Genomic DNA, 230,686 nt, shown 5'->3' with positions numbered 1-230,686 from the left:
ACTACCCCTCACTTCACTACTGTTTGTACCAATCATTATGTTCATTTTTGCTTAACTTTATTCCACTTGAGGAAATATATTCTAATTATTATTTTTTCTTCTATTAATACTAAAAAAACAGGAAATAGAGCCCCTGTTTTTTTATATATGAAATGTATTTGCTTTATTCAATATTTCTTTTGCATCTATAGATAATAAAGAAAGTGTATCTTCTCCTTCCAAAGTTACACAATCTTTGACAATATGAAATCCAAGCGCATAGCCAAGCATCTTCGGATAAGAGTGAAAGCCATTTAATAAGATGTCATGTTCCCTTGTTCCTCGTTTTATACTTATTCTTTCATGTACAACATTTTTCCAATAATAAATAGCCTCTTCTTTTGAAAGATACGCCGTCCACGGTGCATTGTTTTTTTCTGAATATCTTTCCGTCACTGCTTGCTCAGCTAGCCCTTCCATAATCATTGTATCAAGTAATGTATATTCTGTTTCTTTCGTCTCAATTTGATGTAACCTGCATATGTGATGGTATTCATGCGCCAATAACACTTTTAATTCTTCTACCGAATTCCGTCCACATACGAATAAGAAAATAACATGACGCATTGATAATCCAGCCCTACCGTTATACTCTTCTTGCACAGTTCGATTATAGGAATCTGATAATAAAATAAAGACAGGGACATCAGGACCTTTCAACCAATTTTTCAATTTATCATACTCCAGGCTCAACTCTTTCCAAATTTCCTTTTCCTCTAATTCTTTAATTTCCTTTTCCCCGCGCATGATCGGGCGATACATCCCTTTTGAAATTAAAAAGCGATACAACCTTTCTTTTGGCAACGGAATATACTTCGTAAATTTCTCACAAAGTTTCTCTGGCCGTCCATAATATAAATGTAGCCATTCAGCTGTTTCAACAATCCCCATCTTTATCCCTCCTTTTTCTTATGTATATGCTACAGGAGAAAAAGACGTAAAAATAAATAAGGAGTTTTTTCGCAATATAATGCGGAAAAACTCCTTATTTTATCTATTATTTATACGATTTAAATACTAACACTGCGTTATGACCACCGAATCCTAATGAGTTACTTAATACTGCATTTACTTCTTGGTGTCTCGCTTGATTCGGTACGTAATCTAAGTCACATTCTGGATCTGGTGTCTCATAGTTAATTGTTGGAGGAATTACTCCGTCTGTAATTGATTTAATAGAGAAAATCGCTTCAACAGCACCAGCTGCTCCTAATAAGTGACCTGTCATTGATTTCGTTGAGCTAATTGCTACTTTATACGCATGCTCACCGAAAGTTTCTTTAATTGCCATCGTTTCATATTTTTCATTCGCATCCGTACTTGTACCATGCGCATTAATGTAATCAATATCTTCTGGCTGTAGGCCTGCATCAGCTAAAGCTTGACGCATTGCACGCACTCCGCCTTCACCACCAGGAGCAGGCATTGTAATATGGAATGCATCACCAGTTGCACCGTAACCAGCGATTTCCGCGTAAATGTGAGCACCACGAGCTAATGCGTGCTCTAATTCTTCAAGAATTAAAATACCTGAACCTTCACCCATTACGAAACCGCTACGGTTTTTATCAAACGGACGGCAAGCCGTTGCTGGGTCTTCATTAAATGTTAATGCTTTCGCTGAGCTAAATCCTGCGAATGCCATACTTGTTAGCGGCGCTTCTGCTCCACCTGTAATCATTGCATCAGCATCACCACGCTGAATTGCTTTAAATGCATCACCAATTGAGTTTGCACCAGATGCACAAGCCGTTACAGAACAAGTGTTAATTCCTTTTGCTCCTGTTGCAATTGATACTTGGCCTGCTGCCATATCTGGAATCATCATCGGTACGAAGAATGGACTCACGCGGCGCGGGCCTTTCTCAGTAAAAATCTTAAATTGTTCTTCGTATGTTTCCATACCACCAATACCAGATCCAATCCATACACCAATTCGAGGTCCATTTTCTTCTGTAATTTCAAGCTTTGCATCTGCAACTGCCATTTTCGCTGCTGCTACTGCATATTGTGTAAAGCGGTCCATACGGCGCGCTTCTTTTTTATCAATATATTTCTCGACTTCAAAGTCGTTAATTTCCGCTGCTACTTTTGCTGGAAATAGTTCTGGATCAATTCTTGTAAGTCGCCCGATTCCAGATACACCCTTTTTAATGTTTTCCCATGCTGTTTCAACATCTGTTCCGACCGGTGTAACAGCTCCTAGTCCTGTAATTACGACCCTCTTTTTTTCCATACAAAATACACTCCTTTTTTTCTCTCAGTCCTTATTTACCCCAACGAAGAGCAACTGCTCCCCATGTTAATCCGCCGCCAAAACCAACAAGTATAATTAAATCACCATCTTGAATACGTCCATTTTGCAATTCCTCTACCATTGCAATCGGAATTGAAGAAGCTGATGTATTACCGAACTTCTCAATTGTCATACTCATTTTTTCTTGTGGTAAATTTAACCTCTCTCTTGCAGATTCCATAATACGAATATTCGCTTGATGCGGTACTAAGAAATCTACATCCTCTTTTGTAAGACCAGCCTTATCCAGCACGCGAAGACAAGATTCACCAAGTTGACGAACGGCAAATTTAAAGACTTCTCTGCCATTCATCATAACATACTCGTCTTGATATAGATGCTTACCGCCGCTTCCGTCTGCTCCTAATTCGAAAGATAGAACGCCTCTTCCTTCTGAAACTGCTCCCATTACGATAGCACCGGCTCCGTCTCCAAATAATACCGCTGTATTTCGATCATTCCAGTCTACAATTTTAGATAGCTTATCACTACCAACTACTAATACGTTTTTATAAGTCCCCGTTTGAATAAATTGCTGCGCTGTAATCATTCCGTACATAAAACCAGCGCATGCTGCACCCACATCCATTGCAGCTGCATGTTTCGCTCCAATCGCTTCTTGAATGACACAAGCTACTGCTGGAAACGCACGATCTGGTGTTACTGTCGCCACTAAAATAAGATCGATATCTTCTCCGCTAACCCCTGCATCTTCAAGTGCTTTTTTCGCAGCCTCTACGGCCATATATGAAGTATCTATTGTATCATCGGCAATGCGTCTTTCTGCAATTCCCGTTCTCGTACGAATCCATTCATCGGATGTATCCATTATTTTCTCTAAATCGTGATTTGTGACTACTTTTTCTGGCACATATCTTCCGATCCCTAAAATGCCCACGTTCACATCGCAGCCCTCCGTTTTATATCAATTATTATGACTTGGTACTAATTTTAAAACATAAATGTATTTTTGTCTAGAATATATTTCGCATAAAACAGAAAGCTAACGCATTATCCACTTTATTTTTCATTAAAAGAAACAGAATCATACCTTTTCGTGTTTCATTCCAAATAAAAAGGCCCGAACCGCTTCTACTCACGATTCGAGCCTCCCCTCCATCAAAAAAGAAGGATTTTATTCTTTATCTGCTTTCCCAAGCTCATAAGCTTCGTTCATAACTTTCATTAACAACTCTAACACCGGCTGTGCCTTCTCCATATCAAGTGCAATTCCGTTATCATCTAAAATTGCCTTCGCTTCCGGTAAATGCTTCATTGCGATTTGTAAAAACTGCATGCTTTTTTCGTTCATATTATACTCTTCCTCTCCATTAAAACTTTCACATACAATAGTGTAACACGCGTGCTACTCTTCGTATAACTCTTTATATTTTTTCATGTGTGCCAGTTGCTTATTTAAACCGTATTCTAACGGAGTATTTCTTTTTATCGAAATGACTTCAATAGCCTCATCTCTTATTTCATTATTATTTTTATTTACTTTATCATCCGCGCGTAAAAGATTCATACCTTTTTCCCATAATGACTGTTTACCACTAAGTAAATTGTATATACCAAGATGCGCCCCGTTCGTTCCATTTTCCCATAAGTATTCACATACATCTTCAATGTAAAGCAAATCACTTCCTTTTTCCTCACTCGTACAACGGCACTCTTTCTCGTCTAATTCTGATAAAATGAGCTGATGATACATCATAAAGGATGGTTGCCACGGTCCATATAATGTAGGAACTCGAAATACACTATATTTTAAATTCCCTTTTTTCAATCCTTCTTCTACTTTCAAAAATAGGCGCTTATTTTCGGATTCACCTGTACTACTTACTTCAATAGAAGAAATTAAATTTAACTTCACTTTTTGTTCTTCACACATTCTTATAATTCGCTTTAAATATTGTAATATGACTCTTTCATTCCGAAATCCACATTGCTGATTTGGCTCATATAAGCAAAAGTAGACAGTATCGAATCTCTCTTCCTCTACCGATCTCCATCCATCTTCATCTCTTATCGAATAATACGTAAATAACGCATTTCGCCCAATTAACAATAACTTCTCTTCATTAATTTTGGTCATACTATCGAATTCATCAAAATCAAGACCATACACTTCTACTTCTTCTGCGATCATTTTATTCACAAGGTGATAACCTACAAACGTAAGTGCACCTATTATCAGCACGCGTTCCATACCACCAACCCTTTCCCTTTGAAACAAATAGCTCCTCATTTATGTATATGGGAGCTTCACAATTCTTCTTCATATTTTTTAAAGAAATCGGTCGTTTGCCTAACCATTTTATATTTCACATCTTGCAGATGGAATAAGACAGAAGTATCACATTGATTTAATTGCCTCATTTTCTCATATCTCCGCAACTGCTGTTTTCTTCCTCTTTTTTCTTGTGTTGATACGAAAATTTTAACAGGTACACAAGATGGAAGAAGCGTAAATGATTTCTTATTTATTTTTAAATCTAATTCTTCTTCTTTGGAATCATACGCCAAACTTAATTCCTTCACGAGTCTCTTGTAAAAAAACTTATGCTCTTTCTCAAAACCCACATATTCTGGTAAATCTAAACACGGATTTAACATAACAACAGAACGAATACATTCAGGATATTTGTTCATCATTTCAAGTGCCACAAGCGCTCCCATACCATCTGCCATAATGTGCATCTTCGCATTTAACGTCTCTTTTCTCAAAACAACATCATATAAACGTTTTGCCAGACGAACAGATTGATCGTTCCCCCAATGTCTTCCGTATAAATTAGAGGAAAAGACCGTGTAGCCTTGCTCAATAAGACCATGTAAGAAATAAGATTTACCCGCATGTTGTGTCCATAAACTTGTACCATTCTCAATAAAGTAGTTATAATCACCGAGGAGCATAACAGAAAATCCATTTGGCTTCTCCGGTAAATAAATGACACATGGTTCTTTTTCTAAGTAAAAAAAACGTTCCGTAATACTCATTTTTCCCCCGCCTTATTTTCTAAACATATAAAACCACTCTTTTATAATGTATGAACGGAATGCAAATTTGCGTTGAAAAATCTACAAATATTTTTCTATATTCTTTTTTCAATTGTGTTACAATAAGGACAGATTGAACGAATAGAGGTGTAAAATATGCGTTTCATTTGGGCATTAATTTGGTCGTTCTTACTTGTACATATGATGAGCTACGTAATTGGCTCTATGACTGGCGGTACATACGACTTTAACCAAGCGTCTATTTTCTCAGTTGTTCTTGCTGTATTAGTACTCGCAATTTCAGCTGCAATTCCAAACGAGCCAGTAGAACAACACTAAAAAAAGAGTCCGGATTTTATCCGAACTCTTTTTTATTTTCATTTCACATGAACGACTAATTCGTTATTTTCTACATCAACAACTACGTGACTATTGTCTGTAATTGTTCCTGCAATTAATTCTCTTGCTAATTTCGTTTCCACTTGACGTTGTACGTATCGTTTTAATGGACGAGCTCCGTACATTGGGTCGAAACCAGCTTCTACAACAAATTCTTTTGCTGCATCTGTTAATTCTACTGTAATGTGACGGTCAGCTAGACGGCCTTGTAGTTCTTTTACAATTTTATCAACAATGCCTTTAATTTCATTCGTTGTAAGAGGTTTGAATAAAATAATTTCATCAACACGGTTTAAAAATTCAGGGCGGAAATGTCCTCTTAATTGCCCCATTACAAGGTCTCTTGATTCCTCTTTAATCGAACCATCTTCTTCTAATCCCTCTAGTAAATGAGCAGATCCAATATTTGAAGTCATAATAATAACTGTGTTTTTAAAGTCTACTGTTCTTCCTTGTGAATCTGTAATGCGTCCATCATCTAACATTTGTAATAAAATGTTGAATACTTCTGGATGTGCTTTTTCGATTTCGTCTAACAAAATAACTGAATATGGTTTACGTCTTACCGCTTCTGTTAATTGACCGCCCTCTTCATATCCTACATATCCAGGAGGCGCACCAATTAAGCGTGACACAGCGTGTTTCTCCATATACTCAGACATGTCAATACGAATCATTTGCTCTTCACTATCGAATAAAGACTGCGCTAACGTTTTTGCAAGTTCTGTTTTACCAACACCCGTAGGGCCTAAGAAAATGAAGGAACCAATTGGACGATTCGGGTCTTTAATACCAGCGCGTGCACGAAGAACCGCGTCTGATACTAGGCTTACTGCTTCCTCTTGTCCGATGACACGCTCTGATAAGATTTGCTCTAAGCGTAGTAATTTCTCACGTTCGCCTTCAACAAGTTTAGCAACAGGAATACCAGTCCAGCGTGAAACAATATCTGCAATTTCTTCTTCACTTACTTCCTCACGTAATAAACGACTTTCTTCTTTATTATGCGCGCCCATTTCTTCCGCTTCTTTTAATTCTTTTTCGATTGCAGGAATTTTCCCGTGACGAAGTTCGGCTGCTTTATTTAAATCGTAGTTACCTTCTGCTTCTTCTAATTCACGGCGCAGACGTTCTAAATGTTCACGTAAGTCACGAACTTTGTGAATGTCTTCTTTTTCTTTCTCCCATTTCGCTCTCATACCACTTGCAACTTCTTTTAAATCCGATAATTCACGTTGCAATGTTTTTAGACGCTCTTGGCTACCACGATCCGTTTCTTTTCCAAGAGCCGCTTCTTCAATTTCCAGCTGCATAATACGACGCGTTACTTCATCTAATTCTGTCGGCATAGAATCGATTTCTGTACGAATTGTTGCGCACGCTTCATCAACAAGGTCAATCGCTTTATCCGGTAAGAAGCGATCTGAAATATATCGATCTGATAAAACTGACGCTGCTACAATCGCACGGTCATGAATATTTACACCGTGATAAATTTCAAAGCGTTCTTTTAATCCACGTAATATGGAAATCGTATCTTCAACAGTTGGTTCTTCTGCTAATACTTGTTGGAAACGTCTTTCTAGTGCTGGATCTTTTTCAATATATTTACGATATTCATCTAATGTTGTCGCCCCGATACAATGCAGTTCACCACGAGCAAGCATCGGTTTTAACATATTTCCTGCATCCATCGCACCTTCTGTTTTACCAGCTCCAACGATTGTATGAAGTTCATCAATGAATAATAAAATGCGTCCTTCACTCTTTTTAATTTCATTTAATACAGCTTGCAGACGCTCTTCGAACTCACCACGGAATTTCGCACCTGCTACGAGCGCACTCATATCTAACGCAAAAATCGTTCTATCTTTCAATCCTTCAGGTACATCCTTTTTCACAATACGCTGTGCTAATCCTTCAACGATTGCTGTTTTACCAACACCTGGCTCACCAATTAAAACAGGATTGTTTTTCGTTTTACGTGAAAGAATGCGGATAACGCGTCGAATTTCACTATCTCGGCCGATAACAGGATCAATTTTCCCGGCTCTCACTTCTGCCACTAAATCACGGCCATATTTTTCTAACGCTTCATAAGTTGCTTCTGGATTTTGACTAGTCACTCTTTGATTCCCCCGAACTGTCATTAAAGACTGTAATAAGTTATCTTTCGTAATATGCAATCTTGCAAATAATTGATTTATATCGCCTTTTTCTTCGGAAAAAGCAAGCAATACATGTTCGACTGAAATGTAATCATCCTGCAATTTTTCTGCTTCTTTCCCTGCTCTTACAAGCAATTGTTGCAGAGCGCTCGTTACATACAATTTTCCAACCTCTGCACCGCTCCCTGTTACAGAAGGTTTCTTTTTAATTAAGCTTTCAGCGCTTTGCTTTAATGCTTCTATATCAACATTCATTTTTTGAAATATACGTACTGCTAATCCATCTTGCTCTTCTAATAATGCAAGTAATAGATGAACAGTATCCACCTCTTGGTGATGATGAGATACCGCTAAAGATTGGGCACTCATAATCGCCTCTTGTGTTTTTGTTGTCATTTGATTTAAGTCCATCTTTACAGCCCTCCAAAAGTTTGACTTTCTTTGACCTTTGATTTGATTATACGCCAACTGACTTTTTTATACAATAATTTTGCCTATGTATTTTCAAACTTATTATTGGAAAAAGAAAAAGGAAGCATTCATTATATTGTTTTAAAAATACGGTAAATGAAATTATAATGTGTAACGACAAAAAAGCCGCAATAACGATTGCGGCTTCTGTTACGGTTTTCTTTTATATGTCCACTGACGGTTATGATTCGTATTATCTGGAAACTTTTCACCGGCAGTTAATTGTACCATTTGCGGATTTTTCACCATACTTCCCGTTTCACCAATTTCTACATAAATACCATCATTCGGCGCTTTTTGTCCAGAACGAAACCTGCGATTTTGTCCCATTTTCATTCTCCTTCCATGACGTCTTTGCCTCATTAGTATATCCATTTTAAAAGAAAGGTTTTCTGTCATGTTTAGGAAACAGTACTACATCTCGTCCTTGTACATATATATGAATGATACAAGCGTAAGCAGGGATTTCTTTCCTACTTGTAGAAAAAAAAAGAAACCAACCTACTCTAGGCTAGTTTCAAAGGAGAGTCAAACATATACGAGAAGATTACATGTTCATTATAAGTCTCATCACACGAGCAATGTAACCCTTTTCACAATTTGTACATAATGAAAGAAACATTGTTTGAACTTTCTAAAAAGATGTTGACTTTTCTTAATTTCCAACGATAAATAGTAGACACCGCAGCACTTTGAGACGTAAGATGGATATATAGTGAAATTTCCATCTATGGTGATTTCACCGAGTCTAACCTCTTATTTCTGCATATTAAAAACGGAAATACAGATAGATACAAAAAAATTATTATAAGAGGTGAAATTATGAACAAACAACATTTAATCGCATTAGACTTAGACGGTACTTTATTAACAGACAACAAAATAATTTCCACTCGAACGAAACATACAATTGCAAAAGCAAAGGAACAGGGACATATTGTTGTTATTTCAACAGGACGTCCATTCCGTGCTAGTTATGATTACTATAAAGAACTTGCTCTTAACACACCTATCGTAAACTTTAACGGTGCTTACGTACATCATCCTCTTGATTCAAGCTGGGGAACACATCACTCTCCTCTTGAGCTAGCAACAGCGCAAGAAATTGTACGAGCTTGCTTTGATTTCGGCGTAAAAAATATATACGCGGAAGTAATGGACGATGTGTATGTTCGTGAAATTGATGAAGATAAAAAACATATTTTCGAATTCGGCTCTCCTAAGATTTTTACGGGAGACTTATTAAATATTTTAAACGATCATCCAACTTGCTTATTAATTGATGCACATGACGAGCATTCCACTGCAATTCGTCAACATTTAACGGATATGCACGCGGAAGTAATCGATCATAGAAAATGGGGCGCACCTTGGCCGATTATTGAGATTGTGAAAAGCGGATTAAATAAAGCGGTTGGATTACAAAAAATTTCTAGTCATTACAACATTCCACAAGAGCGAATTATCGCTTTCGGTGACGAAGATAATGATTTTGAAATGATTGAATTTGCTGGTCACGGCATCGCAATGGGGAATGCCATCCCTGAATTAAAATCACTCGCAAACCATACGACGTTAACGAACGAAGAAGATGGTATCGCTTTATATTTAGAAGAGGTTCTTGGGTTGTAATCTAAAAATTCCCTACTTATAGTTTCCTGCCAAATGTCCATACTATAAGTAGACGCAAGAGACATCGCGTCGATTGTTTTCAGCTAAATAAAGGGGGTTTTTCGAATGGGTAAAAAGAACAAATCAAAGCGTTTTATCCAACAAGGAGCCGATGCTGTTATGAAGCATGATGCAAGATTCCCGTACAGAGGTACATTAGCTGAGGCAGAAAAGGCAAGAAGTAACTCTTCTTTTGGAGGGGTTTAAATGGGGAACTTACTATTCCAACAAGCTAGAGATGCTGTTGAAAATGCCGTATCTTGTTCAAGCGGTACTGAGCAACAAGATCTCGTATATAGAGCAAAAAATGCTTTGCAATCCGCTTACGCAAACTCTTCAACTGCTGAAAAAGTTCAGCTCCGTGAAATGCAAGAGCAATTGCAAAACATTACGAATGTACATTAAAAAAGAGGACCAACTTCGGTCCTCTTTAATCTTTCCGAAACAATCCGAACACCCCAACTGTTTGCAGTATATTTGTAAATGCACCTGGGTCCACTTGTTTAATAATCCTCTCCAATTCGTATAACTCGTAACGGGTAATAACCATCATTAACATTTCTTTATTTTCATTCGTATAAGCACCTGTTGCTGGTATCGTTGTAATTCCTCTTACTAATCGCGAGTGAATCGCCTTTCTTACGTCCGCCCCATTCTTCGTAACAATTAATGCTGTAATCTTTACATGACGAGTATGAATTGCATCAATAATTCTCGTCGATACATATAAAGTCACTAACGTATATAACGCTTTTTCCCATCCATATACATAGCCAGCAGCGATAATGATAATTGCATTAAAAAAGAAAAAGTATGTACCGACAGGCTTATCTTTTATTTTTGATAAAATCATAGCGATAATATCTAATCCACCTGTAGAAGCACCCCACTTTAAAGCAATCCCTACTCCAATTGCCGAAATAATCCCGCCAAAAATCGCATTTAATATGATATCATTCGAAACCTCTCTAACAGGGATGATTTCTAGAAACAAAGTCATAAATATAACACAAAGAAAACTAAAAAAGGTGAAGGCCTTTCCAACCTTTTTCCACGCTAAAATAACGACAGGAATATTAAATAAGCTAAACAATACTCCCGTAGATATGTGAATCGATAAAAAATCACCTAATATTTGTGATAATAATTGAGACAATCCAGCAAAGCCGCTCGCATACACTTTCGCTGGCGTTAAAAATAAATTCATCCCAATCGCGTTTAATAAACCTGCGATGATTACAACGATTAACTTCTTTATAAGTTCAGTATAATTCAACTTCAAATCCATTTCGAATCCACCTTTACCCTTCATAAATGCACCGCTATACATAGTCTTTACGAAAAAGGAAATGATAAACGTACAACGTTTAGAAATGGAGTTGATACATATGCCACATACGAGTGATAACGACAAAAAAGCACGCGATAATAATGCAAAACGCACACAAAAAAATGAGCAAGAGCAAAAAAATATTCAGCAAGGTAAACGTGCATACTCTAAAAAGACCGATCACCTTTGATCCCATCGTACATCAACAATTATGTTGATGTACTTTTTTACATTTTAAAGGAAAAAACATTAAAAATTCACTTCATGTTCACTTCTATATTCTACAATAGCGATAACATATTCGGATGAGGTGTTGGCATGAGAGGGAAACATATTTTCATTATTACTGCACTAATAAGTATATTGATGCTATCTGCTTGCGGACAAAAAAACGGCTCAGCTACAGTCGCCACAGCAACAGACTCGACTGTTACGAAGGACGACTTCGAAAAACAATTGAAAGATCGTTACGGAAAAGACATGCTATACGAAATGATGGCACAAGACGTCATCACAAAAAAATATAAAGTACCTGATGAAGAGGTAAATAAAGAAGTAGAAAAAGTAAAAAAACAATATGGAGATCAATTCAAAAAAGTATTAGAAAACAATCGTTTAAAAGATGAAGAGGATTTCAAAAATCAAATTAAGTTCAAACTTGCTATGAATGATGCGATTAAGAAAAGCATTACAGAAAAAGACGTAAAAGATCACTATAAGCCAGAAATTAAAGCGAGTCACATTTTAGTAAGTGACGAAAATGAAGCGAAAGAAATAAAGAGTAAATTAGATGCTGGTGCTTCATTTGAAGAATTAGCAAAACAAGAATCACAAGATCTACTATCAAAAGATAAAGGTGGAGACCTTGGATACTTCAATTCAGGTACAATGGCTCCTGAATTCGAAACCGCTGCCTACAAACTAAATGTTGGACAAATTAGCAATCCCGTAAAATCATCAAACGGTTATCACGTTATTAAATTAACTGATAAAAAAGATCTAAAACCTTACGATGAGGTAAAAAACTCTATTCGCAAAAACTTAGAGGAAGAACGTACTGCTGATCCTGCATTCAGCCAAAAATTATTACAAGAGGAATTAAAAAAGGCGAATATTAAAATAAACGATAGTGATTTGAAAGATACATTTACTCTTGTTTCACCGCAAGGAAATTAAAAAAGCACAACCTTATCTTTTTACATAAGGTTGTGCTTTTTAATCTTCTATCTTATTTCTTAAAGTAAGTCCAACCTTCTTCTTGGTAAACTTTTTCTTCTTTCATCAATTTACCAAGTGCGCGCTTAAATGCAGCTTTACTCATGTTAAAGCGTTCTTTAATATCTTCCGGATGGCTCTTATCCCAAAACGGCATTGCTCCGCCTCGTTCTTCCATATATGCATAAATTACTGCCGCATCGTCTTCCATTCCTTCTTCTTTACGAGGAAGAAGTGAAATGTTAATTGTACCATCATCTTTCACGTCAATAATACGGCCCGTTACACGCTCACCGATGCGAACTTGTTCTTTTCTTTCTGTATGGTGTAAGAAAGCACGGAAATGCTCATCAGTTAGTATGAATGAACCAACTTGAAGCGAACGATATACACGTCCATTTACGTTTTTATTACGCATAGATGGCGTTGCATCTACGATAATTTCTTGCATATCACTGTCTCTTGCCGGAAGAGCAATTAAACGATCACGATTCGTTAATTTTAACGTACAATATAATTCGTCGCCTACTTCTGGCCATACCGGCATATAAATTGGGAACTCATCAGCTGGAATTAGTATATCTTTTGACACACCAATATCAACAAACACACCTAAACTAGGAATAACTTCTACAACCTTTACCCAGTTCCAATCATACGTTGTAATAATCGGTTCCTTCATTGTTGCTGAAATACGATTTTGGTGATCAAGGTATAAGAATACATCAATCGTATCGCCTTCTTCAATTTCTCCAGCTACTTCGTTTTTATGTAGGAAAATTTCTTCTTCTTCATTCCCAACCATATATCCGATTTCCGTTTCGCGTAAAACAGTTACCTGTTCAATCGATCCTATTTGCAAATACATATTTTTTAATTCCCTTCTATATATATAAAATTATCTTTTTTATCATTCCAAACAAAAGTTAATTATAACATGATTTTTCCTGTATTTGTCCAACTGCCCAAAATTCACTATAATAAAATGAGGTTCCATGAATATAAGTACGAAAACACTTAAGTCTAGACTCGTTTTCAGCTATACTTTAGTATATACAGTACATAACAAGATTAGAAATTTATTTGGAGGTGCTAACTATGGCAAAAGATAGTTCTTTTGACATCGTTTCGAAAGTAGAATTACCTGAAGTAACAAACGCAATTAATATCGCATTAAAAGAAATCCAAAACCGATATGACTTTAAAGGAAGTAAAAGTGATATTAAATTAGAAAAAGAAGTACTAGTTTTAACTTCTGACGACGAGTTCAAATTAGACCAAGTAAAAGACGTTTTAATTTCTAAACTTGTAAAACGTAACGTTCCAATTAAGAACTTAGATTACGGAAAAGTTGAAGCTGCAACTGGCAACACTGTTCGCCAACGTGCAACACTTCAACAAGGTATCGATAAAGATAACGCTAAAAAAATTAACAACATCATTAAAGAAATGAAATTAAAAGTAAAAACACAAGTACAAGACGATCAAGTACGTGTTACAGCGAAAAGCCGTGATGACTTACAAGCCGTAATCGCAGCTGTTCGTAGCGCTGATTTACCAATCGACGTACAGTTCATTAACTACCGCTAAAAAGAAAACTCCTCTTAATTAGAGGAGTTTTCTTTTTGTCTTGTAGAGACAATATTACAAGAACAAACCATAGAAAAAAGGGTATGTGCGGTAAAAATCACTAAGTAAATTGAAAATAAGGAAAAGACACCTTAAGACGTTTTCCCTTCGATTTGAATTACTTTTCTTAGTAATTACATCCTAGGCCAAAGTCATCTTAAAAATTGCTATAACTCATAATTCCTCTCCTCGCCAAAACGTAACAATTTATGAGTATAAGAATATTTTCCAACCTTTAATGTAATGTAAAATTAATAAGTATTTTAAAAAATGTTAATTAAAAAAGAGTTAGAAGTGGTTATTTGAAGAAATTAATATTATGGTTTTTATTGGCCACATTCTCCCTAAATACTGTAGGATGTTCTAATAATACGAATACACTAACGGATAAGTCTAACTGTATCAACAAAGCTTGGTACAAAAAAAATATGTCATGTAATCATTTAAAAAACATTAAATAGTTATTGATAAAGGTCATAAAAAAAGACACCTCAAAGTGCCTTCCTCCGACTTGAACTATCTCAATTTCAACAATATTTGGATGTAATTAAAAAGAAGCATAAATTGTTAATAAAGATGCAGACTTCAAAATAAAAAGTACACTAAGTAAATTCTTATTCAAAAATTTATATTAAACACTAATATTTTAGAAGAAAGTTTATAAGTGTAAAACCTACAGGGATTTCCCCTGTAGGTTTTATTACATTTCAAGTAATTTCCAAATTTATTATGAGTGGCTTTTTTCAGTTTGGTTTTCAAAATATTTTTCTTTAACCATTTTTATCAGATTTTCTTTTTCTGTTAGTTCAAATATAAATAATGCTTTTTTCATGTTATTTGCAATATCTTCTTCATTCTGTTGTTTAAATCTTAATAAATTCCATCCTTTTAAATAGTAAAGTTCACCTAATAAGTATAGAGTATTTAGATTAATAGCTAATTTGATGCCCTTATCAATGTATTTTACCGCTTCTTCATATTGATAGGTCATACCTAAACATTTCGCTAAATTAAAAATGATTTTTAATTTAATCGCTTTATCTCTCGGAAAATCTAACTTATTAAAATTAGTTACACATCTTCGTAATATAGTAATACTTTTATCATATTCTTTATTTTCCGCATAAAATATAGACATTGTCTGCATAATATCTATTTCTCTTTCTGATAAAAAATCAACATTGGTTAAAGTTAGTTTTAATGCATTATTTAAAAGCTTTAAAGCAATTTTTATGGATCTGTGCACCTCAAATACAGCAATTGCTTCATGCCATAGGAGAAATTGTTTATCTTCTTTTGCCTGAAAAATTTTTTCATCTTTCTCTTTTTTCACGATTTCATAAAGTTCTTTATATTGTTTTTGCTTTAAGCAATCTTTTATTACACATTTTACATTTTCTACATATTTTAACTTTTTGTTTTGAGTTAATGCAAATATATTATTTGGGTCAATACCAAGTCTTTCTGATAATTGATATAACAATATACTAGATGGATAAATCATACCTTTTTCTATTTTGCTAATTTGACTTTGCGAACATATTCCATGACATAATTCGGATTGTGATATATTTTTTTTAATTCTAAGCTCTTTAATGGTAATACCCAAATCGTAAAATTCCATTTTCCCACCTACTATTTAGTACTATATTAGTATAAGAGTATTCTCTAACTTTTAATGTAATGTAAAATTAATATAGTTGCAATTATTGTTTGTTTCAAAGGTCTTTCTCTATCCGTATTGACACAAAAACAGGCTAGGAAGAAGACTTTCTCCCTAACCTGGCCCCACCGAACAAACTTACAAATCTAATAAGAAGACATGAACATAGAGTGCGTAACTTCTCATCTCATCTACGTTTCCTTTTAACTGCAATTAAAAACGCAATAAATAATACATTCACACCAACGATTAAGGAGATAAATAACCAATTCACACCTGTTTCTCTGTTAACTTTATACACGTTTGATTCTTCACGCTTTAAAACGAGATAAAATTTTCCGTTTTCCTCTCTTATAATTTCATCCTGCAACAATCCTCTTAACTCTTGTTTTTCACCAATTGCACTTGCAGGTAAGGAGACTTTTTGTGTTTCTTTCGTATTATTAATTGCTACTAAAGTTACTTCATCTTTATATTTTCGTTTTAGTATGCTCATCCCGCTCTTATCATACAGAAGCTCAAACGTACCGCGTCGTAAAGACGGTCTCGCCTGCCTAAGTTCACCTAGTTTTGTTATGTGCTGCATAAATTTTTCGTCTGACTTAAAATCCATTAATCGTCTATTATCGGGTACACTTCCTCCATCTAATGCAATTTCAGTTCCGTAATAAAAATTCGGAATCCCAGGTGATGTTAACAAATATGTAAGCGCCAGTTTTAAACGTGATGGCGGATAATACATATTTTCTTTTGCAATACGCGCATATCTTTTTGTTTCTTGATCATCTAAAAACGTAACAAATTCCCCTTCTTTTTTACTCACATCGTATAACGATTTCACCGATACATCCGCTTTGGAAAACGATTCTACTATTTTTTCGTTGTATTCGCTATCCTCCTTTGTCATAATACGAAAATCTTTCTTTATCACTTGCATATCTTTTTGCGCGTTATCCCAAAAGGAACGCGACTTTTTTTCACTATGTATAACATAGCTTCCGTCTAAATCAACTTCTTTTATCCACCATTTCATTGCGTCAATTACCTGTTGTTCGTTTTCTCCAAGCGGAAATTGAAATACAACTTTCATTCCTTTTGCCTGAGCTTCTTTTACAAGTTCTTTCACATCATTTTCTGTCCCGAAATGTTCATTTACCTTTTTAAAATTTCGCACGTCTAATCCATCGTACTTTCCACTTTCAAAAAGTGGCGAAAGCATAACGGTAGTAAAACCCATTTCTTTTATGTAATCCAACCTTTTTATAATTCCTCTTATATCCCCGCCTTGATACCCTTCTAAATTACCAACTTCTAACTGTTTGTCATTTTTCGGTTCTCCATTATTGAAGCGATCAATCATAATGGAATAGATAACTTCGTCTCGCCACTCTCTTTTTTCGTCTGCAAAAGTATGTATTGGTACAAACAAAACAACAGCTAAGCAAAAACAAATGAATAGTTTCCTAGTCCGTATTTTTCCCACACGCATCCCCCAAGTTTTTTAATTACAAGAATATTATACCAATTTTCTGAATGAAACGCATATGTCGATTTCAACCCTCACAAAATAATACATGTTAGATTTCCTAACATCATTTATATAATTTTCTGAATTTTTAGTTGATTTTTAGTTTAATTTCGAATATGATATGAAACATAACAAAATGATGTTATTTTTTCTAACATTACAGGAGGGAAAATCATGAATATGGGAGATACGGTTTTTATGTTTGTAACGACAGTAATGGTCATGTTAATGACACCAGGATTGGCACTTTTTTATGGAGGTATGGTTCGCAGCAAAAATGTACTCAGTACAACGATGCATAGTTATAGCGCAATGGCTATCGTTTCGATTCAATGGATTGTTATCGGCTATTCTTTATCATTCGGACCAGATTGGCACGGGATTATCGGTACACTTGATTGGTTCGGGCTAAACGGAGTTACCTACGCACCAAATCCAGACTACTCATCTACTATTCCTCACAATTTATTCATGATGTTTCAACTCATGTTCGCCATTTTAACTCCAGCTTTAATTTCAGGTGCATTCGCTGAAAGAATGCGATTTTCTGCCTTTCTTATTTTTATCCTTCTATGGACAACGATCGTTTACAATCCTGTCGCTCATTGGGTATGGGGCGTCGGCGGGTGGCTAAGGGAACTTGGGGCACTAGACTTCGCTGGCGGAAACGTCGTTCACATCACTTCCGGAGTTGCTGGTCTTGTATTAGCTATTTTCCTTGGAAAACGAAAAAACATAAATGGTTCTTCTCCTCACCATTTGCCATTTACAATGTTAGGCGCAGGCTTATTATGGTTTGGCTGGTTCGGTTTTAACGTCGGCAGCGCATTATCCTTAAACGACGTAGCTTTAACTGCATTTATTAATACAAATATAGCCGCTGCTGCCTCCGCTCTAACTTGGATGCTTTCTGAATGGTTCTTCCAATCAAAACCGACTGCGATGGGAGCTGCTTGCGGAGTTGTTTCTGGTCTAGTCGCTATTACACCAGCTTGCGGGTTCGTTACACCTTTCTCCGCTCTTCTTATCGGAGCAATTGGTGGTATATTATGCTTTGGCGCCGTTTTCTTCTTAAAAACAAAATTCGGGTATGACGATACACTTGATGCCTTTGGATGCCACGGCATCGGAGGAACTTGGGGCGGTATTGCAACAGGACTATTTGCAACCACTACCATAAACGGAGATGGTGCAAACGGATTATTTTACGGAAATGCCGCTTTACTGTTTAAACAACTGGTAGCAATTGGAGCAACATATGCATTCACAATAATAATGACTTATGCCATTATTAAAGTTATTAACTTCTTCCTCCCTGTTCGGGTAGATGAGCACGAGGAACATATGGGACTTGATATTTCGATGCATGGTGAGAAAGCTTATGAACATGCAGAGCGAGCAAACTAAAAAAAGAGATGCAATCTATTAGTAATAGATTGCATCACTTTTTTGCGCACCGGGCAACATACCCCACCTAGTATAGCTGGAAATATATTAACGTTTTTTTGGATATATCAACGATTTTTCAAATATATCGATTGTTTCTTTCAATATATCAACGTTTCGACACAAGATATCGATTTACCAACAAATTCCGACATAACGAAACTGAAGAATACCCGCGTGTAACTTTACACATAAAAAAGACGACCGTTTCATAACAGTCGTCTTTTCCTATTTATTTCGGAGCATTTCCTACATATTGCGTAATATCAACATTTAATGCCTGCGCTAAACGCATACCGTATTCTTGATCTGCACGGAAGAAGTTACAAACAGCTAATAATTTTGTGCGTTCATTTACGTCTTTTAGATCATTTGTTAAGTTTGCAATTAAGTTATCTTGCTCTTCTTTAGAGAATGAACGGTAACGCTCACCTGCTTGTTTGAAGTCATTTGGTTTCTCGATTTTTTCACGAGATACATAGCCTTCTACTTTCATAGTTGAATCGCGGTAAGCTTTGTCTTCAACCGGATTCTCTGCATGACGGCTCGGTTCGTAGTTAATTGTAGATGGGTTTTGATTGATTTGCATCGCACCATCACGTTGTTGATTATGAACAGCTGCGTACGGGCAGTTTACAGGAATTTGTAAGTAGTTCGCACCAAGACGGTAACGCTGTGTATCTGGATAAGAGAATAAACGACCTTGTAATAATTTATCTTCAGATGGTTCAATACCATTTACAGTTGCACTTGGAGAGAACGCCACTTGTTCTACTTCAGCGAAGAAGTTTTTCGGGTTACGATTTAACGTCATCGTCCCTACTTCAATTAACGGGAAGCGATCTTCTGGCCATACTTTCGTTGGGTCTAGTGGATCAAAGTCTAAAGAATCCGTTTCATCTAGTTGCATCACTTGCACGTGTAAATCCCACTTCGGATAATTTCCTTTTTCGATTGCATCGAACAAGTCACGAGTTGCATGGTTGAAGTCTTTTCCTTGTACTTCTTGCACCTCTTTTGCACTTAAGTTACGTACACTTTGCTGTGGTTTCCAGTGGTATTTAATGTAAACAATTTTACCTTCTTCATTAATCCATTTAAATGAATGGACGCCGAAACCTTCCATTTCACGATAACTTGCTGGTGTACCGTAATCAGAAAATACCCATGTCATCATGTGTGTAGATTCTGGAGTTAACGTCATGAAATCCCAGTAACGATCTGGCGTTTGAATATTCGTATCAGGTGCTGGTTTTAAAGAATGTACCATATCAGGGAATTTAATTGCATCACGAATGAAGAAAACCGGTAAATGATTACCTACGATATCGTAGTTTCCTTCTTCTGTATAAAATTTAACAGCGAACCCACGTGGGTCACGTGCTGTTTCAGGAGAACCTTGACCATGAATAACCGTTGAAAAACGAACAAATACAGGCGTTTCAGTTCCTTCATTTTGTAAAAATGCCGCTTTCGTATATTGCTTCATACTATTTTTCGTTACGAATACACCGTGAGCACCTGCACCACGTGCATGCACAACACGCTCCGGAATACGTTCACGATCAAAGTGCGCAAGTTTTTCTACTAAATGATAGTCTTCTAATAATACTGGTCCACGACGACCAGCTGTACGAGAATTTTGGTTATCTCCAACTGGAGCACCTTGGTTTGTTGTTAAGCGATTATTTGGATTCATCTAGGGGGATCCTCCTCTTTCTTTCATAGTAATTATTATTTATTTAAAATTATTATAAACTAATTATTATTCAAAACTAAACCTTTGTCAACTATTTCCTTCACTTTTTTTGAAACAATTTCAGCCAAACAGTCGATAAATGCAGATTGTGCATTCGGCATACTTGGTCTAAAATATTTGGCATTTAATTCATCATTTACAACTTTACATTCATAATCGTTGTCATATAAAACTTCTAAATGCTCCGCTACAAAACCAACTGGGCAATATACGAAAGATTCGTACCCATGCTCTGCATATAAATCTTTCGTTAAATCTTGCACATCTGGACCAATCCATGGATCAGGAGTATTCCCAGCACTTTGCCAACCGATTGTATAGTTTTGAATATTTGCAGCTTCTGCAATTAAATCTGCCGTATGCTTTAGTTGTTCTACATATGGGTCTCCTGCTGCAATAATCTTTTCTGGCAAACTATGCGCTGAGAAAATTACGACTGCTTTCTCTTTATCATCAATTTCTGTAAACGTTTCTTTTATTTGGTCTGCCCAATACGAAATAAATTTCGGTTCATCATACCATTGTTCAATTGGTTCAATAACAGGACCACCGATTTCTTTCGAAAGACGAATAGCACGATCATTATACGCTTTAATGCTAAATGTAGAATAGTGCGGTGCTAATACGATACTAATCGCCTGCTCAATTCCATCTCGCTTCATTTCCTCTACAGCATCTTCTATAAATGGCGCAGTATGTTTTAAACCTAAGTAACAAGTAAATTCATACTCTGTAAATATGTTATTCATTGAATCTGTTAATTTATGCGCCTGCTCTTTCGTAATTTTTGCAAGCGGCGAAATTCCACCAATCACTTTATAGCGCTCAATTAAATCTTCAAGCGCTTCTTCTGACGGCTTACGCCCGTGACGGATATGTGTATAATATGCCTCTACATCGTCTAATGATTCTGGTGTTCCATACGCCATTACGAGTAAACCTATTTTTTTCTTTGTCATCTATATAACACCTCAATTTTATAAATGAGAATCCTTTTCAGAACGTTTGTTTCCAATTATAACAAGCAATAATAAGTACGTCAAAATAATAATTCTAATTAAGTATTATTTATAATATGATTTTGAATTTTATATGACAATTTCTTTAATAAAAAGCGACTTACATAATTGTAAGCCGCTTTTCCCTTATTCCTTAATATTTACCCCATATTCTTTAAACCAAACGTGAATTTGTGCTAAATGAGCTAAAAGCTGTGGCCCAGTCATCAATTGACCGAACACCATATAACTACAACAAAAGAGCACAGCGTGTATATAAAGTGCTACCAACACTCTATATACCGTCCGCCTAATCACACTAGGCAAACACTTGCTGTACTCTTACGGACTATTTTACAGTACGTAAGGGCTCCTTAGCAACAGTTTGCTTACACATGGCATTCTGTTGCTTTTTTGTTTAAACAAAGGGGCTAATTAATGATGGAAAAGAAACGTATTGATGTTATCGCAACTAAAGAATCCTTCCACAATCTTTCTACATTTAAAGAAGTAGAAGAACTAAATAAAACTGTACGTGCATACAGAGACGCTATCCGTATGTCTATTAAACGTACTGACGTACAATCAAAACTTATTACGTTACTTGAAATTTTAAAGCGCCACAGCTGTAAATATGTAGGTGTTAGTTTCCTATGCAAAAATAGAATAGCTGAAAAAATGGAAGTTTCATATAAAACTGTACAACGTTTAATGAAGAAGCTTGTGGATCTAGAGATGATTAAACAGGTACCGATGAAGCGTACAAAGGATATGCTTCAAACTTCTAACGCTATTATTATTCAACCGATTGTGGAAGAAGTGTCCAACAAGGTAGATACAAAAAGTCCTACAAAGTGTCCTACCATTAAAACAACCCCTGTTTCCTTAAAACAAAATATAAAAGATAAAAACAAACGTAATAGTAATGAGAATAGCAATACACCAGAAGAGAATATTGAACAAGCTGATTTTGTTGCTCACTGGGTACCAAAACATTTTGTTTCTTTAGTTAGCTCTTTTTATCATGAATCAAAAACAATTCAAGAACTATGGAAGGTCGTAAGACAGTGCAATAAAGTTACAAACTTCTCTACAGGTGAGAAAGCATTCGATAAAGACCAGGAACTTACTATTGGCTTAAAAGCTATTAAAGAATTCGTTATGAAAATTAAATTTGGTACAAAAATGAACAAGGGTAAATTCGCTTATTTCAACGGGATTGTAAATAACTTAATGGACAAGTTCTACTTTGATAAAGAATTTATGGGGATGTAATATTTATATTTATTACGTAAAATCGTTATGATTTACTTATTACTTTGAGGAGGTTATTTCATGAGTTATGATACTGTAGCATCGCTACAACGGATACAACAATTAGAACCAGCTCGGGCTGCAACTGGGGAACGTTTGATTTTAAAACGTGTAAATTCAACCACTGAAATATGGTTTATTGTTACTGCATTTATTTTATTAATTCCTACATTAGGATGGTCACTCATACTCTACGCTCTTTATTTTGGGATAAAATCTATTTTTGCTAAAACATACTTAGTTCAAAATGTAGCTAATGGAGAGAAATTCAAAGTGGGCAAAGAAGACTTCAAACAATATAAGAGGAACTTTAAAAAGAAAGAAAAACAAGTTAGAAGGATATCTGATTTGTAACAAAAAAGGCCGGCTCAATTAAGAACCGGCACTTTCTATTTTACTTTGATATATTCATAAAACCACTTACCTTCAGGTCTATTATCCATCCACCAAGTAATTTTATCTAATTCTGTATTAGGTAATACTTCCGTTTGGATATAACATAGTCCTGAAAGTGCATCTACATTAACACTTCCCTTTATACCACGATCGACCATAGCTTGAATCGCTTCATTTAATAAATTAGTACCAAATCCACCTGATTTAACATATTGGTAACCACCATTGGCAATAGACTGTTCTGACTGGTTCTCTCCTGTAAACCAATTCAGCGTTTTGTCACCTTGCAATAAATTAATATCAACTTTTCCAATACCATCAATATGACCATTGTCGGTATATTGCCAGATATCACAAGGATAGGCTGGTTTCTTTTGTGGATTACCATCATTTGTTCCATAGCGTGGCAACCAAACAAAATCAGCTTGTACACTTTGTAGATTGTAATCACCGTACATATGATGTGCTACATAAAATCCTACTTTCCAACCTGCAGCTTTACATGTATCGATAAATGCTTGTGATGCTTTAGCTAAATCATTAAGATTACCTTTGCTTTTCATTGATTTTACTGTATCGTCTTCCACATCTAATACAAGGAATTTAGCATTAGGATTTACCCTTGCTAGAAAGTCCTTTGCTTCCACAATTGCATCAGATACAGATACATAACATCCATACGCATAAGCAGCATGTGGAATACCGTATCTCTCTAAATTCGCTACATGGTCATTATACAAATGATCCACTAGATTTGAACCATATTGTACACGACAAATAGCTAATTCAATTTGTGGTGCTGCAACTGCCCAATTTATTTTATCGTTCCATTTTGATAAGTCTACAACGTGTCTCATTACTGAACATCCCCTTCAAATAGTTTTTGCTTAATTTCTGTTACGTCTTTAGAAATAGATCCAAATGCTTTGGCTTGTTCTTCAATAACTTGCTGGTTTCTATCGATTACTTGTTGATACTTTTCTTCACGCTGCTCATTCTTTTTTTGTGTAGTAAATAGCATCCACACAAATAACGCTGCAAATGCCCCTTGTTGAATAACTGAATTAAAAATTGCATCCTCCAATGTTCTCATCTCCTTTTTTGACAATAAAAAAAGACCAGTTTATAGCTGCTCTGTCTTTTCTGGTTAATTTTCGGTTGTTTCACCTGACTCTTCAGTCGGTGGTATAACTGGTTCTGTTGGTTGCTCTGATTCTGTAACTTCTTCTTTAATTAGAGAAACCTGCGAAACCTCAAATTTTTGATAAATATTCAAACCAATTAATACTGTGGTTACAGCAGAACTGTTTAATTGTGTATTTAAGAATTTAATATCAAAATCTTTTTCTACAGGAATTTCAACTGATTGTCCATTTTTTAATAGTACCTTTACTTTCTTTAAAGAATTATCCGTGGAATCTATAGGGACAACCACTCTTTTAATATCAAAACGAGCAAAAATGTTATCACCAATTAAAACAGTAGTAACCTCTCCATTGTTCAATTGCTGATTAAGTAACACTGGATTATAATCATCTGTTTGCACTACCAATTTTTCAGCTGCATTTGTATATACCTCAATTGTTTTCATGTAAACCCATCTCCTTTTGTAATTTTTCACTGTAACTAATGCTGCACTTATCATATATTCCTGGTGTACTTGAACCTTTAATTGGTTCGTCCACAACCAGAGTAACATTCATGATAATTGGTTTATTTCCAACCAATTTCTTAATTAACCACTCTCTTAAATTTTTCATTTTAAAAAGTCCCTCCTGTACGTGATTGAATAAATAAACGTGAAATAATGTTAGCATTTACTCTTCCTAATTTATCGGGTGTGATAGTGATAACGTGCCACTTATTACGTTCTATTTTCCCTCCGCCATCTTTAGAAAGGTAAGGAATAAGATTGATATTTTCAGCTGATATGGAATCAACCGGCACTATGTTTCCATCAACTTTAATCGATACTTTACTTGGTTTTTCTAATAGCTTATAAATACCATGCGCAATATCATGCACATGATCGGGCAATTGAATGTCATGTATATGGTCTTTAATCTCTATCTGATGTACATGATCATTTAGTACTATTTGATGGATGTGGTCTTTTAGTATTATCTGATGCACGTGATCATTCAATGTGATTTGGTGGCTGTGAGATGGCACAGAAAAATTATGACTGTGCGGTTGAATCAGTACAGAATGATAGTGATTTGGTAAATTTATCACATGATTATGCGTGAAATAATTACCTGGTATTTTAATTTCATGCAGATGATTCCCCCAATTTTCACTACCTATACTGTTTTCAGGTACTCCTGACATAATAGAAAGCTCAAGAAACGTTTTATGATCAGAGGTTGTTGATATCCCTCCGCCTGCACCACTTGTCTGAGTTGAACCGCCGCCGCTTTCAGTGGATTTCGATACCCCACCTCCAGAAGTACTCGTACTAACTTGAGCACCACCGCCACCGGTACTCTGGACAGTCCCACCGCCTCCTCCAGTACTTTGAACAGTGCCACCTCCAGCACCAGTGCTGGCTACAATCGCGCCTCCTCCACCAGTACTCTGTACTGTAGCTCCACCACCTTTTGTTGCCTTACCATATGACCTGAATTCTTCTGTTTCATATGTCAGTATTAGAGAATTTATATTCACTAAATCCTCAGGTAAAAAGAACTTAATTACAGCTGGGTTCTCAGGATCACAATTATCGTTATAATCATGCGAATCGATGTTAGTTGCTCCTTGTGAATAGAGTTCATTGATTTGCTGACGTTTTTCGATATCAGCTTGCGTCGTGCCTAAATCCGTTACTTTATTTTCTAACGTTAATTTCACAGCAAGAGGATTTCCCCTCGCATCATCTTTCGGATGATTCATTACCCTTAAGTCAACCCAAATATCTAAATCTTCATCAAAAAGTCTTACCATTTTTCCTGTCTCGAACTTTTCGAGCTTGTATGGATCTATCAACTCATAATCAATAGCATCAATTTCATACCTTACTTTTGGTGTGCAATTTTTAATCAGCATCATTCTAGCCGAGTCATACAACGACTGTGCATCTTGGAATCTTCTATCTACCCAAATATAATCAAAACCATCATAAAGATCTCTAATGAATCCTGGCGCATCTATATAAGGTACACCACCGTTTACATCTTTTATTGTTAATTGATTGACACCTTCACCATAACCATACGGATAAATCCTTGTCATAACATCCTTTGGATCAATATACCGCTTAATACCTTTCATATTCTTCCTAAATCGAAGCTCTGCTGTAAGTTCATTAGAATACTGTTCCAAATTTAATGTCCAAGGATAGGAAGAATCGTCCCAAGTCCACTGGTATTTTTCATCAAACGGTTTCGGAATACTTAATAAAGGTCCGAGTAATGTATTTTCATTTTCCCAAGAGTAATGGAAATAACGAATGAAATCGCATTTCCCTATTTTCCAATTCTTAATACGTTGTTTGCTTAATACGTATGATATAACATCTTTTGTTGTATAGTTTGATAACTGATGAAAACCAAAAAGCACGCCATCTAACAATGTAGATAAAACATGCTCACATTCATACGTTATAATTTTCTTTTCCGCATCTCGTTCCTCCATGCTATCCATGATGCGAAACATCCCTATACGCTTTTCATTATCAAATATCTCCACATAATCAAACGTTTCGATTTCTTCTCGCTTCAAATCAGTGAATGGCAATGAAAAGCCTGCCGTCCACACTTCATTTAAAGCTGGATTGTATTTTATTTTATATGCATTCTCTAAATACGCTTTTAACTGTAATTGTTTATTGTATAGTTTTAACAATATATCAACTCATTCCATAATAAAAAGAGCGATACATTTCATCGCTCTTAATTTATAAATTTATTCCAATCTGTATTTCGTTTTATTTTTTGCAGATATAATTATGCTAGTCGACTAATTGATTAATCTTATCTTTCCACACGTTATAACCTTTACCACTTAAATGAATTCCATCATAAGAAAGTTCTTTTTCTAATTGTCCGTTCTTTTCAAATAATGGATACAAATCGACGAATGTATAATTCAATTCTGAAGACAAATCCTTTAATTTACCATTCAACTCTTTTATTGTTTCGTTTTTAATTTTGTCTTTCGCAAAGTACATTTCGTAATTCAATGGTAAAATGCTCTGAACATATACTTTTGTGTCTGGTGAACCAAATTTTACTTTATCTAATATCTTCTTGTGATTAGAAATAATATCGTCAACTGATTTATTAGCGTATAGATCATTTATCCCAATCATAAGAAATATTTTTTGGGGTTTAGATTTAACGATGTCATCCATCCTATTTATAACGCCTTCAGTTGTATCGCTATTAATTCCACGATTTATAACATTGGCAGTAGGGAAAAGCTCATCCCATAATCCTCTTTGAGTAATGCTGTCACCTATAAAGATAGTGTCATTTTCTTTTAATTTAACACCTTCAAACAAGTTAGTTCTTTCAATATAATATGGATTCTTGTCATACGTTAACGCTTTTTCTTTCGTAAAATATTTTATACCATCGAATTTAAAGAAAAGAAATGTTGCAATAGCGATACCGATAACGTTAATTAACAAGGATATCGATAGAATAATTTTGTACTTCTTTTGCATTTCCACTCCACCTTTTTACAATAATAAACATATTTTATCATGTCTTGGAATGAATTGGATCGAAAAATTATTCTAAGATAAATCCTTTGAAATCCACTTGGGTAGTTGCTCCAGTGAAAACTTCCAATTTATGCAATCCTAATTCGAGCTGTCCAATAACTGTTTCCGCGTTGTTTAATATAGTTGGTACTCCATTCACTTTAACATACGCTAATGTAGAATCGTTCCTATATGCTTTTAACGATAACTTCTTCTTAGCGCTATTGAAAATCCATACTGTCATAATCTTCATATCCGATGAGTCCGCCTTAGTATAGTTCACATATACTTTGAAACTATCAGATGGTGATGTAGGGAAAGTTAACCAATCTTCAGGGACGCTATCCTTAATCCTTTGACTAGAGTAATCAATTTTCGTATAGTCATCCACAATGATCGTTCTTGGAGATAGGTGTCTGAACAATACATCTGCTTCATACCTGTGACCGATATCACCAAAATGCAATCTATCTGAGATTATTGTTTTTGTGGGTACAGACGAATACATTAAAAACATTTCAGTGAATTTATTTAAATCAATTAATTCAAGACCATACTCTCTAGCTAAGTCTTTTTTTACTTGATTTGCTATAGAGTTAATATGCTCACTTGTTCTTAATGGATAAGTTCCAGCATAGTTGGTTTGAATTCCAGGTTCAACTGTAGCCTGAGTCGTAATCAAAAACGGCTGGATTTTTTTCGAATAACACCAATCGATAATCCCAATTATGTTATTTCTAAAACCAGTACGATAATCTTTTTCATTTTGGTAGCTTAGTCTATCGTTTATTCCAAATCCAATTCCGATCATCTTCACATCATTGTATGCGGAAGTTCCACCAAAAGCGGAATTTATATTTGTTAATCCCCAATCGGACTTTTGACCACTAAAGCCAGCATTATAGATTCTTAGAATTGAGTTATTTGTAACATCACGCAATAATTCTTCTAATTTTTTTGAAAAAGCATTTATGTTTGTGCTGTCTACTCCTAGTGTATTTAGTTTAAAACCCGTCGTATTCGCTCCGTCTACTGTACTGTCACCGTAGAAAGAAATTGGAAATTTATTCCCTTTCAACCATTCGGTCCAAGCATCGTTAAAAGTATATATTGTAGCGGGCTTGATATTAAACGGACTCAATGCTTCTTTCTTTAACTGCACTCCATATGATTCATATGGTGTAGATACTATTCCCGCTTCAAGTTGAGTTGTATCTAGTAAACCGTTACGACTTGCTATTCTTACATAAACCGTTCCTGGTGGTGTTGTGAAATTAGACAAATTGTCGGCCGTTGCAGAAATGAAGTTTTTACTACTGTTATAAAAACAAGAACGTGTATCAGTAGCGATTGGATTAATTACATATTGGTTATTCTCTGTAACAGGTATAAAATCACTAACAAAGTAGTTATTTAAAGTAAATGGAATTCCAGTTTGATTATTTAAATAATTATTCGTAGTAATCGCTGTTTTATCAAATATATTTCTAGATTTATCACCAATTACAGGAGTAATAGATAATTGTTCGTAACCAATTGAATTTTTTTTTAGCTTAGAAACAGGAAAAGAATTATCTTTAAAGCTATTATATTGTATTTGCGCTCCATACGGTTCATATGGTGTACTAGTTGATCCTATTTCAAGTTGTGTACTATTTAACAAGTTACTCTTACTACCAATTCTAACGTATGTTGTACCTGGTGGAGTTGTAAAAGTTATTACCCCATCCGTCGCTTTAGATATATAGGTTTTACTATTATTATAGAAAGCAATTCTAGTGTCATTAGCTACAGGATTAATTGCATATTGGGTGTTTTCTGTAACAGATATAAAATCACTCGTAAAATAATTAGATAATGTGAATGGTTTACCGTTATTCCCATCTATCCATGTGTTAGGAGTAATCGTCACTTTGTTAAACATGTTTCTACTTTTAAGCGCGACTGCATCAAGTTGTTTTTGAGTATCATCAATTTTTGTATCCACTGTAATTACTTTATTTAAAGCTTCGTATGACTTTTTAATGCCTTGATTGATTTTTTCAGTTCCTTCTGGTAGTTCATCAGTTAATAAAACCAAAGGTACTTCTGCCATTGCTATCACCCCCTATTTGTATTTTCCTCTAAAATCAAATGTTACTTTCAAATTCAAATCACTTCCGCCAATCTGTACATTATTATTTTTAGGAACAAACTCTAACCTTTCGAGATCTCCTGTCATTTTAAACAAATAGTTTTGACTATTCTTTTTAACCGTGTAAGTAGCTGCATCGATTAGTAAAATTTCATTATTTAAATCACCAAAAGAAAAACCCTTACCATTTAAGGTAAGAGTTAATCCTTTTGCAGTGCCTACAATTTTGATAATTGGTCGTACAACTAAATTACCTATGTTATCAATAACTAGTGTTTGTGGATTAGCTACATCATATTGAGATTGTTTATATCCAAATGTAATTGGTGTTGTAAAAGGTATTTTACTTCCCCAGGTAATTTTATCGTTACTGTTCACAATAGAATAAGCACGTGGATCATATGCAACTAAAGGTAATACAAACTTTCCATCTTCCGCTAATCTGTCTGGAGTAATTTGTTGTGCTAATTCCACATAATAAAATTTACTCGGGTCATAATCACGAACCATCTTAACCTTTCTTGGATTTCCATATTGATCAAAGAAAAAGTCCGTGAACTTCTCAAACTTACGCTGCATTTCTATATGAAACCTTTCCATAATCATCAATGGATATGCGAAAGGTTTCTCCTTCACTTCAGTTCCAAATGGAATAACACCGTCTATACCAGGAATACTATAAGTCTTACGATCAAAAATAGGTGTAATAGAGTCATCGTATCCTGGCTCACAAATGAAACCAAAGTCTTCTAACCTATATTTATCATCTAATGTAATCATAAAATCACTCCTTGACCACGAGCACTAATTCTATTGTTCTGATTTAGCTGCTTACTCATACCAGGAGCAAGTCTTGTATTCACTTCATCCACATCTAAATAAACATGGACTACCACATCACCATTTGATTGCGGCATGGTATCAGCGATACCTTTACCAATTGCACCAAGTGTTTTCTCATTCAGCGGTAAAACACCCTCCGGTCCAGCTTCACCTGCACCTTGTAAGTTACCACCGTTCATCCCAAAAATAGTCGGACGAGTAAAGATACCACCTTTAGCACGCCACTCTACACCAATACCTGATGGGTATTCAATTTCTTTACCCAAAACATTTTTCGTACTAGTCTGCAGACTAAAGTGTGGCATTTTAGGCATTTCAGGTTTAGGAATTTTCAACTTCAAATCGTTAAAGAATCCCTTAATCTTCCCAATAAATTTTTCTACACTGTCAACTGCATCTTTAATTGGGTCAATAATGAATCGTTTTGCAGCTTCAAATTTTTCTTGTGCTGCATTCTTTACTGAATCAAATTTTTCTTTAGCTGAATTATATAAGTCAGTAAATTTTTGCTTAGCTGAATTGTAAGCCTCTGTTACTGGATCGATAACGTATTTTTTTACTGCATTCCAAGCCGTAAGTGTATAAGATTTTATAGTTTCCCAATTTGCTAATATCCAAGTTTTCAATTCACCAAGCTTTTCTTTTGTCGCATTCCACAATTCTTGAACTGGTTGAATGACATACTGTTTTACCAAATTCCATGCTGCGAGTGTATAAGATTTCACTGTTTCCCACTGTGAATTTAACCAGGAGACAAGCTCACCAAGCTGTTCTTTACACCAATTATAGGCTTCGGTAATCGGATCAATAATGTACTTACTTATGGCAGCCCAGGCAATTTGTGTACCAGCTTGAATAAGTAGCCAACCCGCTTCTAAAACTGTAGAAATCAATGAAATAATTGGATCTAAAACAGTAAGGATCGTATTCCAAGTATCTTGCCAAGCTTGTACTAATGTCCCCCATAATTCAGAAGCTGTTGTAACTAATGACGACCACCAAGAAGATGCTGTTTCAACAATTCCCGACCATAAATCGCTAAAGAACTGACCTATAGGGTCAAAAAATTCATGCATCATTTCTACAAAAGAAGACCAGGCTTCTGAGAAATACTCAACTGTGGAAGACCAAGCATCTTCACAAGTTTGAACTATGCTATCCCACAATTCACCAAACCAATCTTTAAATTCAGACCACTTTTCAGAAAGCCAATCGGTTATGGTACCCCAATTTTTTATAGCCCAAATAACTCCTGCTATTACTGCAGATATCCCAGCGATAATAAGCATAACTGTTCCAATCGTCGTACCTAGTGCTAAACAAGATATAACTACAGCCGCAATAATAGGAGCTAAAAGACCAACTACAGCAGTTAACCCTAGAAAAATAAAAGTAAAATTTTGAATTGGTTCTGGCAATTTAGTAAACCCATCAACTAAGGTTTTAATCCCCTCTACTACCGGAGGTAAAACATCTTTAGCTAGTTCAGCAAGCTTTGCTCCAAGCGGTTCAATGGCTGCTTGCGTTTCACGTAAGGCACTTTGGAATTGTTGACCAAGGGATTCTTCTTGAAGCTTTTTCATTTCATCCATACGACCATTTACATCACCAAGACCACCGTTTACATCGGTAAGCCCTAATACAGCAGCAGCACCCATGTCTTCCCAACGAGTAGCAAACAAGCCAACTCCAATTTGATTTTGCTTAACTTTGTCGTCCATACTTCCCAAATCGCCTATTACAGCTTTGAAAACGTCGGCGGCTGTTGCTTTACCATCGTTAAAAGCTTGCCAAACGTCTTGAGTCTCTTTTGAAAGCCCAGCAAAAGCATCCGCGGTTCCTTTTGAGCCATCTTGTACTTTCTTTCCGAATTCGGCAACTGTGTCATTGATATAATCCAAATTATAAGCACCGTCACGAGTACCATTCGCAAGAATGGTAAACATTTCTTGAGCGCTAAAACCACCTTGTTTAAATAAAGGCGCATACTCTGAAAGATTGTCAAAAAGTTCATCTGAATAATTTAGACCTTCTTGAGCACCTGCAGCAAGTAAATCAAATGTTTCTTGTGTAGATAAACCAAACTGCGACATTAACTGTCCTGCGCCTCTCGTAGCCTCGTTTAAATCAACATCATAAACCTTCGCCAATGTTAAAACATCTTCTGATGCCATTTGCAACTCATCATACGGAACGTCCCTCATATTTTGATAGACTTTAATAAGTGCGGTATCTACCTCTTCAAGACTTTCACCAAACCCCTTTTTCCACACGTCTTTCGAAATCTTACCGAGATTTTCCGCTCCTTTTTGAGTCAATCCTAATGAAGATTGAATTTTCCGTTGAGATCTATCAAAATCTATGGCTATATCCATAGCTGCCTTACCAAGTTCAATCAACTTCTCTGACATCCCTTGCAATACTTCTGTAGCTTCCATCATGTTTTGCAAATCTAACTTCTTACCTAGTTGCTCCATACCATCTGCGGCTTGAGAACCACTTTGCCCAACACTATGCAATGAATTCTCAAACTGCTTCAATGTAGTTTTTGCTTGATTTAATTTCGTTTCAAGCTGTTGTACTTCTGTGGAATTCTCACCATACACACGCTTTGCTGCACTTAATTGTTGTTCTAAGTTGTGGACGACTCTATCAGTCATTTCCATTTGCTGACGTAACTGTTTCTGTGCTAATTCTAACTTATCAGCTTCACTAGCATTCGCTCCTAGTTCGGCATTTTGAAGCTTAAATGAGCTTGTCAGGCGTTTTTGCTCCGCTTCAAGTTGTTTAGTATTAGCTTCAAGTTTTTCCATATCTCCACGTACTTCTCGTGCTTCAATCGCTTGTTCTGAAAGACCTTCATTTACTCTTTTCATTGCATTATTTAAAGATGTCTCGGCACGTTCAGCATCTAATAATTTACCGTACATTTTATTGAGCTGTTCGGCGGTTGTATTAGTATCCTTAGACATTGCTTCATATTCAGCACGTAACATTGATGTACGTTTCTTAGCTGCTTCCATTTGAATTTCTAATTTTTTCTTTTCAGCTGCTAATTTATCAGTCATTGTGGCATCTTGACCCATTGCTGCAATATGGTTCTTGTATTCTTTTGCTGCATTATTCATAACCATGTTAATTTGCTTCAATGTCTGAGCATACTGGACTTGACCATCCATCTTGAAATTAAGAACAACGTTTCTTTCTTTATTCCCTGGCATATTTTCACCTCATTTCTTAATAGAATGGAGTCTGATCTAAATAAACTCTTTGTGGTTTTACTGCTTTCTCTTCAAGTGCATCGGGATTGTTATATCTAAGATGCATAATGTATTGCTTTAAAAAATGATTAGGAGTGATTCTCCAAAAATCATTCATACTTAAACCCAGCAACGTATTACCGACATAAAAATAAAAATCCCAATCCAATTCGGACTGAGATTCTTCATTTTCATTCAGTATGTTCTTTGCTTTTTTTCTTTCTTCAACTTCTCCATATCTTCAATTTGGAAGTTTTGACCGTTAAAGATTTCGAATACTACTTGGAAAATACCAGGTATATCATAAAGTGGAATAGCATTTTTAATTTCAGTAGGTGTACACTCTGTTCCACCACTTCGGACCATTGCATAAATCAACGAACGCATCAGTTTTGCTTCTTGTTCTCCTAAACTGAATTCTCCTTTTGCCAACATATCATTCATTTCTTTTTCGAACTCATGATACGGCTTCCCATAAGATTCTTCCACATAAGGGAATGATTCAAATGTAAAAATAACAGGGATTTCTACACCCTGTATTTTAATTTTATTTAAATTTATATCAACGTTAACTAAATCACTTAAACGTGCCATAATATCACTCCTATTCTCCTGTGCCTGTTCCTAGCAACGATAATTGAGATTTATCACAAATAACCTGTTTCATAAATTCCTCAACAGTAATACCTGTTGCTGAAGAACGAGCTTCCGAAAAGTCTACTTCTGTTACATCATTGAATAGCAAAGGAGTAGCTTCCATAGCTAACGCTTGATCTTGAATTTCTGCTTCTTCCGTTGTGGTAGTAAATTTCTCTTCACCTGGTGTAACTTGTACACGAGGATACCAACGGCCGATTCGTGAACCGTCACTTAAAGGAGCTACAAAACCAACTGCAAACATCGGAAACTCTTTTAATGTTGCTTTATTGAATACAACACCTTTTTCGGCAAAATAACCATAGATTGCATCTTTAACGATTTGCGGTAAAGCTACATGACTTAAAGACAATGTATACTTTGAATTTTTACTTGCATTAACAAATAATTTATTAGATGCCCACTTCTGAGTTACTGTACTATTACCTGCAATGCCAATCTCAACAATGTTATCCATTTGATAGATTTCTTTATCATAAGTAGGAATCTGAGCTTTCGTATCTTTACCGCCTTCCATCATTGCAATGTATAATGACTCAATACCTACTGGATACAATAGTTCTTTTTCTTTTGTTGCTGCCATTTCTATCATCCTCCCATTTTATCTACCATTTTTTGAGCTAAGATTTCTGCTATCTTGTCACCTTCTGCATCAAAGGTATTCTGAACAAAGTGTTTTCCTTTCACACGTCCCTTACCATTTGCTTTTTTATGGCCATGTTCAACTAAGTACCAATACCAAGCTTCATCTTTAAATTCCACAGATACACGATCACCTTTCACAACAACCTTTAGGCTATCCCTTAAATGTGTCCGCTTGTTTTTACTGGATGCTTTAATTTTTGGTTTTAATTTACTCGCAAAATACTTCGCTGCTTCATCCAATACATCCAGTTCGACCTTTTTATTCACACGTAATAGCGTATTGATATCTTCTAAAGCTTCAGCAAAACCATTGTTATTTGAAGCCATTATTGGATACACCTCACATACGTTATAAACTGCGTGATAGTGTCGTCGTTCTCGTCATAATCCATTCCATCAAATTGAGAATAAGACACGCCTGCTTCGTTAAAAACAACCTTTAACGGCTCATAATCTTTTTCAGTTCCATTTGTGATAACTGCAATTTGATAAAGTGGCATATCCTTTATAACTTTATTAGAAGCTCTTTTCTGTTGCTCATTCACAAATTCATACACAATGTAAGGATAATTTGCTGTTGTGGGTGCACTATCACGATAAACTGGAATGCCTGACTTCTTCATAATGTCTCGTAACTCTTGAAAACTAATTTGCATAAGACAGTGACACCTCCATCAATCGGTCTTCTTCTTTTACGTAAATACGCTCAATATCATAAATACGGCCGCCAACTTTTACACGATAATCCTTTTGGTTGTTTTCAATATCACGATCAATACGAACCTCAATTTTCTTTACAATTTCATTCGTATCTTTCGTTGTAAATTTATCAGTGGCCGTAACTCCAATGTTGTTATAACGAATATTACGTTCTAACGGATATCCCATCACAACACGGTCATTTTCCGGATCAATGGTTTCTCCTAATTTAAGTAGCTCACCCATCCATTTGAGTTTATTCGTCTTTCTCTTCATCGGCATAAACCTCCTGGACAAACATCGGCGTTAAAGCATCAAGAGCTTGTTCTAATTCTTTTTCAGCAACCCTGTAATCATAGTAAATACCGGCGACCATAATAATTAAATACTCGGTCTGTTTGCCTGTCGCATTCTTTACATAAGTCTTTGCTTGAGTGATATAAAAAGAGAGCATGGTTTCATCCATACCCTCTTCCCAATGAATATGAGATTTTAATTTCTCAATTAAATCTTCCATATTAAGCACCTGGTGTAGTTTGCTCTTTCAAGACGTACTTATAAACTGGAACTTCAAATGGAGAATGAATTAGTTGCGCATCTAGTAAATTCCAAATACGGAAACCTACACGGTTTGTACGTGAGAATAACTCAACTAATTTTTGTACTTCTAACGATCCAATTACATCTTGAATATAGAACTTAGAGAAGTCACCGAAGTAGAATACTGGTGTATCTGGTGAATCAGGAATGTCAATTGCATCTTCTTCCTCAACAGGGAAGCCTAATAACGTATAACCAATTCCACCTTCCGCTTGATTAAACGGACGAAGTAATGGGAAACCGTCATCTGTTTTCATAGTTTCAATTTTTGTTAACGCTGCTGTATTTAATACCCATCGTGCTTTTTTACGTACTTCTTTAACAGGTGTATTTTTCATTTTTACTAATGCATCATAAAGATTTTTTTCATCTGTTTTAAACTCAACAGCTTTCTTTGCTAATGCACCATCATTGATGTTATTCGCTTCATCACCATTTACCATATATTGCGTTTCTTTACGAACATAAGCTTTTTTCAGCTCGTCCATTACGATTTGTTCAATTGGCAAACCAGTACGTGCCAATAGCTTTTTCGTTACTGTAGCAAGTGCATCAAATTCTGTTGGTGATAGTTCGATTTCATCAAATTCAATATCTGTTTCTGGCATTTCATTATTTGTTCGCTCATTTTTATGTCCTTGCGCTTCTGCCTTTTTAACTAAAACAGGATATTTAATATTTTCTTTTGTTTTTACTCCTGTTCCTAGGCGACGTAAGAAGTTTTCTTCTTGTGCATACGTAATAATTTCCTTACTTAAGAAATCTGGAATCGTAACAGAACCGTTACCAGTAACTAACCCTAATGCACGAGCTTCCTTTTCATCAATATTACCTACAATGTAGTTAGCGAATACAGAACGAATTTCCGTTTCTTTGTTTGCACGATGACCTTTAGTAGAAAGAGCTGCTGCAATAGATGCTGAAATAGCGGAACGTTGTTCTTCTGACAGTTCCGTTTTTTCATTCGGATTTTCTTTCGCTGCTGGATCTTCTTTTTTATCAGGGGCATCGTCTTTCTTTTTATCTGGATCTTCTTCTTTTTCTTTCTCTTCTAACTTCGCTAACTCATCAGTGATCGTTTGCACTTCCTTTATTAACGCTTCTACTTCAGCTTTAACTGCTGCTAATTCTTCCGAACGAACTTCATTTTTTTCTACTTTCCCTTGTAATTCTGCTAATCGAGATTTCGTTCTTGTTAAAGATGCGTTTAAGATTTCTTTTAAATTCATGTTAATTTTCCTCCAAAACTTTTTTTATTTGTTTGATAAGATTGCTTCTTTCTTCTGTATCATCTTCCACAACAGTTTTTACGGCTGCTTCTTCACTTCTCATTTCAATCATGGCTGTATTTTCGCCCCTGGTTTCAATGGAAGTGGCAACATAGGCTGGTGTCATATCCAAAATAGACACTTCTAAAAGCTCTAGTTCTTCAATAGAACGCTTTTGAACACCAGCTTCCCCCTCTTCCCAGGAGTCCTTTTCAGAAACAAAACCAAATGACCAGCCACGCAATTCTTTATTTCTTGCCTTTTCAATCACTTGTTCATCTGTAACTGTAGCAATGGCCCTTAAACCAATATTGTCTTCATATAATTCCAGATTCCCATTTTCGATAGAGCCAAGATTTCTAGTTTTATTGTGGTTAAAAAGCAAGTCCACATTCTTTGCTTTCTTTAACGCTTTTTCAAACGCCTTAGGGACAATCTTCTCTTTGAAATATCCCCTTGGTGAAGGAAGCATCCGACTTTCTCTGTCCACAACATTTACATAGCCATCAAGTATCACTTGATTCCCTCGGACCTCAATTTTCATTCTCTTCACCTCCTCCCAATGAACCATCACTCGCTTCTTCCTTACCAATTTCAGTTAAATCATTTGAAATATAAATAGATTGTGATTCCTTTGTATTTTGTTTAGGGAATCCAAGCATATCAGCGACATTATCAGGTGAAGTAATAGCTGTACGCACCAGGTTGTAACCAATATTCGTCTTGTTACTATAAGTAACAAAATCAAGAATATTAATCTTGAATTTAATTCGTTTCCCTGAATTTTGACCATAAAAAAGAAGACTCAAATGGTCTTCAAAATTTTTCATTATTGGTCTAACTGCTTTGTTGTGGATATACATCATTGCTTTCTCAATATCTTCTTTGATTAGCTCTGTGTATGTATCCACATTTATGCCTAAAAACTTACCCAAATCCTTTTTGTATACATTTAGATATGCTAGGGTCTTTTCATCGTCTAGCGGGCTTTTAAGCGTATCAATTGAATACCCTTTTCCAAGTGGAATCATTTTAACTGACCTTGCTTCATCGATTGATTCCAGTTGATCTAAAATTGCATTGATTAACTTTGACTGCGCACCATTTTGTGGATTGATATGGGCATCCAAATTTAACAAGAATGCTAATAGCCCACCCTTTTTATATTTGTCAGTTAAAGTTTTCTCAGCTGACATAACGCCCTCAAGTGTATCTCTTCCTAAATCAAGTAGACCTTTTCCCCTTAAATGATCTGCGCCAATATTCTTCACGTGCCGAATCATAAATGGAGGAACTTCGTGACCACCAATATTAAAATGCTCTACCAAATTATCATCTAACTCGGTAAAAACATTTGAAGCTAAATGTATTTGAGCACCATTTAATATCGGGAATGTTTCCCCCTCGAGTAAATAGGTATTCGTCATTAATTTAATGAACTCAGATTGTGTTAGATAATTGTTAGGATTCTTTAAGATTTGAAGTGCAACATCATCTTTGATTTCATTACCAAATTCATCTTCCACAACGATGTCGGCTAATACCATTTGATTGCTAATATCTTGCAACAACTCGTAAACGTCGCTAGATTGCAAGATATTTGAATCCGTAACATAGACACCACCGTAACGAATGCTCTTTCCTAAAACATCATCAAGATAGCCGCGTCTTTCTAGCTTTCGATACAAATAATTTGAAAACCTATCCCTTATACCCAATTTCCCACCGCCTTTCAGGTACAAAAAAAGAAACCAATAAAGGTTCCTTTTATTTCTTTCTTCTAGTTTGAACAGGCTCGCCATTTTCAATTTTTCTTTTCGAATCTTTTATATATCCAATATAATCCCAATAGCGTCCCGTATTCTGTGAGGGTCTCTGCTCCTGACGTTCGTTATATTCCTTTTCTAAAAAATCTTGTAATGTATTAAACTTCTCTTCAAAACTAGTAGATTCTTCTTGTAATTGTAAAACATAAGCATAAGCTTCTTTTGCTGGTTCTATGTCTGCCGAACCTCTACTATAACCATGTGTATAGGTTATACCTAATGGGCTCTTTATATATCTTTTCAGAAAGAAAAATGCCTTTCTAAATTCCTTATCTCTTTCTTTATCAATCAAAACATTCACTCCTTTGCTATATATCTATATCGTAGCAAAGAAAGCACTAGAAAGAAATTTAATTAACACTATCTATAAATATCACCAATTAATTCATCCATACCCTCTTCTGTTATGCTATCCATAACCATCATTGTTTCTTTATGAGCAACTAAAAAAGCAACAAATCCATCAATCTTCTTTTTGGACTGTCGCTTACTTGGTGCTTTCATTCCATTGATATTTGTTACAACTACAACGTTAAGTGCACAATAAACAAATAAAGGATTATCGGTCATTATACGTTTTTCATAAATAAGTATTTCTGAATCATCCATCATCGCATTCATAACATTAGGGTACTGACCTACAGAAATACATTCAAGACCAAGATTCTCAAGTTTTTCAATTAGCTTTTGAGACATAGCTGGATCATAGTTTATTTGTTGTACATCATACATGTTTAAACATTCCACAATATAATCCATAACCTGATCCTGGTTTATCATCTTTCCATCACAAAAAGTAACAAAGCCACGTTCAGCCATATCAGTATACGGAACGTTATCTTCCTTTTCACGATGTTCAATATCCTCGTTAGGTACAAAATACATCTGTTTAACTTTTAGAATAGACTTTCCATCTTCGGTATAACCAGCATTAGGGAAATTCAGACTCACACATGTTAAATCAGTTGTTTTCGATAAGTCTAAACCTATATAGCAAGTTTCACCTGTTAAATCGCCCAGGTCTTCCACAAGAACATGTTCAACTTGTCCTTGTTCAAAGAAATTTTCAGCTCCATTTACGAATACGTTCAAATGCTTAGAAAGGAATTCAGCTTTTTTATGCGCTGAACGTGATGCTGAGATGAATTCTGTTTCAAGTGCACTCATCGTTACAGACACGCCAATATTCGGATTAACCATTGCCCAAACATTACGGTCTGTCCAGTCATAATTTTTATTTGGTTCATAAATCATGACGAAACTTGAATCATTATCATCACGTTTTAATACTTCTTTCGCTTCACGATATACTCGCATACCAACCGATGAGGAACCTTTACCAGCCGTTGATATATTAAACATAATCGGCTCAGCACGAGAAACCTGTGCTGATTTAAAGTTATCGTATTGATCCATATTTTCTTGAGCATGAAGCTCATCATTTAAAATGAAGTGTGGATTGGAACCTTCAATGGATTGAATGTTTTTACTCATTACAATGAATTGGTTCTGATAAGCTAAATCATCACGAATATAATCATATGTCACACTAGAAATCGTCCCTTTTGGACCTTTATATATGTGTGAACAATCCATTAATACATCATGGTTCATAATTGTTGCTGCAAATGGCTTTGCTGCATATTGGGCCTGGTTAAAATCACTCGCACAACAATAACAATCGGCACTAAGTACTCCTTCACCGTACATCGCATAACCAAGACCACCAACACCGATTAAAGTTTTACCATTCTTCTTAGGAACCTGAATGTAAGCTTCTCGAGTAACTCGGACAATTTGTCCTTTTTCATTCTTATGAATCCATCCATAGATCCAGGAGTAAGCGAATTTCTCCCAATCTTCCAGGATAAAAGGTTGTCCTGCTAAATCACCTTTCGTATGCCGGACAAACGTTTCAACCCAATCCATCATTTCATTCGCACGGTCCACATCGAACCAAATATCTTTACGCTTTTTCCATTTATAATAACGATCTACCATTGCTTTGATAGTATCGGGATATTTTTTAGGATTCTTTCTTACTTGTTTTGCATAAATATCTGCATAATTAACGCCACGTTCAATCACATAAACACCACCTCCAAGGAATAATAAAAAGCCACACTATTGTGTGACCTAAACTAGGATATTAAAGACGCCTTCTCAGGATTTCTTCAGTAGCATTTGTCATAACCTCTTGAATTGATTTACTTTTTGCTGGACGTGCTGCTACAAATAGGATGTCACGATGTGATTCTTCATTTAAAGTTATTACCTCTTGATACTCTTTTTTCTCTGTATGGTATTTTATTGTCACCTGAACTATCCTATTGTTTTCTTTACCATAAGCATTTGCGGGAACAAATGTAGAAATTGATTGCCCTGGTGCTATAAAAGTATCCCTAGTATTCTCGAAAATCCCTTTACCTGTCTCTGAATTAACATAGCTTGGTTCAAAAATTATAGAATCAATAATAGCCCCACTTTTACCGAAATTCTTTATAATTAAATATTCGTGAATAGAAGATGTAACTTGTATATAGTCTTTATAAATAACTACGTATGGTCTATTTGCTTCTTCAATAGAACTTCTAGTTGCTCTTAAAGAACCTACAGAAATAAAAACCGCCACTATTGAAGTAACTATCCCTACTATTGGAGAAATTATTTGCACTAATTCTGAAATACTAACATTATCCATCTATGTATCTCCTATTCATTTTTACATAAATTATAACATTAATTAGTCATTTTTCTCCATTTCGCACGATGTTTATCTAATTCACTAATCTTTGCTGTAGGTTTTTCCACCTCTTCATTTTTCCCAACAGTAGAACCACCAGTGACATATTTACCTGGTTTAGCCTTATTAGTAAGTCCTAATAAATCCAATGCTTTTGTTTTTTTATCCGCCCAAGTTTCTACTTGTTGCGCTAATGGATGCTTTGAATTATTTGTGGCCCCTGCTTTATTGGTGTGACGTTGAGTAGGTGGAAATCCTTTTTCTTTCCATTCGATAAACATGGTCATGTAAACTTCGAAAATATCTAAATACGATTCAATTAATGGATCTAAAGTAAGGGTGTAAATATCTGCATCACGCATGATTTTTAATATTCGATTTTTCTCAGCTTCTGTTTTATCGGCAACAATTTTTTGACGCTCTTTTTTCGTAGACATTTCACACCCCCCTTTATTTTTTAAAAATGTTGTCTAACGATAGAAATGCCCCCTACGCTACCTATCCTCCCCAGAGAGGAAATTTTAATTTTTGATAGGGGGGCTTCCAAAATAACTCGGAAAAACTTTTTTCGGTTTATCTTCATTTTCTTCGATTGTATGACAAACTGGACAAAGTAATCTTAAGTTATTTTCTTCTAATTTAAGAGTTGGATCTTCTTTGATTGGTATTACATGATGAACATGAGCACGCCTGCCAAAGACGAACTGTCCACATCGTTGACAGCATCCATTCTCTCTTTCATATACCTTTGACCTAACATACTTCCATGCATCAGTACGATAGAATGGTTTGTTCTCATGATGATAGATGTTCTTCTTATCTTTCTTCTTCCTTGGTTTGTTACGCTTATGTTCTTCACAGTAACGTCCTTTGCTTATCTTGTTATGGCAGCCATTGAAGTCACAGTACTTCATGATAGTAATTCAATGATGTCTTCTTTCTTTTTAATATCAGAAGGAATCTCAATACCTAGCTCATCAGCATACTCACGTAACTGTTTCACTGTCATATCATTAAATGGTACTGTCACTACTGTAGTATCTGGTTTACTTGATAGATCCACACCTAAGATCATACTCTCAGGATTAACAGTTACTTCGAATCCTGGTTCTTCACCAGTTGGAACAAATAGACTTCGTTTTTCTTTGTTATCCCAATACTCAGTACCTGATATTGTTTTTCTAATTTCAGTAATCATTTGCATTCACTCTCCTTATAATTATTAATCCATGTAGCAATCTTCATTGTTAATAAAGCAGGCCAGAATATCGCTAAAAGAAAAAACAAAAATAAAGATGACATTAAAATTATATGTCCATGCTCTTTATCCTTTTTGATTGCTTCTCTTATGGCTGAATAAATATCTAACGATGCATAGACCATACCGACTATTAAATAAGCTAATAACCAAAGCATTGTCATTCACCACCTATGTAATTTTTGCATAATAAAAAGCACTCCATAAGGAATGCTTCCAACAATTTACTATTAACTTATAATCCTAGCTTTTCACCAAAAGTTTCACGAAGATATTCTTCAAAAACCTGCGTCGTAAATTTTTCATTACGACCTACAGCGAATAATTCTCCATCTTGTACAATAATTGCATCAAGGGAACTAACTTCACCATCAACAATTTTCTCAATAACAATTGTATTATTTTCAGTTTTGATTTTAACTTCTAGTGTAACATCCTCTATCGTGCATTTTGATTCAGTCCAACTTAAAGAAAAATCATAACTTTCATTTTGTACAGCCCCTACCTTTTTTTTCAGTTGGACTAAATAATTAAAAATGTCTGTTTCATAACCATCTTTAATAATCGTTTCATCCAAATCTTCCCCTAAATACTTCTTCATTGCTGTTGCTAATTGATCTTGAAAACTCATTCATGCCACAATCCTTTCTACAATTAATATTGGAATTATAAACCAATATAATTATAGCATGCATAGAACGTATATTCCTATTAAAACTATTAATAAAAGAGCAACCATGCATCAGTTGCTCTTTCGTCAAAATCTTATGTTATTACTATAAATCATATTTTCAATGGGTAACATAGAGTCAATTTACTGTTAGTAAAGTGTAAGTTCTTCAGCAAACTTTATTCGTCTCATAATCTCGGCGTGTTTTTGATATATGTGACTTGCACTATACTTTTCACTTTCCGCAATCTCCTCTAATGTCATACCATCAATATATTTCTTTTTTAGTATTTTATTTTCTAGACCTCTGAACTTACTGATTAACCTTTTTAATTTATACATATCATTCATCTTATGTGCTAATTCATATTCAATTGCTTCAATACGTTCTTCTACCTTTGCACCTTCCGATTCAGCGGTTAACCTTACATTTTGCAAATCACCGCTAATCCAGCGTTTTAATTCAGCTTTTGTTTTGTCTAAGTTGTAATCTAAGTATGCAATTTCTTCTTCTAATTTTTGATAATCTTTTAGCCAGTCAAACAAATGATGATTCACCTACCTTTTTAGAGTAAAATGCGTTATGTTCTGTTACATCTGTTACGCTCTAAAACCCTTATTCATCAAGGGTTCACGGCACTTCAAGTATCAAAACGTAACGCATTTACCCCCTAATTTTCTTTTATATATTTATCTTTTTATTTTTTAACTATATATTTTAAAAGAAAGTGATTTTATCTGTTACACCCGTTACAACACTCTCAAACCCTTGATATCACTAGTTTTTCAACGTAACAGATATCTGTTACACGTAACGCATTTATCCGTTACAAGGTGTAGTTTCTACCATATATTAGTGAAAATAAGGTGTATTCTGTGACCAAAAACGGTCAAAAACATAGGGTATTTGACCGAAAAAAGTCACGAGCTTAAAAATTATTCACTAACAAAGATTCTTTTGTTTTTTCCATCTACTCTTTGTACATGTGATTTGTAACCAAATAATTGAGTCACTTGTTTACTAAAGTTGATATTACTAACGGATTGAAAACCATTTTCTGCACAATATACTTTATACTGCAGATAAACATCACCAACTACCGCACGTTCTAATTCAACATCCTCATTATTTACGAAACTAATAATCGGATTGTTTTCTTCTTGATATTTAATCAATTCAGCTTCAACCGCTTTTGATGTCGTGAATTTCTTCTCAACAAGTAATCGTTTCAAGCTTTTCAATGCCAGATTCAATACATATTGCATCGATTCATCACTCAGCAGCTTATCAGTAATAAAAGGATCATAATCATCATCATTCGGTGTAAACTTCGCTTTAAATGGTACAATTTGAAGTCTTCGACCTAATCCATCACTAAAATCATTAATACGCGGCATTTCATTTGCGCTAAAAATTAACTTTGCATAATTCGTAAAGTCGAATGGATCCTTACCCTTTCTTTCTACGTTTAATGTTTCACCAGTAGAAAGCTTTTTAAATATCGATGATTCTTTGATATACCCTTTACCAATATCATCACCAATGTTTGCTAACTTCCCAAATAACTCAGCAGTTTTAAAACGCTGGTCCAACTCGTTCAAATCTAATGACGATGCATTATCTGAACCTATTAATTTACGAATGATTTTCAAATACGATGATTTACCATTACTACCATCACCAGTAAGAATAAACGTTGCCGCAAACTCATTCCTCCGGAATAAAATATATCCAAGAATCTCTTCTAAAATGGCCCGAATCTTTTTGTCATTCACAGCTATTTTATTAAATGTTTTATCAGTTACCTCATAATAAGCACCAGGAATATATGCAACCGGTATTTTATTACGTGTAATAATTTCCGGTGTAAAATCTTCTAATTGCCATGTTTCTAAATTAAATATGCCATTTTTGACAACTACATATTTGGTAGAGGCGAAATTTTTATGTTTTGCCTTTAGCTGCAGATACGCAATTGTTTCTTGTCGTTGCATTCGTTTTAAAGCTGGAATGTGACGAATCATCGCTTCTTCAATGTCTTCTTGCTTGTCCGAATACACACCATCTTTATAGATATGAAGAACATTTGTGACCTTACAAATATGATGCTCATTAATCAGGAAATCACCGAACTTTTCATGTTGGAAGGAACCCTTTATATAAAAGGACTCCTTCATGAATGCTTCATCACGTAAGATTACATTTAGTTCACCTTGTGTAACTGGTTCTTCTAAAATGTAGTTATTTATAATAGAAATAGTTTCCTTAATATCATTTTTAGCCATACCTTGTGACTGCAGCTTTAAGATGTAAGTAAATAATTTATCATTACGACCATCACCTTCACCCATTTTGGTAAGGTTCGGATTTTTCTTGTTGTATGGATATAACCAACTTGGTAATGAATCATGTTCTGTACATTTTCTTAACCATTTACGCGTTTCACCTTCAATCTTGAGTGGATCAGCTGTGTTCTTAATACCTAACTTGTAATCACAAAGAATACCGATATTGGAGAACCACTTAATTTTATTGGCCGTTATGTCATAGCCTTTGAAATAAAAATGCATACCGTTTGTCGTTCCTAATACGGAACAATTAATGTTCTTATCTTCGATAATGTCCAATAACGTTTCAGCTTCAGCTATATCATCGATATCAACCATAATATATTCATCGTCCAAAATACCCACAAATGAATCTTCTTTTCTTGCTGTATGATAGGATAATAGTTTTGCACCATCTTTAAACTTACTGGCTGCATGTTTCCCATTACCTTTTAAATAACCCTTGTACATGTTCATCACCTACTTTCTTTTTGAATTTAAAATGTAAAACAGTATAATTGATTTAAAGGAGTGATAAAATTGCAAACTATAGTTCTAAAAAGATTATTTGACTTTATTCGTAATAATCAATACCCTTTTAACGTCCTTCATCAATATAGCGATTTAGAAGAAAATGTAACCTTAAGTGGCATTCATTTTTCTGAGTCCTCTTTAACTTTACATCTGAGTAATGGGAATTCACTTGAGATTCAATCATCTTCTATCGATTTAATTAGTTATGATGCTATTATCAGCAAAGATTTTGACTTAGAATCATTAAATAACACGTTAAATTCATTTAATGATCCTCCGATTAACTTCATACATTTATTACATAACAATGAATCTAGTTGGACATTTTGCCTTATTAGATAATTAAGAGAAATGGATTACACCATTTCTTTTTTTATTCTTTTCCTAAAAAGTCATCGATTCGTTTATTAGCTAATGTCCAGTACCACCAGTAATCTAACTTGGATGGTACTTTCATACCTTTAATATCATCATTCATTATGAAACATCGTTCCGGAACATACGCTATTTTCTCAGCAACACCATCTTTTACTTTGCATAACTGTTTGTCGTTTTCGTCTACACTAGCAAACACTCGAAATACCTTTTCGGTCATTCGTCTGGTACCATATCGTGCATGACTATATTTACTACTAATCTTTACAATCTTTTGGAACTTCACTAACTCAGTACAATTAAATATCGTTTCCTCCGGATCAATGCCCTTTACGAAATAATTCACAACTGCTTCATTTACAATTGGTAAATCATAATCAAGGGGATTTAGTTTCTTTACATACGCACCTTTTGACTTATAGTTACCATCCGCATCTACTAAGATGTAATTATTAACGTCTTTTTGAATTACTTTTACAAATTCATCAAACTCTAATCCCATCCTTGTACATTGTTCCCACTCATAACAAATATCATCGATTAAATCGTAATCGTCGTAATGACGTAATTTAACCAGGACACCGTCGGTGTTTGATTGGATAATCTCACAATGTGGTTCAAGCTTTTCTATTAGATCCAGGAGCAATGTCATTCCACCAATACAAACATTGTTGGCCATAAGTGGATCGTAAAGCCCATTGTATTTATCTTTCATGGCCCCATATGTACCATTGATTACAATTTTTAATGGTGCCTGACGTTTATCTTTAGCAGCCTTATATTTTAACCTCGTATCACGAACTTCACGAAACTTTGCAGGGTCTTTTACATTCCTGGATAAATAATCATACTCAATCATAAGTGCCGGATAATAACTTTCTACATCGATATTAAGAAAGTAACCTTCACCGTAATAATTGTTCCTTGCACCATGCAAACCACCCCAAGCAAACAAGTGCGGTACACCAGCAACGTTTAATTCAAGTACTTTGTTATAGTCTTTATTTTCTTTATAGAAGTCCAGGACTTCCGTGTATTTATTAATTTGTAATGTATCTGGAAATGTAAAGTTGAACTCATCATCTCTTGGAACTGCAGGTTGTTTTGCATCCAGGATAAATGCACTCAATTGAGCCTTCGTTTTTGAAATGTTTCTTAAAGGAAGATTAAACATTTTTAATAGCTCAACTTGTGATTCAAACTCTGTAATTGTCTCCATGAAAATGTGCATTGTTTCATGTACATCATGACGACAATACTTGATAACTTCTTCAATTTCTTCTTCTGTTAGATTACGTTGTATAGTAAATGACACTAACGTCTCACGGATATCATGACCTTGAAACCCTTCTAATTGTTTCAAAGAGCGAAACTTATTTGTCATGACATCAAAGTTATAAAACTGGATTTTCCAAAAGTCTTTATAAAACTTCCATCCTGGTTGATGATCGATAATAATCCATTCATTAATAGCCTGCGGTGTAAACCCACATATAATTGCTTTTAAAATGAATTGGTCATAGTGTCGAGAATTGTAACCAATCCATATGTCATTTTTATGCTCATGATAATAATCAATTAATGCTTGTTCATTATTAACAAACACTTCTTCCGACTGATTGTCGGTATCTGCAATAACTACTAACCAATCATTTGCGAACACTTCAAAATCGTAGAAGAGCATTCTATCACTCCTTTTTTTATGAGCATATTTAAGGCGTAAAAACTCGTTTTATGATAAATTTGAAATCAAGCATTATGCTAAAATAATTAAAAAAGAGAGGTTTTTCACTTGAACATTAAATCAGCACTTATTCAAAGCACTAATTCTTGGCTTGAACCTCTTTATCGTAAGATGTACTCACACCATCTTGAGCACTCTGAAGACGGTTTCGAAGTACATGCTCAACAAACTCCTAGTACTCTTACTAGAACATTAGTCCTTAACGTTTTAGTTAGCGAAGAGTTTAAACAGGTCCATATTCCAAATATCTTTATTCCGCAAAGTTACCGTAATCAGGGTATTGGATTTGGATTAATTAATGAAATTTTAAAAATAACTGAATCATACGGATATGAACTTTATATCGTAGATATGACTACAAGTTTCTACATGCGTCTCCTAGATAAAGGTGCTGTTTTCGCTGGTGATGACGCTGTGAAAATTGACACATCAACTAAACTCTTAGTACATTCTTCAAAATAAAAGGGAGCTCATCGGCTCCCCTTATTCATTTATTCAACTTCAAACACTTCTAAAATCTTGAATTGATCAAAGCCATTTTTATCTGTTTCTTTACTTAGTAAGTATTCAAATTGACCATCGATTTCCTCATGAATATCAAGTACTAAATCCGCATACTCTCCAAAGCTAGTAAACTTAACATCTTCCTCATTGCAATCCCAAAGTTTACGTAACATTTCATTGTTTTGATGAACTTGATATCCCCATGCTTTATCATTTTGTGGCTGCATTACTTTGTAATAGAAAATCTTTTGACCTTCAAATTCACCATCAACGATGTTGAACCAGATCATAAGCATTGGATCACCTTTTTTGGATTCAGTAAGTTCCATTTTTTCAACTGCCACCTCATACTGACCGTCTGGAACCTTTTCAAAGTCTCCGCCACCGCCGTTTTCTTCTACTTCTTGCACATCTGCAGCTAACGCTTCTAAATCTACTTTCTTATCAAATTTACCCCAGTCAAATTTTTTCTCAGCCATTATTCTTCGTCTCCTTCGTTTTCATTTAGTTCATCCATTTCTAATTGCCCAGGAACAACTTTCGTCGTCCCATCCGGATTAACACTGTATTCCACACCTTCATGTGGTTCACTATGTTCTTCTACTTCTTTCCTAGCTGCAGCACTTTCCATAATTTCACGCGGTGTATCATAACTAAAAGCTAAATCCACCAAGAAGTAAGTACCGTATTTGTTGTGCTTTTCACTGATTTGGAATGATTTTAAATACACATCATCTTTCGCTTCCTCAACGATTTCTTCTGCTTCTTCACGAGTATCTGCATAATGTTTTTCTTTTGAATTCAGTTCTTTTACTGCCATGATTATTCTCCTCTCTTTCTTCTAGTTCTACGTTTAGGCGCTTCCTCTTCAGTCGGTGCATTACCATCTGCTTCACCCGGCGGTGTATCATCTTCAACTGGCTTACGTTGACGGCGCTGACGTGTTGGTTTTTCTTCAGCTGCCGGTTCTTCTACTGCTTTACGTGATTTTCTTTCACGCTTCGGTTTTTCGTCTGCAGGCTCTTCTTCTTTGCTATCCGTTTCAGCTTCTTCGTTAACTTCAACGTTTCTTCTAGTTCTCTTCCGCTTAGAAGTAGGAGATTCTTCTTCAGTGTTTTCAATATCTGAATCAGATTCACTGGGCACCTCACCTTCTTTCAGTTCGGCTTCTTTTTTCTTACGCTCACGTTTTGGCTTTTCAGTTTTACCTGCAGTATCTCCTTGTGCTGCGGTTAACTCTTCAATGAATGCTTCCATATCTAATGGGATTGTATCCACTTGGAAGTCATAACGACCGCCACCGAATACATTTTGTTTCTTTGCAAGCTGTAAGAATCGTTTATCATCTGAATCAACATAAGCACGTAATGTTAAATCAACTGTTCCAGAAAGGAAGTTTGCTACTTTATCATTGATATTTGGCTTGAACGTTGTACGCTTCGCTCCACCTTTAAGCGTATATTCTTCAACCTTTTCTTTACTGATATAAATGATTTGGTAGCCTAACGCTTTTAAACGTTTCATGGCATTATTAAATTCAGTTGTTACCATTGACCAACCTTTGCCGTAAGATCCATCTGATTCATGCTCCCATCCGTTTTTATCAAATACATACACACGGCAATATTCATAAAGGTCTTCGACCAAATCAATTGATACAGCTTCAAAATCATTTTCCTCAGCTTCTAATTCAGCAACTACATCCAAGAACAAGTCCCAGGCTAATTTACGATTTGTAACACGGCCCTTTTTCGTTACTTCATCTTTAATTGAAATAACAGGTGCAGTTGTATTATCTGTGTTACCATCCGTATTTAAGAACAATACGTTTTCTACTTTATCTACAAAGGTACTCTTACCAGTGTAACTATCCGCATAGATCCATAAGTCTGGCTTCGTATCAATCTTTCTTTCACGACGTAAATTTTTAGGTAAAATCATTTCAATCTCTCCTTTAGCATTTTCAATTGCTTCTAAATAATTTGGTCTGAATCGTGGGTTACAAGCGAAACAGTTTTTACTTGTATTACGTTTGGAAAAGTCTTTTGTTTTTTCAATTTCATCAATGTTATTCAGAAAGTAAATTGTCTTCATATCATCGAACTTAATTGGTACAAAAGTAAGGTTTGATTCTTCAACTGCTTGAACCAACCGTTTTCTAAACGTGTGTAAATCTTCATCTTGCTTTTGTTTAATACTCGTTTTAGGAACAAACAAGTATGCTAGTCTTTCAACATTGAATCCATCTTGCTTCAAGTAATCCCTATATATGTGCAATTGAGCACTGTCCATATAATTCTTGATGTGATTAGAATACTTAAAATCAATTACCATACAGGTACCATCAGGAGCTTGTACAATTAAATCAACAAATCCAATGTAGTTAGGTTTATCGATTTTATATTCATGGATCAACTCGCAATCTGCGAAATTTTTCTCAAGAAACTCATGTACTTTTGGAATCAAAATTTCAAGTTTCATAGATTCTTCTACAATTGCATCATTCATTACTGGAAATGAATTATAGTATTCGTTTAACGCTGTTTCTACATCATGTTCAATTCCTGTATGTAATGCATGACCAATGATTAAAGCATTATCAGCCCTTGTTAAATCAGGAATTTCCGTGAGTTTATCGATGTATCGTAGTCCAAAATGATACGGACAATCATTGAATAGTGATACTCGTGAATAAGAGTACTGTGTCACTTAAACCACCTTTCTTTCCATGACTCAAAGTCCTTCGGCCTTAAAATGTAAGCTTCACCGCCTGAATCATTTATCTTGCGAATGTTATACAGTTGTAATTTGCTAGGTACACCAACATCCGTTTTTAATTCGATTCCATGAAACACTCCATCGATACACGCTAGGATGTCTGGAATACCTTCTTTGGTGTACTGACTACCAGCCCAATACTTCACGTGCCAAACATCTTTTTCTTTTAAAAACTTAATGACTTGTTTTTGAAACGCTGACTCTCTCATTTACTTCACCGTAAACTTCACATGGGCTTTTCTGTTCGATACTTTCGGATAATCACCAATTAACTCTCCATATAACTGTGGTTCTTCAGCTTTTAATTTCGTTACATCTAGCGATGTTGAGGTAGTAGCTTCAACTCTAGTAATCTTGATCAGATCGTTATCAATAGACGTAATACCATGTTCGTCCATTGCTTTTTCAAGTTCTTCCTTTAACTTTTTAGACTGTGCTGCAAGATTCTTTTCTTGTTGTGTATGAATAGCAATTGCGGTCATAACCGCTAAATATTTATTTTCAAAAGCTTGTACTTCATTCATTTGTATCTTCCTCCTTCTCAAATAACGCATCTGTGTAATCCTTGCGCTCTTTTAGTACATCTAACATGCGCCATTCTATTGATCCATCTGTAAGCAAGTAATAATAGAAACAAGGTCTTTCTTGTCCAATACGATGTGTTCGTTTCTTACTTTGTTCAAATAACTCACTCTTATCTGTTAGCGTGAAATAAACAATCTTATTGGCTTTCTGTAGGTTTAATCCCATCGCTCCAGCTTGATACTGAATCAACGTTATACTGTTTTCGAATTTCTCATAAGCATTTAAATCCTTGAGACCTCCGTTAACTGTACTAATTGGTTTTTCAATTAGATCCACTAATGCTTCATATTCTTTTTTAAAGTTGTAAAAGATAATGATTCGGTCATTCGTACTTTCAACCAGGTCTTTTACATACTGCAGTTTGTTTTCGTTATAACTTCCAGCTAATTGTCGTAAATACAATTTCTTTGCTGCAGGTGTATCACCAAGAAGTAACTCTTTACCAATTTCAACAATGTGATGTTTTTTAAATTCCTTATACAATTTGGTACCAGGGATTTTTACTTTCACATCTGTTGTTTCTGGTAAATCAAATACTTCTTCGGTCTTCATAAACACCGCACCATATTGCTTTAATTTCGCTTTTAAACGTTCGACATTTTTATAGCCGGTGATCTTGTACTTACTATTTCTGTCGTCCCATTCCTGGACCACAAATTGCTTTAAGAACAGCTTTTGATTAATCTTCCAACCTAACAAGTGAAGTTGTGACCATAATTCTTCATACTTTCCACCTGTCGGTGTTCCCGATAGCAATATGATGTTTTCAGCATTCAATTTCAAAATGAACTTAGTTTGTTTAGACTTATCGTTTTTAATTTTTGAAGACTCGTCCAACATGAGTGTGAAGTTATTTAGCTTCAATAACTCATCACGTCTCCAAGCTCGCTCATAATTGACGATTAACACACTTTCTTCTGGAATTTCTTCCATACGTTGTTTGTCGAACACAATTACTTTGTAGTCATAATGTTGTTCAAAATGCTCTTTCCAGTCGTCTATTTTAGACTTCTGACAGATTAATAAGTTATACGGTGTATTCAGTTCCCACATTTTTTCAGAGCCTACAAAGGTCTTTCCTAGCCCCATATCAAGGTAGTACGCAACGCGATTATGTTTATATGTATCGTTCAGCGCTCTATCTTGGTGCGGAAATAGTTTCATTTACATCACCAAATTTCATGCTATAATGACCTCAACATGTGTTTTTATTAGACCGTCAGCCCCAACTGGCGGTTTCTACTTTTATACAGCTCGAAAGCATTCAACATTTTGTTCCGCAATTAAGTAATTCGTTAGATTCCCTTCAAGTACGGCATTCTGTCCAAACATAAAATACCTATCATCTTGCTTAATTTCACAACCATAGAAATCTTCAATTGGATGATCAGGTTCTTTAACCATTTCCTTTTCAGCAATGTCTTCCACAAATATTGCATCGATATTATGTTTATTGAGATGGACCAACTGTTTGCTTAATCCTTTTGTGTCCAATTCAATTTTCGTTAAAGAACCAAATCCATTTATAATTGTTTTAAATTGTGCTGCAGTAAAACTAACTTTTGCACCTGATTTAAAAACCAACGTTACTTCCTTCAATTAACTCACCTCCCTTCGAGTTGAATCCTTACGGTTCATTTTTCTTAGCTGACACTTTGCTTCTAATTCAGTAATAAGTAACAACGCTGGACTCTTTCGCATCTCAGCACATTGCTGACGTACTTGAGATGCTTTCATTAGTCTACTTGCGGAAAATACTCCATTCATTTTTCTTCACTCTCCTTTGATTTGTAGAACAAACATTTATCGTCAAATTTCGCAAATACGTTAAAAAAATTATTTACTTTCACTTTGCCTATTTCGTTGTTCCACTTTCCTTTGGATGATTAGCTCCCGTGCAGCTGGTATCAACGGTGTTAAAAACTTCTTCCACTGTTCTTTTGTAAGGATTACTTTTACCACATATCCATATTCATCACGAATAATTTGTTCCTTACTCATCCTCTATCACCTCAATGCATTTATATGTATGTGGGACAGTAGGACTATCCATTTATAGCAAAATTTCATGAAACGATATTTTTTAAAACGCTCGCTCTTTCCTTGACACGTTTTTTTACCTGTACGAATTTTTCGTACTTAGGTCCAAAAAATATATCCTCGTAAGGAATATCAAATAAGTACATATACTTTTTGATTAATTCATCTGGCATGTTAGTTGAATCTTGTTCATATAACCATAACGTTTTTGGGGATACTTCTAATATATCCGCAAGTTCTGCTTGATTGAACCCTGCACTTTCTCTAAGTTCATTCAATGTTCTTTTGAAATAATCCATCTTGCAACCCCCTTCCTTCGAGATTCATTGTATTACTAATTTTATGTAATTTCAATACAAAAGTACGAAAAAACCATACAAAACGTACACTTTACGAATTATTCGTAATATGATATATTAAAAACGTAATCAATATAGGAGGTGAAATCATGACTGATTTACAAAAAGAAACTATAGTTAAAAACATAAAAAAGTATTTAAAAGAAAATGATATGACTCAATCTGAATTGGCTAGTCAAATTGGTATTGCAAGAAGTACACTAAGTGATTATATGAATTACAGAGCTAAACCAAGTTCAGGTGTTCTTGAGAAAATGGCTGCCGTATTCGGCGTAACAAAAGCTGATATTGATACAACTTATAAAAATAAAAAAGCCGATATTGTAGATGGTGTATTGCAATTAATTTCAGAAGAAAGAAATGAAATTGTACATGGGCTAAAAAAAGATATTGATGGTCAGGAATTAACAAAATTATATATAGCAGCTCAAGCTCAATTAGAGAAATTAAAAATTGAAGAGATTGACAACCAATTTAATAATACAATACCTGTTATAGGAAAAATTGCGGCTGGTACCCCAATAGAAGCTGTACAAAATATAGTTGATAGAATTGCCCCTCCATATAAAACAAATAATGTTGATGAACTTTTTGGACTTGTAGTAAACGGTGAATCCATGAATAAAATTGTTCCCAACGGTCATTACGCAGTACTAAAAAAACAACCTGATGTGGAAAATGGAGAAATTGCTGCTGTGATTGTGAATGGTCATTATGCAACTCTGAAAAAAGTATATAAGTTTACTGACTTAATGATACTTGAACCTTATTCTCATGATGAAAGTTTCAAGGATCAACAATTCTCGCGAGATAATTGTGAAGATATAAAAATAATTGGTAAGTTTTTATACAGTGTGAGTCCAATCATTCAGTAATTAGGCGGTGAAACAGTGTATGTAGTCGGCAAATGCCGACTGAATGAAATTTTAAAAGAGAAGAAAATAACACAAGTAGACCTAGCATTAAAGCTAGGTATGAAAAAACAACAAGTGCATTCTTATGCAAATAATGATAGAATCATGTCTTATCAAACCGCTAAGAATATTGCTTCTCAACTTAACGTGAATATGGAAGAACTATATGATTTCATTCAGTTGGATAAACAGTGAGAATTTCTCACTGGGCCTAATAGTCAATCAAATAGTTGACTCATACATTTGTCTAATTAGTTCTGATGAAACATATGATATAGAAAATTAGTTAAGAAAGGAGTATATGCAAATGAAATGTGTCATTTATAGACGTGTATCCACTGACATGCAAGTTGAAGAAGGCATTTCATTAGACATGCAAAGACTTCGTCTTGAACAATACGCTAAATCGCAAGGTTGGGTAGTAGTAAATGATTACTGTGACGAGGGATATAGCGCAAAAAATACAGAACGACCAGCTTTTCAACAAATGATAAAAGATATGAAGAAAAAACAATTTGATATTATTCTTGTTTACAGATTAGATCGCTTCACTCGTTCTGTGTCAGACCTACATTCTATTCTAAAAACAATGGATGAATATAATGTTAAATTTAAGAGTAGTACAGAAATATTTGATACAACAACCGCTACTGGAAGAATGTTTATTACATTAGTTGCGACACTTGCACAATGGGAGCGAGAAACCACAGCGGAACGTGTACGAGACTCCATGCAAAAAAAGGCTGAATTAGGTCTGAGAAATGGAGCTAAAGCGCCCATGGGATATGACCTAAACAAAGGAAACCTATATATCAATCATACTGAAGCTGAAATTGTAAAATACATATTCGAGATGTTTAAAACAAAAGGTATAATAAGCATCGTAAAATCTTTAAACAGTCGTGGTGTAAAGACCAAGCAAGGGAAACTATTTAATTATGATGCAGTACGCTATATTATAAATAATCCAATTTATATAGGGAAAATTCGCTGGGGAGAAGATATTTTAACCGATATTGCCCAAAAGGATTTCGAAAGTTTTATTGATAAAGATACCTGGTATACGGTTCAACAAATACAAGATAGTAGAAAGATAGGAAAAGTTAGGTTGCATAATTTTTTCGTATTCTCGAATGTGTTAAGATGTGCAAGATGCGGAAAACATTTTTTAGGAAATAAACAAGTAAGAAGCCATAATAGAATTGTAATGAGCTATAGATGTAGTTCAAGGCATCATAAGGGAACATGTGACATGCCTCAAGTTCCAGAGGATGTAATCGAAAAAGAATTTCTAAACCTCTTGGAAGATGCAATCGTTGATCTTGATGATACTGAAGAGAAACCAATAGAGTTAAGTAATTTACAAGAACAGTATAATAGAATCCAAGATAAGAAAGCACGTTTAAAATATCTGTTCATAGAAGGAGATATTCCTAAGAACGAATATAAAAAAGATATGTTAACACTGACCCAAGAAGAGAACATAATTCAAAAACAACTGGCTAATATAACAGATACAGCATCTTCATTTGAAATAAAAGAACTTTTAAATCAGTTGAAAGATGAATGGTTCAATTTAAACAACGAATCCAAGAAAGCAGCAGTAAATGCAATTGTATCTTCCATTACAGTTGATGTAACAAAACCTGCTCGTGTAGGTAAGAATCCAATTGCACCAGTAATAAAGGTTACAGATTTCAAAATAAAATAACCGCAGCCTAACTGTATTCATTTGATGTAGTTAGGTTGTGTTTAATTGACCAAACCATGGTGTTTGAAATGCACTGCCACCAGACTGAATTAATCCGTTCAACTGCTCTTTATCAAACAATTCGTGTAAAATTGAACCTTTATCCGTTAATAGATTTTGAAGCCATACTATTACTGCTTTTGTATAGTGTGGATTGTGCGTTTTCGGATAAGGACTCTTCTTTCTATATAAGATGTCATGTGGAAGTACATCTTCTAACGCTTTACGTAATAGACCTTTTTCGCGGTTTTTATACATTTTCATTTCCCAAGGAATATTCCACGCATATTCGACAAGGCGATGATCTGCAAATGGAACACGTACTTCTAAACTTGCCCCCATACTCATGCGGTCTTTTCTGTCTAATAATGTTGTCATAAACCATACCATATTTAAATAAAATAATTGGCGTCTTTTTGCTTCTAGCGGACTTTCTCCCTCTAAAATAGGAACTTCTTGAATCGACTCTTCATAGCGCCTTTGTACATATTGTTGTAAATTTAATTTATTTCTCCATTCTTTCTTTAGCAGTTGTTCACGTGCTTCTGTAGAGCGCATCCACGGAAAGGCACTCGATTGTAAATCATCTTCTCTATAAAACCACGGATATCCACCAAATATTTCATCTGCACATTCCCCAGATAAACCGACGACAAAATCTTGTTTAATTTCACGACAAAACCATAATAATGACGAATCGATATCTGCCATACCAGGCAAATCACGAACGAGTACTGCTTCAGTTAAATACTCTGCTAATTTTTCATTCGAAATGACGCAGCGATGATGGGTTGTTTGAAATGTCTCAGTCATTAAATTAATAAACGGAGCATCTGAATTTGGCTGGAACGCATTCGCTTTAAAGTATTTGTCATTATCTTCGTAATCAATAGAATACGTGTGTAATTGCCCTTTTCCTAATCTCTCGTATTCTTTCGCTGCGATAGCTGTAATAGCGCTCGAATCTACACCACCTGATAAAAAAGTACATAGTGGTACATCAGAAACAAGCTGTCTTGTAATGGCATCTTGTAATAAAAAGCGCGTTTTCTCTACTGTTTCTTCAAAAGAGTCTTCATGTTTTTTACTTTCTACATTCCAATATCTCCATATACATAAACCGTTCTTTGAAAATGTCATCGCATGACCTGGACGTAATTCTTTTATACCAGCATAAATACCATGGCCAGGCGTTCTTGACGGTCCGAGGCCGAATATTTCGGATAACCCTTCTAACGTTACTTCCGCCTTCACATCTGGATGAGCCAGTATCGCTTTTAACTCTGAACCAAATAGTAATCGCCCACTATCATATTTATAAAATAGCGGTTTTACACCTAGTCGATCTCGCGCAATAAATACTTGTTCTTTCTGTTCATCCCATACAGCAAACGCATATATACCGTTTAAATGATCGACACATTCTTCTTTCCATTCAATATAAGAAGCTAATAATACTTCTGTATCAGAATGACCTTTGAACGTATATCCTCTTCTTAATAATTCCTTTCGAATGTCTTCTGTGTTATAAAGTTCACCGTTATAGCAAATGGCGTAATTCGTTTCATCTTTTAAACAAGTCATCGGTTGTTTCCCGCCCTCAGGGTCCACAACGATTAAACGTTTATGCCCAAATGCGACATTGCCTTTAATCCAAACTTTATTATCATCCGGCCCACGTTTGGCTAACGTCTCAGCCATCTTCGTAACGACATCTCTTTCTCCTTCTAATGAGCGTTTATAATCCACCCATCCTGTAATCCCGCACATATAAATCATCCTTCCATCTTATTTCTTTTCTTGAACGTGCAGTAATCCCCACCCTAAGAGTGCGGATCAAAAAATGGAAAACTTGACGATAACCTACTATCCACATATGGAATAGCATTCTCACTCAGTAAAACGTGTTTTATTGTATGCCCACCTATGTCTAGATGTGTCTAGTTATAAAGAATGCACGAACTGTCTATAACAGGAATAACTACTTTTTATAAAGGAGAAATCATGTATGATACAACGTAACCATATTTTATATAACCAGCCCCGCGCTCATACAGTCGGTAATGTAGAATATATAAACAATGAATGGGTATTCTTTGATGATGAAAATGATGAAGCATTTTTATTAGAAGATATTGCCGAAGATGGTTTTGAGATTTTATATAACAACAACTGGCTACCAGCTCGTTTCTATGAACAAGATATATTACAAATCGCCAACGAACAGCACCACCTGCAAAACGGGGAAATGATACGTATTCGAAAAAAATTACTTCTTAGCTATAATGAATGGCTCGAGGAATTACCTGACTCTGTGTTCACATTATTAACCGAATCATTGCAATCACTTCACTACTCTTTATATGATTGCATGTATTGTCATAATTATTTATCTTTCTTACCGAAAGAGGAGTCACGCGAAGGAGTAAATATTCTTTTGTTTGATAACGAAGAGATGATCTGTACACTACAGCATCATTTCGTCCGTCACACTACATCCAATAAAAACATGTTCCGTTTTACGAAAGTAAATGGAGAAGAGTTACATATCGATGCGACATAAAAAGTAAAAACCACCTTAGCTCCCAAGTCTTTGAGATTATAAGGTGGTTTTATTTTCTTTATTAAAATACTTGCCAACCAATCGGTAATTTCAGTCCAAGGTAAAATACTGCTACTAATGCAACAATAAATAGCCCCCAAACTGCCCCTGTTGCTTTGTTCTTGCCCATTTTCACAAGAACCATTTCCATTCCACCGATAACTAAAATACCAGCTATCATTTTTAAACCATACCACATGTGCATGTTACTTGTTGCAGTCTTCATAATCCCCATGTACAACATGAAACCTGTCACAATAATGATAATGTACATAAGACGAAGCCCCATATGTACACCTTTACCTTTTCTTCCTGCTGAATAAAGTGAATACGCAACGAAGAATAAAATTAAACCTAACGCCCATGCTGTAATATGCATATGTACCATCGTATCCCTTACCTCCTCTTTTCACACTTTTTCACTCTATATGATAACATGTTCATTTATTTTCAGGAAATGTTTCGCTTTTTTACATTTAAATGCTATAATATTTAGAGTATTTACAAACTTCTTGTAATAACAAAAGGGGGAACAATCATGATTCAAACTAAGGATATTATCGAACTTACAGACACATATGGAGCAAATAACTATCACCCACTTCCAATCGTTATTTCTAAAGCAGAAGGTGTTTGGGTAGAAGATCCTGAAGGAAACCGCTATATGGACTTATTAAGTGCATATTCTGCAGTAAACCAAGGTCATCGTCACCCGAAAATTATTAACGCTTTAATTGACCAAGCTAATCGTGTTACGTTAACTTCTCGTGCTTTCCATAGCGATCAATTAGGTCCTTGGTACGAAAAAGTTGCGAAACTAACTAATAAAGAAATGGTACTTCCAATGAATACAGGTGCTGAAGCTGTTGAAACTGCAATTAAAACAGTTCGTCGCTGGGCTTATGATGTGAAGAAAGTAGAAGCAAACCGTGCTGAAATCATCGTTTGTGAAGATAACTTCCACGGACGTACAATGGGTTCTGTTTCTATGTCTTCAAATGAAGAGTACAAGCGTGGATTTGGTCCAATGCTTCCTGGCATCATTGTAATTCCTTACGGTGATTTAGAAGCATTAAAAGCCGCAATTACACCAAACACAGCAGCATTCATTTTAGAGCCAATTCAAGGTGAAGCAGGAATTAACATCCCACCAGCTGGTTACTTAAAAGAAGCTCTTGAAGTATGTAAAAAAGAAAACGTTTTATTCGTAGCAGATGAAATCCAAACAGGCTTAGGCCGTACTGGTAAAGTATTCGCTTGTGACTGGGACGATGTAACTCCTGACATGTACATACTTGGTAAAGCACTTGGCGGCGGTGTGTTCCCGATCTCTTGTGTTGCAGCAAACCGCGACATTTTAGGTGTATTTGAGCCAGGTTCTCATGGTTCTACATTCGGCGGTAACCCACTTGCATGTGCTGTTTCTATCGCAGCTCTTGAAGTTTTAGAAGAAGAAAAATTAACAGAGCGTTCTCTTCAATTAGGAGAAAAATTAGTTGGGCAATTAAAAGAAATTGATAACCCAATGATCACTGAAGTTCGCGGTAAAGGTTTATTCATCGGTATCGAATTAAACGAGCCAGCTCGTCCTTACTGTGAACAACTAAAAGCAGCTGGTCTACTATGTAAAGAAACACACGAAAACGTAATTCGTATCGCACCACCTCTAGTAATCTCTGAAGAAGATTTAGAGTGGGCATTCCAAAAAATTAAAGCTGTATTATCGTAATAATAGAGAGGTTGTCCAACATGTTGGGACAACCTCTTTCTTTTTATATTGATTTATACTAAAATGAAATTGTAATTTTCTGTATTTTAAATTCATAAAGGAGGTGCGATATGCTACTAAGATATGGTAAACATATTTACTATTTAGCTACAGCTTTTATTTTAGTTACATTCTTTAGTTTCCTACTTTCCACAACATGGCTTCATTACTCAACTCCTACTACACTCACACTACTGAAAGCATCATTTTGGACTGCTGTTATTCTTACTATTATTGGATTTGGACGAGAAAAAAGCGCACTTGCGGTTATATTATTTGGCATTTGTACACTTGCATTAATTGGTCTTTACACTTTTGCCGTTATAGATTATCTCTATAATCCGAGACCATAGAAAAGAGCTATCTTTATACAAGATAGCTCTTTTCTCATTTCACTACATTTCGCAAAGTACCAATTCTTTCCACTGTAATGACCACTTCATCACCAACATGTAAAAACCTCGGTGGTGTAAAACCTTTTCCGACACCAGCCGGCGTTCCTGTTGCGATAATATCGCCTGGTTCTAAAGTCATTCCTTTGCTTATCGTTGAAATAATTTCTTCTATTGAAAAAATCATTTTATTTGTGTTGGAAGTTTGCCTTACTTCTCCATTTACTACCGTTTCAATGTGTAATGCATTCGGCGTTTCAACCACCGATTTATGAATTAAATACGGTCCCATCGGACAAAATGTATCGAAGCTTTTCCCAAGGAAAAACTGTTTATGTTTTCTTTGAATGTCTCGAGCTGTTACATCATTTATAATCGTATAACCAAAAACATGCTCAAGCGCTTTTTCTTTTTTAATTTGCTTCCCTCGCTTACCAATAATGATAGCTAGTTCTCCTTCGTAATCTAGTTCGTCCGTTGCGTGAGGGTGACCATTAATTTGCTCATTTATGCCAATAACTGTTGTTGGTGCTTTCGTAAAGATCATTATATTTTCTGGAATAGACTCTACTCCGCCCATTTCTACCGCATGCTCACGATAGTTTTTTCCAACGCACAAAATATTCTTTCTTGGCCTTGGAATCGGCGCTAATATTCTCACCTCTGTTAACGGATAATACGCCGCTTCCCCGTTCTCTTTTGCCCAATTTACAATTTCACATACTTTCTCAAAACATTCAGTCCCTCTTTCAATACACTCTAACATTGTAATAGGGATTGTAACCTTTTCCCCTTTTTGTCTTTGCGCTTCTCTTAAGTGTAATACCTTTTCTTCTTCTTCATCCACAATACCTACAAATACCTTTTCTTCTTTCTTCGCCGTTACAAAACGCAATATTTCCACTCTCCATCCTAAAACTCATGCCCTTTAATTGTATTCGCATCCGCAAGAAAAAAACCTTCTCATGCACGCTAATTTTTACAATATTCTTCTCGCATCTTATTCGTTACTTATTCATTATTTAGCATAAAATGTAGAAATTTTACTTTTTTTAGCGAAGGCATTTCTTTTTTATGAATTTTTTGTATAATATGTACTACATATATACTAAAAATTTCATTTAGAGATGGAGCCGATTTCAATGTTTGAGCAAGCTATTGAAAAAAAACGTGAAAAAATGATCTATTTTGCTGAACGCTATGGAATGACTTCTCAAAGAACAGTGGATTGTAGCCAAGAACTGGACAGGCTCTTAAATGTAATTTGTCATGTACATACGGATTTACACCCTACTCAAACGTTCAACACACACACGCAATAACGCGTGTGTTTCTTTTATTTCAAAAAAACACACATTTTATTGGAAACGCCCATACAATAGTAGAAAAGAAAATTTTAAAAACGAAGGGTGTTTTGTATGCCAGCTATGGTCGGACATATTCGTATCGTCAATATTGGATCAAGTGGTATTTTTCATATTGGAGATGTATTTGCGATTAGGCCTATTAGTTACTCACGTGCTTTCGCCGGGGCCGGTTCTTTCAACGTTGGAGATAATGTTTCTGTCTACAATTATCAAAGTGCAACGACTGTCAACGATTCAGATGTAATCGATCAAGCGATAATTGGCTCAACTTAAAGGAGGCAATTGAATTGAATTTTTATGTAAACCAAAGTATCATCATCAACAGTATTAAAATTGATAGCATCACAACCTCTTCTGTATTCCAAATTGGTACTGCCGGAAGTATTAAAGCCCTATCTAAATTTTCAAATACAGGCGGATTTACGGAGCCACTTCGCCCATTACAGGCAAAAGGACAAATTATTTCTATCAAACCATCAACTAGTTCTTCTTAAGACATCCTTGTCATAAATATATAGCAGGAATATTTTTACCCTCCCTATTGAAAAGGAGGTTTCACAAATGAATCAAGATATATATACTTACTTACACCAACTCCAACAAGCTCTTCAAACACAACAAGCAGCCATCCTGAATTTAGAAGATCAAGTGCGACAACTCCAAGAAGAGCTTAACGAATTAAAAAATCGCCCCTCCTCTTCTGTAGGAAAAGTGGAATACAAATTCGATCAATTAAAAGTCGAAAACTTAAATGGTACTTTAAATATTGGTTTAAATCCATTTTCAGCAAAAGGACAACAAATTGAAGATTTTCAAGTGGATACAGAAACATTGAAGGTAAATCCTGAAACCGAAACAAACCCAGACTTTTATCAAGGTATCCTTCAAGAAATGCATCGATACTTAGATGAAGAAGCATATAATCGTATTCTACATTTTGAACAAGAAGAGAGAACACCGCTTGATGAAATGTATCGACAAATGATGGTGGATGACATAAAAAAACAGATGGAGCATCGACTCCCTTATTATTTATCACAAGTTCAATCATATGAAGGTATTTCAACAGATCCAGATTATTTACGAGATATCATTATTCAGGCAATGAAACAAGATATTGACAAAGCCTTTCTCTCCTTTATTCAGCACATACCGGGAAATTTCCGAAAGGAGTAAGTATGTATGAACCTTAACGTTGTAAACCGTGAGTTAAAAGTCGGACAGATTAAAATGAACGGTGTATCATCGTCCGCACTCTTTTTAATTGGAGATGCAAATCTCCTCATTCTATCTTCTATTCTCGATACACCATTTGAAACAGTTACAGAGGGTCCATTTGTACCATTAGTAACAGATGTCCCTCCTACTCCAGGTTAAGGAGACTGAGAAATTATGTTGCATCATGTGTCCATTGTCCAAAATGTTTCTATTATTTCTTTAGGGATTACTGCCGTATTGCAAGTTGGAGATGCAAACCAAATGGAATTAAAAAGTAGAGCTCTTGCCGTCCACCGTGAAATTCCTTGTTATATAAGGGGAGAAGGTCGTTTTGATGCTTTTGAAATCTTTACAGATGAACACATTACAATTCCAAAACGAACGACAGATGTAAAATTAAATATTGTAAATGAATGCCCTTTTATTGAAGTTAATAACGTTGAATTACGGACACTTTTAAATTCTGGTTGCTTTCAAATTGGAAATGTTGATTATGTTTTTAATAACTCTCGTATTATGCAAATCCGCCAATATATTACAGATGAACCTTCCGCACAATAATTCATATAGTAATTAAAAAGCTTAGTAAAGTAGGTGGATGGTATGCCTTCGGTTGTAGGAAATCTCGTCGTTCAAAACAGTAACGGCTCTTTCAACTTAGGAGATTTTTATAACGTGTCTCCGAAAGAAAACACGAAAGCCTATAACGGATCTGGAGCTTCCAATGTTGGGTTTGTTGTGAATACTTTTAGCGGCGTTAGTGCAACAAATACATTTGATTCTGATGTGGCGGATCAAGATCAGATTGGAACAGCGTAAAAAAAGTAGGAGATATTCTCCTACTTTTTTCTTTTATCTAATTCAAATTATTAGAATGAAATTTTAATCAGCAAGAGCTTTACTGTTCACAAATAGTAGTATAAACAAGTAAGTAGTGAAGAGGCACTATTTCATTTTATTTAAATGATAATCCGCTCTCCTCCAAAGCTTGTCTAAGCTTCGGCAAAGACGCAGGTCCCATACCATGCAGTTTTAAAATTTCTTTTTCACTATATTTTGAGAGTTCTTCTACAGTTTGAATTCCATGGTGTTCTAATGCCCTTCTTGCTGGCGCTGAAAGAAGAGAGAGAAAACCTTCTTTTGGTTTCCTCTCTTTCTCACAGGTTGGGCAAGTTGGACAATCGCTACTTTTATAGTACTCGTGTCCCTGTTCACAAGTTTTTAACGTTGTCATTTTTTATAGCCCCTTTCTGTCGTCTATCCTTCAATATTTACAACGTGATTCCCATCAAAGAAGTATAAACATTTCTCTTTGACAGGATGTTGTAAGCTTTTCTCGAGTGCTTTTGCATATAACGAAAGTTGCACTTTATATCGATCTTCTAAAATTGGTTTTGCTTGTTGGAATCCGCCTGGGAATTTCCCTTCAATCGTATCTGTTTTGAAGTCGATTAACGTAATGCCATCTTCCTCTTCAATCATGCAGTCGATAACCCCTTGGACAAGAATCGTTTCTTCACTCTTCCCTTGCCAATCTTGATATGCTTCTTCTGCTGCAAGCATCATCGTAAATGGTACTTCACGCTCTACACTTTTTGCCGCTAATACCCTTTTACCTAAGTCACTGTCAAAGAATGAAATTACTTTTTCAATTGCTATTTCTTCCGCCTGCTCGAATGTTAATAATTCCTTATTTACCATTCCTGCGATTTGTTCTTGTAGCGTTTCGGCCGTAATCGGTTTCTTCAAATCTACATGCTGCATAACGGCATGGACTGCTGTTCCACGCTCTGCGTACGTTAACCCTTTTTTCTCCATAAAGCGCGGACGTGTTTTAATTGGTGCACGTAGTTTTTTAATAAAGGCGTTATCGCTACCTTCTTCAGATTGATAATTTCTCTTTATTTCTGTAACAGATTGCTTCGCACGATGAGATGTCGCATCCTCATATCCGTACTTCCACATTAATCTGTCGTACACTTCTTCTTTCCGTTCACTTTGCAGGGGAACAGCCTTTTTCTCACGAAGCGCTTCTAACAATTCTTGTTTCTCTTCTTGAACTGGCTCTGGTGCAAGTAGCGTGTTACCGTCCACAACTTCTACTTTCCAGCTAGTGTCATACCCGTAAATTTCATCCGGAATGCTTCCTTGTCCTAATTCAAGAAGCATTTCACTATCACGATGTCTATATAATGAAGGTGCAATCCAGTCTAAATAACAAGACGCTCCGGCACGTATGTGATCTGGTAATAACCATTCATTATGTTCCCTCGCATCAAGCCATTTTTCCATTTCCTTATTTGCATCCTTAACTGTTCCGATTAAAATTAACTTCTCTTTCGCACGCGTTAACGCTACATATAATACACGCATTTCTTCCGCGATTAATTCCATTTTCATTTTGCGTTTAATTGCAAGTTGCGATAATGTCGTATATTTAATTCGTTTACGCGGATCGATAAATTGTGAACCGAAACCGAAATCTTTATGCAGTAAGAAACGCTTCATTAAGTCTTGTGTATTAAAACGACGACCGAGTCCAGCTACAAATACGACCGGGAACTCTAGCCCTTTACTTTTATGAATCGTCATAATGCGAACAACGTCTTCTTGTTCACCTAGGGCTCTCGCCGTACCCATATCATCACCGCGTTCTAAAATACGTTCAATAAAACGTAAGAAGCGGAATAACCCTCTAAATGATGTTGCTTCATATTGTCTTGCACGGTCATATAGTACGCGTAAGTTTGCTTGTCTTTGCTTTCCTGCTGGTAAACCGCCAACGAAGTCGTAATAACCTGTCTCACCGTACACTTTCCAAATTAAATCAGAAAGGGATTGTTGACGGGCAAATTCACGCCATCCTTGCAGTAAATTATAAAACCACTCTAATTTATCATGAAGTTCTTGCTCTTCTTCAAGCGGTGCTCCTTTTAAGAACGAGCTCATTACTTCATAAAATGACCCTTTCTTCCCATGAGCACGAAGCGTCGCAAGGTCTTCATCATTTAGTCCCACAATCGGTGAACGAAGTACAGCTGCAAGCGGAATATCTTGCATCGGATTATCAATAACGCGGAATACGTTCATCATAATATTTACTTCTGTCGCTTCAAAATAACCAGTCGCAAGGTCAGCATATACTGGAATTCCTTGCAATTTTAACTCTTCCATAATTTGCGGCGCCCACGGCATCGAGCGGAGTAAAATAACGAAATCACGGTATTGTACAGGGCGCATACTATCCGTTTTACGATCATACACTTCGTAACCGGAATCAACCATCGCTTTAATACGCTGCGCCATAAGACGAGCTTCTAGCTGTGCTTTTTCGACTTCTGCACCTTCTTCACCGTCTATTACTTCTTCTTCCGTTTGCTGAATACATAATAGCTCTGCCGCTACATCTTCACCTTCTGGATAGCTAGCACCTAGCTTTAATTCAGCGTCAGCATCGTAATCGATTTCCCCAACTTCTTCGCCCATAATTTGTTTGAAGATGAAGTTCGTTCCTGCTAGCACTTCATGACGACTACGGAAATTTTTCGCTAAGTCAATCTTCATTCCGCCGCCCGATCCTTCTTGCGTAAAGCGTTTATACTTTCCTAGGAATAAGCCTGGTTCGGCTAGTCGGAAACGATAAATTGACTGCTTTACGTCGCCAACCATGAACAAGTTTCCTTCACTCTCAGAATCTTTCGTTACGAATTTAATAATGGATTCCTGTACAAAGTTCGTATCTTGATATTCATCGACCAACACTTCAGCAAATTTATTACGATATTGAAGCGCTACTGCTGAAGGATTCATTTCACCATTTTCACTTTGTTCACTTAAAATTTGTAAACAGAAATGCTCTAAATCTGTGAAATCGACCATTCCTTTGTCTCGCTTCATCGCTTGGAAACGTTCTGTAAATACTTTTACAAGTTGAACAAGCTTTTCTAATACTGGGTGCATATCTTGAAAATCTCGTAAGAAACTTTCAGGTTTGCGGCTAAATAACTCTTCCTGTAATTTCTTCACTTCATCTTTCGCTTTATTACGAAGAGAGTCTACTTGTTTTACAACATCTTCATTGTAATCACTTTTCTTAATACGCTTTAACGTTTGCCATGATACGTTTTGCATCGCTTCATACAAACTTGTCCACGACTCACGAGCAGCTGATGATAGCGTTCCAAGTAAAGCTACATCTGCTTGCAGGGTTTCAATGCGAGGCGCTGGACCGTCAGGAAGCATTGCGAGTTCAGTTGCCTTACGAATATGCTGTTCCGCTGTTTCAAGCTGGAATTTCACATCTTCTAATAAATAAGAAGCATATACTAAATCCTCAATTGTCTTTCCTTCTACGTCATATGCTTCTACTAATTTATCAAGCCATTTTTCCGGATTTGGATGCGCTCTTGATTCTGTATGAAGCGCTAAAATCATACGTTGTAAGTCATCATCACTACGGTCACTCGTATAACGATCAACGAGTTCAAAGAATATCGTATTATCTTCGATGCCATACTCTTCTTCTAATATGTCATCTAGCACTTCTTCTTTTAACAATTCATTTTCTGTTTGATTCGCAATACGGAAACGAGGATCAACATCAAGCATGTAGTAATATCCTCTAATTACTTGTAAACAGAATGAGTGAATTGTTGAAATGGAAGCTTTATTTAATAGGCTCAGCTGCTTTCTTACGTGTTGAGAGCCTGGTTCATCAATTAATACCTTTTCTAACGCTTCTCCGATTCGGTTTTTCATCTCTTGTGCTGCTGCATTCGTAAATGTTACAACGAGCAGGCGGTCGACATCGACTGGGTTCTCTTCATTAATAATCTTTTTAATAATACGTTCAACTAATACTGCTGTTTTACCTGATCCAGCTGCAGCCGCAACTAAAATATCACGTCCGTTCGCTACAACAGCTTTCCACTGGTCATCTGTCCATTGACTACCTTCTGGTTTTTTAGGCCAATTTTCTATCATTCTCCGCCAACCTCCTCTCTTATTTTCTCCATCGCTTCGCTATCTTTCATATCTTTTAACGATCGGAACTGATTATCTTCAAGTGACTCATCAAATTGACAAACAGATTTGAAGTTACAGAACGTACATGCTGCTTTATTTCCCATTTTATAAGGAGCAATATCGATAACACCTTCTGTAATATCTTTTCCGATATTTTCAAACGTATGGTGTACATATTTTTGCAGTACGTTAAACTCTTGCTCACTTGCAATACTTGAACGCGCACTAAAGCTTCCGTCTTTTTTCAGGCCAGCAGAAATAATATCTGAGCTTCCTGTTGAAAGTTTGTTATCCATTAAACGAACAACGTCAGCATCTCCTAATACGAGTCCTTTCATTTTAAATTTCTTTAAAATTTCTTTTTCAATTTCAGCTTCAGATGCGTCACCTTTCATCTCAACGATTGGGTTATGAATATGGAAATACAATACACCAGCTGGTGATGCTGCGTGGCCTTTTTTCATCCACGTCTGTGCATTCGAAGTAACAACATCTAAATACGTTAACATTTGAAGTGCTAATCCGTAATACACTTCCGTTAAATCTAACGCTTTTGAACTTGATTTATAATCAATAATACGTAAGAACGTCCCGTTTTCATCTTCTGCCTTATCAACACGGTCAATACGGCCGACTACTTCCATCTTCACACCATTTGGTAATGAGAATTCCATCGGCGGAAGTGACCCTGTACCTCCCATACCGAACGGCACCTCTAAATCAACTGGTACGAATCCGCTTGACTTCGCATGTTCACGAAGAATGATTGACGTACGGAAAATGATTTGTTGTAGTTTTTGTTTTAAATAGAAATGACGGTTTGAACTTAATAAAATTTGTCGTTGTAATAACGGCGCAATTTCTTCTATTACTAAAACAGAAAGATGCTCACACTCTTTTATGGATAAATCCGCCCAAGTGCGGTTTTCACGCAATAACTTGTCCGCAATTTTCTTTAATGCCGCATGGAATAATTCGCCGATGTCTGGCGCATCAAGCTTGAAAATATCACGCTCTCTAAGCGATAAACCGTGCTGCGCAAAATGAGCGTATGCACAACGATTAAATAGTTCCATACGAGAGACGCTTCCTTTAATTATATCTCCGTATAAATCTCTACTTACTGCTGTACTTAGTTTCTTCGCACGATTTCGGTAGAATAAACTTGATAAGACGCGGCTACTTTTTTGTTTCCATTCATCTGAAGTTACGTAGAAATTATATACGTCCCACCAAAAGTCTAAATTCCCTTCAAATCCGTATCGCTTCCACGTTTGTAGTTGCTGCATAACGTAAGATAACGTTACTTCTGGCGTTGCTACATATGAAATTTGTTCTGAACGTGATAAATCATTTACGTCATTCGTAATAAATGAATCTTTCACATTAGGGAACATTCTTTTTATTTTCTTAATAAAGCTAGACGCAAGTAACGTCTTTCCTTCTTCATCTGCAAGCGGGCATGAAATGTATAACTTCTCAGATGCTCTCGTTACCATTTGATACATAACGAACTGTTCTTCTAACAAAGTTTGTCTCGTCGTTGGCGCTAATTCAATCCCTGCCGCACCAAGAACTTCTCTTTCCTCATCAGAAAGCATACCTTCATCCATAGGTGCTGCTGGAATGACACCCTCATTTACACCTATAATAAACGTTGCTCTCACATCAGATAATCTGGAGTGATCAATATTAGCAATTAACACTTGGTCTAATGAAGGCGGAATGTTAGCAAATTGAAGTGCCTCAAGACCTGTCGACATAACGTCAGTAAACATAGAAAGAGACATTTTCTCTTCCCCAAGCATCTCTACAAATGTATCAAGAAGGCTCATTACTTCTTCCCATACTTGTTCATGATCTGTCGCAAATAAGAAATCTCCACTTTCTTCTGCACGTATACGTAATTCTTCTAGTTTCTTCGGAACATCCAGTTCTTCTAAAAACAAGTAAACTGCTTCACACATTTGCATAACTGTTCCTGCACGCTTTAACCTTTTTTGCATGCGAATAACAGGTGTTCTTACAACGTCACGTAGCCTATTTATTTTCTCTTCCATTTCACGTTCACTGTCTGTAATCATCCCGTTCGTATCATCAAGAGAACGATAACGGCGATACATCCATGGATCTTCAGCAGTCCATCTCTTTCCTTGTACACCGTACGCTAAACAGTAATTTTCAAATTCATCCATTTCTTCACGCATCGCTTCTTTTCTTACGTCTAATGGATATAAAAGCTCTGTTTTCACGCAACGGAACACCGCATCATAACGCCAATTCCCACTAATAATCTCGAGTGCAGAACGAATACATTCTACCAATGGGTGGTGTGACATCGGGCGCTTTTCATCGATGAAGTGCGGGATATTGTAATCTGTAAATAACGTTCGCATCACATCGTAATAACTTTCCCCATTACGAAGAAGCACTGCAATATCTCGGTAACGATATTTTTCGTCCGCAACAAGTTTACGAATTTCACGAGCAACACCTTCTACCTCCGCTCGTAAATTCGCAGCTGTACTAATCGTTACACTCGCTTCACCGTTAAATTTTTCATTCGGACGCGCTTCATAATGAGCTTCTAAATGCGCTAATGCTGGAGAATGAAAACGCGGCTGTTCCATAAGTGGAATTGTTTTTTCAATTACTATTTTCTCTTCACGCGCTACTTGTTTTATTTTTTCATACGTTAACGTCGTTTCATAAAATAAATCGAGTTCATTTACTGGCTGTGCTAACGTTTTTTCATCTATCGTTAACGTGATCGTAACTCTCGCTCCGCAAATCATAAGCTGTCTTACAATCTCTAACTCTTGCGGAGAGAATGAATGAAATCCATCTATATAAATTTCCGCACCATTTACATATTCAGACTGCGGAAGCTTTTCCACTAGCAATTGCAGGTAGTCTTCTGAATCTAAGTATTTTCCAATTAAAGCACGTTCAAAATCATCGTATAGTAACTGTAAATCATACACTTTATTCGCTAGTAACTTTTGTTCGGCACTGCTACTATGCGCATCTAATTGTTGCCACATTTCATATACGTTAGATGGCGTTACATTGTAACGTTTAAACTCTGCAATCATACTGCCAAGATGTTCAAAGAAACCATTTTGCTCCGCTGCTTTTTGGAACACCGATAATCCATCTTTACGAGACTCTACAATTTTACGGAGTAACATATGTACACCAGCTTCATCAATATGAAGACGACTCGCTCCGCCAACTTCTTGCAGCACCTTCCACGCTAATCGTGAAAAACTAAAAACTTGTGCCCGAATAGAACCTCTTACATCCTCACTTCCAATTAACGCCTGCTGCGTCTGGAATGTCATCTGTTCTGGCACAAGATATAATATTGTTTTCCCTCTCGGGCGCTGTTTTAACTCTTCTTGCACTTCACGTAAACAAAGTGTACTTTTTCCACTTCCCGCTCTACCAATCACAAATCGAAGTGACATGTAACCCCACCTTTCACTTACATAACGAACGTTAGTTTGCTACTATAATTGTATTATAGTACACGAAAAAAGACAAACTGAGTTGTTTGTCTTTTCTATACTTCTACTTCATTATATCAACCTTTTGAAAAATTCGTTTGTACCTCTTGAATTGGCCAATATCGCAAATCAACTTTACCGACGACTGTATCAGCTTTTACAAAGCCAAAGTGTCTACTATCCCAGCTCCCGAGCCGGTTATCACCTACTACAAAAATAAACCCGGGTGGCACCAGCTTTTCTTTCGTTAACTCTTCTAATGTAAAGTCGCCTGTTAGTTGCCTTCCATTTATCTCTTTCTTATACTTCTCTAGATACGGCTCATCAATAAATTGTCCATTTATATATAACTTATCATGCTTATATTCAATATGATCTCCAGGTAAACCGATAATTCGCTTTACATAGTCCTCTTTTTTATTCGCATGAAACACCACAACATCAAATCTGTTCAAGTCCCCAACTTGATAACTCACCTTATTTACAACGAGCATATTGCCATCTTGCAATGTCGGCATCATTGACTTCCCCTCTACAACATACGTTGAAAAGAAAAACGTTCGAAAAAATACAGCTAATAATACACCAATTAAAATTGTTCGTATCCACTCTATGCCTTCTTTTTTCAAAGTTTTCTTCATCTGCTTCTCCCCTTATCCTTTAATACTGAAGCTTTCCTTTACAAAGAAGACTATTCTTAATGTAGTTCTAACTTTACTTCGATTTTCTTACCGACATACCATAAAATAAAAATACCAATCGCTACAATGACTGATTTCACCGGGTTATGAATAAATGACATTAAATCATGACCGATATACGTTAAAATAAAAATCATCACAAGTTTTCCGAATGCTAACGCTAGACCAAACTGTTTTACACTAATTCGGGATAAACCAGCGACAACATTTATGAGCGCTGACGGTGTAAACGGAAAACAAAATATAACAAAAATCGGTGCGAATCCTTTCCTTTCAATCCACCCCATTGCTTTTCGTACTCTCTCATGCTTATTTACAAACGAAAAGAAACGACTGCGACCAAAATGGCGGATGATGAAAAAGACAAGTAATGCACCCATTACTGATCCAAGCCATGAATAAAGAAAACCGAGCCAAAAGCCAAATGCAACAGCATTCGCCAGTACAAATACGATAAGCGGTAATGCTGGAATCAACGCCTCTATCATCGGTAAACCAATACCAAGAAGTGGTCCGAACGCTTTATAACTCTCAACAATATGATCCATATTTTCTGGTGAAAAATACTCTTTGATTGTCTGAAAATCCATTCTACACTTTACCCCTTTACTCTAAATACTATCCCTACTGTATCATCGCTTATATGAAAGAGGAAATGGTAGATACGACATATGGAGATGCATTTATTAAAGTTTCCATATCTTTCATAAGAATTCCTTCATTATTTAGCTATGATAATCTATCAATATTCGACAGGACATGTCGTTCGTTTTGTTATTTAGATGGTTTTCCGATTTTTATCGGTAAATGAAATTACACTGGTGATTTTCTAAATATAACAATTACAACTCGGTTTTTCTAATATATCGCCTTACCTACAAAGACTGATAAGGTGAAACTTTAATCAGTGGGGATTTTGTTGATCCCCCGCTTAACTTCTTTGCTTTCGCTGAATTTTGAGGCGGGGGTCTTACTGCCCACAAATAACAGGATAAACAAAAAAGAATGGGGATTCCCCCATCCTTTCACACTTCGCCTTCCTTCACAAAATACACACTCTCATAAGCGGGTCTTAATGTTGATTCCTCTTTTTTATCAACCTCTTTAAAACAAGGATTCCCTTGTTTTTTCCTACGATCTTCATATTCAGTACGTAATTTCGCTGTACGATTTTGTTGATTTTCAAAACTAGTTTTTGATATCTCTAATTTCACAGCAAAGCCATTTATAAATCTAATAATAAGATTTCCATCTTTTAATTCTTTATTACTTTCAATATAAAAATGAGACAACCAAGCGCACTCTTTTCTAGAGTAAGAATAGGTAGGGAAAAAATAAAGTTGATCTGCTGGACTAATCGCAATCGGCGCTTTATGTGTAATATGAGTTAACTCTTTCGTTCCTTCTTTTCTGCCTAAGAAACTAGAGCCATGCTTGCGGCAACTTCTTTCTATAATATCTAGAGGTTTTTGAAATACGAAAAAAGAATCATTCATTTCAACGACTCGCGTAACAATTTTCTTTTCACTTAGAATAACAGGAAGTAAGGCCATCGTATTTTTCGTTACAACATAATTTTCGACATAGCGTTCCACTTTACTTTCCATACTCCATTATCTCCTTTTTTCCATTTATATTAGCAGCTGCATATATAATTTTAGCATCTATGAAAAGGAAATAGCTTACAAGTTCCGCTTTTTTACAATTTTTTATCATTTATCAAACATTTGTTAAATGATAAAATCACGATATAGTAATGATTTAATTTTAAAGTTATAAAAACAGCATTTATACTACCTATAAATATTTATTATCCATTCCTCTTTTCACATCATGAAAACAATTAACTTTGCTATAATTAAAATATAAATCCAATATATGGAGGGCCACTATGGAAGAAAAAGAAATCCAACCATCAATTCAAATGAAAAATAGTAGCGTCATTATCGTGAAAAACTCAGCTAGTATTATATTTGGTTTATTCTTCATTCTGCTATTCTTTGCTAAACCGTTTCGTAAATCAAAATGTCCAGAATGTAAAAAACGTGAGAAGAAAAAATCAGGGCAAGAACAATAAAAGGCCTTCCTTTATGGAATGCCTTTTTACATTTGTAGTATCATTTTATTTATTCTTCTTCACCCTAAAAAAAACTATATTTTCTTCCAAGGTTCTCTACATCTTTTTTGATTTGTAATATGATCCTTATCTAAAACATGAGAAAAAGTATTTGTACTTGTTACTCGCTTTTAATTTTTATTAAACACTTCAAATTTGTACACCTTTATCCATCACTAACAATTCGTTAATTAGTTAACTTTATAATATAAGTTTTGTATATAATGTCATTCAAAAACACAATATATATAAGTGGCTATTTATAATTACATTGCTTTTTATCGAATTCCAAAAAGGAGCTGTATACTATGAACAAAGAAAATCTATTAAGCCAGCAGGTTAATAGCATCCCCTCAGATGCTCTGAATACCCCTAGTAAGGAACAAGAACAACTGTTAGAAACATCATCTCAAAACGTACAAAATTCCAACAACAACACTAACAAAAAAGATGTTACTTAAGGTCCATCTGGAAAAGATTTCCCCATTTCAACAGAGAATACAAATTTATAGTTATTTACTATCATACGCAGCAAATGCTCTTGCTGAACTAATTCTTCTACAGAAACTAATACGCATTCCAGATAATTTTTCACCCGTTGTAACATAGAAAAAGAGATTTAGATATAAAAACAGGCTCTGAAAAAACTTTCCCCACAACAAAAAAAGGATGGCATTAGCCATCCTTTTTTCCATCATCAACTATAAAATTATAGTTTGATTACGTTTTTAGCTTGAGGTCCACGGTTACCTTCTTCGATTTCGAAGCTAACTTTTTGGCCTTCTTCTAGAGATTTGAAACCTTCAGTTTCGATTGCAGAGAAGTGTACGAATACGTCGTTTTCGCCTGGAACTTCGATGAAACCGAAGCCTTTTTCGTTGTTAAACCATTTTACTTGTCCTGTTACTGCCATGATTATTTCCTCCTAAGAAAATACAAATTTAATTTTTTTAGTCTTCCTGTCTAAAAAAAGAATCCACACATTATCAAATACGAAACATAAACTAGTTCTCACATACTTTTTCTCGTTCGTTTTCAGCACTTGATAACATATGGATTGCTTAATTTAACTATTCAACTGACATCATCATAGCACATTAAAATAAAATGTACAATCTTTTTCGAAAATAGAATTTCTAATTTTTAGTATTTCTTATAAAATATAATTATCTTTATTCCAAATAAGGAGGAGTTTATGACCAATAAAATTCCTAGAAAAACATTAAAAAGAATTAAAGAGGATATTGAAAATAATAATCTTGGAAAAGCAAGAGATAGATTGCATGGCCTCATCTTTACATACCCAAATGAATTACATCTTCGAAAACAACTCGGAGATATTTATTATACATTACAATATCCAGAAATGGCTGGACGTTACTGGTATCTAGAGAAACATAAAACAGACATTATGCATGAATCATGTTTATTATTTGAAACATCAATGGGAAATAATCCTCATCATATTGCACGTGCTTTAAAGTTTAAAGGCGATTCTAACCATTTAAAAGGTTTGTATAAAGATCAACCTTTATCTTCAGTGCAGAAGAAAGTAGCAGAGGAGTTAATTTATGAGTATAAAGAAACATGGCAAGATAAGCTAGTTACTTTTGGCTGTCTAGCATTCCTTGCTTGCCTTCTCTTTTCTGCCGTTGTTGGTCTATTCACTATTTGGAATTGGATTTTTGAATTATAGGGGGAATTTTTACATGTCAAACTACAATAACGAAGAAAAGCTAACAGGCGGAAACGTTTCGAACGTATATCGTTCTGAAAATACTGTTCGTCGAGAATTAAAGCCAGATAGCGCAAAGATCCATAAGCTATTACAACACTTAGAAAACAAAGGATTTCATTATGCTCCAAAGTTTTTAGGTGTAGATGAAAAGGATAGAGAGATTTTATCCTTTATTGAAGGAGAAGCTGGCAATTATCCTTTAAAAGAATATATGCGATCTAATGATGTATTAAAAGAAATCGCAAAGATACTTCGCCTTTACCATGATGCTGTAAGTGATTTTCCGTTATTAGATGATTGGAAACCGATGGATCACACTCCAAATAACATTGAGGTTTTATGTCACAATGATTTTGCCATATATAACATTATTTTTAATAATGAGAAGCCAGTAGGGATTATTGATTTCGATGTTGCTGCTCCTGGTCCAAGACTATGGGATATCGCTTATACACTCTATACTTGTGTGCCTTTAAGTAGAGTGTATTATACAGAATCCGGTGAAGCCGTTCATTATGACTCATCGCAACATGCAGATCGCATTAAAGAGAGAATGAATTTGTTCGTTCAGTCCTATGATAAAAATATGGATGAAGATTACTTAGGAATGGTGTTGCTTCGATTAGAAGGATTATGTACATATATGAAACGAAAAGCGCAAGAAGGCGACTTGAATTTCCAAAGAATGATTGATGAAGGACATCTAGAGCATTATGAGAAAGATATGAAGTTTATTCGTGATCATAGGGCTGAGTGGAGTTGATTTAGTAATAAAGAAAAGGAAGTATCGTTTTTTGCCGACAACTCAATCTCTCTTTTCGAATCGTTTAGAAAATAACAAGGGGCACCCTTCAAAAAGGTGCCCCTTCCTTTTATTTCGTAAACTGTGCTTCTTCCGTAGATCCTTTTAACGCTGTCGTTGATGAAGTTCCGCCTGTAATCACTTGTGCAACTTCATCAAAGTAACCTGTTCCTACTTCGCGTTGATGACGTGTTGCAGAGTAGCCATGTTTTTCAGCTGCGAATTCTGCTTGTTGTAGTTCAGAGTATGCTGCCATGCCGCGCTCTTTATAGCCACGTGCTAGTTCAAACATACCGTAATTTAATGAATGGAATCCAGCAAGTGTTACGAATTGGAACTTGTAACCGTAAGATGCGATTTCCTTTTGGAAGCTTGCAATTGTTTTTTCATCTAGTTTTTGTTTCCAGTTGAATGAAGGTGAGCAGTTATATGCAAGTAGCTTCCCTGGATGCTCCTTATGAATTGCGTCCGCAAATCGTTTTGCATCTTCTAAATTTGGTTCTGACGTTTCACACCAAACGAGGTCTGCGTACGGTGCATACGCTAAACCGCGCGCAATTGCTTGATCAAGACCTGCATTCGTACGGTAAAACCCTTCTGGTGTTCTTTCTCCTGTAATAAATGCTTTATCAACAGGATCGATATCGCTCGTAATTAAATCAGCTGCATCCGCATCTGTTCTTGCAACGATAATTGTCGGCACTCCCATTACATCTGCTGCAAGGCGTGCAGAAATTAAATTGCGTACTGCTGTTTGCGTTGGTAGTAGTACTTTTCCGCCTAAATGGCCACATTTTTTCTCTGAAGATAATTGATCTTCAAAATGCACACCTGATGCACCTGCTTCAATCATACCTTTCATCAGTTCGAATACATTTAATTGCCCACCAAATCCAGCTTCTGCATCTGCTACAATCGGTACGAAATAGTCTGTATCATCGCTTCCTTCCATATGCTGAATTTGATCCGCACGTTGAAGCGTTTGATTAATTCGTTTTACTACAGCAGGTACGCTGTTCGCTGGATATAAACTTTGGTCTGGATACATATGTCCAGAAAGGTTTGCATCAGCTGCTACTTGCCAACCACTTAAGTAAATCGCTTTTAACCCAGCTTTTACTTGTTGCATCGCTTGGTTTCCTGTTAATGCGCCAAGTGCGTTAATATAGTCTTCTGTATGAAGCGATGTCCAAAGCTTCTCAGCACCGCGACGCGCTAACGTATGTTCAATATCAATTGACCCGCGCAGGCGAATTACATCTTCTGCCGAATATGGACGTGTGATCCCTTTCCAACGCTCATCTAATTCCCAGCTTTCTTGTAACTTCTCGATTCTTTCGTTTTTCATTTGTTCCATCCCCTTTTCATTTTTTATAAAATTTCATAACCCGGTAATGTTAAAAATGGTACGAATTCATCATTTCGAACGAGATCTGTAAACAACGTTGTCGCCTCTTGGAATCTCCCTTTCTTAAAGGCTTCCTTACCAATCTCTCTTTCTATTTTTGCTAATTCTTCTTCTTTTAGCTCTTCCATTAATTCAAGCGTAATATTACGACCATCATTTAGTTTTCCACCTTCATGACGAATCCATTGCCATACTTGTGCTCTTGAAATTTCAGCTGTTGCCGCATCTTCCATTAAGTTATAAATGGGTGCTGCTCCCCGTCCGCTTAACCAAGATGCAATATATTGAATACCTACGCTAATATTCATACGAAGGCCCTCTTCTGTAATCGTTCCCACCGGTACCTCTAGTAAATCGTTTTCTGTTACACATATTTCTTCACGTTTTCTAAAAATTTGATTTGGTGTTTTCATAATGTGATTAAACACTTCCATTGCAACCGGTACAAGTCCAGGGTGGGCAATCCAAGTCCCGTCATGACCGTCTAAAGCTTCGCGTTCCTTATCAGCACGCACTTTTTCAAAAGCTGCTTCATTTGCTTCTGGATTATTTTTAATCGGAATTTGTGCCGCCATTCCTCCAATTGCTGGTGCATTCCGGCGGTGACATGTTTGAATTACTTTCAAAGAATACGAACGCATAAATGGCGCCGTCATCGTGACTTGTGCTCTATCTGGTAGTAAGAATTTATTATGATTACGGAAACTCTTTAAAAAGCTAAAAATATAATCCCATCTTCCGCAGTTTAAGCCAGCAGAATGATCTTTTAGCTCATATAAAATTTCATCCATTTCAAACGAAGCGTGAATCGTTTCCAGTAACACAGTTGCTTTAATCGTTCCATTTGGAATGCCGATATATTTTTGAGCAAATACGAACACATCATTCCATAATCTCGCTTCTAAATAACTTTCCATTTTTGGTAAGTAAAAGTATGGGCCGCTTCCTTTTGCTAAAAGAGCTTTCGCATTATGGAAAAAGTACAAGCCGAAATCTACTAAGCTACCCGACATATTCTTCCCATCAACTTGCATATGCTTTTCCTCTAAATGCCATCCTCTTGGACGTACAATGAGTACAGCTGTTTTCTCATTTAATCTATATTCTTTCCCTTTATCATTTTTATGTGAAATCGTTCCCTTTACTGCATCTCGTAAGTTGATTTGACCTTCAACTGCATTTTCCCAAGTTGGTGAATTCGAATCTTCAAAATCCGCCATAAAAAGATGCGCTCCTGAATTTAAAGCGTTAATGACCATCTTTCTATCTACCGGTCCAGTAATCTCTACGCGGCGATCCTCTAAGTCTTTTGGCAGCTTGGCAATTGTCCAATCCGCTTCACGTATGTGTTTTGTTTCTTCTAGAAACTTCGGAAACTCCCCTGCATCAATTTTTTTTTGTTTTTCTACACGTTTTTGTAAAAGTTCTATGCGGCGCTCATTGAAATTCTCATGTAGTTCCTTCAAAAAACTAAGCACCTCAGGTGTCAATATTTCGTTGTACGCTGGTAACATTTCTCCAACGAGTGTAACCCGTGAAGTTTGCGTCGACATATTAGCATCCCCTTCTTAAACTGTTTTATAACAGATTTGATTTCATGTTTTATATTATATAACAAATCTTCAGAAAAGGAAGTTTTTTTTTGAAAATTCATTTCATTTTTTTTCAAAACGCCATTCTTTCGTGCTTTATTTCATACAAAAAAGGCCGCTGTTATACAACAATGACCTTTTTGTATTATTTTTAAATTTCACTTTGACTAGTTAAACTTTATTACTGCCCTTGTTCCATATCATGCAATATTGCTCTATGTAAAAACTGTGCGTATTGTTCTCTCGTTACCTTCATAGACGGACCGAATTTACCTTCTCCGATTCCCATTGTAATACCATTTGTTTGTACTGCACTAATTGCATTCGTTGCCCATGAATTTGCTGAAACATCATTAAAGTTATGAGATCCCTTGGCCTGTAAGTCAAAAGCATTCATAAGAACTTGTGCCATTACCGCACGCGTTAACGTCGCCTTCGGTCTAAAGTTTCCATTCTCGTCTCCCTGGAAAACTCCCATTTCCGTTAAAGCCAATATCTCCTCGATAAAGCTTGTTGAATTTTCATCAATATCTCCATATGGGTTTTCATATTCATCTTGTTCTTCCATATCAAACACACGGTAAATTAAAGCTGCAACTTGCTCACGTGTTACATTATCCCCAAAACCGAATATTCCATCGCCATATCCCAAAATAATTTCTTGTTCCGCTAATTCATGAATTGCCTCATATGCCCAATGTCCTTTTGGTACATCTTTAAATACAATTGTATTTGTTTTTTGCAACGGTGCACTTTCCGCTTTTACACTGTTACTCTCTGCTGAGAATAACACCCCACCCATAATTGTTAATGCTGTAGCTGTTTTTAATAATTTTTTGCTCATCAAATTATCTCCCCAATATGTATATGTTTTTTTTAAAATATGCAGAATGAATGGTATAGTGACAATATATTTTTCGACACATTTCGTGACGGTTTTGTGAATCATATTACACATCATGTCTTTTTTATGGGGTTGATTATAAAGCTTATGTATAACATTAAAAATACAAATAAACGAATAATAATTCTTTTTTAAACAAACAAAAAAGCACAAATATTTCTATTTGTGCTTTCATATTTCACTCTATTTCCAATCCTCTTTCAAATGATAATTAATAATCGCATTATTAATAAACTGAGCATATTGTTCTCTAGGTACAGGGCGATTTAATTCATACATGCCATTCCCAGTTCCTCTTACAACATTATTAGATTGTAGCGCACTAATTGCATCTTCTGCCCAGTGGCCTTTTGGAATATCTTTAAATGTATGTTTTTGTTTCGTTTCAAAATTAAATGCTCGTTTTAAAATGACAGCCATTTCCGCTCTAGAGATTGGTGCTTTCGGCCTAAAATTCCCTTGGCCATCCCCTGTAAAAACACCACGTTTTGTTAACGCCAAAATTTCCTTTTTAAAAGTTGTTGTACTATCAGAAACATCTTTATATGGATTCGCTACTGATCCTTCTTCTTTTATCTCAAGTGTTCTGTAAATAGTCCCAGCTACTTGTTCACGTGTTATAAGATCACCAACACCATACTTCCCGTTTCCATACCCTAATATAATTTTATGATATGCTAAATCCATAATAGCATCATATGCCCAAAATCCGTATGGAACATCTTCAAACACAATCATTTGTGGATACTCTTCCGCTTTTACAGGCGTCACATTCGTCCCTGCAAATATACCTCCTGCCATTGTCGCAATCATCATTACACCCAATATTTTTTTCTTCATTATCCTCTCTCCCTATTTCATTCAAATAAAATGAATTTCGTTGTTTCAGGAGTACTCTTTTTTGGTGAATGTAAGATAAAATGCAAATCTTCTAGAAGAAATATTTCCACTACCTTTCTGCTTTATGCCTCCTTCTTTCTTTTTCAAAAAGGAAGTTGTCACCTCTAAGGTGTTATGTACTAAAACATTCTACAATCTCTTTATAAACTCCTTTTCACTTTACAACTTCCCTTTATTGGCGCGTAAAGGAAATACCTAATGGAGGTTACTATATTCATGATTTATATTTCAGAGTTAGCATTCCCCTTCACTGATAACTCGCCTTCTCTTCCCTCGCGAAAAGTTAGTGCCATCCCTACAAATATAAGGATAATCCTTATTACTTGCATCTAAATCCGGTCTAATAGTTTGGCAACAGCAGAATCTAAAAACACTAATACAGAAATAATCCTCTTCGATAAACCTCTTAAACTGTCAAAAAACAAGTAATATACAAATCTAGTATGTATAAATCATCGCCTTGAAAATGCCCGAAGTCTATGAATAGTAGCAATAAAAAAAGCATCCTTTTTTATTAAAAGAGGATGCTTTTTTTATATTTATTAACACTCAAATATGCTACTACTTTTGAAGAGTAAATTGGGCAACTATTTGTTTTAATTTTCCTGCTGCGTTATGCATATGTTCAATTGAAACCGAAATCTCTTGAACAGATTTTTCTTGCTGTTGAATAGACTCTTTTACCCTATCAGTTCGGTCAGATGATCTTTGGGAAATTTGAGCCATGTCTTCTGCAGAAGCCGAGATTTCCTCACTACTCGCTGCAATTTCATCTGTAGACATAGATACCGTTTGAATTTGCTCAGATACTTGTTGTACTTTTTCTGTAATTGTTCCAAATACTTTTTCTGTGTGCATTACTACTTGTGTACCTGCCTGTACCTCATTATCTACTTTCCCCATCATATGTACCGTATGGTTCGTTGTTCCCATAACTTGAGTAATAAGATTCTCAATTTGTTTTGCAGAATCACTAGATTGTTCTGCTAATTTCCGCACTTCATCTGCCACAATTGCAAATCCTCTACCACTTTCACCAGCACGTGCAGCCTCAATTGCGGCGTTTAATGCTAATAAGTTAATCTGAGAGGTAATACCTTGCATTACATCAATGATTTTAACAATTTCTTCTGATTGTTCTTTCATAGTCTCTACTTGTTTCACACCGCTATGTACCGAATTTTGAATTGTATCCATCTGTTGAATCATTTGTTTCATTAATTTGTTACCATTCTCTGCATCTAATGCTGATTGAGCAGATAATTCATTTACAGAGGATGATGTATTGACTATACTCTGCATTCCTTGTGTCAACTCTTCCATCGCACCCGCAGTTTGTTCCATTGCTTGCATTTGACTTTCTGCACCATTTGCAACTTCTTCAATATCCATAGTGATTTTCTTCGCTGCACTACTAGATACTTCTGATGCAGATACTACTCCGTCTGCATGTTGGAATAGAAGCTGAATATTATTCTCTACTTCTTGCATATTTGTTCTTAGCCCTGCAATCATCTCGTTAAAATTACTTACTAATACACCTAATTCATCCTTAGCAGTATAATCACCATGTACGGTTAAATCTCCTTCTTTCGCTCTTTCCATCATACGACTAACCGTTTGTAAAGGAGCAACTATAAGCTTGCTAATAATATAACTTACTATACATATAATGATTGTAGTAACTACTACAAGAATGATAAAGGTAATAACGGAACGATCAATCATTTTTTGAGAATCTTTAAACACTTGGTCAGCTAAATTTGAAACATACGATTCTAGATCCACTGCATAACCAGCTAACTCTATTCCCTTCGGTTTTAATTCCTTCTGAAATTCATTTACCATTTGCGGCTCGTTTGTTGCCTTCGCCTTTTCAAATAATTTCTTATATGTATCTTTATAACTTGGTAAAGATTTCTTCATCTTCTGAAACAGTTCATCCTCTTGCTTACTTAAATTAAAACCATCATCATATTCTTTTAATAAAGAATCATATTTTTTAAGATCCTTTTCAATATTATTAATTATTCCCTCTTTATTTGCCACTTCATTTTGTGATGCCGTAATTAACTCTAATAAGTTATATTCTAGTGAATTTTGTGTGCGAAGCATTCCTTCTAATAAAATTGCAGAATATTGATAATCATCTACTACAACCTCTGTATCGTGCTTAATCTTATTAATAGAATTAATTGCTACACTGCTTATAATTACCATACCTAAAACTGCTAATGAAATAAGCGCTAATAATTTATATTTCACTTTTAAATTTTGTAAAAAATACATTTTTTCACCTTTATTCCTTTATATATAGATTTTTAGAATTTTATAGCTTATTATTTACAAAATCGCAATAAAAAGCAATGATAAATATTCCCAATATGAAACTTATATCTCTATAAAAAAAAGTAGCATAATAGCTACTCCTTTTTTCTTTGTTTCTCATATTGTTCAAACGTATGAATTCTTTCAAAAATTGGTGGGTGCGTGTATAAGAAAAATTTCACTAACGCAGGCGGATTCACTTGGCTTAAACTTGTTTTTGATAAATATTGAAAAGTTTTCACACCAGATTTTCCGTCCTTCGTCATATTTAAAGCATATTGATCTGCCGCTCTTTCTTCTATACGTGAAACATAGTTTGTTGCTGGTTGTACTGCAAATGAGAGTATAGAAGAAATTAAGAAAAATAAAGGTAAAATGGAGAAACATGCCACTTTTGAAATTTGCAATGTATCTCCCCATTTGCGAATACACATATTTATAATACGACTAATTAAAAACATACCTATAAACGATAGCAATACATAACTTGCAACGCCAAAATATATATGCTTCATAACATAATGCCCCATTTCATGGGCCATGATAAATAAAATCTCTTTATCTTTTAACTGCTTAAGCGTTGTATCCCACATTACAATACGGGCGTTAGGGCCAATTCCTGTTACGTAAGCATTTAATGCATTCGTTTTTTCTGACATATTTACTTCATATACGTGTTTAGCAGGAATATCCGCTTTGTCTGCTATCGCTAAAATTTTCGTTTCTAATTCTTTATTTTTCAGCGTCGAAAAGTCGTTATACAGTGGGTCAATAACGACAGGCTGTATGAATGTTAAAAAGATTGTAAATGGAACAGAGAGCGCCCACCCTGCTAGCCACCATCTCTTCGGAAATTTACGGATAAGCCATAATAGAACGGTCACTACAATTAACATAGTCGCATAACTTTCCCAAAAACCGATAACATGATCTTTAATCCAGCTTTGTGTGCTTTGCGTTGAAATGCCGTAATCAACGGACACTTTCCGGCCAATCCATTGCATCGGTAAGGCAAGCACTGTTGTCAGTAATGATAAATAAAAGAAATAAATCGCAACTTGCAAGACACTTATTTTAGTCGTTTCCTTCGACCATTTCTCAAACTTTCTTGAAATACCTAGCACAAGTACAAACAATAAAATAATCCATTCAAGAGGCGTCGCTAAAAAGTATAGTAAATTTTTCACGCGCGAATAATCTTGGCTTAGCGTAAGCTCTCTCGCACTCATAAACGTTTCTGGATCTGCACTTGTTCCTTTATACATGTCCGGAATAAGTTCATGATTCCATCCAAATAAATACCAATATATAAGTAACGCAAATCCAACGTACAAAAAAAGCGACCAACCAATAACCTTCCTCACGCTATTCCCTCCTCTATGCTGCCTGTCTATTATTATTGTAAGTTCGTACACGCTAAATTAGAACAAGCTTATTATGTGAATTGCTCGAAATCCTTTTATTTACATAAAAAAACTCTTCTACATAAGAAGAGTTTTACCTATCTTTAAACACTTTCTTTAGTTCACAATCCGGAATAAGGATCGCACTTGCAAACCAACACGTACCCTACTTGCTTTTTAGATAACATAAAAAGCCTCTTTAAGGAAGTACATCTATTAATAAATTAAAATCTTGTAAAGAGAAAGAACTATATTTCATAATACCTTGTACAGCTAAAAGTAAAACAAGACCGATAACACACATATAATTAACGCTTTCTTCATTCTTTTTTTCAGTAACCACTCCACCACTTATACATAAAATCCCTAGCAAATGAAGCGCTAAATACATGAAAAAGTAAGCTTCCTCCCAGCGCAAAATAACATTCACTGTCGTTATTAACACTAGACTAAGTAAAATCAAATAAAAAAACTTATTTGATGATATCGTTTCATTCATATAATTTTATACATCCCTTTCAAATTTCGAATTAATGATGTTTCAAAGCTATAAAGTAAATGATTGTTTTTATACCATAAAACAAAAGGAAAGCCACCATTACTTTCTCGAATACTTTATGAATCCACATATACTTCTCTTCATTCTTTCTGAAGATGCGCTTCATCATTTCTTCTACAATTAGACCAAATATTAGTAAAACCCCGAACACAATAAGAAGAGAAATAATATTTTCTTTTAAATGAGTACTAGAAAATAAGTACTACTCTGGAAACACAATCGTATCTACTACAGGTTGAAGCCAATGACAAACGCTTTTATCACACATATCTGTAATAGACGTAGCATCTATAATATCTTTTAATATTTTTTCAACCGTCTTCTTCATCTCATTTACTCCCCACTACATCTGAAAAGCTCTTTTCCTGCTCTGCATATATAACTGGCACTTCTTTACTCCAATATTTACGATTAACAAATAAAAAGATAAGTACTAAGTTTAATCCTGTTATAAAAATAATAAGTCCAGGAAAGAATGTCGTGTAATTTGAGAAATCGGCAAAACTCATAATTTTTTCTCTACTTATTAAAAAAGACGCACCCATTACAAATGCATTGTTTAACATATGTATTGCAATTGGCATGAGTAAACTTTTCGTACGAATATATACGATTGATAATACGATGCTGAATATGGCTGCACCGAGGAAATCAACATGTAACAACGCAAACAATATTGCTACAACGATGGTCGCTATGCTCGTTCCCCATTTTGTTGCAAAACGTTGAAGTAAAAATCCGCGAAAAACAAACTCCCCGATAATTGGTGCGACGAATACGACCCTAATGACTTGATATACATATCCCCCAGTACTATCTATAATCGGTTCATGCAATGCATTCATAATAAAGTCCGGTGTAATCCATGCAAAACTATACATATACAAAATAAGATACCCGTAACTAAACATGCACAACATAACCGTAATGTATAAAACTTGCACCAAGTTAAATGTTTCATTTTTATTAACAAACAATGAAAATGAAATGCGATGCTTTCTATACTCATAAAAAATCCATATGATCGGAAGGATATAGAATATAAGGATATTTATAAAAGAAGAATTTTGTATATGAAATATACTTGTTAGCAAATCGCCACTACTTCTCGCTATTAAAATTAATAGTGCAAATACAATTAAAAAATATCTAGCTCGCATCACTTGAAACGGATTCACACTCATCTCCTCCCCTATGTTACTTTTATCATATCATTTGATTCTTAATTTTTTGCGAAAGAAAACCTTAAAATTTCCTTAAAAATTCCATAAGTTACAAAATGATGATATGATATTCGAGAAAATTAGGAGGGATTTTTATGTACCGAGCAAATATTTTACTTGTTGATGATGAAACAGCAATTTTACAATTACTAACTACCATTCTTGAAAAAGAAGGTTTTTCTCATATTACAACTGCAACATCAGCTGAAATAGCTTTATCTCTAACTAAGCAAAACAATTACGATTTAATTATTTTAGATGTAATGCTTCCTGGACAATCTGGTTTTGATATTTGTCCAATCATTCGCCAACAAACAGATTGTCCAATTTTCTTCCTATCAGCAAAAGCATCTGATTTAGATAAAATATCCGGATTTTCATACGGTGCAGATGATTATATTACGAAGCCCTTTAATCCATTAGAAGTAGTAGCACGTATGAAAGCACAGCTTCGGAGACATATGAAACAAACCGTACCACACGAACAAAAATCACACTCGATTTCATTTGGAAGATTTGAAATTGATCAGCACTCTGCAGAACTAACAGTAGATGGGCATATTGTCGAATGTTCCGCTCAACTCTTTCAACTACTACTCTTCTTTTGCGAGAATCCGAACTACGTATTTTCGAAAGAGGAAATATATGAAAAAGTTTGGGGAGCTCCTGCCTATAATGGCGATGACAACACTGTTATGGTCCACATTCGAAAACTACGTGAAAAAATTGAAAAAGATCCAAGTAAACCAGAATATATAAAAACCGTTCGCGGGCTTGGTTATAAGTTCGTTACAAAGTAGGGTGACGATATGAATTTTAATAAACGACTTATTATTCAATTTATCATGCAACACGTTTTTGTTTTAGTTACATTACTTATCGCTGTAGTTGCTGCTTTTACTTATTTAATTTTTCTTCTTACTAGTACTTTATACGAACCTAATATTCCAGATTCTGATAGTTTTACAATTTCAAGATACATCTCTTCAGAAGATGGGCATATTTCGTTACAATCTGAAGTGCAAGATTTAATAAAGGAGAAAAATGATTGGCTCCAAGTTGTAGATGAAAACGGAAAAATCCTCTACCACTTTAATACACCAAATGATGTTCCGAATGCTTATACGAAGACATCTTTAGTCGCATATATACAACATCATATCGAAAGTAATTATAAATTTACATATTGGGAAATTGAATTAGAAGAAAAGAAAGTACTTGTTATTTATGGTGGTATGTTAAAAAGCAATGCGTTACTGACAGCAATTCAAAAGGATCACTCCTCTTTAACGATGGATTCGTTTACATTAACAGATCAAGAAAAACAGTTACTGTCTAAAGAAAAAGCAGCACTTCAAATATTTAATCAAAATGGCGAAGAGGTTTTTGCCTATCCAGCTGGAAAGAAAAAAACATTTTCAGCAATACAAATCGCCCTTAATGAAAAAGAACCGTGGAATCATAAAGAAAACACGTCTAGCTTTTACGATGCAAATAGTGGCAACCTTCTCGTTGTGACTGCGAAAAATGATCACTACTATCCAGATGACGAAATTGAAGATGTATTTACTAAGAAGTTTCTCATCGGATGCGGATTAATCCTTCTTATCGTATTTGTTTATTTAGTCATTCTTTCTATTTGGTACGGTAATAAATTCGGGAAACCGTTATTACATGCGATGCGCTGGCTTAAAAATATCGCTGGTGGAAAGTATGAAGAACCCATTAGTAAAAAAGGAAAACCTGTCAGGTTCCGGCGATCTGGTAAAGAAAAATGGTCATTCCGTTTGTTTAGAGATGTAACAAGTTCACTAGAACACCTTTCTATTACACTCAAAAAAAACGATGCGATGAGGCAAGTACTTCAGCAAACACGAGAAGAATGGATTACCGGTCTAACGCATGATTTAAAAACACCACTTAGCTCTATATATGGCTACGCATTATTACTCGAATCGAATCAATATAACTGGACTGATCGTGATATTCAGCAATTTGGTAGTGTTATGAAAGAGAAATCTCAATATATGACGACATTAATTGATGATTTAAGCTTAACGTATCAATTAAAAAATAACAGCCTTCCTGCCCAACACGTAAACATTGAAATCAATCAGTTCGTCCAAAAAGTATTATTGCAATTTATTAATAATCCAACACTTCAAAATCAAAATATTGAATTCGTACCGAGCTCAAATAAAATTCAATATTTCATTGAAGAAAAATGGTTCCAGCGTATTATCGAAAACTTACTAGTAAATGCTGTAAAACATAATAACGAAACAACTACTGTCATCGTAAAATTATCACAAAACGCTAATTCCTTTACACTCTCCATTTCAGATGACGGAAAAGGAATGGATGAAAAAACGAAAGAACTTCTATTTGAACGATATTACCGCGGAACAAACACAGAAGAAAGCAACATCGGAACTGGACTTGGCCTAGCCATTACAAAACAGCTCGTTCATGCTCATAACGGGACAATTTCCGTTGATAGTGCACTCGGAAAAGGAACGACGATTATTCTTGTATTTCCGTTTCGTTCGTAGGAAAGACGCTATGTGGCGTCTTTTTTTCTTTTCTGGGAGAATTTTACGGTATATGAAATTATGCGGATCGTTTTTTTTGAGGTGTTTTATCGGTATATGAAATTATATCAGCGATTTTTTGAATATATCAGCGCAACTCGAATTATATCAGCGATTTTCTAGATATATCGACTTACCGAAAAAAACGACAATACTAACCTACTTCCTCTACTACTATACAAATTAAAAATAACCCTTCATAACTCACTATGAAAGATCACTCCATATTTCAGCTATTTCCCTACTAACACAAACACATTCTCATCAGGTGCTTCCATTACTGCAACATGTCCTGATTCTGTTGGAAATGGTTCGCGAATCCATTTTACATCTTTATTATCTTTTAAACTTTCATACGTTTGTTGTACATCTTCTACTAATACTTCGACTTCCGTAAAATTAATATCCGGATGATTGCTTATTACTAACTCCGAACTTTTCTCATCTGGAAACTTCAATCCTATTAACGTCCAAATAACCCCTTCTTCTAATTCTCTTTCTATCATCCAGTTTTGCTTCATTCCCATTTCTTTATAGAAAGAAACTGATCTTTCTATATCTTTCGTATGTATAGATACACATTCTAGTTTTTTGAACATTTTCCCATTTCCCCTTTTATGAAAAAGCGAACCATCTCCCAACGATTCGCTCTTACCCTATTATTTTTTCTTCACCGGTATCCAAAGCTCTACTTGTGCAAACTCACTCTTATCTTCGTGGCAACGCTCATCGTACAGTTCAAACTCCGTAACACCGCAATGTTCATATCCTGAATGCGGGAACCATTCTGAGAATACTGCATTCCAAGTTTGGTGAATAGACGATACCATTTCTTCATGAGGAACTTTCGGCGTTGTAAATACTGCATATGTTGCTGCCGGGAAAGTACGCTTCGCAATTTCATTTGGTACATTTTCAAAGTCTGTAACTTCCATTCCGATAATGTAAGTGAAGTCCCCTGTTTCTAAATTAAAATCAGTACATAATCCAAGCTCTACCCATTGGCTCGTATCTTTACGATTGGGAATTGTTGTCCCAAGATCTTTTTGTAAATATTCTTGCCAAAATACTGGAATGTCTTGATGGTTTTTCCCTTCTTTACTTGTCGTCTTCAATTCATAACCCGCCACTAAAAATTCTGGTTTATTTACAATACGATATTCCATTTGTATGCCCCCTAAATACGGATTTAATTTTCTTTGCTTTACATTCACTCTGTAATACATCGGTGTTTCGATTTCTTGTTTTCGATATTCACTCGGTGTCATTTGAAATAATTTTTTAAAGGCTCTCGTGAACGTTTCGTGAGATTGAAAGCCATGTTCAAACGCGATATCAATAACTTTTTCATCCGTATGAGAAAGTTGATAAGCTGCCCGGGCTAACCTCCTCTTTCGAACATACTCCATTACTGTATCACCTACTAATGCCTGAAATACACGGTGAAAATGCGACTCAGAAAAACCTGCAATGCGAGCTAAATTACGCAGCGTTTGTTTTTCCATTACATCTTCCTCAATATAATCAATTGACCTTTGAATTTGTGTTTCATAGCTTTCCATCTCTGTTCACCCGCCTTATATGTATTATGATAAAAGAGAACGCAATCCAATTCTTGACGTTTTTTACTATAATTCCATAAAAAATTGTAACTTTTTTATATGTATTTCGTTGTTATGTATGAAGGGAGGGAAATTAGTGAAACGCAAACAATCATTAGAAGACATTTATTCAGATCATATGCATGATTTATTTCGCTATCTTCTCTCCCTAACCGGAGATTCTCATTTTGCTGAAGATCTCATGCAGGAAACCTTTTACCGCATGCTCGTCCATATTGATTATTATAAAGGTGAAGAAATTAGGCCGTGGTTATTTACAATAGCCTACAACGCCTTTATCGATTGGTATCGAAAAGAAAAAAAATATAAAACAACTACAGTGGAAGAATTCCATTTACCAAACGTGCCAAGTACAGAACATGAATATTTCGTAAAATTTGAGATCGCTAGTTGGTTAGAAAGTTTATCTTCTATTCCGCTCGAAAGACGAAATGTCCTACTACTACGAGATTACTATGGATTCTCGTATAAAGAAATAGCAGAAATGACCGGTCTCTCATTAGCGAAAGTGAAAATTGAATTACACCGCGGACGGAAAGAAGCGAGAAACATAGAGGAGTGATACAGATGGGATGTGCAGAATTTAAAACACTATGGGAGAAGTACGAAAACGGAACACTCACACGTGATGAACAAGAAGAATTAGAAAATCATATAGAGACTTGTGAGGAATGTGAAGTGTATTTGGATGAATTGCTTACGAAGAGTGCACCGATCAAGAAAAGACTACCACCACAAAATCTTAATGTCCCATTTTGGAAAATAAAATGGAAACAGCGTTGGCAAACTGTTAGTTTTGTTCTTGCGGTTTGTATAGCAATCTATTTTGCCGATCATTTTTCATCTTCTCTTTACTTCAATAATATGAAAAAGTTAGCTGAAGTAAATGAGATTCCAGCACTCGCACTAGAAGCAACAATTCCAAATATTCGTTCCACTGGAGGCAGTACAAAAATCAAACCCTTTTTCCGTACAGAAAATGAAATGAATTTAGTTAAAACTGTCGGCAAAAAAGAAGTTCAATTCGGTACAGTAACAACGAAAAGCTTCTTATCGTCTGTAACTGTTACAAATAAATCTTGGGCAAACAAATTGAATTACTCTAAACTTTCCTTTGTTCATCCGAAAATAAAGCAAGGTGATCATTTGAAAGAACCATCTAAAAAAGTGTGGGATACACTTGCAAAAGTACATGAGGGAACCGTTGCAGAAGTAGCGATATCTTTTGACAAACTTTACACTTTACAAGAATTAGAATCTATTCTATATAGCACATTTGAAGCACAAGAAATGCCACCAACTCCTGTATGGTACGCTTTAGACACAGGACAAGAGAGAATAGATGAGGAAGATTTCATCCTACATGGCGGAGAGGTTATCGGATTTCCAGAACATATAAACCTCCCTGATAGTGAAGCAGAACGACCGAAGACAAAAGAAGATGAAGTACTCGAAATGATGCGCATTCTTTCTGAGCATAAAAAAACTGTAAGTAAAACTACTTGGACTCTTGAAAAAGAGCTGAACTTAGATAAGCGTTATGAGTATGTAAAAGAGAACGGTGTAAAAGTATACGGAATTGTTATTACTGGCCCGTCGAAAGAGTTATTAAAATTACAAAACTCCCCGCACGTACGTTATGCGACTCTTGGAGATATTGAGATTTGGAATTGGTTTGACCAGTAATGTGAAACAAGTAGAGCATCTAGAAGTGATGCTCTACTTGTTTTATTCCCTCTCCACAAACTTCCAAACTAAAAATGCTGCACATAGATAGGAAAGCCCAATAACTAAAAAACTATAGCTTGCCCCTCTGTACCAATTCGATGATTCATTTAAAATGATTCCCATAATCGCTATACCGACTAATGCACCAATTTGACGATTTACATTTAAAGTTGCTCCAGCCATATTGCCATTTTCACGACCGGCAGATTTCATTACAATTGTAGTCATGGCAGGTACTGCTATACCGATTCCAAGATTAACAACACTGTAAATGAGTGCAATTCCTATATAACTCACATTTTTCACTAGAAACATTAATAATACAGATCCTATACTAGCTATAAATAACGCTATGAATAATAGCAAGTTTGATCCAAACTTAGTCACCATTTTTGCAAATAATAAATTTCCAATAACAAATACACTCATCATCGGCAATAGTTGTAACCCTGCTACAAATGGACTTGCTCCGTATGCTTTTTGTAAAAAGAGCCCAAACATAAATATTCCGCCAAATAAAGCAAAGTTTATTAGAAACCCAACTATATTCGCTGAGGTAAACGTCTCGTTTTGGAACAACACTCTTGGCACAACCGAGTTTTTTGACTTTCGTTCTGCATAAACAAAGAGAATTGCGGTTAATACCGTCCCTACTATTCCTCCTAAAATTTGAGACGAGGACCATCCATAACTTGGACCTTCAATTAGAGTAAACGCCAATAATGTTATTGCAATTATACCGATTAAATGATTCGCTACATTTATTTTCTCCTTTTCCGGTAAAACATTTGGAATAATTACAAAAGCCACTACAATACCAATCATCCCAATTGGAAGGTTTATAATAAAAATGCTTCGCCAACCAAATGTATTTACTAAAAGGCCACCAATAAAAGGACCCGTACCAGAAGCAATGGATACAATTGCCGACCATATACCAAACATTTTAGCTCTCTTCTTTTCATCCGGGAATGATACTACTAATAAACTAAGTGAACTTGGCATAAATAAAGCCGCTCCAACACCTTGAATTACCCGCCCCATAACAAGAATGTTCCCAGTTGTAGCAATCACACATAAAAGAGATGCGAACACAAAAATAATTAAACCAATCATATATATTTTTTTTGCTCCAAATCGATTGGCTAATGACCCCCCAGCCAATAATAATGCCGCAAAAGATAAAATATATCCGTCGACAATCCATGTCGAACTATACAATGCCAGTCCTAATGTTTCTTGAATATTCACCACTGCAACATTTACTACTGTTACATCTAACGTTGCCATAATAAATCCCATTGCCAAAGCGATTAAAATGATAATACCCGATTTCTCTTTTGTTTGAACATCTGAATTTCTACTAGCCACCCCACCCACTTGCTAACTCCCCTTTCAAAAATTAGTAATTTACCTATATATTCCTTTAGAACTATAATAAAGAAAGTACTTTAATTATAAAAGTACTGATTTTTTATATAGTACCTATACTTTTATATAGTAAGGAGTGTTTATATGGAAAATAAAAACGATGAAATTTTATTGAAATGTCCCATTGAAAAAACAATGTCTGTAATAGGTGGAAAGTGGACTTTCTTAATTTTAAGAGATTTGTTCTATAGTCCTAAACGTTTTGCTGAGCTTGAAAGACGTCTAAGTGGCATTAGCCCACGCACACTCTCTCTTCGCTTAAAAGAACTTGAACAAGAAAATATTATAAAGAGAAAAATCTATTCAACTATGCCACCTCACGTGGAATATTCACTAACAAAAAAAGGCGAAACACTCCGTCCTATTTTTGACGCGATGAAGGACTGGGGAAATGAGTGGAAAATATTAGATGAATAAAAAGAAGGTATCATCTTATGTGATGATACCTTCTTTTTGCTAATCCGCAATCACTTTCACATACATCCCTCTCACCGCTTTTTCATAAGCGCCCCCACTCATCTTCCTTATGTTTTCTGACACAACAGACGATAGAACAACTTCACCTTCTCGAAGTAACGGCGGATCAATGAGACGAACTTTATTTTTCTTATGTAGATCATAATCGTTTCTATCTTCTTTTACTTTTACATTTGGATGAACTTTGCTTAATAAATCTTCTACTTCGGGGTCATTACATTGCTGCAATTTCGAAATAAGCTCATCATCTTCAAGGAGAAAATCATCTGCATGAATGACCTTTTTATGAAGAGCTAACTTTAACGTTTTCGCTAACATATCATTTCCGTAAATATTCATTGGTTCCATAAAGAAATCGATTACTTCTTTGTAATACGTTTCTGTAAACCATTCCGCTATTTCGATATTTTGAAGAACCATTTTCCCCTCTACTTCGATGACATCCTCTAAAAAACTATGAACTTCTTCTAAAGAAATATACCCATATGTATACATATCTCGTAACGTATAATCCACTCGATCTGCGCATAATTCTGGCGCTGACCTTTCTAGTAATGTCCACTTCGAATCATCTAATAAAATATCTTCATAGTTATAACCATGCTTCGCAAGGATCGCTGGAATTTCTGATTTTTTCACAACAGAACTAAATATCTCTTCATGATAACTTTCATCTTCATTATCAAAAACATAATCAATCACGTGGGAAAAAGCAGTATGTGATATGTCATGCAGTAAACCAGCAATCTGTTCTTCTACTGAACCACCTAGTTTTTTCACTAATAACATAACACCCACTGAATGCTCAAAACGAGTTACATTCCATTTCTCGTTCATTAAGTAACTTGCGCCTGCTTGATGAATTCCCTTTAGTCTTTGCATAGGCTTACTTAAAAATAATTCTTCTAGCACTGCATCCACTTCAAATTTTCCGTATAGTACATCTGATATGATCACTTACAATCCCCCTTTTCAAGCAAAGTCTTTTTATATTATCTCTTTTTTGAAGAAGCGTAAATATACTATTCTGCAATTTGAATATAAACGTTTTATTTTTATAAAAAACAGGTCCTCTTATTCTTATCAAATTTAATCAAAAAAAGAAAACATTTCCACGACTCCTCTTTTTTGTTTTAATAGATTTATACATACATATTTATTAAAGAAAAAAGCAGCGAATAGAGTCAATTAGAAACTGACTTACAATTATAATATGAAAGGTCGAATAACTATGGACAGTTATTTTCCAAAATCGGGGAAGTTAATTGGCGGTATCATTATGCTTATTATCTTGCTTTCATCTCTTTGGCTTATATGGATTGGAGAAACGAACATTCGTTACAGTGGAGATCATAAGGGCACAATCCCTTTTTGGTACAAGTGGATCCCTGTTATTGTCGGTATACTCCTTGTCCGTTTCCTACCATTTCATCATAAAAACTATAATCCCCTTCAACAATTTGAACCAAGGCGCATCATAATTCAAACTGCTATCTTATTCTTAAGCGGCTCCCTCTTCACGATTTGTCTTCTCACCACGAACTTTGAAGGAATGGCATTACAATTGTGGTTTATGATATTTAAAATTATTTTATTATTATTCACTCCATTAATGCTGCTTTTGTTTTATAAAAATAACCCCGAAAAAGAACGACCAAAATCAGTAAAATTAACAGGGGATATTAGATGGCATCAGTTTACACCACTTATTGTCATTATAATCTGGGGTTACTTCAACTTCTTTTCTATATTCTCTACACCATTTGTTTCAATGAAAATGGAACCGACGATTTTAATGACCATTTTACTTGTAGGGTTTCTTATAAATAGTGTACTTGAAGAGATTTTTTATAGAGTTTGGTTGCAAACACGTTTGGAATTATTACTAGGTACTTGGCCGGCTATTCTTCTTACATCATTGTTATGGGCAAGCTGGCATATCGCATTACATGGCTCTGGTCATTGGGATATTGATACAGCTACAGTCATTGTGAACCTTGGTATCGTAGGTCTATTCCTTGGATATTTGTGGGCGCGTTATCGTAAGGTATGGGTAATTATTATTGTTCATGGATTAATTAATGCACATCCACAACAACTAATTGAGATTATATTTAAGTAAAGAGCGCGATTGAGAAATAAAAAATAAAAGGGATTATACATGATTAATATGTATAATCCCTTTTATTTAACCTTATTCAAACGTAACTTCTACCTGCACAATCTCCGACCTACTACCAAGTCTAAGCGGTGGTCCCCAAAATCCAAATCCAGAAGAAACAATTGCGTGGAACGCGCCTTTTTGTGCGTATCCCCAGTCTAGCTCGTACATTCTTCTCGTTACAATATGATTGGGCGCCATTTGTCCGCGGTGCGTATGACCGGATAACAGTAAGTCTACACCAGCATCCGCTGCCTGTTTCAACTCAAATGGCTGATGATCCATTGCGATAACTGGCATGGATTTATCCACTGTACTCATAAGTTTTTCAAAGCTTTGGCGATCTCGCTCTGTTTTATCTCTTCTTCCAACGAGATAGAAATCATCTTCAATGGTGATTACTTCATCTAAAAGAATACGAATATCAATCTTATCCATCTCTTGTAAAAACTCTGGAACCGCTCTGCCGTAGTATTCATGGTTTCCTAATACGCCATATACACCTAATGGTGCTTTCATTTGTTTCATGATTGGTCCCATATTCTTTTGAATGAACACACCTGGATGATCATCGATAATATCACCTGGCAGCAAAATAATATCAGGTTCCATCTCATTTACATGACGAACAAGTCTTTTTAAATGTGAAACGCCAGACAGTTTACCGAAATGCATATCAGAAGCCATCGCAATGCGTAAACTTTTACGCCCCTCTACTTTTTTCGGTATGTGCACTTCGTACTTTCTTACTACCGGACTATACGCATTAAATACTCCGTACGCAAAGATAAAGATAAATGCAGCTATCACAGCCGCCCCTGTCCAAATAATTGCTGCTTCTTTCTCCACTGAAAACTGTAAAAGAAAGACCATAATATCAGCTAATGGCAACAACATAAGTGCATATTGTATAACCGCAAACCAAATCGAACCTATCGTTCGCAGAAATGGCAGAAACTTAAACACTTGCACGAGAATGTACGCATATGAAATAAATGCGACTATGAAAGCATAATATCCCCAAGATTCCCAGCCAAATACCGCATGAAGCCAAACCCATCCGTTCCAGCCGATGTAAAACATAAGTAGTGTGTATATAATTAATATGGTAAATATATTGAGATAACGAAGATTCTTCACAGCCAGCCTCCTTATTGATTTCTTCTATTATAACTTGTTATGCACTTATAACGTAAATATTAAGCACTTCAATCTTCCCAATAAAAACATTGGTAAACATATCGTCTTAAAATTTTTAGGAACGGCTGTAATGGGCATTTTAGAGTCTTAAGTGTTGGATGAAATTCTATTATCTTTATCCTTCAAAACTCACCTATGCAATTATGCATATACATCTATTCCGTTTTATTTTTATGTTACGATATGAATGAAATACGACATATATCGACAAAGATAAAAGGAAGTGATTGTATGAAACGTTCTAAAACATATTTAAAATGTTTAGCATTATCCGCTGTTTTTGCTAGTAGCGCTGTAACTCTTTCAACACCTGCTGCTTATGCTCAAACAACATCACAAGTTGTAACAGATATCGGACAAAACGCAAAAACACATACGAGCTATAATACATTTAATAATGATCAAGCTGATAATATGACAATGTCTTTAAAGGTAACTTTTATCGATGACCCAAGCGCTGATAAACAGATTGCCGTTATTAATACAACTGGTAGTTTTCTAAAAGCAAATCCTACTATAAGTGATGCACCTATTGATAACTACCCAATCCCTGGCGCTAGTGCAACATTACGTTATCCTTCACAATATGATGTTGCATTTAACCTTCAAGATAACAGCGCTCGTTTCTTTAACGTAGCGCCTACAAATGCTGTAGAAGAAACGACTGTAACATCTAGCGTATCTTATCAACTTGGTGGCTCTGTTAAAGCTTCTGTAACGCCTAATGGCCCTAGCGGTGAAGCTGGTGCAACTGGTCAAGTCACTTGGTCTGACTCTGTAAGCTATAAACAAACTAGTTATAAAACAAATTTAATTGACCAAACAAACAAAAACGTAAAGTGGAACGTATTCTTTAACGGATATAACAATCAAAACTGGGGTATTTACACACGTGACTCCTATCATTCTTTATATGGAAACCAACTTTTCATGTACTCTCGCACATACCTATATGAATCTGATGCAAAAGGTAATTTAATACCGATGGATCAACTTCCAGCATTAACAAATAGCGGTTTCTCTCCTGGTATGATTGCTGTTGTTATCTCTGAAAAAAATACAGATCAATCTAACTTACAAGTCGCTTATACAAAACACGCCGATGACTACCAACTTCGTCCAGGCTTCACATTCGGAACTGCAAACTGGGTTGGAAACAACGTAAAAGACGTTGATCAAAAAACATTTAATAAATTGTTCACACTAGATTGGAAGAATAAGAAATTGGTAGAGAAAAAATAAAGTAAAAAAAAACGAAGGGACTATTTAGACTCTTCGTTTTTTACTTATTCATAATAAGATCCCGCGAGTAATATCGTCGCTATGAAATTTTATGATATATTTTTAGGCATCTCTTCACCTTTATTTTGAAAAGCACCATCACAATCATTTAGCCATGCTTCCTTTGATTCTAAATAATCTTCTAATGTTATATTCTCCGACTCATCTTTATTTTCTTTGAAATCTTTTTGAAAATAAAACAGGAATTCTACTAATTTTTCTTTTGAATCTACACCATTAGCTAACTCATAAATATCCACATTATTACTCCTTTCAAATACAAGTAAAATCCTCGATCTCTTCAACACAAAAACATTCTTTTTTATAAAATGCTATATTTCTCTTCCAACCAATCTTCTATAACATATTGTCCTGCTATCCCTGAAGGATTTTTAATTTTCTTCCCTTCTTCTTCACTAACCATTTCAAAATCGATTAAAGGACCATCTGCTCTCCCTCGGCTTACAAAATAAGTCCCCTGATCCTTATTCTCAAACACAAAATCTGGAAGATTATACTCCCCCGGATCAAACAATTCCATTGGTAATCCACCAATAATTTTCCAATCACCATCTAACCAACCAGACCAGGCAGTATACGCCGTAAATAATACTTCTTTTTGATTCTTGTAATAGTTTTTAAACTCGCTTATTCGTATTTTTTCATCTGTAAATAAAGAAAAATATTCTATATATGTTTCCCCATCATATGGCCGCGTAACATTTTGGCCTTTCACTAACATTCCGTACCCATACTTATTAATATTTTTAAGATTTATCGCAAAAACTATCCCTGGCTTAAATGATTTTTTGCGACGTTTTTTTAATTTAAACTTACAATCTACTACTTCTTGTTCCTCTAAAGAAAAACTATCACTCTGCATTTCTAATGCATTTTTTAACATTATCTCTAACTCATTTAGATTTGGTAATCTGTGAGGCCCTTCATTATATATCTTTTCAATCTTTTGAAAAGCATCCATTAAAATATCAATGCTTTCATCACTTATAATCAATTTATCCCCTTTTATTTCCTCTTTATAAAAAGACATATTTTCTCCCCTTTACTCTCTTATACATATCCCTTGAAGACTCTCTTTTTCTTTCTATCACACTAAACCACGCACCACTTCTTCTAATAATAAATTCAACCATTCATCCAATTTGTTTTAAAACACTCTAATACACTCAGCTTTCTTTCCATAGTACTATCTCGACATTATACTCATTCTTTAGAAAAGAAAAAGCACTTCTCATTGCTTCATCTACTACAATAAGGCTAGAATAAATTAATCCTCTTTGAGCATCGTCATATCCAATGAAATGTAATACTTCTTTTGTATATAACATGAAATCTTCTAATTCTAATTGCACACCAAAGTCCCAATTTTCATGTGCATACCATACAATAATCTTCTTAGACAATAAACTAGTTAATTCACGTTCAAATTCTTTTATTTCATTGATAACTTGTTCAGCATTTAATTCACTCATAACTTTGATAGGATTCGGTGTTTCATCAATTAAAAAGTTTACTAATGAAGCAATTTTCTTCCCGCTAATAATCTCAAATTCTTTTATAGACGGACATAACATCAAAAACTTTTCTCTAGTAGCCTTTTCCTCGACCTTTTCTCTTAACATTGCAATTTTCTTTAAACGTTCATTCACATTTATCACCTCATACATTCAGTAAATTAACATAATAAAGCGTATCATCCGTTTGAAAATACATAACCGATCCGCGGCTATAATAATTAACAAATTGAACCTGCTCCCCTAGTTCATTACAAAGATTACTATCGTACACTTGATTATTGTTTAAATCATAAACAACCAATTTTTTATCTTGAGTAATGAATACTACTTTACCTTGAGCAACCGCAAAACTTTTCGACCATATTTTCCTAGTTACATGTATTTCATTCCACGACATATGAATTTTTTTATCTTTCATTTGAACTAAAGGAAATTCTGAATAATAATAGAGCCAAACATCTCCATCTATAACATTCATTGCATAACAATCATCTATATACGGTATATTATATTGTTCTACATATTGATCATAGCTATCAAAAATCAATTGACCTGTAGAATCAAAAGCAACTATACCATTTGCTCCAATTGGAGACTCTCCAAAAATTCCTTCATCACAATAACTAACCCATATATCTTCGTTCACATCAACCTGACAATCTTGAACCCCTTCTCCAATATAAAACTTAACATATTCACTCCCATCCGCATTATAAATAACCGCATTATCATCTTCATAGTGAAATATCAGTAACCATTTCTCGCCGATTCGTTGCATACATAACACTGATTCGACATCAATATCTACATTTAAATTAAAAATATTTATATTCACATTATTTTTATCTAAATCAATAATAAAAGGTCGATTCTGATTGTCTTTTACTAGCAAAATTACATTTTGTTTATAATCCAAACTCATTTTTTTAAATTGATAGGCTTCAACAATAGACTTAAGACTTATTAATTCTTTACATACAATATCTTTCATATATATCAAAAACCTCTCGTTTATTCTAAACATAAAAAATAAGCATCAAACTTCCTTAATATTAATAAGTTTGATGCTTACTCACAATTATTATTTAAAATATTTTTATCAAACCGTAGATAAACGATGTGGATCACAGAAAGTTTCTGTATCAATCTCTTTTTCCAGCCAAAGGTCAAAGAGCGCACTAATATCTCCATCTCCTTGTTCCATCATATACTCTTTTTCTGCTTGATGAATAGGTAATAACCAAAATAAATCAAGCTCCTTTTCTTCAAAAAACTCCATTAGCTCTGGAGACTCTCCTGCCTCAATAACTGCCGGGCTTACTAAAAGCACATTCATTGAAAAATCAGATTCAGCATCCGCATTAGAAATTGTATCCCCATAATCAAACGAGGTCTCATCTATAAATGGATAATGTGCTAATCCAGCAAGCAAATCAATCATTTCCTCATTTTGATTTGCATTTAACCAAATTAATTCTCCTTTAGCACCATTGGTCATATATTCAGCTGACATCCCTAATGTCACATATGTCCATACTGGCCTATCTTCATTTTTCGGGAATTCTAAAACGTATAGCATTCCTTTTTTTAGAGCGGTATTATCTAATTCTACTCTTTTAGCTCCTCTTTCACCCCAGGTATATTCAAGAATCTGACTAGGCTCTCCAAAATGTTCATAGTATTTTTTCTGAATGTCACTTAATTTATTTTTTCGAAAAAAATTCATTTATGCTCTACAACCCTCCTTCTACTATACAACCTTGTTATTAAAGATAGATTTCTTCTTTCCAACTACTGGATTTAGATTGAACTACTATTAGATTTTCACTTTCCCATTTTAATGTCCCTAAGAATCTAGAATATACCATTTCGTTACCTACCTCTTCCACCAATAGTTGATCTCGAATCTTTAATCCCTTTTCATCATACACTTCACATCGTAGCTGGAAACCTTTAACACGATGAATTCCTTTTAATATCGCTATCTTCTTACGGCTTGGACTTTTCTTAGGTGTCTTTCCAACTAAAAATATTCCTTCATAGTTTTGCTTCACAATTTCATCTAAAGATTCCTCTATATACCCTTTAACAACAGATGATGAAAGAGTAGAGTTTTCTTCAAGTCCAGGGACAACATATTGGCGTACTAATTTGCAAAACTCTTTGTATTTCTCTTCAACTAAATTTAATGCTAAAAAGTCCATAAAATCATATGGAACATATATACGAATTTCACCCGAAGCTCTATTCACTTCATATGAAATATCAGTGTTTTCGTTAGCTAAACAAAAGACAGTTACTTTTTCAATCTCTCTTAATCCCATCTCAAACTCGCTAACTTTCTTTGAGAAAATTAGCTCAAAAATTCTAATTTCATGTACAAGCAAATAATGTTTTTTAGGACGTTTTTTTTTCCAATCGTAAAACTTTACTTCAAGCAATATAATCCCCCTTACATTTATCACCATGGTATTCGGTCACTATAATACCTTTTATTAATTTATTAAACTGTACTCCTTTTTCATTCTACCTTATCTATATTTTTAATATCCTCTACTCACAATGCACGCGGTGACATAACAGCCATAAATACATCACTTCTCTCACCTGGTGCCATATACATTCCTTCTGCATCTAAATATTCAATAGAAAAGGCTGCTAGCTCATACGCCATTTCTTGATCGCATTCAAAAAGTGGATTTATAAAAACCTCACTTCCTGTAATGTTTTGTAAATATTTCAAACAGTTAGACTTACTTCTTGCATAATCAGCCACATTCTCATTAGCCCAAGACCACATCCAACTGTTACTCTTTCCAGACCAAGACCCTATAAAAACAACACTAAATTCAAGTAACACTTGACCATTTTTTTTAACCTGTAATATACATCGATCTTGATCATACCAATACTCATCAAAGTTATAGATATTATAATCCGAAATGAATTTTTGCTGTTTACTTTCTAATTTGTCATAACACATAACAAGATAATTCTCGAATTGTTCATCCGTCATTGCCAATTATCACACGCTCCCTTCATTCAAGATCTCCACTACAAACAATATATCTTATATCTTACTCTCTCAAAACCTATATAAAGTGAAACTTTAATTAGTCCTTACCAATCGGGCTTTTACCGGTAGCCCCCGCCCACATATTATATACCTTTCTACCACTAAGATATCTTAATATATACAAAGAAAGAAGAACTTATATAAGCCCTTCTTTCCATAAATAGTTTCTTTACTCCGTCTAATTTATTTTATCACGATAAATAAATTCAACATTATACAAATGCACCCCAACCATCTGTATATCCACCAAACTCTTCACCCAGTTTATTCAATTCCTTTTACATCTCTACGATATCCTCATAAATTAAGAACATTTCTTTAGAACAAGTACATGTCCAATCTTCAAATTCTTCATTATAATCTAATTCACCATTTAAGCCCAGCGCTTGTAGTCTGCCAATTATTTTTTCTCCATTACCTTGATCAGGAATTGCAATAAAGAAATCTACTATATGTTTTTTATTAAAATCTATCCCTTGCTTGTATAACATATTTAACACTTGTCCATCTTCATCTTTTGGGAATTTCATTATAATAACCTCCTATATACCATTAAAACTCTTATTTTTATGCGAATAATGCCTCTTATCCGTAAAGTTACCGAATTCTATCCCTTTACAGACACTAAAATCATCATCTACAACATTACTTTCTGTAAAAGAGAACCGCTTTAATCTACACAATGTTGCTATAAAACTTATTGTAGGTACATCCCCACAACTAAAAATATTTAGGACCTCTAAATATTAAATAGCAGAAAAATCTTCAATACTATATTAGCACTCAAATCTACTATAATCCTCAAAATGAGTAACTAAATTTGTCTATCCTAGATTCATATTAGAAAGAAAGTTTTCAAATAACTCCAATTCAAATTTATCCCTCGTCTTTAAATACTCTTTCTTTTTCTCAATGATTTGTTCTAATATCTCTTCTTTATTTAATAACAAGGCTAATCCAATAGCATTTTGTGCTCGCGTCCCATCAAATATTGTCCCTATTAATCCAGCCTCATCATCATCTCTTACACATAAATCAAATACATTTTCCATATCTACATACTTATCAATATATGGAATGAAGTATTCCTTAACTTCTTTTAAAATATCCATAGTAACAGGTAAAATATCTTCTTCCTTTTCAACACGCCATCTTTTTTGCTCTCTATAGACTAAATTCCCTAAATCAACTCCAATTGTATAGGTCTCCTTTTTCTCTCTAATTGTTAAACCGTCAGCCCATTGATTTTTCATATTTTCTAATTCATCAAAACGAATTCCCACATCCACCGTCACATCAAAATCTTCTGGGTGATTGATAAAGGCTAAATGTATACCGATTTTTCCTTTATCAAATTTTTTCACCAGGTCTTGTTGTGTAATCCTAATCTTATAACCGTCTTCTTTTAACTCTTCACCTAGACCTTGCAGTAGCTTTAATTTTAATTCTTTTTTGTTCATATAATTCCTTCCGCTCTCTATTTTGATTTGTCCCACGAGGATTAGATACATGTCCTATCCTATATATAAAGAAAAAAGAGCCTATATTCGCTCTTCCTTCATATACACATTTAACAAATGCATCTTTCTAACCACTAACTTTTCTGGTGATATATTAATAGCCTCTAAAAGCAAACTGAATATACATGTATGTACCAACACCATAAATAACAAAAGCAACTATAGTAATTAGCCAATTTTCACGAGTTTTTTGTACATACTTCGAACATGCCCAAAAAAGAAGTAAAATAATTAATTGAATTGCAGTCACTTTTGAGACAGCAAATATAGTAGTTTCCGTAACAAATACTACCCATGTCCCGAACAACATCCGAATACAAAAAATAATCGCCCCAATACGTGTTTCAGTATATTGTTTATTTATATTTATAAAAATATATCTTGCAACATAACAGTTAATGTTAATACAACTACTAAAGCCAAGATAGAAATGAATTCTAAAAATTCTATAAGCACTTTTAGTCTCCCTTTTGACATCATTTTATTATAATTTTCATTAAAGATTCTTACTATCATGTAACTAGGTCTACAAATACCCTCTCATTATCTATACAGTTTTCGCATACATAATATGAAAATAACAGCTAAGACCATAAATAATAAGTGCAATCATTGTAATATACCACTTTCCTCCGTACTTCTTTACACACTGCATAAGCCCCCAAAGGCAAAGTAATATAACTGATTGAACTGCTAAAATTTTTAATGTCCCCAATAGTGTGGCTATCATAGAATAGGTAATCCATATACTCAACAACGAACGTATAATTACAAACATAGCACCGATTTTCTGATAATAAAATAGTTTTATACTACCCACATAGTAATCTTGCAAAAGAATAATAGATGCTACTAAAATATTCAAAACCAAAATCATAATAAATCCCAAAAACTCTATCAACTCTAAATTCTCCTTCATAAATTTATTTACGATTTCCTATCGCATCAAAAGTTAACAATTCACTCCGAAATTTTACAAGTTACTTTTTCAAAAATACTAGCTAATATTCCAATAATCATCAAAGAGATTATTATTCATACATTCATTTTATTACTCAAGGACGACCTATTTAACAATCCAATTTTTTAGCGGACTTGAAATAGTCTTGAAATTTATCATCGATGTCCTCATCTTTACTAAAAAAAAGCGTTACATACGAATCCCAACAAACAATCTCAAGTGTTGCTTGGGGATGCTGAATCTTTGGACTTGGTACCCAGAGTTCTTCGTTTCCATTTGCATAGGGTTCTACAAGCAAGTTATTAATATCAATATTTATAGACTTATCAAAAGCAGATAGTACGCCCCAAATAAATTGAGGATTATATTTCTTTACGAGATCTGAGAAATCTTCACCTGCTATCCAAACTATTGGATGAGACATTTCAGGATAATCTCGTATAACTCTCTCTTCCTGAATTGTGGCAATCTCCAAATCTGTTATAAGCCAATTAAATTCTTTTTCCTTACCTTGAAATGAGTCAAAAACAGAAGCTAAAACTGTATGTTCAGATCCATGTAAAATGAAGTTCATCCAATCCCTCCAATTAGTAACAATCGATAAATTAGCCTTCTTGAACTTATTATGTGTAGATGATTAAACAAATACCAATGAATACTGTTACCATACACAATATAATAGTTGTTGCAGTATCTAGCAAAATGCTTACGGCTAGGAAAATTATTGATTTAAGAGCAAAAGAAGGTCCTTTTTCTTTCCATTGCCGATAGATTTGTATCATTGCATAAATTAATGGAATCATACCACCTATAATCAGAATAATCCCTATTATTTTCCCCATGTTTCCCCTCCTTTTAAAGATTCGAATCAATAAATATACTATATAATCATACGCCCTCAGAATATATCCTTATATTTTTGGAGTTATTCTACACATGCAAAACTCTCTAATCATAGCTACACTCGTATTAAGCGCATTGTTAAAAGTTATATAATCTTTCATTCTGTAATTAACGTAACTTTCCATCTGCTAAAAACTTTGCAATACAGCTTAACATTTTCTAGGGTATTAAATTTCCTAAGATATCAATTAGCTCTTCTAATGCTCTTCCCAAATCGTTTATATTGTCTCGTTCATCAAAACCTTTTTCCATTAATTCATCTACTATAATATCTCTCAATTTATTTTTTCAGTTTCTATCATACTTAAGTCTTCATAAACATTTAACCATAGTAAATGTTTATTTTGTGATTCTAATGTCTGTTTCAATAAAATCTGCATCTCTTTATTTAATTTAAACAACCTTATCTTCTCCTTTCCCAGTTTATTTTGAACCCTTAGCAAAAGTTGTAATTACTTTACCTTTTTTATTTAAAACTACTACAGCCTGTTTACTAGTAGATTTAGTTCTACCACCACTTTGTATAACTTTTTCGCCAGTTTTAACGGCATTTAAAATGGCCTTAGATGATACTCCTATACCATTACGACCAATTGATTAATTTATAGCATATTTAAGTATATTCAGTGATTTGACCTGCTACTGTTTTCTTATATTTGTACTTTAATGGCTGCTTTACAGCAAGCTTAGCTACTGGAACAAACCACGCTAAATGACCATCTGGATCTACTCTGCATACGTATATCCATTTTGCGTCACTGGATCAGGATTCACCGATAAGGACACACCATGGTCTGGATTGTAATAACGTGCAATCAGATAATACATGCCAATTTCTTTATCATACATGTATCCCGCATATCCAAATGGATTATCTGCTGCGATACCTTTTTCGTCACTCTTTAATGCGTTACCCCACGAATACATTGCTTTCACCTTGTTTTGTGATCGCTACAATTTGGTCATCTTCGTTCCATGTATACTTATATTTTCAATCAGATGTACGATTGCCATTCGCATCATAAGTTAAAGATTCGTTTCCGAATTGTATAAGTTTATTTCCCATAGCATCAGCAGTACAAATAAGGTTTTCTGTTTATTTAAAATAAAAAAGTGTATCTCAAAATCAAACTATTTGTTTAGATTTTGAGATACACTGAATTTACTTTTCTTTTTCAAAAACAACAGCCAATAATTATCAAAGATATTCTGATTAATAAATTAATTTTATTAATCAAGAACGACCTATATGGAGTAAAGGCTGTTATGATTATATATTAGACTTACTACTAAAATCGTTACCACCCTATAACGTCTCTTTTTCAGCAGAAATACCAATAAATGTATTTCCATCTCCATTTTACTAATTATCTTCCCCTTTTCTTTTATAAAATCCCACTGGCTATCCCAACACACATACATAGAAAACAGTCTGCAAGAACGATAAGTTGTGAGTAGTTTACTGACGAGAAGATTCATAATCAAATATAACACATGATAGTATTACCAAAAATACTACACCACCATATTGTATAGCAAGAGGAATACCATTTAAAACAGACCCTAATATGTTTGTAAATGTAACAATAAAAAGTAGTGTAAGTATCGTTAACATAAGTACGGCTGAAAATAAGTAACCTTGTTTGATACATTTAAAAATCCAGCCTATTCCAATACATATTAAAATTATACGTACTGGATACTTTAAAAGTATCGAAAATAAATTCTCTACACTATTAAAATTCATCATCATATTCACCAAGATCACTTTCTGAATTTTTTATTATTTTAGCGATAGTTTTTATATGCTTTTTTATACCCTTTGTATGCTGCCGAACCAAAAACATAAGCATCTTCTATTAATCCAAAGCCCCAAAATGCTTTGAGACCTACTTTTAAACCTGCTTTTCTAGCAGCTTTATTTACATATGCTTTGTTATAGACCGGCTTATTTTTATTTATATAATTCTGTTTACCTGTAGCATACCCATAAAAATACCCTGCGCCCAAAGCCAACCCTTTTCCAATACTCAGATAACTATCAACCCACGCTTTCCCACCAGCTTTCGCGCCAGCCTTTGTTGCATACCAAATACGTTTTGCTTTCTTTTTCCATGCTTTATGCCCATCCGGATCCACCATCATCACCGGATTATTATCACCATACGTATACCCATTCATTGTAACCGGATCATCTTCATCACCCGGATCTGGATCTACCGATAAGAACACACCATGGTCTGGATTATAGTATCTCGCAATCAAATAATACATACCAATCTCTTTATCATACATGTATCCCGCATACCCAAATGGATTTTCTGCTGCGATACCTTTTGCGTCACTCTTTAATACGTTACCCCATGCATCATATCCGTATGTTGCTACAACTTCTCTATTTTGGTCTGTCATCACAACTACATCGCCACGTGGGTTGTAGTGATAGTATAGCGTTTGCCCTTTTGATTTCATAGCTAAGCGTGTACCACTTGTAGAGTATACATATTGACGTAGAACAGTTCCACTACCATCTGTCTCATACAACGGATTAATGCTATCTCCATCATAGAAGTAGCGTGTTACTTGACCATTCACACTCTTTTCAATACGACGATTATTCTCATCGTATTTATAAGTCACAAATGCATTGCTCTCACCTTGCTTTGTGATAGCTACAAGTTGGTCATCTTCATTCCATGTATACTTGTACTTTCCATCTGATGTACGATTGCCATTCGCATCATACGTTAATGATTCATTTCCGAATTTGACAAGCTGATTCCCCTCGTTAAATTGTGCTTCAATTGTTGTCGTTTTGTTAAGTCTCTTTGTTGTTACAGATGTACGGTTTCCAAGTCCATCATATGTGTATGATTTACTTGTTTCGTTTGGTAAGATTTCATTTGAAATTTAATTCATTGAATCAAGAACCAAAAAGAAAGAAGAGCCTCTTTAAACTCTTCTTTCTTTTTAAATCCTTATATTATCATCAATAATTATTCTCTTCTGAGTCTCTCAAATACTTACACACTAACTTATAATAAATTATAATCTAAAATAACTATATACATCATAAAAAATCGAATATAATATAGCTGCTCCTACACCAATTGAAAATATCTTAAATAAATAAAAACTGAAAGACAATACAATTGGGAATGGTGTTAATAAAGAAAATAACAGTGAGTTAACACGCTGCTTTTTAAAAGTTTCTTTATCTATTATAATTCCAAAAATTACAATTCCACAAGCTATAAAAAAACACAATACCATAAAAAACATATCTTCCATATATCTCTCCTACTTTATTTTTATTTTTTAAAGGGCCTTATCCATTAAATCAAAATATATTTTCATTCCAATCTCTTTATCATACATGTATCCCGTATATTCAAATGAATTACCTGTTGCGATACCTTTTGCGTCATTTTTTAATATGTTCCTCCACGCATCATATTTGTATACACTACAACCAAAACAACGATTCAGGAATTGATGAGGAAAAACACATAAAAAGTGCATCCGAATTGTTGGATGCACTTTCTCTGCATTATACTCGCATAACTATATTTTTCTAGACTACACGTTTTTTACGCAAATCCCCCAGTAAATAATAAATACAAGAATACAATACCTACTCCTATCATAAAGGCTCTAAATAAATAATAACTTATAGTTAGAAGGATTGAAAATGCGCCTGTGAAACTAAAGAGTGCCATAAACGTACGATTTTCTTTATAACTCTCTTTATCTATTTTAAATCCTCCCCATATAAAAAGAATACCCATTACAAAAATAAATACATCAACAATAAAATCCACTATAATTAAGCATCTCCTTTCTATATATTGAAATTTTTAGCAAGTTGAACTATACGAAAAAAATCCCCCATACTATCAATCTAGTATACTTGCAAATAATTTTTCTACTTCTGTAACTGATAACATTTGAACCATAATCCTATTTAAAACCAAACTATTTTTTTCTTTTTTTTGAACTTTGATTTTTTTGAGATGTTTTTTTCTTTGGGACCTTTTTTTTCTTAGAACTGTTTTCATGATAAGTAGTTGCATAATTTAGTGCCATATAACCTTTATTTCCAGTCATAGAATACGCAAGATCTCTTGCTAGACCTTTTCCACTATAATCCCTACTAGAATTTGCTACTGCATACCCAGCAACCCCTGTATGTAGACTAAGGAATGCTTTACTCTTTCTTCCTAATCCAGCAACGTACGCTAATCTACCACCTGTTCCACCAATAACTCCTCCAATAACACCGCGACCTGTGGTTTTAGCTAACTCCCATTTGTTTATACCTTTTAATGTTTTGTGCTTTTTATAATAAGCTATGAGATATGAACCTCCGTTAACAGCGCCACCTACCAATCCAGAAACAGCCCACCAAGGTAGAGGGAAATGTCCATCTGGATCCACTTTCATCACCGGATTATTATCCACATACGTATACCCATTCATTGTAACCGGATCATCTTCATCACCTGGATCAGGATCCACCGATAAGAACACACCATGCTCTGGATTATAGTATCTCGCAATTAAGTAATACATCCCAATTTCTTTATCATACATGTATCCCGCATATCCAAATGGATTATCTGCTGCGATACCTTTCGTGTCGCTCTTTAATACGTTACCCCACGAATCGTACTCATATGTTGCTACAACTTCTCTATTTTGATCTGTCATCGCAACGACATCACCACGAGGGTTATAGTGATAGTATAACGTTTGTCCTTTTGACTTCATTGCTAGACGCGCGCCACTTGTTGAGTATACATATTGACGAAGTACATTTCCACTACCATCTGTCTCATATAACGGATTAATGCTATCTCCATCATAGAAATAACGTGTTACTTGACCATTTATATTCTTTTCAATGCGGCGATTATTTTCATCATATTTATACGTTGCGAATGCATCACTCTCACCTTGTTTTGTGATAGCTATAATTTGGTCATGTTCATTCCATGTATACTTGTACTTTCCGTCTGATGTACGATTACCATTCGCATCATACGTCAGATATTCCTCTCCGAATTTAACAAGCTGATTCCCCTCGTTAAATTGCGCTTCAATTGTTGTCGTTTTGTTAAATCTCTTTGTTGTTACAGATGTACGGTTACCAAAACCATCATATGTGTATGTTTTTGTTCCCCTTAATAATGGGAACACTTCTTTCGTCAGCTGATTATTCGCATCATATTCATATTGAGTCTGCGTTATTCTTCCAGTTGTTGGAGACTCATGTTTAATTGTAGTACGGTTACCCGCTTGGTCATATTCATATCGTTCCGATAGAATAATACCACTCGATGTACCTACTACTAAATCTTTAATTTTATTCGCATGGTCATAGTTAAAGGTAGAACCTGAACCATTTCCGGCTGTATACGTACGAACATTTCCTTGATCGTCATAATCAAAGCGATACGTTTGAGAACCGTCTGTCACACGAATGTTTTGATCTAGCGTGTTGTAGTCATACGATACTTTATTTGTGTATCCACCTTGCGTTACTGTTTGTTCTTTTAACTTTTCTGTCTTACTGTTTGCTTTGTCGTGATATGCCCAGTCAATTTTCCCGCCACGGCTATCTGCTGTACTTGTGACACGGTCTGCCTTGTCGTATGTTTTCGTGCGTTCTCCCCCGTTGACATGGTCTTTTACTTTCGTAACTTGTCCATTTTGGTCACGTTCGAATGTAAATGAATCTTTTCCGTTGCGCTTTTCACCAACGACGCGATCTGCTGTATCATATACAGATTCTAAAATAGAGCCGTTTGGCATTGTTGTTTTAATCTTGTTTGCATTTTCATCGTACATATTTTCAATACGACGGTTTAACGCATCGATATACACCGTGTTTTTATTATCTACATCATATTCATATTTGTGTGTCTGTGTCTTCCCGCCAAACATGACAGATTTCTCTGTTGTATTTCCATTATGATCATAACGATAATTTACAGAGGTACCATTTTTCAAAGTAACCTTCGTTAATAGATTATCTTTATTGTAATCATATAGTTTGGTATTTCCTTTTTCATCTGTCTCGCTCTTTTTATTTCCTGATGTATCATATGTGAAGGTGTTTTTCTGTCCTTCTTCATCATACGCAGCCACAACATTTCCATCGTTGTCGTACTCATTTTTTATAAGAGCGTTTCCTTCTAATAGGCGTATATCATCAAACCAAACTTTTCCTTTATTCTCTCTTCTAAAGAGCAGATAAACTTCCATACGTTTAATTGGTTTAGTGGCAGGGATTACAACCGCACTACGATTCCAATCATTTGTCCCACTTGGGAATTTCGCTTGGAAATTTTCCCCACTACCATCTTGATAATGTACATCCGCCCAAATAGAGTAATCTCGAGAGAGTTTGTCTGGTGCAGTATTTTCTACATTTACTGATTTAGACATTCCTGTTAGCGTAATTGGTTCTGCTTTTTTCTGATTTATAGTGATATGCTTGCCATATCCTACATCTGAACCACCATATTGGCTACGCTCTAATACAATAGATGAATGTCCCGTAAAGCTCTCTTGCTGAGAAACATCTTTCGGATCACAACTTGTTCCATCTCCTCGAATCCAACCTGGCATACAGCCATTTCCCGCCATATTTTCTAAACTACTATTTTCAATTGGGTTAAAGCTAGAAGAAACTTCACCTTTTTCTAGTTGAATCTTATCAAACCAGACAGAACCACTCGTAGCAGAACCGCCATTTTCTACTTGTAAATAGATTTGTACTTTTCTCGTTTGTTCTGTTGTTTTAAAAGTAACTTGACGATTAACCCAATCCCTCGTTCCTTGAACTTTATTGTGACGAGTATCATGCCATCCACCATCTACACCAGCACCGTTTTCATTTAATAACTGTACATTGAAGAAAGCAGCACCATTGGCTAAATCCGTTTTCATCATACCACTTAACGTATACGTTGTATTTGGTTCTAACGTTACTTCTTGAATTGCAGCAATATAGCCCCAATCATTATTCGTTGCTTTTGTTGAAATTTTAAGTGATGATTCTCCGCCCAGACCACCTGGTGCCGGTGTTGCATCTTTTGTAATAGATCCGGAATTATTCGCATTTACTGGTACCCATTTTTCCGTACCATTCATTTCAAAGCTTGGATTTTGAATCAGGTTTTCTCCTGTTCCCAACTCTCTAGTTGTCGCAATTGGATTTCCAAACTGATCATACTGCATGAAAGATGATGTATTTGCTGCTTGGTCTGTTTCAGATACTTCTGTGTTTGCTCCTTTATAAGCAACAGTTGTTTCACGATTTTCATTATCTGTCGCTTTTATAAGCCCGTTGTCTTTATTGTACTCAAACTTTTCTGTTCCCATTTCATCAGTAACAGAAGTTACATTCCCATTACCATCATAGGTCGCTGTTTCTGTTTGATTTTTAGGAGTTGTTGTTTTTACTAGGTTATTTGCATTATATTCATACGTTGTCGTTAAATTTAGACGTCCGGAATCTTCAACTGTTTTGACTGGGTTTCCAGCATCGTTATACGTATAAACAGTCTTACGTCCTTTAGGATTCGTTAATGTAACTTCCTTCGAATCTGTATTATATGCTAATGTCGTAGCTTTTCCTAATGGATCCATTACTTTTACTAATCTATTATTCTCGTATGCATATGATGTTTTATATGGTTTGGTATCTGTATGTTGAGGATCATAAATAGATGTTAGTAATCCATTATCATATCCGTATTTATATACTTTTCCTTCTGGTGTTGTAGAAGAAACGAGTAAATCTCCATCATATTTAAATGTAATCGTTTTGCTATCTGGGCCGATTACTCTTGCTGCTTTTTTATTATTCCCATCATATTGTACGACTAACTCTTTACCAGAAGCGTTCTTTACTTTTGATAAACGAGATTCACCATCATACGCATACGTCGTCGTGTTTCCATATTTATCTTTTGTATACTCAATACGCCCCTGTGCATCCCCAGATTTATAGAAAGTAACAGTTTGATCTTTATCTTTTATTTCATACCCGCCTGATACTTGTTTAATTTCCAAATATACACCGGTAGGGGCTTGGTACGTATTATCTCCTGTTCTAGTAAAAGTAATATTCGCACCGTCAGCAGAAATTAAAAGTAAGTTTCCATTTCCGTCGGCCCAAATTCTTTCCTCTAATCCACTCGACCAACCCGTACCAAATAAACCTACCTTTTTACTTTGACTATTATATGTTCTTTCTACTGATACATCCGGTCCGCGCCCTGATAACGTAATATCTTTCTCACTCATAATAAAGTTACCATTTGTAGCATTCACTTTACCATTTAGTACCGGAATAGATGCCCAATAATCAAACATACCCATAAATCCAAAGTCTTGAGAGAATTTAGGTACAAATTCATGAGAAATTTCACTTTCAGCATGCCCTACTTTACTATACGCTGTTACGCGGAACCAATAATTTTTAAAACCTGTATATTGACCACCTGAATTCTTATACACAGGTGATGGATCTACCGCTAATTCTGTTCCTTTTTTATCATGATGAAGTAAATATTGGCCTTTCGCTATTTCATCTTTCGTTGGCCAAATTTTCTCGTTTTGTGTTGTCCAATTTGTCTTATCTCCTACGTCGAAAGCCTCATAATCTTTCCCGTTATATACCCAAACTTTATAACCTGATGCTGCTGGAACTGCATCCCACTTTAATGTGACATATCCCGTTTCCTTATCTGTCGCATTAATATAAGCTGAACCATCTGGCTTTTTCACTTGCTCTAACGGAATAAATGGAACGACTCCATCCGAAAGCGGACTTTCACCAAATGGATACTCTGCTACAATACGAAACCAGTAGCTACTTCTTCCGCTATAATCCCCATACGGACCGCCTGCTTGATAAGCATTTTTATATATTTGTCCTGGGTTAGTAGGTGCTTCTGCCCCTTTTCCGTCATCATGTATCCAGTATCGTCCTTGTGCAATCTCTTCTGGCGTCGGGAATATTTTTTTATCTTTCGTCGTCCAGCTTGTCACATTCCCAACAGGAATATATTCATAATCATATCCATTAAAAATGGCAATATTATAACCTGTTGCTCCTGGAACTGCATCCCATTGTAGATTGAAGTGACCTGAACCACTCCCACTCCCATTTGAATAAGCTTGCACCTTTGGCATATTCGGTTTCGCATATGAATATTTCACTTCCAAGTACGGTGCATTTTCTCCATTTTCAGCTGCAATAAACTTTTTCCAATGGCTTTGCCCGTTTCCATTTGCATGTAGCTTAAAACCGTTGTTTGGTCTCGCGCCATCTACCCATGCTTTCACTGTATTCGTTACATTGAACTGGGCCCATTTTCCGCGTCCCACATCAGTTTGTGCAATGTTATTAGAACCTGGTTTATTATTCCAGTTCACTCCACCAACATTCCATCCACCTGTTACTTCATCTAACCAAACACCATTCGGTTGATTTCCATAATAATGCCAAGCTGCATAGGCGTGGAATGTTGCACCTTCAATCTTTGCACCTTTTAAATTTGAAACATTCGGTTTAACAAATGCAAAGTTTGTTCCAGTTGATCCATCATAATACCCAACTTTTAACGTATACGCATTTTGACCTGAATCCCACAGTTTTCCTCCTGAATAATTGACAGTTGGATAGGCGCTTGCAGCGTATGCATTTTCAAAGTTACCTAGTTCAACAGAAGGATCTACATATACTGGATATTTCCGCTCTGGTGCCTGTAACCACTGCGGGTCTGCAGTAACAGTTAATGTATATGTTTTTTCAGCTGTCTTCTCAATATTGTAACGAACCGCATCTGACGTTACAGCCTCACCTGATTGTTGATCCACATTTGAATCATTCATATACGGTTTCGGTAATGTGAAGACTTTTTCTTTTTTCTCATTTTGGAAGTCGATTGAACCATCTTCCTGTAAGCTCGGTGTTAAATCTGTTTCTAATGCAAATGTAAAAATATGATGTCCTGTATATTCACGTAATACAAAATCTTCTTTTACATTTTCGTTAAACGTCGTGCTCTTTAAATCAATATTTGGGAAGATCCCTTTATACCATACTTTATTATTTTCATGTGTCGCAGTGACCGGTGCTGGCTTCACTTCACCTTTTTCACCATTTGCACTTATTAATTTGTACTGAATATTATGTTTTTTTACTTTGAATTGAACGTACTTTCCATCTTGTGCTGTTTTCTCGAATTCTGGTTCTAATGTTGTATTTTCCGTTACAATTTTTGCGTTAGGTGCTTCTACTAATTTCGGTGAAACCTCTTCTAACTTTCCATTCTTTTCAATATGAATTGGTTCCGTATATACCCTTTTTGTATACGTACCATCATTATTGTCAAAAACTTTCTCTGTCTCTGTTCTTTCTTCTACAATCTCAGTCGGACTCGCCTGCACTCTAGCTTTGTTCTTCTTTAATTGATCTGGATGTGGATCCGGTAGCTCGATTTCCTCTTTCTTTTCCACTTCCGGACTTTGTTCTGAATTTGGAGATGGTGTAAACGGTGGTGCTGTTTCCGCCAATCCATTCAGTGGTATGGAAGTAACAATTAATGCAACTACGATAAGTTGGATTACGTACCTATACCATTTCTTCTTAACTTGCTTCTTTTCCATACATTCACCCCTGATTCGCATCGGTTAATTTTATACAATAACGAATCTAATGAATTTTAGAATAAAACTCAATTGAAAAAATGTAAGATTTTCAAAAAAGATACCAATTACGAATTTTTTTCAACAATTAACTTGTTATTATTACATAATTCGACAAAATGAATTATAATATCAAATTATACGGATTAATAATTAACAAAGTGTAATATCTACCTAATTTATTATGATTAAATAATGGATTAACAAGAAAATCATTCCAAAAATCAGTATTCACAACCTAATTTAACAAAAAAGAATTATCCCATGAAAGAGATTGAATCTGCGTCAAACCTTCAACCATATTTCATATAAGACTACGCTATCACAGCAAACAAAAAAGGTGCTCAAAAGATATATTTTGAGACACCCTTCTGTTATTAATAAGTTGTTAATATAGTCGTTTTTCATTGTTAATTCTAATTAATGTTAACACTCTTAAATCACAAAATCCTCCGGAATAAACACTTTCACTTCTTTCGGCTGTACGTATACGAAATCACCCGCTTGAATGCTGAGATGCTTGAACTGTTCTTTACTTATTTCTGCTTCTAAGTACTCATCTGTTCCATCTCGTTTTAATTCTACATATACGACAGGTCCAACTGCGTGAGAGTATGATACTTTGGCCGGGATTGCATCTACGCTTTGTTTCGTACGAGAGATTGATAAGTCATGCGGCCTTACGTAGGCTATTCCGTCTACGTTGAAAACGTGCTTATGCTCTGGTGCTTCTAGTTCGATCGATCCTACATTTAGCTTTCCTTTATGAACGCGGCCGTGAAATAAATTTACATTTCCTAAAAAGTCATATACAAACGGACTTGCTGGGTTTTCATATACTTCTTCCGGTGTTCCCATTTGTTCAATGCAGCCTTCATTCATTACAACGATGCGGTCTGCAACGTCTAACGCTTCTTCTTGATCATGTGTTACGAATACGCTCGTAATTTGAAATTCGTCATGTAATTTTCGGAGCCATCTGCGTAATTCTTTTCTCACCTTCGCATCGAGTGCACCGAACGGTTCATCAAGTAATAAAATTTTCGGTTCGACTGCAAGTGCCCGGGCTAGTGCAATACGTTGACGTTGTCCACCAGATAATTGCGCTGGATAACGTTTAGCAAAGCCATCCATTTTTACGAGCTTTAATAATTCTGTTACCTTTTCTTCTATCGCTTCTGCTGACGGTCTTAAGCTTTTCTTTCTTACTTTTAAACCGAAAGCGACATTCTCAAATACATTCATATGTTTAAAGAGCGCATAGTGCTGAAAGACGAAACCGACTTGCCTGTTTTTCACGTGAATGTCTGTTAGATCTTCCCCATCAAATGAAATAGAGCCTCCATCCGCTTCTTCTAATCCTGCAATAATGCGTAATAACGTCGTTTTCCCAGAACCTGACGGGCCTAATAAGGCAACAAGTTCACCTTTTGGAATATCCAAATGAATGTCTGTTAGTGCTTGAAATGTACCATATTGCTTTGATACACCTTGAATTTGAATACTCACCGTAATCCCCCTCTTATTGTCGTTTTTCCATTCGCCATTCAATCCAGTTTTTTATAACGAGTGTAAACACTGCAATTAATGACATTAACGTCGCTACTGCAAATGCTGCTGAAAATTGATATTCATTGTACAAAATTTCAATATGAAGCGGCATCGTATTCGTAATACCGCGCACGTGACCTGATACGACAGAAACGGCTCCAAACTCACCGATAGCACGGGCATTACATAGAATCATGCCGTATAAAAGACCCCATTTTATATTTGGAAGCGTAACGCGCCAAAACATTTTCCAGCCACTTGCGCCAAGTGATAAAGCTGCCTCTTCTTCACTTTTCCCTTGCGCCTGCATAATCGGAATTAATTCACGTGCAACGAACGGGAAGGTTACAAAGATTGTTGCGATAATAATGCCTGGTACAGAGAAAATGAGTTTCACTCCATGTTCAAGTAACCATTCGCCAAGAGCACCCCTCGGTGTGAAAAGTAAAACGAATACTAATCCTGCGATAACTGGTGACACAGCAAACGGCAGTTCAATAAGAGAGAGTAATACTTGTTTTCCTTTAAACTGAAACTTTGTAATAAGCCATGCGGCCGCTACCCCAAATATCGTATTAAGCGGCACAACGATTAACGCAACGAGAAGCGTTAATCTAATTGCTGAAAATGCTTCTTGATCTGTAATAGCGGCAATGTATACATCCATCCCTCTTTCAAAGGCTTTTAGAAAAATAGTTATGAGTGGCAGTAATAGAAAGAGAGATAAAAATAAAACTGTAATCGTAATTAATATGCCTGGTACAAGCTTAGATTCTTTTTTAGCTGATACGCTTTTTACTATTTTCTTTTCTAATACTGTTGGTTCCATCTTCTCTCCTCCTATTCACTTTTTAGTTCATGCCTTCTACTCCAGCTTTGAATCATATTAATAAGAAGAAGGAAAAGGAGAGAAATAATAAGCATCACGGTCGCTACAGCTGTTGCCCCCGCATAATCATATTGTTCTAGTTTCGTCATAATCATCAGTGGTGCAATTTCTGTTTTCATCGGCATATTACCTGCGATGAAAACGACAGATCCGTATTCTCCTAATGCTCTTGCAAATGCGAGTGAAAAACCTGCAAGAAGAGCGGGAAATATCTCTGGTAAAATGATTTTCACAAATATTTGCAAGCGGGATGCACCTAAACTCGAAGCTGCCTCTTCTACTTCTTTATCAATATTTTGCAGCACTGGTTGCACCATTCGAACGACAAATGGTAAACCGATAAAAGTAAGCGCAACGATAATTCCGAGTGGTGTAAAAGCTACTTTTATGTGAAACAGACTAAATATTTTCCCAATCCATCCATTTTCCGCATAAAGCGTTGTAAGTGTAATACCAGCTACAGCTGTCGGAAGTGCAAACGGTAAATCAATGAGTCCGTCTAATAGTCGTTTCCCTGGAAATTTGTAGCGTACGAGCACCCAAGCTATTAATAAACCGAAAATGGCATTTACAATAGCAGCTGCAAATGAAGTTGTAAAACTAACTTGATAGGAATGCAACACACGCTCGTTCGTTATAACCCCAGCGAACTTCTTCCAACCTAACTGTGAAGTTTGAATAAATACGATAGAAAGTGGTATAAGTACGAATAAACTCATGTACAACATTGTAAATCCAAGCGATAATCCAAACCCTGGTAAAACACGCTTCTTCCTCATCCTCTTTCACCTCATCCCCCTTTAGCAGTGCATTATTTTTGATAAATTTTATCGAATACGCCGCCGTCATTAAAGTGTTTTTCTTGTGCTTTTTTCCAGCCACCAAATAGTTCATCTACTGTAAATAATTGAACTTTCGGAAATTGGGATTCATATTTTTCTGCTACTTTTTCATTGCGCGGACGATAAAAGTTTTTCGCCGCAATTTCCTGTCCTTTTTCTGAGTACAAATATTCAAGATACCCTTCTGCTACTTTTTTCGTTCCTTTTTTATCAACGACTTTATCTACAACCGCTACTGGTGGTTCTGCAAGTACACTAATAGAAGGGGTTACAATTTCAAATTTATCTTTTCCAAGCTCTTTTTGAGATAATAACGCTTCATTTTCCCATGCGATTAATACGTCACCAATTCCTTTTTCAACAAATGTTGTCGTTGCTCCGCGCGCTCCTGAATCTAATACTTCTACGTTTTTATAAATTTGGCTAACAAACTCTTTCGCCTTATCTTCACTATTATTATATTTTTTCAATGCGTATCCCCACGCCGCTAAATAGTTCCAACGTGCTCCGCCTGATGTTTTTGGATTTGGTGTAATGACAGACACATCTTTTTTCGTTAAATCATCCCAGTCTTTAATTCCTTTCGGGTTTCCTTTTCGAACAAGAAATACAATTGTTGACGTGTACGGAGTGGAATTATTCGCAAGTCGCTTCTGCCAATCTTCTGCTAATTGTTTTTTCTTACTAATCGCATCAATATCATAAGCAAGTGCTAGTGTAACAACGTCTGCTTCTAAGCCATCAATAACAGAGCGCGCTTGACTTCCAGATCCCCCGTGTGATTGTTTTACATTTACTGTTTGCCCATGCTTCTCTTTCCAATACTTCGCAAAATCTTTATTGAAATCTTGATATAACTCCCTCGTTGGATCATACGAAACATTTAAAAGCTCAACTGTTTGTTTATCTCCACTTCCTTCAGAATTACTAGTGGATGTTGCCGAACCACACCCTGATAAAAGTACAACTGCTGATAATAAAACACCTGTACTTTTCATAAACGCTGTCTTACCCCACTTTTTCATCGTTAAGCCCCCCTAGTTTATACAATAGAAAAAGGCACACAATATATTCACAAACGTGAACATTGTGCGCCTTCAGTTTATCTGATTAGCTTCTAATGTATTGTATTCGATTTCTTTTCATTTTAATTCTGTAATTCATATGTGTCAACTTGGAATTTGGATTTTCTTACTAAACTAAAATATTGGCATACTTCGAGCCCAATGATTTTTCAAATCAGCAAATTCTTTTGGTAACTTACTATTTCCATTCCATTCTAATTTATATGCATTTACTAACACCGTAGCCATTGATTCACGGTTCATTACTCCATTTTGATTAAAATTACCGTTCTTATCATTTTCAGAGTTCATCCATAATTTCACAAATAAGATATTGCACTCGCCGTAAGCGTTAATCCCTTCTGTTCTATGTATATCTCCTCCTTGTTGGTCATATGAAGCTTTAAATATATGGCACCACAGCTTAATCAATGCACAAAAAAATGAGGCAACCACCTTCAAAGATGGTTGCCTCATTTTTACACTTGCATCGCTTTCTCTCTCAATGCTCTTCTTAACAACTTACCAGTCGTATTCTTCGGTAATTCTATTAAAAACTCAATGCTTTTCGGCACTTTATATTTCGCTAAATGTAACGTACAGTAATGCATTAGTTCTTCTTCTGTTACGTTCGTTTGTTTCAGAACGACGTAAGCTCGCACTGCTTCTCCTAAGTTTTCATCAGGAACACCGATTACAACAACTTCCGCTACTGATTCGTGCGTATATAATACTTCTTCTACTTCACGAGGGTATACGTTATAACCGCCAACTAAAACGATATCTTTTTTACGATCAACGATATAGAAGTAACCTTCTTCATCCATTTTCGCTAAGTCACCTGTATATAGCCAGCCGTCTTTCAATGTCGCAGCTGTATCTTCTGGTGCATTATAGTATCCTTTCATAACGTTAGGTCCACGAACGATTAATTCGCCGACTGCGCCGACAGGTACTTCTTCCCCAAGTTCATTTACAATTTTATTTTCTACATGCCAAATATTTGTGCCAATTGATCCTGGTTTACGAGGACGATCTAGCGGATTGAAACAAGTAACTGGTGATGCTTCTGATAAACCGTATCCCTCTGAAACAATAACATTAAAACGTTTTTCAAAGTTTTGCAGAAGAGCAACAGGCATCGATGCACCACCAGAAATACAAAGACGAAGCGTCTTCACATCTTCTGCGCTTGCTTCTTCAAATAAATATAAATAATTGTACATCGTCGGTACGCCAGCAAAAATCGTTGGTTCGTACGTGCGACAAATACGGAATACTTCTTTCGGACTAAATTTCGGTAACATTAAAATTGTTGCCCCGTTCACAATCGGTGCATTTACCGCAACTGTTAAACAGAACACATGGAACATTGGCAGTGCCGCAACGACGCGATCGTCAGCAGTAAATTGTAAATAAGACGCAACATCATTCGCATTACTATATAAATTTTTATGTGTTAACATAGCGCCTTTTGGTTTTCCAGTTGTACCTGAAGTGTATAGGATAACCGCTACATCTTCTTCATCTAGTTCAGGGCCTTCGTATTGTAAGTCTCCAGCCCCCACAAAACTAGTAAACGTTTTCATTTTTTCGGTTTCTGTATGGTTAAAATCTGATGAGGTTTCGCATATGATGATGTTTTCTAATGAAGGAAGTCTTGTTGTAAGAGATTGTATAACAGGTAGAAGGACGTCGAGTACGATGATTGTTTTTACATCTCCATTTTGTAAAATGTAATGCATTTCGTCTGCTGTATAAATTGGATTAACTGGAATAACAGTTGCTCCAGCTTTCATTGTTCCGTATAAACCGACCAAAAAATGTGGTGAGTTCCCAACAACTAATGCGACATTGTCCCCTTTTCCAATGCCCATTTCTGCTAAATTGCTAGAAAACCTTGTGACCATTTTGTTTAATTGGTCATATGAGACCGACTGATCCATAAATATATAAGCCGGTTTATCCCCCTTCTTTTTTGCCGTTTCAGCCAAAGATTGAACGAGATTCACAAAAACCCCACCTTTATAAAATTTAGAATATTTAAAAATTCTAAATTAATTATATTAAAAGAAAATTAAAGTAGCAAGTGATATTCTATTAACTGCATATAGACAGATCACCTTCTCTTAGTTTACTTTGGAAAAATAAGGGGATTTTATTCGCAAGTAATTTATGAAACTAGACCAGAAATCATTTTAGGATAATATGCATTCATCTTTTCTCTAAGTTTATTAAGTTCCTCTTTATTTAACGTTGTATGCTCTCCAAACAAGTTGATCGCGTCCGCTCCATCTGCATGAAAATACACCGTAACATATAATGTCGGTAACCCTGTATTGTCTTCATCTATTGATAAGACGACATCTGGCGTTTTATTAACAGTGCTGAATGTTTCATTTCTTTCCCATTCCTTATTTTGAAACCTGTCCTGTATATCCTGTATCTTTCGTTTGTTATCTGTATGCGTAAAATATATAACATTATCCCGCGCTGGCTTTCCAATAGATAAAAGGGTACGACTTGAGGAAGTTTCACTGTTACACGCTGCAATCCCAATGACGAATCCGAGCAATATTACAATGTGTATGACCCTTTTCATATCGATCCGCCTCCTTTTCATATATATATTCCTTTATAAGAGGCAGATGTCCTGTAAGTATACATTTTGTGGTAAATGGAATTATATCGACAAAACTACAAAAAGAAAGAGGCTGCCTTTATGGCAGCCTCCCTCATTTTTAGAAGAATAAATGTAAGAAATCTTCTGTTGTAATGTTACCGAAGTAGCGTGCGATATCTACGCCTTCTAAAGCTGCAGTGAATGCATCTTTATCGAACTGAATGCCCGTTAGACGCTCTTCAATATCATGAACATCTAGTGAACCAAAGAAGTCCCCGTAAATTTTACATTCTGTTACTGTTCCTTTTTTCACTTCAAGACGCACATCAACTTGTCCAACTGGGAAGCGGTGTGAATGTTGTAAGTTGAACTTCGGTGATTTTCCGTAGTTCCAATCCCAATTTTGGTAACGTTCTTCAGAAAGTTTGTGGATCTCTTTCCAATCATTTTCTGTTAATTCGTACGTTGGGATTTCTGTTTCTCCTTCGAAAATTGTTTCTAGAAGCAGTTGTCTAAACTCTTCTGTCGTCATTTCTTCGTTTAGAAACTCTGTAATGTTCGCAACGCGGCTACGGATTGATTTAATACCTTTTGATTGAATCTTATCCATTTTTACTTTTAACGCTGATACGACGTGATCGATTTCAGAGTCAAATAGTAACGTACCGTGGCTGAACATACGACCTTTCGTTGAGAACTGCGCGTTACCTGAAATTTTTCTACCTTCAGCTAAAATGTCGTTACGACCACTTAGTTCTGCATTTACACCTAATTTACCAAGCGCTTTCGTTACAGGCTCTGTGAATTTTTTGAAGTTGCTGAAACTATCTCCATCATCTTTCGTAATAAAACTGAAGTTTAAGTTTCCTAAATCATGATATACTGCACCTCCGCCTGATAGACGACGAACGACATGAATACCTTTTTCTTTTACGTAATCTGCATTAATTTCTTCTACTGTGTTTTGGTTTTTACCAATGATAATCGAAGGTTCGTTAATGTAGAACAGTAAATATGTTTCGTTAATATCTAAATTTTTCACACAATATTCTTCAATCGCTAAGTTTATTCTAGGGTCTGTAATTCCTTTATTATCAATAAATAACATCATATCACCTCATGAGTTCCATACGTAGCCACTATGCGCTAGCGTAATATGGCCACTGAAAATTTGTTTTGCTTCTGTTACTAAATCAGATGGGTTGCCTGTATGCGGTAAGTGCGTTAATAAAAGTTCTTTTACATTCGCATGTTTTGCAATACTTGCTACTTCTGTACTATTCATATGCCCTGCTTTTGCAGCCTCTTGATGTGCATACATATTACACTCACAAATGAAAAGATCAGCATCTTTTGTGAATGGAATGAATTCAGGAATATAACTTGAATCAGCGCTGTATACTACAGCATCATCTCCAGCTGTAATACGCATCGCAAAGCATGTAACAGGATGAACAGTTTTTAAGAACGAAATCGAGAACGGTCCAACTTGAAGTGTTTCTTCTGGATTGTACGCGATTCCTTTCGTATGTGGTTCATGTGTTAAAGAATGGAATCCATTCTCGTCAAACGTATGACCGTATATTGGTAATTCCGGTAGTTGCCTTGTTGTCGCACTCGTAATTAATCTCGCATATTGCAATACCCCAATGTCCGCAACATGATCGTGATGATAGTGTGACAGTACAACTGCATCTATATCAGATGGTGTTATATATTTTTGAAGCTGTGCTAGTACACCACTACCACAGTCTACAAGTAAACGAAAACCATCGTGTTCAAACAAATACCCCGACGTTGCTTCTCCCGCTTCTGGAAAGCCGCCCCAAAAGCCGACAACAGTCATTTTCATATGTATCCATCCTTTCTAAAACCGAGTAGGAATGCAGTTTTTCTCCGTACTTGAGAAAGTTTTTTACTTACATCCTACATTGTTAACTATAATCCATTTCCTAAACTTTTTCATTAATTTTCAATTTTGTTATAAAACAGTTGTTGACTTTTATTTTTTGTACTAATACAATGATAGTAAGAAATGGAAATGGAGGGATTGACATGATCGATCAACCAATGGAGTTTTTCAGAAATTTACCGACGAAAACTTGTGCGCACTGTGGGAAAGAAATTGATGAGCAACACGAAGCATACCATAACAAATGTGACGATTGCGTTCACGAAGAATAGTAGTTTGTGAACATAAAAAACCTAGCAGACATAGTCTACTAGGCTAATAACATCTTATCCTTCATCGTTGAACCTTTCACCAAGAGCTCCAGTTCAAACTCATACAATTCTTTTTTTCGATAATTTTTCGTATGGATTTTATCCATCATCAGGTCGACAACTTTTCGGGCCATTTCATCAATTGGCTGTTCAATTGTCGTAATACCTGGTTCTGTAATCTGCGATAATATTTGATTATCAAAACCGATAACAGCGAGATCATCTGGAATGCTCCAGTTATGGTGCTTCGCCTCTGAGATAATTCCAGCTGCTACCTCATCGCCTCCTGCCAAAATCGCGGTAGGATTTTTTTTGTCCTTTAATACTTCATGGAATATTCGTTTTCCATCTTCCCAAGAGAAAGCGTTTTCAAGAAAGTCAATCGCTTCTACTTGGCGGCTCTTCTCAGTTATTGCACGTAAAAAGCCCATTTTTCGCTGCTGGCTAACGACTTTGGTTTCGTTACCACGGCAAAAAATAAGATTACGATATCCTTGATCTAACACATGCTTCGCAGCTATGTATGCTCCTTGCGCATGATCAAACTTCACTGTTGGAATATTTGCTTCCTCAATATATTCATTACACAACACGATTGGACCGTGCTGTAAGTATGGCTCTACATCTTCCCACGGATTTTCTAGTGAACATAGAATAATCCCATCTACTTGTTTCGTAGATAATAATTGTAAATACTCCATCTCTTTTTCCGGTAAATATCTTGTTTGACAAATAATCAGTTTATATTTATGTTCAGAAGCAGCAATCTCGATTGCTTCAATAAATCTACTGAAGAAAGGATTTGTAATCCTTGGAACTAGCACCGCAATTGTTTCCGTTTTTTGTTTACGAAGCCTTCTCGCCGCAGAATTAGGAACGAAGCCTAAATGCTTCATTGCTAATTGAACCCTTTTTTTCTTCTCATCTGAAACATATGGATGATTATTAATCACCCTAGAAACCGTTGTCCTTGATAACCCCGCTAATTTCGCCACGTCCTCTATAGTCGACACGAAATTCTCCCCCTTTGCATGAAAACGTTTTCTTAAATTGATTATATAGTATATTATTGGAAACTGCAATATCGGTTGTTATGATTTTACTATATTAATATTATACATAGGAAAAAGTCTGTTAATGCAGGGGCAATATACTACTTTTAGAAATTTACGTTATGTACATTCCTTTTCTTAATACCATATATCCTTTATTCAATATAAAACCCCATCAATACGTCATCTCCATATGATCCATCTTCATACTTTATTTGCTTTCTTTGTCTTCCTTCTTCTACAAAACCCATACGTTTGTACACTTTAATTGCCCGATCATTAACAGAAACTACACCTAAGCAAATTTTCTCTAAACCTTTCTGCCCTTTAGCCCAACTAATAAGAAATTCAATTAATTTCGTGCCGATGCCTTGATTACAATACGCCTCTTTAATCCCCATTCCCATTGTGCCTGCGTGTTGTAACCGTTCTAGTTCATATCGGGTGAAAAGTAAAAAGCCAACTACCTTCCTATCTACTTCATACACGATATAAAGATTACCTTTCTCATTACTTTTCCGTATCTTTTCTCTTTCTGCATTACTATCATTCGGTAACTTCTGTGGGGATACTATGAAAAATTTTGTAGTAGTTTCCGATAATATAATTTCTTTTCTAATATTCATAATTGCTTCTGCATCAGTCTCTTTTACTAACCGTATCATTGAATCACCTCGTACTTTTTCTTTTTAAAAATAATATTAAAACTATAAAACGTCCAATATGCAATATTACATATTGAGAATCTTTTTACTCTTGATACAATATTCATACATCAAAATAAAAGGAATGTATGCAATGAATCCAATCTTAACAGCTGCAAAACAACTATTACATAAAGAAGAAAAGGTTTTATCTACTTTAAAATGTTCACTTACTGGCTATATGATTACGCATAAAGTCCCGTATCCTGGCATGTTACTTGCTACTAATAGAAGACTTCTCTTTTTTAGCCAATATAAAAACACATTCATTGCCGAATTTGATTATGAAAAAATATTATCCGTAGAAACGAAGAGAAGAATCTTTGACAAAAAAATAATATTTTACTATGAAGATGAATATATAACGCTTGGATACATTACAAGTTCGAATGTTGAAGCGTTCATAGACTTACTACAAAGAAACAGCAAGACTTGCACAGGCTTATAATCAGCGGGGATCCCCTCGCTGATTCATTATTTTAACTCCTCTCACTTCGTCCAAACTTCTCTCCCGTTTATACGGTACATATTATCCTCTCTATCCATAAACCCCTGTACAATAAATTCACGTCTAATTGTACAAAAATCATCATGATATTGTTTTATAAATGTATTAATTTCTTTTTCTGTATATTGATTTTCAGCATTTAACTTGCTTATTAAATGCTCCAACAATACTAGTTTTTTCTTCTTTTGACCTGGAATCGATTTTAAACGATCCCCTTTATCGAAAAAGTTACGAATGGTCGTATCGCGGAATTTCATTTCACTTTCAGTCATTTTTTATCCTCCATCACTTTTTTTCTTTATCTTTTCACTTAAAATATCAATAAAGTAATATCCACCCATTAACACATAGTAGAACGTAAGTATTCCAAATGCATCTTTCATACTTGTATATACTTCTTTATCAAACAGTATAGGTGAAAGGGCATAAACAAGAAAGATGATTAGCGGATTTACGATAAAATAATAAGTAAGATTGCCTCTCATCATATCAACTCCTCTACCCTATGTTTCTCTGTAAATTGTTGTAATTCCTTTTCTTTCGTTTCTATAGCTTTTAGAAAGATTTATAGATGAACTAAGGAAAAAATGCCCTCTATTAAAATAAAAAAGCACCAAAAAGGTGCTTTTTTACGCTTCAACCGATTGATTTTCAGCAACATTTTTAAATTGTCGTTTGTGCATCAAAGTTAAGGAGGCGATTGTTCCAAGTGATAATACAACGATAAAGATCATGAGCATTCCTATGTTTTGCCACATGAAGTTAAAGTCTCCACTCGATACGACCGCTTTCAATCCTGATACAGAGTATGTCATCGGTAACCAAGCATTGAATGGTTGTAAAAACTTCGGAATCAACTCTAACGGGAATGTTCCAGCACTTGTTGTAAGCTGCATAATTAATGTAATGATGGCGATAAAACGACCTGCATCACCAAAAGCTGTTACTAAACATTGAATTAATGCGATAAACGCTAAACTTGTAATGATGCTAAAGAGTATGAAGTATGGAATGCTTTGTACTTCTACACCCAATCCGAACAGTAATATGACATCTGCTACTATCGCTTGAATAATACCGACTGATAGTAACACGCCGAACTTACTAATAAACCAACTAAATCCTGATTTCGGAACGCCAACTGTATCGCGTAATGGGTATACGATAGATAGTAGTAATGCCCCAACGAATAAACCAAGTGATAAGAAATATGGTGTAAATCCAGTTCCATAGTTTGGAACTTCCGCTATTTTTTCCGTCTTCACTTTTACAGGACTTGCAAACATATCATACGTTTTATCTGTCCCTTTTACTTCCCCAGTTTTCTCTGCCCCTTCCCCAAGTTTCTCAGCAAGTTCACCTGAACCGTCGTTTACTTTTACGAGACCATCCGTTACTTTTCCTGATCCGTCTGCTAGTTTATTAACGCCATCGATTAGCTGGGTTGAGCCAGTTGATAATGTGCCTAAGCCTGTTGTTACTTGACCGGAGCCATCTGCTAATTGATTTACTCCACCTGCCATTTGATTTGCTCCTACAGATAATGTACCTAAACCGCCTGTTACTTGGCTTGAGCCATCCGTTAATTGATTTACTCCTGCAGATAATGTTCCTAAACCACCTGTTACTTGGCTTGAGCCATCTGCTAATTGATTTACTCCTGCAGATAATTGACCTAATCCATCTGTTACTTTTCCAGAGCCGCTTTGTAATTGCGTTACTCCATCAATTAATTGAACTGATCCATCTTTTAATTTATCAGCACCTATTTTTGCATTATCTAATCCCTCACCAAATCCATGAAACTTACTAACAAATTCATTTTGTGCGTTCGTTAGTTTCTCAACACCATCTGCCAGAGCTTTCATCCCTGCTGGATTTGGTAATTTATTTTGCAATCCATTTGTTGTTTGATGTATTTCGCCCTTTAATTGTTTTATTTCTTCATTTAGTTTATTTGTTCCACCTGCTACTCCGGCAGCCTTTTGCTGAACTGTCGCTGTACTTTTTACAGCACTTGTTATGAACGGTTGTAACTGCTCTTGATATTCTTTTGGTAAACTTTCAATTTGCTTTTGTAAATTCGCTACATCTTGTGCTGCAGTTTTAGCATCTCCTACTGTTGATTGCGTAAGTTCATTTAACTGATTTATATTCGCCCCAGCTCCATCTATTTTTTCATTTACTGTATTCAATATAGAAGGAACTTTCGACTGCATTTCCTCTAAGCCTGCAGCAGACTTTTGTACGTTACTATTTAAATCTTGCAATCCCTTTTGAATTTCTTGAGACCCTTTTTCTAATTGACTTCGCCCTTCAACAAGTTTTCCCATACCATTTGATAAATCAGTTGTTCCTGTTTTTAAATCACCGGATTTACTTACTAATTTGTTCAAGCCACCGGTCACTTTCTCAGATCCATCACGCAATTCACCCGTTTTGCTATTTAATGTATTTAAACCTGCTGTTACTTTTCCTGACCCATCTACTAATTTTCCGATACCTGCATTGCTATTTAATACATGTAAACCATCTGTTACTTTTCCTGATCCATCTACTAATTTCCCGATACCTATTTGCATTTCACCGGTTTTGCTATTTAACGTATTTAAACCTGCTGTCACTTTCCCAGATCCATCAAATAGTTTCCCAACTCCATCCTTCATCTCCCCAGATTTCCCTTGAAGTGTATGAAGGCCATCCGTCACTTTACTTGAACCATCATGCAATTCACTTGATCCGTCGTGTAGTTTACTTGCCCCTTCCGCTCCATCTGCTAATCCTTTTGAGACGTCTTTAATAGAATCGAACATTTTCTTTGCATATGTTTTCGTTAACGTGCTTGATACTTCAGTTTTAATCTTTTCAATGGCTGTTCCTCCAATTTGTGAAGATAAGAAGTTTAAACTTTCGTTTGGAATGTACTCTAAGTTTAATGGCTTTGGATTGTCTTTTAGTAACGTTGTAGCGTTACTTGAGAAGTCATCTGGAATGCGCACTAACATGTAATACTTTCTACCTTCCATTCCTTTCTTTGCTTCTTTTTCACTTACGCACTCCCATTTAAAACTTTTATTATCTTTTAAATTATCAACGAGCCCTTTTCCGACCTCAATTGGTTTCCCATCAAATACTGCGCCTTTATCTAAATTGACTACTGCAACTGGTAAGTCATCTAACTGTTTATACGGATCCCAAAAGGCCCACAAAAACATCCCTGCATATAAAATCGGTACGAATAAGACCGCAATAATTGGAATTAATATTTTTTTACTTTTTATAATTTCCGTGAACTCTTTCCGAAGTAACTGATTCCCTTTCATAATTTCTCCCCCTTTTATAAAATGACCAAAATGTTCATATAGTCATTTTTACCCAAACAAAAAGGCTATACTTGTTCATACATATGCCTTATCCCCGAATTTATTACTATGCAACTTTTTCTCATTATGATTATAATTTTTCTATATCCCCCCTTAACTTAAATATATGACCACATTGTTCATTCGGTCATTTTTTTATAAAATTAAAAGGATTATCTTAGTTTGACAATCCTTTTAGTAAATAAAGTTCAAATAACTCTGCAATTTTTTCTTTTTCTAGCGGTTCATGATTTTTTTCCCAATCAAAAATAAGCGATACGTATAGACGAAGCATAATAAATGCTGTAATTTCTGGATCACATTTGCTAATTTCACCTTTTTCAATCGCAATCTTTAAATACGATTGAATAACAGAAACGATTTCCACATCAACTTGTTGCATAACTTCTTGTACTTCTTTCGTTCCCATATCGCGCTCTTCTTGAATTAATTTAATCATGAGCTGATGTTCTTTTCTAAATTCCAAGATGCTATATAATGCTCTATGTACATTTTCAAAAAATGAAACATCAGAACGAATTGCACTTTCTGCAACTTGCTTCATTTCTGTAATTAAATTAGAAATAATTTCACCAAATAGCTCTTCTTTATTTTTGAAAAAAGTATAAATCGTTCCTTTTCCTACATTCGCTAACTTCGCTACTTGATCCATCGTTGTTGCTTTATAACCGAACGCTGAAAAAGACTTTGTTGCAGCCTCAATAATAGAACGTTTTCGATCTATTGCCACATCATCACCTCCAAAAATGACCAATTGGATAATATAGTCAATCAGTACATCTTTGATATTACCACACGCTTACATTCTATACAAGTTCTCTTTTTATTATTTCCAGTATAAAAGATTTCAGTCAAGTTATATCATACTGTCCATAGTGTATCAAAAAGTATACTTGTATGGAAAGCTAGAATATATTCATAATAATTGCTGGCTAGATCCCACTAGAAATTTAATAAAATAGACAGTGTTCTTAAAACTAAAAGTTTAAGAACACTGTCTATTATTTTGACATAGAAAGTAATATTTTCTCCATTTCTTTCTTAGTTAGCTCATCATCGATTATCTCTTCATATATCTTTGTATCTCTTGTAAAAATATCATTCACTATGACAATCTGATACTCACTATTCTTTCCTTGTTCTGGTACAAACATTTTGAGCCCTTTTAACTTACCCTCTCCATGAGAAGATTTATTATAGACCATTCCTTTCCCGTCTAAATTATAACTTTCTAGATTCTCTTCTCCAGGCATCATGTAGTGAAGTGGATCCTTATTACCACCTGCATAAATCCTTGATTGGTAAATTGTAAAACCATATTTTCCATTTGTATATTCTGATTTAACAACTAATTCTACATCTCTTCCAAAATATGAGTCAGCCCATTCCCTCTTTAATTCATAACCTTCAGGTATATAAGTCGGCTGCTTAATTTGATACGGTACATGTTCTTTCGCTTCTTCTATAGTATATGTTAAAGACTTCTCCACCCTTTCCGAAAGTGGAACTAATTTCTTCTCAATACTAGCTAATCTTTCTTGATCAGCTTTATTCAAACGTTCACGTTTAAATTCCTTTGTATCTCTATCATAATTCTCAGGTACTTTTTTATTAACCATTGCTTTTTTATGAATTTCTTTAGCTTCTTTAAATAATTGAACATACTGCTCAAATTCTTCTTTTGTAAAATTCTTTTCTGCCAAATACAAAAAATCTGTATCCCTTTTATATGACTTTATTGACATACCCCATTCTCTACTTGCATTCTCTGGTGTACCTAATACTGTTTCTATCGCTTTTTCAAAAGCTGCTTTAGATTGCTTTTTTTCTACAACCTTTTCTTCCTGTCTTTCATCTCCCTCAGTTATCTTTGCATTTAATAAAAATCCGCCTGCTATAGCTGCTATCGCAATAATCCCAAGTAAAGAAAGACGATACGATTTCTTTTGGAATTTTTTAATCATAACGATTCTCCTTTTTAGTGTTCGTTTATTTCTACTTAAATTTGCTAGGCTTGGTACTTGATAGGAATAATGTTCTAAGAGGGTAATAATTGTATGACCGTATGCAATTTGTTCCTCTTTATCTATAAAAGTAAGTGCATATGCATCACATGCCAATTCTTGATCTTCTCGCATACAAAAATAGGCGTACCAAAGAATTGGATTGAACCAATTTAATAGGATTAAACTGTACATAATCCAATTTACAGCTACATCTTTTCTCTTAATATGAGCTAACTCATGGTAAAAGACATATTGTAATTGTTGCTCATTTAATACTTTCATATGTTTTTTTGATAGTAATACTTTTGGGCGGAAGAAACTAAACACAGTTGGACTTGCAATTTTTCCTGCTAAACGTAAGGAAACTGCCTTCTTCACTTTCATAGACTGCTTACAGCGATCAAACACTGTAATGACCTGTTCATCCGTAATATCCGGTTGTTTCTTTATGTACGAATATAACCGTCTATTTGTAAGAAACGTGATGGCTGCTAATATGATTACCCCAGCTAGCCACACATACAAAGCAAGTTTGTATAAAGAAAATGTAGTCTGTTTTTCCGAACTGACTTCTACTTCCGGTTCGCTAGTTTTTGTCACCATTTTAGGATTTGATTCCAATTCCACTTTACGGTCGCTTTCTATGTTCACTATATTCTCAGTAGCCGGCATATTTTTTGGAATAACTTCCGATACACTAGAACTATAGGAAAGTAATGAGTAAATGCTATAAGAGCTATCTGGCGACCATGGTAAAAGGAGTCTTATCATTAATACGATCCACAACATATATTGCCACCGGGGTGTTAATTTATTTCTAAATAGAACTTTTATACATAAAATAAATCCAACTAATATGCTGGCCATAAGTGACGTTTCTATAAGCCAATCAAAAAAATGAGGAAGGTATACATTTATAAGCGTGTTTATCATTTTTATCGATCCTTCCTCTTATTCTCCTCTGTCTTCTCATCTAAAATGCGTTTTAATTCATTAATATCTTCTGAAGATAATTTCTCCTCTTTTAAGAAATTAACAAGTAATGGTTTAAACGCTGCACCGCAAAAACGCTTTAGTAAAGATTTCGTTTCCACTTGTAAATAATTATCTTGTGATACTAACGGATAATAAGCATACATCCGCCCTTTATCTTGATGGTAAGAAACTGCTTCCTTTTGCACTAATCGATTAATTAATGTGCGGATTGTTTTCGGTTTCCAGTCTATTGCATCTTCCAGTTCTTCTATAATTTCATTCGCTGTTTGCGGAGAACTCGACCAAAGTACTTTCATAATTTCTAGTTCCGCTTCAGATATTTTAGGTAATTGATTTGTCATCGTATGTTTCACTCCTAAGTATTACATTTGTAATCTATAATTAAGATTACAAATGTAATACTTAATTGTCAACCATATTTTAGAAAAATTAATTTCAGCTAAACCTTACTTCACAACAATAAAATTCCTCTTTTTCAAATAATCAAATAAAAAAACAAGAAAATCTTTACAATTAATAGTAATATAGAAAATAGACAAGTTTATCAAAACAGTGGAGGCTTTTTCAGTCATGATGCGTGCACTTCGTTTAAATATAAAGCAAGCTTTTTGTAGTCGTATTTCTTTCATTATGATGCTTAGTGGATTCGTTCTTATTTGCATTTATCACTATTATTATGTAATTCGTTATTTAGGAAACGCAGCAAATGGTCCTATATCAACAGATTTAAAATGGATTGGATTTCGCGACAATGAAATGGATGTTTATTTATTATTAATGCCAGTTATTGCGAGTTTCCCCTTTAGTACAAGTTACAATTCGGATAAGTCCGATGGTTTTAAACCGTTTGTGAGTAAGGGGATTTCTATATTTCCTTATTCAGTAGCGAAATATATCGTTACGTTTTTTTGCGGAGGATTTCTTTATACACTTCCATTCATCTTATCGTTATTATTTTGCAAATTAACCATTCCAGACGGAACACCTACGGTTGGTTCAGGCATTATAAATGCTGATGGAATGTTCGCAAACCTATATTTTGATGCGCCTCTCACTTACATTGCTGTATATATCGGAATTAATTTTTTATTTGCAGGTTTAATGGCCCTTTTAGGACTTGCTGCATCTGTATGGTCACAAAAAGACTATATGGCAATTCTCTTTCCATTTGCAGCCGCCTCCATTCCTTACGTCCTGCTAAATACAATACTTCCTTCAATAGGCGGAGCACCTTTTCATTTATATGATCCGAAACAACCATTGCAAGGCATGTCACCATATATTTTAATGACGCAATGTGCTTTCTTCCTTTTCGTTAGCTTACTTATGTATATACAAGGAGTAAAGCGGGATAGAAAAAAATATAAAAGAAGACTTCAAAAAAGAGAACGGTGTAGAAAAGCGTTTCAAGTAATTTCAGACTAAATCATTGAACGAATAAGAGCGTAATTCCCTAAGTTAACATAGAGAATTACGCTCTTATTATCATTACATATAATCATCCTCCCCTTTACGGTGTACCTGCCAATCCCCATAAGATAACGAACACCGCAAAATAAATCGCTTTAATACCTACCACTGAACATAATAAAATAATTGCATATTTACTTAATTCTCTTCTTGCACCTATTAAAGTAAAAATAACCGCCAAGCTAAAAGTTATATAAGAAGCTGTTGTATTAATTAAGTTATACGTAATATCTAGATTACTTGTAAGTCCTGTTATATCAGCTACAAACTGAAGCATGACGATTGTACTAAAGAAAATTGCAAGCTGATTCATTAACTTTCCATTTATTCGTGCTTGCATCACTGCCCTCCAGACGACTGAATATTCCATTAATTTTATCATCAGATTACAAAAAAAGGAATCATCTCTTTATACTATTGATTCAGAAACAAAAAAGAACGCTTAGTCACCTAAGCGTTCCCCACTTTAAGAAGCCTTCTTCAAATCAATTTGAGCAAGTACTGGGTCATGATCGCTTACACGTCCGTGCTCTTTCATTATGTTTGAGTTTAAGTGCACTGGATCTACAATTGTGTGCGGTGCGATGTTGTTTGTTACTAAAATATGATCTAACACTTGTGCATTTCCTTCGTGAATGTAAGTGTAACGATTCTCTTTCGGCACTGTGTTTAACATATCTTTTAAGATTGTTCCCTCTAGTGCTTTTAGTGGTTTAGAGAACTCGAAATCGTTCATATCACCTAACACGACAACTGGTGCATTCGTATTCTTTTTCTGAATTCCTTGCACGAAATGATTTACTTCTTGTGCTAACTGAATTCGTTTGTCTTCACTTTTTAATACGAGCGGCTGCACTTTTCCAAATGGCGTTGCATCTCCTAGTTTTGAGTTTAAGTGATTTGCAACGACAACAATGTTTTGTCCTTGGAACGTAAATTCTGCCGCTAACGGTTTACGGGTACTTTCAAATAATGGATTTTCGTCTCCAATACGAATAACATTTTTATCAAGTAACTTTGGTACCGTCGCTAATTTCACGCGTGATGGATTATAGAAGAAGCCGACGCGAATATTCGCTCCTGGTGCTCCTCCGTCTTGATTATTGTTTGGAGCGATTTCTACATACTCATACTTCGGTCCACGAATTTCTAGAACTGCATCAATGATACGTTTTGCGCTTAATGACGCATCTGTTGTACCGTCATTAATTGATCCGTTATTATCTTGCATTTCCTCTACACCGATAATATCTGGCATTTTTAAGTTGTATTTAATAGAATACGCTAACGCTTTTACCTTTTCATCTGTTGTTTCTTTTTTATTCGCTGAGAAGTTTTCAATGTTATATGTAGCAACCGTTAACTTATCAAGACGTGGCTGAATATTTGCCCCTACTTGCTTAAATCCACCATCCACTACAGCTGGTAATTCCGTTATTGGCGAAATACGGAAAGAACCGTAATCATATCCTACTACCCCTGTTATATCTCCAGTAAAAGTATCTCCTACTTTTACTACATAATCGCGAGGTACTTTTACAGAAAGACGCTCTGGGTTTAATTGATTTTCATCTAATAGAGGTGTGCCATATTGTGTTACTATTTTATCTCCACCATTTTTTACTGTTACATATAAATTTCCGTTTTTCTGAGGTGCAATAATTTTTGGTGTTGGCATCGTAACACGCATGCCTTCTATACTTTCATAAAAGTCGATTGCATCTTCATTTGGATCAAATAAACCGAATGCATCATTATCAATAATCTGGTCCGGGATTTTCACACCGTTTTCCCCAAGTACAATCGGTGCCGGCAAAGATTGATCTTTTGCGATTACAGCAACGCGACTCGCCTTAATTTCTGTCGTCGTTAAGTCTGTTTCAAATCGCTCTGCATATCCTGGTCCAACATATTCTTCTACTACTCCATCAACTTGAATAAGATCTCCTACTGCTACATTCGCATCTTTTTTATATACGTAAATACCTTCTGAAGTAGCTGGATCATTATCCGGCTGATTATCTTCTATATAAAAGCCGTTTTTATCAAGCGCTGTGACAACGCCTTCCACATTGTTTACTTTCTTCCCGTTGTAAGAAGACATATGTGATTTCCCTTGAATGTCATGAATACGAACTGGTTCATTATTTACGATAATAAATGAAAATGTCGAAATTGCTGAAGAAGTAAGCCCTTCTTTTTCCGCGATTGCTTTCACTACACTATTTTCACTCATTACAATTTGTCCATTATAACGAACACTTTTATTAGTAGGATTAGAGCCATCTAACGTATAGTAGATTGTTGCGCCTTCTGTATTCGTCGTTAATGTTACCGCTGTTCCTTTAGCAACTTCTCCGCCGTTCGGTGAAGCTACTACATCGCTAACACGGTTTTGTCCCTCACCTTGAAACTTATAAGCTGTTACTGATTTTAAACCTGGGTTACTAAAATATAATTCAAGAGTCCCAGTCAAACTAACTTTCTTCCCGATATTTTCAGGGTGATCTTTTACATTCACTGCCGTTCTCACATCACCTTTTGGCAACTGAACGGGCATGATTTTGTCTGGATTCGTTTCGTTTGGCGAATCTGCAATTGCTACGTTTGTATCATCAAACTTAGCTGGATCCTTCGTATATTTAGAAGAACTTTGCGTATATCCGACAATATATCCTTCTACTATCCCCTTCGTTTTCCCTTGCTGCTTAAATACTTGAATTGCTTTTTCTACTGACATAGAAGCAGTTTCTTCTGCTTGCGCTAAAGTTCCAGTAAATGAAAGCAATAGCAAGAATGATAAAAAGACACTTAACAATTTCTTCACAGCCATTTTCCTCTCTCTATTTCATATTTTCTCAGCATTTCTATCATAACAAATGATTCGTTATATAGAACTATTTTTCGACAAATTTTACAAAAGATTTATTTAATTTACAAGCTTTCAAACTATAATACAAAATAATAATTTTACACCTTCTACAAATGCACTCTATAATGTTAGAGAGAAAACAGAAAATATCGACATTTGATTGGCATGTAAAATGGATTCATTTGAATAGGAGTGATTGGATGGAAGTGCAAACAGAAACATACCGCGCAGCTATGAATGGAACATTAGAACGTCATTTTTCAGACATGATTGCTGTTATACCAACTAGAATTACAATTGAGCAGTTAAAACAACGACTAGAAACTATTGCTACTAAAGTTGATGAGTTAAAAATTGTTTATGGTGATAAGACAAGCCTTATTTTTGAATTACATATGGGTGAAACAGTCATACCGTATGAACTGCATATTGATGAGGCGAACGACCCAGAAGAATATAAAATGTACAATAGACAAGATTCTACAATTGTAGATCGTAATTTTGAAGATGCGGCTTTCGGCACTGAAATTTTCACTCGTACGCTATTTGTAGGCGATGTACTGGACTGCTTTTTCCAGCAGTTACAGTTTTTATGGAATCTCGCCCCAGATTTGTTATTTGTAATCGATTCAAGTGCAGCAATGAAAGTGATATCTAGAAGCTATATTGAATATCACGTTGAAAATGAATTATTACCTGACATTCCTGACTTGTACGTTATTCATTCTGTTTATGAAGACGATAAAGACGGTGAGCCTACGCAATATTGGTTTCATACACATGGTCTTTTAAGAGCAGGCTTAACTGAAATAGAGTTAATTATTCCAAATCGCATTTCTTCCTACTACGGCATTGGCGATCTCTTTCAAACATTTGCTAATAATGCCGTTGAGAATGGACAAGTCCCTATGAATGAGCCTATCGTTATCGCGCATAGTCAGCAAGGTTCTATACATACAGTCGCTGTTCCGTGGGAAAAAGGATTATCTTATATAGGGCATAAAACGAGTATGGACCAATTATCTTCAATCGAAGATGAGGAAGTGAAACTACAACCAATAGATGCAAAAAATACATTCTTAGGCGGAATGGATGCCCGAGATGAATACCATCAATCTCCATCCGTTCTCTTATTCAAATTTAATACTTCAGAAGAATATATTGAAAGTTTTTTCAAAGAACACGAGGAAGCTACAGGGCTCATGTTCTATAAAACAAATAGTGAAACGGCTCGTATGGCTTACAATGCGAAAAATACTTTCGGGTATTTCAGCAACATTTTTCATATTGAACAATCAAATGAAGATTTTCGTTTCCTTGCTAAGTTTGGTGTCTCCTACGAAGAAGGAAAAAGTGAACATATGTGGTTTGAAATGCAAAACATTACGGAAGATTTCATTCAAGGAATACTCATTAATGAACCATATTTTATAAAAGATATGAGTGAAGGAAATAGTTATCATTTAGATTTTGATAACTTAACAGAGTGGGTTATTTATGCAGGAGATGCCGTTATAAAGCCAAATAACTTATATATGTTTATTGGCGAATAAATATTTTATATAATAAACGAAACGCCTTCAATATGATTGAAGGCGTTTCGTTTATTGTGCGATTAATTCAGCATCTATTACTTTCTCCAAATGAGATAATACACGCTTTGCAGCTTCCTCACCTTGATTAATACAATCTGGAAGTCCAGCACCAGCATAGGAGCTACCTGCCAAATATATACCAGGTAACTCTTTCTCCATAAATGTTGTGAGCTTTTTCATTCGCTCGTTATGACCTACTGTATATTGGGGCATCGCTTCTTTCCAGCGACTTACGATTGTAAACTCTGGATCCTCTGTAATATCCATCGTCTTTCTTAAATCTTCTAGTACAAGCTGAACGAGTTCTTCTTCAGTTTGTTCTACAACCGCTTCATCACCAGCACGTCCAACGTAACAGCGAAGGAGTGTTTTTCCTTCTGGCGTTGTATGTGGCCATTTTTTATGCGTCCACGTACATGCTGTAATGGTGTAATCGCTATTTCGTGATACGACAAATCCTGTACCATTAATATCGCGCTGGATTGCAGATTTTGGGAAAGCAAGTGCGACATTCGCAACGGATGTGGATGGAATATTACGGAAGAAACGAAACTGCTTGTACTGAGCAAACATGGACGGCAATACTTTATGCGAAGTTGCCACTACGATGGCGTCCGCTTCTATTTCTTTTCCGTTACTAAGAGTAATCGTATAACCATCACCCTGTTTTGCAATTTTTTCAATGCGAGTTCCCTTTATTATCGTACCTTCATGCATCTTTGCTTCGAGAGATTTTACGATAGATTCTAAACCTGTTTTCACTGTTTGGAACATTCCCTTTTTCGGTTCAGCTTTCTCTTCTTTCGGAGCGAGCGTACGCATACCGAGTGAAATACTGCGATGTTTCTGCTCAATTTGATACATTTGCGGGAATGTTGACATTAAGCTCATTTCATCAATATCCCCTGCATAAATACCCGATAGTAACGGTTCTATTAAGTTTTCAACCACTTCATTTCCAAGACGATGTCTGAAAAATTGTCCGAGTGATTGGTCAGATACTGGCTTTGACCTCGGCATTAATAGATCAAAGCCAGCTCTTAGTTTACCAATTGGGGAGAACAGCCCGGAAAATAGAAACGGCGTAATTTGCGTTGGAATTCCCATCATTGATCCATTCGGCATTTTATGTAACCGATTGTTTACAAGGATAAATGATTGACCGGCTTGATTATTTACAAGTTCATCGCCGAGACCTAATTCTTTCACTAATCTAGCTGCACTTTCTTTTCGTGCTAAGAAAGAATCCGGTCCGCGCTCAATTGTAAATCCATCTTTTCGAACGGTTTGAATTTTTCCGCCTAGTTTACCCGATGCTTCTATAAGTAATGTATCAATCGGCAAGTTTTTTTCATGAAGATTTTTTTGTAAGTTATACATTGCTGCTAATCCAGTGATGCCTCCGCCGACGATCACAACTTTTTTCCTCAAGCAGGCTCCCCCTTTCTTCTTACAGTACAGATTCTTTTTTCTTTAATACAACATCTGTTAAACAATCAATAAATGCGTCCGATGCATTTGGCATTTCTGGACGATAATATTTCGCACCAATTTCATCCGTTACAACTTTACACTCAAAGTCGTTGTCATATAAAACTTCTAAATGTTCCGCAACAAATCCAACTGGTGCATATACGAATGAAGTATAACCGTGCTTTTCATTTAGTTCTCTCGTTAAATCTTGTACATCTGGACCAATCCAAGGATCTGGTGTGTTTCCTGCACTTTGCCAGCCTACTGCATAGTTTGCTACTTCAGCTCCGCGCGCGATATAGTCCGCTGTTTCATTTAATTGATTTGGATATGGATCGCCCATTGCAATAATTTTCTCTGGTAAGCTATGTGCAGATACGATTAATACTGCTTTTTCACGCTCTGCATCTGACATACCGTTATATATACCCTTCACTGCATCAACCCAGTACTGGATGAATTTCGGCTCTTTATACCAGCTATCAATGCCGTGAATTGTTAAGTTTCCAAGTTTCTCAGCTTCTTCTTGTGCTCGTCCAACGTATGATTTCACGCTAAACGTAGAATAGTGAGGTGCAAGAACAAGTGCGATTGCATCTTGTATTCCGTCGTTATGCATATCTTTCACCGCATCTTCAATAAACGGTTCAATATGTTTTAAGCCAAGGTACATATGGTACTCTACTTCATCTTGTACTTCATTTAAACGCTTCTCTAACTTCTTAGCTTGCTCTAATGTAATAGTAGCTAAAGGAGAAATACCACCAATTGCACGGTAACGCTCTGTTAAATCTTCCAGCATTTCAGGACTTGGCTTTCTTCCTCTGCGAATATGTGTATAGTAACGTTCAATATCTTCTTCTTTATATGGCGTTCCGTATGCCATTACAAGCAAACCAATTTTCTTTTTCATACAGCAATTCTCCTTTACTTCGCTAACTGCCCTTTAGAGTATTCATGAATAAATGTAGTTAAACGTTTTAATGTATCTGGATTTACTTCTGGGAATACACCGTGACCTAAGTTAAAGATATAACCCGGCTGTTTCATCCCTTGATCTAAAATACCTTTTACATGTTCTTCAATAACAGACCATGGTGCAAGTAAGAATGAAGGGTCCATATTACCTTGTACCGCCTTATGAACGCCACGTGCACGTGCTTCTTCAATCGGTAAGCGCCAGTCTAAGCCGACTACATCAAGCGGTAAGTCGTGCCACTCATTCACTAAGTGTGCAGCTCCTACGCCGTGCATAATCATCGGTACACCCATCTTACGAACTTCTGCAAAAATACGCTCCATTGCTGGTTTAATAAATACGCGATAATCTGCTACATTTACTGTTCCAACCCAAGAATCGAAAATTTGAACTGCTTTTGCTCCTGCGTTAATTTGCGCTTTTAAATATGTAATAACCATATCTGCTAGTTTATCCATTAAAGCGAACCAAGCTTTTGGCTCTGCATACATGAACGCTTTCGTATTATGGTAGTTACGAGATGGACCGCCTTCAATCATATAGCTCGCTAATGTAAATGGAGCTCCTGAAAAACCGATTAACGGTACGTCTAACATTTCTGTCGTTAATAAACGAATTGTATCTAGTATGTACGGTACGTCATCTTCTGGATTGATTTCCCCTAGTTTTTCTACGTCTTGTAAAGAACGGATTGGATTATCGATAACTGGGCCAATACCTGATTTAATTTCTACGTCCACACCAATTGCAGGTAGTGGTGACATAATATCTTTATAAAGAATTGCTGCGTCTACGTTATATTGATCAACCGGCAATTTTGTAACGTAAGCACATAACTCTGGATTGTGTGTAATTTCAAATAAAGAATACTTTTCTTTAATCTTTCTATATTCCGGCTGTGAACGACCTGCTTGACGCATATACCATGCTGGTACATAATCGGTACGTTCCCCCCTACATGCTTTTAAAAATGTCTCATTTATAGTTCTTACCAAGACCGTTGCTCCCTTCCTTACCAATGCTTCGAATACGCTCGATATTTATCTTTTTTTACTATACAGCTTGTAAAAACAAAATGCATAATATTATGTACGTTGTTCATTAAATTGACACAAACATTCTTAAAAACGCTTACTATTTTCACAACATTCTTATTATAACACAGAGAAAAACTATGGTTTAGCTACTTTTGACTTTTCTCCTTCGCGATTCGTTTGTGTATTATATGGTACAACGTAAAAACTCGGTTTTGAAAATATGTTAACGAACTTTTCCTCATATTCTCCAGCACCGTTTACAGTGCTAACATGCGTATGAATTCCATTCTCCACTCTATAGATTCGGTACATAATTCTGTTATCTGGAAGTGGCGTCCAGCTTAATTTTGCTTTAAATAAACCGAAAGGACTAAATGATAGTTTCATTTTTACATCTTCAATTCTTCGCAGCCGAATCGGAGCACCGATTGTTTCCACACCTTCAGGCTTCATAAACTTCTCTTTATGTTCTACATTAGCCTTCGTTAAAATTTTCTTAAATAATTTTGTCGCAGATGCACTTTCTCCTTGCAACTGATGCTCCTTATCCGTGCGGTCATAACCAATCCAAACAGCGCCTACTAAGTTCGGTGTATAGCCGACGAACCACATATCTCTTGCTCCCTTATCGTCATTTGGCAATGAAGTTGTACCTGTTTTCCCAGCTAACGCACCGTTATATACACCAACTCTCGCTGTTCCTTCCTTCACAACCCCTTCTAACATTTTCGTCATATACCATGCTGTCTGCTTCGAGAAGATTTTCGTCTCTACTTTTGGAGATTCCCCAATGACTGCACCGTGTCTATTTAATACTTTATCAATAACGTGTGGCTCGATAATATTTCCATTTGCTAAAAATGAACGATACATTTTTACAAGATCAAATGTTGAAACGCCATTTTTCAATCCGCCAAGCGCTGTACTTAAACCAGCATCTGCAATATAGACATTTCCTTTTTCTAAATACTGCTTTCCTTCTTCTACCCCTAACTCATTTAATAAAGAAACTGCTGGTACGTTTGCCGACTCTAAAATCGCATCATACATCGTCATTTCTTTTGAATACTCATGATTATAATTTCGAGGTTCATACCCTTCAAAAGAATTTCTTTCATTTGTTAATAAAGAATACGGATTATACTTTTTCGTTTCTAGTGCTGGTGCATAAACGATAAGTGGTTTTAAAACAGATCCGGGCTGCCTTTTGGCAAAAACACGATTAAATCCTCTCGGGACGTACTTTCTTCCCCCAATCGCCGCTTTAATCCCTCCCGTGCGATTATCCATTAATAAAAACGCACCTTGCGCCCCTTCTTCTTTCCCAGGAAAATTCCTTGCATCTTGAAACTGGTTATATGCTACCTTTTGAATTTTTTCATCCATAGGTACGACAAACGTATATCCTCCGCGAAGTACTTCTTGATGAGACAATCCGTATAAACGGGCGGCTTCATCTATGACCATATCAATATACGGCATATATGCAAGCTCATTCTCATCTAAATTTTTATATAGAGCAATTGTCTTCCCTTGATAACGAACGCTTTCTTCTGCAGTCAAATAGCCTTGTTTATGCATAAGTGACAACACTAGATCGCGGCGTTCCTTACTCTTCTCTGCAGAGTAGTACGGTGAATATCCGTTTGGTGACTTCGGAAGGCCTGCAAGCATTGCCCCTTCCTCTACTGTTAAATCCTCAACATTTTTATTAAAATACAACTTTGCTGCCGCTTGAATACCGTAAGCCCCATGACCAAAATAAATATGATTCATATACATTTCAAGAATTTGTTGCTTCGTATATTTTTGCTCTAATTGAAGAGAAATTGCGACTTCCTTCAATTTGCGCGTAAATGTTTTTTCACGAGTTAAAAAGACATTTTTAGCGAGTTGCTGCGTAATGGTACTACCGCCCTCTACCTTTTCTCCAGCTAACGTATCTTTATAAAGAGCCCGGAATATAGACGGATAATCAATTCCTTGATGCTCATAAAAACGGGAATCTTCCACCGCAACAAACGCTTGCTGCACATACTTCGGAATTTGCTCGACTGGTACGAGTTCCCTATTTTCTACGTATAATTTCGTAATTTCTTTTCCTTTCTGGTCAACAATACGTGATGAAGAGTGGAAAACGAGCTGCTTTTCATCCATCATATAGCCACCAGCTAACACGATAAGTTTATAGAGTACAATTGCTACTACAAACGTTGCGACGCCGCCTAATAAAGTCCACTTTACTTTCTTCATACATCGTCCTTCTTTCCAAATGATGGTACATTTATTATTTGAAAAAGAAGTATCTTTATGTATATAATCTTCGAAGTTTTTTAAGAGAGTTGATATAATAGAAACAAACTATTAAGGGGGCATTAAAATGAAGGCGATTATTTCATACGAAACACCTCTAGAACAATCACATTTCACTGCAAAAAATGATGAGAAAAATATGTTTTATAAAGAAAATACAGAAGAATCTGTAGAAGGCTCACTTCAGTATGACGTACTAGATGCTGTCGGTGAATTTAAAGGACAATCTGGCTATATCGTTTGTAACAACATTTCTGTCACAGACGAAGGTCGCCCAGTATTTGAAAACCGCTTTAAAAACCGCGCAGGCCTTATTGAAAACGAACCAGGATTCCAAGCGATCCGTGTTTTACGCCCATTAAGTAACGATACATATGTCATCTTAACGATGTGGGAAACAGAGCAAAACTTTAAAGACTGGACAGAATCACGTTCATTCGAAAATGCTCATAAAAAACGTCCCACACAAGCAGAAGGACAAGCTCCAGCGCATCCACATGCGGAACAGCAAAAGAGTATTTTCTCTCGTCCTTCTTTTGTGACTACTTTTGATGTGTTAGTTTAATTAAAAAGTAATACAACACTAGCAGTACGTGAAATTATATTAACGATTTTTCGAATATATCTATCACATCTTGAAATATATCAACGATTCGACTAAAGATATCCATTTAATAAGAAAAAGGAAACACCATTACACACCGGTGTTTCCTTTTTCTTTGTACCAATTATATATACGAAGTGTGTCCTCTTTTCGCATGTGCTTCACTTTATAACGATGCCCCGCTACCGATACGACAGCTGTACATAACTCGTCTTTCTTTTGAAAATACGATTGATTGTACCCCACTGCTTGAACATGTCTTCTACGCATGATTCCTGTATATTTCGCAAGACCTCTGTATACCATTGTTAATTGGTTTTCTTTCATCATATAACCGCCGCTAGTATAACGAGCGTATGCGAGTATTGTAAATGCGATACATAGCGGGATAAGAGTGAACAATGCAATATGCTGTTTAAAATATATACTTGCACCGGCAATTGGCACAGCGAGCACAGCACTTGTAATCCAGCCCATGATGATGTAACGGCGCAATGCCACTTTCGGTAAATGAACGATTTCCTCCTCCATTTCATACGGCAACTGTAAATATGCGAGTAACTGCTGCACATTTTTTTTCTTCATAAAAGGATGTAGCATCACTTCATTCCCAGCGGATTCTATACTTTGAATGACTTCTACTTCGACAGAACAATACCCGATAGGCTGGCGAAGTATTCCTTCTTTCACAGTAATTGCTTGAATGCGGTGTAATTTTAACACAAACTCTTTCTTATCAAATAACCCTTGTACGATTCGAATTTCATTTCCGTTTCGCTCAATTTTAAAGTTTGCATATTTTAACGCATAGCCCGCTGTTGAAATAATCCAAGAAATTGCCATTAAAATTGCGGCCATAACGATTAATTCATATACACCGTTATCCATCACATACGCTTCCACTTTATTGATGAGCCATTCTGGTAGAAATTGATTAAACTCTGTGTAAAGGATTACTAACATAGAAAACACTAATCCAAATCTACCAGATGTAATAGATGCGAATAAAATTTCTTTCGCTGTTAACTGATAAACTGTCTTACTACCTTCTCCCGCAGGCACCTCTTCAGCCACAACGCTTCTTTCTTTATGTAATAAAGCAATTAGTCCCTTCGCTTCATCTTCTTTAATACCAGCTAACATCACTTCTGGCTCACTACCGCCGCCTGCAACTTCTATATTTAATTTTGTAAGTCCAAGTATTTGATAAATGATGTTAGAAGATGTACTAACATTTTGCACACGTTCTTTATTTAAGTAGCTTTCTTTCTTAACAAACACACCATGCTTTATATGTAAAATATTATTTTCAACCCAATACACCTTGAAATACCATTTTATAGCTGAGAAAATAGCCATAATAAATAATAAGGCCAAGAGAACAAGATGAAATAAATACCAAGGTTCCACTTCACCATCTGAGCGAAATAGAACAAGCAAAATAAAAGGCAACAAACTCGCAACCCTAATACCTAACAATATCGTGATCGGATGTTGCCTCTTATACATCCTCATCACTCACTTTCGCAAGTTCTCCAATTTGTCTTTTCAGCTGTTCTGCTTCTTCTTTCGTTAAACCTGGGATACTATGAGAAGTTGCGGCTGTTGAAATGTGTAATTCTGCTAAATTATACTTTCTCATAATCGGACCTTGCTCAATCGTTACGTGCTGCACACGGATCATCGGAATAAGTACGCGTTTTACAACGAACATTCCCTTTTGAATCTCAATCTCTTCTTCATTTAATCTGTAACTATAATAGCGCTGACGTAAATTTGGAAACACAAAATAATCAAGTGGAATAAATATAATGGCTCCTGTTACTAATAGTCCAAACAACCAGCCCCACCAGTTAAAGTTAATCATAAAAAAGAAATACGCAATTACGACTGTTAGTATAACTGCCGCGCCAATTAAAGCGTGAATCCTCCACACTTTCAGCATATTAGAATGAATCTCCCTTTCTAACGGCTGCATCTCATCACTCCAATTCTATGAATTTATTACTTATATATTATCAAAAAATAAGGTTTTATATACAATTTTGTAAATTTATAGTCAAATAAAAATAGTTGAATCAAAAGCATGTTAAAAAACATACCTCAGTTTTTAAAATTACATATTATAAATATGAATTATATTGAACCAAATAAACCCTGCATGATTCATGCAAGGTTTATCGTTTTATACACAATATATTTCATTATTGTTGAGATATACTAGCATCGCTTTCAATTCGCTTTTCTTTTTGGCTCAGTTTTTTATCTTTAGATTTTTTTAATGTTAAAGTCATGCCAATAAAAATAAAAAGAATTCCTGTTATTTGCATTAAAGTTGGACGGAATCCAGTAAGTACAGTATCTAATAATATTGCCACTGCCGGATCTAAAAAAACTAATATTGAGATTGTTTTTGTAGATAAATGGCGTAAACTATCAAAAAACAGATAATACACTATCCCTGTGTGAATAAAACCAGTAGCTATAATATATGTCCAATTACTTTGAGTGAGGCCACTAAAAGCATCTAAATCTATAAATGGTATTAAAAGAAATATCCCCAAGAATGTTTGTAAAAATGTCATTGCATACGCACTCATTTTGTTAATCCCTTTACCAAATAAAGTTGTAAATGCATAAAAGAGAGCTGCAAGAAATCCCCATATCATACCTGAAGACATTAATGAACCGAAAGAAAAGCTTCCATCGATACCAGCAATTAATAAAGCTCCCACAAAACACACAACTATTGAAATGATAGATATTAATGTTAATTTTTCTTTAAAGACGATACTTCCAATTAACAGTACAATTACTGGTGCAAGATGATAAACTGAGATAGCAATTGTAACTGACATATTTTCAAAGGCTTTAAATAAGAAAACCCAATTAAATACTAAGAAAAAACCACATATTAAAACTTGAATAACTTCTTTTCGTTCCCATTTATCTTGTTTATATTGCCCTGTAAGCAACCAACATACACTTAAAAATATTGTCGCAAAAATACACCTTACAAACACTAATTCAAACGAAGGTAAGTTTGTTTGAACAGAAAAAAATCCAACTGATCCAAAGATAACCATTGATGCTATCATCTTTAAGGCCGGTACCGTTTTCTCTTGCTTAAAACTTTTTTGAAGCAAATTAATTCCCCTCCAATAAAAACTCGGTTTATAGTGAGAAAAACACCAGCCTAAAAAAGGACAGGTGCTTTTCCTCAAAAACACTCAATTACAAATTTTTCCCTGCAGTCCAACCACCATCAATTACAAAATTAGAACCAGTAATAAAGCGGGCCTGATCAGAAATCAAGTAATCAATACATGAAACAATATCCTGCGGCAACCCCCAAGTATCTAAAGATTGATTACTTTTTATCATAGACATCAAGGCTTTATTACTAAAGTATTCTTCTGTAAGTTCAGTTCTAATAACACCGGGAGAAATGCTATTTACTCTTATATTTTGCTTCCCAAATTCCATAGCCATCTGTTTAGTCAATCCGATTAAGGCATGCTTTGATGCCACATAAGCAGCTCGCTCTGGTTCAGCCATTAATCCAGAAACCGATGCTATATTCACAATACAACCTTTTATTTTCGATTCACACCATCGCTTAGCTACTTCCCTAGAAAGGATAAATGGGGCTACTAAATTTACATCAATTACTTTTTTAAACATATCATCGGATAAATGTAAAACAGGTGTTATCTCTCGAATACCAGCTGCATTTATTAATATATCAGGAGAAAGCTTTTCTAAATCTAATTGAGTAAAAAGATTATGAATCGCTTCGCTATTACTTAAATCAATTTGCACTACTTTCAAAGGCATATCTGTTTTCATATAATCTATTAAGTTATTATTATTAATATCAAGAGCTATTACATGAAATGATTTTTCTAAAAAGTATTTTATACAAGCATGACCTATACCGCTATTGGCTCCAGAAATCATAATTATTTTATTCTCTCTCATTTTGTCTCCTTATAAGAAAATGTTACTAATAAAATATCACGAAAAGCCTCCGTACTACATTCTGTTCCAAGTGGCGTTACGGCATGGAAGACCTTTTGTCCAAATACTAAAGTTTCTAACGGCTCCTTCAAACTTATAAACTGATTAATTTCCCGAGGAGAATTAGCTATTAAATTATCTCCACCAATAGCTGTATTACTTAAATTCATAAGGTGTAAAAACACTACTGGTTCATCATCTTTATGTAACCAAATAGGTGAACTAAAAGATGGTCTTTCTTTAGTAGCTTTATATCTTACTTGATGTAAACCTATAATTAAGTCTTTACTTGTATCTATTATATTTGTTTTAAATGCAAATTCAGTATCGAAACGCACCATATTTTGAATTAAAGGATTATATAAAAAGCTATCATTTATGCTATTAAACTGTCTAACTTTCCCGCCATCATCATAGTTATATTCTTTAGATTGGAAGTAATCATTACTATTATCTAAAATATAATCTGGTGAATCAACATACTTTATATACCTTGAATAAGATCTAGCACGGCATTCACCGTACGCATCATCTTCCAAATTATAATAATCTAACTGTGCTTGTGTTAATAAGCGATGATTCTCTTCCTCTTGTAAAAAGATTTCATTTGAGATTTCAAGGAATCCTTTAGATTCGAATTCATGTACCTTTTCTTCTATGCTAAATCCACTCATTTTACTAAGAACAAACGTCATTATAAAAACCTCCACACTATTGTATTTTTCTATCTCACCCTATGTTAGAAATGCAATAAGTAACCGAGATTCTTGCTTAATAAAATTTAAAATTATGATATTCAATTAATACACCAAATGAAATATATGTAATCCATTAACACTATCTCTTAAGCAATATTATATATCCTTTTGGATATTTTCTCTAATTATCTGAAGATTTATCAACATTAGTCTTAATATTCAAAATTAAAGAAATGGATTTTTCAGAAAGATAAAACTGCGAGTATTGCAATTATTTATGTATATAATTTTTTTAAAAATTATATTTTAAATATAGCTAGTTTTTTATAAATTTTTTGATATAATTACATACGGGAAAAGGGAAGAATTTTGTCTTCCCTTGTGTTTTTATTTGCATCTAGTACTTTTGCTAGATGCTTTTTTTTATGCTAAAAAAGGTATCCTCAAATACTTTGAGGATACCTTTTCCATCAATTTAGTGCAGTTCAATAATTGTACCATCTTCGAATACTTTGAATACTCCAGTAAATCCTGGTCCAGCTGCGCCTTCTATTTTATATGTCGTACGCACTCTAATTTGATAATATTTCTTTCCATTCTCTACTTGCGTATTCTCTAGCGTGTAATCATAGTCTTCTTTATATTCATTTTTAATATATTCTTTAGCTTTCTCAAAAGTAAATGCATTTTGTTTTTTTTCTGTCTCAGTTTTTTGATTTTTTTCTGCCTCTACCTTCTGATTCTTTTCTGTCTCAGTTTTTTGGTTCTTTTCAGTCGCTACCTTTTGATTTTTTTCTGTCTCTGCTTTTTGATTCTTTTCTGTCGCTACCTTTTGAGTCGTTACTGCAGTGGTTTTTTGTGCCTTCGCTGGTGCTTCACTTTTTGCATTTTTTTCTTCTTCATTAATTTTAGTAACTAATCCTACCGCTTTTTTATTATATTCTTCAAGTTTCTTGTTATCTTTTGTTTCTGCAACTAGCTTATTTAATATCTCTTTTGCTTCTGCATAATTTTTCTTACTTATTAACTCTTCACTTTTCGTCAGTTGCTCGCTATACTTCTTTTTTTGTTCTAAGATGGCTAGTAATGCTGTTCGTTCTTCCTTTGCTTGTTTTATAAGCGTAGTATTTCCATTCTTCATGTTCTCTACTTTTTCAAATGACTTGATTGATTCTTCTATCTTTGTTTCTTCTTTTAACTTTACAGCTTCAATCATTGCTTTCGTTTGTTCTACTAGAACTTTTGCATCTGAATCATCTTTTTTCTCATCTAGCGCTTGTTCAAATGATGATAAGGCATTTTTATATTCTTTATTTGTTAACGCGGTCTTTCCTTCATCCATTGCTTTTTCAAAATTACCATTACTACATCCAGCTAACATTAAAAACGTAAGTCCAATTACCATTAATAACTTTTTCATTTTCTCTCCTCCTATATATCCCTAAAACAATAACAGCATATGTATAAAAGTCTGTGTAGTAATTAGACTGAAAGTAAATATGTACTACGTTGTGTGTGGGAAAGGAAGTACATTTCATTTACTATCATTACTTAAAACCCCTAAATAGTTGGTTTCTTCTTCTTTTAAGACAGAAAGGATTTTTAATAATGTGCGTAAAGATCTCACCAGGCCCTTTACTACACACACTCTTATACACATAGAAAAACTATTTTTAGGTTGCTATTTTTTTAACTTTACATATTCTCGATTGATCGGATACGAACCTCATTTTGTAACATAACGAAAGACAAAAGAAAACAAACTGTAACATACGTTATCGTTAGTAATCTTCCTGTAACACAAATGTAACATAATGTTTTTGAACATACAATAGTTTTTTTTACATTATTTTCCCCTATCTACATTTTAAGGTGCTACTACAGTGCTAAAACGATTTTCATCTCTCACCTGCTATTGGACTATCATCCTTTGAGTACTTTAGGAAATAGACTTCTTTCCTAAAGTACTCAAATTAATTACAAAGATAACTCTTTTTTCATCCAAACATTAAGAAGGCCTTTAATCTTTTACTTTCACATTAAATATATATAACTAACTTTTTTGATATAGCCACATTAAGAAAATAGGGTAAACTTTGTATTCCTTTTTGTTTTTATTTGTATCGAGTTCTTTTGCTAAATACCTTTTTTATGTCAAATAAAAAAGGTATCCTCAAATACTTTGAGGATACCTTTTCACCTTTATTATCTCTGCTGTTTTCTACCTAATACGAGTAACCCAAAACTCATCATTACAAGAAGTGCTCCCATATATGGTTCCACAGGCATTTTCTGCCCTGTCTTCGGTAATTCTTTTTCAGGCTTTTCTGGATTTGGTGTTCCAGGTTTCTCTGGATCTGGTGTTCCAGGCTTTTCTGGATTCGGTGTTCCAGGTTTCTCTGGATTCGGTGTTCCAGGCTTTTCTGGATTCGGTGTTCCAGGTTTTTCTGGATCTGGTGTTCCAGGTTTTTCTGGATCTGGTGTTCCAGGTTTCTCCGGATCTGGTGTTCCAGGCTTTTCTGGATCTGGTGTTTCTGGACCTGGTGGTGCTAAATGATTCAATTTGTTTAATACTTCTAATTGAACTGCATTTATCATTCCATTTGTAATTTCAAATGGAATTGGATTAGTTAATTTTTCATATCCTTTTGGTGCTTCTACTTCTACTAGTGTGTAGTTACCTACAGATAGATCTGCGATTTTTGCCTTTCCATCTTTATCTGTTGTTACTTTCACTACTACTTTTCCCTTGTCATCATGAACTTCAAACACAGCTCCTGATAAGACTTCCTTGCTTTCAGCGGCCATTTTTGTAATCTCCACTGAACCTTTGTCTAACTTTTCATTCTCTACTTTCAATGATAAGACTTTTGTCATACCTTTTTTAATTTCGAATGATACTGGTTCCGTTAACTTCTTGTAACCTGGTAAGCTCTTCGTCTCTACTAATTTGTATTTTCCTACTGATAGATCTGAAACGTTTGCTTTTCCTTCTTTATCTGTCGTTACTTCTGTTACTACTTTGCCTTGCTCATCTTGTACTTCGAAGACTACGCCTTCTAATACTTTTTGGCTATCTTTATCTACTTTTGTTACTTCTACATTTCCCTTGTCTAACATTTCATTTTCTACTGTTAAAGCAAGAGATTTTGTCATGCCTTTTTCAATTTGGAAAGTAATCGGATCTACCAATTGCTTATATCCTTTTGGTGCTTTTACTTCTACTAACTTGTATGTTCCAACTGATAAATTAGTAACTTGTGCTTGTCCTTTTTTATCTGTCGTTATTTTAGCGACTACTTGTCCTGCTTCATCTTGAATCTCAAATACAGCATCAGCTAAAGCATCTTTCGTTTCTTTGCCTACTTTTGTAATTTCTACATTTCCTACATCCACTAATTCATTTTCTACAGTCAATTGTAATGCTGTAACTCTACCTTTTTCAATTTCGAATGAAACTGGCTTTTCTAGTGGTTTGTATCCTGCCGGTGTTTCTACTTCTACTAACTCATACTTTCCAATAGATAAATCTGAAACGTTTGCTTTTCCTTCTTTATCCGTTGTTACTTTTGCAACTACTTTTCCTTTTGAATCACGTACTTCAAATACAACATTTTCTAATGGTGCTTTACTGTCTTTATCTATTTTTGTGATTTCTACATTCCCCGTATCTACCATTTCATTTTCTACAGTGAACGTTAAAGATTTTGTCATACCTTTTTTAATTTCAAATGGTACAGGCTTTTCTAATTTTTTGTAGCCTGATAAACTCTCTACTTCTACTAACTTGTATTTTCCTACAGATAAATCTGAAACTGTTGCTTTTCCAGCTTTATCTGTCGTTACTTTCGTTACCACCTTGCCTTTGTCGTCTTGAACTTCAAAGACTACACCTGCTAACGGTGCCTTATTATCTTTATCTATTTTTGTAATTTCTACATTTCCCGTATCTACCATTTCATTTTCTATTTTTAATGATAGAACTTCTGTCATTCCTTTTTTGATTTCAAACGATACTGATTCTGTTAATTGTTTGTAACCTGGTAAGCTTTCTTTCTCTACTAATTTGTACTTTCCTACAGATAAGTCTGAGATTTTTGCTTTACCATTTTTATCTGTTTTTACTTCCGTTACTACTTTGCCTTGCTCACCTTGTACTTCGAAGACTACGCCTTCTAATACTTTTTGACTATCTTTATCTACTTTTGTGATTTCTACTGAACCTTTGTCTAACTGTTCATTCTCTACTTTTAATGATAAGACTTCTGTCATACCCTTTTTAATTTCGAATGATACTGGCTCTGTTAGCTTTTTGTAGCCTGGTAAGCTTTCTACTTCTACTAGTTTGTAATTTCCTACAGATAGATCTGAAATTTTTACTTTTCCTTCTTTATCTGTTTTTACTTTCGTTACTACTTTGCCTTTTTCATCTTGCACTTCGAATGTTACGCCTTCTAATGCCTTCTGGCTGTCTTTGTCCACTTTTGTAATTTCTACTGAACCTTTATCTAACTGTTCATTCTCTACTTTTAGTGATAAGACTTCTGTCATGCCTTTTTTAATTTCAAACGATACTGGTTTTGCTAATTTTTTATATCCTGGTAAGCTTTCTACCTCTACTAGCTTATATTTCCCTACTGATAAATCGGAAACGTTTGCTTTTCCTTCTTTATCTGTCGTTACTTTTGTTACTACTTTATCTTTTTCATCTTGCACTTCGAATGTTACGCCCGCTAATACTGCGCCACTTTCTTTGTCCACTTTTGTAATCTCTACTGAACCTTTATCTAACAGCTCGTTCTCTACTTTCAATGATAAAACTTTCGTCATACCTTTTTTGATTTCGAATGATATTGGTTCCGTTAACTTTTTGTAACCTGGTAAGCTCTTCGTCTCTACTAATTTGTATTTTCCTACTGATAGATCTGAAACGTTTGCTTTTCCATCTTTATCTATCGTTACTTCTGTTACTACTTTGCCTTTGTCGTCTTGAACTTCGAAGACTACGCCTTCTAATACTTTTTGGCTATCTTTATCTACTTTTGTAATTTCTACTGAACCTTTGTCTAACTGTTCATTCTCTACTTTTAATGATAAGACTTCTGTCATACCCTTTTTAATTTCGAATGATACTGGCTCTGTTAGCTTTTTGTAGCCTGGTAAGCTTTCTACTTCTACTAGTTTGTAATTCCCTACAGATAGATCTGAAATTTTCGCTTTTCCTTCTTTATCTGTTTTTACTTTCGTTACTACTTTGCCTTTTTCATCTTGCACTTCGAATGTTACGCCTTCTAATGCCTTCTGGCTGTCTTTGTCCACTTTTGTAATTTCTACTGAACCTTTATCTAACTGTTCATTCTCTACTTTTAGTGATAAGACTTCTGTCATGCCTTTTTTAATTTCAAACGATACTGGTTTCGCTAGTTTTTTATATCCTGGTAAGCTCTCTACCTCTACTAGCTTATATTTTCCTACTGATAAATCTGAAATTGTTGCTTTTCCTTCTTTATCTGTCGTTACTTTTGTTACTACTTTATCTTTTTCATCTTGCACTTCGAATGTTACGCCCGCTAATACTGCGCCACTTTCTTTGTCTACTTTTGTAATCGCTACTGAACCTTTATCTAACAGCTCGTTCTCTACTTTCAATGATAAAACTTTCGTCATACCTTTTTTAATTTCGAATGATACTGGTTCCGTTAACTTCTTGTAACCTGGTAAGCTCTTCGTCTCTACTAATTTGTATTTTCCTACTGATAGATCTGAAACGTTTGCTTTTCCATCTTTATCTGTCGTTACTTCTGTTACTACTTTGCCTTTGTCGTCTTGAACTTCGAAGACTACGCCTTCTAATACTTTTTGACTATCTTTATCTACTTTTGTTACTTCCACATTTCCCTTGTCTAACATTTCGTTTTCTACTGTTAAAGCAAGAGATTTTGTCATGCCTTTTTCAATTTGGAAAGTAATCGGATCTACTAATTGTTTATACCCTTTTGGTGCCTTTACTTCTACTAACTTGTATGTGCCGACTGATAAATTAGTAACTTGTGCTTGTCCTTTTTTATCTGTCGTTATTTTAGCGACTACTTGTCCTGCTGCATCTTGAATCTCAAATACTGCATCATCTAAAGCATCTTTATTTTCTTTATCTACTTTTGTAATTTCTACATTTCCTGTATCCACTAATTCATTTTCTACTGTTAGCTTTAGCGCTGTTACTCTACCCTTTTCAATTTCGAATGAAACTGGCTTTTCTAGTGGTTTGTATCCTGCCGGTGTTTCTACTTCCACCAACTCATACTTCCCAATAGGTAAATCTGAAACGTTTGCTTTTCCTTCTTTATCCGTCGTTACTTTCGCAACTACTTTTCCTTTTGAATCACGTACTTCAAATACAACATTTTCTAATGGAGCTTTACTATCTTTATCTATTTTTGTTATCTCTACATTCCCTGTATCCACCATTTCATTTTCTACTTTTAATGATAGAACCTCGGTCATGCCTTTTTTGATTTCAAATGATACTGGTTTTTCTAGCTTTTTATAACCAGGTAAACTTTCTACCTCTACTAATTCATACTTTCCTACAGGTAAATCTGAAACATTTGCTTTTCCATCTTTATCTGTCGTTACTTTTGTAACTTCATTACCCTTTTCATCTTGGACGATGAATGTTACTCCCGCTAACGGTGCTTTATTATCTTTATCTATCTTTGTTATCTCTACATTTCCCGTATCTACCATTTCATTTTCTATTTTTAATGATAGAACTTCAGTCATGCCTTTTTTGATTTCAAATAATACTGGATCTGTTAGTTTCTTATAGCCTGGTAAACTTTCTTTCTCTACTAATTTGTACTTTCCTACTGATAGATCTGAGATTTTTGCTTTACCATCTTTATCTGTTTTTACTTCCTTTACTACTGTTCCAGCTTCATCTTGCACTTCAAAGACTACGCCTTTTAATGCTTTTTTGTTGTCTTTATCTACTTTTGTAATTTCTACTGAACCTTTATCTAACTGTTCATTTTCTACTTTCAATGATAGGACTGTTGTCATACCTTTTGTAATTTCGAATGATACTGGTTCTGTTAGCTTTTTGTAGCCAGGTAAACTTTTCGTCTCTACTAATTTGTACTTTCCTACTGATAAATCTGAGATTTTTGCTTTTCCATCTTTATCTGTTTTTACTTCTGTTACTACTTTGCCTTGCTCATCTTGCACTTCGAAGACTACGCCTTCTAATACTTGTTGACTATCTTTATCTATTTTTGTAATTTCTACTGAGCCTTTGTCTAACTGCTCATTTTCTACTTTTATTACTAAAGCTTTTGTCATACCTTTTGTAATTTCAAATGGTACTGGTTCTGCTAGATTTTTGTAACCTGGTAAGCTTTTCGTCTCTACTAATTTGTACTTTCCTACTGATAGATCTGAAACGTTTGCTTTTCCATCTTTATCTGTTACTACTTTTCTTACTACTTCATCTTTCTCATCTTGGACTTCAAATTCGACACCCGCTAATACTGCCCTGTTTTCTTTGTCCAGTTTTGTGATTTCTATATTACCTTTGTCAACCATTGCATTTTCCACTTGTATTGGGAATATGCCGTCCCCTGTTACATTTACTTCGAACTCTGTTTCTTTTAATTGGTAGCCTTCAGGCGCTTTCGTTTCTTTTAAAATATACTTCCCTGGTGCTAACGGTTTAGATATTGCCTTACCATCTTTATCTGTAACAATATGTTCGACTACTACACCGTCTTTTACTATATCAAACTCTGCATTTGCTAATGGTTTTTCACCATTTTCCGAATCAATTTTCTTTACTTCAATTTGACCCTTTTGCATAGTATTTTTAATTTCAATTGTTTTTGTTTCTCCAGCTTGAAGTGTAATCTCTACTGGGCTTGTTAATTTTTGATATCCTTCTGGCGCTACTGTTTCATAAACTTTATACGTCCCAGGAGCTAAAGTTTGAGGTACTGAAAAACCTTTTTCGTCCGTTTTCAGTTTTGCAACAACTTCATTTGCACTATTTCGAACTTCAAATTCGGCACCTTTTAACCCTTTGTTCGGATTCTCAGAATCTATTTTATGAAGCGATACTGTACCATCTTTTGGAGCTTCAGGCGGCGTAATAGTTACTTCTTTTGATGTTAATGTTTTATCATCAAAATGTAATTCCGCTTTATTAGGAATCTTCTTATCTACGTAAGAAGATAAGTCTGCATTATTTTTAATTTTCGCCTTGATACTAAGATTAATTATCTGGTCTTCATATGACTTATAGTCAAAATTCTCACCAAACGTAAATGTTACTTCACTTCTTTGCTTATCTATCTTTAACGTCCCTTTAGAAGTAATATCTTGGCCATTTTGATCATACACTTTTGCCTCTAATACTTCTAAAACATCTTCTAAATCATCACTAATTACCATTGATGTGTATTTAGGAGGATCGTTCGGTATATGTGTACCAACTTGGTATTGAATCACTTGATCCATTTGTGTTAGCTGCTCATTCTCTACAAGCTTGCCATTCTCATCAACTATATTTTTTTCAATACTAGGTGGATTATCGTCACCTGAACCGGTTCCCCCTCCACCACTTACGAATACTTGTCCTACTTTTTCTTCAGTTTTAATATTTTTACCTTCTAATTTCACAGTATTTTTGTGAGGCTTTGCAGCAGGATTAGTAATCTTTGTTTTATATCTTAAAATATAACCTTTTGAACTGTCTGGAAACTCAATTGTAAATCCAGCCTTTGTTGCATTAATTTTAATGTTAGATAAATCTGCTGGCTTAATATTTGTTGGTGCATAACCATCTTCAAATACAGCCTCTTCTAATACTACGCTGTCTGTAATTAACTCATGCCCAGGTCCTAATGTATCTGTTAATTTAAGATCTTGCATTTCTGTTCCAGTTGCATTTACGTATACAAGCCAATCAGCAATCGAAGGATCTTCTTGATTATAAGAACCCCATTTCAATAGATTATCTGTATTGGGCTGTGGCTTCGGTCTCTCTGTCGTATTACTTACATTTACTTCTTTATTGACGATTTGACCATCAACGTTAAATTCTAATGGAATTTCTTTAACACCATCATATGCTTCTAGACCAAAGTAGAATTCTACGAATAAAGAACCTTTAATGTTATTCTTTCCTTCTACGTAATCACCCATAGTACACGTTAATAGACCCTTTTTCATCTCACATGTACCAACTGTTTTTCCTTCAGCATCTTTTAAAGGAAAACTCATATTCATAAGGTCTTTTCGAAACTCTTTTGGCATATCAATTGTGAATTGATCTCCACTTTTTATTTTTTCTTTAGCTGACCACTTCACTTCTACTTTCATACCATCTGAGGCTTGATACGGTTCAGATGTCGTGCCATCAGTACGGGAAATATTAATTTCGTCCACTGGACTTTTCATCACAGCAGCTTGAATAACTGGAGCCCACACATTCAGCACTGAAAATAATACTAGAAAAACTAATGAAACCATTGAAATATGCCTTTTAGTACTTTTCATTTGCATAGTTCCCTCCTATTTTTTTATATTTATATAACAAAAAAAGACCGTCCGGTTGCATCAAAAATGTGCAACCAGACGATCTTAGTAACCAATATGTATTACCGTAGACTCTAAGCTTTGCGGCCTATCCTTTCGAATAGTGTGCTAAAAATATCTTTTATTCTTTTTTTGTTTCATTTTCCTCTTAAACCAAATATTACTATACCGTCTGGACGGTTATAATTCAATACTCTATAAAATTGTTCTATTTTTCTAATAAAAAAAACAATTCACCACTACATTAAATAAGTAATGGTGAATTGTTTTAACATTATATAGTTCGTATATTCTATTTATATGAATTACTAATAAGAGCTTGAATCACTTTTTCTCTTAACTCGGGGCTTAGTCTGCCAACTCCTAAATATTCCGAATACCATAATCCATCTGCTGCTAATCTAATAATTGTTGCACAAACTGAATCTATCTCATCGTTTTCTATATTCTTTTGCAGTTGCTGAAATGATTGTTGTAATGGCTCAAGTAATTCAGGTTTTAACATGAATGCTGCCATCATACTACTAGACAACTCTTCTGTTCTTCTCTCATTACTTAATCTTTCCTCTACAAAAGAGCGAACCCATCTCCCTTTCCTCTCTGAGTCTTCCGCTACTCTATTGTAAATAGCGCCCTCATAATCCTCTATCCCTCTGACTATCATACCTTCTATTAAAGCTTCTTTATTTGCAAAGTGATACAATAATCCACCTTTACTTACACCCGCCTCTTTTGCCACTGCTTCTAAGGTTAATTTAGCAACCCCTTTACATTGCACAATTTGAGAAGCGGCCGCCAAAATCTTTTGCCGCGTTATGCTGATACTCATTCCTTTTTAAAACCCCATTTCTACTAAATTTATATAAATACGAATCTTATTTTTAATATTGTTGATTACTACTAAGTATTTTCTTTATACAACAAAAGCTTCATTACCTTTGAATTTTTAGTTACTTATTCTATTAAAAATTTCCATATCATTCAATATGATAACATTAAATATACAAAGTTGACTATACATCTATACTTTTATATTCATTGAAAATATATCCATAAACACGAAATGTATAAAAATTGATTATCCTTATACATCTAATCTATAATTTAAAGAGGTTTATATTTTCATAAAAATAAAGTGAAATTTTATAAGGATGATTCCATTGAAAAAATTTTCTATTAGTTATTTAATATACTTACTGTTTTTTCTATAATTGTTAATATTTTACAGTATACAAGCGTTCCAAATTATGCGGATTCATAGGGGCCGATTTGGGTATCTATTATTATGCTTTCAATTCTTGGAAGTATTCCTGTTCTTATCGGTTGTTTAATAGGCGAATTTTGTTATAGAAAAATAAAAGGAAGTCACGAATTAAAAATCGGTATTCCTTTATTTATAGTGTTAGGTATTTCCTACAATCATTTCTTCTTTATGTTGTTTAACGACCGATATTTTCTATCCTTTAATTTAGAAGCCTTTTTGGAAACAGGCCTACCTATTACGTTATCATCTTTATTATTTTACCTTATAAGACGCCGTTAATTCTTTCATCATTACATAAAAAAATGTTATTACTCTTGTTACATCGAGTAATAACATTTTTATTTAAATCTATTTAACTAATTTGCTTCCAACTAGTATCCTTCACATCTTCGCTAGTCGGCTTTCTAACTGATTTCACAAAACATTCCTCGCAAGCACCAAATGCAATGAAGTTTTTCTGTGCTTGTCTTAACGAGACTTCATTTGCCCCGCCTTCAAAGTCAGGATCGTTAAACTGTACCTCATCATCTTCCCAGTAACATATATTACAAATTTCATATGTACCTGGTGGTTCTTCTTCTATTGTTCTATACCCGCAGCACGGACATGTATATTTCATTCTGTTACTCCATTATTCATTTCTTTTTTCTCCCATATATTCCGGCCCATAAAGAATGTAACAGCGCAAATCATAGTTATTACCATGAAAGTAGTATTAGAATCCTCATATGTAGTTGGAATTCCAATCGTTACAGAAACAATACTAAAAGCTAAAAGTAAATATAATAATAAAGATAGAATATAGCTTAGTTTAAATCGTAAAATGATACCTCTAAACAATAGCTCACCAAGTAGACAGCCACCTAAAATGATAGGTACTCCGAAATATAATGTAAGGACTCCCATTTGCGCAGTAGATTGAATTATCTTACCGATTATGTTCGGCGAAACCAGCTCACTATTGTTTCCCATCCTATCATATAAATCAAGTGCCGTTACTGAAATAAAGAAACTTAATATAGAAAACGAATACGGTATTAAAAATTTGCTCACTCTCATTCACCTCACTTTTTTTGTTTCACATATATTATTCATTACTTTCACAAAAAAATAGCCCTCTATGCTAAAACATAGAGGGCATAATTTTTATATAAAAACCTATACCTTATCCTGAAATCCCCCCTAAACAGAACATCTAAACTATCTGTGCCCTATATTCTTTAGGGGATAGGTGGTTATTAGAAAGTAGTGCCTTCTTTTTTATAATATTCTTTTGAAATCTCTTCATAAAATGCGGCTGATGTCGCGTAGAAATACGGTGCTAACCATAAGAAACCGATTCCTATAGTAAGAATACTTAATATGAACCAGCCTAAGAAACTTAAGCATAGTAAAAAGTAATCCATTTTATGTCCATTCATCATATGACGACTCTCAGTAATCGCTTGATTCGCTGTATATTCTGGATGATCATTCAAAATAAAATATGTCATAGAATAAGAAAATGATTTAATAATACCTGGAATAATAAGAAGTAATGTCCATAGAGTCAAGTATACATACATTAGTAAATATGTTAAAAACGACTTCATCAACTTACTTCCATCGCTAAACCATCTAAATATATGACCAATGCGAGCATCAGTCCCACGAATTGCATTTAAAACAAGATAATAGGCACCTATTGTTAATGGACCAATAACAAGCATTACTATAATACTTACTGTAAGTGAATCACTTGCCTCTTCCCAACCCCAAAATACCGAGAAAATACCTGTTGTTAGCATTTCAACAGCTCCAATAAGGATTCCAATTAATAAAGTTGCCCCTACCGCTAATCCCCATCTTCCTTTTAATGCATCAAGTGCTTCTCTTTTCAACTGACTTATCATATATAACCTCCTAATACTATTTATATTTTAGTATACCATTTATATCAAAAATTCCACAGATTTCCCTGAAATAGAAGCATACTCCTTTTTGCATACGTATTGATACATGTGTGCTGTAGTTGTACTAATATATGGATTAAACGACTCTTTTCCCTATAACAAAAAAGCTTGCCCTTCAGAATAGGCAAGCTTTCTCAAATTATTCCTCACTGATTCTCTTCTTATACCAATCCTGCATTCTCTCCGCATCTTCTACTCTCGTATGCTCTAATTTGTAACTAGATGATGCACTAGAAAACTTATACGTACATAAATCCGCTCGGCGCTGGAAATATGATTGTGTCTTCTCCATTGATTGGACATGTCTTCTTCTAATAAGTCCTGTATATTTTCCGACGCTACGATAGACAAGTGTAATTTGTTCTCCGTTAACACTGTAACCATTTGTTTTAAATGTTGCGTATCCAAGTGTAAAGATGAGGATCGCGAGCGGAATTAATGCCCACATGATGAAGTGCTTTTCAGAGTATATACTTATTCCAGTAAGCGGGATTGCGAGCATAGCGAAAAAGATAAAACTATCAATGAGATAACGGCGCAATGCTGCTTTTGGTAATGCAATAATGTTTGCATTCAGTTCGTATGGTAATTGTAAATGGGCGAGTAACTGTTGTACTCGATCTTTTCGAATGATTGGGTGCAGTGTAACCTTTTCTTTTTCGTCACCCATTCCTTTACTTTGAATGACTTCTACTTGCACAGCACAATAACCGAATGGTTGGCGTAAAATACTTTCTTTTATCGTAATACCTTGAATACGATGCAATTTTAGTACGAGCTCTTTTTTCTCAAGTAATCCTTGCGAAATGCGAACTTCGTCATTTCTTCGATTCACTGTGAAATCGCCATGTTTTAACGCGTAACCGATTGTAGATATAATCCAAGAAAGAACGAGTAACATGGCTACCATGAAAATCCAGCCATATATATCATGTTCCATTACATACGACTTTACGCCATTCTCTATCCATTTCGGAATGTACTCATCTACTTGGTGATAAACGAAAAAGATTAAAGAGAATAATAGTCCAAATTGACCAGATGTAACAGATGCTAATAAAATCTCTTTCCAAGTTAATTTATACTCTGTCGCTTGTTTTTCTTCTGTAACAATTTCTTTTTCTACTACATTTTCTGTTGCTTCGTCTAACGTTCCTTCTGCTTTCACTTCTGGAGTTGGCTCATTTAGCAAAGTAATAAGCTCCGCCGCTTCTTCTGCCGTAATACCAGCTAAGCTAACTTCTGCTTCATCGCCCCCACCAGCTGTTTCAATCTGAATTTTTTTTAAACCGAGCATTTGATATAGTACGTTAGAACTTGTATTAATCGTTTGAACACGTTCTTTATTTAAGTAGCTCTCCTTTTTCACGAAGAGACCTTTTTTCACATGTAATACGTTATTTTCAACCCAATATGTTGTGTAATACCATTTTTCAAATGCTGAAAAAACGGTGAGTAAACCAAATGCTGCGGGAATTAAATACCAAAACGGGAATTTTCCGTTTAAGCTAAACATGAAAATAATGAGTGGTATAAAATCTGTTATTTTTAATTCTAATAACATCGTGATTGGATGCTGCCTCTTATACATCCTCATCACTCACTTTCGCTAATTCTGCGATTTTCGTTTTCAACATTTCTGCTTCATACATCGTTAAGCCTGGGATGCTATGAGAAGTTGCTGCTGTTGAAATGTGTAATTCTGCTAAGCCATATTTTCTCATAATTGGTCCTTGTTCAATCGTTACGTGCTGCACACGAATCATCGGTACTAATACGCGCTTTACGACAAAAAGACCATGCTGAATTTCAAGCTCTTCTTCATTTAGTTGGTAGCTGTAATAACGTTGACGTAGTTTCGGGAATAAGAAGTACGAAAATGGTGCGAACACAACTGTCAGCCCAATCATTACATACAAAATCCACGCCCACCAATCAAACTTTATCATGAGGAAAAGGTAAGCTAAAATGACGAGTATACCGATCCCTTCTTCAATTACAGCACGAACTTTCCACACCTTGACCATGTCAGGGTGAATTTCATTTTTCAATGGACCCATGTAACCACTCCAAATCTAGTAATCTAATATATGAATACTCCCAATCTATATTTTACATAACTTTACAGAAAATTGAAATTTAATCTTCTTTCTTCTCCGGAATAAAATATCCGAACCAAAGTAGCCAAATGAAACCTATTAGTTTCATCCAACTTCCATCCGCTTGAAAAACTTCAATCATACCTGGAATTTTATACACTCCAATAAATCCAAGAAAACCGAGCCACCAGTTTTTTTGCATTTTCATCTTTACTCCTCCTTCATGACGTTTTTCACATTTCGAATCCAAATTTCTTTATACTTTAAATGGAATCCCATGAGCATATAGTTGCTCATATTATCGATCACAAGCGCTAGCGTATGAGCATTTTCTTCCGTTTCATGTTGTGACACGACGCCCAGTCTCGCGCCTTTCTTCAATAAATCGTGGAAACCATGTAAGAAATCCTCTTGTATTTCAAATAAACGTTTCTGGTACTTTTCATTTCGCGATGCAGTTACGATAAATTCATTGATAACGCGTAGTATTCCTTCTTGCCCTTCATACTCAGAGAGCATATGTAAACCATCTGCGATTAGCTTTTCTGCAAAGTTTTCTTTCGTATACTGCTCTTTATCGAAGTAATTTGCAAAATGATAATCAGAAAAAATCTCTTCAAATAAAAAATCAACTAACGCTTCTTTAGAAGAAAAATGATAGTAAATAGCCGGTTTTGAAATACCTACCTCTTTCGCAATCATGGAAAGACTCATCTTCTCAATGCCGTGTTCTGCCATAAGTTTAAATGATGCCTCTACAATGTTCTGCGATGTTTGTAAATTCTTCGTCATACTGTACCTCACTTATTTTTACTTACCGGTCGGTAAGTAAATTATAAAACAAAACGAAATGATTTTCAATTTAGTTAGCACTACATAAGGTATTTATTGGAAAATACAGAAAGTTATAAAGTAAAAGCAACATATAACAATAAGGAGGATATCATATGGGACTTGGTGGTAATGGCGGCGGTGAAGCGGGACAAGCTGGTAAGAGCGGATTTTCATTAATCATTGTACTTTTTATCGTATTGATTATAGTTGGAGTTAGCTATATCGGACTTAGCTCCTAAGAAAAGGCGTCCTACATTACACATGTAGGACGCCTTCTTTTTAATCCCTATTCAGCAACCGCATACGATAACAATTCATCGTTACTTCCCCAAGTCTTTGCAGTAATTGATAGTTCGCATACGCGCCGACTGGGGCACCGATTATGGGTACGAGCTGAAGCATTTTTGCTAAATCGATATAGTCTCGGTACTCTGTTTGGAACTTTTCCCAGTCCATATGATTTTCTTCTTCTGTATCCCATGTTTCGATTGCTTTCCATATTTCTTTTCGGTGGTCGTCACTTGAAAAGGCAAGCTGGAAAACGTGAAGGATAAAAAGGCGCTCTTCTTTGTCGCTCGTATCAAATCCGTATAATGTTGCTGCATCGAATAAAAATTTAATTTTAATGCTGAGTAAAAGCGGAAAGTCAGCAAGGCCAAGGAGAATACCGCCTGCTCCCGTCCCTGCTCCTTCTGCCGCTGCTATTTTTTTGTACTCATCCATTTTTTTACGTACTTCATCGTCTCGTCTTTGCAATGACCAGTTCGTCTCTTTTAATTTCGGCTTTATAAAGTTTGATCCGGCGCTAATTGTTTGTACCATCATCCGAATCGTTTCTGTTAATACTTTTTGCACTTTCGCCGGAATAAGCTGTTGTACTTTCGTCTGCACTTTCTTTGAGAACCGTGTCATCATAGAAGAATCTTTCATGAATGTAGCTTTCCACTGCTCCAGCTCTTTTATAACCTTTTCTTCATATGTAATCATAGGTTCATTCCCTTCAATTTAAACGCTCAATACGTTTTGCCCCGTATTGATAAACGAAACCGATACTAAATACTATGCTCACGACTAGTAAAATTCCCGTCATCATGAAATCTTTCGTCGCAAGTGCAAATATAATTGTAAATATAACACTGCCGGTAATAAGGATCGCATTTAGTAAAGTAAGAAAATCTTTCTTCTTCTCTTCTCCCCCTATCGGATACAAATCAAGCCAAATCTTCATGCGGTGATGTTTCCATAAAGTTAATAGCTGATAACCGATTAAGTATAGGAAAATAAAACTTACGATAAATCGTCCATATAAAAATGGAATGAAGTAAAGAATAACTCCGCCAAGAGCGAGCAGACGCACATATAATCCAAAATAGTTACCTGATCTTAAAAATGTTCTCGTATATAAGTATAAATATGTACGCTTTTCGCCGATTATCGACAGAATGAAATCCAGCCATTTTCGGCGAGATACTCTTTCTTTTAATGCTGGTACATCAACGAACATGTTCGCGATGCGGTACAGCAGCATCATCTTCTTACCTTCTTCAGAAATTAAATACTCCCAGTTTAGCGGCTTTCCCTTCACCATTTGATGCAGCAGCCCAAGGTATAACACCATGAGAAGTATGATTCCGCCAATAAACATAACGGAAGTACGTTCTACAAGGAAGTATACAAATAAGCCGTTTAAAATAAAACGAATGAACCAATCTGCTCTTTGTATATTTTGATCGGTTAAAAATGACTTTTCCCACGCGACGAATAAGTTCCACGCCTTTACAATGACAAACGCGAGCACAATCCATATGTAAGCCGCTCCTGTTTGCTTCATTTGCTGGAAATATAACGGGGCAAGCGCTGCCGCTACGATTGCGATTATGTATAACTGAATCATAAACGTAAAAAGAAATGCCTTTGTAAAGTATGGTTTTAATTTTTGTTCAACTGGCAGTAAGTAAACGAGATCCGCTTCTTTTAATAACGTTTGGATTGATCCAGCCGTTAATACGAGTCCTAGCAACACTGCCATAACGAGCGCCGCCGGAAACGAAGGTGTTAACGTTTGTAACCATTGCTGATAATAATACGCTCCTGCGCCGATGATGAATACAAAAATAAATTTCAAATGATCATTAAATACGTATTTACTATATGTACGAACTTCTTTTAGAAAGTGACGAAATCGTTCTTTCCATAATGCTGTGCTATTCATAATCTTCTTCCTTCGTTAATGCAATATAAATATCGTCTAGCGTTGCACCCGGCATATTAAACTGTGATTGCAGTTCAGATAATGTTCCCTTCGCTCTTACTTCACCTTGATGCAGAATAATGAATGAATCACAATAACGCTCTGCTGTCGCTAAAATATGTGTACTCATTAAAATACCTGCACCGCTCTTTTTCATTTGATCCATCATTTGAAGGAGTGATTGAATTGCTAACGGATCAAGCCCAACGAAAGGTTCGTCCACAATGTAAAGAGATGGTTCCACTAAAAACGCACTCATAATCATTACCTTTTGTTTCATCCCTTTTGAGAAATGAGACGGAAACCATTTTAAACGATTTTTCATACGAAATTCTTGTAATAGTTGTCCTACGCGTTCTTCGTATTGTTTTTCATCGACACCGTACGCCATCGCTGTTAACTTCAAATGTTCTTCTAGCGTTAGCTCATCATATAATACTGGTGTTTCTGGGATGAACGAAAAACTAGAACGGTACGCTGTCATATCATCACGAATTGTTTTCCCATTAATTGTGACAGTTCCTTTTTTCGGTTCCATTAAACCGATAATATGTTTAATCGTCGTACTTTTACCAGCTCCATTTAAACCGATTAAGCCGACAAGTTCGCCTTTATTAACAGAGAACGAAACATCTTTTAATACAGGTCGTTTCGTATATCCTCCTGTAACATTTTCTACACGCAATAACTCGCTCATACGACACCACTTTCTTCATTAGTATTCATTCTATATTCATCTTACCAAAAATTATGCTGTACTACATAGTATCCATGTACTCAAAAAAAATTTTTAAATTTATTAGCATATATTTTCCCGAAAGCGGACATCATAATTAGTGAAGAAGGAACACATTGAAAAAGCAACCACCAATTGATGAGTACAACAACATAGTGAAGTCATCATGAAATGGGGTGTCCATGTTGGACAATGAAATTTACACATAACCAGATTATTTGTTTCATTTTCGAAACGGGGTGTCTCTGAAAGAGCATATACTGTTTTAAAAAATAAACAATTTCATTTTAAAAAAGATTGCAATTCATTTCACTTGAAAATGGGGTGTCTACGGCAGAAACTTTAGCCGATTTACCGTGCATTTCTTAAATAAATGAGGTGTCTGCGAAACGTAAATTACGATAATGCTTTTTCAATCCCTCTTCAGAAAACAGGAAGCTGAGTCAGCTTCCTGTTTTTCGTGTTTGTTCTCTTATGTAATTATGGTAAAATACGGCTAAGGATATTTGAAAGGATGAGATCAATGAATCATACAGCAGACAATTGTATTTTTTGTAAAATCATTGACGGGCAAATCCCTTGCTCAAAAGTATACGAAGATGAACATGTGCTTGCATTTTTAGATATTAGTCAAGTAACAAAAGGACATACTCTTGTTATTCCGAAAGTTCACAAACAAGACATTTTTGCGTTAACGCCAGAAATCGCATCACACATTTTTTCTGTCGTTCCAAAAATCGCAAATGCGATTAAAGCAGAGTTTAATCCAGTTGGCTTTAACCTACTTAACAATAACGGTGAAAAAGCTGGACAAACTGTGTTCCACTTCCACCTTCATTTAATTCCACGCTACGGTGAAAAAGATGGTTTCGGTGCTGTTTGGAAATCACACCAAAATGAATACACTATGGAAAATTTACAAAACATCGCAAGTACAATTGCAAATAGTGTGAAATAATGACACTATAAGAAGGCGTAATACATAACAAGCCACTTCCCTGAAGTCATCAAATTCCGCATGGCTTGTTTCTTCACTTAAAATGCTCAGGGATGATTTTTTTGTGCATAGCACATATAAGAAAGATATGCATATTGTTTTACATCATGAATACGAACAAAAATAAGGAGGTCTCCTTTTATGTCAAAAGCTAAATCCTTTATTACAGGTGTTATTTGCGGGGGAGCAGTTGCTGGACTAGCCGTCCTTTTCTCAACTCCTTCTTCTGGTAAAGACATGCGCGGCAAGTTAAAAGAAAAAGGAAATGATATTAAAAAGACTTTAGCTGATATTACAGCTGATACGAAATTATTAAAGCGTCAAATTGTTGAAACTGCTTCAGAAGGTAAAGAAGTGTTCCAAGAATTAAAAGATGACATGCAAGACACACTTTCTAACTGGAAACAAGATATTTCTCAAAACAAGCGCCATATTGAGAAAGAAATTTTGGACATCCAAAAGTCAATTGAGAAACTGCAAGAAGCTGTTCCAGAAAAAGCGTAAACAAATTCCTGCTTAGTTTTTTGCATATAACAAATATTTTTTATATAAATTGACCTTGACACGGCATATCGTATAGATATGCCGTGTTTTTATGCATTTACAATATATGTTATCAATTAACATGTAAGGACAACGCATGTATTCACGACTCATAAAACGCTTCCATAGTTATGCATGATTTGTATAGAATGTCATTTTGTTAAAAAATTTTCACAATTCTTACAAAAAGACTTTATTAATTTTTATTTTACTGGCATAATAGATAGTAATGAAAAAGAATGTTAAAGTGGGTGAGTAAATGAAAAGTGGAGAAAAAGATTACTCGGTAAAAGAAGCGATGATTTTCAGCCAACGCATTGCTCAATTATCGAAAGCGTTATGGAAATGTGTAGAGAAAGATTGGCAGCAGTGGATTAAACCTTACGATTTAAATATTAATGAACATCATATTTTAACAATCGCTTATCATTTAAAAGGGGCTTCTATTTCTGAGATTGCTAAGTTTGGAGTTATGCACGTATCAACGGCGTTTAACTTCTCGAAAAAGCTGGAAGAACGCGGCTATCTTGTATTCTCAAAAAAGGAAGATGATAAACGAAATACGTACATTGAAATTACAGACAAAGGGGAAGAATTACTACTTCGCTTAATGGAAGAGTATGATCCTGAAAATAATTCAGTGTTTAATGGGGCTCTTGCACTTCGTAATTTTTATGGGAAGTTCCCAGAAAATATCGAACTGATTGCAATCCTGCGTAATATTTACGGACAAGACTTTATCGATATTTTTGAGAAATCATTAGAAGATATTGAAGAGAACTTTACAGAATCCGATCAAAAGTTAGTTAAGAAATAATCTATTTATTTTTTCGCAATCATGCTTAAGAATTCATTCATAAGCGGCTTAAATAAACCTTGTTTTGCTAGCGCTTCCGCAGTTTCGTGTACTTCGAGCTGATGTGGAAGCGCTTTTTCAAATTGATCTAACAGCGCATCGAACAAAAGAAGCCCTTCTGCTTTCTCCACTACATATTGCTCGTTCAGTTTTTCACAAAGATTTAGTATACGTTCAATATCTTTTTTACGAGCTTTTTTCTTTATGATCAAAGAATAAAATGGACACTTCTCTTCATCAATCATTTTAAATAGTAGGTCTACGTAGTATTCAGCTTGTTCTAATCTTCTAACAACGTCCATTTTCTCCCTCACTTTCTAACACAAAGTCTTCTATTTCTGAATTTTGTAACACGAACAAAATATCGTGTGATACAATATATGTATATGTATTTTAGCCAAAAGGAGGTCTCGCCTCATGACACTTATAACAGTTGTTTTTGTCGCATTCGCACTTCTTGTTATATTTTACACGAATTTCATGACACATACACTGTGTGAACGAAAACAAATAGCTGCGAGCCGCCAGCCCGGTGTCTTTCGGGTTATTAATGTATGTATAACAATTTTATTAATTTCTAGTTATATAGAAATTATATTTCATGGAAAGTGAGGAAGGAAAGCCCCTTCCTCACTTTTTTCCTCTATAAGCAAATTATACCTACAATAACCAATAAAATAAACAGTACAAGTAATAAAATAAGTTGAGAATTCATCCCCATCCCCTCCTCTATTCTGTATATGCGGCATACGCCCAATATGGCACACTTTCAAAATCTGACACGTACTGGTTAATTTTTCTTTATCAATATGAAAACGCGTCGAAATATGATATATTAAATTTTGTACATATTGCTTATACTATAGAACAAAACATTCATCAAAACTTTATCCTCAGCCACGGTAAGCCCTGTTAAGCGCGCTTTACCAATACAAAAAAGCAAAAGTATCAGTGAGACTTAATCGGGCTCTTATGAATTTAAAATTCATCGGTGTAGGATAAATTAAAAATACATAATAGTAGGAGTGTTTATCGAATGAAGAAAGCTATGCTTGCCTTAGCCGCAACAAGTGTAATCGCATTATCAGCATGTGGAACATCATCATCAGACAAAATCGTTACATCTAAAGCTGGTGACATTACAAAAGAAGAATTCTACGATCAAATGAAGACACAAGCTGGTAAACAAGTACTAAACAACATGGTTATGGAAAAAGTACTTATTAAAAACTACAAAGTTGAAGACAAAGATGTAGACAAAAAGTTCGATGAAATGAAAAAACAATACGGTGATCAATTCGATACCCTAATGAAACAACAAGGTATTAAAGAAGAAACTATAAAAAATAGTGTACGTGCTCAATTAGCTCAAGAAAAAGCGGTTGAACAATCGATTACTGATAAAGATGTAAAAGCAAAATTCGAGGATTATAAAAAGGAAATTAAAGCAAGTCATATCCTTGTAAAAGATGAAGAAACTGCTAAAAAAGTGAAAGATGAACTTGCTCAAGGTAAATCTTTCGAAGAATTAGCAAAACAATACTCTGAAGATACAGGTTCAAAAGAAAAAGGTGGCGACTTAGGATTCTTCGGACCAGGGAAAATGGTAAAAGAATTTGAAGAAGCAGCTCAAAAGTTGAAAAAAGGTGAAGTAAGCGAACCTGTAAAAACACAATTTGGTTACCATATTATTAAAGTAACTGATAATCACGCAGATGCTACTTTCGATAAAGCAAAAGCTGATATTAAAAAATCACTAGCTCAAGAAAAAACGCAAGATGCTCAATTCATGAACGATCTTATGATGAAAGAAATCAAAAAAGCTGACGTAAAAGTTGACGATAAAGATTTAAAAGATCTTTTCAAAGAGCCAAAAGCTGACGATAAAAAAGACGAAAAGAAATAATGAAAAGCTCGGGCTAAGCCCGAGCTTTTTTATGTCCCCTCTTCCAGGGGGAAATTGTATACAGATTGGGTAAATGAAATTACATGATTGACTCTTCGATTCTATAGAAAGGATAATGTCTTTTTCATTTTATGGATAGTGTAAAATCTTAGTTAGTTTTACACTATCTTCGTTACCGAAAGTTTATTTTGTCATTCGTTTAACTAAAACCATCTTTTATGCATTTCACTTAAAAACATTTCTGTGATTCTAAATCCTGAACTTTCCCCTATAATAGAGTCAATCCCACAATGCGGACAAACTGCTGTGTTATCATCATCCCACCACTCTGTAATTTTTTCTGGATGGAAAATTTCTAAACAATAGAAACAACCACATATAACATCCTTTTCTAAGTGCTTTCTATTACGAGAACAAAAACGATGTGCTTCCTCAAAATATTTTTCCATCAGTATCCCCCTATTCCTGATTGTTTCTATACTTTACTTAGATCATCCTCGATAAAATCGCAACTCTTTCTTACAGAAAAACAAAAAATCCCTTGATTCACAACGCGTGGAACCAAGGGTTTATCTCATCATTATTGATTAAATTAAGAAACTATGTTAAATTAGTACAGAAACACGTTTTCTAAAATACACAGAACGTATTTATCCTTATCTTAATTGTACAACAAAACCTTTCTTCAGTCAACCTCTATTTTTCACTTTTAAAGGAGTGCTTACGTATGAACAAAAAACTTGATCTAGAGCAAAAACGATTGGATACCGTAATCGAAACGATTACGCAGCAAATTGATAAGCTGGAAAACGAAACTGGCAGACGCCGGGCAGAAGTAATCAACATCCGTAAACACTTCTGGGATGACGTTAAAGTGAATACAGATACTTTTGACGATTACCTTGAAACAGTTATCAACTTAAGACAACAAGCTCAGTCACTAGCTGTTACACAAATCACCCATAAACACACCTTTAATCGACTTGCCGCGCTGCGACGTATGCAAAAAGCACCTTACTTCGGACGCATCGATTTCACTGAAGAAGGCGAACCTGCCGCAGAACAAATCTATATCGGTGTTTCTACCCTTACTGATGCAAGCGGAGAACACTTTCTTATTTATGACTGGCGCGCCCCAATTTCAAGTGTTTATTACGACTATCCACCAGGACCGGCTGAATACAACACACCAGGCGGCGTAATTCGCGGTAATGTGGAGAAAAAATTACAATACATTATTCAAAATGGCGAGATTGATTCCATGTTCGATACGAGCCTCACAATTGGTGATGAAATTCTGCAACAAGCGCTCGGAAAAGGTACAAACAAACATATGCAGAGCATCGTCGCTACAATTCAGCGTGAGCAAAATGAAATTATCCGTCACGATGAAGGCCGACTCCTTATCGTTCAAGGGGCTGCTGGTAGTGGTAAAACATCAGCTGCCCTGCAGCGAATCGCCTACTTACTATATAAATATCGCGAATGGCTAAAAGCGGATCAAATTATTCTCTTCTCCCCTAACTCTATGTTCAATAGCTACGTATCTAACGTACTACCTGAACTCGGTGAAGAAAATATGCAGCAAGTAACATTCCAAGAATATTTAAACCATAGACTAAGTAAGTCATTTGATGTGGAAGCTCCTTACGAACAATTAGAATATATGCTAACTGAAACAAATAGCGCAAATTACAAAATTAGAAATGCGAGCATCCGATTTAAAGCATCCACTCAATTTTTCGAAATGATTAAAGCGTACAGACAATCTCTTGAAACTTCAGGCATGCTATTTAGAGGAATGAAATTTAGAGGGAAACTAATCGCCTCAGCTAAAGAAATTACAGAGCAATTTTACAATACTGACTCCTCCCTCCGCTTCCATAGTCGAATTGAGAAGTTAACGGATTGGCTAAATAAACAAATAGATGCACTTGAAAAAGCAGAACTGAAAAAGCCTTGGGTAGAAGAAGAAATTGAATTACTTAGTAAAGATGAATATCAAAAGGCTTATAAATACTTGCAGAAAAAAGGCGAGTTTGACGACAACTCTTTTAATGACTATGAGAAAGAAACGAAAGTCCTGGGACGTATGATTGTCCGCAAAAAATTGAAGCCGCTTCGTAAAGGCGTTCAAACACTGCGCTTCATCAATTTCACAGGAATCTATAAACAACTCTTCACAGACGCATCATGGGTTACTGGAGAAAAACCAAAAGAATGGGATGACATTTGCTCTCTAACGGTGAACATGCTTGATGAAGGAAAGCTATATTACGAGGATGCGACTCCATTTTTACTTTTAAAAGAATTAATTGAAGGCTTCCAAACGAACAGATCGATTAAACACGTACTCGTAGATGAAGCGCAAGATTATTCTCCGTTTCAGTTCGAGTTCTTAAAACGTCTCTTCCCTGCTGCAAGAATGACGGTACTCGGAGACTTTAACCAAGCGATATTTGCCCATGCGAGTGAGGCAGTGAATTTCAATACACTTACTAGCTTATACGGACCAGATGAAACGAACGGCATTAACTTAACTCGTAGCTACCGCTCAACAAAACCGATTATTGAATTTACACGTGCTCTCGTACCGGAAGGGAAGAACATTCACGCCTTTGAACGCGACGGCGAGAAACCTACAGTAACGAAAGTAGCTGATTACAGCGAACTGCACGAGCATATTACTACAAAAGTTACCGAACTAAAAAAACAAAATCACAATACAATCGCAATTATATGTAAATCCGCAACTGAAAGCGCCGCTGCATACGAAGCACTCCGTCATATCGAGAATATTAAACTCGTGAAGAGTAACTCAGCCGAGTATGAGCAAGGTATTGTCGTGATCCCTGCTTATTTAGCGAAGGGTATTGAATTTGACGCTGTTATTATTTATGATGCTTCTGAAGATGTATACAGTGATGAGAGCGTACGTAGATTGTTCTACACTGCTTGTACGCGCGCGATGCATGAGTTGCAACTTTATAGTGTTGGCGAGGTTAGTCCTTTTGTGCTTGGGGCTGATTCAGAGAGTTTTGAGCTTATTACAACACCTTGATATGAATCAAGGTGTTTCTTTTTTATGCAGGATTTACACCTTAAAAATAGAATATATCAGTTTAGAAAAAGTTAAGGAGTGAAAAAATGAACCATTATTTTATCGCTATTTATGACGGTGAATTTCCTACCGAAAAATTACATACCATTGTACAATCTAATCCCACTTTGATCGACCTAAACATCCGCACCATTTCAATCCCATCACCAAGACCTTTCACCATACTAGTTGGCGAAGAACACGATGCACTCACAACTGGACTTACAGACAAATACCACTTATTAACGAAAGAGTTGCAAGCGCTTGAGCAGCAAGAGAAATACTATTACGTATACGATTATAAAATTAGAAAAACCATCGAGAATCCCAACCAAAAATGCTTTCCATTAGCGAAAATCAATATAAGTGTTACGAAATTCCATCAGATGATTCAAAAAGTAAAAGACTTAAAACGACCTGTATTTGCAGGTTATAACATCATTTCTCATGATGCAGACATACTTACCGTTGATGTACTGCTATCTTCACCATTATTAGATCCGAACACTTCCGAAAAAGATGCGGAAGAATACGCTTATTTAAAGCAATTAGCTGAATCAATTTCTCATTCTAAATTATGTACTTCTATTAAAGGAAGTTCACTTATTTAAATAGAAAAAGAGGGTTATTTATCATAACCCTCTTCCTACTATCTATTTACGTTTTTGAAACAAAACGATTAAGACTGGTAATATTGTTAAAGCACAGAATAAAGAAAGTGTCGTATCAATAACAGTTGTAATACCAAATTCACGTAAAACCGGGAAGTTAACAAAAATTAACGTTGAAAACCCAACAATTACTGTTAATCCTGAAGCGGTAATGGCTTGCCCTACTTTTGAAAGAGAAACACGAATTGCTTCTTGAGGAGACAGTCCCTTTTCCTCTTCTTCACGGAATCTTTCCATAATAAGAATCGTAAACTCTGTTCCAATACCAAGTACAAGGCAGCTAAGCGCCGTTGTTAGCGGATTATACGAAATATCAAGAAGTTTTAAAGCACCCGGAGAGAACCCTAGTACTAAAACAATTGGTATTAATGGATATAACGCATGTTTTACGCGGCGATACACAAGGAATAAAGATAGGAAAATAATGAGCAGCCCTGCGCCAATCATTAGTCCACTATTCGCACCGATGTTATCAATACCATACAGCATCATAACTTGCGCGCCCGCTGGCTTGATTTTCACACCATCTATCGGCTTCATGTCCTTTAATATGTTATGCATTAATTTTAATTGATCAGCAGAAGAAAGATCTGGATTCACTTGGAACTTAACTGTGGCGTACTTTTTGTTCTTACTTATAACAGTTTCTTTCAGAGAATTTGGTACGTTTTTAAGTTCATTTTCTACTTGCGAAGCGGATTCTGATAGTATATCTTTCCCATTGATTTGTAGAATAACGCTAGGCAGTGATATAACATCACTCACATCTTTATATTTGTTTTCTACCTTTTCACTTTCGCGTTTCATCCAAGACATCACTTTCGGTTCCGTGACGTCCTCTGCTTCTACTAAGTACGTAATATACGTTGTAGAGCCAACTATCTTTTGTAATTGTTTCGTATTTTTTAATGTCTCCATATTTTGCGGAATCATTTTTGTTAAGTCTGTTTCAGTCGGGATAGACTTCTCTGCCATAAATCCAAGACCAGATAAAATAACAGAAACGATTAAAATAGGAATTGCGAGTTTCATAGCTAGATTAGCATATTGATTTAAGAAGCGTGATAGCATTGTGTTTTTATCTGCATCACTTTTTAGTTTAGGCGCTTCCTTTTTACGATCTAATAAGTAGAATGTTGAGAACATCAATAATAATTCAACAACGTAACAGAATAAAACACCAATCGCTAATGTTAAACCAAATTGCTGCATCATCGGCGCTTTCGATAAATACATTGTCAGGAAGCTTAAACTCATAATCACAACTGCAATCCCTACGCCAGGTCCAATGTGACGAACGGCATTTCGTGTTGCGCGTTTCGCATCAAATCCACTCGTTTTAAATTCCTCTTCATATCTGTTATGAAATTGAACACCAAAGTCAGTGCCAAGGCCTATAATGATTGGTAATGTCGCCATAGTTGCGAGCGTAATCGGGATTCCAGCCCACCCCATGAAACCAAATGTCCATATTAATCCGATTAGCACAAAAGCTAATGAAATAACGCGACGTCTTACAGGGAATACGAAGAATAGTACGACAATCATTAATATAACCGCTAAACCGAGCATAATTCCTAATGTCGTTATAACCTCTTCTTGTATATCACCTAAAATAGCAGGCATTCCAGCCATTTTCACTGTTACACCCTGACTGAAATTCGTATTTTCAATAAGTTCGTTTAGCTCTTTATTTATCCGTACATACGTCGTCATTTCTGTATTATTCGATGTGTGCAGCTGAATCACAACGTGTTTTCCATTCTCAGGAATGAGTTGTTTCAGTTGGTCTGGCACTTTCCCTTTATTAGAAAAGACGATTTCATGAAGTAAATCATTATTCATATTTTGAACGTTTGGTAGAGCTTTCATCATATCTCGTTGCACGTTATCTTTTTGTTGCTCTGTTAACATGCTTTGCGTATACTTTGTGATTTCATCGTTTTGCTTTTCTGTTAAAACCGATTGTGTTATTTTCTCTTGCTCATCAACCGTAGGTTCATGGCCGAGCGCGATTAATTGTTTTTGTATTTCTTGCATTTGTTCAGCTGTAAGTTGTTGCTGAATAAATACTCTCATTTTTTCACGTTGCTCATCCGTTAAGCTATTTTTTACACTACTATTCATTTCGTTCATTTTTTCGCTTGAAATAGAATTTTTCAAAGCTGTTTCTAGTTTCGGATTTGTTGCTCCTGTATCAAATGCCGAAAAAGAAGCAGACGGAGCAGCTAACATTTCATTTAATAAACCTACATAATGCGTCGATCCTGTAATATCTTTTATACCTTCTGCTTTTGTAGTGAACTCTACAATCGCTTTGTTTGTTTCTTGCGAAAGCAATTTATTACTATCTCCACTAAGTAATACGTATATACCATCTCCACCAAAATGTTTTTGGTACGTTTCCGTATCTTTATAAACATCAGATGTATTACTTAGAAATACATCATTCCCCATCTTCATCTCAAGTTTTGTTATACCAAATGCGAAAAATATCGTTAAACATAATATAAGTGCAATATTCATCTTTGCGTACTTGATGATGAAACGTCCAATTATATCAAAAACCTTATTCATATTTTTCTTTCCTCCTCTGCTATGCTCAATAATTTATCATAGGCTTTGGAGGAAAACGATGAATAAAAATGAATATAAGTCTCAAAATGAGACATATGTCTTATTTTGGTTCATTTATTAGAAAACTATTAACGATCTGGATGAGTTCTTCTTTTGAATATGGATATTCATTATTTACCCATTTTTTTACGATTTCACAAAATCCGCTACAATAAAAATCACATAGCACATTTGGATAATCTGAATTTCGGATTTGCTTTGAAAGGGGGTCGTTATATCGCATTGCATTTTCACATAAAACCTCTGCGCCAAATTGGATCAATTTATCATATAATTCACGGCTACTATTTTTAGTCGTAACGTTAAAAAACAACGTACGATTCACATCTATGTAGTCAATTACTGCTTCAAAAAATGTACGTTCTAAATTTAAATCTTGCTTAGCTTGTTCAAATAACTCTATGACGACAGCATTTACCGTGGCACTAAAGAGCTCATACTTATCTACGTAATAACGATAAAACGTACTTCTATGTATCATTGCTTTTTCGCAAATATGATTAATCGTAATCGCTGAGAATGGTTTTTCTCTTAATAGTTCCATGAAAGTGTTCGTTATTAAAATTTGTGTGCGTAAACGAGTGAGGTTACTCAATTTATTTGTCCTCCCTATAAATTTTTCTGTTCTTTTAGTATGCCGTAGTTGATTATAATAGTGAATTCTTTTTACATATAACAAAAACACCTTGATCATCATCAAGGTGTCCTCTTCATTCTAAATGACATATCTTTACGCCTATATACACTTAACACGATTCCCATTAAAAGTGCATGAAATACAGTTGGTGTTAATCCATAACTAATAAAAGGTAATGATATAGAAGCACGCGGTAATAATCCTAAAATCATGCCAACGTTACAAATAAAATGGATTACAAAAAGAGTCACTCCGCCAACGAGCAGCAATTTACCATAACCGTCATTTATTTTATAAGCTATGTTCATTATTCTTACTGCAAAAAGAGAAAGAATAATGACAAGAACTAGCGCAAGCACATATCCATAATAGTAAGTCAAACTTGCAAATACAAAATCAGTATGCGCAGCAGGGATAGACTTTATATTTCCATATGTACCAAACCAACCTGCCGACGACATCGCCTCTTTTAAACGTAAATACCATAGATCATGCTCTGGGTTTAAAAACCCTAAAACTCTAGCTATCCGGTATTCTTTTACAGCAGACCAGGAAAATAAATCCCTAATAATGAAGAGAAAAATTGGTAAAATAGTAATGAGCCATGCTGTTTTCTTTCCTAGCTTACTCCACCAAAGCATAACGAATACCATCGTAATATAAATATAAATCGGCACCATAATTGATGTAGTTAAAAATAGATATAAAGAAAATACGTACAGCATGAAAAGATGTATAAACTTTAATCTACTGTTATTAAAAAATGAAGCCCAGGCTAGAAAAAAGAATGGTATTGTCATTAAACAGTCAATTTTGATGGGACCAATTTTTATTAACGCTTCCCCATTCACAGAAATAGTCGGAAAACATTTTATAGCTAACAAGATAAGTACACCAATTGTATAAAACAGCCACCCGAGTCTCTCTAACTTCCGATAATCAAATAGCATCATCCCAATCGCTGTTGTAACACCAAGAATTACAAATATCACCTTATTCATTAATAAGTCAGCATGTCCAAGAGCTAAAACTGGCAAAAATCCTAGCCCCATCGCAGCCACTAATAAACCAATTAAGAACCAATCAACCTTTGGCTTATGTAGTTTATTAAGTTCCTGGCCAAGCTTGATTGGACTTCCCATTTGTTCAACGGCCTTATCTTCCGCAACTTCCTCACTTAACCCTTTTTCTACCCACATATTCTTGGCCTGTTTCAAGTGAAAGTCTAGTTCTGTTGCCACCAAGTCCTTCGCTTCTTTTGATTTTATATGGTTCGTAACTTCTTTTAAAAAATGCTCCCCTTTTTTATTCAATTTTTTCTCACTCCTGTACTAATCCTTTTAATATAAATCGCGCCTTCATAGCATTTTTCTCTACCTTTCGCAACATCTTGTTTCCTTTATCATTTAATTGATAATATTTAGCTCCTGCGTGATCCCAGCTAGATTGGATAAAGCGGTTCTGTTCTAAACGATGTAATAAAGTGTATAGAGACCCTTCATCACCTTCGAATTTTTGAATCCCTCTCCCTCTTAGCAACTGCATCAATTCATAACCTGTTTTTTCATTCATAAGAAGTTGTAACACCGCTAAAAGGATATCTTCTTCCTTTTCGGATGATTGCTTGATTTTTTCGCGCACCCGCTTTCGATGTTGATCAGAAAAACTCAAATGTTTAAACGTTGTGTTCTCCATTGATTTTCGCAAGCCTTTTAATCGATCTTCCATTTGATTATTCCTCCAATCCTTCCTTCAAAAGCTCCTTCGCTTTTTTCAATCTCGTTTTTATCGTGTTTTCTTTCACGTCTATTACCGTAGCAATCTCTTTAATTGATAACTCTTCATAATAAAATAGATAAATGACTTCTCGATATTTTATCGGTAAACTCATTACTGCCAAAGCCAACCTACTATCCTCCGCATTTTGAATGACAGTTTGTTCGACACTATCATTTTGAACCCCAATATACACAGATTCATCCTCTGTAACGATTACCTTTTTGTTATACCAACTTTTTATATAGTCCTTACAATGATTAATCGCAATTCTCCATAGCCATGTTTTTAAGTTTGAATTCCCTTTATATGTATGAAGAGATTTATAGCATTTCACAAATATATCTTGCGTTAAATCCTCCGCAATTTCTTTATTATTCACATACGAATACACAAGCTGTAAGACTTCTTGTCCATACTTGTTCATTATTTCGTCGATAAGGTCCTCCTTATCTTCTATTTCAAACGCTTCTATCGTTAATTCATCCACCACATCATTTCCTCCTTCCCATATATTAGACGACGCACTGTATGGAAAAGTTTTATAAATACATAAAAAAATATGGATGGTAATGTCCATACCGTTTTTTTATGTATATTTATTTGCTTCTTGTCCCTTGATACTTATGCTCTGCTTAAAGATAGGAATTTTTATCCATATGTCTTGTTCCCTATTTTAAAACATAATACAATGGAAATGTAACTTAATAAGCTATAACTAGTAGGTGTGGTAATCATCTCTTCCATTTTGAAAAAAGGGGGGAGGTGATAAAATGATCGCGATGTTTGTAATTAAATTAGTGTACGGTATCCTAACCGGAACTGGCGTTGTCATCGGTAGAAGATACGTCGGTCCATGGCTAATTTCTGTATACAAAAAAGCGAGAACCACCCTGCTTCGTGGAAAAGGTAAGGGCGGTTCTCGGCTAAAACGTTAATGTAATTGTCCTATAACCGCACCTACTACCACCACAATAGCAAGTTAGGTTACAAAGGCAGAAGTTTCTCAGGCTTCTGTCTTCTTTATTTTATGCAAAATTCATACTAAATACTCTATCATCATTGTAACACATTTTATTTATTTTTAGTCAAGAGAAAAAACCACCTAAAGGCTCCCCTTCAGGTGGTTCTCTATTTTATGCTAACGCAGCTGCCTGTTCTTGTTGATCTACAGGAATTACAGCGTCTGTTAGTGCTTTTTCTAGTTCAGCTGTATATTTCATTTGTTCTTCTTTGCTCCAGCCTAGTTTCGCAGCCATGTAGTTGATTACTGCTTCTTTCCACTCGTATACCCAGTGGATGTTGAAGAATACAGCGCCTCTGCGGCGTACGAAGAAGTCAACTGGTTTTGCTGTCATTTCGTAATCCATTGCGTATACAAGTGGGATTAGAACGTCAAGCGGCATGTTGTATTCTTTCGCTTCGTCTTTATGTTTTTTCGCTAAGTCAAATAGTACGTCAACGTTAGAGCCGTAGAATTTCGCGAATTCTTCTGCTTGTGCTGTTGTTAAACCATATTTCGTACCTTCGCCAGCTTTTTTCGCAACGAATGCTGGGAATCCGCGTGAACCATCTACATGTCCACCAGAGATTGGCATATGTTTCGTATCGCTCTTCGGATATGCGCTATGACCTTCTTTTTGTAATAAGTTCGTTACGTAATCTACTACCATTTCAGCCATTTTACGGTATCCTGTTAATTTACCACCTGCGATTGTAATTAAACCAGATTCAGAAGTCCAAATTTCATCTTTACGAGAAATCTCAGATGCACTCTTACCTTCTTCATAAATTAACGGACGAACACCAGCCCAGCTTGATTCAATGTCTTTCTCTGTAATTTTCACGCTTGGGAACATGTAGTTAATCGCATTAATGATGTATGTGCGATCTTCTGTTGTCATTTGTGGTACAGCTGCGTCTTTATCATAGAACGTATCTGTTGTACCTACGTATGTTTTTCCTCCGCGAGGAATCGCGAACACCATACGTTTATCTGGTGTATCGAAGTAAATCGCTTGCCCGAGTGGGAAACGTTTTTGATCAATTACTAAGTGAACACCTTTTGATAACTGAAGTACTTTTCCTTTTTTCGAGTTATCTTTTTCACGAAGTGTATCTACCCAAGGACCAGCTGCGTTTACAATTTTCTTACCGTAAACTTCATATACTTCACCGTCTAGTAAATCGATTACACGTACACCGCATACTTTTCCATCTTTATATAAGAAACTGTCTACTTTTGCGTAGTTAACAGCTTTCGCACCATGCTCAATTGCTTCTTTCATTACTTCAATTGTAAGACGCGCATCGTCTGTACGATATTCTACGTAGTAACCGCCGCCTTTTAATCCTTCTTTTTTTACAAGAGGCTCTTTGTTTAGCGTTTCTTCACGGTTAAACATCTTTCTGCGCTCGCTTCGTTTTACACCTGCTAAGAAGTCGTATACACGAAGACCAATTGATGTACTAAATGATCCGAACGTACCGCCTGTATGGAACGGAAGTAACATCCACTCTGGTGTTGTTACATGGGGACCGTTCTCATATACGATCGCACGCTCTTTACCCACCTCTGCTACCATTTTCACTTCAAGTTGTTTTAAATAACGTAGACCACCGTGTACAAGCTTCGTTGAACGACTTGATGTACCTGCTGCAAAGTCTTGCATTTCAAACACAATTGTTGATAACCCGCGTGTTGCTCCATCTAATGCAATACCAGAACCAGTAATACCTCCACCAATTACGATCACATCTAACTCTTGTTTATTTACTCCGTTTAATACGTCTTTACGTTGTTTACTTGAAAATTTCATGGTAATTCCTCCCTTTGATAACGAAAAAAGAGACCACAAACTCCGCTATAGATTTCGCCTCTATAGCGCGTTGTGGTCTCTCCAAATCTCCTACCGAATTATTAACTTGTCACCATTATAACACTGTTTATGATTATTTGAAAGCTTTTGTTGCTTCAATTGCTTTTTTCCATCCAGCATATAGCTCTTCGCTTGTTTCCGCTTCCATAGTTGGTTCAAAGCGTTTGTCCATATGCCACTGTGATTTAATTTCATCTTGGTTTTTCCAATATCCAACCGCAAGACCAGCTAAGTATGCTGCACCTAAAGCTGTCGTTTCGTTGATCACTGGACGCTCTACAGGAACATCTAAAATATCACTTTGGAACTTCATTAAGAAGTTATTTTTAACTGCTCCGCCATCAACGCGTAATGTTTTCAGTTCAATACCTGAATCTGCTTCCATTGCGCATAATACATCTTTCGTTTGGTAAGCTAAAGATTCTAGCGTTGCACGAATGAAATGCTCTTTCGTCGTACCGCGTGTTACACCAAACATAGCGCCGCGTACTTCACTATCCCAATAAGGTGTTCCTAGTCCAACGAATGCTGGTACAACGTATACACCGTCAGTTGATTCAACGCGAGAAGCATATACTTCACTCTCACTTGCATCTTTAAACATGCGCATTCCGTCACGTAACCACTGAATCGCAGAACCTGCTACGAAAATACTTCCTTCTAATGCGTAGTTCACTTTACCATCTATTCCCCATGCAATTGTTGTTAATAGACCGTGCTCAGAAGCTACTGCTTTTTCACCTGTGTTCATTAACATAAAGCAACCAGTTCCGTAAGTGTTCTTCGCCATACCTTCACCGAAACAAGCTTGTCCAAATAAAGCTGCTTGTTGGTCACCAGCTACACCTGCAATCGGTACATTTTGACCGAAGAAGTGGTAATCAATTGTTTCTCCATATATTTCAGATGATGGACGTACTTCTGGAAGCATACTCTTTGGTACTGTTAACATGTCTAGAAGCTCATCATCCCACTGTAAGTCGTGAATGTTAAACATTAACGTACGTGATGCGTTTGAGTAATCTGTTACGTGTGCTTTACCACCAGATAGTTTCCATACAAGCCATGAATCAATTGTTCCGAATAATAGATCCCCGTTTTCTGCTTTCTCTCTTGCACCTTCAACGTTATCTAAAATCCACTTTACTTTCGTTCCAGAGAAGTATGCATCAATTAAAAGACCTGTTTTTTCGCGAACCATTTCGCTATAACCTTTTTCTTTTAACTCATCACAAATTTCAGCTGTTTGGCGAGATTGCCATACGATTGCGTTGTAAATTGGTTTACTAGTTGTTTTATCCCATACAACCGTTGTTTCACGTTGGTTCGTAATACCGATACCAGCGATTTGTTCTGGTTTTACATCTGCTTCGCTTAAGCAAGTTGCGATAACTGCTAAAATAGATCCCCAAATTTCTTGTGCATTATGCTCTACCCAGCCCGGCTTTGGAAAATGTTGTGTAAACTCTTTTTGAGCTGAATGAACAATTTCACCTTTTTTATTGAATAAAATTGCACGTGAGCTTGTTGTTCCTTGGTCTAATGAAAGAATATATTTTTTCATATCGGTTTCCCCCTTATGCTACTTTTCTACTATTTGTATTGCTTCCGCTTTTTTTACTTGTCATATAAGAGATTGCTAGTACAATCACAGTTGCGATAATCACATAAATAAGTGCTGAATTTTGTTTTCCTTCAAATACAACTTGATGGAATAAACCTGCAAGTGATCCACCTAAAATTGGACCTACTACTGGAATCCATGCATACTTCCAGTTTGAACCGCCTTTTCCTGCAATCGGAAGGAAGAAGTGTGCGATACGCGGACCTAAATCACGTGCTGGGTTAATTGCGTATCCTGTTGTCCCACCTAATGATAAACCAATACTTACAATTAAGAAACCTACGATAAATGGATTTAATCCATCTGCAAATTTATTTGCACCAATTGCTAATATACCAAATACTAAAACGAATGTTCCAATCATTTCACTTAAAAGGTTTGCAAATGTGTTCGGAATTGCTGGACCTGTTGCAAATACGCCTAACTTTGTTCCTGGATCTTCCGTTTCTTTCCAGTGTGGTAAGTAATGTAAATATACGATAACTGCCCCGATAATTGCCCCAATCATTTGTGCTACGATATAACCTGGTACGTCACTCCATGGGAACGCTCCCTTAAATGCTAGTCCTATCGTTAAAGCTGGATTCAAATGTGCCCCACTAATTGATCCAACCGCATACGCTGCAACCGCTACTGCTAAGCCCCAGCCCATTGTAATAACAATCCAACCTGAATCTTTCGCAAACGATTTCTTTAAACTTACACCAGCACAAACGCCGCCACCAAGTACGATTAACAACGCAGTCCCTATTAACTCTCCTAAAAATGCTGACATAGTATCCCTCCACAATCAATTTAAACGCTTTCAAATGTGATAGAGGTAAAATGAATGGCCATTCGTTTTTGTCAAAAGAAAAAGACCCACAGCTTGCACGCTTCTATATAAATTTATATAGAAACAATGAAATGTGGATCTCTACTTTTCTCCGTCACGTTTATTAACTTGTCTATAATGTTAACCGTAAATGAAAGCGGTGTCAACGAAAAAATTCACATTTTCGTCACTTTTTTCGGTAATGTTTCCATAGTTCACGTTTTGATGTCGTAATCGCTGTCGCACCAGCGTTTAAAGCTCTTTCCACATCTTCTACAGTACGAATAAAACCACCTGCTAAAATCGGTACACCTGTACGCTCTTTCACTTCAGCGATAATATCCGTCATTGCTCCTGGAAGCACCTCAATATAATCCGGTTTTGTCTTATCTAAAAGATTGCAGCTCTTCTCCATCGCACTCGAATCGATTAAAAAGATGCGTTGTATTGCCACAACACCTTTTTGCTTCGCCTTCATAATAACGCTCGCCTTTGTTGAAAGTAACCCGTACGGTCTAAACTCCTGACATAAATATTCCGTCGCATGCCCATCACTCTGCAAACCATGAATTAAATCCACATGTAAAAACACCTTTTTACAATATTGCTTCGCAAGCGATATAACACTCTTCAATTGACCGACATGAATATCTAAAATAACGATATATTCATACGAACTATGTAATAGCTTTTCCAAATCTTTAATTTGCCTCACTGCCGGCAAAATCTTCTGTTCATGAAATTCCATTCTAAATGTCCCGATACGATAAATTTAACTAAATCTATACAATTCAATCAAATTTACACGAGTTAGTGCTTCATCGTGTTCTCGCAACCCCGAAGGGACGAGGGGTATAACACTCCACACGAGGCAGTATCGTTACCTCCTATTATCAAGCATTTATTTTACCCATCTTGATAAATTTATCGCAGCATTTACATCCCTATCGTGATGGCTATTGCATGGAACACAACGCCACTCACGTATTTTTAAACTCCACTGTCCTTCTGGTTGAACTGAATGGTCGTATTTAACGCCGCAACATGAACAAATCTTGCTTGAGGCGAACCATTTATCAGCTTTTACATACGCAATGCCATACTTCTCGCACTTATATGATAAACATTGAAAGAAGAAGTTTAATTTTTGAAATAAAAATGCTTTCGATAGTTTTTTGTTTTTTAACAGGTTTGAGATAGATAAGTCTTCCACAACAATTCTCATTGGTTTGGTTTTCACCAATCTAGCTGTTGCTTGATGGATATGGTTATTTCGGATATTCGTAATTTTTCTAGATAACCGCAGGTGCTCAGCTTTCGCTTTTTCATATCCAGCAGATTGAATTTTCACACCTTTTTTAAATCTCCTAGACATATCTCTTTGCGCTGACTTTTTCCTTTTCAAAAGTTTTTTAACCTTGGCATCTTTGTTTATATTTCGTTCTTTCATACCATTAGAAGCTACAAAAAGCTCTTTTAAACCAACATCCACACCAATCGACTCATCGGTTAATTCTTGTGATTCAAAGTCTTCTTGGAACCCTACACTCATCCACCAGTGACGACCGTCAAAGGTAACTCTTGGATTGGATGGTTTTTTATTCCTTGGTAGTTGTTGGCTTGTTTTCACTTCTCCAATAGACTGAATATGAACTACTTTCTTTCCTATAACCAGTCTTTCATAATTGGCATAAAATCCTTGGATTAAATCTTTTTTGGATTTATAAGAAGTGTGATAACCATTTTTGTACTTTTTGAACGAATGTTTTCTCGCAGTATCAAAATCTTTTGAAGCCTGTTTAGGAACTTGTGCATTAATGTCTTTTAACCACTCATATCTCTTTCGCTTCTTGATCTTTGTAAATCGTTTCTGTAAAGCTAACTGTGAAACAGATTTTCCAAATAGCTTATAGTATCTATCACTCATTCTTTTACAATAGTTATAAGCGAATCTTGCAGCTCCAGCATGGTTTCTAAGCACTTTTTCTTGTTCAGGCGTTGGAATCAGTCTGACTTTCTTCGCTAATATCATCAGAATGTAACTCCTTTAATGAAAGATTTGTTCTTCTGAATCGTAGCGTGTTCCACCAGCATTCTCGTAAGACTACTCGGATGCAAACCTGTTAATTCTGATACTTGACTAACTCGTGAAAATTTCATTATTATTCTTACCTCATTGAACCCGCGATAGCACATGCGTTCGATAGATTCGATGAGGTTTGATAGATTTGATTAAATTTATCTCGTTCAACTAAGGGCGCAATTCCTTAGCCAGTTCTCTTATGAACTTCTCATATTTTCACATGAGCGCAGACTATATGTTTATCTCTTTAGAGATAGAGGATTTTTCCACCACCATAGGCTTGTGATGTACTCTCGTCAGTTATACGAGATAGTCGTTGAACGTTCATCTTATCGCTTTTGACTTAGATGATTCGAGGCGGAAGACCCATTGTTCTAGTGTTTAGGATTTAACCTTGCACCATCTGATTGATTTTTTCTGCTTTCGCAACATTCACGCTCGCCATTTCTAGCCACGTTGTAGTTCAATCAGCTTTAGGGATTGCCCGCAGTTAACCCTCACTACTAGCCAATCACTTGACTAGCAGGGCTTACTGATATATTTAATTAACTTTGGTTATAAATGGTTAAATAAATCGTAACAGTTAGTTACCCTTCCTATCTATCCTTTATAGTACACAATTTGAGTAGAAAGAACAGCTAGTGCAGAGAAATTATTTCCTCTATCTATATATTTTCTTCAACTTATCCGATCCCATACCACCTATAATCATGAATACAAGGGGCAAAAGATTCATTACATATGGCGCATCTGCTACAATTGTAATACTTGCTCCAGCAAACTTATTTAGCATCCATACAACGATTTTTGCAATAAACAAAAATACTCCTATCATAAATAGACTATCAAAAAACACCTTCCATTTTGGATACGCCAATTGCTTACTATCTTTAATTATTTTCTGCGTCAATTCTTCATCACTCCTTAGCAGTTCATCAATTGTAATACCGAACAGATCGCTTAAATGAATAATAATTTCAATGCTCGGATAGTTCTTTCCCGTCTCCCATTTCGAAACAGATTGCCTACTTACATGAATTTTTTCAGCCAAATCATTTTGCGACCAATTTCTTTTTTCCCTTTCTTCTTTTAAACGCTCACTAAAAATCATACTGTGTTTATCACCTCTCTATGCCCATTATGTTCAAATAAATGATGAAGAGTAAAGCTAGTTATCGTTGCATTTCCTGCGCAACTTATGCGTTACAGCTTATAATAGCGCTATTTAATATGGATCTTCCCTATACTATGCTCCAATAATAATTTCCCGAACAATAATACAAGGGACGGATACTAATAAAGTGAAACTTTAATCAGCCCTCACTAATCGGGCTTTTACGGACAGCCCGCGCCCCACCTAACTTCTTTGATTCCGCTGAATTTTGAGGTGGGTCTTACTGCCCGGCAAATAGCGGGATAAAGACTAGATTAGGCATAAAAAATACGCCATCCCTTCTTATCAGTCTCCAGAAAGAATAACGCAAATTTTCATTTTTACTCATCATTTTTCGGACTATATGAAAACCCCGGGTATTTCACAACAGGCCACTTCTTCTTACGCAGAGAATCCATTACTTGCGGGCCAACATGTATATTACTCTCCACTATTTCTTTAGGAGTCAGTGCCATCCATTGATTTAACGATACATCTTCAAAACGATTGCTTCTGAACATCTCTAAAAACCATAATGTTTCGGTACCTGTATTTTGAATATAATGCCCCGTCGCAAACGGTACATATCCGACATCGCCAGCTCTATAATCAAATGTACGAGCGGTACCATTTCCAAGAAACACAGTCATTCTCGCTTCCCCTGTCAAATAATATTGCCATTCATCATTATTCGGGTGCCAATGAAGTTCTCTCATTCCACCAGGCTCAACCTCAACGAGCGCTGCTGCGATTGTTTTGGAAATAGGGAAATTTGTGGAATCTACAATTCGAACGCTACCACCAGGCGTCTTAATCGGCTTTTGTTTTAACAATTCATGTTTAAATGTTAAAGGAACTTCTCCTTTCGGTGATTGAACTTCCTGACTTTCAAGCGAACCTGGCACCTCTCCTTGATAAATATAAACTTGATCTGAAGGGAGAGAACGAAAAACACTCTCAGGTACGCCAAAATTAGCCGACAACACTTCTTTTGGCGTATGCGCAAACCAATCAGAAATAGCTAAAGTAGATAAATCAGAAAAATGCCCATCATCGAAAACGAGTAGAAATTCACAATGTTCCAATCCTTGAATGGAATGCGGAATACCAGGAGGAAAATACCAAAGATCACCTGGTCCAACATCAGCAATAAAATTCCGTCCATTTTGATCAACAGCCGTTATGCGTGCCCGTCCTAAAAGCATATACGCCCATTCCGCTTCTTTATGCCAATGAAGTTCTCGTATTCCACCGGCCGTTAAGCTCATATTTACCCCAGCAATCGTCGTCGAAACCGGTAGTTCCCGAGCAGTAATCTCCCGAGACCACCCGCCTTGTTTCAAAATCATTGAAGTGTCCGAGAATGAAAACTTCAAGTTAGGAACTAACCCTGCATCCGTTATAGGCGGAACAAGCATATTCGGATTTTGAATATCCCGCATAACATTACGAGGTCCAGAATCAATTGCACCTGCTCCGTCGCTGCGGATTGGTTGTGGCACATTCCTTCCTGCTTCATTAACAGTACGTTTCTTCATGATTACACTCCTTTTTCATCCGGTTATGAAGTAAAAATCCTCCATCATAGTGTATGAATTGGGCTTTGAATGGTTACTTTTACTATAGATTCGGCAATTTTCGCTCTAACAGTCTACTACCCATTACTATTTAAAACAGAAGATGGACAACAAAGACTTTAAGTAAAATGCAAAAAACGCCCTCTGTTTCAGAAAGATTAACAGAGGGCGTTTTCTTTTTTTTACATAAAGTGTCCAAAAGTCTTTCCTTTGTCATACTGATTACACCCTTTTTTAGAGGGCCAATATTAACACTCTCTTTTTAAAATTCCATATCAAAATCCCTTATATTATTAACAGCGACAAAAAGGAATACCATTCTATCCAAATAGAACAGCATTCCTTTTTATAAACAGTATTTAAAAATTATTATTTAAGGTATTTCCCCAAATCATCTAAGTTTCTCGTATGATTTAGAATGATTACATACTCAACTTCAACTTCTGTTACTACCATTTCTAGTACTTGATGGACTTCAATATAATCATTTTCATATTCTTTTGCCGAAGATACAATCTCTTCTAAGGTTCTTACAAATGTTTCAGCACTCCAGTCTTTTGTTGACAACGCCACATAGGTTTGAAATTTTTTTGTATTCATGTTAGTTCTTATCTCCTCCAACAACAATAAAACTATATATTCATTATTTTAAATATAAAATACCCTCAAGCAAATATCAATTTTTTCATTTAATAAGTCTTCAATTTTAAAATGACAGCTAACAAACGAAACCTATACTTTTCTCTTATACAAATATTTAACATAATAAAAAAGAAGAGAAATACAATATATTTCTCTTCTTTAAATGTAATCTATTAAAGCAATACCGAATCTTTATCACTATCCTGATTACGTTTCTCACGCTCTTCTTCTAAGCGCTTCATATATACTTCGCCTTCTTTTTCAATAAACTCATTATCCATATCTTGCTCTTTTTTCGAAGTATATAAAACCATGTAGCCACTTAGTACAATCCCGACAATTACAAGATAAACCCACCATGGTAAAGTTTCCAAATCACTTCATTCCTTTCCTTAGACAAGCCTTATTAGTTTCACTTTATGAGGAAAGAAGTGGATTTATGCTTAAAATTTTTATTGTGGATGCTTCGCGAAAAATGCTTGTACATATTCCATAAACTCAATTGGTTCCTGACGAAACGGTGCGTGGTATCCTTTTTCAATAATATGAAACGTACTATTCGCAAATAGCCCATGATACAGTTCACCATTTTTCCAAGAAACACTCTTATCATGTCGTCCCCATATAATTAAAGTCGGTACCTTAATTTTATCTGCTTCCATCGCAATGCGGCGCTCTCTCATTTTCGTAAGCTGATCATAATGCTCTTTATCATCCCGACTATTTTTCACTTCATTTTTATTATACTTCGTAATCTCAGTTACAGTTTGTAAGTCCGTCGATAGCGGTGGTACTTCATAACTTTCTTTTTGCTGGAAAGACTCTATCCCTGTGGAATCCGCCAAGATGAGATGCGTCACTGCATCCGGATATAAATACGCTAAATTAAGGGACATCTCTCCGCCCATTGAATGGCCGAGCACCGCAAACTGATCGTATCCGAGCTTCTTCATTAACTTATAATATAAATTCACTTGCGCAGGAAACGAATACTGAAAATCAATAGGCTTAGAAGAACGCCCAAACCCTAAAATATCAACCGCAATAATCGTATGGTCTCGCGCTAGTTCTGGATAAATATCACTAAACCCATCAGAAGAACCACCAAACCCGTGAAACATAAGTAACGGAGGTTTCCCCTCACCAATTTGTTTAAAATAAATCGTTTGCCCATCAATTTGCGCCATACTCTCTTTCGTATTCAGCTTCATCATAACAGTATCTTTCACTTCTCCAACCTTCGCAATCGGCTTCTCAACGAAGTTACAAACAATTAACAAAACGAGCACAATACCGCTAATCATATAAAACTTAAACCGTTTCAAAGTTCCCGTCTCCTTTCTCTTGTTTCTATTTAAAGTTTTTACATTTTTTGGTTGTTTTATGTTCTCTTTTTAATTGTAACTGATATGGTTACAATTATACTAAAAAAATATAACTCATTTCTATTACTAATGGTTATTATGTAACTATTATAGTTACACATTTAAAGTAAGTCAATTCTTTTCTCTGCATGGCCTGAAAATAGAAAAAGGGACTTCATGTTGAAGTCCCTTTCTTTGTTATTATAGTTGGCTTACTCCGCCGTCGCCTTTATTATCTGCTGGTGCTCCTCCTGTGTCGCCAATGTTAACGTAGTCTGGTCTTGCTGGTGCTCCTCCTGTGTCTCCCTTATTAAAGCTAACATATTTTAGTCTTGCCGGTGCTCCGCCTGTGTCTCCCTTATTAAGAGCAATAGTATTAAAATCGTGGGAACCTAAAACTGAAAAAGTAAATGCAAATCCAATTAATGCTAATACAATTTTTTTCATTATTTTAACGCCCCTTTTGCCACCTGTTTTTTCCTTGATTCATTACTCATGCGATAATATTTACTAGCCTTTTCATAATTGTTTATATTATAAAATTGATCTGCTAAGCGTTCTGTATATTCCTGAATACAGTCAAACAATTCTTCTCTTTCAAAGTAAGAAACTCCCGCTATAACAGCCTCCTCTAATGCATCAACATTTGTATTCATTACATTTAAAACCATGAATCGGTATTGATATTCTTGATTCTTCAACTGATTACAAATATGTAATCCTTTACTTATTATGACACTAGCTTTTTCAAATTCATTTATTTTTAAATATTCATCAGCTTCCAAGTACAGTGCTCTAAAATGATTAGGGGCTTTCTTTGTTACTTCGGATAAATGCCGAATTGCTAATTCTGATAAATTCTGATTTGCATATAGCAACCCTAAGTTATTTCTAACCATTAAAATATATTTTTCATGGTCAATTTGTTGAAAAATATTTAGTGAATGATTAAATATCTCCTCCGCTAACTCAAATTGATTTAAATCAACATAGCATAACCCCAATATATTCTCACATAAAGCCAAATTAATCTCATATCCTGGTTGCTTCGTAAAATCTTCTTTTGCCTTTTTCAAGTAATCAATCGCATTGATTTGTCGATAAGAATGATAATAGAAATTCCCCATCCGATAATTAAACTCCGCATGTTCTATCGGATCTGCAATATATTTCAATAACTTCTCAGCTTGCTCATACTGTTCTTTCGCTTCGTTATAATTTGAAATTAATGTGCAATGAAACCCTTTAAAAAAGTGATAATAATAAGCTAAAAAGCCCTCTGTTGGAATTTCGAAAGATTCCACTTTATCAAAACTATCTTCTCTAACTGAAATCCAATCAACTAATGCATCATATCTAAAATTCAACAACGCATGATAAAGTAATACATCCTGATCCACGTCCAACCCACTAATCTTACTTTCAATCTCCTCTTTCATTTCCGTAGCCTTCTCTATATTTTGCTGTAACATTACACGATACCAATCATCTAAAGAATGTCTCATTTGCTCCCGCGTTACTACATCTGCTCCCATACACTCGCATCCCCTTTTCTCCAAAATTACAAAATTAGGATTTTTATACAATTATCAAAATTGTATATTACCACTCCTTTTCTATGTATTGAAAAATAATTATCAGAAAATTAAATATTTTAATTAATTATACCAAACTTTTCCTTTTTAATAACTTGAGAAACAATTGTCAGAAAACTTAACAGGACAAATAAAAAGCAAGCAATTCCAGCACTCCGCTAAAACTACTTGCTCTCCTACTTATTATCTCTATTTTTACTCTTTAATAAATTCCTTCGTACTTCTCACTGTATCAATTGGACGAACTAATTTTTCAATTTCTTCACGTTTTGGCTCTAGGAATGGAGGTAAAGATAATTTTTCGCCAAGCGTTTCGTATGGCTCATCTCCCATAAATCCTGGGCCATCTGTTGCGAATTCAAATAAAATTTGTGGTGCAACTCTTGCATATAATGATTCGAAGAAGTGACGGTTTACATATCCAGATGAAGGAAGTCCTACGCTACTGATTCTCTCAATCCATTCTTCTAATACAGCGCGATCTTCTACGCGGAATGCCGCATGATGCACTGTACCAAAACCTTGTTGTGCTTCAGGAAGAACTGTATTATGTTCTACAATAACAGATGCACCGTTTCCGCCTTTGTTCACTTCAAATAAATAGAATTCCCCTTCTTGCGCAACCTCTTTAAATAATAGAACTTTTTCTAACACTTCTTTGAAGAAGCTAAAGTTTGCAATACGGATAAATACAGGTCCTAAACCAGTGATTGCATATTCTAATGGTACTGGCCCGTTTTGCCACGGTGTACCTGATTCGATTCCTTTATCAAGTTCATCTGAGATTAATTGATATTGTTGGTCATCAAAGTCAACGAAAGAAAGAGTTTTCTTACCAAATTGCTCTTTAATTCCTGTATGTTCTACTTCAAGACGGTCAAAGCGTTTCACCCAATACTCTAATGCTGCATCAGTCGGAACACGGAATGAAGTTTTTGAAATTTCATTTGTACCGTGTACTCCTTTCGGAACACCTGGGAAATCAAAGAATGTCATATCTGTTCCTGCACTCCCTTTATCATCTGCAAAGAATAAATGATACGTTTGAATATCATCTTGGTTTACTGTTTTCTTAACTAAACGCATTCCTAAAACGTGAGTGAAAAACTCATAGTTCTTTTCTGCACTACTTGTAATCGCTGTAACGTGGTGAATTCCTTTTAATTGGTTCATTTTATATTCCTCCAATGTTTTTTAATTTATATTTTCTCTCCTATTACTTCTCTTCAATAGGTGCTAAATTCGCTTCAATCTCTGCACGCTGATCTTCTAAGAACGGTGGTAAATCAAGTTTTTCTCCTAAATGTTCCACATCTCCATCAACTGTAAATCCTGGTCCATCTGTCGCAATTTCAAAAAGGATTCCGTTTGATTCACGGAAATATAAGCTTTTAAAGTAGAAACGGTCGATGATTCCTGAAGAATGGAAGCCTCTTTGTTTCACCTGTTCTTCCCAATAAGCAAGCTCTGCATCGTTTTTCACGCGAATTGCTAAATGGTGAATGCTGCCTCGGCCCGGCTTTTCAGTAGGACCATCTAAATATTTCACAACGATTTCTCCAAAAGCCTCTCCTTTAATGGATTGAAAAATTGCTTCCTCTTCGCTGTGGCTAACCTCTGTATAACCAAACATCTCTGTAAGTGTACTCGCCATTTTATCAAGTCTACGAACTGTCATTTCCACAGAACCCATTCCTTGAATTTGATGCTTTGCAGGAACTTCTGATTTCTCCCAAGTTTCCCAGTGCTCCACTTTTTCTCCGTTTGAAACGATTAGTACTAAGCGAAGACCTTCAGCATCCTCAAATTGCAAAGCAGGACGATTTGCATATGTTGTTATTTCACTATGTTTTACATCAAATTCCTCAAATCGCGCTTTCCAGTAATGCAAACTTTCCTCTGAAGGAACGAGTAATCCAATTCGAGTAATCGAATTGGTACCGCGATATGTTCTTCCTACTAATGGAATTTCAAAAAATGATAGCTCCGTACCTGGACTTCCTGTTTTATCTCCATAAAATAAGTGATACATTGATGGATCATCTTGGTTTACTGTCATTTTCACGCGACGTAAACCAAGTACATTTTTATAAAAGTGATTATTTTCATTTGCATTTTTCGTAACCATTGAAATGTGATGATGCCCTTTAATTTTATACATTGGTTATTCCTCCGTTTCGTTTTACTAGTCAAGTGACAACTAAAAAAATAACATTTCCCACAACTAATATGGTGTTTAGCTTTTCAATTTATTCTTAATTATGTTTTTGTAAATTCATCTTAGTTTTTACTGAATAAGTTACTTTGTTTTGTAAGTCGAAAACAACTGATTGTATGTTTTTATATGACTCAATTGCTTTCGTTACTATCACTTTACACCTCAAGTGATTGAAAAGCAAGTGAAAAATCTCGAATTCAAGATTTTTTTGTTAAATAACATTTAGGGTGTAAAATCATTAATTTCTGGATAGCGTCACATCACTATCAAGCTAAAGACTCAAAGCTCTCCATGCCCATCAAGCTACCAAGAATACACTACCCCAAAACGATAAAAATGAACTTCGTTGCTATAAAAGACAACTTTTTTGTTCCGAGGGAATTATAGAATTTTATATCTTTACAATTATTTATGGGGAGTTAATTCGTTTTTTTCAAGAATAAGTAATTTCTTAAATAGAAGTTCACGTACCTCTTCCTTATGATAATTAATTTTTGTTGATTGATAAGAAATTTAATGAATGATTATTCGAATATGCTTTCGTAAATGTTAAATGTAGTTTTTGGATAATGTTTGGTCAAGTTGATACTAATACCCTCGATAAACGAAAGAAAATTAAGAGTGTTCCGAGAAAAAGTAATTAAAAAACGCTCATTTACAGAAGAACATTATTCAAGTGAAGCCCTCTATAATTCAATTACAACTCCTTGAAAGTTTATGATACTATCCTGATCACACTTTTTATATTTAATGTTTTAAGGAAAAAAGCTATACTATAAGCGAAACTAAAAATCAGAAAGGAAATACCATAACATGGAAAATTATATGCTATTTATCCTTACAGCACTCCTTATTATAATGATGCCTGGTCCCGGTTTTGCTTTAGTTACAAAAAACACTATCTCTCATGGTAGAAATGGTGGGATAAAGACCGTCTTAGGAACGGTATCTGGAATGATGATTCATACAATAATGGCTACACTAGGACTCTCTGCTATCTTAATGAAATTTGCTATGCTATTTACATTAATAAAATATGCCGGGGCATTTTATTTAATTTATTTAGCTGTAAAGTCAATTAAAAGTGCCTTTTCTAAAAAAGAAGAGATGTCAGGTTCAGTGGAGATAAACTCTAAGGATATTGGAACGGTTAAAAGTTTTAGACAAGGATTTACCACGGCAATCTTAAACCCAAAAACGGCTGTATTTTTCCTTAGTTTTCTACCCCAATTTATTGTGAGTAATCAAAGTCATTTCTTCCAATTTCTTTTGTTGGGATTCACATTTACGACTTTGACAGCAATATGGTATTTACTTTATATCTCTCTAATACGTCAATTAAGAACTTTTTTAAGAAAAGAAAAGGTGAACCGTACAATAGAGGGTATTACTGGCACAGTATTATTAGTATTTGGAGTTAGGCTATTTTTCCAAAAATAAATATGTAATAGAGAGCGTTTAAAACTTTCGGTTTTTCCAATAAATGAATCAATATAAAAAGTATGGCTTTCAAACAGTAAAAAAGTGAACAAACGGGTGTGTTTGTGGAATAAGCTTCAATAAAATAACCATACTTTTTATAAAGAAGTGAATCGATTATATTAAAATTGATATAAAGGCGTTATCCTTTCCTATGATTTCTCAGAAAGAATAACGCCTTGCTCTTTTTAGAGGGTATTTTGTCTAGTTAGCTTGATAGCGATGTGGTTCTATCCCTTATAAAGTGAAACTTTAATCAGTGGGGGTTTTGTTCATCCCCCACTGATTATTAGCCCCCACTGATTATTAGCCCACACCAATCGGGCTTTTACGGACAGTTGATCCCCCACCTAACTTCTTTGCTTCCGCTGAATTTTGAGGTCGGGGTCTTACTGCCCGTTAATGCGGGATAAATGTTACAAAAACATTTATAATAGCTCTAACTTGCACAATGCTTCCCGTTAATATAATACGCTGATTCTGTGAAAACCGTAAATACAACCTCTACTTCTGGAAGTCCAAAATCCATTACATATGTAGTAATGGCCTTGGCAAATCGATCACGAATTTCCTGTCCACGCTCGAACCATTTCACTTCAATAAGAGGAAACGCTTCTATTTCTTCTCCATTGAATATAAACGTAGAACTTGGTAGTTCCAACGTAAAATTATCCGTACCACACTCACAAATCTCTGCGAGCTCTTCTACTAATGGCTTGCTTATGTGTTTTAATTGTTCAGTAGTAATTCCACGAAACACAATATGCGGCATGTAAATCCCTCCTTTAGATAGTTTTATATTTGCCCACATCATGGCACAATTCTCCCACCTTTTAACAAAAATAGATGCTAAACAAGTTTCAACTCTTATTTTTAGGCCTGTTATACAGGCTGAAGCGATTCTAAGTATCTGCCATATTAAAGTTGATATGCTCCCATTCTAGTGGTGAGATATGTTTTAATCGTTCTTCGTTAACCCCATGCGTACTTCTTAACTATTTCATTTAATTTTTAATAAAGAAAACAGCCTCACTAAGCTTTTAAAACTTAATAAGGCCACTTTATTCACACTTTTAATTATGGAACGTCGGTTTATAGAACGAACGATTATCAAGTGCAAAGACACGCTCTGTGTATTCACCTGGTTTTGTGCGTCCTAATGCGCGGTCCATCATGTTCATTTTTGCATCTAAGTTATCGATGTAGTGCAGAATTTCTGCTTCTTTTACTAATGGTGGTTTTGGGCTACCCCATTCTGCTTTTCCGTGGTGCGAAAGGACGATGTGCTGAAGAATTAATACTTCTTCTGCATCGATTTGCAATTCGTCTGCTGCTTTACCGATTTCGTTCACCATGATAGAAATGTGGCCTAGTAAATTTCCTTCTAACGTATACGTTGTAGAAATTGGGCCAGATAGTTCAATTACTTTACCAAGGTCATGTAAAATAACGCCTGCATATAGTAAGTCTTTATCTAATGATGGGTATAGATTTGAAATAGCTTTCGCTAAATCTAGCATCGATACGACGTGATAAGCTAGTCCAGATACGAACTCGTGATGGTTCTTTGTCGCTGCTGGATATTCTAAAAATTCGTTTTGATGCTTATTTAACAAATGTCTTGTTAGACGTTGAATGTTCGGATTTCTCATTTCAAATATGTATTGTGTAATTTTCTCAACCATATCTTCTTTTTTCACTGGTGCTTTTTCTACGAAATCCGAGATGTCTGTTACTTCATTTTCATTCGCAACACGGATTTGTTTCACACGTAATTGAATACGTCCTTTGTAGTTTAAAATATCACCAGCTACTTTAACGATTGTTTCTGCTACATATTGTTTCTCAACTTCTGGTGATACGTCCCATAGCTTCGCTTCAATATCTCCACTTGGATCTTGTAAGATTACTGTTAAAAATGGCTTTCCATTACTTGCTAGACCTTTTGTCGCTGTTTTAATTAACAAGAAAACATCGACTTGTTCACCAACTTCATATTCTGCAATTTTCTTTTTCATTCGAATTCCTCCACCAAATCAGTTACTTTTAGTATAGCATATCACAACTCATTTTCTTTACGCTTATGTGTTAATTTTACAATCTGTTTTTCTGTAAAATACGCGAGTAAATGCGCATGACATGTAAAGAAGATGACTTGTCTATCTTTTGCGATTTCCTTTATTAGTTCAATCGTTCGATCCGTCCTTACCGCATCAAAGTGCACGAAACTATCATCAATAATAAATGGGTAATCATGTTCAAATGTTTTCGCAAGTGCAAATCTCAGCGCTAAATATAACTGCTCCGCTGTCGCTTGGCTTAGTTCATGACTGTAAAAACGTATACCGTCGTTACGTTCAACAATGAACGGCTCCGCCTCTGACGGTGAAAAGATTTTACTATAGCGTCCGCCCGTTAAATAGACGAAATACTCTTCTGATTTTTGTAAAATACGAGGCAGATGCACTTCATGATAATATTGCTTCGTTTTCGTTAACACCGTTTTTGCGGCCGCATAAGCAGCCCATTTCTTCACTTGTTCACGCAATTGCGCTTTTTTCATTTCCCATTCATGCATTAAATCTCCGTACGTACTACCTTCTTCTAAATTCGCAATTTCCATACGATGTTTCGCGATGCGCTCTGTCAGTTCTTTCTCTTGCGCCAGACAGTTTTGTACGACTGTAATTTCTCTCTTTAATTTCTCTTCATAACCGTCAGCTTCGTAATGTTCAGCTAATGATAAACTCTTTAAACGCTGTTCTAACAGATCAATTTGCGGTAATAAACGCACTACTTGTTTCTCAGCATCTTCACGTTTTTCCGCTAGTTTACCTGCTTCTAAAAACATCTCTTCATCTGTAGCATCTGCAATATGCCATAAACTGTCTCGTTCTACTAGCAATTGCTTTAATTGTTCTTGCATAAACTCATATTCTTCTTGCCATTCCGCCAGTTTCTCTTTCAGCTGCTTACAAGTTTGTCTCTTCTCTTTCTCATTTTGCATAAGCCTTTGCGCCTCATACAACTTACTATACTCCGCACTACCGATAACAGTTTCTAGTTTATGTTCAAATTGCGAAATCATTTCATATAATGAAGATTTTCGTGTGCCTTGCTTCTCTAATTCACGATATAATTGCTGCATTTTTTCCATACGCTCAAACGCCGGCAATATGTGCGCATACGTATAAAATTCTGGGAACATATAGCGCGTTTTATATGCATCTACTTGTTCTCCCGCCTGGAACGTTTCTCTCTCCCATTCCTCATACGATGAAACGACTTTATCATAAGCTCGCTCCATTTGCTGCAATTTATAAGACTCACGCTCAAATAGCTTCCGAATCTCTGCATCTTTTTCTAACTGATAGCGCACAGACAGCGCTTCTTCACTTTGTCTCCCGCCAGCACTTTGCTGAAGAGTAAGAAGCTCTTCTTGTAATCCACTTGACGGATCTTTATATAAAACAAGGGCAAGAACAATCCCTACAAAAACAATAACACTAATAAATAAGAGCGGGCGGTTATCAATAAATAAACTCGTGAATAAAACAAGCGTGTTAATAAGAAGTAACAGAAGACAAACTCTTTGCCACTGCTTTTTCTTTTGCATAGCTGCTCCTGCTTTTTCCTCATACTTGCGCTTCATTCTCTCTGCGCCCATACCGATAAACGCCTCATCTTGGAACGATTTCTCTTTCTCAACTAACGTATTTCGCTCTTCATCAACTAACATTTGTTTCTGAATCTGTCTTATATTTTCTTCTTGTTCTTCTAATTGCTCTTGCGCTACTTTAAAACGATCATCAAGCTGTACTTTTTGCGTTTCTAATTCACGTGCCTTTTGCACGGTTTGCGTAATTAATTCTTTCGTTGCCAAACTCATATCAAACGAAAGAACCGCTTCCTTTTCAAAAGTAGCACCAATTTGTTGTTCTAGTTCTGCAATTTCTTCTTTTATATTCGCAATACTTCCTGTCATATCACGCATTTCTTGGCGTGCATTTTCGTAAGATAAATGCTGCATACGAAGTTCTTCTACATAACTTTCTTTTCGTAAAAACTCTTCATCTATTTGAATCGAGACAATTTCCGATTGCACTGTCTCTATTTTTTTGTGGAGCGAATCAACTTGTAACTGAAGCGGCTCCATCTTCGCCTTAATCGCTTCATAGCGCGCCATTCCGTTTACAGGAAACTGCCCGCTCTCATTTTCTAACACTTTCTCATGCGCACGTTTTTCAATAACGAGTGGCTCTAGCGCTGCTAATATTTCATAATCTTGCTTTCGCTTTTCTGCACTCTCTTTCTCTCCGCGAACAGAAGCAAGTTTCTCTTCACTTTCTTTTAATTGCTCGACTTGTTTTTCATACGTGCCAATTTTCCCTTGCCACTCTTTCATCTTCTCTTCAAGCTTCTTCATCTCTTGCAGTGACACGTTAATTTCCGGTTTACGCCCACTCGGTTTAAAGCGTTGATCCATTTCTTTTTCTAGCTTTTTATCTAACTGTAATAGCGCATCGCTTCCGACTGCACTTGCCGAAAATAAATAATTGCCAATATCCGCTTCGCCGAGCTGATGAATATTTTGAAGACCATGCATATCAAATGAAAAGACCGATTCAAATAAACTTTCATTCATCCCGCTTAATATATCGTTTAAAATTTCCTCGCCGCCCGTTTTCCCGTCTTCAAAATAAACGGTCACCTCGCCAGCTGCCGTCTTTGGCAATCGTTCAATTTTCAAACGGCCGTACTGCTCTGTTTGCACAGTCATCGTACCGCCATACTTCCCGCCTTCTTTCGGCTCATAACGGCGCTGTCCTCTCGTCGGAAAACCGAACAAAATACTTTTCATAAACGAGCGAATTGTCGATTTCCCCGCTTCGTTTTCACCGTATAGTACCGTCAGCAAGGAAAGATCCATTTCCACATTTTCTAATTTTCCGTATCCATAAATATGGAGTTTTTCAATTCTCATTTTTTATCCCTCTCTTGCTGGAATAATTGTTCTAAAATAATATTTTCTGCTTCCTTTTGAATCTCTTTCTTCTCGTCTTCTGTAAAAGATTCAATACTATTACGCGCTACAGGAGATGTCCAAATGGTGCGCAACACGCCGTCCATATTTGTGAAAGCTTCTAGCTCCTTTAGCACACTACCGACGAAATGATTTTCCGCTTTCAAACGTTCGATTTCCGCAAAAGAAACCGTCTCATTTTTCCACTTCATTGCATATACGAAATCTTTTCGCTCTTCGCCAGATGCTAAAATATGAAAAATCTCTTCCACACGCTTTTCGTCACGCAAATAAGGAGAAAGTGGGCCCTGCCCTGTGAATACGACAGTTAAAAGCGTCCCTTCCTCTTCTCTTCGGCAATCATTCATCGCAGCTGACATGCTCGTCATAAGTTCATCAACAGTTTCAAGTCCATCAATACAAACCTCGATCTCATCCCATACAACATCTGCCGTATGGAAAAATGAACACTGCGTTCCTTGTTTCGTAAGTTCAATAAGGTACGCACCCTTCTCGCCTGTTTCCTTACGATGACGACCTTGTATGTTTCCTGGATAAATAATGTATGGCTCTTCTGATAAAATTTCACGTTTATGTATATGGCCAAGAGCCCAATAATCAAACTGTTTTTCTTTCAATTCACGAATTTGAAACGGTGCATAGCGATTATGCTCTGCATCTCCTTCCACACTTCCGTGAAGCATGCCAATATGAAAAGGCGCATCACTCATTTTCGTATACTGCGCTGTCATATTATCCGTTACCGCTTGCTGCAAATAACTAAACCCATAAATAGAAGCTAATAGCTCACCATTTTTATAAAATGATTTCTCTTCTACATAAGGATCGGTAAACACATGAACATTTTCCGGAAACTCAATCGCTGCCCAGCTTCCTCCTAAATGATCATGGTTACCGTGAATAATAAAAACAGGGATATCGTACTGCGAAAGTCTCTTCATTTGCTCACGCACAAACACTTGCGCCCTCAAACTTCTCGTCTCCGCATCATACAAATCCCCAGCTAGTAATACGAAATCAACGCGCTCTTGAATCGCTTTATCAACAATACGCTCAAATGATTCAAACGTACTTTGCTTCATTCTCTCCCACACAGACTGCGTAACATTCATCTCCATCCCTTTAAACGGACTATCCAAATGCAAATCAGCCGCATGTATAAACTTTACTTGTTTCACAAATAACGATCCTTTCTATCTTTCAAAAGTTTCATTTTATCAAAATTTAAATCGCTGAAAACTAATAATCATCGAGAATAAAAATATTCTCGATGATTAAAGTTTCATTCTATTTTACCACGCAATGTCATATATTTCTTTGCATATTGTAGCATTTTATGTCAAAATAATTATAAGATTCTGATTTTAAATATTGGAGGGAATTTTCATGGGAGTATACGTTCTAACAGTCTTTGAAAAAGATGGTTCAAAAGCATTAGACGAATCATTCGAGGCGGCAACTGAAAAAGAAGCGAAAGCAAAAGGGGAATCTATCTTACAAGAAAAAGGATTGTATGAAAAAACACATCGCTGTACATCTACTGCAGGTAAGCTCGTTTTATTCCAGCGCTAAAAAAAGAAGCGTCATCCGCTTCTTTTTCACTCTACTATATCTTCGTCACACCACGTAAACACCACATCTAGAATGCGATTACCAATACGTACGCGTTTATTCCATTTACCTGTTTGGATCTGATGTTGCAATTCAGCTTTCATCTTTTCCGTCCAGTCGTGAATCGTTTCACTACCGTCGTACGGATATACGCCTGGAAACTCTTCCTGCAGTAGATGCAAGCTCTCTGCATCAAAATGAAAATGGAAGAAGTAGTTTGCTGTAAGCGATGGTTCTTGCAATCGTAAAAAATGATCATCAATTTGCTTTCTATTTCTATAGAAAGTAAAGATATTCACTTTACCGCTAGTAATTTGGTCAATTTGAATTTCGTGCTTCTCTATAATCACGTCTTGTCCACCTCGTTGTATACTATCTTTAGTATATATGTCTTTTACAACAAAGTTAACCATTTTCGCGCGAAATTCATTTCCTTCATTATATTACCTGTACCTCCATATGCAATCAGAACAAATAAAAACAAAGTTGAAGGGGAGCGATCACATGTATTTCGGAAGCAAAGGTTGGTATGTAAAAGAACTTAAAAAATTAGGTATCCGTACTTATGAAGGTAAAAAACTAGAATCGTATCGTACGCATGTGTTATCTAGTTTACTTGAGAGAATGAAGAAAGCTTCGGCTTAATAGAAAAACACCTCCCGAATTCGCATACTAAGTATGCAAATTCAATGGAGGTGTTTTTATCAGTTTTCATAAAAGATTTTTTGCTTCCGCTGGAACGGATACGTTTTAATCTCAGCTGTATCTAAATCTTCATTGAATAAATGAATGGCTATAATTTGTCTACAATCGTAAGTATGGTAATAATATGTTCCAGACTCCATACACATTGCACTTGTATAGATCGTATTATCTAATATACCGTCTTCTGTTATTACTGCCCCCTTAGGAACCTCACAATTTGATAAGATATGAAAAATAGCCGATATCCCCTCTTCTTCGTTCTCTATACTTTGAATGTTTTGTTTGCCATACGCTGCCCGTACAAATCTTGATGGCGGTGTGAAATCTCCAGGAAGTCCCATCGTTCCTGAACCTTGGCCAAAAGCACTTAATGGTACATCTCCCCACTCAGTTGGCGCAAATGGCTGCGATTTAAGTCCAATATATTGTCTTAAATTTTGTAAATGCCAATTAAACTCGGGACTATTAGTCATTACTCCTATTGGATTGTCATACACTTTTATTCCATCAACTGTCGGCTCAAGTACAATACACGCTCCCGATTTATCTGCTAAAATCCAATGTAGCGGTGGCGTAATTCCTAAAACTGGTAATGGTACATCTATAAAGGCAATGTTATCAATATATTTTCTTAATTCTTCAACAGAATTGAACTGCGTGAGGCTCCAAGTCACAAAATCAAATGGCGCTACATTCGTTTTATTGCTATCTATATGATTACTATAAGTAGCAAATCCTGGGAAATAGAGAGTTGCACATGTCATACCAGTTTCATTTACTCCGTCCGCCATCATGACCCTTCCTCCAAAATTAATTCCCATTCCGACAACAGCCTTTTTCGCTCGGATCGTTTCACCAGTTATATTGTTCCACTGATAACGCCGAGGAATGATTATTACTTCTTGATTCATATCTAATGTGAAATCCATTGTTCTCCCAAAAAGATGTTGGAAATTTTTTGTTTGTAACGTCAAACTAGTACACATGAAGAAATCCCCCCATTTTATAGTTCTATAAACATTTTATAAAATTCTGATAAATACGTAAATTAAAAACCCTATTTATCACTAACAAAATAATCGCCCAAACCAAAAATGCTATAATAAACCCAATCAAACTAAGGGGGAACATTTATGTTGGACGGAACATGCATTCAATTTCACAAGTTTGGCAATCCAAAAGACGTATTACAAGTTGAATATAAAAATATAGAACCACTAAAAGATAATGAAGTATTCGTCCGTATGCTAGTTAGACCTATTAATCCATCTGACTTAATTCCCATCACTGGAGCATACGCACATAGAATCCCTTTACCTAACATACCTGGTTATGAAGGTGTTGGTATTGTAGAAGATGTAGGAGCTTTTGTTTCTAGAGAGCTTATCGGTAAACGTGTGTTACCGTTACGCGGGGAAGGTACTTGGCAAGAATATGTGAAAACATCAGCTGACTTTGTAGTTCCTATTCCTGATTCCATCGATGATTTCACAGCGGCACAAATGTATATTAATCCTCTTACGGCGTGGGTTACATGTACAGAAACGCTAAACTTACAACGTAATGATGTTTTATTAGTGAATGCTTGTGGATCCGCAATTGGTCATCTTTTTGCGCAGTTATCACAAATTTTAAACTTCCGACTCATTGCCGTGACAAGAAATAATAAGCATACAGAGGAGTTACTGCGCCTAGGTGCTGCATATGTAATCGATACTTCCACTACCCCGCTTTATGAAACCGTTATGGAATTAACGAACGGGCTCGGCGCGGATGCTGCAATTGATTCTATCGGGGGACCGGATGGAAATGAATTAGCTTTTTCCTTAAGGCCAAACGGACACTTTTTAACGATAGGTCTTCTATCGGGCGTACAAGTAAACTGGGCAGAGATTGTCACGAAAGCAAAAGTGCACGCGAACATATTTCATTTACGACATTGGAATAAAGATGTGTCCGCATATAAATGGCAGGAGACGTTTCGTCACTTAATTCGCTTAGTGGAAAATAAGCAATTACGTTTTATGACAGTACATTCTACATATGACTTAGCGGATGTGAAAAAAGCAGTTGATGTTGTGCAATCTGCGGAGAAAACGAAAGGGAAAGTGTTTTTGACGAGTTATTAAATTGAGTACATTCAACTATCAATCCATTTAGTAGCATAGAATTTTAAGTAGCTTATGTAATTTAATTAAAAAAGCGAAAGGAGATTCTAATATGTGGTTACTCACAGCAATTACGCCTGTTGTAATAGCCGGAGGAATTGTAGTATATGTGATTAGAAGTCTTAAACATAAATATAACAACGGTAACTTAGGTAAGAAAAAATCAAAAAACGCTCAAGTTTTATTAGATAGTTTAATACCAATAGGAATGCTTTTAGGGTGTTTGATCGGTATTATTGTTGGCATATTTTCTCCTGATTCATTACTACTTTCAGTTAGTTTAGGATCTGGGATAGGCTATTTATTTGGATTTTTTGCTTATGAAATTTATAGCAAGACAGGAAACAATTTTTCCTAATTCAAAAGGAATAAGCGGGACAGTACATAGTAATCATATGAAATATGTAACTGTCCTTTATTTTTGCATCAATGTTATCACCTTACCTTTCGCCTACTATACACCTCTTTTATTGATTTTTCTCTCCTCCCCTTTTTGCATATCCGCTTTTTTATTTTCATTGGATCTATATCCAAAGTAAAGTAGCGCACATGTAATAACAGAACCTACAATGTATCCTAAAAAACATCCTAACCAAAACATAGTTTAACCGCCTCCATTCATAATAAATTTTTATGTAATATAACTCTTTACATACTCCATCGTTTATTTCTATTAACTATACACTTTCTAAAATTATTCATACCACTAATTCTCTTCGTACCTCAAATAGCAATTTTATTATTTGTCATAAAGTTAACACCTTCTTTAAATACAAAAACTTCCATTTGCTCGCTTTTTCTTAAGAAATAATATACTACATTTGAAATAAGCGAGCTAGTACGTCGGCCCTTCTCTATTTTAACTTTAGTCATGAACAAAAGAAAAATAAAAAACCCCCTCAAAGCATGAACTTCAAGGGGTGAGCCTGTTTTTTATTTACTTATATACGTACAGCTGTACCACTTACAGCAACCATTAACATTCCATCACGAACTACTTCGTAATCTACGTCAACACCAACGATAGCGTTCGCACCTTTTTGTTTTGCAAGTTCTTTCATTTCATCCATTGCGATATCACGAGCTTCTTTTAGCTTGCTTTCATAAGAACCAGCACGACCACCGACAACATCACGAACTGAAGCGAATAAATCGCGCACAATATTTGCACCCATAATAGCTTCACCATTTACAATATCAATATACTCAATAATTTCTTTACCTTGAATTCCAGACGTTGTTGTTACAATCATGACTGACACTCTCCTAATAAGTTGTAGTTTTGATAAGCTTTCTTATGTCTTTATTATGACATGGAAAAAGTATCTAATCCATTGAATTACCTTACAGGAATGTGACAGTTTTGTAATAATAAAGCGCGCATTATGTTTAATTTTAATAAAGAGCTTTATTATTGGGATACATAAACGATTCTCTATTTTCTTTCCAGTCCTTTTCTACTTCTTTAAAAGTTGGTCGTCCTAATTTTTCATTGTTTTCATGTTTACGAAACCATTTCTTCACATACTGGTCTCCATTTTTATTTTGAACTGTACAAAAGAAACTATTACTGCTATCCTTTAATATTTTTACAATCACGAAAAGGCACCTCTTCCCTTTTAAATAACATGATAGAACTTGATCTTTTACTATAAGCCCTTCCTCTCTTATAGTCATACGACTCCTCGGCCGCGCCAAAGTTGTAAGATCAAAAAACGATATTCACTTTGTTTACATTTTTCATCATTTTATTTAAAGAAATCAGAGTTATAGGCATTATGCTTATCAAATATTTTATAGATTTCTAACTTATCGTCTAATTTTGCATCTACTAAAATTAATATATTGCCATCGTAAATATATTCTTCATACTTTTTAGCATGTTCTTCTGGAATTCCTAACCCTATAAATGCTCCTATTAAACTTCCAGCTCCTCCGCCAATACCGGCTCCTCCAATAGCTGCTGCGATCGGTCCTGCTGCTACGATTGGACCCATTCCAGAAACGGCAAGTACACCAAGACCTGTTAATAAACCACCAAGCCCGCCTGCTACCCCTCCAGCTACAAGCCCTGTCGCTGAAAAGATATCTGCTTTATGTGCAGTTTCGCTATTCACTTTTTCACCCGATTTTTCTTCTAGATGTTCAATTTCCTTTTGATCTTTCGCAATAGCTGAAATGTTATCTGCTGAATATCCTTTATCATTTAATTCATTAATAACGAGTGCCGCATCATCAATTGTTCTAAAAACACCTACTATTTTTCTATCTATATTCATAACTATTAACCTCCTAAAGTTTTATGTAATGTATCTTTATTTTTCTTCATTTCTGTATACACTAATCTTCTTATTAACATAACCATTTACGAAAAAAGCGAATAGTAAAAGCACTACAAGTGAACTACTTAACAAGTAAATTAAATCAAATGTAATATTAATCATCATTTCATTCATGTATACCAGGCTCCTTTTTATTTAAAGTAAAAGTATATTTTGATAGACTAATCTACTAAACATAGACATCTTACAATTCATCTTCAGTCAATCTCTTTGTAGTATATGTATACCCTTCCTAACCTTTTCTAAACGTAAAAAACTATAATTATATTTTTTCTTATTTTATATGTTTAACATTTTTTAAAACGGGTATGTTTATATTGTTATGCTTACTATATGGAAAGGAATATTACGATGAACGCCATTCACTCTACTACTATTTCTTATAATGAAACACCTACAATAACGCAGATTCATCATTTTTATGCTTTAATGACAACATTTCAAACGAATGTATTTATAGGTAAACACGGAGCACTTACTTCTATTAAAAACTTAAGCACTCTAGTATCCTTTTTCCTTACTGTAAAAAAGAAAGATCTTATATTATTTATTTTTGAAGGAATAGATGCAAAAAGAGCTTTAAGAACACTCTTCCCTTCTTAGAATGTTTGTTATCCTCTATTCCCTCGTTTACTACCTTTCATATATGTTTTTATATTTCAAAATGATTTCCTCTATAAAAAAGAACCCCCTAATACAATAGGGGGATTTCTAGTTTGGCCTTATGAAAACTGATATAATATATATTACGTTTTTCATTCTTTAAAATAGAAAAGTTTTAATAACCTTGAAGGTAGGAATTTTTAATGAACTCGAAAGCAAAATTTAGTATTCGCTACAAAATTATGGCTGGTTATTTAGTTATCATTTTGTTCTTACTTGTTTCTTTCATTATGTTAAACAATGAGATTTCCAACTTACAAAAATCTCGTAATTTTATTATTGATCATGATTTTAAAGTTCTCAATTTAACGAATCAAGTGGAGAAAGAGTTACTAACAATTGAAAATAAAGCGAAAGGGTTTATCATTTCTAATAACCCTAATTACGTGCAGTCCCTTAACTCTGCGGAAAAGGATTACGAAAAACATTATCAAGATCTTTTTTCTTTATTAGAGGATAACCCCTCTCAGCAAGAAAAATTAAAACAGATTAACGAAAACATTACTAGTTGGATTAATAAAGAGATTCACCCACTCATTACAAATAATAATAGTAATAATGTACAAACAATTGACACGACTCAAATTCAGTCATTACAGTCGCAGCTAACTAACTTCCGGAGCACTGAGGAGCAACTAACGAAAAAAAGAGCTGCACAATTAGATATTGAAAATAATAAATTAGAGATTTGGTTATACAGTTTATTGTTCTTACTTTCTTTTATTTCCATTATCGTTTCACTCTATATTTCGAATTCCATTACAAAAACGATTAAAAATGTAATTCAAGCTATTAAATCAATTTCTTCTAAAGAAAAAATTACGGAAAGAATTCATGTAAATACACATGATGAAATAAAAGATCTTGCTCATACAACGAACCACTTACTAGACGAAATATCGAAAAGAGAGTGGTTACAAACTGAGCTTGCAGAATTAATTTTAATGTATCAAGGTGTATCTTCTATTGAGATGTTAGGTAAAAAAATTCTTAGTGGAATTATACAAAAAACGCAAACTTCTTGCGGTGCATTTTATGTACGTGAAGAATATGAAGAAACTGTCTACTATGTGAAAAAAGCTTCTTTCGCCGATCAAGGTGCTGATATTGGAAAACAATCCATTAAAATGGGTGAAGGTTTCATTGGACAGTCTGCCTTAGAAAAGAAAAGTTTTATTCTCAGGGATATACCCGAAGAGTTTCGTTATGTCACTAGCGGAGTATTAGAAATACGTCCTAAAAATCTACTAGTCATCCCTATCTTATTTGAGGATGAGGTGATTGCAGTAATGGAGTTAGTAAGTGTAACTGAGATTTCAGACTTACATCAAGATTTAATTCAACAAACTATTGATAATCTAGGTTTAACAATCCATAGCATTATAGGACGTATGCGAATTCAAACTCTTTTACATGAATCACAAGCAATGACAGAAGAGTTACAAGTTCAATCAGAAGAATTACAAACGCAAGCGGAAGAACTACAAATGCAAGCGGAAGAATTACGAACAACGAATGAACAATTAGAGTCTAGAACTGAAGAAGCTGAACAAAAGACAGCTGACTTACAAATTACCAAATCAGAATTAGAAGAAAAAGCAAGCGAGTTGTTACGCAGCTCAAAATACAAATCTGAGTTCCTAGCAAATATGTCACATGAATTACGCACACCGTTAAATAGTATTTTACTATTATCTGAAATGTTAAGAGAAAATCATGATAATCATTTATCGGATGATGAAATTGAACTAGCAACCGTCATTCATTCATCAGGGAAAGACTTACTTACTTTAATTAATGACATACTAGATTTATCTAAAGTAGAAGCAGGCAAACTAGACATCATTTTTGAAGCAACGAACATAAGTGACATGGCAGCCAATATGCATCAAAACTTTTTACATATAGCTGCACAAAAAAATGTCGAATTTACTATTGAAGACAGTGATACGATTCCTGATCTGTTTTATACAGATGCAAAACGGATTGAGCAAATTATTAAAAACTTATTATCCAATGCATTTAAATTCACGGAAAAAGGATCCGTTTCTTTACATTTCGATTCAATAGAAACAACCAATTTAAGTCATGATATGCAGTCTATAAGTAAAGATTGGATTACAATTTCAGTAAAAGATACTGGTATTGGTATCGCTAAAGAACAGCATCAACTTATTTTCGAAGCCTTTCAACAGGCAGATGGAGCAACGATTCGAAAGTATGGTGGTACAGGACTAGGTTTATCTATTTGTAAAGAGTTTGCTAGATTGTTAGGTGGTTGGATTACGTTAGAGAGTAATGTAGGAGAAGGTAGTACTTTCACGGCATATATTCCTAACCTTCCAAATGGATTACATGATATACAGTTCTCCAATTTAGAAGTCGCAGCAACGATAGAAGATGTTATTCCTGCTGAAGTTGTTGAAGAAACTATCGTTACTACCGAAACAAATAACGTCTTCCAAGAGAAAACAATTTTAATTGTCGATGATGATCATCGAAATATATTTGCGTTACAAAATGCATTAAAAAAACAAAATGCCAACATTATTACTGCCCAAAACGGCATAGAGTGTTTAGAAATACTAAAAAGCAATACAAATATTGACCTTATTTTAATGGATATTATGATGCCTAATATGGACGGTTATGAAACGATGGAAAATATCCGAATGAACTTAGGGTTACATGAAATACCTATTATCGCATTAACTGCTAAAGCAATGCCAAATGATAAGGAAAAATGTTTATCTGCTGGCGCTTCAGATTATATAAGTAAACCATTAAACCTACATCAACTCTATTCGGTAATGAGTGTATGGTTAATAAAATAAGTGAGGTTTAGTTGGAGTGGAAAATAAGTATTATAATTTTGATCCATCAGTAGATACGGATGAGCGCACGAACTTAGAAATTGAATTACTATTGGAAGCGGTATTTAAACTATCAGGATTTGATTTTCGCCAATATGCTCGCACATCTATTTATAGAAGGATTTGTAATCGAATGCAGCTCTCTAATATCCCAACCATTTCAAAATTAATTGAAAAAGTAATTCACGAGGAAGGGGTTTTAGAACAGTTATTAAATGATTTCTCGATTAATGTAACTGAGATGTTCCGTAACCCTGCCTTTTTTAAAGCGCTAAGAGAGCATGTTATTCCTGAATTGAAAAAGCAACCTGAAATTAGAATTTGGCATGCTGGATGCGCAACTGGTGAAGAAGTATTATCGATGTCCATCTTACTTCACGAAGAAGGATTAAGTGAAAAGTCGGTTATTTACGCAACAGATATGAATACAAATGTGTTAGAAAAAGCAAAACAAGGCATCCTCCCGTTAAATAAAATGCAAACTTATACGAAAAACTATTTACAAGCTGGCGGTACACAAGCATTTTCTAACTATTATTCAACAGATAATCGTTTTGCTTATTTTAATCCTTCACTGTTACAAAACATTATTTTTGCACAGCATAATTTAGTAACCGATCAATCTTTTAACGAGTTTCATATTATACTTTGTCGTAACGTTTTAATTTACTTTACAAGTAAACTTCAAAATCAAGTGCAGCAACTATTTTATGAAAGCTTAAGTCACAATGGATTTCTATGTTTAGGAAATAAAGAAACTCTTCGTTTTTCAAATATAATGCCGCATTATACCCAATTTAATCCTAGTGAACAAATTTATCAAAAAATACAATAAAAAGCGTATGAAATCCTCTGTTTGGATTTCATACGCTTTTTATTTCGCATTCGTTTGTATCATAATTAGACACATATCATCTGATTGCGCTTTCTTTTGTTCTTCCTTGTAAAACCCTTCTATCTCGCCTTCTAAATCTCCCCATTTTCTTTCTGTAAAAGTACGTAATTTCTCTTCAGACTCAAATTCATCATTTGCAATTGCTTCAAGAACACCATCTGTAAACAATAATATTTGAGCGTTCTTCTCAAAAGGTATAACTGTCTTTTTAACTTTTATTTCATCAAAAAATCCTACGGCACAACTCCCGCGATCTAGTTCAACTACATTTGTTTCATCAACTAAAACATATCCAGAAGGATGCCCTGCATTTACATATTCAACTGTTCTATCTTCTGTATTAACAACTAAGTATATCGCCGTAAAATAATAAGGAATATTATCATTTTCATTATGTAAAAGGGTCATATATTTATTTAATTCTTTAATAACGAGTTCTGGATCAATTAAACATTTAATTGTTTCACGTAATACAGACGAAATAAACATACAAACTAATGAAGCAGATACACCATGTCCCATCACATCTAATAATATAATACCGTAGCGATTTTCATCGATTTTATACCAATAATACATATCTCCAGCTAGTTTAAATGAAGGTAAGTAACTTGCTTCAATTTTTATATGATCTTCTCTTAATGGGCTACTTAATAAGTTTCTTTGTACTTGCGTAGCTAAATCTAGTTCATTCCGAAGATTTTCTTCTTGTTCTTTATGCCAATTTAATTCTGATTTCAAGCGTAACGCTACACGCATACGTGCTAATAGTTCAACTTTATTTATAGGTTTCGTAATATAATCCATTGCCCCCATATCAAGAGCTTCGGCCAATTTATTTGCATCCTCTAAAGCTGTAACAAAAATAATAGGAATATCTTTAAACTTCTCCTCTTTTTGTAATCGCCTACAAACTTCAAGTCCATCAATTTCAGGCATCATAATATCTAATAGTATTAAATCAATTTCATTATGCCTGGAAGAATCTTTTCCAAACTGTATGTATTCCAAGAGCTCTTGTGCAGAATTGAGCGATACAAGATCATGATATCCGGCTTGTTTTAAAATCTTCTCAATTACAAAGATGTTAACCGGATTATCATCAACAATTAAAATGGACACAAGTTATTTCCCCTTTTCTTATTTAAAATGTAAATCTATTATCATTTTCTATTTTTCTAGTATTACATACTCAGTTACAAAATGAAAATTTCTTACTCAAACATATTTATACAACAAAAGAACAAACCCCTAGAAATAGGAATTTGTTCTTTCACTCTATAAATTTCTACTTTTAATTTAACACCATTGCTTTATCATTTAAAAGACGATCTAATTCTTCCATATGATTAGTTTCATCTGCAATCATATCTTCTAGTTTTACAACTAACTCTGTCATATTTAATTTCGCTGCCTGTTCTTTTCTCGTTTCATAACGCTTAATTGTTTCATATTCTGATTGTCTAGCGGATTCTAACATTTCTCTAACATCTTCTACTTGTTTCACTGGTAAAGGGATCGTAGTAGGTGTACCACCTAGCGTCTTAATTTTCTCCGCTAAATATAGGGCATGTCCTTGTTCATCACTAATTTCAGATTCAAAGAAAGGTTTTAACACTTGTCTATATATACCAGAAACTGTAGCTGCATTATGGTTATACATAATAATTGCTGAGTATTCTCCTGCTAAATCTTCATTCAATCCTTCGATTAGTTCTTTCACATCGTGTGACATTTTCATATCTCCTCCTATACTTAATAAGTACCCCTTTTCTCATGTTTTAAACATAATTATTTTAAATTTTTATGTATCTAAAAATGCGGCTTGCTTCAATTTACTTATCGCTTGTCTTTTAATACGAGAAACGTGCATTTGTGAAATACCTAACCGTTCCCCTGTATCTTTTTGATTTAAATTTTCTCCAAATATATAATGAATAACACTCTTTTCCGTATCATTTAATACGTTAAAAATATCCTTTAAAACGAGACGCCTTTCTGTCTCTTCATATCCTTGCTCTACTTCACCTACAGATTCAATTCTCGCTACCGAACTTCCATCAGATGAATTTTCAACTACATCATCTAAGGAAGATACTCGATAATTATTTTTCGCATCCATAATCTCTAGAACTTCCTCTTCCGATAGTCCTAAATGATTTGCAATTTCTATTATCTTCGGTGAACGTTGCAGGTGATCTGTTAGTTCCTCTATCGCAAGTTTAATTTTCCCACCCAAATCTTTAATTCGTCTTGGAACGTGAATGCCCCAAGTTTTATCGCGTAAATACTTCTTTATTTCCCCTACTATCGTAGGTATTGCAAAAGGCTCAAAAGCATTCCCTATCGAATAATCATACCTTCTTATTGCACCTAAGAGCCCTAACATCCCTACTTGTATAATATCCTCATGCATCGGCCCGCCTTTTGAATAGCGATATGCAATGGAATATACGAGATTTTTATAATGATCAACTAACCTTTCCTGCGCTTCATTACATTGGTTTTGTTGGAATTCTGCAATTAGCTTAATAACGTCTTCTTTAGTAAGAGTTGTAGGTTGAGATTGGATTTCCATCATTCTCCACCTGCTCTCTTTGTATATATTTTGTCATTAAAACTGTCATGCCCTCATCATGCATAATTTGTATATCATCCATTAATGTATTGATTAAATATAAACCTAAACCATTTTCCGGCAAATGTTCTACTGGTTTACTAATATCATACGGACCAACTTTTCTTTTTAAGTTATTAAAATCAAAGCTAACCCCATTATCCGCAACCATAATTTCTAATCGATCTTCATATAGCCCAAAGACAATTGTAATTTCTCCAACGTCTTCTTTGTATGCATGTTGTACAATGTTTGTACACGCCTCACTAATAGCAATTTTCATATCTTCTATATCGTCATAAGCAAAGCCCATTCGATTCGCAACACCAGCCATTGTTAAACGAATAATAGCCACATATTCTGCCTTTGCAGGAATTTTCATTTCTATCTTTTCAAATCTCTCCATCATCCCTAGTCACCTTCTTTCTACTTTTTCAAAATCGGAATTCAAATTTAATATTTCTGTTAACCCTGTAATATCGAATAATCTTTTTAATCTTTTAGATACACCGATAAACTCTAGTTTTCCATCATTTTTCTTAACTGCTTTTAATAGCGCTATAAAAACACCTAAACCAGTACTATCCATATAATCTACGTTATGAAAATCTACTACGATATGAACCTCTTTTTCGCTTGTAATAGGCATTACCTTATTTTTTAAATCTGATGCCGTATACGCATCAATCTCACCATTAAGTTGTACCGTATAACCTACATCATTTTGCAAAATATTTATTTCCAAATTCATCATTTCCGCCCCCTTATCTCAAACTTTTACTATTTAATTACCCATAAAAATTAGGTTTAAACATATTTTTTTATTTTCATTATAAATAAATTTTCTACACCTTTCTCGGCTTAACACTTAAAAAATACTACCGAATGTTTAAACCTTATAAATTTGTGTATGTATAATGTATAAACATTATTTTTAGGGGGATCTATCTATGGAAGAGCACAACTTTAAAAAGGGAGATTTTGTTCAATTTTCTTATCGACACGATCATGCTACAACGTTAGTTGGTTCCATTATTAACATACTAACAAATACAATTGTAGTTGATATAGGTAATAGCGAGGACTTATCTCATATAGAACCGAGGCAGGTCGTAAGAATAAATAATTGTGAAAAAGTAACGATGGTTTAATACATAATAAAAAGTGTAATTTCAATGAGTGGGGGCCTTCATCCCCCGCTTATTCCTATGCAGATTACATTAAAAAAGCATCCAAATTAGTTTAATTGGATGCTTTTTTATGTATATTTATCAGTTCATTAATTTTATAGCTATATATAATAAACTTAAGATTACTATTCATTATCATACTTACGCTTTCCGCAACATTCTAGAGAAGAATGTAACGATTAAAATAAAGACGATTGCACCTAATAACGCTGGAAGAACGAAAATGCCTCCCCATTCAGGACCCCAATGACCAAATAACGCACTACCTACCCAAGATCCAATTAATCCGGCAATCACATTACCAACTATACCTAAAGGAAAGTCTTTTCCCGTAATCATTCCAGCTAACGCACCAATAAGTCCACCTACAATACACGTAATAATAAGTCCCACAATTAAACCTCCTATATTCGTTTTATATTGGATTTATCAAGCTTTGGTATGTAACCAAAGCTTGATAAACATGTATTATTCTTTATTATCCAACCCATCACTTATCTTTTGTTTCACTTTTCCGACTTTTTCTTTTATCGTTCCCTTCGTCTTGTCCCACTTCCCTTCATTTTTCAACTTTCTATCTTCTGTAACTTCACCAATTCCTTCTTTTACTTGTCCCTTTGTCTTTTCCACTTTACCAGTAATTTGTTCTTTTAGTCCGCTCTCACTCATATTTCCCATCTCCTTTTCGTAATAGATTTATAGATTTACAGGATACAAATTTAAATAGAATACATGCATCTTCTTTCGTGTAACCATTCACCGACTCTTTCTAAATCTTTAACGAATAACAAGATTTTTCCTTCATCCAGCTTTTCTTCATAAAAGTTCGCTTCTTCCTCATTAAGCCCTAACTCTTGCATTTTATTTCTTAACTGATCTCCTGTTTTTTGAAAGACGTTAATAATGCTTGTCCCAAGTCCTTCCTCTTTTATTCCAATCGTGTTCACGTCTGCATTATCTGCGATTCTATCTGTCCTCTCTTTCTCATGTGTTAACACGTAAATATCTTTTTGTTCTATTCCTTTCTTCACTAGATCATTCGCCGCATTCATGACCTCTTTCTCCGTAATAAATTCATATACAAAAGGTTTACTATACTTCGTTTCCATCTTTAACTTCCTCCTTTAAAATGAATTATTTGTTATATTATATGTAGTACACCTATTTTCGAAATGTTAAACATAAAATATGAAAAAAATTATGTGAATTTTAATTTTAATAGAAAATGAACAACATCATTTACCACTTTAAAACATCTTCCCCTTACAATAACTACCTAAATTAACAGAAAATTGTTATAATTAAATTCAAGGAGGGATACTATGAAAAAAATCATATCTATATGCGCTCTAACCGCTCTATCTTTCACTTTAATAGGTTGTACAAGCACCTCGGCTACAGATAAAGCTTCACAAGTTAAGCAAGAACACACACAACATACCTTTCAATTAAACTCCGCTAATATTTCAGACATTGAAATACTAAAAACAACAAATCATACTACTTCCAAATCTCAAACAGATAATGAAGAAATGATAAAATCTATCGTTTCAGCAATTCAAAATGGAACACCTAAAACTATCACTTTAGATCAAAAAAAGAGAGAATCTGCACATTCTACTATTACCGTTACATATAAAGATGACTCAAAAGAAGAATTTCTTGTTTGGGTTGATAATAAGGAACAAATTACAATTGCTAAAGATGAGAAGAAAGATAAGGTAGAAGGTGTGATAGTAAATATTAAAGATGCTAAAATGATGAAGGATTTCTTTTAAAATTCTAGTTAACGTTAAAAAAAGAGTAGGATTACACCCTACTCTTTTGTTTAATCATGCTCAATAAATAGACCTTTATAAAATCTATTTAAGGTCTAATTTTGCTAAATCATGTTGTAAAACATTATTTCCTTCTTGTGGGTTAAATACGATTGCACTAAGACCAAAAACATTTGTAACAACATCTCTATCTTTCGGACGAATGATTCTTACTTCATAAGCAAAGAGTGCTGGAGGAAGAGCTGCTGAACGAAAAGTAACATATCGATTAGGTGGCAATGTTTGTGTTGAAGGGTCTATTAATGGTAACAATACCGGAGAACCCGATGACCAATCAAACATTTCAACTGTTACTCTACGAGTATCATCTGGATCAACATTCATAGCATCCACAGTAAGAAATAACGTAGCGGAATGTCTACGTAATATACCCGTTGATAAAGTTTCATTATGATGTTCACAGCATTTTTTTGGAGGGTGACCATAGCCATAACTCATACCAATTCCCCCCTTTCATTTACAATTAAGGACAAGTATTCCTTATAATATATAATGCTAGTATTCTTTTATTGAAAGGTATAAAAGCGGATTTCTATCTATATTTTTGGATATTTTTTTTCATTTATTCGCTTTTAAAGAATGATATAGACTCTCTTATTTTGCCTTTGAATTCCTTCTAAGAATATATTCTGCCCTCACCAATCGAGGTCTTACTCCCCGACAAATAGCGGGATAAATCTATTTTGAAAAGGACCTGCTCCATTCATTCGTAAAAGCATACAGTAAATGGAATCCGTTAAAACACATGAGTGACCCCTTGGTTTTCCCTTCCTATTAAAAGGAGGAACTGTTATGGGCTTTGGTGGTAGTTGTGGTGGCTGTGGCTTCGCCGGAGGATTTGCTTTATTAGTTGTATTGTTCATTTTATTAATCATCGTTGGAGCTGCTTGCTTCTGCTAAAAAACTATCGGAAAAGACACTTTTATATGAGTGTCTTTTCTTCATAAAAAATACGCAATGTGCAGTTCAAGTGTAACTAATACTTTAAAGATGTAGTATTACATTCCCCCCTCCAAAATGAACTTCGATACTATAAATTTCGTTTAGGTGCAATCTTAAAATTTTAGTTTAATAGCAATATGGTGAAACCCTATTCCAGATAATATTGATATTGCAGTAAAGTAAAACAAACTGGACAACCTAGATTTCAAACTGTAAGATTAGATGTTGGTGAAATTGGGCAGCAAAGCATATATAGAAAATAGGTGTTAATTTTGAAAATCAATAAAAAATTCGAACCAATAATTTTTAATATCTTTATGATTTTAGGTATATCTAGTATTATCTCTTTCGTCATGGTTTCAATGAATGTTGGATATACAGCTTTATTTCTCAAATCATGGATGAAAACATGGGGAATTGCTTTCGTACTTGCATTTTTAGCTTCTAAATTATTACCCTTTGTAGTTAAAAAGATAATGAAAATCTTCACTTTTGTTGAGAATGATGCTTAAGAATAAAGTGATGTACTACTCCGGTTCATTCCAATTAAAAGAGTTTATTATCACAAAAACTTAACCTAGTAAAATGTTTCAAATCGAAGGAAGACACCTTAAAGGTTGTCTTTTCTTTATAAGTAAAAAAGCCCGCCTATTTCCGTAGGCGGGCTTTATCTTTATTACACAATATGAAAGTATACTCTCTTTTTCTCTGAAATTTTATGTAATTATACATATTCATGAAAATACATGTCTTGATGGACTTTATCTATATACTCATGGCAGTAATCCATTGAAAATGTATCTTCTTGAAAGCAAAACTCTCTTTTAGAAAAAAAAAGACACCCTAAAGTTCATTCCTCCGACTTGAACCTCTTTAATTTTAATAATATGTATTGGACTCTTATCTAAAAAATAATCTAATGTATTCCAATAAGAGAAAGATAATGATAAAATAAAAGTGCAACAAGATGTTGCTTAGTTTTTAAATTTTATGGGAATAACACAAAAGCTAGGTTTGGTCGCCAAGTTTTTTCATTCCTATCGGTCATGAAATACCCCGGTTGGTCGCTGGGGTATTTCTTTTTTATTAACGTATATATAGGTCTATTATGGACAAAATAAAATATAATCTTAGTAGAAGATAGAACACTGACATCTTTGCCGCTTCTAAATCACTTTGGTCTTGTGCGAAGAACGTATGGTCAGTACTTTCAGCTCAGTGTTCGATCTACTTTAGTTTTTGAGTTGAGTGTTGCTAATCATAGCAGCACTTTTTTACATTCCAATTTGTTCTTTGATGAATTGAATTATATGTTTTACAAACTGGCTTTGCGTGAAGAAGTAATGAATATTTCTCAGTACTGTCGTCCACGATGCTAGATTACTTACGAAAGACTGGGATTCTGTCTTTTTGGTCGCCTTTTTTTTATGTTTTTTCATTCCTGTCCCTCCCTTCATAAGGGAAGGGCAAAGATGGCACATTTTATATTTTAAAGAGTTATATAGAAGAGGACAAGCTATTCATTAGCAAAATAAAGAAAAGACACCCTAAGGTGCCTTCCTCCGACTTGAACCACTTTAATTTTAATAATATGTATTAGACTCCCATCCAACTATTATTTTACTATGTTAAGTTATTTTTGTTTATTGAGAAATACAATAATTTATTTATGTTGGTCGTCTGTATGGTCCATGCAGCAATTAACAAGAGGACAATAGCAGTGATGACACCTAAAAGTCATTGCTTGAGCCGATGGCTAGAAACATAAGCATTACTGTGTATTTATGAAATCTCATTATAAGCAACCTCCTAGTGGAACTACACATTGGTAGAAAAATATATATACTTCTACTTGATAAGTTCTTATTTTAATCATATATAAAAGGAAATGAAACCGGCTATAACAATCAATGGAAGGATTACTGCGAGTTTATTTTTTAGAGGGACACGCTTGTCTGGGACGCCGGGGATGGATAACAAAAGCTAGTAAAACAATTACTCCAATAATACCTAAAAGTGTATGAATGATGATGATCATCCTCCTAAGTAATATTATTATTAAAATTATATTACATTCAAATGTTTATAAAGTAAATATTTTATAATATAACCCAGATGTTGCATTTTTAAATTCAAAAAAGCCCCTCAAAGCATCAGCTTTAAGAGACCCCATCCTATCATCTTCTCTCTTCATACAATCGATTTGCTTTATACGAGCAAACGAAATACATAACAATTGCAACAGGGATAAACAAGCATGCAATCCCTCTCATTAATGCGAATGGCGTTTCAAATAAAAATGACC

General features: G+C 35.2%; 237 protein-coding genes, 10 pseudogenes and 1 riboswitch (1 of these 248 cut by a window edge). Of the genes and pseudogenes, 64 read left to right on the top strand and 183 right to left on the bottom strand.

What is annotated here, in order from left to right; translation table 11 throughout:
- Positions 1-141: 141 nt before the first annotated feature.
- From N2V79_RS06175 to N2V79_RS06150, 6 genes are all read right to left on the bottom strand, one after another.
- Entirely contained in the window at positions 142-930 is a 789-nt protein-coding gene (locus N2V79_RS06175) for a DUF2268 domain-containing protein (protein WP_053565023.1), read from the bottom strand.
- Positions 931-1,036: 106 nt separating this feature from the next.
- Entirely contained in the window at positions 1,037-2,275 is a 1,239-nt protein-coding gene (gene fabF, locus N2V79_RS06170) for a beta-ketoacyl-ACP synthase II (protein ID WP_000412656.1), read from the bottom strand.
- 31 nt (positions 2,276-2,306) lie between these two features.
- Positions 2,307-3,239 (bottom strand): beta-ketoacyl-ACP synthase III, encoded by a 933-nt coding sequence (fabH, locus tag N2V79_RS06165; RefSeq protein ID WP_001100533.1) that lies wholly within the window; start codon positions 3,237-3,239, stop codon positions 2,307-2,309.
- A gap of 231 nt (positions 3,240-3,470) precedes the next feature.
- Positions 3,471-3,647, bottom strand: coding sequence for a ComZ family protein (locus tag N2V79_RS06160; RefSeq protein WP_001986215.1), 177 nt, complete (start codon positions 3,645-3,647; stop codon positions 3,471-3,473).
- Between the two features lie 54 nt (positions 3,648-3,701).
- Positions 3,702-4,574, bottom strand: coding sequence for an NAD-dependent epimerase/dehydratase family protein (locus tag N2V79_RS06155; RefSeq protein ID WP_000487723.1), 873 nt, complete (start codon positions 4,572-4,574; stop codon positions 3,702-3,704).
- Positions 4,575-4,603: 29 nt separating this feature from the next.
- Positions 4,604-5,338, bottom strand: a complete 735-nt coding sequence (locus N2V79_RS06150) for a hydrolase (protein ID WP_000028690.1) — start codon at positions 5,336-5,338, stop codon at positions 4,604-4,606.
- A gap of 156 nt (positions 5,339-5,494) precedes the next feature.
- On the opposite strand from N2V79_RS06150, the gene N2V79_RS06145 reads away from it, so the two are divergent.
- On the top strand, positions 5,495-5,677 hold the full coding sequence (locus N2V79_RS06145; RefSeq protein ID WP_001211116.1) for a YjzD family protein: 183 nt from the start codon (positions 5,495-5,497) through the stop codon (positions 5,675-5,677).
- Between the two features lie 38 nt (positions 5,678-5,715).
- Here N2V79_RS06145 and clpB read toward each other — a convergent pair whose 3' ends face one another.
- On the bottom strand, positions 5,716-8,316 hold the full coding sequence (gene clpB, locus N2V79_RS06140; RefSeq protein WP_340719708.1) for an ATP-dependent chaperone ClpB: 2,601 nt from the start codon (positions 8,314-8,316) through the stop codon (positions 5,716-5,718).
- Positions 8,317-8,526: 210 nt separating this feature from the next.
- Entirely contained in the window at positions 8,527-8,706 is a 180-nt protein-coding gene (locus N2V79_RS06135; RefSeq protein WP_000531422.1) for a YjzC family protein, read from the bottom strand.
- Between the two features lie 492 nt (positions 8,707-9,198).
- On the opposite strand from N2V79_RS06135, the gene N2V79_RS06130 reads away from it, so the two are divergent.
- From N2V79_RS06130 to N2V79_RS06120, 3 genes are all read left to right on the top strand, one after another.
- Positions 9,199-10,008: a Cof-type HAD-IIB family hydrolase gene (locus tag N2V79_RS06130; RefSeq protein WP_001041231.1), complete on the top strand. Its 810-nt coding sequence runs from the start codon at positions 9,199-9,201 to the stop codon at positions 10,006-10,008.
- Positions 10,009-10,113: 105 nt separating this feature from the next.
- On the top strand, positions 10,114-10,254 hold the full coding sequence (locus tag N2V79_RS06125) for a hypothetical protein (RefSeq protein ID WP_000516816.1): 141 nt from the start codon (positions 10,114-10,116) through the stop codon (positions 10,252-10,254).
- Entirely contained in the window at positions 10,255-10,452 is a 198-nt protein-coding gene (locus N2V79_RS06120; RefSeq protein ID WP_000527408.1) for a DUF3813 domain-containing protein, read from the top strand.
- 25 nt (positions 10,453-10,477) lie between these two features.
- Here N2V79_RS06120 and N2V79_RS06115 read toward each other — a convergent pair whose 3' ends face one another.
- Positions 10,478-11,335, bottom strand: a complete 858-nt coding sequence (locus N2V79_RS06115) for a YitT family protein (protein WP_340719707.1) — start codon at positions 11,333-11,335, stop codon at positions 10,478-10,480.
- Positions 11,336-11,435: 100 nt separating this feature from the next.
- On the opposite strand from N2V79_RS06115, the gene N2V79_RS06110 reads away from it, so the two are divergent.
- Positions 11,436-11,567: a DUF3941 domain-containing protein gene (locus N2V79_RS06110; protein ID WP_001120851.1), complete on the top strand. Its 132-nt coding sequence runs from the start codon at positions 11,436-11,438 to the stop codon at positions 11,565-11,567.
- A 128-nt stretch (positions 11,568-11,695) separates the two neighbouring features.
- A complete protein-coding gene (gene prsA, locus N2V79_RS06105; RefSeq protein ID WP_340719706.1) occupies positions 11,696-12,553 on the top strand; it encodes a peptidylprolyl isomerase PrsA in 858 nt (285 codons plus the stop codon).
- A gap of 52 nt (positions 12,554-12,605) precedes the next feature.
- Here prsA (N2V79_RS06105) and N2V79_RS06100 read toward each other — a convergent pair whose 3' ends face one another.
- Positions 12,606-13,460 (bottom strand): CvfB family protein, encoded by an 855-nt coding sequence (locus N2V79_RS06100; protein WP_000281259.1) that lies wholly within the window; start codon positions 13,458-13,460, stop codon positions 12,606-12,608.
- Between the two features lie 230 nt (positions 13,461-13,690).
- Between N2V79_RS06100 and N2V79_RS06095 the strand changes: the two genes are divergently transcribed.
- A complete protein-coding gene (locus N2V79_RS06095; protein WP_001040146.1) occupies positions 13,691-14,182 on the top strand; it encodes a YajQ family cyclic di-GMP-binding protein in 492 nt (163 codons plus the stop codon).
- Between the two features lie 766 nt (positions 14,183-14,948).
- On the opposite strand, the gene N2V79_RS06090 is transcribed toward N2V79_RS06095, so the two are convergent.
- Positions 14,949-15,845, bottom strand: coding sequence for a helix-turn-helix domain-containing protein (locus N2V79_RS06090; protein WP_340719705.1), 897 nt, complete (start codon positions 15,843-15,845; stop codon positions 14,949-14,951).
- Between the two features lie 226 nt (positions 15,846-16,071).
- On the bottom strand, positions 16,072-17,373 hold the full coding sequence (locus tag N2V79_RS06085; protein ID WP_340719704.1) for an alpha-amylase family glycosyl hydrolase: 1,302 nt from the start codon (positions 17,371-17,373) through the stop codon (positions 16,072-16,074).
- Between the two features lie 213 nt (positions 17,374-17,586).
- Here N2V79_RS06085 and N2V79_RS06080 point away from each other — a divergent pair, with 213 nt between their 5' ends.
- Entirely contained in the window at positions 17,587-18,819 is a 1,233-nt protein-coding gene (locus tag N2V79_RS06080) for an ammonium transporter (RefSeq protein WP_001055850.1), read from the top strand.
- A 271-nt stretch (positions 18,820-19,090) separates the two neighbouring features.
- On the opposite strand, the gene katB is transcribed toward N2V79_RS06080, so the two are convergent.
- The 3 genes and pseudogenes from katB to N2V79_RS29210 all read right to left on the bottom strand — a co-directional run.
- Positions 19,091-20,557, bottom strand: coding sequence for a catalase KatB (katB, locus tag N2V79_RS06075; RefSeq protein WP_078400955.1), 1,467 nt, complete (start codon positions 20,555-20,557; stop codon positions 19,091-19,093).
- Between the two features lie 59 nt (positions 20,558-20,616).
- Complete coding sequence (hemH, locus tag N2V79_RS06070; RefSeq protein WP_340719703.1) at positions 20,617-21,576, bottom strand: ferrochelatase; 960 nt, start codon at positions 21,574-21,576, stop codon at positions 20,617-20,619.
- A gap of 186 nt (positions 21,577-21,762) precedes the next feature.
- Positions 21,763-21,855, bottom strand: a pseudogene (locus tag N2V79_RS29210) (aspartate--ammonia ligase); the annotation flags it as partial.
- Between the two features lie 201 nt (positions 21,856-22,056).
- Here N2V79_RS29210 and N2V79_RS06065 point away from each other — a divergent pair.
- Positions 22,057-22,890, top strand: a complete 834-nt coding sequence (locus N2V79_RS06065; RefSeq protein WP_340719702.1) for a helix-turn-helix domain-containing protein — start codon at positions 22,057-22,059, stop codon at positions 22,888-22,890.
- Between the two features lie 60 nt (positions 22,891-22,950).
- Positions 22,951-23,283, top strand: coding sequence for a hypothetical protein (locus tag N2V79_RS06060; RefSeq protein WP_340719701.1), 333 nt, complete (start codon positions 22,951-22,953; stop codon positions 23,281-23,283).
- Between the two features lie 35 nt (positions 23,284-23,318).
- Here N2V79_RS06060 and N2V79_RS06055 read toward each other — a convergent pair whose 3' ends face one another.
- The 28 genes from N2V79_RS06055 to N2V79_RS05920 all read right to left on the bottom strand — a co-directional run bounded on the left by N2V79_RS06055 (position 23,319) and on the right by N2V79_RS05920 (position 47,432).
- Positions 23,319-24,182 carry a GH25 family lysozyme gene (locus tag N2V79_RS06055; protein WP_340719700.1) on the bottom strand — a complete coding sequence of 288 codons (864 nt, stop codon included), beginning with the start codon at positions 24,180-24,182 and terminating at the stop codon, positions 23,319-23,321.
- Positions 24,182-24,409 carry a BhlA/UviB family holin-like peptide gene (locus N2V79_RS06050; protein ID WP_000389069.1) on the bottom strand — a complete coding sequence of 76 codons (228 nt, stop codon included), beginning with the start codon at positions 24,407-24,409 and terminating at the stop codon, positions 24,182-24,184. The genes N2V79_RS06055 and N2V79_RS06050 overlap by 1 nt, the downstream gene beginning before the upstream one ends.
- A 63-nt stretch (positions 24,410-24,472) precedes the next feature.
- Complete coding sequence (locus tag N2V79_RS06045) at positions 24,473-24,916, bottom strand: hypothetical protein (protein WP_340719699.1); 444 nt, start codon at positions 24,914-24,916, stop codon at positions 24,473-24,475.
- A complete protein-coding gene (locus N2V79_RS06040) occupies positions 24,903-25,085 on the bottom strand; it encodes a hypothetical protein (protein ID WP_340719698.1) in 183 nt (60 codons plus the stop codon). The genes N2V79_RS06045 and N2V79_RS06040 overlap by 14 nt, the downstream gene beginning before the upstream one ends.
- A 1-nt stretch (position 25,086) precedes the next feature.
- Positions 25,087-27,168, bottom strand: coding sequence for a phage tail spike protein (locus N2V79_RS06035; protein WP_340719697.1), 2,082 nt, complete (start codon positions 27,166-27,168; stop codon positions 25,087-25,089).
- Between the two features lie 106 nt (positions 27,169-27,274).
- Entirely contained in the window at positions 27,275-27,991 is a 717-nt protein-coding gene (locus N2V79_RS06030) for a GDSL-type esterase/lipase family protein (protein WP_340719696.1), read from the bottom strand.
- 67 nt (positions 27,992-28,058) lie between these two features.
- Positions 28,059-30,125 (bottom strand): SGNH/GDSL hydrolase family protein, encoded by a 2,067-nt coding sequence (locus tag N2V79_RS06025; protein ID WP_340719695.1) that lies wholly within the window; start codon positions 30,123-30,125, stop codon positions 28,059-28,061.
- A 12-nt stretch (positions 30,126-30,137) separates the two neighbouring features.
- Positions 30,138-30,944, bottom strand: coding sequence for a phage tail domain-containing protein (locus N2V79_RS06020; protein WP_340719694.1), 807 nt, complete (start codon positions 30,942-30,944; stop codon positions 30,138-30,140).
- A complete protein-coding gene (locus tag N2V79_RS06015; protein ID WP_340719693.1) occupies positions 30,941-34,228 on the bottom strand; it encodes a phage tail tape measure protein in 3,288 nt (1,095 codons plus the stop codon). Before N2V79_RS06015 ends, N2V79_RS06020 begins: the two co-directional genes overlap by 4 nt.
- A 234-nt stretch (positions 34,229-34,462) precedes the next feature.
- On the bottom strand, positions 34,463-34,861 hold the full coding sequence (locus tag N2V79_RS06010; protein ID WP_000113337.1) for a hypothetical protein: 399 nt from the start codon (positions 34,859-34,861) through the stop codon (positions 34,463-34,465).
- A gap of 10 nt (positions 34,862-34,871) precedes the next feature.
- Positions 34,872-35,507, bottom strand: a complete 636-nt coding sequence (locus N2V79_RS06005; RefSeq protein ID WP_340719692.1) for a major tail protein — start codon at positions 35,505-35,507, stop codon at positions 34,872-34,874.
- Positions 35,508-35,512: 5 nt separating this feature from the next.
- Entirely contained in the window at positions 35,513-35,896 is a 384-nt protein-coding gene (locus N2V79_RS06000; RefSeq protein ID WP_340719691.1) for an HK97-gp10 family putative phage morphogenesis protein, read from the bottom strand.
- Positions 35,896-36,225, bottom strand: a complete 330-nt coding sequence (locus N2V79_RS05995; RefSeq protein ID WP_340719690.1) for a hypothetical protein — start codon at positions 36,223-36,225, stop codon at positions 35,896-35,898. Before N2V79_RS05995 ends, N2V79_RS06000 begins: the two co-directional genes overlap by 1 nt.
- Positions 36,215-36,544: a hypothetical protein gene (locus N2V79_RS05990; protein ID WP_445661885.1), complete on the bottom strand. Its 330-nt coding sequence runs from the start codon at positions 36,542-36,544 to the stop codon at positions 36,215-36,217. The genes N2V79_RS05995 and N2V79_RS05990 overlap by 11 nt, the downstream gene beginning before the upstream one ends.
- Positions 36,525-36,785 (bottom strand): head-tail connector protein, encoded by a 261-nt coding sequence (locus N2V79_RS05985; RefSeq protein ID WP_053512988.1) that lies wholly within the window; start codon positions 36,783-36,785, stop codon positions 36,525-36,527. The genes N2V79_RS05990 and N2V79_RS05985 overlap by 20 nt, the downstream gene beginning before the upstream one ends.
- Position 36,786: 1 nt before the next feature.
- Positions 36,787-38,097, bottom strand: a complete 1,311-nt coding sequence (locus tag N2V79_RS05980) for a phage major capsid protein (RefSeq protein ID WP_340719688.1) — start codon at positions 38,095-38,097, stop codon at positions 36,787-36,789.
- 1 nt (position 38,098) lies between these two features.
- Positions 38,099-38,680 (bottom strand): HK97 family phage prohead protease, encoded by a 582-nt coding sequence (locus N2V79_RS05975; protein WP_340719687.1) that lies wholly within the window; start codon positions 38,678-38,680, stop codon positions 38,099-38,101.
- On the bottom strand, positions 38,670-39,854 hold the full coding sequence (locus N2V79_RS05970; RefSeq protein ID WP_340719686.1) for a phage portal protein: 1,185 nt from the start codon (positions 39,852-39,854) through the stop codon (positions 38,670-38,672). Before N2V79_RS05970 ends, N2V79_RS05975 begins: the two co-directional genes overlap by 11 nt.
- Positions 39,855-39,903: 49 nt before the next feature.
- The gene (locus tag N2V79_RS05965) at positions 39,904-40,254 is read right to left on the bottom strand and encodes a hypothetical protein (protein ID WP_340719685.1); all 351 of its coding nucleotides are present in this window, start codon (positions 40,252-40,254) and stop codon (positions 39,904-39,906) included.
- A gap of 68 nt (positions 40,255-40,322) precedes the next feature.
- Entirely contained in the window at positions 40,323-42,050 is a 1,728-nt protein-coding gene (locus N2V79_RS05960) for a terminase large subunit (RefSeq protein ID WP_340719684.1), read from the bottom strand.
- Positions 42,051-42,111: 61 nt separating this feature from the next.
- Complete coding sequence (locus N2V79_RS05955; protein WP_340719683.1) at positions 42,112-42,663, bottom strand: hypothetical protein; 552 nt, start codon at positions 42,661-42,663, stop codon at positions 42,112-42,114.
- 38 nt (positions 42,664-42,701) lie between these two features.
- Positions 42,702-43,142 (bottom strand): P27 family phage terminase small subunit, encoded by a 441-nt coding sequence (locus N2V79_RS05950; RefSeq protein ID WP_340719682.1) that lies wholly within the window; start codon positions 43,140-43,142, stop codon positions 42,702-42,704.
- A gap of 84 nt (positions 43,143-43,226) precedes the next feature.
- Entirely contained in the window at positions 43,227-43,619 is a 393-nt protein-coding gene (locus tag N2V79_RS05945) for an HNH endonuclease (RefSeq protein WP_340719681.1), read from the bottom strand.
- Entirely contained in the window at positions 43,616-43,903 is a 288-nt protein-coding gene (locus N2V79_RS05940) for a Rho termination factor N-terminal domain-containing protein (protein ID WP_098757929.1), read from the bottom strand. Before N2V79_RS05940 ends, N2V79_RS05945 begins: the two co-directional genes overlap by 4 nt.
- Positions 43,900-44,121 carry a hypothetical protein gene (locus N2V79_RS05935; protein WP_340719680.1) on the bottom strand — a complete coding sequence of 74 codons (222 nt, stop codon included), beginning with the start codon at positions 44,119-44,121 and terminating at the stop codon, positions 43,900-43,902. The genes N2V79_RS05940 and N2V79_RS05935 overlap by 4 nt, the downstream gene beginning before the upstream one ends.
- 77 nt (positions 44,122-44,198) lie before the next feature.
- Positions 44,199-44,594, bottom strand: coding sequence for a DUF3942 family protein (locus N2V79_RS05930; RefSeq protein WP_340719679.1), 396 nt, complete (start codon positions 44,592-44,594; stop codon positions 44,199-44,201).
- Between the two features lie 189 nt (positions 44,595-44,783).
- Positions 44,784-45,179 carry a hypothetical protein gene (locus N2V79_RS05925; RefSeq protein WP_340719678.1) on the bottom strand — a complete coding sequence of 132 codons (396 nt, stop codon included), beginning with the start codon at positions 45,177-45,179 and terminating at the stop codon, positions 44,784-44,786.
- Between the two features lie 390 nt (positions 45,180-45,569).
- Positions 45,570-47,432 carry a DNA primase family protein gene (locus N2V79_RS05920; RefSeq protein ID WP_340719677.1) on the bottom strand — a complete coding sequence of 621 codons (1,863 nt, stop codon included), beginning with the start codon at positions 47,430-47,432 and terminating at the stop codon, positions 45,570-45,572.
- A 69-nt stretch (positions 47,433-47,501) separates the two neighbouring features.
- Here N2V79_RS05920 and N2V79_RS05915 point away from each other — a divergent pair, with 69 nt between their 5' ends.
- Positions 47,502-47,837: a hypothetical protein gene (locus N2V79_RS05915; RefSeq protein WP_340719676.1), complete on the top strand. Its 336-nt coding sequence runs from the start codon at positions 47,502-47,504 to the stop codon at positions 47,835-47,837.
- 31 nt (positions 47,838-47,868) lie between these two features.
- Here N2V79_RS05915 and N2V79_RS05910 read toward each other — a convergent pair whose 3' ends face one another.
- Positions 47,869-49,554: a hypothetical protein gene (locus tag N2V79_RS05910; protein ID WP_340719675.1), complete on the bottom strand. Its 1,686-nt coding sequence runs from the start codon at positions 49,552-49,554 to the stop codon at positions 47,869-47,871.
- 108 nt (positions 49,555-49,662) lie between these two features.
- Here N2V79_RS05910 and N2V79_RS05905 point away from each other — a divergent pair, with 108 nt between their 5' ends.
- Entirely contained in the window at positions 49,663-50,076 is a 414-nt protein-coding gene (locus N2V79_RS05905) for a hypothetical protein (protein ID WP_340719674.1), read from the top strand.
- Positions 50,077-50,105: 29 nt separating this feature from the next.
- Here the strand turns inward: N2V79_RS05905 and N2V79_RS05900 are convergent, their stop codons facing one another.
- From N2V79_RS05900 to N2V79_RS05855, 10 genes are all read right to left on the bottom strand, one after another.
- Positions 50,106-50,597 carry a DUF669 domain-containing protein gene (locus N2V79_RS05900; RefSeq protein WP_340719673.1) on the bottom strand — a complete coding sequence of 164 codons (492 nt, stop codon included), beginning with the start codon at positions 50,595-50,597 and terminating at the stop codon, positions 50,106-50,108.
- On the bottom strand, positions 50,597-50,938 hold the full coding sequence (locus N2V79_RS05895) for an organic solvent tolerance protein OstA (protein WP_340719672.1): 342 nt from the start codon (positions 50,936-50,938) through the stop codon (positions 50,597-50,599). Before N2V79_RS05895 ends, N2V79_RS05900 begins: the two co-directional genes overlap by 1 nt.
- A 2-nt stretch (positions 50,939-50,940) precedes the next feature.
- Positions 50,941-52,827 (bottom strand): AAA family ATPase, encoded by a 1,887-nt coding sequence (locus tag N2V79_RS05890; protein WP_340719671.1) that lies wholly within the window; start codon positions 52,825-52,827, stop codon positions 50,941-50,943.
- Positions 52,824-53,105, bottom strand: coding sequence for a nuclease (locus N2V79_RS05885; protein ID WP_086422198.1), 282 nt, complete (start codon positions 53,103-53,105; stop codon positions 52,824-52,826). The genes N2V79_RS05890 and N2V79_RS05885 overlap by 4 nt, the downstream gene beginning before the upstream one ends.
- Positions 53,106-53,420 (bottom strand): hypothetical protein, encoded by a 315-nt coding sequence (locus tag N2V79_RS05880; RefSeq protein WP_042596685.1) that lies wholly within the window; start codon positions 53,418-53,420, stop codon positions 53,106-53,108.
- Positions 53,413-54,645: a DEAD/DEAH box helicase gene (locus N2V79_RS05875; protein WP_340719670.1), complete on the bottom strand. Its 1,233-nt coding sequence runs from the start codon at positions 54,643-54,645 to the stop codon at positions 53,413-53,415. Before N2V79_RS05875 ends, N2V79_RS05880 begins: the two co-directional genes overlap by 8 nt.
- Positions 54,646-54,726: 81 nt before the next feature.
- Positions 54,727-55,080 (bottom strand): YqaI family protein, encoded by a 354-nt coding sequence (locus N2V79_RS05870; RefSeq protein ID WP_340719669.1) that lies wholly within the window; start codon positions 55,078-55,080, stop codon positions 54,727-54,729.
- Positions 55,081-55,248, bottom strand: coding sequence for a hypothetical protein (locus N2V79_RS05865; RefSeq protein ID WP_340719668.1), 168 nt, complete (start codon positions 55,246-55,248; stop codon positions 55,081-55,083).
- A gap of 69 nt (positions 55,249-55,317) precedes the next feature.
- Positions 55,318-55,482: a hypothetical protein gene (locus N2V79_RS05860; RefSeq protein WP_340719667.1), complete on the bottom strand. Its 165-nt coding sequence runs from the start codon at positions 55,480-55,482 to the stop codon at positions 55,318-55,320.
- 65 nt (positions 55,483-55,547) lie between these two features.
- Positions 55,548-55,820 (bottom strand): helix-turn-helix transcriptional regulator, encoded by a 273-nt coding sequence (locus tag N2V79_RS05855; RefSeq protein ID WP_072179783.1) that lies wholly within the window; start codon positions 55,818-55,820, stop codon positions 55,548-55,550.
- A 149-nt stretch (positions 55,821-55,969) separates the two neighbouring features.
- On the opposite strand from N2V79_RS05855, the gene N2V79_RS05850 reads away from it, so the two are divergent.
- From N2V79_RS05850 to N2V79_RS05840, 3 genes are all read left to right on the top strand, one after another.
- Positions 55,970-56,755 carry a LexA family transcriptional regulator gene (locus tag N2V79_RS05850; RefSeq protein ID WP_340719666.1) on the top strand — a complete coding sequence of 262 codons (786 nt, stop codon included), beginning with the start codon at positions 55,970-55,972 and terminating at the stop codon, positions 56,753-56,755.
- A 15-nt stretch (positions 56,756-56,770) separates the two neighbouring features.
- Entirely contained in the window at positions 56,771-56,989 is a 219-nt protein-coding gene (locus tag N2V79_RS05845; protein WP_086422202.1) for a helix-turn-helix domain-containing protein, read from the top strand.
- 112 nt (positions 56,990-57,101) lie between these two features.
- Positions 57,102-58,505, top strand: a complete 1,404-nt coding sequence (locus N2V79_RS05840; protein WP_086422203.1) for a recombinase family protein — start codon at positions 57,102-57,104, stop codon at positions 58,503-58,505.
- A 30-nt stretch (positions 58,506-58,535) separates the two neighbouring features.
- Here the strand turns inward: N2V79_RS05840 and asnB are convergent, their stop codons facing one another.
- Entirely contained in the window at positions 58,536-60,314 is a 1,779-nt protein-coding gene (gene asnB / locus N2V79_RS05835) for an asparagine synthase (glutamine-hydrolyzing) (RefSeq protein WP_340719665.1), read from the bottom strand.
- A 238-nt stretch (positions 60,315-60,552) separates the two neighbouring features.
- On the opposite strand from asnB, the gene N2V79_RS05830 reads away from it, so the two are divergent.
- Positions 60,553-61,107, top strand: coding sequence for a DUF2777 domain-containing protein (locus N2V79_RS05830; protein WP_000616066.1), 555 nt, complete (start codon positions 60,553-60,555; stop codon positions 61,105-61,107).
- Between the two features lie 61 nt (positions 61,108-61,168).
- On the opposite strand, the gene N2V79_RS05825 is transcribed toward N2V79_RS05830, so the two are convergent.
- Complete coding sequence (locus N2V79_RS05825; protein WP_340719664.1) at positions 61,169-61,534, bottom strand: YisL family protein; 366 nt, start codon at positions 61,532-61,534, stop codon at positions 61,169-61,171.
- 150 nt (positions 61,535-61,684) lie between these two features.
- On the opposite strand from N2V79_RS05825, the gene rocD reads away from it, so the two are divergent.
- Together rocD and N2V79_RS05815 are read left to right on the top strand one after the other, a co-directional pair.
- On the top strand, positions 61,685-62,875 hold the full coding sequence (gene rocD, locus N2V79_RS05820; RefSeq protein WP_097903944.1) for an ornithine aminotransferase: 1,191 nt from the start codon (positions 61,685-61,687) through the stop codon (positions 62,873-62,875).
- 110 nt (positions 62,876-62,985) lie between these two features.
- Positions 62,986-63,267 (top strand): hypothetical protein, encoded by a 282-nt coding sequence (locus tag N2V79_RS05815; RefSeq protein ID WP_340719663.1) that lies wholly within the window; start codon positions 62,986-62,988, stop codon positions 63,265-63,267.
- A 34-nt stretch (positions 63,268-63,301) separates the two neighbouring features.
- Here N2V79_RS05815 and N2V79_RS05810 read toward each other — a convergent pair whose 3' ends face one another.
- A complete protein-coding gene (locus N2V79_RS05810; protein ID WP_340719662.1) occupies positions 63,302-64,201 on the bottom strand; it encodes a fumarylacetoacetate hydrolase family protein in 900 nt (299 codons plus the stop codon).
- Between the two features lie 247 nt (positions 64,202-64,448).
- On the opposite strand from N2V79_RS05810, the gene N2V79_RS05805 reads away from it, so the two are divergent.
- The 7 genes from N2V79_RS05805 to gerPF all read left to right on the top strand — a co-directional run bounded on the left by N2V79_RS05805 (position 64,449) and on the right by gerPF (position 66,710).
- Positions 64,449-64,628 (top strand): aspartyl-phosphate phosphatase Spo0E family protein, encoded by a 180-nt coding sequence (locus tag N2V79_RS05805; protein ID WP_000462857.1) that lies wholly within the window; start codon positions 64,449-64,451, stop codon positions 64,626-64,628.
- Between the two features lie 96 nt (positions 64,629-64,724).
- A complete protein-coding gene (gene gerPA / locus N2V79_RS05800; RefSeq protein WP_001111187.1) occupies positions 64,725-64,946 on the top strand; it encodes a spore germination protein GerPA in 222 nt (73 codons plus the stop codon).
- A 14-nt stretch (positions 64,947-64,960) separates the two neighbouring features.
- Entirely contained in the window at positions 64,961-65,167 is a 207-nt protein-coding gene (gene gerPB / locus N2V79_RS05795; RefSeq protein WP_001012508.1) for a spore germination protein GerPB, read from the top strand.
- A 67-nt stretch (positions 65,168-65,234) separates the two neighbouring features.
- Complete coding sequence (gene gerPC, locus N2V79_RS05790) at positions 65,235-65,849, top strand: spore germination protein GerPC (protein WP_001070761.1); 615 nt, start codon at positions 65,235-65,237, stop codon at positions 65,847-65,849.
- A gap of 6 nt (positions 65,850-65,855) precedes the next feature.
- Positions 65,856-66,050 (top strand): spore germination protein GerPD, encoded by a 195-nt coding sequence (gerPD, locus tag N2V79_RS05785; protein WP_001052807.1) that lies wholly within the window; start codon positions 65,856-65,858, stop codon positions 66,048-66,050.
- Between the two features lie 15 nt (positions 66,051-66,065).
- On the top strand, positions 66,066-66,452 hold the full coding sequence (locus tag N2V79_RS05780) for a spore germination protein GerPE (RefSeq protein ID WP_000902329.1): 387 nt from the start codon (positions 66,066-66,068) through the stop codon (positions 66,450-66,452).
- Positions 66,453-66,494: 42 nt separating this feature from the next.
- Complete coding sequence (gerPF, locus tag N2V79_RS05775; RefSeq protein ID WP_001141570.1) at positions 66,495-66,710, top strand: spore germination protein GerPF; 216 nt, start codon at positions 66,495-66,497, stop codon at positions 66,708-66,710.
- Between the two features lie 136 nt (positions 66,711-66,846).
- On the opposite strand, the gene N2V79_RS05770 is transcribed toward gerPF, so the two are convergent.
- From N2V79_RS05770 to N2V79_RS05745, 6 genes are all read right to left on the bottom strand, one after another.
- On the bottom strand, positions 66,847-67,125 hold the full coding sequence (locus N2V79_RS05770) for an RNA polymerase alpha subunit C-terminal domain-containing protein (protein ID WP_053565036.1): 279 nt from the start codon (positions 67,123-67,125) through the stop codon (positions 66,847-66,849).
- 23 nt (positions 67,126-67,148) lie between these two features.
- Positions 67,149-70,874, bottom strand: coding sequence for a helicase-exonuclease AddAB subunit AddA (addA, locus tag N2V79_RS05765; RefSeq protein WP_064532884.1), 3,726 nt, complete (start codon positions 70,872-70,874; stop codon positions 67,149-67,151).
- Positions 70,871-74,386 (bottom strand): helicase-exonuclease AddAB subunit AddB, encoded by a 3,516-nt coding sequence (addB, locus tag N2V79_RS05760; protein ID WP_254489006.1) that lies wholly within the window; start codon positions 74,384-74,386, stop codon positions 70,871-70,873. The genes addA and addB overlap by 4 nt, the downstream gene beginning before the upstream one ends.
- 116 nt (positions 74,387-74,502) lie before the next feature.
- A complete protein-coding gene (lepB, locus tag N2V79_RS05755; RefSeq protein ID WP_000751897.1) occupies positions 74,503-75,066 on the bottom strand; it encodes a signal peptidase I in 564 nt (187 codons plus the stop codon).
- Between the two features lie 56 nt (positions 75,067-75,122).
- Complete coding sequence (locus N2V79_RS05750) at positions 75,123-75,716, bottom strand: TVP38/TMEM64 family protein (protein WP_000347517.1); 594 nt, start codon at positions 75,714-75,716, stop codon at positions 75,123-75,125.
- Positions 75,717-76,151: 435 nt separating this feature from the next.
- On the bottom strand, positions 76,152-76,733 hold the full coding sequence (locus N2V79_RS05745; protein ID WP_000444443.1) for a competence protein ComK: 582 nt from the start codon (positions 76,731-76,733) through the stop codon (positions 76,152-76,154).
- A gap of 284 nt (positions 76,734-77,017) precedes the next feature.
- Between N2V79_RS05745 and N2V79_RS05740 the strand changes: the two genes are divergently transcribed.
- Together N2V79_RS05740 and N2V79_RS05735 are read left to right on the top strand one after the other, a co-directional pair.
- On the top strand, positions 77,018-77,203 hold the full coding sequence (locus tag N2V79_RS05740; protein WP_000391373.1) for a hypothetical protein: 186 nt from the start codon (positions 77,018-77,020) through the stop codon (positions 77,201-77,203).
- A 347-nt stretch (positions 77,204-77,550) separates the two neighbouring features.
- Complete coding sequence (locus N2V79_RS05735) at positions 77,551-77,703, top strand: hypothetical protein (RefSeq protein ID WP_340719661.1); 153 nt, start codon at positions 77,551-77,553, stop codon at positions 77,701-77,703.
- A 248-nt stretch (positions 77,704-77,951) separates the two neighbouring features.
- On the opposite strand, the gene cspA is transcribed toward N2V79_RS05735, so the two are convergent.
- Positions 77,952-78,155 carry an RNA chaperone/antiterminator CspA gene (gene cspA / locus N2V79_RS05730; protein WP_000301522.1) on the bottom strand — a complete coding sequence of 68 codons (204 nt, stop codon included), beginning with the start codon at positions 78,153-78,155 and terminating at the stop codon, positions 77,952-77,954.
- A gap of 282 nt (positions 78,156-78,437) precedes the next feature.
- On the opposite strand from cspA, the gene N2V79_RS05725 reads away from it, so the two are divergent.
- A complete protein-coding gene (locus N2V79_RS05725) occupies positions 78,438-78,938 on the top strand; it encodes a DUF6584 family protein (protein ID WP_340719660.1) in 501 nt (166 codons plus the stop codon).
- A 13-nt stretch (positions 78,939-78,951) separates the two neighbouring features.
- Positions 78,952-79,743 carry a phosphotransferase gene (locus N2V79_RS05720; protein ID WP_340719659.1) on the top strand — a complete coding sequence of 264 codons (792 nt, stop codon included), beginning with the start codon at positions 78,952-78,954 and terminating at the stop codon, positions 79,741-79,743.
- A gap of 109 nt (positions 79,744-79,852) precedes the next feature.
- On the opposite strand, the gene aceA is transcribed toward N2V79_RS05720, so the two are convergent.
- The 11 genes and pseudogenes from aceA to N2V79_RS05670 form a co-directional block, all read right to left on the bottom strand.
- Positions 79,853-81,130 carry an isocitrate lyase gene (gene aceA, locus N2V79_RS05715; RefSeq protein ID WP_000787346.1) on the bottom strand — a complete coding sequence of 426 codons (1,278 nt, stop codon included), beginning with the start codon at positions 81,128-81,130 and terminating at the stop codon, positions 79,853-79,855.
- A 23-nt stretch (positions 81,131-81,153) separates the two neighbouring features.
- Positions 81,154-82,743: a malate synthase A gene (gene aceB / locus N2V79_RS05710; RefSeq protein WP_340719658.1), complete on the bottom strand. Its 1,590-nt coding sequence runs from the start codon at positions 82,741-82,743 to the stop codon at positions 81,154-81,156.
- A gap of 220 nt (positions 82,744-82,963) precedes the next feature.
- Positions 82,964-83,731: an S-layer homology domain-containing protein gene (locus N2V79_RS05705; RefSeq protein ID WP_340719657.1), complete on the bottom strand. Its 768-nt coding sequence runs from the start codon at positions 83,729-83,731 to the stop codon at positions 82,964-82,966.
- A gap of 138 nt (positions 83,732-83,869) precedes the next feature.
- Complete coding sequence (locus N2V79_RS05700; protein ID WP_000727104.1) at positions 83,870-84,526, bottom strand: S-layer homology domain-containing protein; 657 nt, start codon at positions 84,524-84,526, stop codon at positions 83,870-83,872.
- Positions 84,527-84,807: 281 nt separating this feature from the next.
- Positions 84,808-85,088 (bottom strand): annotated as a pseudogene (locus N2V79_RS05695) (EamA family transporter); the annotation flags it as partial.
- 59 nt (positions 85,089-85,147) lie between these two features.
- On the bottom strand, positions 85,148-85,939 hold the full coding sequence (locus N2V79_RS29205; RefSeq protein ID WP_406940645.1) for a methyl-accepting chemotaxis protein: 792 nt from the start codon (positions 85,937-85,939) through the stop codon (positions 85,148-85,150).
- Positions 85,940-86,095: 156 nt separating this feature from the next.
- Positions 86,096-86,875: pseudogene (locus tag N2V79_RS29200) on the bottom strand (MCP four helix bundle domain-containing protein); the annotation flags it as partial.
- Positions 86,876-87,009: 134 nt separating this feature from the next.
- On the bottom strand, positions 87,010-88,278 hold the full coding sequence (locus N2V79_RS05685; protein WP_001233316.1) for a M48 family metallopeptidase: 1,269 nt from the start codon (positions 88,276-88,278) through the stop codon (positions 87,010-87,012).
- Positions 88,279-88,516: 238 nt separating this feature from the next.
- Positions 88,517-88,816, bottom strand: a complete 300-nt coding sequence (locus N2V79_RS05680; protein ID WP_016082517.1) for a DUF2101 family protein — start codon at positions 88,814-88,816, stop codon at positions 88,517-88,519.
- Positions 88,817-88,847: 31 nt separating this feature from the next.
- Positions 88,848-89,204 (bottom strand): annotated as a pseudogene (locus N2V79_RS05675) (hypothetical protein).
- Between the two features lies 1 nt (position 89,205).
- Complete coding sequence (locus tag N2V79_RS05670; protein ID WP_064532869.1) at positions 89,206-90,054, bottom strand: CPBP family intramembrane glutamic endopeptidase; 849 nt, start codon at positions 90,052-90,054, stop codon at positions 89,206-89,208.
- A 140-nt stretch (positions 90,055-90,194) separates the two neighbouring features.
- Between N2V79_RS05670 and N2V79_RS05665 the strand changes: the two genes are divergently transcribed.
- Complete coding sequence (locus tag N2V79_RS05665; protein ID WP_064532867.1) at positions 90,195-90,899, top strand: response regulator; 705 nt, start codon at positions 90,195-90,197, stop codon at positions 90,897-90,899.
- Positions 90,900-90,908: 9 nt separating this feature from the next.
- The gene (locus N2V79_RS05660; RefSeq protein ID WP_340719656.1) at positions 90,909-92,651 is read left to right on the top strand and encodes a sensor histidine kinase; all 1,743 of its coding nucleotides are present in this window, start codon (positions 90,909-90,911) and stop codon (positions 92,649-92,651) included.
- Between the two features lie 272 nt (positions 92,652-92,923).
- Here N2V79_RS05660 and N2V79_RS05655 read toward each other — a convergent pair whose 3' ends face one another.
- Entirely contained in the window at positions 92,924-93,289 is a 366-nt protein-coding gene (locus N2V79_RS05655) for a VOC family protein (RefSeq protein ID WP_000473644.1), read from the bottom strand.
- Between the two features lie 60 nt (positions 93,290-93,349).
- Entirely contained in the window at positions 93,350-94,252 is a 903-nt protein-coding gene (locus N2V79_RS05650; RefSeq protein ID WP_000446842.1) for an AraC family transcriptional regulator, read from the bottom strand.
- A gap of 118 nt (positions 94,253-94,370) precedes the next feature.
- Here N2V79_RS05650 and N2V79_RS05645 point away from each other — a divergent pair, with 118 nt between their 5' ends.
- Positions 94,371-94,874 carry an RNA polymerase sigma factor gene (locus tag N2V79_RS05645; RefSeq protein ID WP_003269770.1) on the top strand — a complete coding sequence of 168 codons (504 nt, stop codon included), beginning with the start codon at positions 94,371-94,373 and terminating at the stop codon, positions 94,872-94,874.
- Between the two features lie 5 nt (positions 94,875-94,879).
- The gene (locus tag N2V79_RS05640; protein WP_064532865.1) at positions 94,880-95,998 is read left to right on the top strand and encodes an anti-sigma factor; all 1,119 of its coding nucleotides are present in this window, start codon (positions 94,880-94,882) and stop codon (positions 95,996-95,998) included.
- 42 nt (positions 95,999-96,040) lie between these two features.
- Here the strand turns inward: N2V79_RS05640 and N2V79_RS05635 are convergent, their stop codons facing one another.
- Positions 96,041-97,420: an MFS transporter gene (locus N2V79_RS05635; protein ID WP_064532863.1), complete on the bottom strand. Its 1,380-nt coding sequence runs from the start codon at positions 97,418-97,420 to the stop codon at positions 96,041-96,043.
- Positions 97,421-97,555: 135 nt separating this feature from the next.
- Between N2V79_RS05635 and N2V79_RS05630 the strand changes: the two genes are divergently transcribed.
- Positions 97,556-97,888, top strand: coding sequence for a winged helix-turn-helix transcriptional regulator (locus N2V79_RS05630; RefSeq protein WP_064532861.1), 333 nt, complete (start codon positions 97,556-97,558; stop codon positions 97,886-97,888).
- 39 nt (positions 97,889-97,927) lie between these two features.
- On the opposite strand, the gene N2V79_RS05625 is transcribed toward N2V79_RS05630, so the two are convergent.
- Entirely contained in the window at positions 97,928-98,905 is a 978-nt protein-coding gene (locus N2V79_RS05625; protein WP_064532860.1) for an HD domain-containing protein, read from the bottom strand.
- Between the two features lie 274 nt (positions 98,906-99,179).
- On the opposite strand from N2V79_RS05625, the gene N2V79_RS05620 reads away from it, so the two are divergent.
- A complete protein-coding gene (locus N2V79_RS05620) occupies positions 99,180-100,070 on the top strand; it encodes a CPBP family intramembrane glutamic endopeptidase (RefSeq protein WP_340719655.1) in 891 nt (296 codons plus the stop codon).
- 72 nt (positions 100,071-100,142) lie between these two features.
- On the opposite strand, the gene N2V79_RS05615 is transcribed toward N2V79_RS05620, so the two are convergent.
- Positions 100,143-101,249, bottom strand: coding sequence for a metallophosphoesterase (locus N2V79_RS05615; RefSeq protein ID WP_050842827.1), 1,107 nt, complete (start codon positions 101,247-101,249; stop codon positions 100,143-100,145).
- Positions 101,250-101,283: 34 nt separating this feature from the next.
- Between N2V79_RS05615 and N2V79_RS05610 the strand changes: the two are divergent.
- Both N2V79_RS05610 and cytK2 read left to right on the top strand, forming a co-directional pair.
- Positions 101,284-101,397 (top strand): annotated as a pseudogene (locus N2V79_RS05610) (TetR family transcriptional regulator); the annotation flags it as partial.
- Positions 101,398-101,540: 143 nt separating this feature from the next.
- Positions 101,541-102,551, top strand: coding sequence for a beta-channel forming cytolysin CytK2 (cytK2, locus tag N2V79_RS05605; protein ID WP_000830627.1), 1,011 nt, complete (start codon positions 101,541-101,543; stop codon positions 102,549-102,551).
- Between the two features lie 89 nt (positions 102,552-102,640).
- Here cytK2 and N2V79_RS05600 read toward each other — a convergent pair whose 3' ends face one another.
- From N2V79_RS05600 to N2V79_RS05465, 27 genes and pseudogenes are all read right to left on the bottom strand, one after another.
- Complete coding sequence (locus N2V79_RS05600; RefSeq protein WP_075719217.1) at positions 102,641-102,850, bottom strand: DUF7660 family protein; 210 nt, start codon at positions 102,848-102,850, stop codon at positions 102,641-102,643.
- A gap of 62 nt (positions 102,851-102,912) precedes the next feature.
- Positions 102,913-103,641, bottom strand: coding sequence for an Imm26 family immunity protein (locus N2V79_RS05595; RefSeq protein ID WP_075719215.1), 729 nt, complete (start codon positions 103,639-103,641; stop codon positions 102,913-102,915).
- 136 nt (positions 103,642-103,777) lie between these two features.
- Entirely contained in the window at positions 103,778-104,260 is a 483-nt protein-coding gene (locus N2V79_RS05590; RefSeq protein ID WP_001005736.1) for a hypothetical protein, read from the bottom strand.
- Positions 104,261-104,270: 10 nt separating this feature from the next.
- Positions 104,271-105,119, bottom strand: coding sequence for a hypothetical protein (locus N2V79_RS05585; RefSeq protein WP_000652087.1), 849 nt, complete (start codon positions 105,117-105,119; stop codon positions 104,271-104,273).
- A 108-nt stretch (positions 105,120-105,227) separates the two neighbouring features.
- Complete coding sequence (locus N2V79_RS05580; protein ID WP_001008993.1) at positions 105,228-105,854, bottom strand: suppressor of fused domain protein; 627 nt, start codon at positions 105,852-105,854, stop codon at positions 105,228-105,230.
- A gap of 40 nt (positions 105,855-105,894) precedes the next feature.
- Complete coding sequence (locus tag N2V79_RS05575) at positions 105,895-106,569, bottom strand: hypothetical protein (protein ID WP_064532857.1); 675 nt, start codon at positions 106,567-106,569, stop codon at positions 105,895-105,897.
- 116 nt (positions 106,570-106,685) lie between these two features.
- Positions 106,686-107,150: a DUF6882 domain-containing protein gene (locus N2V79_RS05570; RefSeq protein WP_064532855.1), complete on the bottom strand. Its 465-nt coding sequence runs from the start codon at positions 107,148-107,150 to the stop codon at positions 106,686-106,688.
- 266 nt (positions 107,151-107,416) lie between these two features.
- Positions 107,417-107,734: pseudogene (locus N2V79_RS05565) on the bottom strand (ribonuclease E inhibitor RraB).
- A 294-nt stretch (positions 107,735-108,028) separates the two neighbouring features.
- Positions 108,029-108,664 carry a hypothetical protein gene (locus N2V79_RS05560; RefSeq protein ID WP_064532853.1) on the bottom strand — a complete coding sequence of 212 codons (636 nt, stop codon included), beginning with the start codon at positions 108,662-108,664 and terminating at the stop codon, positions 108,029-108,031.
- A 154-nt stretch (positions 108,665-108,818) separates the two neighbouring features.
- Positions 108,819-109,180, bottom strand: a pseudogene (locus N2V79_RS05555) (hypothetical protein).
- 91 nt (positions 109,181-109,271) lie between these two features.
- Positions 109,272-109,625 carry a hypothetical protein gene (locus N2V79_RS05550; protein WP_016082543.1) on the bottom strand — a complete coding sequence of 118 codons (354 nt, stop codon included), beginning with the start codon at positions 109,623-109,625 and terminating at the stop codon, positions 109,272-109,274.
- A gap of 169 nt (positions 109,626-109,794) precedes the next feature.
- A complete protein-coding gene (locus tag N2V79_RS05545; RefSeq protein ID WP_064532969.1) occupies positions 109,795-110,259 on the bottom strand; it encodes a hypothetical protein in 465 nt (154 codons plus the stop codon).
- Positions 110,260-110,308: 49 nt separating this feature from the next.
- The gene (locus N2V79_RS05540; RefSeq protein WP_043936595.1) at positions 110,309-110,527 is read right to left on the bottom strand and encodes a hypothetical protein; all 219 of its coding nucleotides are present in this window, start codon (positions 110,525-110,527) and stop codon (positions 110,309-110,311) included.
- A gap of 790 nt (positions 110,528-111,317) precedes the next feature.
- Positions 111,318-111,651: pseudogene (locus N2V79_RS05530) on the bottom strand (RHS repeat-associated core domain-containing protein); the annotation flags it as partial.
- Positions 111,652-112,376: 725 nt separating this feature from the next.
- Positions 112,377-113,492: pseudogene (locus N2V79_RS05525) on the bottom strand (RHS repeat domain-containing protein); the annotation flags it as partial.
- A 141-nt stretch (positions 113,493-113,633) separates the two neighbouring features.
- Entirely contained in the window at positions 113,634-113,879 is a 246-nt protein-coding gene (locus N2V79_RS05520) for a protoheme IX farnesyltransferase (protein ID WP_197242069.1), read from the bottom strand.
- Positions 113,880-114,178: 299 nt separating this feature from the next.
- On the bottom strand, positions 114,179-114,409 hold the full coding sequence (locus N2V79_RS05515; RefSeq protein WP_242806133.1) for a hypothetical protein: 231 nt from the start codon (positions 114,407-114,409) through the stop codon (positions 114,179-114,181).
- Between the two features lie 154 nt (positions 114,410-114,563).
- A complete protein-coding gene (locus N2V79_RS05510) occupies positions 114,564-121,274 on the bottom strand; it encodes a DNRLRE domain-containing protein (RefSeq protein WP_340719654.1) in 6,711 nt (2,236 codons plus the stop codon).
- 474 nt (positions 121,275-121,748) lie between these two features.
- Entirely contained in the window at positions 121,749-122,822 is a 1,074-nt protein-coding gene (locus tag N2V79_RS05505) for a sulfate/molybdate ABC transporter ATP-binding protein (RefSeq protein WP_340719653.1), read from the bottom strand.
- A 13-nt stretch (positions 122,823-122,835) separates the two neighbouring features.
- Positions 122,836-123,693 carry a sulfate ABC transporter permease subunit CysW gene (cysW, locus tag N2V79_RS05500; protein WP_000433860.1) on the bottom strand — a complete coding sequence of 286 codons (858 nt, stop codon included), beginning with the start codon at positions 123,691-123,693 and terminating at the stop codon, positions 122,836-122,838.
- Positions 123,694-123,704: 11 nt separating this feature from the next.
- A complete protein-coding gene (gene cysT, locus N2V79_RS05495) occupies positions 123,705-124,532 on the bottom strand; it encodes a sulfate ABC transporter permease subunit CysT (protein WP_001227879.1) in 828 nt (275 codons plus the stop codon).
- Positions 124,533-124,564: 32 nt separating this feature from the next.
- Complete coding sequence (locus N2V79_RS05490) at positions 124,565-125,620, bottom strand: sulfate ABC transporter substrate-binding protein (protein ID WP_340719652.1); 1,056 nt, start codon at positions 125,618-125,620, stop codon at positions 124,565-124,567.
- A gap of 174 nt (positions 125,621-125,794) precedes the next feature.
- Positions 125,795-125,971, bottom strand: a complete 177-nt coding sequence (locus N2V79_RS05485) for a hypothetical protein (protein ID WP_002195255.1) — start codon at positions 125,969-125,971, stop codon at positions 125,795-125,797.
- Between the two features lie 167 nt (positions 125,972-126,138).
- Positions 126,139-127,671, bottom strand: coding sequence for a fatty acid--CoA ligase family protein (locus tag N2V79_RS05480; protein WP_053565058.1), 1,533 nt, complete (start codon positions 127,669-127,671; stop codon positions 126,139-126,141).
- 161 nt (positions 127,672-127,832) lie between these two features.
- Positions 127,833-128,261 carry a hypothetical protein gene (locus N2V79_RS05475; RefSeq protein ID WP_064532842.1) on the bottom strand — a complete coding sequence of 143 codons (429 nt, stop codon included), beginning with the start codon at positions 128,259-128,261 and terminating at the stop codon, positions 127,833-127,835.
- Between the two features lie 139 nt (positions 128,262-128,400).
- Positions 128,401-129,390: a lipoate--protein ligase gene (locus N2V79_RS05470; RefSeq protein ID WP_029442085.1), complete on the bottom strand. Its 990-nt coding sequence runs from the start codon at positions 129,388-129,390 to the stop codon at positions 128,401-128,403.
- A 9-nt stretch (positions 129,391-129,399) separates the two neighbouring features.
- Positions 129,400-130,134 (bottom strand): MBL fold metallo-hydrolase, encoded by a 735-nt coding sequence (locus N2V79_RS05465; RefSeq protein WP_064532840.1) that lies wholly within the window; start codon positions 130,132-130,134, stop codon positions 129,400-129,402.
- Between the two features lie 203 nt (positions 130,135-130,337).
- On the opposite strand from N2V79_RS05465, the gene yhfH reads away from it, so the two are divergent.
- Entirely contained in the window at positions 130,338-130,466 is a 129-nt protein-coding gene (yhfH, locus tag N2V79_RS05460; protein ID WP_000567010.1) for a protein YhfH, read from the top strand.
- A gap of 38 nt (positions 130,467-130,504) precedes the next feature.
- Here the strand turns inward: yhfH and N2V79_RS05455 are convergent, their stop codons facing one another.
- Positions 130,505-131,518 (bottom strand): LacI family DNA-binding transcriptional regulator, encoded by a 1,014-nt coding sequence (locus N2V79_RS05455; RefSeq protein ID WP_064532838.1) that lies wholly within the window; start codon positions 131,516-131,518, stop codon positions 130,505-130,507.
- Positions 131,519-131,712: 194 nt separating this feature from the next.
- Positions 131,713-132,222: a GNAT family N-acetyltransferase gene (locus tag N2V79_RS05450; RefSeq protein ID WP_053565060.1), complete on the bottom strand. Its 510-nt coding sequence runs from the start codon at positions 132,220-132,222 to the stop codon at positions 131,713-131,715.
- Positions 132,223-132,355: 133 nt separating this feature from the next.
- Between N2V79_RS05450 and N2V79_RS05445 the strand changes: the two genes are divergently transcribed.
- Entirely contained in the window at positions 132,356-132,709 is a 354-nt protein-coding gene (locus tag N2V79_RS05445) for a PH domain-containing protein (protein ID WP_265938342.1), read from the top strand.
- Between the two features lie 41 nt (positions 132,710-132,750).
- Here N2V79_RS05445 and N2V79_RS05440 read toward each other — a convergent pair whose 3' ends face one another.
- The 6 genes from N2V79_RS05440 to N2V79_RS05415 all read right to left on the bottom strand — a co-directional run bounded on the left by N2V79_RS05440 (position 132,751) and on the right by N2V79_RS05415 (position 139,495).
- Positions 132,751-133,041, bottom strand: a complete 291-nt coding sequence (locus N2V79_RS05440) for a DUF2087 domain-containing protein (protein WP_340719651.1) — start codon at positions 133,039-133,041, stop codon at positions 132,751-132,753.
- 3 nt (positions 133,042-133,044) lie between these two features.
- A complete protein-coding gene (locus tag N2V79_RS05435) occupies positions 133,045-133,257 on the bottom strand; it encodes a hypothetical protein (RefSeq protein ID WP_014481972.1) in 213 nt (70 codons plus the stop codon).
- A 141-nt stretch (positions 133,258-133,398) separates the two neighbouring features.
- Entirely contained in the window at positions 133,399-136,092 is a 2,694-nt protein-coding gene (locus N2V79_RS05430; protein ID WP_340719650.1) for a YhgE/Pip domain-containing protein, read from the bottom strand.
- 217 nt (positions 136,093-136,309) lie between these two features.
- Positions 136,310-136,882 carry a TetR/AcrR family transcriptional regulator gene (locus tag N2V79_RS05425; protein ID WP_000963381.1) on the bottom strand — a complete coding sequence of 191 codons (573 nt, stop codon included), beginning with the start codon at positions 136,880-136,882 and terminating at the stop codon, positions 136,310-136,312.
- 271 nt (positions 136,883-137,153) lie between these two features.
- Positions 137,154-139,091, bottom strand: coding sequence for a M56 family metallopeptidase (locus tag N2V79_RS05420; RefSeq protein ID WP_340719649.1), 1,938 nt, complete (start codon positions 139,089-139,091; stop codon positions 137,154-137,156).
- Between the two features lie 2 nt (positions 139,092-139,093).
- Positions 139,094-139,495, bottom strand: coding sequence for a BlaI/MecI/CopY family transcriptional regulator (locus tag N2V79_RS05415; RefSeq protein ID WP_064532830.1), 402 nt, complete (start codon positions 139,493-139,495; stop codon positions 139,094-139,096).
- A 229-nt stretch (positions 139,496-139,724) separates the two neighbouring features.
- On the opposite strand from N2V79_RS05415, the gene N2V79_RS05410 reads away from it, so the two are divergent.
- Positions 139,725-140,579, top strand: coding sequence for a hypothetical protein (locus tag N2V79_RS05410; protein WP_064532829.1), 855 nt, complete (start codon positions 139,725-139,727; stop codon positions 140,577-140,579).
- Positions 140,580-140,664: 85 nt separating this feature from the next.
- Here the strand turns inward: N2V79_RS05410 and N2V79_RS05405 are convergent, their stop codons facing one another.
- The gene (locus N2V79_RS05405; protein WP_327947300.1) at positions 140,665-140,964 is read right to left on the bottom strand and encodes a hypothetical protein; all 300 of its coding nucleotides are present in this window, start codon (positions 140,962-140,964) and stop codon (positions 140,665-140,667) included.
- Positions 140,965-141,090: 126 nt separating this feature from the next.
- Positions 141,091-143,457, bottom strand: coding sequence for a DUF6359 domain-containing protein (locus N2V79_RS05400; RefSeq protein ID WP_340719648.1), 2,367 nt, complete (start codon positions 143,455-143,457; stop codon positions 141,091-141,093).
- Positions 143,458-143,696: 239 nt separating this feature from the next.
- Between N2V79_RS05400 and N2V79_RS05395 the strand changes: the two genes are divergently transcribed.
- Positions 143,697-145,049 carry a DUF4026 domain-containing protein gene (locus tag N2V79_RS05395; RefSeq protein WP_340719647.1) on the top strand — a complete coding sequence of 451 codons (1,353 nt, stop codon included), beginning with the start codon at positions 143,697-143,699 and terminating at the stop codon, positions 145,047-145,049.
- Positions 145,050-145,100: 51 nt separating this feature from the next.
- Here the strand turns inward: N2V79_RS05395 and hemY are convergent, their stop codons facing one another.
- The 4 genes from hemY to N2V79_RS05375 all read right to left on the bottom strand — a co-directional run bounded on the left by hemY (position 145,101) and on the right by N2V79_RS05375 (position 150,833).
- Positions 145,101-146,522, bottom strand: a complete 1,422-nt coding sequence (gene hemY / locus N2V79_RS05390) for a protoporphyrinogen oxidase (RefSeq protein WP_340719646.1) — start codon at positions 146,520-146,522, stop codon at positions 145,101-145,103.
- Positions 146,523-146,541: 19 nt separating this feature from the next.
- Entirely contained in the window at positions 146,542-147,477 is a 936-nt protein-coding gene (hemH, locus tag N2V79_RS05385) for a ferrochelatase (RefSeq protein ID WP_089170562.1), read from the bottom strand.
- A 14-nt stretch (positions 147,478-147,491) separates the two neighbouring features.
- The gene (hemE, locus tag N2V79_RS05380; RefSeq protein WP_000252605.1) at positions 147,492-148,538 is read right to left on the bottom strand and encodes a uroporphyrinogen decarboxylase; all 1,047 of its coding nucleotides are present in this window, start codon (positions 148,536-148,538) and stop codon (positions 147,492-147,494) included.
- Positions 148,539-148,715: 177 nt separating this feature from the next.
- Positions 148,716-150,833, bottom strand: coding sequence for a transglycosylase domain-containing protein (locus N2V79_RS05375; protein ID WP_144465814.1), 2,118 nt, complete (start codon positions 150,831-150,833; stop codon positions 148,716-148,718).
- A 127-nt stretch (positions 150,834-150,960) separates the two neighbouring features.
- Here N2V79_RS05375 and hmoB point away from each other — a divergent pair, with 127 nt between their 5' ends.
- Complete coding sequence (gene hmoB / locus N2V79_RS05370; protein WP_000644097.1) at positions 150,961-151,458, top strand: heme-degrading monooxygenase HmoB; 498 nt, start codon at positions 150,961-150,963, stop codon at positions 151,456-151,458.
- Between the two features lie 129 nt (positions 151,459-151,587).
- On the opposite strand, the gene N2V79_RS05365 is transcribed toward hmoB, so the two are convergent.
- The 8 genes from N2V79_RS05365 to N2V79_RS05330 all read right to left on the bottom strand — a co-directional run bounded on the left by N2V79_RS05365 (position 151,588) and on the right by N2V79_RS05330 (position 166,635).
- Positions 151,588-153,006, bottom strand: coding sequence for a PH domain-containing protein (locus N2V79_RS05365; RefSeq protein ID WP_053565069.1), 1,419 nt, complete (start codon positions 153,004-153,006; stop codon positions 151,588-151,590).
- On the bottom strand, positions 152,999-153,475 hold the full coding sequence (locus N2V79_RS05360; RefSeq protein ID WP_001182719.1) for a PH domain-containing protein: 477 nt from the start codon (positions 153,473-153,475) through the stop codon (positions 152,999-153,001). Before N2V79_RS05360 ends, N2V79_RS05365 begins: the two co-directional genes overlap by 8 nt.
- Positions 153,476-153,701: 226 nt before the next feature.
- The gene (locus N2V79_RS05355) at positions 153,702-154,643 is read right to left on the bottom strand and encodes a DMT family transporter (RefSeq protein WP_000939632.1); all 942 of its coding nucleotides are present in this window, start codon (positions 154,641-154,643) and stop codon (positions 153,702-153,704) included.
- Positions 154,644-154,731: 88 nt separating this feature from the next.
- A complete protein-coding gene (locus N2V79_RS05350) occupies positions 154,732-155,478 on the bottom strand; it encodes an SDR family NAD(P)-dependent oxidoreductase (RefSeq protein WP_001208939.1) in 747 nt (248 codons plus the stop codon).
- The gene (locus N2V79_RS05345) at positions 155,475-156,212 is read right to left on the bottom strand and encodes a 2OG-Fe dioxygenase family protein (RefSeq protein ID WP_053565070.1); all 738 of its coding nucleotides are present in this window, start codon (positions 156,210-156,212) and stop codon (positions 155,475-155,477) included. The genes N2V79_RS05350 and N2V79_RS05345 overlap by 4 nt, the downstream gene beginning before the upstream one ends.
- A gap of 478 nt (positions 156,213-156,690) precedes the next feature.
- Positions 156,691-157,635, bottom strand: a complete 945-nt coding sequence (locus N2V79_RS05340) for a hypothetical protein (RefSeq protein WP_095691272.1) — start codon at positions 157,633-157,635, stop codon at positions 156,691-156,693.
- A 785-nt stretch (positions 157,636-158,420) separates the two neighbouring features.
- On the bottom strand, positions 158,421-165,773 hold the full coding sequence (locus N2V79_RS05335) for a SpaA isopeptide-forming pilin-related protein (protein ID WP_340719645.1): 7,353 nt from the start codon (positions 165,771-165,773) through the stop codon (positions 158,421-158,423).
- A gap of 60 nt (positions 165,774-165,833) precedes the next feature.
- A riboswitch (cyclic di-GMP riboswitch) is annotated at positions 165,834-165,926 on the bottom strand.
- Positions 165,927-166,098: 172 nt separating this feature from the next.
- Positions 166,099-166,635, bottom strand: coding sequence for a TetR/AcrR family transcriptional regulator (locus N2V79_RS05330; protein ID WP_095691274.1), 537 nt, complete (start codon positions 166,633-166,635; stop codon positions 166,099-166,101).
- 331 nt (positions 166,636-166,966) lie between these two features.
- On the opposite strand from N2V79_RS05330, the pseudogene N2V79_RS05325 reads away from it, so the two are divergent.
- Positions 166,967-167,349: pseudogene (locus N2V79_RS05325) on the top strand (hypothetical protein).
- A gap of 73 nt (positions 167,350-167,422) precedes the next feature.
- Here the strand turns inward: N2V79_RS05325 and N2V79_RS05320 are convergent.
- From N2V79_RS05320 to N2V79_RS05290, 7 genes are all read right to left on the bottom strand, one after another.
- Positions 167,423-167,689: a CPCC family cysteine-rich protein gene (locus N2V79_RS05320; RefSeq protein WP_000877837.1), complete on the bottom strand. Its 267-nt coding sequence runs from the start codon at positions 167,687-167,689 to the stop codon at positions 167,423-167,425.
- Positions 167,686-168,129 (bottom strand): hypothetical protein, encoded by a 444-nt coding sequence (locus N2V79_RS05315; RefSeq protein WP_078400421.1) that lies wholly within the window; start codon positions 168,127-168,129, stop codon positions 167,686-167,688. The genes N2V79_RS05320 and N2V79_RS05315 overlap by 4 nt, the downstream gene beginning before the upstream one ends.
- A gap of 179 nt (positions 168,130-168,308) precedes the next feature.
- Complete coding sequence (locus N2V79_RS05310) at positions 168,309-168,962, bottom strand: DUF975 family protein (RefSeq protein ID WP_095691276.1); 654 nt, start codon at positions 168,960-168,962, stop codon at positions 168,309-168,311.
- Between the two features lie 199 nt (positions 168,963-169,161).
- The gene (locus tag N2V79_RS05305; RefSeq protein WP_053565075.1) at positions 169,162-170,613 is read right to left on the bottom strand and encodes a PH domain-containing protein; all 1,452 of its coding nucleotides are present in this window, start codon (positions 170,611-170,613) and stop codon (positions 169,162-169,164) included.
- On the bottom strand, positions 170,606-171,082 hold the full coding sequence (locus N2V79_RS05300) for a PH domain-containing protein (protein WP_071731884.1): 477 nt from the start codon (positions 171,080-171,082) through the stop codon (positions 170,606-170,608). The genes N2V79_RS05305 and N2V79_RS05300 overlap by 8 nt, the downstream gene beginning before the upstream one ends.
- Before the next feature lie 79 nt (positions 171,083-171,161).
- The gene (locus N2V79_RS05295; protein WP_176470996.1) at positions 171,162-171,329 is read right to left on the bottom strand and encodes a hypothetical protein; all 168 of its coding nucleotides are present in this window, start codon (positions 171,327-171,329) and stop codon (positions 171,162-171,164) included.
- Between the two features lie 2 nt (positions 171,330-171,331).
- A complete protein-coding gene (locus N2V79_RS05290; protein ID WP_016082590.1) occupies positions 171,332-171,913 on the bottom strand; it encodes a TetR/AcrR family transcriptional regulator in 582 nt (193 codons plus the stop codon).
- A 155-nt stretch (positions 171,914-172,068) separates the two neighbouring features.
- On the opposite strand from N2V79_RS05290, the gene N2V79_RS05285 reads away from it, so the two are divergent.
- On the top strand, positions 172,069-172,194 hold the full coding sequence (locus N2V79_RS05285) for a YjcZ family sporulation protein (protein ID WP_078400423.1): 126 nt from the start codon (positions 172,069-172,071) through the stop codon (positions 172,192-172,194).
- Positions 172,195-172,234: 40 nt separating this feature from the next.
- Here N2V79_RS05285 and ecsC read toward each other — a convergent pair whose 3' ends face one another.
- The 3 genes from ecsC to ecsA are packed head-to-tail and all read right to left on the bottom strand — an operon-like array spanning position 172,235 to position 174,903.
- Positions 172,235-172,942 (bottom strand): ecs operon protein EcsC, encoded by a 708-nt coding sequence (gene ecsC / locus N2V79_RS05280; protein ID WP_095691279.1) that lies wholly within the window; start codon positions 172,940-172,942, stop codon positions 172,235-172,237.
- Between the two features lie 13 nt (positions 172,943-172,955).
- Positions 172,956-174,167 (bottom strand): ABC transporter permease EcsB, encoded by a 1,212-nt coding sequence (ecsB, locus tag N2V79_RS05275; RefSeq protein ID WP_095691280.1) that lies wholly within the window; start codon positions 174,165-174,167, stop codon positions 172,956-172,958.
- Positions 174,160-174,903, bottom strand: a complete 744-nt coding sequence (ecsA, locus tag N2V79_RS05270; protein ID WP_001292603.1) for an ABC transporter ATP-binding protein EcsA — start codon at positions 174,901-174,903, stop codon at positions 174,160-174,162. The genes ecsB and ecsA overlap by 8 nt, the downstream gene beginning before the upstream one ends.
- A 562-nt stretch (positions 174,904-175,465) precedes the next feature.
- Between ecsA and N2V79_RS05265 the strand changes: the two genes are divergently transcribed.
- The 3 genes from N2V79_RS05265 (at position 175,466) to N2V79_RS05255 (ending at position 177,299) form a co-directional block, all read left to right on the top strand.
- Positions 175,466-175,900, top strand: coding sequence for an HIT family protein (locus N2V79_RS05265; protein ID WP_001016835.1), 435 nt, complete (start codon positions 175,466-175,468; stop codon positions 175,898-175,900).
- Between the two features lie 180 nt (positions 175,901-176,080).
- On the top strand, positions 176,081-176,443 hold the full coding sequence (locus N2V79_RS05260; RefSeq protein WP_000030302.1) for a YtxH domain-containing protein: 363 nt from the start codon (positions 176,081-176,083) through the stop codon (positions 176,441-176,443).
- A gap of 298 nt (positions 176,444-176,741) precedes the next feature.
- The gene (locus N2V79_RS05255; protein ID WP_000834924.1) at positions 176,742-177,299 is read left to right on the top strand and encodes an HTH-type transcriptional regulator Hpr; all 558 of its coding nucleotides are present in this window, start codon (positions 176,742-176,744) and stop codon (positions 177,297-177,299) included.
- Between the two features lie 5 nt (positions 177,300-177,304).
- Here the strand turns inward: N2V79_RS05255 and N2V79_RS05250 are convergent, their stop codons facing one another.
- The gene (locus N2V79_RS05250; RefSeq protein ID WP_000383655.1) at positions 177,305-177,640 is read right to left on the bottom strand and encodes a DUF1878 family protein; all 336 of its coding nucleotides are present in this window, start codon (positions 177,638-177,640) and stop codon (positions 177,305-177,307) included.
- Positions 177,641-177,755: 115 nt separating this feature from the next.
- Here N2V79_RS05250 and N2V79_RS05245 point away from each other — a divergent pair, with 115 nt between their 5' ends.
- Both N2V79_RS05245 and prsA (N2V79_RS05235) read left to right on the top strand, forming a co-directional pair.
- The gene (locus tag N2V79_RS05245) at positions 177,756-177,950 is read left to right on the top strand and encodes a hypothetical protein (RefSeq protein WP_000172690.1); all 195 of its coding nucleotides are present in this window, start codon (positions 177,756-177,758) and stop codon (positions 177,948-177,950) included.
- 424 nt (positions 177,951-178,374) lie between these two features.
- Entirely contained in the window at positions 178,375-179,244 is an 870-nt protein-coding gene (gene prsA / locus N2V79_RS05235) for a peptidylprolyl isomerase PrsA (RefSeq protein WP_000710064.1), read from the top strand.
- Positions 179,245-179,447: 203 nt separating this feature from the next.
- Here the strand turns inward: prsA (N2V79_RS05235) and N2V79_RS05230 are convergent, their stop codons facing one another.
- Entirely contained in the window at positions 179,448-179,693 is a 246-nt protein-coding gene (locus tag N2V79_RS05230; RefSeq protein WP_000417115.1) for a hypothetical protein, read from the bottom strand.
- A gap of 278 nt (positions 179,694-179,971) precedes the next feature.
- On the opposite strand from N2V79_RS05230, the gene helD reads away from it, so the two are divergent.
- Both helD and N2V79_RS05220 read left to right on the top strand, forming a co-directional pair.
- Entirely contained in the window at positions 179,972-182,305 is a 2,334-nt protein-coding gene (gene helD / locus N2V79_RS05225) for an RNA polymerase recycling motor HelD (protein WP_340719644.1), read from the top strand.
- Between the two features lie 86 nt (positions 182,306-182,391).
- The gene (locus N2V79_RS05220) at positions 182,392-182,955 is read left to right on the top strand and encodes a hypothetical protein (RefSeq protein WP_340719643.1); all 564 of its coding nucleotides are present in this window, start codon (positions 182,392-182,394) and stop codon (positions 182,953-182,955) included.
- Between the two features lie 42 nt (positions 182,956-182,997).
- Here the strand turns inward: N2V79_RS05220 and N2V79_RS05215 are convergent, their stop codons facing one another.
- The 5 genes from N2V79_RS05215 to N2V79_RS05195 all read right to left on the bottom strand — a co-directional run bounded on the left by N2V79_RS05215 (position 182,998) and on the right by N2V79_RS05195 (position 188,555).
- Positions 182,998-185,592, bottom strand: coding sequence for an efflux RND transporter permease subunit (locus N2V79_RS05215; protein ID WP_340719642.1), 2,595 nt, complete (start codon positions 185,590-185,592; stop codon positions 182,998-183,000).
- A gap of 100 nt (positions 185,593-185,692) precedes the next feature.
- Positions 185,693-186,247 carry a TetR/AcrR family transcriptional regulator gene (locus tag N2V79_RS05210; protein ID WP_340719641.1) on the bottom strand — a complete coding sequence of 185 codons (555 nt, stop codon included), beginning with the start codon at positions 186,245-186,247 and terminating at the stop codon, positions 185,693-185,695.
- Positions 186,248-186,348: 101 nt separating this feature from the next.
- Positions 186,349-187,602, bottom strand: a complete 1,254-nt coding sequence (locus N2V79_RS05205) for an FtsW/RodA/SpoVE family cell cycle protein (protein WP_340719640.1) — start codon at positions 187,600-187,602, stop codon at positions 186,349-186,351.
- 7 nt (positions 187,603-187,609) lie between these two features.
- Positions 187,610-188,017 carry a PadR family transcriptional regulator gene (locus N2V79_RS05200; protein ID WP_029442067.1) on the bottom strand — a complete coding sequence of 136 codons (408 nt, stop codon included), beginning with the start codon at positions 188,015-188,017 and terminating at the stop codon, positions 187,610-187,612.
- A gap of 4 nt (positions 188,018-188,021) precedes the next feature.
- A complete protein-coding gene (locus N2V79_RS05195) occupies positions 188,022-188,555 on the bottom strand; it encodes a sigma-70 family RNA polymerase sigma factor (protein WP_029442066.1) in 534 nt (177 codons plus the stop codon).
- A 283-nt stretch (positions 188,556-188,838) separates the two neighbouring features.
- On the opposite strand from N2V79_RS05195, the gene N2V79_RS05190 reads away from it, so the two are divergent.
- Positions 188,839-189,003 carry a hypothetical protein gene (locus tag N2V79_RS05190; RefSeq protein WP_098777030.1) on the top strand — a complete coding sequence of 55 codons (165 nt, stop codon included), beginning with the start codon at positions 188,839-188,841 and terminating at the stop codon, positions 189,001-189,003.
- 198 nt (positions 189,004-189,201) lie between these two features.
- Here the strand turns inward: N2V79_RS05190 and glpD are convergent, their stop codons facing one another.
- The 15 genes from glpD to N2V79_RS05115 all read right to left on the bottom strand — a co-directional run bounded on the left by glpD (position 189,202) and on the right by N2V79_RS05115 (position 203,957).
- Entirely contained in the window at positions 189,202-190,884 is a 1,683-nt protein-coding gene (glpD, locus tag N2V79_RS05185) for an aerobic glycerol-3-phosphate dehydrogenase (RefSeq protein ID WP_098255789.1), read from the bottom strand.
- 133 nt (positions 190,885-191,017) lie between these two features.
- Entirely contained in the window at positions 191,018-192,508 is a 1,491-nt protein-coding gene (gene glpK / locus N2V79_RS05180; RefSeq protein ID WP_000760007.1) for a glycerol kinase GlpK, read from the bottom strand.
- 13 nt (positions 192,509-192,521) lie between these two features.
- Positions 192,522-193,343, bottom strand: coding sequence for a glycerol uptake facilitator protein GlpF (gene glpF / locus N2V79_RS05175; protein ID WP_001272200.1), 822 nt, complete (start codon positions 193,341-193,343; stop codon positions 192,522-192,524).
- Between the two features lie 226 nt (positions 193,344-193,569).
- Entirely contained in the window at positions 193,570-194,130 is a 561-nt protein-coding gene (gene glpP / locus N2V79_RS05170; RefSeq protein ID WP_340719639.1) for a glycerol uptake operon antiterminator GlpP, read from the bottom strand.
- A 153-nt stretch (positions 194,131-194,283) separates the two neighbouring features.
- A complete protein-coding gene (locus N2V79_RS05165; RefSeq protein ID WP_053565085.1) occupies positions 194,284-195,414 on the bottom strand; it encodes an RNA-guided endonuclease InsQ/TnpB family protein in 1,131 nt (376 codons plus the stop codon).
- Positions 195,414-195,542 carry a hypothetical protein gene (locus N2V79_RS05160; RefSeq protein ID WP_000672787.1) on the bottom strand — a complete coding sequence of 43 codons (129 nt, stop codon included), beginning with the start codon at positions 195,540-195,542 and terminating at the stop codon, positions 195,414-195,416. The genes N2V79_RS05165 and N2V79_RS05160 overlap by 1 nt, the downstream gene beginning before the upstream one ends.
- Positions 195,543-196,126: 584 nt before the next feature.
- Positions 196,127-196,576, bottom strand: a complete 450-nt coding sequence (locus tag N2V79_RS05155; protein ID WP_053565086.1) for a helix-turn-helix domain-containing protein — start codon at positions 196,574-196,576, stop codon at positions 196,127-196,129.
- Positions 196,577-196,959: 383 nt separating this feature from the next.
- Positions 196,960-198,156, bottom strand: coding sequence for an oxalate decarboxylase family bicupin (locus N2V79_RS05150; RefSeq protein ID WP_064532775.1), 1,197 nt, complete (start codon positions 198,154-198,156; stop codon positions 196,960-196,962).
- A gap of 408 nt (positions 198,157-198,564) precedes the next feature.
- Positions 198,565-198,795 (bottom strand): hypothetical protein, encoded by a 231-nt coding sequence (locus N2V79_RS05145; RefSeq protein WP_001093032.1) that lies wholly within the window; start codon positions 198,793-198,795, stop codon positions 198,565-198,567.
- A 215-nt stretch (positions 198,796-199,010) separates the two neighbouring features.
- Positions 199,011-199,211 (bottom strand): sporulation YhaL family protein, encoded by a 201-nt coding sequence (locus N2V79_RS05140; protein WP_000449223.1) that lies wholly within the window; start codon positions 199,209-199,211, stop codon positions 199,011-199,013.
- 78 nt (positions 199,212-199,289) lie between these two features.
- On the bottom strand, positions 199,290-200,162 hold the full coding sequence (locus N2V79_RS05135) for an alpha/beta fold hydrolase (RefSeq protein ID WP_064532771.1): 873 nt from the start codon (positions 200,160-200,162) through the stop codon (positions 199,290-199,292).
- A 240-nt stretch (positions 200,163-200,402) separates the two neighbouring features.
- Positions 200,403-200,648, bottom strand: a complete 246-nt coding sequence (locus N2V79_RS05130) for a hypothetical protein (RefSeq protein ID WP_340719638.1) — start codon at positions 200,646-200,648, stop codon at positions 200,403-200,405.
- Entirely contained in the window at positions 200,648-201,736 is a 1,089-nt protein-coding gene (locus N2V79_RS05125; RefSeq protein ID WP_340719637.1) for a response regulator aspartate phosphatase, read from the bottom strand. Before N2V79_RS05125 ends, N2V79_RS05130 begins: the two co-directional genes overlap by 1 nt.
- A gap of 255 nt (positions 201,737-201,991) precedes the next feature.
- Positions 201,992-202,969 carry a ring-cleaving dioxygenase gene (locus tag N2V79_RS05120; RefSeq protein ID WP_001072581.1) on the bottom strand — a complete coding sequence of 326 codons (978 nt, stop codon included), beginning with the start codon at positions 202,967-202,969 and terminating at the stop codon, positions 201,992-201,994.
- Between the two features lie 43 nt (positions 202,970-203,012).
- Complete coding sequence (locus N2V79_RS05115; RefSeq protein ID WP_340719636.1) at positions 203,013-203,957, bottom strand: ring-cleaving dioxygenase; 945 nt, start codon at positions 203,955-203,957, stop codon at positions 203,013-203,015.
- Positions 203,958-204,827: 870 nt separating this feature from the next.
- Between N2V79_RS05115 and N2V79_RS05110 the strand changes: the two genes are divergently transcribed.
- Positions 204,828-205,454, top strand: a complete 627-nt coding sequence (locus N2V79_RS05110; protein ID WP_053565093.1) for a LysE family translocator — start codon at positions 204,828-204,830, stop codon at positions 205,452-205,454.
- A gap of 478 nt (positions 205,455-205,932) precedes the next feature.
- Here N2V79_RS05110 and N2V79_RS05105 read toward each other — a convergent pair whose 3' ends face one another.
- The 4 genes from N2V79_RS05105 to N2V79_RS05090 all read right to left on the bottom strand — a co-directional run bounded on the left by N2V79_RS05105 (position 205,933) and on the right by N2V79_RS05090 (position 211,715).
- Positions 205,933-206,265, bottom strand: a complete 333-nt coding sequence (locus N2V79_RS05105; RefSeq protein WP_023521344.1) for a DUF1904 family protein — start codon at positions 206,263-206,265, stop codon at positions 205,933-205,935.
- Positions 206,266-206,566: 301 nt separating this feature from the next.
- The gene (yhaM, locus tag N2V79_RS05100; RefSeq protein ID WP_000726652.1) at positions 206,567-207,511 is read right to left on the bottom strand and encodes a 3'-5' exoribonuclease YhaM; all 945 of its coding nucleotides are present in this window, start codon (positions 207,509-207,511) and stop codon (positions 206,567-206,569) included.
- A 41-nt stretch (positions 207,512-207,552) separates the two neighbouring features.
- Positions 207,553-210,477 carry an ATP-binding protein gene (locus N2V79_RS05095; RefSeq protein ID WP_340719635.1) on the bottom strand — a complete coding sequence of 975 codons (2,925 nt, stop codon included), beginning with the start codon at positions 210,475-210,477 and terminating at the stop codon, positions 207,553-207,555.
- Positions 210,474-211,715, bottom strand: coding sequence for a metallophosphoesterase family protein (locus N2V79_RS05090; protein WP_340719634.1), 1,242 nt, complete (start codon positions 211,713-211,715; stop codon positions 210,474-210,476). The genes N2V79_RS05095 and N2V79_RS05090 overlap by 4 nt, the downstream gene beginning before the upstream one ends.
- 208 nt (positions 211,716-211,923) lie before the next feature.
- On the opposite strand from N2V79_RS05090, the gene N2V79_RS05085 reads away from it, so the two are divergent.
- Positions 211,924-212,109 carry a YhzD family protein gene (locus tag N2V79_RS05085; protein WP_000539552.1) on the top strand — a complete coding sequence of 62 codons (186 nt, stop codon included), beginning with the start codon at positions 211,924-211,926 and terminating at the stop codon, positions 212,107-212,109.
- A 26-nt stretch (positions 212,110-212,135) separates the two neighbouring features.
- Here N2V79_RS05085 and N2V79_RS05080 read toward each other — a convergent pair whose 3' ends face one another.
- On the bottom strand, positions 212,136-212,498 hold the full coding sequence (locus N2V79_RS05080; RefSeq protein WP_000582776.1) for a hypothetical protein: 363 nt from the start codon (positions 212,496-212,498) through the stop codon (positions 212,136-212,138).
- A 154-nt stretch (positions 212,499-212,652) separates the two neighbouring features.
- Between N2V79_RS05080 and N2V79_RS05075 the strand changes: the two genes are divergently transcribed.
- Positions 212,653-212,793 (top strand): YflJ family protein, encoded by a 141-nt coding sequence (locus tag N2V79_RS05075; RefSeq protein ID WP_000273536.1) that lies wholly within the window; start codon positions 212,653-212,655, stop codon positions 212,791-212,793.
- A 59-nt stretch (positions 212,794-212,852) separates the two neighbouring features.
- Here N2V79_RS05075 and bsh read toward each other — a convergent pair whose 3' ends face one another.
- Positions 212,853-213,839, bottom strand: a complete 987-nt coding sequence (gene bsh, locus N2V79_RS05070) for a choloylglycine hydrolase (RefSeq protein WP_097822156.1) — start codon at positions 213,837-213,839, stop codon at positions 212,853-212,855.
- 147 nt (positions 213,840-213,986) lie between these two features.
- On the opposite strand from bsh, the gene N2V79_RS05065 reads away from it, so the two are divergent.
- Positions 213,987-214,982 carry a zinc-dependent alcohol dehydrogenase family protein gene (locus N2V79_RS05065; RefSeq protein WP_340719633.1) on the top strand — a complete coding sequence of 332 codons (996 nt, stop codon included), beginning with the start codon at positions 213,987-213,989 and terminating at the stop codon, positions 214,980-214,982.
- A gap of 91 nt (positions 214,983-215,073) precedes the next feature.
- Positions 215,074-215,379, top strand: coding sequence for a hypothetical protein (locus N2V79_RS05060; protein ID WP_063546678.1), 306 nt, complete (start codon positions 215,074-215,076; stop codon positions 215,377-215,379).
- A gap of 96 nt (positions 215,380-215,475) precedes the next feature.
- Here the strand turns inward: N2V79_RS05060 and N2V79_RS05055 are convergent, their stop codons facing one another.
- The 5 genes from N2V79_RS05055 to N2V79_RS05035 all read right to left on the bottom strand — a co-directional run bounded on the left by N2V79_RS05055 (position 215,476) and on the right by N2V79_RS05035 (position 217,477).
- Positions 215,476-215,622, bottom strand: a complete 147-nt coding sequence (locus N2V79_RS05055) for a hypothetical protein (protein WP_000498632.1) — start codon at positions 215,620-215,622, stop codon at positions 215,476-215,478.
- A gap of 340 nt (positions 215,623-215,962) precedes the next feature.
- Positions 215,963-216,274: a YbjQ family protein gene (locus N2V79_RS05050; RefSeq protein ID WP_000637511.1), complete on the bottom strand. Its 312-nt coding sequence runs from the start codon at positions 216,272-216,274 to the stop codon at positions 215,963-215,965.
- A gap of 142 nt (positions 216,275-216,416) precedes the next feature.
- Positions 216,417-216,620 carry a DUF4028 family protein gene (locus tag N2V79_RS05045; RefSeq protein ID WP_340719632.1) on the bottom strand — a complete coding sequence of 68 codons (204 nt, stop codon included), beginning with the start codon at positions 216,618-216,620 and terminating at the stop codon, positions 216,417-216,419.
- Positions 216,621-216,769: 149 nt separating this feature from the next.
- The gene (locus N2V79_RS05040) at positions 216,770-217,300 is read right to left on the bottom strand and encodes a general stress protein (RefSeq protein WP_157418241.1); all 531 of its coding nucleotides are present in this window, start codon (positions 217,298-217,300) and stop codon (positions 216,770-216,772) included.
- A 36-nt stretch (positions 217,301-217,336) separates the two neighbouring features.
- Positions 217,337-217,477, bottom strand: a complete 141-nt coding sequence (locus N2V79_RS05035; protein ID WP_001004571.1) for a hypothetical protein — start codon at positions 217,475-217,477, stop codon at positions 217,337-217,339.
- 237 nt (positions 217,478-217,714) lie between these two features.
- Between N2V79_RS05035 and N2V79_RS05030 the strand changes: the two genes are divergently transcribed.
- From N2V79_RS05030 to N2V79_RS05020, 3 genes are all read left to right on the top strand, one after another.
- A complete protein-coding gene (locus N2V79_RS05030; RefSeq protein WP_053565099.1) occupies positions 217,715-217,966 on the top strand; it encodes a hypothetical protein in 252 nt (83 codons plus the stop codon).
- Between the two features lie 203 nt (positions 217,967-218,169).
- Complete coding sequence (locus N2V79_RS05025; protein WP_340719631.1) at positions 218,170-220,860, top strand: ATP-binding protein; 2,691 nt, start codon at positions 218,170-218,172, stop codon at positions 220,858-220,860.
- Between the two features lie 16 nt (positions 220,861-220,876).
- Positions 220,877-221,734, top strand: a complete 858-nt coding sequence (locus N2V79_RS05020; protein ID WP_000429046.1) for a CheR family methyltransferase — start codon at positions 220,877-220,879, stop codon at positions 221,732-221,734.
- 39 nt (positions 221,735-221,773) lie between these two features.
- On the opposite strand, the gene N2V79_RS05015 is transcribed toward N2V79_RS05020, so the two are convergent.
- The 5 genes from N2V79_RS05015 to rsbV all read right to left on the bottom strand — a co-directional run bounded on the left by N2V79_RS05015 (position 221,774) and on the right by rsbV (position 225,165).
- Positions 221,774-222,916 (bottom strand): fused response regulator/phosphatase, encoded by a 1,143-nt coding sequence (locus N2V79_RS05015; protein ID WP_340719630.1) that lies wholly within the window; start codon positions 222,914-222,916, stop codon positions 221,774-221,776.
- 172 nt (positions 222,917-223,088) lie between these two features.
- Positions 223,089-223,529: a ferritin-like domain-containing protein gene (locus N2V79_RS05010; RefSeq protein WP_000017755.1), complete on the bottom strand. Its 441-nt coding sequence runs from the start codon at positions 223,527-223,529 to the stop codon at positions 223,089-223,091.
- Between the two features lie 69 nt (positions 223,530-223,598).
- A complete protein-coding gene (gene sigB, locus N2V79_RS05005; protein ID WP_015055091.1) occupies positions 223,599-224,375 on the bottom strand; it encodes an RNA polymerase sigma factor SigB in 777 nt (258 codons plus the stop codon).
- Positions 224,338-224,820 carry an anti-sigma B factor RsbW gene (rsbW, locus tag N2V79_RS05000; RefSeq protein ID WP_003269702.1) on the bottom strand — a complete coding sequence of 161 codons (483 nt, stop codon included), beginning with the start codon at positions 224,818-224,820 and terminating at the stop codon, positions 224,338-224,340. Before rsbW ends, sigB begins: the two co-directional genes overlap by 38 nt.
- Positions 224,821-224,826: 6 nt before the next feature.
- Complete coding sequence (rsbV, locus tag N2V79_RS04995; protein ID WP_002106052.1) at positions 224,827-225,165, bottom strand: anti sigma b factor antagonist RsbV; 339 nt, start codon at positions 225,163-225,165, stop codon at positions 224,827-224,829.
- Between the two features lie 196 nt (positions 225,166-225,361).
- Between rsbV and N2V79_RS04990 the strand changes: the two genes are divergently transcribed.
- A complete protein-coding gene (locus N2V79_RS04990) occupies positions 225,362-225,562 on the top strand; it encodes a hypothetical protein (protein ID WP_029442044.1) in 201 nt (66 codons plus the stop codon).
- Positions 225,563-225,742: 180 nt separating this feature from the next.
- Here the strand turns inward: N2V79_RS04990 and N2V79_RS04985 are convergent, their stop codons facing one another.
- The 3 genes from N2V79_RS04985 to N2V79_RS04975 form a co-directional block, all read right to left on the bottom strand.
- Positions 225,743-225,994: a GlsB/YeaQ/YmgE family stress response membrane protein gene (locus tag N2V79_RS04985; protein ID WP_000522903.1), complete on the bottom strand. Its 252-nt coding sequence runs from the start codon at positions 225,992-225,994 to the stop codon at positions 225,743-225,745.
- A 75-nt stretch (positions 225,995-226,069) separates the two neighbouring features.
- Complete coding sequence (locus tag N2V79_RS04980; protein WP_000004269.1) at positions 226,070-226,270, bottom strand: CsbD family protein; 201 nt, start codon at positions 226,268-226,270, stop codon at positions 226,070-226,072.
- Between the two features lie 50 nt (positions 226,271-226,320).
- Positions 226,321-226,710 (bottom strand): general stress protein, encoded by a 390-nt coding sequence (locus N2V79_RS04975; protein ID WP_016125605.1) that lies wholly within the window; start codon positions 226,708-226,710, stop codon positions 226,321-226,323.
- A 213-nt stretch (positions 226,711-226,923) separates the two neighbouring features.
- On the opposite strand from N2V79_RS04975, the gene N2V79_RS04970 reads away from it, so the two are divergent.
- Positions 226,924-227,379: a hypothetical protein gene (locus N2V79_RS04970; protein WP_340719629.1), complete on the top strand. Its 456-nt coding sequence runs from the start codon at positions 226,924-226,926 to the stop codon at positions 227,377-227,379.
- Positions 227,380-227,463: 84 nt separating this feature from the next.
- Here the strand turns inward: N2V79_RS04970 and N2V79_RS04965 are convergent, their stop codons facing one another.
- Positions 227,464-227,877 carry a hypothetical protein gene (locus N2V79_RS04965; protein ID WP_000120208.1) on the bottom strand — a complete coding sequence of 138 codons (414 nt, stop codon included), beginning with the start codon at positions 227,875-227,877 and terminating at the stop codon, positions 227,464-227,466.
- A 354-nt stretch (positions 227,878-228,231) separates the two neighbouring features.
- Between N2V79_RS04965 and N2V79_RS04960 the strand changes: the two genes are divergently transcribed.
- Together N2V79_RS04960 and N2V79_RS04955 are read left to right on the top strand one after the other, a co-directional pair.
- A complete protein-coding gene (locus tag N2V79_RS04960) occupies positions 228,232-228,339 on the top strand; it encodes a YjcZ family sporulation protein (RefSeq protein WP_000505670.1) in 108 nt (35 codons plus the stop codon).
- A gap of 314 nt (positions 228,340-228,653) precedes the next feature.
- On the top strand, positions 228,654-228,893 hold the full coding sequence (locus tag N2V79_RS04955; RefSeq protein ID WP_000700210.1) for a DUF2798 domain-containing protein: 240 nt from the start codon (positions 228,654-228,656) through the stop codon (positions 228,891-228,893).
- Between the two features lie 762 nt (positions 228,894-229,655).
- On the opposite strand, the gene N2V79_RS04950 is transcribed toward N2V79_RS04955, so the two are convergent.
- The gene (locus tag N2V79_RS04950; protein WP_340719628.1) at positions 229,656-229,820 is read right to left on the bottom strand and encodes a hypothetical protein; all 165 of its coding nucleotides are present in this window, start codon (positions 229,818-229,820) and stop codon (positions 229,656-229,658) included.
- A 738-nt stretch (positions 229,821-230,558) separates the two neighbouring features.
- Positions 230,559-230,686: the end of a DUF2812 domain-containing protein gene (locus N2V79_RS04945; protein WP_340719627.1), read on the bottom strand. Its footprint extends 484 nt past the window's final position; only the last 128 of its 612 coding nucleotides appear in the window; the start codon falls outside the window, past its right edge — the gene reads right to left on this strand; the stop codon is at positions 230,559-230,561.

The sequence above is a fragment of the Bacillus sp. CH_70 genome (assembly GCF_038007045.1).
GTDB lineage: Bacteria > Bacillota > Bacilli > Bacillales > Bacillaceae_G > Bacillus_A > Bacillus_A cereus.
Note: the sequence above shows the minus strand (reverse complement) of the source record. Positions and strands in the feature narration are given on the sequence as shown.

Coding starts and splice junctions, on each gene's coding strand:
- N2V79_RS06175 (WP_053565023.1), bottom strand. CDS start 930: ATGGGGATTGTTGAAACAGCTGAATGGCTACATTTATATTATGGACGG.
- fabF (WP_000412656.1), bottom strand. CDS start 2,275: ATGGAAAAAAAGAGGGTCGTAATTACAGGACTAGGAGCTGTTACACCG.
- N2V79_RS06160 (WP_001986215.1), bottom strand. CDS start 3,647: ATGAACGAAAAAAGCATGCAGTTTTTACAAATCGCAATGAAGCATTTA.
- N2V79_RS06150 (WP_000028690.1), bottom strand. CDS start 5,338: ATGAGTATTACGGAACGTTTTTTTTACTTAGAAAAAGAACCATGTGTC.
- N2V79_RS06145 (WP_001211116.1), top strand. CDS start 5,495: ATGCGTTTCATTTGGGCATTAATTTGGTCGTTCTTACTTGTACATATG.
- clpB (WP_340719708.1), bottom strand. CDS start 8,316: ATGGACTTAAATCAAATGACAACAAAAACACAAGAGGCGATTATGAGT.
- N2V79_RS06135 (WP_000531422.1), bottom strand. CDS start 8,706: ATGGGACAAAATCGCAGGTTTCGTTCTGGACAAAAAGCGCCGAATGAT.
- N2V79_RS06130 (WP_001041231.1), top strand. CDS start 9,199: ATGAACAAACAACATTTAATCGCATTAGACTTAGACGGTACTTTATTA.
- N2V79_RS06125 (WP_000516816.1), top strand. CDS start 10,114: ATGGGTAAAAAGAACAAATCAAAGCGTTTTATCCAACAAGGAGCCGAT.
- N2V79_RS06120 (WP_000527408.1), top strand. CDS start 10,255: ATGGGGAACTTACTATTCCAACAAGCTAGAGATGCTGTTGAAAATGCC.
- N2V79_RS06115 (WP_340719707.1), bottom strand. CDS start 11,335: ATGGATTTGAAGTTGAATTATACTGAACTTATAAAGAAGTTAATCGTT.
- N2V79_RS06110 (WP_001120851.1), top strand. CDS start 11,436: ATGCCACATACGAGTGATAACGACAAAAAAGCACGCGATAATAATGCA.
- prsA (WP_340719706.1), top strand. CDS start 11,696: ATGAGAGGGAAACATATTTTCATTATTACTGCACTAATAAGTATATTG.
- N2V79_RS06100 (WP_000281259.1), bottom strand. CDS start 13,460: ATGTATTTGCAAATAGGATCGATTGAACAGGTAACTGTTTTACGCGAA.
- N2V79_RS06095 (WP_001040146.1), top strand. CDS start 13,691: ATGGCAAAAGATAGTTCTTTTGACATCGTTTCGAAAGTAGAATTACCT.
- N2V79_RS06090 (WP_340719705.1), bottom strand. CDS start 15,845: ATGGAATTTTACGATTTGGGTATTACCATTAAAGAGCTTAGAATTAAA.
- N2V79_RS06085 (WP_340719704.1), bottom strand. CDS start 17,373: ATGCGTGTGGGAAAAATACGGACTAGGAAACTATTCATTTGTTTTTGC.
- N2V79_RS06080 (WP_001055850.1), top strand. CDS start 17,587: ATGAATATGGGAGATACGGTTTTTATGTTTGTAACGACAGTAATGGTC.
- katB (WP_078400955.1), bottom strand. CDS start 20,557: ATGAATCCAAATAATCGCTTAACAACAAACCAAGGTGCTCCAGTTGGA.
- hemH (WP_340719703.1), bottom strand. CDS start 21,576: ATGACAAAGAAAAAAATAGGTTTACTCGTAATGGCGTATGGAACACCA.
- N2V79_RS06065 (WP_340719702.1), top strand. CDS start 22,057: ATGGAAAAGAAACGTATTGATGTTATCGCAACTAAAGAATCCTTCCAC.
- N2V79_RS06060 (WP_340719701.1), top strand. CDS start 22,951: ATGAGTTATGATACTGTAGCATCGCTACAACGGATACAACAATTAGAA.
- N2V79_RS06055 (WP_340719700.1), bottom strand. CDS start 24,182: ATGAGACACGTTGTAGACTTATCAAAATGGAACGATAAAATAAATTGG.
- N2V79_RS06045 (WP_340719699.1), bottom strand. CDS start 24,916: ATGAAAACAATTGAGGTATATACAAATGCAGCTGAAAAATTGGTAGTG.
- N2V79_RS06040 (WP_340719698.1), bottom strand. CDS start 25,085: ATGAAAAATTTAAGAGAGTGGTTAATTAAGAAATTGGTTGGAAATAAA.
- N2V79_RS06030 (WP_340719696.1), bottom strand. CDS start 27,991: ATGCAAAAGAAGTACAAAATTATTCTATCGATATCCTTGTTAATTAAC.
- N2V79_RS06025 (WP_340719695.1), bottom strand. CDS start 30,125: ATGGCAGAAGTACCTTTGGTTTTATTAACTGATGAACTACCAGAAGGA.
- N2V79_RS06020 (WP_340719694.1), bottom strand. CDS start 30,944: ATGATTACATTAGATGATAAATATAGGTTAGAAGACTTTGGTTTCATT.
- N2V79_RS06015 (WP_340719693.1), bottom strand. CDS start 34,228: ATGCCAGGGAATAAAGAAAGAAACGTTGTTCTTAATTTCAAGATGGAT.
- N2V79_RS06010 (WP_000113337.1), bottom strand. CDS start 34,861: ATGGCACGTTTAAGTGATTTAGTTAACGTTGATATAAATTTAAATAAA.
- N2V79_RS06005 (WP_340719692.1), bottom strand. CDS start 35,507: ATGGCAGCAACAAAAGAAAAAGAACTATTGTATCCAGTAGGTATTGAG.
- N2V79_RS06000 (WP_340719691.1), bottom strand. CDS start 35,896: ATGGCTTCAAATAACAATGGTTTTGCTGAAGCTTTAGAAGATATCAAT.
- N2V79_RS05995 (WP_340719690.1), bottom strand. CDS start 36,225: ATGCAAATTAGTTTTCAAGAGTTACGAGACATTATGAAGAAGTCAGGC.
- N2V79_RS05990 (WP_445661885.1), bottom strand. CDS start 36,544: ATGAAGAGAAAGACGAATAAACTCAAATGGATGGGTGAGCTACTTAAA.
- N2V79_RS05985 (WP_053512988.1), bottom strand. CDS start 36,785: ATGGAAGATTTAATTGAGAAATTAAAATCTCATATTCATTGGGAAGAG.
- N2V79_RS05980 (WP_340719688.1), bottom strand. CDS start 38,097: ATGAATTTAAAAGAAATCTTAAACGCATCTTTAACAAGAACGAAATCT.
- N2V79_RS05975 (WP_340719687.1), bottom strand. CDS start 38,680: ATGAAAATTGAGGTCCGAGGGAATCAAGTGATACTTGATGGCTATGTA.
- N2V79_RS05955 (WP_340719683.1), bottom strand. CDS start 42,663: ATGGATAATGTTAGTATTTCAGAATTAGTGCAAATAATTTCTCCAATA.
- N2V79_RS05950 (WP_340719682.1), bottom strand. CDS start 43,142: ATGTCTACGAAAAAAGAGCGTCAAAAAATTGTTGCCGATAAAACAGAA.
- N2V79_RS05945 (WP_340719681.1), bottom strand. CDS start 43,619: ATGAAGTACTGTGACTTCAATGGCTGCCATAACAAGATAAGCAAAGGA.
- N2V79_RS05940 (WP_098757929.1), bottom strand. CDS start 43,903: ATGATTACTGAAATTAGAAAAACAATATCAGGTACTGAGTATTGGGAT.
- N2V79_RS05935 (WP_340719680.1), bottom strand. CDS start 44,121: ATGCTTTGGTTATTAGCTTATTTAATAGTCGGTATGGTCTATGCATCG.
- N2V79_RS05930 (WP_340719679.1), bottom strand. CDS start 44,594: ATGAGTTTTCAAGATCAATTAGCAACAGCAATGAAGAAGTATTTAGGG.
- N2V79_RS05920 (WP_340719677.1), bottom strand. CDS start 47,432: ATGTACAAGGGTTATTTAAAAGGTAATGGGAAACATGCAGCCAGTAAG.
- N2V79_RS05910 (WP_340719675.1), bottom strand. CDS start 49,554: ATGCTCTTCTACGATTTTGAAGTGTTCGCAAATGATTGGTTAGTAGTT.
- N2V79_RS05900 (WP_340719673.1), bottom strand. CDS start 50,597: ATGGCTGAGAAAAAATTTGACTGGGGTAAATTTGATAAGAAAGTAGAT.
- N2V79_RS05895 (WP_340719672.1), bottom strand. CDS start 50,938: ATGGCAGTAAAAGAACTGAATTCAAAAGAAAAACATTATGCAGATACT.
- N2V79_RS05885 (WP_086422198.1), bottom strand. CDS start 53,105: ATGAGAGAGTCAGCGTTTCAAAAACAAGTCATTAAGTTTTTAAAAGAA.
- N2V79_RS05880 (WP_042596685.1), bottom strand. CDS start 53,420: ATGAATGAAGTACAAGCTTTTGAAAATAAATATTTAGCGGTTATGACC.
- N2V79_RS05875 (WP_340719670.1), bottom strand. CDS start 54,645: ATGAAACTATTTCCGCACCAAGATAGAGCGCTGAACGATACATATAAA.
- N2V79_RS05865 (WP_340719668.1), bottom strand. CDS start 55,248: ATGAATGGAGTATTTTCCGCAAGTAGACTAATGAAAGCATCTCAAGTA.
- N2V79_RS05860 (WP_340719667.1), bottom strand. CDS start 55,482: ATGAGTAAGGAACAAATTATTCGTGATGAATATGGATATGTGGTAAAA.
- N2V79_RS05855 (WP_072179783.1), bottom strand. CDS start 55,820: ATGGATTATTTCAAAAGAACATTGAATGAACTTAGAGAAAGTGCAGGG.
- N2V79_RS05850 (WP_340719666.1), top strand. CDS start 55,970: ATGACTGATTTACAAAAAGAAACTATAGTTAAAAACATAAAAAAGTAT.
- N2V79_RS05840 (WP_086422203.1), top strand. CDS start 57,102: ATGAAATGTGTCATTTATAGACGTGTATCCACTGACATGCAAGTTGAA.
- asnB (WP_340719665.1), bottom strand. CDS start 60,314: ATGTGCGGGATTACAGGATGGGTGGATTATAAACGCTCATTAGAAGGA.
- N2V79_RS05830 (WP_000616066.1), top strand. CDS start 60,553: ATGATACAACGTAACCATATTTTATATAACCAGCCCCGCGCTCATACA.
- N2V79_RS05825 (WP_340719664.1), bottom strand. CDS start 61,534: ATGGTACATATGCATATTACAGCATGGGCGTTAGGTTTAATTTTATTC.
- rocD (WP_097903944.1), top strand. CDS start 61,685: ATGATTCAAACTAAGGATATTATCGAACTTACAGACACATATGGAGCA.
- N2V79_RS05815 (WP_340719663.1), top strand. CDS start 62,986: ATGCTACTAAGATATGGTAAACATATTTACTATTTAGCTACAGCTTTT.
- N2V79_RS05805 (WP_000462857.1), top strand. CDS start 64,449: ATGTTTGAGCAAGCTATTGAAAAAAAACGTGAAAAAATGATCTATTTT.
- gerPA (WP_001111187.1), top strand. CDS start 64,725: ATGCCAGCTATGGTCGGACATATTCGTATCGTCAATATTGGATCAAGT.
- gerPC (WP_001070761.1), top strand. CDS start 65,235: ATGAATCAAGATATATATACTTACTTACACCAACTCCAACAAGCTCTT.
- gerPD (WP_001052807.1), top strand. CDS start 65,856: ATGAACCTTAACGTTGTAAACCGTGAGTTAAAAGTCGGACAGATTAAA.
- N2V79_RS05780 (WP_000902329.1), top strand. CDS start 66,066: ATGTTGCATCATGTGTCCATTGTCCAAAATGTTTCTATTATTTCTTTA.
- gerPF (WP_001141570.1), top strand. CDS start 66,495: ATGCCTTCGGTTGTAGGAAATCTCGTCGTTCAAAACAGTAACGGCTCT.
- N2V79_RS05770 (WP_053565036.1), bottom strand. CDS start 67,125: ATGACAACGTTAAAAACTTGTGAACAGGGACACGAGTACTATAAAAGT.
- addA (WP_064532884.1), bottom strand. CDS start 70,874: ATGATAGAAAATTGGCCTAAAAAACCAGAAGGTAGTCAATGGACAGAT.
- addB (WP_254489006.1), bottom strand. CDS start 74,386: ATGTCACTTCGATTTGTGATTGGTAGAGCGGGAAGTGGAAAAAGTACA.
- lepB (WP_000751897.1), bottom strand. CDS start 75,066: ATGAAGAAAACTTTGAAAAAAGAAGGCATAGAGTGGATACGAACAATT.
- N2V79_RS05750 (WP_000347517.1), bottom strand. CDS start 75,716: ATGGATTTTCAGACAATCAAAGAGTATTTTTCACCAGAAAATATGGAT.
- N2V79_RS05745 (WP_000444443.1), bottom strand. CDS start 76,733: ATGGAAAGTAAAGTGGAACGCTATGTCGAAAATTATGTTGTAACGAAA.
- N2V79_RS05740 (WP_000391373.1), top strand. CDS start 77,018: ATGGAAGAAAAAGAAATCCAACCATCAATTCAAATGAAAAATAGTAGC.
- N2V79_RS05735 (WP_340719661.1), top strand. CDS start 77,551: ATGAACAAAGAAAATCTATTAAGCCAGCAGGTTAATAGCATCCCCTCA.
- cspA (WP_000301522.1), bottom strand. CDS start 78,155: ATGGCAGTAACAGGACAAGTAAAATGGTTTAACAACGAAAAAGGCTTC.
- N2V79_RS05725 (WP_340719660.1), top strand. CDS start 78,438: ATGACCAATAAAATTCCTAGAAAAACATTAAAAAGAATTAAAGAGGAT.
- N2V79_RS05720 (WP_340719659.1), top strand. CDS start 78,952: ATGTCAAACTACAATAACGAAGAAAAGCTAACAGGCGGAAACGTTTCG.
- aceA (WP_000787346.1), bottom strand. CDS start 81,130: ATGAAAAACGAAAGAATCGAGAAGTTACAAGAAAGCTGGGAATTAGAT.
- aceB (WP_340719658.1), bottom strand. CDS start 82,743: ATGTCGACGCAAACTTCACGGGTTACACTCGTTGGAGAAATGTTACCA.
- N2V79_RS05705 (WP_340719657.1), bottom strand. CDS start 83,731: ATGATTCACAAAACCGTCACGAAATGTGTCGAAAAATATATTGTCACT.
- N2V79_RS05700 (WP_000727104.1), bottom strand. CDS start 84,526: ATGAAGAAAAAAATATTGGGTGTAATGATGATTGCGACAATGGCAGGA.
- N2V79_RS29205 (WP_406940645.1), bottom strand. CDS start 85,939: ATGCAAGCAATGGAACAAACTGCGGGTGCGATGGAAGAGTTGACACAA.
- N2V79_RS05680 (WP_016082517.1), bottom strand. CDS start 88,816: ATGAATGAAACGATATCATCAAATAAGTTTTTTTATTTGATTTTACTT.
- N2V79_RS05665 (WP_064532867.1), top strand. CDS start 90,195: ATGTACCGAGCAAATATTTTACTTGTTGATGATGAAACAGCAATTTTA.
- N2V79_RS05660 (WP_340719656.1), top strand. CDS start 90,909: ATGAATTTTAATAAACGACTTATTATTCAATTTATCATGCAACACGTT.
- N2V79_RS05655 (WP_000473644.1), bottom strand. CDS start 93,289: ATGTTCAAAAAACTAGAATGTGTATCTATACATACGAAAGATATAGAA.
- N2V79_RS05650 (WP_000446842.1), bottom strand. CDS start 94,252: ATGGAAAGCTATGAAACACAAATTCAAAGGTCAATTGATTATATTGAG.
- N2V79_RS05645 (WP_003269770.1), top strand. CDS start 94,371: ATGAAGGGAGGGAAATTAGTGAAACGCAAACAATCATTAGAAGACATT.
- N2V79_RS05640 (WP_064532865.1), top strand. CDS start 94,880: ATGGGATGTGCAGAATTTAAAACACTATGGGAGAAGTACGAAAACGGA.
- N2V79_RS05630 (WP_064532861.1), top strand. CDS start 97,556: ATGGAAAATAAAAACGATGAAATTTTATTGAAATGTCCCATTGAAAAA.
- N2V79_RS05620 (WP_340719655.1), top strand. CDS start 99,180: ATGGACAGTTATTTTCCAAAATCGGGGAAGTTAATTGGCGGTATCATT.
- cytK2 (WP_000830627.1), top strand. CDS start 101,541: ATGAAACGTTCTAAAACATATTTAAAATGTTTAGCATTATCCGCTGTT.
- N2V79_RS05595 (WP_075719215.1), bottom strand. CDS start 103,641: ATGTCTTTTTATAAAGAGGAAATAAAAGGGGATAAATTGATTATAAGT.
- N2V79_RS05585 (WP_000652087.1), bottom strand. CDS start 105,119: ATGAAAGATATTGTATGTAAAGAATTAATAAGTCTTAAGTCTATTGTT.
- N2V79_RS05580 (WP_001008993.1), bottom strand. CDS start 105,854: ATGAATTTTTTTCGAAAAAATAAATTAAGTGACATTCAGAAAAAATAC.
- N2V79_RS05560 (WP_064532853.1), bottom strand. CDS start 108,664: ATGAACAAAAAAGAATTAAAATTAAAGCTACTGCAAGGTCTAGGTGAA.
- N2V79_RS05545 (WP_064532969.1), bottom strand. CDS start 110,259: ATGAACTTCATTTTACATGGATCTGAACATACAGTTTTAGCTTCTGTT.
- N2V79_RS05540 (WP_043936595.1), bottom strand. CDS start 110,527: ATGGGGAAAATAATAGGGATTATTCTGATTATAGGTGGTATGATTCCA.
- N2V79_RS05520 (WP_197242069.1), bottom strand. CDS start 113,879: ATGGAAGATATGTTTTTTATGGTATTGTGTTTTTTTATAGCTTGTGGA.
- N2V79_RS05510 (WP_340719654.1), bottom strand. CDS start 121,274: ATGGAAAAGAAGCAAGTTAAGAAGAAATGGTATAGGTACGTAATCCAA.
- cysW (WP_000433860.1), bottom strand. CDS start 123,693: ATGGAACCAACAGTATTAGAAAAGAAAATAGTAAAAAGCGTATCAGCT.
- cysT (WP_001227879.1), bottom strand. CDS start 124,532: ATGAGGAAGAAGCGTGTTTTACCAGGGTTTGGATTATCGCTTGGATTT.
- N2V79_RS05490 (WP_340719652.1), bottom strand. CDS start 125,620: ATGAAAAAGTGGGGTAAGACAGCGTTTATGAAAAGTACAGGTGTTTTA.
- N2V79_RS05485 (WP_002195255.1), bottom strand. CDS start 125,971: ATGAACTCTGAAAATGATAAGAACGGTAATTTTAATCAAAATGGAGTA.
- N2V79_RS05475 (WP_064532842.1), bottom strand. CDS start 128,261: ATGAAAAGGGTCATACACATTGTAATATTGCTCGGATTCGTCATTGGG.
- N2V79_RS05470 (WP_029442085.1), bottom strand. CDS start 129,390: ATGTTATTTATTGATAATAAAGGAATTACAGACCCTAGAATAAACTTA.
- N2V79_RS05465 (WP_064532840.1), bottom strand. CDS start 130,134: ATGAAAATGACTGTTGTCGGCTTTTGGGGCGGCTTTCCAGAAGCGGGA.
- yhfH (WP_000567010.1), top strand. CDS start 130,338: ATGATCGATCAACCAATGGAGTTTTTCAGAAATTTACCGACGAAAACT.
- N2V79_RS05450 (WP_053565060.1), bottom strand. CDS start 132,222: ATGATACGGTTAGTAAAAGAGACTGATGCAGAAGCAATTATGAATATT.
- N2V79_RS05445 (WP_265938342.1), top strand. CDS start 132,356: ATGAATCCAATCTTAACAGCTGCAAAACAACTATTACATAAAGAAGAA.
- N2V79_RS05440 (WP_340719651.1), bottom strand. CDS start 133,041: ATGACTGAAAGTGAAATGAAATTCCGCGATACGACCATTCGTAACTTT.
- N2V79_RS05435 (WP_014481972.1), bottom strand. CDS start 133,257: ATGATGAGAGGCAATCTTACTTATTATTTTATCGTAAATCCGCTAATC.
- N2V79_RS05430 (WP_340719650.1), bottom strand. CDS start 136,092: ATGAAAGGGAATCAGTTACTTCGGAAAGAGTTCACGGAAATTATAAAA.
- N2V79_RS05420 (WP_340719649.1), bottom strand. CDS start 139,091: ATGATAAACACGCTTATAAATGTATACCTTCCTCATTTTTTTGATTGG.
- N2V79_RS05415 (WP_064532830.1), bottom strand. CDS start 139,495: ATGACAAATCAATTACCTAAAATATCTGAAGCGGAACTAGAAATTATG.
- N2V79_RS05410 (WP_064532829.1), top strand. CDS start 139,725: ATGATGCGTGCACTTCGTTTAAATATAAAGCAAGCTTTTTGTAGTCGT.
- N2V79_RS05405 (WP_327947300.1), bottom strand. CDS start 140,964: ATGCAAGCACGAATAAATGGAAAGTTAATGAATCAGCTTGCAATTTTC.
- N2V79_RS05400 (WP_340719648.1), bottom strand. CDS start 143,457: ATGGCTGTGAAGAAATTGTTAAGTGTCTTTTTATCATTCTTGCTATTG.
- N2V79_RS05395 (WP_340719647.1), top strand. CDS start 143,697: ATGGAAGTGCAAACAGAAACATACCGCGCAGCTATGAATGGAACATTA.
- hemH (WP_089170562.1), bottom strand. CDS start 147,477: ATGAAAAAGAAAATTGGTTTGCTTGTAATGGCATACGGAACGCCATAT.
- N2V79_RS05375 (WP_144465814.1), bottom strand. CDS start 150,833: ATGAAGAAAGTAAAGTGGACTTTATTAGGCGGCGTCGCAACGTTTGTA.
- hmoB (WP_000644097.1), top strand. CDS start 150,961: ATGAAGGCGATTATTTCATACGAAACACCTCTAGAACAATCACATTTC.
- N2V79_RS05365 (WP_053565069.1), bottom strand. CDS start 153,006: ATGTATAAGAGGCAACATCCGATCACGATATTGTTAGGTATTAGGGTT.
- N2V79_RS05360 (WP_001182719.1), bottom strand. CDS start 153,475: ATGCAGCCGTTAGAAAGGGAGATTCATTCTAATATGCTGAAAGTGTGG.
- N2V79_RS05350 (WP_001208939.1), bottom strand. CDS start 155,478: ATGAGAGAGAATAAAATAATTATGATTTCTGGAGCCAATAGCGGTATA.
- N2V79_RS05345 (WP_053565070.1), bottom strand. CDS start 156,212: ATGACGTTTGTTCTTAGTAAAATGAGTGGATTTAGCATAGAAGAAAAG.
- N2V79_RS05340 (WP_095691272.1), bottom strand. CDS start 157,635: ATGAAAAAGTTATTAATGGTAATTGGACTTACGTTTTTAATGTTAGCT.
- N2V79_RS05335 (WP_340719645.1), bottom strand. CDS start 165,773: ATGCAAATGAAAAGTACTAAAAGGCATATTTCAATGGTTTCATTAGTT.
- N2V79_RS05330 (WP_095691274.1), bottom strand. CDS start 166,635: ATGAGTATCAGCATAACGCGGCAAAAGATTTTGGCGGCCGCTTCTCAA.
- N2V79_RS05320 (WP_000877837.1), bottom strand. CDS start 167,689: ATGAAATATACATGTCCGTGCTGCGGGTATAGAACAATAGAAGAAGAA.
- N2V79_RS05315 (WP_078400421.1), bottom strand. CDS start 168,129: ATGAGAGTGAGCAAATTTTTAATACCGTATTCGTTTTCTATATTAAGT.
- N2V79_RS05310 (WP_095691276.1), bottom strand. CDS start 168,962: ATGATAAGTCAGTTGAAAAGAGAAGCACTTGATGCATTAAAAGGAAGA.
- N2V79_RS05305 (WP_053565075.1), bottom strand. CDS start 170,613: ATGTATAAGAGGCAGCATCCAATCACGATGTTATTAGAATTAAAAATA.
- N2V79_RS05300 (WP_071731884.1), bottom strand. CDS start 171,082: ATGGGTCCATTGAAAAATGAAATTCACCCTGACATGGTCAAGGTGTGG.
- N2V79_RS05295 (WP_176470996.1), bottom strand. CDS start 171,329: ATGAAAATGCAAAAAAACTGGTGGCTCGGTTTTCTTGGATTTATTGGA.
- N2V79_RS05290 (WP_016082590.1), bottom strand. CDS start 171,913: ATGACGAAGAATTTACAAACATCGCAGAACATTGTAGAGGCATCATTT.
- N2V79_RS05285 (WP_078400423.1), top strand. CDS start 172,069: ATGGGACTTGGTGGTAATGGCGGCGGTGAAGCGGGACAAGCTGGTAAG.
- ecsC (WP_095691279.1), bottom strand. CDS start 172,942: ATGATTACATATGAAGAAAAGGTTATAAAAGAGCTGGAGCAGTGGAAA.
- ecsB (WP_095691280.1), bottom strand. CDS start 174,167: ATGAATAGCACAGCATTATGGAAAGAACGATTTCGTCACTTTCTAAAA.
- ecsA (WP_001292603.1), bottom strand. CDS start 174,903: ATGAGCGAGTTATTGCGTGTAGAAAATGTTACAGGAGGATATACGAAA.
- N2V79_RS05265 (WP_001016835.1), top strand. CDS start 175,466: ATGAATCATACAGCAGACAATTGTATTTTTTGTAAAATCATTGACGGG.
- N2V79_RS05260 (WP_000030302.1), top strand. CDS start 176,081: ATGTCAAAAGCTAAATCCTTTATTACAGGTGTTATTTGCGGGGGAGCA.
- N2V79_RS05255 (WP_000834924.1), top strand. CDS start 176,742: ATGAAAAGTGGAGAAAAAGATTACTCGGTAAAAGAAGCGATGATTTTC.
- N2V79_RS05250 (WP_000383655.1), bottom strand. CDS start 177,640: ATGGACGTTGTTAGAAGATTAGAACAAGCTGAATACTACGTAGACCTA.
- N2V79_RS05245 (WP_000172690.1), top strand. CDS start 177,756: ATGACACTTATAACAGTTGTTTTTGTCGCATTCGCACTTCTTGTTATA.
- prsA (WP_000710064.1), top strand. CDS start 178,375: ATGAAGAAAGCTATGCTTGCCTTAGCCGCAACAAGTGTAATCGCATTA.
- N2V79_RS05230 (WP_000417115.1), bottom strand. CDS start 179,693: ATGGAAAAATATTTTGAGGAAGCACATCGTTTTTGTTCTCGTAATAGA.
- helD (WP_340719644.1), top strand. CDS start 179,972: ATGAACAAAAAACTTGATCTAGAGCAAAAACGATTGGATACCGTAATC.
- N2V79_RS05220 (WP_340719643.1), top strand. CDS start 182,392: ATGAACCATTATTTTATCGCTATTTATGACGGTGAATTTCCTACCGAA.
- N2V79_RS05215 (WP_340719642.1), bottom strand. CDS start 185,592: ATGAATAAGGTTTTTGATATAATTGGACGTTTCATCATCAAGTACGCA.
- N2V79_RS05200 (WP_029442067.1), bottom strand. CDS start 188,017: ATGGAAGATCGATTAAAAGGCTTGCGAAAATCAATGGAGAACACAACG.
- N2V79_RS05190 (WP_098777030.1), top strand. CDS start 188,839: ATGATCGCGATGTTTGTAATTAAATTAGTGTACGGTATCCTAACCGGA.
- glpD (WP_098255789.1), bottom strand. CDS start 190,884: ATGAAATTTTCAAGTAAACAACGTAAAGACGTATTAAACGGAGTAAAT.
- glpK (WP_000760007.1), bottom strand. CDS start 192,508: ATGAAAAAATATATTCTTTCATTAGACCAAGGAACAACAAGCTCACGT.
- glpF (WP_001272200.1), bottom strand. CDS start 193,343: ATGTCAGCATTTTTAGGAGAGTTAATAGGGACTGCGTTGTTAATCGTA.
- glpP (WP_340719639.1), bottom strand. CDS start 194,130: ATGGAATTTCATGAACAGAAGATTTTGCCGGCAGTGAGGCAAATTAAA.
- N2V79_RS05165 (WP_053565085.1), bottom strand. CDS start 195,414: ATGATATTAGCGAAGAAAGTCAGACTGATTCCAACGCCTGAACAAGAA.
- N2V79_RS05160 (WP_000672787.1), bottom strand. CDS start 195,542: ATGAAATTTTCACGAGTTAGTCAAGTATCAGAATTAACAGGTTTGCAT.
- N2V79_RS05155 (WP_053565086.1), bottom strand. CDS start 196,576: ATGATTTTTAGTGAGCGTTTAAAAGAAGAAAGGGAAAAAAGAAATTGG.
- N2V79_RS05150 (WP_064532775.1), bottom strand. CDS start 198,156: ATGAAGAAACGTACTGTTAATGAAGCAGGAAGGAATGTGCCACAACCA.
- N2V79_RS05145 (WP_001093032.1), bottom strand. CDS start 198,795: ATGAATACAAAAAAATTTCAAACCTATGTGGCGTTGTCAACAAAAGAC.
- N2V79_RS05130 (WP_340719638.1), bottom strand. CDS start 200,648: ATGAAAAAAATTGTATTAGCATTAATTGGATTTGCATTTACTTTTTCA.
- N2V79_RS05125 (WP_340719637.1), bottom strand. CDS start 201,736: ATGGGAGCAGATGTAGTAACGCGGGAGCAAATGAGACATTCTTTAGAT.
- N2V79_RS05120 (WP_001072581.1), bottom strand. CDS start 202,969: ATGAACCAATTAAAAGGAATTCACCACGTTACAGCGATTACAAGTAGT.
- N2V79_RS05115 (WP_340719636.1), bottom strand. CDS start 203,957: ATGTATAAAATTAAAGGGCATCATCACATTTCAATGGTTACGAAAAAT.
- N2V79_RS05110 (WP_053565093.1), top strand. CDS start 204,828: ATGGAAAATTATATGCTATTTATCCTTACAGCACTCCTTATTATAATG.
- N2V79_RS05105 (WP_023521344.1), bottom strand. CDS start 206,265: ATGCCGCATATTGTGTTTCGTGGAATTACTACTGAACAATTAAAACAC.
- yhaM (WP_000726652.1), bottom strand. CDS start 207,511: ATGAAAAAGAAAATTGCAGAATATGAAGTTGGTGAACAAGTCGATGTT.
- N2V79_RS05095 (WP_340719635.1), bottom strand. CDS start 210,477: ATGAGAATTGAAAAACTCCATATTTATGGATACGGAAAATTAGAAAAT.
- N2V79_RS05085 (WP_000539552.1), top strand. CDS start 211,924: ATGGGAGTATACGTTCTAACAGTCTTTGAAAAAGATGGTTCAAAAGCA.
- N2V79_RS05075 (WP_000273536.1), top strand. CDS start 212,653: ATGTATTTCGGAAGCAAAGGTTGGTATGTAAAAGAACTTAAAAAATTA.
- bsh (WP_097822156.1), bottom strand. CDS start 213,839: ATGTGTACTAGTTTGACGTTACAAACAAAAAATTTCCAACATCTTTTT.
- N2V79_RS05065 (WP_340719633.1), top strand. CDS start 213,987: ATGTTGGACGGAACATGCATTCAATTTCACAAGTTTGGCAATCCAAAA.
- N2V79_RS05060 (WP_063546678.1), top strand. CDS start 215,074: ATGTGGTTACTCACAGCAATTACGCCTGTTGTAATAGCCGGAGGAATT.
- N2V79_RS05055 (WP_000498632.1), bottom strand. CDS start 215,622: ATGTTTTGGTTAGGATGTTTTTTAGGATACATTGTAGGTTCTGTTATT.
- N2V79_RS05050 (WP_000637511.1), bottom strand. CDS start 216,274: ATGATTGTAACAACAACGTCTGGAATTCAAGGTAAAGAAATTATTGAG.
- N2V79_RS05040 (WP_157418241.1), bottom strand. CDS start 217,300: ATGAATATAGATAGAAAAATAGTAGGTGTTTTTAGAACAATTGATGAT.
- N2V79_RS05035 (WP_001004571.1), bottom strand. CDS start 217,477: ATGAATGAAATGATGATTAATATTACATTTGATTTAATTTACTTGTTA.
- N2V79_RS05030 (WP_053565099.1), top strand. CDS start 217,715: ATGAACGCCATTCACTCTACTACTATTTCTTATAATGAAACACCTACA.
- N2V79_RS05025 (WP_340719631.1), top strand. CDS start 218,170: ATGAACTCGAAAGCAAAATTTAGTATTCGCTACAAAATTATGGCTGGT.
- N2V79_RS05010 (WP_000017755.1), bottom strand. CDS start 223,529: ATGTCACACGATGTGAAAGAACTAATCGAAGGATTGAATGAAGATTTA.
- sigB (WP_015055091.1), bottom strand. CDS start 224,375: ATGATGGAAATCCAATCTCAACCTACAACTCTTACTAAAGAAGACGTT.
- rsbW (WP_003269702.1), bottom strand. CDS start 224,820: ATGATGGAGAGATTTGAAAAGATAGAAATGAAAATTCCTGCAAAGGCA.
- rsbV (WP_002106052.1), bottom strand. CDS start 225,165: ATGATGAATTTGGAAATAAATATTTTGCAAAATGATGTAGGTTATACG.
- N2V79_RS04990 (WP_029442044.1), top strand. CDS start 225,362: ATGGAAGAGCACAACTTTAAAAAGGGAGATTTTGTTCAATTTTCTTAT.
- N2V79_RS04980 (WP_000004269.1), bottom strand. CDS start 226,270: ATGAGTGAGAGCGGACTAAAAGAACAAATTACTGGTAAAGTGGAAAAG.
- N2V79_RS04975 (WP_016125605.1), bottom strand. CDS start 226,710: ATGGAAACGAAGTATAGTAAACCTTTTGTATATGAATTTATTACGGAG.
- N2V79_RS04970 (WP_340719629.1), top strand. CDS start 226,924: ATGAAAAAAATCATATCTATATGCGCTCTAACCGCTCTATCTTTCACT.
- N2V79_RS04965 (WP_000120208.1), bottom strand. CDS start 227,877: ATGAGTTATGGCTATGGTCACCCTCCAAAAAAATGCTGTGAACATCAT.
- N2V79_RS04960 (WP_000505670.1), top strand. CDS start 228,232: ATGGGCTTTGGTGGTAGTTGTGGTGGCTGTGGCTTCGCCGGAGGATTT.
- N2V79_RS04950 (WP_340719628.1), bottom strand. CDS start 229,820: ATGAAAAAACATAAAAAAAAGGCGACCAAAAAGACAGAATCCCAGTCT.